Raw genomic sequence first — 230,686 nt, forward strand, 5'->3', positions numbered from 1 at the left:
ATGAGATTAATCGTTCGCACGAAACAAAAGCAGATAATGTAATGACTAATTAATATCACCATCATGCCAGATGGTGATTTTTAACTATAAGAGATAGTTTACTTATGATTGAATTTAATTAAAGGGTTACCATAATCCATTGGTGAGGTAGCAAAATAGTGAGCTATCGTTTGCCCAATATCGGCAAAAGTAGGACTTAATCCTAAATTTTTCGGTGCGACATTAGGACTATACATTAAAACTGGAATGTGTTCGCGAGTATGGTCACTTCCTTTCCATGATGGATCACAGCCATGATCAGCCGTAATAATCAGCAAGTCATCGTCTTTAACTAATGCTAACATTTCCGGTAAACGGCGATCAAATAACTCTAATGCTTCAGCATAACCTTGAATATTACGACGATGACCATAATCAGAATCAAAATTAACAAAATTAGTGAACACAATAGTATTATCTTTTGCTTGTTTAATTTCAGTTAAACTTGCATCGAATAACGCATCGATACCAGTAGCTTTGATTTTTTTAGTAATTCCAACATGCGCATAGATATCAGCAATTTTACCGATTGAAACAACTTCACCTTGTTTTTCTTCCACCAATTTTTGTAAAACAGTTTTTGATGGTGGTTCTACAGCATAATCATGACGATTGCCTGTACGCTCAAATTCTCCCGCCTTTTTTCCAATAAAAGGACGGGCAATAACACGCCCAATATTATAACCACCGTCGGTTAATTCTTGACGGGCAATTTCACAGAGTTGATATAAGCGTTCTAAACCAAAGGTCTCTTCATGACAGGCAATTTGAAAAACGGAATCCGATGAAGTATAAAAAATCGGTTTGCCGGTTTTCATGTGTTCTTCACCTAACTCATCCAATACTACGGTACCAGAAGAGTGACAATTACCTAAATAACCCGGTAGATTTGCTTTTTTCACTAGATTATCTAATAACTCTGCAGGAAAACTGTTTTGTTTTTCATGAAAATAACCCCAGTCAAATAGTACAGGTACACCGGCAATTTCCCAATGACCCGATGGAGTATCTTTACCAGAAGAAATTTCAGCCGCATAGCCATAAGAACCAATGATTTTGGCATCTTTGTCTAAGCCAACTGGAAAAACGCCACAGGATTCCTCGGCTGCTTTACCTAAACCAAGTTGGCTTAAATTTGGTAAAGACAGTGGTTGGTAGCTACCATCGGCATTTTTACGATGTGATGCACACCATTGTGCAATATGTCCTAAAGTATTGGCACCGACATCGCCGAATTTATCCGCATCTGATGTTGAACCAATACCAAAGGAATCTAACACCATAATAAAAACTCTTTTCATAACACTTAATCTCTATTATTTTAAAAGAAAAATATAGTGCATTTATAAGTTGTATTCATTGTCATTGCAAGCAATCTCACTGATAGGCTTTTATATTATTTTGGTGACAATAAGACAAATATTTTTCACTAATATGATCGCTTATAAGTATATCAAAATCAGATAATTTACCAAAATAAGCAGCTTTTAATTCATCAAATTTACTACTATCAGCGATTAAAATGTTTAAATTCGATTTATGAATTGCTTTAATTTTCCAATTCACTTCATTGAGATTAAAACAAGTTACACCTTTTAAACTGATTCCAGCGGCAGAAATGAATGATTTGGATGGGCAAATGATATCCAAAGGTGTAGATTCAATAATTGGTGTAAAAATCGCATTATCGATTTCAAGTTGTCCACCACATAGAATAACTTTACAATTTTTCTTTTTTTGTAATGCTAAAAATACATTGAGTGAGTAACAAACTCCAGTAAATTTGATATGTTCGGGAATATTCTCAATAACATAAGGTATGGTTGTGCCACAGTCAAAAAAAACAATATCGTTATTTTTAACCATTTTACCAGCAATCAGACCAATATGAAATTTTTCTTCAGTATGGCGTTGTTGTTGTTCCAAAACCAGATAATGTGAAAATTGATTAGGATCCTGATTCCTGACAATGTAACCGCCCAATAAACAAAGCGGAAAGCAATGACTATGATTAATATCACGCCTAATCGTCATTTCAGACACATTAAGTTGTTTTGCTGCATCTTTAACATGTAAATTGACAGATTGATTCGCTAATTCGATTAATTGTAGTAATCGCTCTTCACGCTTGCTCATAAAGACTTATCTCGGCCTAAAGCCATTAATAATTGCTATTAGATTTTAAACCAGAAACAATGGATACACCAGAACTACTACCTAAACGTGTCGCACCTGCATCAATCATTGCTTTAGCAGTGTCTTTATCACGTACACCACCTGAAGCTTTAACGCCTAATTTTGCTCCAACCGTTTCACGCATTAAACGTACATCTTCAATTGTTGCACCGCCAGTACTAAAGCCAGTTGACGTTTTAACAAATTCAACCTCTAGGTCACGACATATTTCGCAAACTTGTTTAATTTCCGCTTTACTTAGTAGACAAGTTTCTAAAATGACTTTTAAAAGCGCCCCCTTAGCTTGAGTAGCCGCTTTAACCTGACGAATATCATCAATAAAGGCATCCATGGCATGACTTTTTAATAAACCAACATTGATTACCATATCAATCTCATTAGCACCAGCATCTATTGCGGCTTGTGTTTCAAATACTTTTACAGAAGTTAAACAAGCACCTAATGGAAAACCAATGACCGAGCAAGTTTTTACCGTAGAGCCTGCTAACAATTTAGATACTAATGGTACATAACAGGAATTAACACACACAGAAAAAAAATGATGTTCAATGGCTTGTTCACAAATTTGTTTAATTTCTGTTTCAGTTGCATCCATTTTTAAAAGAGTATGATCAATATATTTTGCTAAATCAGTAGATTGTGAAATCATTATGCAATTTCTCCTTGAATTCTAGAATATGAGTTTCCCTAAATTTTGTTAAAATTTTAACATAAATAGTGAATTTTTTAACTATAATAATTAAAAAATGTGATCTAATTTATAAATTTATGATTTAGACTGACAAATAGATCCACTTTAGTTTAAAATAATGTGATTTTAATAACATTTATTGAGGTAAAAATGAAGTATCTAATCGGTATTATAAGTATTCTCGTTATTTTACTGTTGGCTTGGGTAGCGAGTTTTAATCGTAAAAAAGTACGGTTTAAACCGATTTTGGTGATGCTAACAGTACAAATTATTTTAACCTTTATTTTATTAAATACTTCTTTCGGTCAGTTTTTTATTGGTGGAATTACAACTGGATTCAATTTTTTACTTGGTTATGCTCAGCAAGGGGTGGACTTTGTATTTGGTGGTCTGGTTAATGTTGATCAAAAAGGTAACCACGGGTTCTCATTCTTTATTAATGTCTTGTTACCGATAGTATTTATTTCCGCATTAATTGGAATTTTACAATATCTTAAAATTATGACTCTCGTTATCAAAGGTTTAGGTTATGTCATTAGTAAAATTAATGGTATGGGAAAACTGGAATCTTATAATGCCGTAGCTGCATTAATTTTAGGTCAACAAGAAGTATTTATTTCGATCAAAAATCAACTCGATCATCTCCCTGAAAAACGATTATACACGTTATGTACCTCAGCAATGTCAACGGTTTCAATGGCTATTATTGGCGCATACATGAATATTCTTAATCCACAATATGTGGTTATTGCGGTGATATTGAATTTGTTTGGTGGTTTTATCATTGCTTCAGTTATCAATCCGTATTCGGTTAATCGTAATGAAGAAGCCATTGAGTTCAAAGAAGAAAAACGACAAGCTTTTTTCCAAATGTTAGGGGAATATATTATTGATGGCTTTAAAGTGGCAGTTATCGTAGGAGCAATGTTAATTGGCTTTATTGCCTTAATCGCTATGGTAAATGGAATTTTTGCAGCTATTTTTAATGTTACGTTTGTGCATGCATTAGGTTACTTATTTTCACCATTTGCTTTTTTAATTGGTGTTCCCTGGAATGAGTGTATTGATGCAGGTGAAGTAATGGCAACAAAACTGTTAACTAATGAATTTGCTGCAATGACTTTATTTTCTGAAAATATCAGCAAATTTTCCGCACATAGTCAGGCTGTGATCTCTGTATTTTTAGTCTCTTTCGCTAACTTTTCTTCAATCGGCATTATTTCTGGCGCTTTAAAGGCGCTCAATGAAAAACAAGGAGATGCGATTGCTAAGCATGGTTTAAAATTACTTTACGGTGCTTCATTAGTTAGTTTATTGAGTGCTACTATTGTTGGTTTAGTTTTTGGATTACAATTCTAAGGCTGGAATATGACAACACTCAAATGGGGTTTATTTGCTTCGCTGTTTATTCATGTTGCTTGTGCCAATACCGTCGATCTGAGAATCTTAGAAACATCAGATATCCACGCTAATATGATGGATTATGATTTTTATAAAGATGATTATACCCAACGATTTGGTTTTACCCGAACGGCTTCATTGATTCGCAAGATGCAAAATGAAGTCAAAAATAGTGTATTAGTGGATAATGGTGATTTAATTCAAGGTAGCCCAATGGCAGATTGGGCATATAGCAACTATTTAAATGATCTAAACGATCAGCGCACTCATCCTGCCTATAAAGCGTTAAATGCAATGCATTATACGGTTGGAGGTTTAGGGAATCATGAATTTAATTATGGTTTGGATTTCTTGAATCGTGTTTTAGCTGGAGCAACATTTCCATACATAAATGCTAATATTTTTGATGTAAAAACGGATAAACCTTATTTTAGACCATATGTTATCATTGATACATTAGTTATTGACCGTGATGGTAAGCCACAGCATTTGAAAATTGGTTATATCAGTTTCGTTCCTCCACAAGTCATGGAGTGGGATAAAAATAACCTTTCTGGCAAAGTCTATGCCAAAGATATTACCGAAACTGCAAAACTATTTGTTCCAAAGATTAAGGCGGAAGGTACTGATGTGATTATTGCGATCGCTCATTCAGGCTTATCTTCAGAACCTTATAAATTAATGGCAGAAAATTCAGTTTATTACTTAAGTACTGTCAAAGATATTGATGCAATTTTATTTGGTCATACTCATAGTATCTTCCCTGGTAAAAATTTTAATAATATTGCTGGAATTGATAATCACAATGGTCTGGTAAATGGTATCCCAGCGGTAATGCCAGGACAATGGGGAGATCATCTAGGTGTGATCGATCTTACACTTGAACAGCGAGAAGGTCGTTGGCATGTGATACAATCTAAATCACAAGCTAAACCAATATTTGATACAATTAATAATAAGGCCTTAGTTGATCCCGATCAATCGGTTAGAGCAGTATTAGTTGATGATTTTAAACAAACACGTCACTATATGGGGCGCATTATAGGAGAATCATCCGATGATCTCTTTAGTACGTTAGCATTGGTGCAAGATGACCCGACTATTCAGCTGATTAATAATGCGCAGATCGATTACGTTAAATATTACATTCAAGGTGATCCTGATCTAGCCAATTTACCCGTTATTTCCGCTATTGCTCCCTTTAAAGCTGGTTCTCGTAAAAATGATCCAACCGCTTATATAGAAATACCAAAAGGAAAATTAAGCGTTAAAAGCGTCGCCGATCTTTATGTTTATGCTAATACTTTAGCTGCAGTGAAAATTAATGGTATAAAGCTTAAAGAGTGGTTGGAATGTAGCGCAGGGCTATTTAATCAAGTTGATATTCAAGATACTCAACCACAATACCTAATTAATTGGCAAAAATTTCGCTTATATAATTTTGATATTATTGATGGGGGAATTGGTTATGAAATTGATATTACACAACCACCACGTTATGACGAAAATTGTCAACTTATTAATCCAAATTCGCAAAGGATTAAAAATCTTACCTTTAATGCGAAACCAATTGATTCAAAACAAAATTTTATCTTAGCATCCAATAATTATCGCGCTTTAACCGGAATATTCCCTGGGTCAGGTGAGCAAAATATTGTGATTAACTCCCCCGATCCAGTTAAAGAAATTTTGGCACGTTATATCGAAAAAGTTACCCTACAGCAAGGAAAAGTGGAAGTGCAACCTGATAATAATTGGCGATTAAGACCAATCACTAGTCCAGTGATACTAGATCTAAGAATTGAAACATCGCCAACATTAGAGGCAAAAGCGTATATTGACAAACATGCACAGTACCCAATGTCTTATCTTAATAACGACAGTGTGGGTTATGCTGTTTATCGTATTAATTTACAAACCGAAAATTAGTTTACAGAGGATATAATAAATGAGAATGGTAGACATTATTGCCAAAAAACGAGACGGGCATGAACTTACCACGGCAGAGATTGATTTTTTTATTCAAGGTTATACAGCGGGTACCATACCCGATTATCAAGCCAGTGCATTAGCTATGGCTATCTATTTTCAAGATATGACCGATCGTGAACGCGCAGATCTTACTATGGCAATGGTTCATTCTGGGGAAACCATAGATCTTTCTGGCATTAAAGGGATTAAAGTTGATAAACACTCAACCGGAGGTGTGGGTGACACAACAACCTTAGTATTAGCGCCGTTGGTAGCTGCGTTGGATATTCCTGTGGCAAAAATGTCGGGACGTGGGCTTGGTCATACAGGTGGTACAACGGATAAATTAGATTCAATTGCAGGTTTCCAAACGGAAATCAGTAAAGAAGATTTTATTCGTTTAGTTAATACCGATAAAGTTGCGGTAATTGGTCAAACAGGTAATTTAACACCAGCCGATAAAAAATTATATGCATTACGTGATGTCACAGGCACAGTCAACTCAATTCCACTTATTGCAAGTTCAATTATGAGTAAAAAAATTGCCGCTGGTAGTGATGCAATTGTATTGGATGTGAAAACCGGTGCAGGGGCCTTCATGAAAAATATTGCAGATGCTGAACAGTTAGCACATGCGATGGTTAAAATCGGTAATAATGTTGGTCGACGCACTATGGCTATCATTTCCGATATGTCACAGCCACTTGGTTATGCGATTGGCAACGCCCTAGAAGTGAAAGAAGCCATTGATACTTTAAAAGGTCAAGGTCCAGCAGATTTACATGAATTGGTACTCACTTTGGGAAGTCAAATGGTAGTATTGGCTAATGGCGCAAAAACCTTAGCGGAAGCCAGAGAACGATTAGAAGAAGTCATGCATAATGGTAAAGCCATCGAAAAATTTAAAGTGATGCTAAAAAATCAAGGTGGTGATCCTTCAGTAGTGGATCATCCGGAAAAGTTACCCGAAGCCAAGTATAAAATTGATCTGCCAGCTAAACAAACTGGCTATGTGGCCGAAATTGTTGCCGATGAAGTGGGCGTTGCTGCGATGCAATTAGGTGCTGGTCGAGCCACAAAAGAAGATAATATTGATGTCGCTGTAGGTATTATCATGCACAAAAAAGTTGGCGATCATGTTGAAACAGGTGAATCATTATTAACCATTCATACTAATCGTGAAGATATCAACGCAATCAAGCAAAAATTGTATGAGAATATTAAAATTGCTGATCATGCAGAAAGAATCCCATTAATTTATTCAGTGATAACTGAATAAAAATATAAAATTGATTTATGTATAATAACTGTATGTGGTTATTTATTTTTAATTAAAATTTATACCCGGTTAATTTTTGTTACAATTGTTAATCGGGTCTGTTGTTTAATAATTTGAGTTGACTTAAAATTTCCGCCATTCAATAAGTAAGATTATTCACTTGCCTAATAAAATATATTAAATCATATAGTTATATTGTTTGTATTATGTCTATTCAAATAATATTCGATCACTTTTAAACTCACTAACGATTGACCGTTTGATAAATTATTACTCATGTTTTTTTATATAGTATTGCTTTATAAGCAATATACATAAAGTTTTCGCAACTTAATTGTGATGATCATAATTAGACTAAATCAAAAGATAAGTAATACGATAAAGTGATAAGAGTGGCTAAGTTTAAAATTTTGTGCTCTTGAAAGTGAACTTTATCAAAACGTTTAAATCACTATTATCGGATTGATTAGTCTTTTTCTTTCAAAACTCTTCCAGAAATGATGATCAGTGCTGTTTACAAGAGGATTATGCCTTTGAAGAATAAGTCATTAAGACCGATGATAACGCAAACTATGATAAACAAGAGAAAATTATTAGTAACATAAATGTCAACCTGATGTTGACTACCAATTTAGAAAGTGATGATTTATGAAGTTTAAATATCAGAGTTTTCAATTAACGTTGTGTTGTACCCCAACAATCCCATTACAATTTATTTACATTTGTTATATAATTAATGATATTTAAGTTTATTACACAACACTTCTCAAACAGATAATAATAACGTTGTTTTAAGCTAGTTAATTAACCGTTTGCTATCAAGGAAAACTATGACTGATTTTTCTCAATCAGTGCCAGAACTCGTCTCATGGGCAAAAAAAAATGATTTTTCGATCTCACTACCTGCGGAAAGATTAGCTTTTTTATTAGCCATTGCCGCCCTTAATGGAGATCGGTTTAATGGTGAAATGAGTGAAGCTGAATTAGTTGATGCATTTCGCCATGTTTCTAAAGTGTTTGCGCAGAGTAATGATACTATAATTGTGAGATCGAACAATGCTATCAATGACTTAGTACGTCAACGTTTAATTAATCGTTTCACCAGTGAAATAAGTGATGGATTAGCCATTTATCGACTTACTCCACTGGGGATTGGTATTACAGATTATTATATTCGCCAACGTGAGTTCTCTTCTTTAAGATTATCCATCCAATTGTCGATTGTGGCACAAGAGCTAAAAAGGGCCGCTGATGCCGCATTAGAAGGGGGAGATGAATTACATTGGCATCGGAACATATTTGCACCATTAAAATATTCGGTTGCCGAGATTTTTGATAGTATTGATATGACGCAACGCATTATGGATGAGCAACAAACTGAGGTAAAGCAAAATATTGCTGCCTTACTGAGCCAGGATTGGCAATCAGCAATAGCGAATTGTGAACGTTTATTATCAGAAACTTCCCTAACTTTACGTGAATTACAAGATACCCTTGAAGCCACCGGCGATAAATTACAAGCAAGCCTATTGTTAATTCAAGATGCTACATTAGGTGATCCCACACTTGAAAAAATTAGTAATGTGGTCATCGATCTGCAAGGCAAACTTGACCGTATTATGAGTTGGGGACAACAAGCGATTGATTTGTGGATTGGTTATGATCGCCATGTTCATAAATTTATCCGTACAGCAATTGATTTAGATAAAAATCGTGTTTTCTCACAACGACTGCGTCGTTCTATTCAAAGTTATTTCACTGCACCATGGGCATTAACCTATGCTAATGCAGAACGATTATTAGATATGCGTGATGAAGAACTTGCCTTACAAGATGATGAAGTAATGGGTGAGTTGCCTTCGGAACTGGAATTTGAAGATATTAAACAAATTCAAGAACACATCATTGCTCATATAGAGCAAAATCTATTGGTTTTTAAAGAAAAACAACTACCGCTAGATATGAGTAATGCTATTCATAGTTATTTAACACAATTCCCGCGTGAACAACATTTCGATGTTGCCCGTTTATTTATCGATCAGGCGATCCGCCTAGGGATTGCCGAGGCGGATTTAGCTGGTTTACCTGCTAAATGGAAACCAATCAACGATTATGGAGCTAAGGTACAAGCACATGTCATCAATAGATATTGAACAACTTGATCAAGCGCATAGTGCTGCGCGTAATGAGGGGATTAATCGAGCTAATATTTCATCTCAAGCCTCGATTGAAAAATATATGCCAGTCAAATTAGCGCAAGCAATTGCGGCACCATTATTTCCTGAATTAGATAGTATATTGCGTTCAGGACGTCATATTGGTATTGATGATCTTGATAATCATGCTTTTTTAATGGATTATCAGACTGAACTTGAACTATTTTATCAACGTTATAATGTGGAACTTATTCGTGCACCAGAAGGTTTTTTCTATTTGCGACCACGTTCAACCACATTGATTCCTCGTTCAGTATTATCTGAATTAGACATGCTAGTGGGTAAAGTATTATGTTACCTCTATTTAAGTCCAGAAAGATTGGCTCATGAAGGAATCTTTAGCCTACAAGAGTTGCATGAAGAGTTAATCGCATTGTCAGATGAAAGTAAATTATTAAAATTGGTTAATCAACGTTCCACTGGGTCAGATTTAGATCGACAAAAATTATATGACAAAGTGAAAACATCACTTAATCGCCTACGTCGATTAGGGATGGTGTTTTTTATTGTCGGCAATGACAGTAGTAAATTTCGGATTAATGAAGCTATTTTCCGTTTTGGGGCTGATGTTAGAAGTAATGATGATATGCAAGAAGCGCAACTGCGCTTAATTCGGGATGGTGAAGCAATGACGATTGAATCGTCGTTATCTTTAACTGATGATACCAATGATATAACAGATGCTAATGACGAGACGGAGGAATAATTATGATGAAACACGGTAAATTTCGTTCATTAACATTAGTTAATTGGAATGGTTTTTTTGCTAGAACGTTCGATTTAGATGAGTTAGTTACAACTTTATCAGGAGGTAATGGGGCTGGAAAATCTACCACCATGGCGGCATTTGTCACGGCTCTAATCCCCGATTTAACCTTACTCCATTTTAGAAACACTACCGAAGCAGGGGCAACAGGAGGGTCACGTGATAAAGGATTACACGGTAAATTACGCCCAGGTGTATGTTATTCACTTTTAGAAACAGTTAATTCACGCCAGCAACGAATTATCTGCGGAGTTAGATTACAACAGATCGCAGGACGTGATAAAAAAGTTGATATTAAACCTTTTATTATTCAGGGGGTAGAACATAGCATTGTACCGATAGATTTAGTTACCGCTCGAATTGATGAACGTCAGGCTCGAATATTGTCGTTAGCCGAATTAAAAGAGAAGCTAGACAATATCGAAGGTGTCATTTTTAAACAGTTCAATTCCATAAGTGATTATCATTCATTAATGTTTGATTTTGGGATTCTACCTAAAAGGTTACGTTCACCATCTGATCGCAGTAAATATTATCGTTTAATTGAAGCCTCATTGTATGGCGGTATATCAAGCGCAATTACTCGTTCATTGCGTGATTATTTATTGCCAGAAAATAGTGGTGTGCGCAAGGCATTTCAGGATATGGAAGCGGCATTGCGCGAAAATCGTATGACATTGGAAGCGATACGAGTGACACAGTCAGATCGCGATTTATTTAAGCATTTGATCACCGAATCAACCGATTATGTGGCTGCTGATTATATGCGCAATGCTAATGAACGTAAAACACATGTTGAAATGGCATTAATGTTACGTCGTGATTTGTTAACCACAAAGCAGCAATTGAACCATAATCAATATCGTCATGTTGAAATGGCAAGAGAACTACAAGAAAGTAGTGAAGCGCAATCTATATTGGAAATGGATTATCAAGCGGCTAATGATCACCTTAATCTGGTACAAACTGCTTACCGACAACAAGAAAAGATCAACAATTATCAACATGATTTGGATGATCTGAACGAAAAGTTACTTGAGCAGGGTGAAATTGTTGCCGAAACTAATGAACAATATTTAATTTATCAAGAACAAGCCCAAGCCACTGAACAAGAAGTTGATGAGATCAAGACCCAACTAGCTGATTATCAACAGGCATTAGATGTTCAGCAAACTCGTGCTATTCAGTATCAACAAGCTTTACAAGCATTAGAAAATGCTAAACAACTTTGTGCTATGCCAGATTTAACGGTAACAAATGTTGAAAAATATTTTACGATGTTTAAAGCGCAAGAAGAGCAAATAACGGAAACCGTATTACAACTGGAACAAAAACTTGGTGTGGCAGATGCCGCAGTTAATCAGTTTGATCGCGCTTATCAACTCGTGACTAAATTGGTTGGCGAGGTAACGCGGAGTGAAGCATGGCAAGTGGCAAAACAGGCAATGCAAGCTTGGCCCTCAATGCAATATCAAGCACAAAACGCTGAGATATTGCAATTACAATTAGCAGAGTTAGAACAACGTTTTCATCAACAAAAAGATGCCGAAACGTTATTACAGCAATTTTGTAAGCGAATTGGTCGTCAAGTCAATTTTGATGAATTGGATGAGGTTAAATTCACATTGGAAGCGTCGCTAGATGAAAAAGCGACTATGGCAACTGAATCGAGTGAAAAACGCATTGCCATTAAGCAAGAATTAGAACACATTCAACTACAAATGGCTGATTATCGCCAAAAAGCACCGAATTGGTTAAAGGCTCAAGATGCATTAATGACTTTGTGTGAACAAATCGATTCGTCATTATCTGACAGCCAGCAAGTTACGCAATATCTGCAAAAACTATTAGAGCAAGAACGTGAGTTAACCCAAGAGCGCGATAGAGTAGTACAGCGTCGTGATGAATTAGATAAATTTATTAATCAATTAAATCAACCTAATGGTTCTGATGATGGCCGTTTAAGTGCCTTAGCTGAGCGATTTAATGGGGTATTACTTTCTGAAATTTATGAAGATGTTACTATTGAAGATGCCCCTTATTTTTCTGCATTATATGGACCATCTCGTCAAGCAATAGTTGTGCCAGATTTAAGTCAAGTTAAAGCTCAGTTAAATAATTTAGATGATTGTCCAGATGATCTTTATTTTATTGAAGGTGACCCATCATCTTTTGATGACAGTGTGTTTGATAATGAAGAATTAACTAACGCCGTTTTAGTCAAAACCGGTGATCGGCAGTGGCGTTATTCACGTTTTCCACAGGTTCCATTGTTCGGTCGTGCAGCACGTGAAAAACATTTAGAAAAGTTAACTCACGAACGCGATGAATTGCATGAACATTATGCTAGGTTATCGTTTGATTTACAAAAAATTCAACGCATTGAACAAAATTTCAGTCAGTTCGTTGGTCAACATTTAGCGGTTGCTTTTGAAGTTGATCCAGAGGCGGAAATCCAAAAATTAACGGTTCGCCGTAATGATATTGAGCGTGATTTTAATCAGCAACTGATTGTTGATCAACAAAATCAACAACAGGTGACTGAAATCAAAGAACAGCTTAATTTAGTAAATAAACTATTATCTTATTTGCATTTATTAGCTGATGAAGAATTGGCTGATCGTATCGATGAATTGCGCGAACAAGTGCTAGAAGCTCAGGATGCGGTAAATTATGTGGTTAAAAATCAACAATTGATTGTTGAACTTGAACCATTAGTGAATGTGTTACAAAGTGATCCACAACAAAATGATAATTTGCATCAACAATACGATCAAACCATCCATCAACAACGTAAGATTAAGCAACAAATATTTGCATTAACTGAAGTGATACAACGCCGAGTACATTTTAGTTATGCTGATTCAGCCGGTATGTTAACAGAAAATTCTGATCTCAATGAGCAGTTACGTCATCGCTTAGAAATTGTAGAACAAGATCGGCTTACAGCACGTAATAAAATGCGCGACGCCCAGGAGAAATACAATCAAAGCCACCAGACTTTAGCATCGCTAAAAAGTGCCTATGATACTAAACGGGCTGTTCTGGAGGATTTAAGGCAAGAGATTGAACAGATTGGCGTTAAGGCTGATGAAACTACCGAAGAACGTGCTCGTCATCGTCGTGATGAGATACATCAGAAAGTTAATCAAAATCGTCAACAGTGTTCATCACTTGAAAAACAAATTGTTATGTGTGAAAACGAAATGACCCAATTACAAAAGAAATTGCGTCAAGTTGAAAAAGACTATCAAGCACAACGAGAGCAGGTTGTTCAAGCAAAAATTGGTTGGTGTATTGTATTACGTTTAGTGAAAGATCATCGTATCGAACGTCGTTTGCATCGCCGTGATCTGGCTTATTTAAGTGGTGATGAATTACGTTCAATGTCGGATAAGGCATTAGGTTCATTACGTTTAGCCGTTGCCGATAATGAACATTTACGAGATGTTTTGCGATTATCTGAAGATTTAAAACATCCTGAACGTAAAATTCATTTTTATATTGCCGTTTATCAGCATCTGCGTGAACGCATTCGTCAAGATATTGTGAAAACTGATGATCCCATTGAGGCGATTGAACAAATGGAAATTGAACTTAATCGCCTAACCGAAGAGTTAACCACTCGCGAACAGCAACTAGCAATTAGTTCAAAGAGTGTAGCCAATATTATTCGTAAAACAATCCAACGCGAACAAAACCGTATTCGTATGCTTAATCAAGGTTTACAGGCAGTATCATTTGGTCAGGTCAACGGGGTTCGTTTAAATGTAAATATTCGTGAAGCTCATGCTACTTTATTAAGTGCTTTGTCTGATGAACAAGAGGGACATCAAGATCTGTTTACCAGTAACAAAATGACATTTTCAGAAGCATTGGCAAAATTATATCAACGTTTAAATCCACATATCGATATGGGGCAACGTACTGCTCAAACTATCGGTGAGGAACTACTTGATTATCGTAATTATCTTGATTTAGATGTAGAAGTAAATCGTGGTGCAGATGGTTGGTTACGGGCCGAAAGTGGTGCGTTATCCACTGGTGAGGCAATTGGTACGGGGATGTCAATTTTATTAATGGTGATTCAAAGCTGGGAAGAAGAATCAAAACGATTACGTAGTAAAGATATTTTACCATGTCGTTTACTTTTTCTTGATGAAGCAGCACGGCTTGATGCCAAATCAATTGCGACATTGTTTGAATTATGTGAAAAATTGGCAATGCAGTTAATTATCGCAGCACCTGAAAATATTAGTCCTGAAAAAGGAACCACCTATAAATTAGTGCGTAAAGTGGTTAACAATCATGAGTATGTTCATGTGGTTGGTTTAAAAGGTTTTGCCTAATAGAAGATGCCTCCAATGGGCATCTTTTTTATTTGCAACATAAATATCGGTGATTAAATATAACATTAACATATTTTACTTTGTTAAGCATTGTTTCATTAAATGGTAGTTATTTTTGAAAATCTGGCTTGAGGATGATGTGACAATTAAGCGTATTTTTAAAATTAGATATAGCGAACCATTATCTTTAATTGATTATTGCGCTAAGACTTGGCTATTTAATCATTGTTAATAATATTAGATTGTATAATTTAATTTGGTTGTCATCTTTTTTCTTGATTTTACGCAATTTTTAGGAAAAAAATAATCGTTTCAAAGTTTTTTTAAACATATCTTTACATAAATAATTTCTAGATTTTAAATTGTTATTTTATAATTTTAAACATTAATAATATTATCTTTTATTAAAAAAATAAAAAATAGTCAGTAATAATAAAAAAAACAATCATATAACATTAACAAGTATTCAAGGAAAGATAAAAATATGATACAATATGGTCTTAAATCGGGCATCGGGCATCGGGCATCGGGCATCGGGCATCGGGCATCGGGCATCGGGCATCGGGCATCGGGCATCGGGCATCGGGCATCGGGCATCGGGCATCGGGCATCGGGCATCGGGCATCGGGCATCGGGCATCGGGCATCGGGCATCGGGCATCGGGCATCGCTTAGTTAAAAAACTATCATTTTTTGATAAAACAGCATGTTGGTTTAAACTTTTAGTATTATCTGTTTTATGGATGGCGAGTTATTATAGTCATGGTATTTTGTCAAATACATCCCAAAGATCCATTATGGGTAATGCTCCAGAAATTATCGTCCTTCCTTCTTTACTCAATTCATTTGGCTTTACTATCAATAATGAATTTTATAGTCAAAGTAACAATAATATTGCACAAGATATTGTTAAACTCGTTGATGGTAACTTAACTTTCAATGATTTTAAGCAACAAGATATACATGCATTATTGGCGAATTTTGATATCGCACAAAATTATTATGATCAAGAAGGCGATCCTGTAGATGTATCCGAACCATTTACTATTCAATCTGTTGAACATATCTGGTATGACAATAAAGATCAACAGATTCCTGAAAGTGATTTTGGTAAAATTATTGGTTGTGGTAGTGGGTATTCCATGCCATTAAAACTAAATATTAAAGTAACGGTTTCAACACGATCGCAGTTTGGTTCCCCTAGACAGAGTGAACCAGTAACGCTGAGTAAATCTTACCAAATTGCTCCAATATCAGAATTATGTTATGCGAAACCTAATTCAATGATTGTGAAACCTGATAAACAATGGGGTGGTGTTGATAAAACCACTGATACTTATTTTTGGAATCAAGCAAAGTATGCTATGCGTGATTCGTTAACTGGGGGAGGTTATACTCAGGACTTTGTTCCCAATTATGGATTTAAAGCTGAGCCAGTTTTATCTGATAAAAAATTTCCAACTACTGGATTTCCGGGAGCAAAATTTCAATTAGTGATGACTGGAGCCCAAACTGACTATCGTTTTGAGCTTTTAAATAATCAAGGACAAGCTGTAACGATTGATCAAAATGGTATGGTCCAATTAAATGCTAAGCCTAGTGGTGCAATAAAGGTACGAGCAACATTGTTAAGAGATGATTCAATAATGCATGATTATGTATTTAATCCCACTAATCCTTGGATTGAACCACAAGATTTCAGGAGTAATTTTGACGATACTCTAGGGAAATGTGGTGGATTGCAATATATGTTAACTATGGAGGAATTAACTAATTCACCACGATATGAGGTAAAGGCAAACGTACAAGATTCAGGAGATACTGTACTAATATTATCTAATACTTATACACGGGAAATAGGCAATTCTGTTCTTGGGGAATGGGGATGGACGACAAAAACAACTTACCCCGATTCACAATGGCAAGATTATTCTATGCCTTTTAAAAGTCGATATTGGACAACGAAAATCAATGCTTATTTGATGACTGGGTACGTGGTACATAATCACGATGGTTTTGTTGGCGCCTTTTTATTATATGATGATAGATTGGGATATGCTGTTTGTAAAAAATAGTGCATTTTGTCTTTATAGCCAATAGTTAAATATTAAAAGTCGTGTAGTCAGTTATCTGCACGACTTTGATTATAATTAATTCTATTAATCTCTAAAATTATTAAATTGAAAAGGCTGGCCAAGATCTGCGCCCTTTATTAATGCAATAACGCTTTGTAAGTCATCACGCGCTTTACCAGTAACGCGCACTTGCTCGCCCTGAATTTGCGCTTGCACCTTGAGTTTACTATCTTTAATTAATTTCACGATTTTTTTGGCAAGTTCTTTATCAATCCCTTGTTTAAGTTTAACGTTAGTAGAATAAGTTTTTCCACTATGCTCTAACTCTTCGGATATATCTAATGCACCGCCATCAATGCCACGTTTAGCGAGTTTATCTCGAAGAATATCAAGTAGTTGCTGTACCTGAAAATCCGATTCACTCGATACTTTGATGGTTTCATTTTTTTCATTTAATTCAAAAGAAGCAGGAATATTCCGAAAATCCCAACGGGTGCTTAGTTCACGGGTGGCATTTTCAACACCATTACGAACCTCAGGCATATCAATTTCTGAAACAATATCAAATGAAGGCATGATTTACTCCCATAATAAACGTCGCTACTAGAGCGACGAAAAAACTGATTAATTTACTCTAAAATAGAATTATATGTGAATTAATCGATAGTACGAAGTAATTCATTAATACCGACTTTACCAAGTGTTTTGGCATCGACCTTTTTAACAATTACAGCGCAATATAAACTGTAAGAACCATCTTTAGAAGGTAAATTTCCAGATACAACGACTGAACCAGCCGGTACACGGCCATAGTGTATTTCACCCGTAGTGCGATCATAAATTCGGGTACTTTGACCAATGAATACACCCATGGAAATCACGCTGCCTTCTTCTACGATCACCCCTTCTACGATTTCACTACGTGCGCCAATAAAGCAATTATCTTCAATTATAGTCGGATTTGCTTGTAATGGTTCTAATACACCGCCAATACCAACCCCTCCAGATAAATGAACATTTTTACCAATTTGAGCACAAGATCCTACCGTCACCCAAGTATCGACCATTGTTCCTTCGTCAACATAAGCACCAATATTGACATAAGATGGCATTAATACTGTATTGCGGGCAATATAAGCGCCTTTACGAGCAATGGCAGATGGAACCACCCGGAATCCTTCTTCTTTAAAACGTGCTTCATCATAATCAGCAAATTTTAGTGGCACTTTGTCATAGTAGTTGGTTTCACAACCATCAATTAATTGATTTTCGTTAATACGAAACGATAATAATACTGCTTTTTTTAACCATTGATGGGTTACCCAAACACCATTGATTTTTTCAGCTACACGCATTTTACCGCTATCTAAAAGTTTGATAGCTTGATTAATGGCATCGCGAGTTGCAGCATCAACGTTATTAGGGGTAATTTCTGCACGACGTTCAAAAGCCGCTTCAATGATTGTTTGTAATTGTTGCATGATTGTTTTGTCCTTATTAGATCGGATTTGTTAACCCATACGGATTAAAATTAGCCCAACAGTATAATATAAATTTACATAGATTTTAATGGTAGCGATAGTTTTCTTATAATCGTGAAAGTTTAATAATATTTAGTTATTTTGGATTGTTCTTCATCAAACATAGTTTAGCGTAATCAAATGATCTTTATGTTACAGTGAAAGCATGTCATTTATACGCGTTAAACAGTTTTGCAGCGATATTCCGATAAAGTGATCTTATATAACTTATCTTGTATTCTCTGGTTATTCACCCTACAATAGCAAAATCGAGTAAAAGTGTAATAAACTTAGGGCATCAGGGCTGTTATGAGCAATATCATTAATCAATTACATACTATTGGGGACTATATACGTTGGGCGACATCTGAATTTAACTGTTCCGATATATATTATGGGCATGGTACCGACAATGCTATTGATGAAGCTAAACTGCTTGTGCTGTCAGTGTTGCATTTACCATTAACTATCCCTGCTGAGTTTTATACAGCTAATCTGACTAATGAAGAAAAACAACAAGTTATCAAATATGTGTTAGCAAGAACCCAAGAACATATTCCAACCCCTTATTTAACCAATAAAACCTGGTTTTGTGGTCATGAATTTTATGTTGATGATCGTGTGCTTATTCCACGCTCACCAATTGGTGAATTAATCACTCAACATTTAGCCGGCATTATTGAGTTTGAACCAAGGAATATTTTAGATCTTTGCACGGGTAGTGGTTGTATTGGTATTGCGTGTGCTTATGAATACCCAGAGGCTGAAATTGATGTTGCGGATATTTCTGGTGAGGCATTAGAAGTGGCTCAAATTAATATCGAAGGTCATCATTTACAACATCGGGTTTTTCCTATTTTATCCGATCTGTTTGATGATTTACCCGAAGTTGAGTACGATGTTATCATTTCTAATCCGCCTTATGTTGATCAAGAAGATATGGATGACTTACCGAAAGAGTTCACAGTTGAACCTGAATTGGCATTAGCAGCAGGTGCTGACGGCTTAGATATTGTGGTGCGTATTTTGAAACAGGCCGCTGATCATTTATCTAAATATGGCGTTTTAATCTGTGAAGTTGGCAACAGTAGTGTGGCATTACAACAACGTTTTCCTCAAGTTCCTTTTAAGTGGTTGCAATTTAAGTATGGTGGTGATGGTGTTTTTATGCTAACGAAAAAACAGCTCATGGAATATAATAATTTATTCTAATTATATTTTTCAGTATAAAATTATTTACCGATAAAAGGTTAATTATGGCAGGAAACTCAATAGGCAAACTCTTTAAAGTCACAACATTTGGTGAGTCGCACGGATTAGCATTAGGTTGCATTGTTGATGGAGTACCACCAGGATTAGATTTGGCGGAGTCGGATCTGCAACACGATTTAGATCGGCGTAAACCCGGCACTTCACGTTATACCACCCAACGCCGAGAAGCGGATCAGGTGAAGATTTTATCGGGTGTATTCGAAGGTAAAACGACTGGTACCAGTATCGGTCTATTAATCGAAAACACTGATCAACGTTCACAAGATTATAGCCGTATTAAAGATATATTTCGTCCCAGCCATGCCGATTATACCTATCAACAAAAATATGGCGTGCGTGATTATCGTGGTGGGGGGCGTGCATCGGCCCGTGAAACGGCAATGCGAGTAGCTGCTGGTGCTATAGCCAAAAAATATCTATTTGAAAAATGTGGGATTACGATTCGTGGTTATTTAGCCCAAATGGGCGACATACAATGCGAATTTAAAGATTGGCAACAAGTATCACAAAATCCGTTTTTCTGTGCTGATGAAGAGAAGTTATTACAGCTAGATGAATTATTACGAGAATTGAAAAAAACCGGCGATTCTATTGGTGCTAAGGTGACAATCGTGGCGGAAAATGTTCCTGTTGGTTTAGGGGAGCCCGTGTTTGATCGGTTAGATGCCGATTTAGCACATGCCTTAATGAGCATTAATGCCGTTAAAGGTGTGGAAATTGGTGATGGATTTGCCGCTGTTACTCGGCGAGGAAGTCAAAATCGCGATGAAATAACTTCGGCGGGATTCCTATCTAATCATGCCGGCGGTATTTTAGGTGGAATTAGTTCTGGTCAAATAATCTGTGCAAATATTGCTTTAAAAGCAACACCGAGTATTGAAATTGTAGGCAAATCAATTGATAAATATGGCAAAGACGTTGATGTGTCAACTCATGGGCGTCATGATCCGTGTGTTGGGATTCGATCAGTGCCGATTGCTGAAGCAATGATGGCGATTACACTTATGGATCATTATTTGCGGCATAGAGCGCAGTGTAATGATGTTGATGCTATTAATTACTTTAAATAAGAAAAATTTATGCCGCTATATGAATTTGAATCCTATTTTATTTGTTTTTTAAGTCTGTTTTTAGTGATTAGCATTTTAATTGATCGGTTTTTATTTAATGGAAAATTAGCTGAGCTATCTTATTACGCAATGGGATTTCTAATCGGTATTTTGACTGTTATTGGTATTGCTATTTATATTTATTTAAGGCTCAAACTTGTACATTAAATGATGGAGAGAGGTAATGGAAATAAGCTACGAATTACTCACCCTTTTATTTGCCGTGGCTTTAGTTGCCGGATTCATTGATTCAATTGCTGGTGGTGGAGGACTACTTACAGTTCCAGCTTTACTCGCAGTGGGGATTCCTCCAGCAAATGCGTTAGCGACGAATAAATTACAAAGTTGTGGTGGCTCTTTTTCCGCAAGTCTTTATTTTGTTCGTCGACGTATGGTTGATTTACACGATATAAAATTATCCATAGCACTCGCTTTTATTGGTTCGCTATTTGGCAGTTTCTTAATTCTTAATATTAATGCTGAATATTTACGTATTTTATTACCAATTTTAACCATAAGTGTTGGTCTCTATTTTCTGTTTTGTCCGAAGATTGGAGAACAAGATCGTAAACGAAGATTATCAGAATTACAATTTGCTATTTTAGCCGCAATGGTGATTGGTTTTTATGATGGCTTTTTTGGACCTGGTGCTGGATCATTTTATGCTTTAGCGTATGTGACTTTAGCCGGATTCAATCTTACTAAAGCAACCGCGCATACTAAAGTTCTTAATTTTACCTCTAATTTAGCAGGATTGGTTTTTTTTATTTTTAGTGGTAAAGTCTTTTGGATTATTGGGTTAATAATGTTGATTGGACAGTTTATTGGTGCGAGATTAGGCGCTAAAATGGTCATCTCTAAAGGTAAAAAATTAATTCGTCCCATGCTGATTATTGTTTCTAGTGTGATGAGTATTAAATTAATTTGGGAAAACTTTTTTTGATGATTGTTATCTGTTTCTATTTAGTTGAATAAAAAATATTTTTACTTTTCAATTAAATAATTTTGTTTGTGATAATACTATTTATTTTATTGAGAATAGTGAAAATTCATTTCATATATATTATAAATAAATATTTATAATTCATTAGGTTATGTCACATTTCTTTCATATTGAAATCTGCATATAATTGATATATTTTTCTCACAATTACTGATATAGTAAGCAAATTTAAGTGAACATTTTTGTTTAAAACTTTTTAGTTTCAGCGTTGATAAAGAAGAGATACATGTCAATCAAAGATATTGAAATTCGTGGTGCCAGAACGCACAATCTTAAAAATATAAATGTAACCATTCCCCGAGATAAATTAGTCGTTATTACTGGATTATCTGGTTCAGGTAAATCATCCTTAGCATTTGATACCTTATATGCTGAAGGTCAACGTCGTTATGTTGAGTCATTATCTGCTTATGCAAGGCAATTTTTATCCTTAATGGAAAAACCAGATGTTGATCACATTGAAGGTTTATCGCCAGCGATTTCAATTGAACAGAAATCAACTTCACACAATCCTCGTTCTACGGTTGGCACAATAACGGAAATTTATGATTATTTGCGTTTATTATATGCGCGCATTGGTGAACCACGTTGCCCAATTCATCATTTACCACTTGCGGCCCAAACTGTATCGCAAATGGTTGATAGCATTATGGCTCTGCCACCATCTGAAAATCGCTATATGCTTTTGGCTCCAGTGATTACTGAACGAAAGGGTGAATTTGTTAAATTATTTGAACAACTTGCCGCAAGTGGCTACACCCGTGTTCGTGTTGATGGTGATATTTATGATCTGTCTGAACCACCGCAATTAGAATTGCAAAAGAAACATACTATTGAAGTCGTGGTCGATCGTTTCCGAATTCGCGATGATCTTAAATTACGGTTAGCTGAATCGATCGAAACCACATTAGCCATTACCAATGGTATAGTAAAAGTTGCTAACATAGATGATTCAAGCAGCCAGGAACTTATTTTATCTGCAAATTTTGCCTGTCCAATTTGTGGTTACAGTTTACCTGAACTAGAACCTCGCTTATTCTCATTTAATAATCCAGCAGGGGCTTGTCCTGAGTGTGATGGTTTAGGTGTTCAACAGTTTTTTGATCCCAAACGGATTGTACAAATGCCTGAAGTATCCTTAGCAGCTGGAGCAATAAAGGGTTGGGATCGCCGTAATTTTTATTATTTTCAAATGCTTAAATCGCTAGCCGAGCATTATCATTTTGATATCGATTTACCATTCAATGAGATTCCCGAACAGATTCAAGATATTATTATGAATGGCTCAAATGGAGAAGCAATTCAATTTGTCTATACTAATGATCGGGGGGATTCGGTTATCCGTAAGCACCCTTTTGAAGGGATTTTAAATAATTTAAGCCGCCGTTACAAAGAGACTGATTCACAAACAATACGTGAAGAGCTGGCAAAATATATCAGTCACCGCTCATGCGCTAGTTGTCATGGTTCACGTTTACGAACAGAGGCACGTAATGTCTTTATCAATGATACTAATTTACCGACTATCACTGAATTGAGTATTCAAAATGCTAAAGGTTTTTTTGATTCGTTAACGTTAACGGGTCAAAAGGCGCAAATTGCTGATAAAATTCTTAAAGAAATCAATGAACGATTACAATTTTTAATTAATGTTGGTCTCAATTATTTAAATTTATCACGTTCTGCAGAAACACTATCAGGCGGAGAAGCACAACGGATCCGGCTTGCCAGTCAAATTGGTGCCGGATTGGTAGGTGTAATGTATGTTTTAGATGAACCCTCAATTGGTCTTCATCAACGTGATAATTCTAAATTAATTGATACCTTAACCCATTTACGTGATTTAGGTAATACAGTAATTGTTGTTGAGCATGATGAAGAAGCTATGTTAGCGGCTGACTATCTCATTGATATTGGTCCGGGAGCTGGCGTTCATGGTGGTGAAATTGTAGCGCAAGGTACGCCTGCACAAGTGATGGCAAATTCAAACTCGATCACAGGGCAATATTTAGTCGGTAAACAAAAAATTGCTGTACCAGCAAAGCGAACCAAAATCGATAAAAAGAAAATATTATCTTTGATTGGAGCAACTGGAAATAATTTAAAAAATGTTACCTTAAATATTCCAGTGGGTCTATTTACCTGTATTACTGGTGTATCGGGTTCGGGTAAATCAACATTAATTAATGATACGCTTTATCCTTTAGCCCAGAATGAGTTAAATCGAGCAGAAAAAAGCGATATTGCTCCTTATAAAGCTATTAATGGACTTGAGTATTTTGATAAAGTTATTGCAATTGATCAAAGTCCGATTGGTCGTACTCCGCGTTCTAATCCAGCAACTTACACCGGTTTTTTTACTGCGATTCGTGAGCTTTACGCGGGTGTACCTGAATCACGAGCTCGTGGTTATAATCCTGGGCGTTTTAGTTTTAATGTTAAAGGTGGGCGCTGTGAAGCTTGTCAGGGTGATGGTTTAATTAAAGTTGAAATGCATTTCTTACCAGATATCTATGTAGCTTGTGATCAGTGTCACGGTAAACGTTACAATCGTGAAACATTAGAAATCAAATATAAAGGTAAATCGATCAATGAAATACTTGATATGACCGTTGAGGAAGGTCGAGAATTTTTTGATGCTGTGCCTATGATCGCTCGTAAATTGCAAACCTTAGTGGATGTCGGTTTAGCCTATATTACCATTGGTCAATCAGCTACCACTTTATCAGGTGGTGAAGCGCAACGCGTCAAACTTTCTAAAGAGCTCTCTAAGCGCGATACAGGCAAAACGCTATATATCCTTGATGAACCTACGACGGGATTACATTTTGCGGATGTAAAACAATTACTTAATCAATTGCATCTACTCAGAGATCGCGGTAATACTATTGTGGTTATCGAACATAATTTAGATGTAATTAAAACTGCCGATTGGATTGTCGATCTTGGTCCAGAAGGTGGAAGTGGTGGGGGTGAGATTGTTGCTGAAGGAACACCAGAAGACGTTGCAAAATGTAAAAACTCTTATACGGGCATTTATTTAAAACCGATATTAGCAAAATAGTAAAGTTAACCTAAAGTTAATGAGTTTTTTAACTTAAATACAATAAATGTAATAACGGAAGAGGAAAAATTATTGCTATTAATTACGGTAATGATAATTGTTGCCTATTTATGTGGTTCTTTATCAGGGGCATTTATTGTCAGCGAGCTAATGCATTTGCGAAATCCTCGTGATTATGGTTCACATAATCCAGGGGCGACCAATATGTTACGTGTCAATGGCAAGTTACCTGCACTGTTCGTGCTAATCTTTGATATGTTAAAAGGATTATTACCGGTTTATATTGCTTATCGGTTAACGATACCATCATTTTATTTAGGAATTATTGCTATTGTTGCTTGTTTAGGGCATATTTTTCCGTGTTTTTATCATTTTCGTGGTGGTAAAGGTGTTGCAACCGCATTAGGCTCAATGATGATGATTGGTTTTGATTTTACCGGGCTATTTATTGCAACTTGGATTACAACTGTTCTTATTACCGGTTATGCATCAGTGGCGGCAATTATCAGTTTTTTACTTGCTCCGCTTTATGTCTGGTTCATTCGTCCCGAATTCACAATGCCTGTAGCCATGTTATCTTGTTTAGTGTTGATTAAACATCATAGTAATATGGTGCGACTCTCAAAGGGGTTAGAACCTAAAGTTGTTTTTCCTATGAAGAAATAGGGTATTGTAGTAAATGATAATTATGTATAACTAATGTCTAATTTGCTCTTAGTTGAGCGAAATACATTGAAGGCTGACCAGTCTTTAATCAGGGCATTAATAAATATTAATGTTGTACTTCTACTATTCATGTCCGCCCCTATAGTTTAAGAAACACGTTTCTTAACTTGCAAACTCACTGCTATTGTTAATAATTGTGTACCGATGCTTTCATGATAAATCCGCTATGCATTTCCATTTTCAAGCAACGGCACAATATACGGTTGAGGGTGCTCAGACAACCTGAAGGTTTGTAAACAAAATTCCTGGCTACCGTTTTCTGTTGTTCAGGCGGAGATTGAGAAGTACCTAGTGATGTTTCAAATTATCAATCTGTTAATTAAATAATGCTGTTTAGCTTTCCTGCGTAATGATAATTGAGTGAAGCGATTATCATAGAATATTCGGCAGGGATGCCGAATAAGCTGTGGGTGTATAGCGGATCAACCAAACGCGTGGTAAGTCTTATTGTGAACAAAAGAAGTCACGTTGTGGTGGAGCGCTAGTGGTTTGGGGTGTGAGACTCGCTTACGCCCCTTAATTCGGCCATGAGTAACATGTTTAATATCACACTGCTGCTGTAAATACCTGAAACAATCATGATGGTAAAAAAGAAAATTACTCATTAATCCTTGCGTTAGCAAGTCGGTTTTATTGGTTAACGTTAGCCCAATCCTTAAAATTTAACGATGATACTCGCTTTTATATTGCGGCCCATTCCATAAGTATTTTCACCTAAATAAAGTCGATAATCTTTATTAAATAAATTATCTACAGCAAACTGAATTTCTGCCCTTGGCGTATAAGTAGGTTGCCAAGTAGCAAATAAATTATGTAAGGTATAACCAGACGAAGGTCCTAATGCGTAAGCGCCTAAATCGCTAATACCATCATGATTGCGATCTTCTTTACCCGTTCGATCTTGTTTACGAACAAATTGAGCATTCCATCCTGCTTTTATATTCCAAGAGGGTATTTTAAAACCGGTAGTTAATGTTGCTGTGCGTGGTGCAATGGTTGCCACATAAGTCTTATTATTTATCCATGGTGCTTGTGGTGCGGTATCACGTTCACCTTTTTGAATCGAATAAGTCGCGCTAGCAAACCAATATCGACTATCATAATATGTTTCAAACTCTAATCCTTTAATTATCTTTTTACCGGGAATATTATGGTAATTAGATTGACCTAGTGGACATTGTCGACCTGGACCACAAATGGTTCCATTAAAACCACGGGTAATAAAGATTTCATTGCTGACACGTTGTTTAAATAGCGTTGTTCTAATTTGTAATTTATCATCGTATGAAAATATATTATTAAAATCTAACATGTTACCTATTCTAAATGATAAATCACGTTCTTTATCTAAATGTCGACTTGTGGCACTAATTTTACCTGAACCACCGTTACTTGGTGTAAATTGTACCTCATAACTTTCATCAACAGTTGGTGCGCGCCAGGCATAACTAATATCGCCGAAAAAGCCAAGATTATTGGTTGCTTGCCAGTAACTACCAAAACGCGGTGTCCAACCAGAATAGCTAACGGGTGAATAGTCATGACCAAAGCGAGGATCAGGATCATTGTAAGCTTGAGCGTAATTTTTTTTACCATGATTACGTACATAATCATAACGCAAACTTGGTGTTAACACTAAATTAGCAATCGACAGTTGATCTTCGATATAAAAACTATAAGTTTGTTGTGTACCTGATGGCATGTAAGCAGGTTGGAAATAACCGTTATTATAATTAGGATTGTTTTTGTATCGTTCATAGTACATTAATGTGTCACGATCATGTAAATGGATTTGCGTTCCAATTAATAATTTGTGGTCTAAAATACCGGTATCAAAAGTACTGATATTTTCCAACTCAAATGTTTTATCAGTGTAACTGACCCAACTCTCATTTCCCATAGTACCTAATGATGCAACTGGATTGTATTTTTTAGGGCGAGTATCATGCTGTTTCGTTTTTGAATATGTGGTATGAAAAGTTAAATCAATAAATGGATTATATGTAGGTTGATAATTCCATTTGAATTGTGCTGAACTATCGGTTTGATCACGTTTTACTAACTTTCTTAACCAGGCACCTTTATAGCCGTATCTTTGGATTTGTTGAGCGGTAGGTGGTGTCATTTTTTCAACAAATTTTGCAGCCCATGGTTGCCATGAATCGCGTTTTGATCTTAATCCCGATATGGTGAAGGTATGTTCTTCATTTGGTCGAAAATTCAATTTTCCCATATAGCTATCCATATCATCTTCTGAAAACATAAATCGACTTCCATCGGGACGTTTAAAATTACCACTATTACGCTTGGTATAATAAATGAGCCCATCCAAGAGATCATCTTCTGTTCTACCATAAATCGCACCGGTGACTAAGTTTTGATGATTATTAGAATGAAAGCTGTGTTTAATCATTCCACCTAATAATCGATTAGGTCCAAGTAAATCAATAGCATCTTTAGTTTCCATTCTAATGACCCCACCAAATCCACCATTCCCAAACTTGACGTCATGAGGACCTTTATTCACTTCAACTTGTTTGAGTAACTCAGGTTCAACAAAAATTGACCCTTGTTGATATTTTTGAAAGCCTTTATGTGCACCATCAACAATAATTTTGACATCTTCGACTTTACTAAATCCCCAGATATTGATCGATTGTCCTCCAGGTCTAACCGATCCGGCTGTGCTAACCCCAGGCAAAGTATTTAATAATTCAGCGACGTTATCAGCCTGTTTTTGTTCGATTAAACCTAAAGACAGCGTTGAGCGTCCTGCTATTATGCTATTCATCTTTTTTAATTGCTCGGCTGATGTTGTATCGGCAATAACCGTCATTACATCTTCAACTTCTTTATTACTTTTAGTTTGTTTTGATCTTGAGCCATTATTAGTATGTGACGATTGTTCTTCTTCTGTATTTTGTTGCTCATTCTCCATGACGGTCGATTGCTGTGCATGGCTCGTAAAACCAAGGAAAAGCAGTAAGATACCTGTCTTTTTAAAATGCATATTTATTCCTTTCATTATGATTAAAATAGTAGCCAACTTGTAAATCACAAGTTAATGATAATCATTATCAATTAATAAGGTTTGGCAGTATATGTTGTCTAATTATTAATAGAAAGAAAAAAATGAAATTTTTTTGTTTTTTTTAACGAAATGATGAAGAAATTACCAAGAGGATACCTAATCCTCTTTGATTGATTAACTTGATTATTCATTAAACTTACTCGTTTTAATACAAATAGCTGGTAATTTTAATTTGCAATAGATCGCTAATAACCGAATCGTTAAAGTAGTGACTATGCCGAATAAAGTAGCGGTTTCTATTGATAAATTCAAATAGCAATAAGAAACCGCATGAATAGTGCCACCGATTAAGCAAGCCGTGGCATAGATATCAGTACGAAATACCATAGGTATATCACGTGCCAGTACATCACGTAAGATACCACCGCCAACACCAGTTAGTACTCCCATACAGATCATAACAAGCTGATTTACTTGCGAAGCAACCGCTTTATTTACGCCAATCCCAACAAATACCGCTAAACCGATAGCGTCTAATACTGGCATCAACCACTTGGGATATTTATCATAGCAAGAATAGCGTATAAATAGCATAGACACTAATGAGGTAATGATCGCAACCCATAGATCGGTTGAATCGGTGATCCAAAAAATGGGACCATTATTTAAAATGATATCGCGAATTGTGCCACCACCTATCGCCGTTATCACTCCTAAAACTAAAGCACCAATTGGATCCATCTCTTTTTTCGCAGCTAACAGCACACCAGAAATTGCAAAGACAATTGTACCTAAAATATCACACCAAAAAATATAATTCATATTATCAAACAATCATTATTTTTCGGCTAGATGTTGTAACATTGTTTCAACAATCAAAGAGGATTGTTTAGCAGCGAGAGGTAAAAATTCTTCAAAGTTTACCGCTGAGGCTTTATCACCATTATCAGAAATGGCTCTTACCACAATGAAAGGAATCGAAAATAACCAACACACATGCGCAATGGCAGCGGCTTCCATTTCAACGGCGATAGTTTCAGGGAATAGATTTTTGATTGTTGCTATTGCTTGCTCACCATTAATAAAACTGTCGCCACTGGCAATCATTCCTTCAACAGCATTTACACCTTGTGCTTCAATCGCTTGTTTAGCGATATGACGTAAGTTATCATCAGTAGTAAAGGTAATGGGGCAACCAGCCATTTGTCCGGGCTTGTAGCCAAATGGGGTTAAGTTAACATCATGATAAGCTGCTTGGGTAGAAACCACAACATCACCAATTTTAAGACGTCGATCAGTACCACCTGCTGAGCCTGTATTAATCACAGCATCGACTTCGTAACGATCTAATAATAAAGTGGTTGCCGTAGCAGCAGCAACTTTACCGATACCACTTTGTAATAATACTATATCACAGCCTTGAATTTGACCGGTTAAGAATTCAAAACCCTGAATATTTTCGATTTGGCAGTCGATAATTTTGGTTTTCAAAATAGCGACTTCTTCTGCCATTGCAGCAATAATTGCAATTTTCATATTAACCTTTTTCGTAATGAGAAAATATTATTAAATAATTGGTTATGTTATGATAAGCAGTTAATTACAAATTTACAATATGAAAGCTGATTGATACGCTTAATTAAATGAAGGAATATTCAATCATGAAATCCATTTTTATAACCGGTTGCTCCAGTGGCATAGGTTTTTTAGCCGCTAATGCATTAAAAGCCAGAGGTTACCGCGTTATTACATCTTGCCGTAAACCGCACGATGTTGAACGCTTGGTGGCTTTAGGATTTGAATCGGTTTTGCTAGATTTAGATGATCCTCAGTCGGTCACACAAGCCGCCCAACAAGTATTAGCCTTAACGGATAATAATCTGTATGCGTTATTCAATAATGCAGGTTATGGTGTTTATGGTAAATTATCAGCAATCAGTCGACAACAGTTGGAACAACAATTTTCAACTAATTTTTTTGCGGTACACCAATTAACACAATTACTTTTACCGGCCATTGAGGCACATGGAGGTGGGCGTATTATTCAAACTAGCTCAATTGTTGGCTTTATTGCTACTCCTAGGCGAGGCGCCTACAGTGCTAGTAAATATGCCTTAGAAGCTTGGTCAGATGTAATGCGTTTAGAATTGGCCTCAAATAATGTGAAAGTGTGTTTAATTGAGCCGGGCCCGTTAACGACTGATTTTAAAGCTAATGTTCAACAAGTAGAACATAATCATACTGTGAATAATCCGCCAATTGCAAAACGATTCACTTTATCACCAGAAGCAATCTTACCTAAACTTTATCATGCTCTGGAAAGCCGATCGCCTAAAGTTCGTTATCGGGTCACAATGGTAACAAAATTAGCTGCCATTGCTAAACGTGTACTACCTGATAAACTAATGGATAAAATCTTAGTGACGAAATAGTGTTTAATTATTGATGGAAAAAACGATGCAAACCTCATTCATTTTCGAAGTTAACGAGCAAAATATTCAACAAATTTTGCAACAATCAACTGAACTACCAGTAATGTTTTATTTTTGGTCTGAGCGTAGTAATCAGTGTCAAGAACTAACAGCTACGCTTGAACGTATTGCAAAAGAATATCAAGGTCGCTTTATTTTGGCAAAACTAAACTGCGATCAAGAGCAAATGCTGGCAGCGCAATTCGGATTGCGTGCAATCCCAACCGTCTATTTGTTTCAAGATGGACAACCGGTGGACGGATTTCAGGGGCCGCAACCTGAGGCTACAATTAAAACTCTATTAGACAAGGTGTTACCAAATGAAGATGAATTGAAACTGATTGAAGCTAAGCAATTAATTGAAGCACAAAATTACGCGGATGCTTTACCATTACTGAAAAAAGCTTGGCAAAATCTGACTGATCATTTAGGTAAATCACGCAGTGATATTGCTTTTTTATTAGCTAAAGCACAAATAGAGTTAAAACAACTTGATGACGCCAAAGCAACTTTAATAACGATCCCATTACAAGACCAAGATTCAACCTATCATGGTTTGATTGCGGAAATTGAATTACTGGAACAAGCTGCTAATTCACCAGAAATTCAGCAATTACAAGCGGCCTTACAACAAGATCCTAATAATATCGAACTTTTGACGCAATTAGCCACTCAATTTATGCAAGTTGGTCGACAAGAGGAAGCGTTAGAATTAGTATTTAAGCCATTAAGTAACGATCTTAATGCGGGCGATGGTCAACTTAAAAAAACCTTACTGGATATGCTCGCTGCACTTGGTACGAGTAATCCACTTGCGGCCAGTTATCGTCGCAAATTATATACTTTACTATATTAATTTATTAGTTAATCATTAAATTTATATTTTAACAGGGCGCATTAACTATCGCCCTGTTATTATTATGAGATTAACGTAATGGCATTTCCGATTGAACTACCTTAATCATAGAATTGCTATGTTTCGATTTCCTAAAATGGTTGGTGATCCATAATTTATGGTGAGGCTGACATTGTGGCCCTAAATAAACTTTGGCAATAAACTCTTCCACTTTACCATAATTAATAAATAGGCTATCTGCTAATCCATATTCATTTGGTGCTTGAATTTTTTCATCAGCAATATGGGTGATATACATAGCTCGACATTCATCCTCATCTTCAAATGCGGCATGTTTGATTAGGCTAGTAATCGGTAAGAGAGCCAAGGTGATAAGTTGATCTAAATTGGTCAATTGTTTTAATTTCTTCGATGAGTTCATTTTATCTATTATTTTTTTAATTTTTTCTAATTTTTTGCGAATCGTAGCAATTTTATTTTCTTCATCTAATACCTGAATATAATGACGCCATTTTTCGTCGATTTCATCTGGCGTATAGCCTTGATATTCCATGTAAAATGAAAATTTATTTCGTTTGGCAATACTGAGATAACCATTATTTGGATCAAAATAAAGACAGCGGAATAATGGTAAAGTATCAAGAATATTGTCTTTTATTATATTGAGGCTTTTATCTGGTGTTTGATTCGTAATCATTGTGGTTTTTGCACATAGCGCAGATATATTTTGGCTTAAGTGACAAAAATCTTCGGGATTAATTTCTTTGACGATATTGTTGGCAAAAAAATCCGGCTTAAGTATGATACTAACACTAGAACCATTAATGTTATTTTCATTACCATAAATCCGAAATTGATTTAATGAGTTATGATTAAATGAAAAACTGGCTAGAAAACTTTTGATTTCAGCATTAGGATCCGTTTTAACATTTAACCAGTTAGTGAGAAGTCGGTTTTCTGTTGGATCACTCATAAAATCAACCACATTTAAGCGAAAATCACTCGGCTGTTTTAATAAACTAAATAATACATCTGGACGGGTATAATGCGCTACTTGGCGTTCAGGTTGTATGACTTGGGCATTTTTCGATTTGTCCAAACTAAAATTAACCAATAGCTGTTGTTGAATATCTAAAGTCAGTTGTCTGATTTTAGTAAGTGGTTTGATTAGAAACTCATCACGTTGAGATTTATCTTCAAAAATAGTTTGAGATTTATGTTTAATCACTTCTAACATAATTTGCGCTGTTAAATATCCGTGAAATGCGGCATTAGAATAGGGAATGCTCTGATAATAGTATTCGGCAGATTTCAAATCAGTAACAACATTTTTATTAAAATAGACACAATCTCCTAATCGGCAATTAATATAACTAAATAGATGTTGATCATCACTTTGACAACATTCTAAAAAAAATTTACTCGCTTGTGGCAGATTATTTTTATTATCTTGATAAATGACACCCAACAAAAATTGAGCTAATTCAAAGGCCTGTTTATTAGCATTTTTGTCAATGTTTAAGTAATGCTGTTCTGCTTGATCGAGATTTTTTTCCTCTATTTGAAAAATATAACCTAAATTTAGTTGTGCTTGGGAGTAAATCAAGGCGTTACTTTTATCAATGTTTAAGTAATGTTGTAGCGCAAGCGCAACATTTTTTTTGTCAAATTGATAAATTTGGCCCAAATTAAATTGTGCTTGAGTATAAATTAACGGATCAACGCCATTTTCAATATTTAAGTAATGTTGTTGGGCTAGCTCTAAATCATTCTTTTCGAATTGGTAGATTTGACCTAAATTAAATTGTGCTTGAATATATATTTTAGGATCATAAGTTTGATCTATATTGAGATAGTGTATTTCAGCTTGCTCATAATCGGCTTCATTAAAATAAAACTGAGCTAATTCGAATTGTGCTTTAGTATAGGCTTTAGGATCATCTTGCTGAGCCACATTTAAATAATGACGTTTAGCTTGTGCCAAATCTTTCCTATCATTTTGATATATCATACCTAAATTAAATTGTGATTTTGCATAAGCTTGCGGTTCATCATTTTGCGTTACACTTGAATAATGGTATTGCGCTCGTTCAAGATCATTTTTTTCAAACTGATAAATATAACCTAAGTTGAATTGTGCTTTTGCATAAGCTTCACTATCATCATTTTTGGCAACATTTAAATAATGAAATTCGGCATATTCAAGATTATTTTTTTGAAATTGCTCAATATAACCCAAATTAAATTGCGCTTTTGCATAAGCTTCGCGGTCATCATATTTTTCAACATTTAAATAATAACGTTTAGCTTGTTCAAAATTATTTTTCTCAAATTGGTATATAAACCCTAGGTAGATTTGAGCCTTAGCAAAGGTTTCAGCATTATCAGCTCTTTTAATATTTAAATAATGTAATTCGGCTTGTTTAGGATCTTTTTTATCAAATTGATAAATTTCTGCTAAATTTAGTTGTGCCAACGCATATGCTTCAGGATCGTCTGTTTGACTTATATTTAAATAGTGCTGCTCCGCCTGCTGAAAATTTTTTTTCTCATTAAGACAAATTTGTGCTAAATTGAATTGAGCCTTTGCATAAAGTTCTGGATCGCCCTCTTTAATCACGCATGAATAATATTTTTCAGCCATTGCAAGATTATTTTTTTCCAGTTGATAAATCTCACCTAGACTAAATTGTGCTTTAGTATAATATTCAAGGTTATTTTCTTTCTTTATGTTCAAATAATGCTGTTCGGCTAATTCAAGGTTGTTTTTCTCATGTTGATAAATTTCAGCTAAATTGAATTGTGCTTTGGCATAAGTTTGTGTGTTATCGCTTTTCTTTATTTTTAAGTAATAGCGTTCGGCAAGTTCAAGATTATTTTTTTCCAGTTGGTAAATTTCAGCTAAATTATATTGTGCTCTGATATAAGCTTCGGCATAGTCGGTTTTATTAATATTCAAATAATAGCGTTCGGCAAGTTCAAGATTTTTTTTCTCAAACTGGTAAATTTTACCTAAATTAAACTGTGCTTGCGCATATATTTTAGCATTGTCTTTTTTTTCTATGTTTAAATAATGTGATTCTGCTTTATCAAAGTTATTTTCTTCAACTCGATAAATATTTCCTAAATTAAATTGCGCTCTTGCAAAGGCTTTAGCATTATCATCTTTGCTAATGCTTAAAAAATATTTTTCTGCTCGTCCGATATCTTCTTTATCAAAGTAATAAATGACACCCAATTCGGATTGGGCCTGTGCGTAACTCGCTTTACCATCTTTAAGCGTGATTTTTTTGAGTTGCCGAATTCTTTTGTCAATATTTTTTCCATCCATTTTGATATCCTATTCTTTTTTCTTATGTTTAATCAAACATACATATAGTTTTCATTATTATATAGGCGTAACTTTGAGTATTTTTTCTAATTGTTTTACTGTAATATTCAGTATTTTGGCAATCGTTTCCTGATCGACAGCTTTATTAATTAATTCTATTGCTAATAAAGTCGTTTGGGTTTTAGCTCGTTTTTCCGCTTCCTTAGCTGCTTTAGTTTTATCTTTTTCGACTGCTAATTTTTGTTTTGCTATCGCTTGTTCTTGTTTTCGGATTTGTTTAGCGATTTGGTAATTTGGTACATATTTTAAACTTTTTTCTAATTCTGTCATTAATTGTATCTGTCGAAAACTCAGATAGTTTTCGGGGGTAATTATCAAATGATCGACTAACGCTATATTTAATATTTTACCAACCTGAATAAGGCGATCTGTAATATCTCTGTCTTCATTGGAAGGTGTTAAACGACCCGATGGATGATTATGTACCGCAATAAGGCGCGTTGCATTTTTCATGATCGCAACCCGAAACACATTCATTGGCTCAACGGGAACTTCACGTACACTACCTAGAGCAATTAGTTCAATATAAAGAATAAATCCTGCTTCATTCAGACCAAGAATCCAAAAATGTTCTTTATCTCTATCGATTTTATCATCACGTAATAATACTTTTTGCATGATATTAAAGACATCCTCAGTGCCTTCAATAAACTTTTTATCATTTTTGCCGAATTTTATTTCCATATTTTGCCATAAATAAGGTATTTTAAAAATATAACACATTTTAGCAGTAAGTTTACTGTTAGCTAGTGAATTTACTTTCAAGGTTATAATTTTGCGATCTGGATTCTAATTTTAATCAATTTTTTCAAATTGTTGGAACATATAAACAGAAAAACTGTAAAATACAAGATTTAAATTATTTTGTAGTAAAATATAGCCTCTCGATAATCGTAATTATATAGTAATAATTTATTAACGATGGGTTTTTATATTCCATCGTATTATTGCGTAAAAAAGATTTATGTTTATATGTGATTACATGGAAATTTTTATTAGATGGGTTCAATTTTTTATGAACAAGATGATATCATTTCATAATGAAACCATAATTATTATCATGACTCTTGATAAATTTATTAAATCAATATGTTATAAGTAAAATTTAACATAGATTTTATTTTCTATGTCTAAGGAAAAGAATGGCGTTGAACGTTATAAATTATTGCAATGATTAATTATTGTTATTTCCCTTGAATTTATAAAATTTAAGCCAATATAATAGGGTAATCTTTTTAAAATACTTTATAAAGGTATTGTCATGACAAACCCATTATTAATCCAATCAGAATTGCCGTTGTTTTCTAAAATTAAACCTGAACATGTTGTGCCGGCTGTTAAACAGACGATTAGTGATTGCCGTGAGGTAATTGAACGTGTAGTAAATCAAGATCATTATACGTGGAATAATCTGATTCAACCCATTGATGAAGCCGAGGAAAAATTTAATCGAGTTTGGTCGCCAGTCAGTCATTTAAATTCTGTTAAAAATAGCCCAGAACTGCGAGAAGCTTATGAAACGTGTTTACCTTTATTATCCGAGTATAGTACTTGGCTTGGTCAACATAAGGGGCTTTATCAAGCTTATAAAACATTAAAATCTAGCGTGGAATTTAATCAATTAACCAAGGCGCAAAAGAAAGCTATTAACGATGCTTTACTCCAATTTAAATTATCGGGTATTGGTCTACCTGAAGCACAACAAAAACGCTATGGTGAAATTGTCGCTAAACTATCAGAATTATCTTCAAACTATAGCAATAATGTGTTGGATGCCACAATGGGGTGGACTAAATTGATCACTAATCCTGATGAACTAGCTGGCTTACCAGAAAATGCATTAGCAGCTGCCAAAGCTCAAGCGTCAGCTAAAGGTCAAGAAGGTTGGTTACTGACATTAGATATGCCAAGCTATATACCGGTGATGATGTATTGTGATAACCGGGATTTGCGCTATGAAATGTATTACGCTTATACTACACGCGCTTCAGATCAAGGACCAAATGCTAATAAATGGGACAATACCGATAATATAAAACAAATTTTAGCGTTACGTCATGAATTAGCTCAATTATTGGGATTTGACAGCTATGCTCATAAATCTTTAGCCACTAAAATGGCGAAGCGACCAGAGCAAGTGCTTGCTTTCTTAACCGATTTAGCCGAAAAAGCCAAGCCTCAAGGCGAAGAAGAATTAGTCCAGCTTAAACGTTATGCTTATGAGTTTTTTGGTGCCAGTGATATTCAACCGTGGGATATCAGTTATTATAGCGAAAAGCAGAAACAATTCTTATATACAATAAATGATGAGGAATTGCGCCCTTATTTTCCAGAAGAGCGTGTTATTAGTGGCTTATTCGAGGTGGTTAACCGTATATTTGGCATTACCGTTAAAGAACGTAAAGGCGTTGAAGTATGGTCTCCTGAAGTACGTTTCTTTGATCTATTTGATAAACAAGGTCAATATAAAGCGAGTTTTTACTTAGACTTATACGCTCGTGAAAATAAGCGTGGTGGTGCATGGATGGATGATTATATTGGTCAGATGCGATTTGCCGATGGACATTTACAAAAACCGGTTGCTTATTTAACCTGTAATTTTAATCGCCCCGTTGATGATAAGCCAGCATTATTTACCCATAATGAAGTGACTACTTTATTCCATGAGTTTGGTCATGGTTTACACCATATGCTAACCGAAATCGAAACCTCTTCAGTTGCTGGCATCAATGGTGTGCCATGGGATGCGGTGGAGTTACCAAGTCAATTTTTAGAAAATTGGTGTTGGCAGCCCGAAGCTTTAGCCTTTATTTCAGGACATTATCAGACAGGTAAACCTTTACCTAATGATATGCTAAATAAAATGTTGGATGCTAAGAATTTTCAGGCTGCGCTATTTATTTTACGGCAATTAGAATTTGGCTTATTTGATTTCCGTTTACATGCAGAATATTCACCTCAACAAGGGGCATTAATTATGGAAACGTTACAGCAGGTTCGAAAACTTGTTGCCGTGACACCAACAGTTGAATGGGGACGATTTCCACATGCCTTTAATCATATATTTGCAGGTGGTTATGCTGCTGGTTACTATAGCTACTTATGGGCTGAAGTTTTATCTGCCGATGCGTTTTCCCGTTTTGAAGAAGAAGGTATTTTTAATGTTAAAACGGGAAATGACTTCCTTGATCATATTTTATCGCAAGGTGGTAGTGATGAGCCGATGGTGTTATTTAAAAACTTCCGCGGTCGAGAGCCTAAACTTGATGCACTATTACATCATTATGGCATTAAAGCCTAATTGAATAGTAATTAAGGACTCTTTTGATTCATGAACTTGTTTGAACAAGCTAATCATTGGTTGGCTGAACATCAGCTTGATAAGATTTTTAAATTATCAAATGATAATGGTTATTTAACGTTATTTAAAATTGATGAACCAAAATTAGGTGGTATTTTCGTTGATTTTATTGGTGGCGCATCAGCCCATCGCCGGCGCTATGGTGGTGGTAGGGGGGAGGCCATTGCCAAAGCGGTTGGTATCAAAGGCGATTATTTACCAACGGTGCTTGATGCTACCGCTGGACTTGGGCGAGATGCTTTTGTATTAGCCGCTATTGGCTGTCATGTGACTATGTTTGAACGTCATCCGGTAGTGGTTGCATTGCTAGATGATGGTTTAAAACGTGCTTATCTTGACCATGAAATCGGAGAAAGATTACAACAGCTATTGACGTTATTTCACAATAATATTTTAAATAGTCTAACTAATATGCCTGAAAAAGTGGATGTTGTGTATTTAGACCCTATGTTTCCTCATCGTCAAAAAACAGCGTTAGTTAAAAAAGAGATGCGAGTTTTCCAACATTTGGTTGGCAGTGATAATGATGCTGACGGATTATTGTCTTTGGCACGACATATAGCTAAAAAACGGGTAGTGGTTAAACGTCCTGATTATGCGGATTACTTAGATAAGCAAAAACCTGTTTCCTCAATCAAAACGAAGAGTCATCGTTTTGATATCTATGCACCAATCGTCAATGATTGAAAGTAATTATTGTTACTTACATTAGGTAATCAATATGTATATCTCCCAATATTGCCTCTTACTAAGTAAAAATTAATTAAGTTTGGTGTTTTTTACAAGATAATGTTTTGTTATGCATTTTTTTCTGCCATAATTTGCAGCGAAAATTGTCTTGTTTACAATTAACTTTATAATTTGAGGAATTACACCATGCATAAGACCAATGATATTCAAGAAGCGGTCAACTATATACAAAAATTAACTGATATTAAACCTAGTATTGGTATTATATTGGGATCAGGTCTTGGTCCTTTTGCCGATACCTTAGAAAATGCTGTTCGTATTCCTTACGATAATATTCCTCATTTTGCCCAATCTGCTGCCGTGGGGCATGCTAATGAATTAGTCATTGGTGAAATCGCCGGTAAAAAAGTTGTTGCCATGAAAGGTCGTTTTCATTATTACGAAGGATTTACTTTGGATCAGGTTACGTTCCCTGTACGAGTAATGAAAATGCTTGGTGTTGAAAAACTTATCATAACCAATGCATGTGGGGCAGTGAATACTGAATTTGCGCCAGGTGACTTAATGTTAATTACCGATCATATCAATTTAACAGCGAATAACCCACTTATCGGACCAAATAATCCAGAACTTGGCGTTCGTTTTTTAGATGTTAGCGAAGTTTATAGCAAAAAATTACGATCGATTGTGGCAGATGTAGCTAAAGAAATGCATATCACCTTACGCCATGGTGTTTATGCTTGGTGGACTGGTCCTACTTACGAAACTCCGGCCGAAGTACGTATGATACGTGTTCTTGGTGCTGATGCGGTTGGTATGTCGACCGTACCTGAGGCCATTATTGCCCGCCATTCTGGTATTGAAACGGTGGGAATTTCTTGTTTAACTAATATGGCTTGTGGCATTTTAGATCAACCATTAGGTCATGAAGAAGTGATCGAAACGGCGGAAAGAGTCAAATCGACATTCTTAAAACTTGTTACCCAAACAATTGCTAAATTTTAATGTCAATTATTGCTATGTTGATATTTCTATCACGGAAATATCAACAAAAAATATAATAACAGCTAGGATAGAATAATGGATATTAAGTGCCGCTTAAAAGTCATGTTATTTTTACAGTATTTTATTTGGGGATGTTGGCTGATAACACTGGGAGCTTATATGAATAAAACATTAGGCTTTTCAGGAACTGAAGTTGGCTTAGTGTTTAGTTCAAAAGGAATGGCTGCAATATTTGCTCCATTAATCATTGGTATTATTGCTGATAAGTTTATACCTGCTAAATATCTCTATATGTTATGTCATTTAATTGGTGCCATATCATTGTTTTATGCGGCATCAGTCACCGATTCACAGATTATGTTTTTAGTAATGCTAGTAAATATGATGGTATTTATGCCAACAATCGCATTATCGAATTCGATCAGTTATATTACATTAGCCAAAGAAAAATTAGATACAGTAGCCGTATTTCCTAAAATTCGGGTTTTTGGTACTGTAGGTTTCATTATAGCAATGTGGATAATTAGCCTTATGAAATTTGAACTTAGTAAAGTTCAATTATATATGGCATCAGCAGCATCACTAGTGCTGGTGATTTATTCAGCGACGCTTCCTGTTGTGCCTTTAGCGAAAAAACCAAGTCAGTCATGGATCACTTCGTTAGGACTTGATGCCTTTGTGTTATTCAAAAAACCAACAATGGCCGTATTCTTTTTATTTGCTATGTTACTGGGTGCGGTTTTACAAATTACCAATACGTTTGGTGGTACGTTCTTACGCGATTTTGGTTCTAACCCAGCTTATCAAGATAGTTTAGTTGTTCAATATTCAGCAATTTTACTCTCGGTATCGCAAATGGCTGAAATAGGATTTATTTTAGTTATTCCTTTCTTTTTACAACGTTTCGGTATTAAGAAAGTGATGATTATCAGTATGTTAGCATGGACGTTGCGATTTGGTTTATTTGCTTTTGGCGATCCTTCACCAATTGGATTTGGCTTACTTATACTATCCATGATTGTTTACGGCTGTGCTTTTGACTTTTTTAATATTTCTGGATCGATTTTTATTGAAAAAGAGGTATCACCAACCATTCGCTCGAGTGCGCAAGGTTTGTATATGACTATCGTTAACGGTATTGGTGCGATGATAGGTGCTATCGTCAGCGGTAAAGTGGTTGATATATTTACCCATGATGGAATAAAAGATTGGCATACAATTTGGCTGATTTTTGCAGGTTATTCGTTAGCCTTAGCGGTAGTTTTCTGTTTTACATTTCATTATAAATCCAATTCTAACGCTATATAACATCACAAATTAAATATATTTTTTTATTTAACGTTAATATCGGTATTGTAACAATACTGATATTAACGTTTTGCGGTTAAAAATCGGGATAGCATTGTAATAATAGCGTACCCGTTAACTTTATTTCGATTGAATAGCTTAATGTCAATATCACTTTTATCGTGTAATTTTTATTTAATTTTTTTAATTAGCATCATAATTGAATTGATTTTTTAGCGGTTAATCCGGTAAAAATAGTTTAAATAGTAGGTATAAAGTATGAAACAACGTTTTTGGGGCGGTGCACTTGTTTTTTTAGGTGCATGTAGTTTTGGAGTATTATCATCAATCGTTAAGACCGCCTACAAAGCTGGTTATACATTAGGTCAAGTAACCGGTGTTCAAAATTTATTTGGTATGTTAATGTTATGGATTTTATACATTGTTTATAAATTTTTTAGACATTCATCTTTAGCATTGACTGTAAAGCAGCAAACAACCAAAAATTGGCAAGTCTGTTTAGCGGGCATTTTTCCATGTTTAGTCGCCATTTTCTATTATCAGTGTGTTCAATTGGTTCCTGCATCAATTGCTATTATCCTATTAATGCAATATTTATGGATAAGTGTAATTGTGGATTATCTACGCTTCAGAAATAAACCCTCATTACCACAAATCATTGCCGTGGTAATGATTATTGGTGGTAGTATCTTTGCGGCTGGTATATTTAATCAAAATATAACTCTTAACATAAAAGGATATATATTCGGTTTTTTAGCTGCGATTACTTATACTTTATTCATTATTACCAGTAACCGAGTGGGTGTTGACTTGCCTACGCTAAAAAAGAGTGCTTTGATGATTACCGGAGCATGTATTTTAGGATTTATTATTTTTCCACCTATATTTTTATTGCAATTTGCTTGGGATGAAAAACTATATCAATGGGGTTTATTACTCGCATTATTAGGCACCGTGATCCCGCCGTTTTTATTTGCAATTGGGATCCCTAAAGTCGGTATTTCGGTCAGTGCAATATTAACTGCGGTCGAATTACCAGTTGCGGTATTGGCTTCTTATTTTTATTTAAACGAATCAGTCAATGCCAGCCAGTGGTTAGGTGTTTTGATCATATTAATCGCAATTGTTGCTTCGAATTTATTTGTAGCTAAAAAATTAAAATAGAACCTTGTTTGTTAAATTGTGACGATTGTTTTGGACATAAATTGTGAAAATGTAATATTTAAAATTTTTGTTGTGCCAGAATCTAACACTGCTGATTCCGCGATGCTTATTGCTAGCATTAAGGACGCCGTTGGACCTTCCGTCTTTGTCAAATTTTAATGTATCGCGCATAATTTGCTGCTGGCAAAGCACAGGTATGTCACACATTCATGTGTGACATATAACCTTGGAAAGTCATCAGCCCTTTGTAAAGTGCCAATCAAAGTTAATAAATATAAAATTATTCAATAATATATTTAAATAAATAAAAATAACGACTAATTCTACGCTACGCAGCAGTAGGCAGGAACTGGGGTTTTCGTTTAAAAACTTTAGATCGCCTGAGCACATTTAGTGATATATTTTCCCTTTAATTAAAAAGGGCAAACAAGTTGTGCGGTGATTTATTTAGCTCCCTGTTTCACAAAGTTTAACGTTGCAGTGAGTGGATATTTATCTCGAAAATTGTATTTCCCTAATGCTGACTATTAATTTTTTGTATTTTTGGTTTTTAAATAATATGTTTTTTGTAAAAAAATTGTTAAAATATGTTTTTCCCTTGAAAAACAAATAATTACCTTCATAATAACCTCGAACCGTTAATCGGTTTGTGTTTGTTTCTATTGAGGAGATGTGTACTTATGAAAGAAAATTTCACTAAGGAAAAGCTCGAATCTGTTTTGCGTAAGATTAATTGGGCACAGCAGATTTTAGATTCTGCACGTGATAGCTCTGATGATTTACAAGTTATTGATATTTTATCAGGGGTATCGTTTATCATGGATTCAGCATCTGATGATGCTGAGAATCTTTATCGTTCATTGCGTTAGTTTTTAGTGAACGAATTTTTTCATTTATCCTTCAATCCCTTATTAGCCCGCTTTTTTGCGGGCCTTTTTTTATAAAAACGTGGTAATATCGTCCATGGACCAGCGTATTTGTTTTGGCTGTGGATTTTTGCGATAACCAAATGCTAAACATAGTGTAATACCAAAATTGTTGCGACTAAACTGAGGTGTGGCTTTTTCGAGTATTTGAATAACTTTATCTGGCTCGAAACCTCCAATAGTACAAGAATCAATGCCTTGATATGCTGCTGCGGTTAACATATTTGCACTGGCGATGTATCCTTGCATTTCAGACCAATGATCTAGATTGGTTCCCTGTGCTAATAAAAAGTTGGCATAATTAATAAAATATTGGCAAGCAACATCTAAATCATAACTTGTCGCATCACTTGTTAAGCTTCTCTGTTCTGTTTGGCGCAGATATTCACTTTGCATGGTGAACTGTCCTGCTTTGCGGTGTAAAACAATTACTAGATGTGAGCAGCTGGTAACCTGCTCTTGGTTAAAGCATGCTAATTTTAGTTCCGCTTTAAGCAAATCATCTTTAACTACAACGAAATGCCAAGGCTCTAAACCAAATGATGATGGTGATGTTCTTCCTGCCTCAAGGATGTAATTCAAATCATCTGATGGTATTTTTTTTGTTTCATCAAATAGTTTACAAGCATGGCGAAAATGAAAGGCCTGAGTTAATTTATCCATATACTCTCCAAAAATTATTTTTCTATGTTCCACGGTGCGACTTTAAGTAATAAAACCATTCCAGGGAATGCTAAAATAAAGCATAACCAGAAATAGTTAGTCCAACCTAGGCCTTCAGACAATATGCCAGATGTTGCATTGATAAATGTTCTGGGTATAGCCGTAAGGCCTGTCAATAATGCAAATTGCGTGGCGGTAAATTGCGGATTGGTATTCTTAGAAATATAGGTAACCAATGCAGCACTACCCATTCCGACGCCGATTGATTCAAAGCTGATAACCATTGCGAGCATCGTTAGTTCATAAATGCCAATCGTAGCAAATGGACCTTTACTACTCAGCCATACAAAACCTAATATCGATAGCATTTGTACTAAACCGGAAATCCATAATGCCCGATTCAATCCTAATTTAGCAATCAATATACCGCCAGCAAAAGCACCGAAAAGACTCGGCCATAAACCTGCATTTTTGGTGATAGTACCAATTTGCAACGTATCAAAATTCATATCTACATAGAAAGGTGATGCTAATGCAGTGGCTAGGTTGTCGCCTAGTTTATACCAAATGATAAATAAGATTATCAAGATACTATATTGTAAAGTATTACGATCAAAGAAATCTTGAATTGCATGTTTAAATAATGATTTTTGTTGCTGCTTTTTAAAATGATGAATCGGTTCTTTAATAAATAGTGTGATAATGATGACCGGTATCATAAACGCAGCAGTGAAAAGATAGACCTCAGACCATGGTAGGAATTTGGCAATAATTAATGATAAACCACCCGGTATTAGTCCCGCAATACGGTAAGCATTGGTGTGAATGCTGTTACCAAAACCAAGTTGTTCATCAGTAAGAATTTCTCGTCGATATGCATCAACGGCAATATCTTGTGTTGCTGATAAAAATGCAGTAATTAAACTCAATGAAATAATGATATTGATTTCAGCATTTGGATTAAATATTCCAAAAGCCGGCAAAATTAATAATAGACCAATCTGCGTAACCAATAACCAACCTTTTCGATACCCTAGAGCGAAAGGTGATATTTTGTCTAGCAGTGGTGACCATAAAAATTTTAATGTATATGGGAGCTGTGTTAGGGCAATAAATCCAATGGTTTTTAAATCAACTTGATTAATACGTAGCCAAGCCGGAATTAATTGTAAAATAAAATAAAGTGGTAGCCCAGAACAAAATCCCGTGTAAATACACAATAAAAATTTTTTATTGAAAAACGATGAGGGCTTGGAATAATTCATTAATGATACAGTATTTCTATTTCGCGGATTAAAAAATTTTGGTCATCATAGCATGATATTTCATTTTTCTAAAATCTGTTTTAAAAGTCGTTACTTATTAAAGCAAGAAGAGAACAACTCGATTATGTAGGAGTTAAATCTGCTAGTTTTTAATCTAAAATGATGGGATTACTAAGGATGTTACAGTGAATTTCCACCGTTCGCTAAGTTATTAACGATAGCTGTTATTGCTTTATCTTTATTACGGATTATGCTAATAATTAATAAAATTTAGTGCTTAAGCCCTTATAAGGAGTAAGGTTTTATGAAAGATAAATTGAAAATCGCGGTTTTTAGTAGTAAACATTATGACCGTGAACATTTAGAGTTAGCTAATCAGAGTTTTGGTTTCGATCTTGAATATTATGAACATAAATTTAGTTGTAAAACAGCGGTTACTGCGAAAGGTTTTGATGCGGTTTGTATATTTGTTAATGATGAAGCTGATAAAAAAGCGCTGCGAGAATTATCGTCAATCGGAGTAAAGATCCTAGCGTTACGTTGTGCTGGCTTTGATAATGTTGATCTGGATGAAGCTGCAAAATTAGGGATTACGGTTGTACGAGTGCCGGCTTACTCCCCAGAAGCAGTGGCAGAACATGCTGTTGCGTTAATGATGACGCTTAATCGTCGTACTCATAAAGCCTATCAACGGACGCGTGATGCAAACTTTTCTTTAGATGGTTTAACCGGTTTTAATATGCATAACCGTACTGCTGGTGTGATTGGAACAGGTAAAATTGGTTTAGCTATGATCCGTATCCTAAAAGGATTTGGTATGACAATATTGGCTTATGACCCTTATCCAAGTGATACGGCTGTGGAATTAGGTGCACAATATGTCAGTTTGGATGATCTGTATGCGAAATCAGATGTAATCACTTTACACTGTCCAATGTCACCGGAGAATTATCATCTACTAAATGCTGAATCATTTAATAAAATGAAAAAGGGTGTAATGATTATTAATACCAGTCGTGGCGGTCTATTGGATGCAACCGCAGCCATTGATGCATTAAAACAAGCTAAGATTGGTGCGTTAGGAATGGATGTTTATGAAAATGAACGTGATCTATTCTTTGAAGATAAATCCAATGATGTGATTCAAGATGATGTATTTCGTCGTTTATCATCTTGTCATAATGTAATTTTTACAGGTCATCAGGCGTTTTTAACCCAAGAAGCATTGCTAAATATCTCTGAAACCACGTTAGCTAATATTCAAGCTGTTTATGAGAATAAACCTTGCCAGAATATTGTTAAGAAATAAGCTTATTAGCTAATGTGATAACGATTGTTAAAGAAATAGTGTATACTTCAATCGTAATACATGAAAAGTTAAAGAAACGGTGGTAGCTATTTCTTTGATTTTTGTTACACATTAAGCCAGAAATGTTGTTCGCAAAAAGATTAGCTTTTTTTATGCGATTTAAAACACGCTATGGCGAATAAAGAAATTATTTGATTAATAGAGGATTAAAGCCCATCCTAATCATAATTTGATTGAGTTGAATTAAAGGCAAGCCAACGAGAGCATTAAGATCGTTACCATCAAGTTTTTCAAAAAGCGTAATTCCTAGTTCATCACATTTAAAACTTCCGGCACACTGAAAGGGTTGATCTTTATCGACATAAGCCGTGATTTCCGCCAGAGATAATTGTCGAAAAGTGACGTTAAAGGGTTCGTAAGTGGTAATATTCTGTTGGCTAGCAAGATGAATGACGCTTAATCCGGTATAGAAATTAACAGTTTTACCACTACTGGCAAGTAGTTGTGCAATAGCTTTCTCACGAGTATACGGTTTACCAATAATTTTGCTGTCTAACAGACCCACTTGATCGGAACCGATCACAATCGCATCAGGATATTTTTTAGCAATGGACTGGGCTTTAATTTGCGATAATCTTAATACTAGATCTATAGCAGATTCTTGTGCTAAGGGTGTTTCATCACATGTAGGTGCAATACATGTGAAAGGTAGTGCTAATTTTTTCAAGATTTTTTTACGTGATGCGGAGGTGGAAGCTAATATAATGTTTGTCATAGTCAATAAATAATAAATTTCAAATTGAGTTTAAACAGTATTGCAGGTGAAAATTAACTTTGAACGAGGTAGAACATGCGCTACCTCGTCATTTATTGATAATATTATGTGCTCAGTTTTTATTCATCCGGATAGCCATTGGGATTTTTAGATTGCCAATTCCAGCTATCATTTGCCATGTCTTGTAGATTATATTGGGTGCGCCAATTTAATTCTTTTTCTGCTTTGCTTGCATCTGCCCAAAAGGCAGCAATATCACCCGCACGCCGTTCAACAATTTGATAGCTTAATTTTTTACCACAAGCTTTTTCATAGGCGTGTAATACATCGAAGACACTACTGCCGATTCCAGCACCTAAATTATAGATATGGACGCCCGATTGATTCATTTTGTTTAAGGCAACAACGTGGCCTGCTGCTAAATCTTCTACATGAATATAGTCTCTTACTCCCGTACCATCTTGAGTGGGATAATCATTACCATAAATAGATAATTTATCTCGCTTACCAATAGCAACTTGGGCGATATAAGGCATCAAATTATTCGGGATACCTTGTGGATCTTCACCCATTAATCCAGAAGGGTGGGCGCCTACTGGATTAAAATAGCGTAATAATGTTATGCTCCATTGGGGTGAAGCATGAGCAAAATCTTGATAAATCTGCTCTACCATATATTTACTCCAACCGTATGGATTGGTGATATTTCCAGTCGGAAATGTTTCCAAATAAGGTGTTGGATTTTTTTCACCGTAGACGGTTGCTGAAGAACTAAAAATAAGATTATATACCTGATATTCTTGCATAACTTGTGCTAAACAGATCGAACCATAAACATTTTTTTCATAATATGTTAATGGTTTAACAACAGATTCGCCGACAGCCTTAAGACCAGCAAAATGGATGACGGCGGCAATTTGATGCTTTGCAAACACTGAAGCTAAAAATTCTTTATCACAGACATCCCCATAATAAAAAATGGGTTGTTGATTGGTTAATTGTTCAATACGATTTAAGACACTTTTTTTACTATTATATAAATTATCAATGATGATAGGCGTAAAACCTGCCTCAATTAGCTTAACGCAGGTATGACTGCCAATATAACCTAAACCACCCGTTACCAGTATGTTCATAGTATTTTATTAATTAGTTGATATTGTTTTAGTATAACGTGAGTTTAGCTTGAAATATAGTATTATTGCTTTATGATTTTGGCTATTAACTTTAAGTCGCTAATTTAATATTGCTTTCAAAATTAAATTAATAAACTCAATAAAATGGATAACTTAAACTATTAAATTGCTCAGTTTACGATATAATTATGTTAAAATTTTATTAAAATAAAAAAAACAAAATGATGTTAAGTATTTGGTTAGTTGAAGACGAAGCGTATATTGCCGATTCTTTAATCTATATGTTGGAAAAAAATCACTATCAAGTACGATGGTTTGAAAGAGGCGAGCTTATGCTAAAGGCATTGAGTACGAGTCAACCTAATTTAATGATCCTTGATGTGGGACTTCCTGATATTATTGGTTTTGAATTAGCCAAACAAGTTTTATTAAAATATGATATCCCAATTATTTTCCTCACTGCTCGTGATGATGAGATAGATCGAATTATTGGTCTTGAGATCGGCGCTGATGATTATATTGTCAAACCCTTTTCATTAAGAGAAGTTTTAGCTCGAATTAAAACGGTATTGCGTCGATTTCATAAGCAATCCCCTCCGATAGCCAATATTGCCTTAGGACCATTTATGTTAAACGAAGAAGGTTCGGTTATTTATTATTATAATGAAAGACTTTCTTTAACCCGTTATGAATATTCATTATTAAAAACAATGATTAAAGCCCCTAACCGAATTTTTTCCCGAAAACAATTGCTGGATATTGTTTGGCAGGATAATTTATCTTCTATGGAACGTACTGTTGATACTCATATAAAAACAATTAGACAAAAATTAACGATGGTATACTCCGCCGACGAGCAACCCATTCAAACTCACCATGGCTTGGGTTATTCATTAAAAATTGATTAAGGTACGATTCATGCGTATTGGTTTGCAGTTACTTTTTGGCTATGTTTTAGTTGCTATTTTGGCTTGTTATTTAGTATTTACCATTTTTGTTAAAGAGGTTAAACCCACAGTTAGGCGTGCTACTGAAGGTCTATTAATTGATACCGCAACATTATTAGCTTCCATTGTTTCGCAAGAACTTTCTTCCATTAATCAAATAAAAAAAAGTCATTTAGGTAGTGCGTTTGAACATATTAATGAGTTACCTTTTAATATCAATATTGATGGGGTTATTAAGAGTAAAATGGCTTATCGGGTTTACATTACTGACATTAACGGGATAGTTATATTTGATTCTGATAAACGTGATGAAGGTAAAGATTATTCTCGTTGGAATGATGTGTATTTAACGTTGCGTGGAAAATATGGTGCTAGAACAACCCGCGAAAAACCTGAGGATCCTACAACATCGATAATGTATGTTGCAGCACCTATAAAAATTGATGGTCAATTAGTCGGTGTTTTAACGGTAGCAAAACCTAACCAAAGTATGTCCAGTATTATCATTAAAGGGGAAAAAAGAATACTTATTGGTGGTGTTATATTGATTATTGCAGCATTATTAATTGGTATTTTTATTATCTGGTGGATTAATCGTTCAATCAAAAAGTTAGTCGATTATGCCCAACGAGTATCCAACCATGAAGTGGTTAATCTGCCTAAGTTTAGTTCGCCTGAACTGAGTATGTTAGGTCATGCTTTAGAAGTCATGCGTTTAAAATTGGATGGCAAAGATTATATTGAAAAATATGTTCATACCTTAGCGCATGAAATTAAGAGCCCATTATCATCGATTCGGGCGGCAACGGAAATTCTACAGGATACGACTAAAAAAGAACTGGACACTTCCAGAAATATCGAAGAAGTTAGACACACTCAGCAACGTTTTCTATCAAATATTGAACAACAAACAGAGCGGATGAATATTTTGATTGAACGAATGTTACAGTTAGCTCGATTAGAAAGTCGTGTAGGTGTAAATTTTCAAACGATTCAAATGCAAAATCTTATTCAAGACGTGATATCGAGTAAAATGGCAGATGCACAATTACAAGGTGTCAATTTAATTATTGAGCATAATGTAGTAATTAAATTAAAAGGTGATAAATTTCTTTTAATTCAAGCATTATCGAATTTATTAAGCAATGCATTAGATTTTACCCCTAGTGGTGGTACAATTAGGGTCGATACTGAGATTATTGATGGTTATTATTCTATTAAAGTGATTGATTCAGGTATTGGTATACCTGATTTTGCTTTAGAACATGTTTATGAACGGTTTTATTCATTACCAAGACCGAATAAAGGTAAAAGTAGTGGGCTAGGTTTAGCTTTTGTTAAAGAAGTTGCATTGCTACATAATGGTAATATTATGCTGAATAATCGTGTTAATGAGCAAGGTGCCATTGCAACGTTAATTTTAAAAATTCACTGAATGGATGTTTTATGTTAAAACAATTACTATTATTAAATTTATCAATACTACTTATGTCAATGACAAATAGCATTCATGCTAAAACTAAAGAGTGTCCAATCAAGCCAGCTTTTGATATTGTTGTGAGCGACAATTCAGCACACTTGGTTAATGATATGCAAAACATTATTATTGATGCTAATGGTATGATTAATATGAATGGATCTCCACTCAAAGTCGGAAATAATGTGCAACAACAAGCCAAAAATTTGCATGCTTTTCTTCGCCAACAGTTACCCGATTTTGCATATCAATCACAACAAAATTTAGATAATGTTCGTAGTGCTTTTAAAACTGCAATTCGCGAGCAATTAGGCAATAAAAGTGAGTTAGCAGAAAATTTAGACGGTTTATATTTTGAAGTAAAGCAGTTATTACAAAATACAATTATTACCCGCGATGGTGTAACCTATTTTTATTATCAACCATTTAACACTTTAAAAAAAGATGGTGAAGCGATTGGGAAAAAAAGATTCTATAAAATAGTGGGTAATAGTGTTTTACATTTTGATGTTTTTAAAAATTTTTCAACGGTGAAAACAATAGCTAAAAATGAATGGAAAGAGCAAAAAGTTAAACTGAAACAATTTGATGCGCAAATCTGTGAACTTATCACTCAAATTGATCACCAATATAATCAATTGATTTTACAACTCGGTCAATATTAAATAGTATGATGATATCGTTAACTTTTGTAGCTGCATGCACTCATGTTGGGCATTATTTCGTGTTACAATAAAACGATTATTGACATGTTAAGATTCAATCAAGTTAAATGATTGGCGTTTTATAATTTAAGAACTATATCGGGGAGTTTAAAAGCGAATGAGTGCTAAAATCATCGATGGGAAGTTATTGTCTCAACAAATTAGAGCAAACATTGCTATACAAGTAGCAAATCGTAAACAACACGGTTTACGAGCACCGGGATTAGCGGTTATTCAGGTTGGTACCAATCCGGCATCAAGGATCTACGTTCAAAATAAACAAAAAGCATGTGATGAAGTCGGTTTTCGTTCATTTGCTTATGAATTTGCCGAATCAACAACCGAAGAATTACTCAATCTCATTGATCAATTAAATCATCAAGCTGATGTTGATGGTATTTTAGTTCAATTACCTTTACCTGATAATATTGATAAAACACGCGTACTTGAGCAAATCAATCCGAAAAAGGATGTTGATGGTTTTCATCCATTTAACATAGGCCGTTTATTACAACGAGAACCAATTTTAAGACCATGTACACCTTATGGTATTGTCACAATGCTTCAATCAACGGGTATTAACTTGTCTGGGCTTAATGCGGTGGTAGTTGGTGCTTCGAGTATTGTCGGTAGACCAATGGCATTAGAATTGTTGCTGTTAGGTTGTACAACCACCATTACCCATAGTCGGACTAAAGATTTAGCAGATCATGTTCGCCGAGCAGATATTGTAATTGCTGGAGTTGGGATCGCTAATTTCGTTAAGGGTGATTGGATAAAACCGGGTGCGATTGTGATAGATGTTGGCATTAATCGTTTGGATAATGGTAAAATAGTTGGTGATGTTGAATTTAGTGAAGCTGTCGAACGCGCTGGATTTATTACTCCCGTACCTGGAGGGGTTGGACCAATGACAGTGGCAACATTATTAGAAAATACCTTACAAGCCTGTGAAAAATTTGGCATTTAAAGTAAATAAGTAACATGAAGTGATTTCTGCCACAGCAAGCAGATTAAGATAAGTAATTAAGGAACATTATATGATTATATTTCATACCAATAAAGGTGATATTAAAATTGAAACTTTTGCCGATAAAGCACCGGAAACAGTGAAAAATTTTATTGAATATTGTCAGGATGGATTTTATAACAATACAATTTTTCATCGAGTCATAAATAATTTTATGATTCAAGGTGGTGGTTTTGAACCTGGTATGAAACAAAAACGCACTAAAGCAGCAATAAAGAATGAAGCTAATAATGGTTTGACCAATCAACGTGGTACGTTAGCAATGGCACGGACAATGGATCCTCATTCAGCCACTGCGCAATTTTTTATCAATGTGGTGGATAATGATTATTTGAATTTCCGTTCAGCGGATGCTAATGGCTATGGTTATTGTGTGTTTGCTAAAGTTGTTGATGGTATGGATGTGGTCGATCAAATTAAAACCGTCAAAACGGGTCGCCATGGTATGCATGCTGATGTTCCGGTAGAAGACATTATCATTGAACGTGTTACGGTTGAGTAAAGGCAATATATTCGTAATGCAACGCTTTTTTATTGCCGATATTCATCTTAATGATAATGAGCCTGTAATTACTACAGGCTTTTTACAATTTATTGATAGTTTACCTGCTTATAGTGAATTATATATTTTAGGTGATTTATTTGATTATTGGATCGGTGATGATGAATTGACCCCACTTCATCAGCAAATTGCTTCAGCACTCTGTCACCTTAGACAACGTAACGTTACTGTCTATTTTGTACATGGTAATCGTGATTTTTTGCTGGCACAAAGGTTTGCGCAAGCTTGTCAAATGCAACTTCTGCCAGATATTAATTTGATTAATAATCAGCAATCAAAATTATTAATTTTACATGGCGATTTATTATGTACTGATGATCAAGATTATCAGAAATTTCGCAAGAAAATGCATAATCGCTGGTTGCAGAAACTGTTTTTATCTCTTCCGTTATTTTTGCGCCGTAAAATCGCCACTAAATTACGAGGTGAAAGCCAACAGCATAATTATCGAAAATCTGAACGCATCATGGATGTTAATCAGCAAGCTGTAGTAGAAATGATACAACAGTATCAAGCTGATATGATGATTCATGGTCACACCCATAAACCGGCAATTCATATTTTTAACGTAAATGCGAAAGAAGTGAAACGAATGGTATTGGGAGCATGGCATGATGGTATCAACTATATTCACCAAAGCGCAGAAGAAACGCTTGAATTTTTTCAATTACCAATAGATATTGACCCACCAGCGTAGACATCCTTAATAATAAAAGCTTTACGATTTGTTGTGATTATATAATCATTTGATTTTTGATTAGGTTGTTTTTGGTCATGTTTTTTATTAAAGGGATAATGGTAATATATTATTCTTAATAAACAAAGTATAAGTAATAGAATTAGCCAAGCAAAAAATGTTTTATCTATTGATGAATGATTGAAATACAAGCAATTTAATATAAAAGATAAGGAAATACGATGACAATAGAATATATCGATCCGATGGAATGTTGGTCAGAAGCTGTTATCTACAATGGTATTGTATATTATACCAGTGTACCGATAAATTTAGTGGATGATGCTTACATCCAGACGCAAAGTGCCTTGACTGAAATTGATAAGATGTTAGTACGGGTAGGTAGTGATAAAAATCTTATTCTTGATGCAACAATTTTTATTGTTGATAAAGCTGATTTGCCAGCCATGAATCAAGCGTGGAAAGAATGGGTTGTGAAAGGAAGAGCACCGGTGCGATGTACTGTGCAAGCTAATTTAATGCATGATGATTATAAGGTCGAAATTAAAATTATAGCGGGGTTAAAGAACAATATGAGTAAACAAATATGATATCAGCAATAGCATTAGCAAATGATAGCCAATAATACATAGTGGGTTTGCTTTTATACCCACTATGGTAAAGAACTAGTCTAAAATGAAGTAGTATCTTGGAATAACCCAACTTTTAGATCAGTTGCTTGATAAATTAATTTACCATCGACAAATACTTCACCATCGGCAATTCCCATGATTAATTTGCGATTAATCACGCGTTTAAAATGGATTTTATAAGTTACTTTTTTAGCTGTTGGTAATACTTGTCCGGCAAATTTAACTTCGCCGACACCTAATGCTCGGCCTTTTCCTTTGCCACCTAACCAACCTAAATAGAAACCTACTAATTGCCACATGGCATCAAGTCCTAAGCAACCAGGCATAACCGGATCATTTTTAAAATGACATTTAAAAAACCATAGATCAGGATTAATATCAAGTTCTGCCTCAACATACCCTTTATTATGTTTACCACCATGTTCATTCATTTCAATTACACGGTCCATCATGAGCATTTGATCGGATGGTAATGGCGGACCATCATGACCAAATAGTTGATTATCACCTGATTTAATTAAATCTTCTTTGGTATAGGATGATTTTTTTTCAAAAGTCATATAAAGCCTTTTATTATTTGAAGTCATAAAAAATTAGCTTACAAGTGTAAGCTTAATTAAATGCTTTTGCAATGCTATTTACGCCATTTATCAAACCAACGAGACGAACGCTTATCACCATTAGTGATAGCCTCAATACGGGCTTTAATTAATTTATAAAGGCTGATTGCTTTATCATCTTTATAAGGAATACCGGTTAATAAAAATAATGCATCAGCTATGTTTTCTACGGCCCAAATATGGAATTGCTGATTTTTAACAGCGGTAACTATTTCATCGCTTAAGCATAAATGGTACTGATTAGCGGCAGGAATAATCACACCTTGCTGACCTGTTAAACCTTGATGCTGACAGATAGCAAAGAACCCCTCAATTTTTTCATTAACCCCACCAATGGCTTGTACATGACCAAATTGATCAACAGATCCAGTAACTGCGAGTTGTTGATCAATCGGTTGGCCAGATAAAGCGCTAATAATCACCGATAATCCTGCTAACGAAGCACTATCACCATCAACTTCATTATAGGATTGTTCAAAAACTAATGACGCAGAAAAAGGAAAGGGGTGCGTTAGGGCAAACTGGGCGGTAATGAATGAGTGCATTATCATCATCCCTTTTGAGTGAATATTTCCTGCAAGGTCATTTTTACGTTCAATATCATTGATTTCACCATCACCGTTATGGATAAGACAGCTTATACGTGTAGGTTCGCCAATTGCCTTTGGATAACCTGGGTACTCAATTACAGATAATCCATTAATTTGGCCTACAATCTGATCATGGGTGTTAATTAAAATCTGTTTATTTAAAATAGCCTCTCTTAATCGAAGTAGTAAATAATTTTCATGCCAGTTTTTACGTTCGGTTGCTTTTCTTATAGCATTATCATCGATATATAGGTCATTTTCTTGAGCAGCATTAACTAATTGTGTATTAATCCAATCAGGGATGAGTGGCAGATAGTTTTGATCTTCAGTGTATTTTATGCCATTTTTGACTAATTCAGCAAAAGCTGTGTTTTTTATACTTGGTAATTTTTGAAATTGAGCAATTGATTTAACATAGCCAGCCCAATGTTGAATAGTTTCATCAGTATTTATAGCTACTTCATTTTCGAACTCACAATATAATGCTGAATTATAAAACTCGGGATCGTAATCTTGTAATTCAGCCATACTTAGTCGATCACCTAGTAATATAATACGAAGATCTAATGGCATAGGTGGAATACTAATCGGTAAGGGATTAGCATCATCAGTGGAAATCCAATTAAATTCTTCATTGATAACCATATGTTTGAGTTTTTGCCAAATATTGGCTTGTGCCATTAATGATCGTAAACTTAAAATTAATATTCCACCATTAGCTTTATGTACGATGCCTGGTTGTAATTTAAAGCGATTGTCTTCGGGTTGTCTGACACAGCCGAATAATCTTTCACTTTCTACGCTGATGGAAAATATACAGCTATCAGTTGCAGCAAAATTATCTTGAGGGCTTTTAGCTTTAGATAATGTCATTTTATTATCTTGGCTATAGTAGGCAAATCCACCCTGATTGATCGGTGTATTTAATATAATATTTCGTTGAAGTAGTGAACCAAGTAAATGGCTGTCAGGTGCTTTTAATAACATAAAACGTGGGTGATAAGGTTTTCTGACTTTTGGACATAGCAACGATAGCGTTGATTTAATTCGCGGTTGCAGTGTTAAAAGATCAGCTTCACGATCGCGTTTATTTAATATAGCAATAAGTTCTTCAACATTTGGCGTAATTGCTTGCCAAGGTAATGTGGTAATAGTCAATTTTTATCATCTTAAAAATAAATTATTTTTTAATTATACTCGAATAGCAACAGTTTGTAATAAATTACACAATAATTTTATCTATAATTAATTGTTACCTTTCAGGAAAAAGGATTAAATTGGACACTCTAATAAAAAGTGTAACGCTTATTAAAATATTGATTCGTTGTAAAAATATACAGAAAGATTTTTTAAAATCAGTTAAACTAATTAGAATTTATCTTAAGCTAGCTAAAATGATTCTCTTTTATGGTCAAACTTGAAAATAATGCATTACATAACGATCGCTGTTCACAGATTATCAGTTGGGGACACTGGTTTGCACTATTTAATATTTTTTTAGTGATTGCTTTTGGAAGTCGCTATCTTTTTATTGCCGATTGGCCTCCTACATTCCTTGGTCGTTTGTATGCCATAATTAGTTGCATTGGGCATTTTAGTTTTTTAACGTTTATTGTCTATTTGATTTTAATATTTCCTTTTGGCTTTATTACTCAATCGGTAAAATGGAATCGGATTGTGGCAGTTATGATTGCGACGATTGCTATAACTTTATTACTGATTGATATAGAGATGTTTTCGGGTTTCAGAATGCATCTGAGTTTTTCGCTCTGGCAGGTTTTAACTTCACCAAATGATAATATCTTAAGTTCTCAATGGCAAAAACTATTTATTTTTGTACCGTTTATTCTACTTATTGAAACGATTTTTGCGTTATGGAGTTGGCGTAAATTACGTAGCTTAAATAAAAGACGTCGTTATTTTCGCCCAGTGATTGGTATATTTATCTTATGTTTTGTTTCGTCACATTTAATTCATATTTGGGCGGATGCCAATTTTTATCGACCAATTACGATGCAACGTTCAAGTTTACCGATTTCCTATCCGCTTACTGCGCGCCATTTTTTAGAAAGATATGGATTTATTCAAGCGGGTAATTATGAAATGCGCGTTGAGCAAGAAGGTAATCCTTTTGCTATTGCCGTTGAATATCCATTAGGTAAGATTTCATTTAATCCATTATCAAAACCGTATAATATTTTAATGATTGTCGTTGATGATTGGTATTCTGTCGATCAATTATCGAATCTGCCTAAGTTAGAAAAATTTGCCAAGCAACATATTCAATTTACTAACCATTTTTCTGCTAGTAATCAAAACTATTTGGGTGAATTTTCTCTGTTTTATGGTTTAGATGCAAATTACTATAATAGTATTCTTGCCAGCCATAAATCATCAGTGCTAATTGATACCTTAACAAAGCAGCATTACAATATTGGTTTATTTTCTGCACAAGGTTTTGCTCACCCTTTGTATCATTATGCTTTACTGTCTAATTTCTCCTTAACTGAAGCAAAAAAGCAAACCAATTTGGAAGTAACACAATTATGGAATAAGTGGTATGCGAATATAAAGGAACAGCAAAACCAGGCACCATGGTTCTCATTTATTCAGTATAAAATTGATCGTCGTAGCAAAGTAAATCTCACTAATCAAATGAAAGGGCTCGATGATAATATCGAAAATATTGTGACCACGTTACAACACTATAATGCCTTTGCTAATACGATCGTGGTCATTACTGCGGCCAATAAACTACATGATCATGATAATCATTTCCAAAGACAATTATTCAATGTACCATTGATTGTTGCTTGGCCTGATAAGAGTAGTGCCATTATCGCTCGGCCAACTGCTCATGTTGATATCATGCAGACTTTGATGCAAGATGCTTTATCAGTAACTACTGCAAGTAAACAATATAGTCAAGGGCAGAATTTATTTGTTGATAATGAGCGTAAATGGTTGATTGCCGGTAAAGAGAATCAAATTACAGCCTTTTTCGCAGATAAGAGTATTGTGATTAATAATACCGGTGGCTATCTTATCTACGATGATCATGATAAACCACTTCATCACGAACAGATTGGTTTAGCGACTTTTTTACAGTTGCTTACTGAAAATAGGCGATTTATGGTAACTAATTAAAATGCCTTAATATAACTGGCTAAAAATGGTTTTATTATTGATTAAATTACCAATATATAATAAGTCGCTTAATACCTATTGGTATTTATCTCGCTAGAAAGATAAAGAATTATGGAGATACAATGAATGATTATTGGCAACATTGAACATTTAGATCGGGTTCCTTTTTTACCTAAAAAATTGCAAAGAGCAATCGAATATGTATGTGATAATGTTAATAGCAATACCCCATTAGGGCGGTATGAAATTGAAGGGAATGATATTTTTTTTATCGTTTCAGATAGTTCAACTCGCTTTATTGATGAGGCTTTGCCTGAGTATCATCAACGTTATATTGATGTTCAGATTGTGATTAATGGTGCGGAAGGCATGGCAATTGCTACATTACCAGCGCATACTGAGATAGTTGACGATCGTCTTGAAAAGGATGATATTGCTTTTGTTAAAACACCTTCTGAAGAAACAATGTATGTTGCTCATGTTAATGATTTCGTAATCTTTTATCCTGGTGAATTACATAAACCACTTTGTGCTATAAATCAGCAATTGGCAAAAATTCGTAAAGTAGTGGTTAAAGTTGATGTGAATTGCTTATAATGAAGCAAACTATCAATAAGGATTTAAAATTATGATGTGGTGTTATATTTACCGCAGTACAAATAAAGAAAATAGCTATTTGTATATTGGTAAAGAAAATGATTTTTCAACGGTACCTGAAGTACTCATGAAAGCCTTTGGACAGCCGATTTTTGTTATGAAAGTATTGTTAGATGGTAAGCGCCAATTTGTCGCTGGTAGTGCGCAACATATAGAGGATAAAATTCAGCAAGATGGTTTTTTTCTACAAATGCTCAAAGATAATGATTTTGTTGTTAAAACCCATTAAGGTGATATTAAAGGAGTATTAATGAAAGTTATTCATATCGTTATGACGATAACCATCATGCTTTTTGTAACGAGCTGTGAAAGTGAAACTGCTAATTTAACAACAAATCAATCCTTATTTAGTTTTCACAAACCAAGAGAGGAGCGCTACTTCTCTGATTACGTAACAATGTTAAAAAAATATGCTAAAGCTCAAGGAATTGATAATCAAACTATCGATTTAGCATTTGATAATATCCATTATATTGAACATGTGGTAACTGCAGATAAGAGTCAGCCGGAAAAAAAATCATCAATTAATGATTATTTAGCGCAGCGGGTATCATCAGCCAGAATAAATTTAGCTAAGCAGAAATATTTGCAATATCATAACCAACTAAGCGATGCAACGTTGTTAACCAATATACCGCAACCCTATATTTTAGCCTTATGGGGGGTAGAAAGTGGTTATGGTAAATATCAGGGGAAGGAAGATATCGTATCGGCTCTATCTACCTTAGCTTTTGAGGGTAGACGAGAACCGTTTTTTCTCAAAGAGTTAATTGCCGCTTTAACCATTTTACAAAATGGACATATCCAAAAAAATGAATTCAAAGGTTCATGGGCGGGGGCAATGGGGCAAAATCAATTTATGCCTTCATCTTATTTAGCCTTTGGGTTAGATGGTGATGGCGATGGTAAAATCGATATTTGGAATAATCTATCGGATATTTTTGCTTCGATTGGTAATTATCTTGCTACGATTGGTTGGAATGAAAAAGAAGGTTGGGGGGTAAAAGTTAAATTGCCTGACAATTTTGATCTTGCGCAAGTCGGTTTAGATAATGACAAAGCTAAATCTATTGATGATTGGTTAAAAAATGGAATTACTATTGATAATGTTAAAATGATAACGAATAATCAGACAAAAGCATGGCTAATTATTCCTGATGCCGATAGTCTAGAAGGTTATTTAGTGTTCAACAATTTTAAAACACTTATGCACTGGAATCGATCTTATCACTTTGCCATTAATGTGGGGATGATAGCCGATAGTTTAGTCGGCGGCAATCTAAATACAAGAGTCGGTAAGCAATAATATGAATGCATTTTGGCAAAATAAAACACTGGCACAACTCACTGATGAGGAATGGGAACTGTTATGTGATGGTTGTGGTCGTTGTTGCCTAAATAAATTGATTGATGAAGACACAAATCAAATTCTTTACACTAATGTGGCCTGTAATCAACTTGATAGTCGTACGGGGATGTGTCGTCATTATCATGATCGCTTTCGTTACGAGCCTGATTGTATAAAGCTCACCAGAGAAAATCTGCTGACAATTGAATGGTTACCTAAAACCTGTGCTTATCGCTACTTTGAGGAATTTCAGACGCTACCTGAATGGCATCCCCTAATAACAGGTAATAAGAAAATGATGCATAAAAAAAGAATATCAATTCGCAATCGTGTCGTTTATGAAAAAGATGTGATTCATTGGGAAAATCATATTATTCAAGAATAAAAAAGCGCTGTCAGTTATTATGACAACGCTTTTGTAATCATATCTATAATTATTAGTTAACAATTGATTCCTAAATCAGATACCTAATTATCATTGCCTTCAATTAACAATTTATATTCATTGTTATGGCGGATTGCTTTAGGTTGTTCATTCCACCAACTTTTTAATTCAATGGCGTTATTTTTGGCAAGCAACTGTTTGATTCTTGCTGTATAAGCGACATGTTTTATTTTATCAAGTTGCTCTGTTGTATAAGCATTTGCTTTATACATTGAAGGTAATATTTCTATTAAAGCTTGATAGTCAGCACATTCATTGAATAATAAATAAGCTAAGCGAAGTACTTCTCTGTTTCGAGGGTTTTCATCTAATAGTTTTTCAACATTCTCTTTTGCTGACTCATATAGTTGTGATTTTAGTTGCAATTTTAATTGTACTAAATGAAAAGCAAATTGATATTCAGGTGGACAAGGTTGTTTAATTTGTTCTAAATGATTGTTTGCTGACTTTAACTGATCATGATTAATTTCAATTTGTGCAGCTTGTAGATGTGATAAGACTCGATTTTGTTTACATTTCGCACTTTTTTCTAGCAATTTAAGGGCCTTATCGTCTTCACCCGCTAATAAATAACCTTGGGCTTGTTCAAAGCGTTTTATGGCTTTTTTTCGTGAACTTATATTTACCCATTCACTAAACAATGTGTGTGAAGTAACAAGTGTTCTTAAGATGACAAAAAACACATAAAGTAACACACAGAATATTATTTCGATAATAACAAAAGCCGTTAGGCTCGTTGAAATGCGATAGCCGGCTACTTGGAATAACACTGAGCCTTGATGATTAGCCAATAACGGACCAACAATGATACCAGCAATGAGTACTAAAAAAATAATCAATATACGTAACATCGCTGTCTCCTAATTTGCTAACATTGCACGAACACGTACTTGCATCAATTTGTTCAATTCATTATAACTAGCAAGCTGCTGAGGGACATTTTCATTACTGATGGTTTGTTGTTGTAATGATTTAAGTTCATAAGAGAATGCTTGTACCGCGCTAGCATTTTTATCAAAGTAGATATTTGTCCATTTTATTGCATCATTCAATGCATGTTGATAGATTGTTTCTTGATGTCGAGGAACGGCTTGCGCTGCAATTAATAATCTTAATTTAATATTTTCTCTTAAATAGGGCGCTTGTTCTGGCAGGAGAATAGCATTGTGCTCTTGGCATTGATTAAGCAATTCTTTATCTTGACCAGCATTAGTAATACACTCATTGAAACTATCGTATTTTTCCACTTGAATAAATTTATTGAAAAAAGATTGTGAACTTTTAACTAAATTCTGATACCAATCAGCAATCGAAAAGGAAATACTCGTATCGTTAGCATTATGTTGAGAAGTCACTGAAATTTCATTATTATCTGCTGTCATTTCAATATTGTGATAGTGATCGACTAATGGCAATTGGTTGATCGTGTTAGTTAGATTCATCAATTTAAGCACAATCCCATCAAGATCGGTAAAACTAATTGTCGCCAATGAGGCAATATCTTGGTTTATTGCTTGTCTGGCTGGCAATAAACTTGGATCATTGGCTTGGGCAAGACTCATATCGGCATTTTTAAGTAATAGACGAGCTGTGGTATAGTCTTGATCATTCCATATTTTTCGGCCGGCTAAATTGACGTAATAGTTAGCTTGTGAAATAAGCCAAATATTATTATCTGAGGTTGATAATGCCGCAATACGTTCATTTAAATGCTCAATGTTTTGTTCCGCAACTTGCACGGTGTTACTAATTTGGGACATAAATTTTTGTTGTGATTGTGCTTGCGTAGTTAGTTGCTGATCAACTTTTTGAGTCAGTTCATTTAGTTGCTGATTTTGTTGTTCAGTTAAACTTGCTAATTTATGATTTACAAAATCAAGGAGCGATTGGGATATGGATTGTTCTAAAGAAGATAATTTTAATTGTAATTGTTCAATAGTTTGTGTTTGTTGTTTAGCTTGTTCATGAGCATGGTAATAGAGAAAACCACCTAAACCAAGCGTTAAACCGATAGCGACAAGTGACAGTTTAGAGATAGGTGTTTTGATGGTCGTTCTTTGCTTTGGTTGGCTTGTCTGTTGTTTAGGTAATGAGTTATCACTATTTTTATCTGCCGGTATATCGGCATCAGTTTGTCGAGTTGGTTTCTTCATATCTTGCTGCTCTATAATGGATGGTTGCATTGGTTCGGCATGATTTAATTTTGTGTTAATGACGGTACTGATATTCGAAAGTGTTGCATTAGCACTAACCAAATATATCTTTGACGATGAGATTTTGTTTTTTACCATAATAACATTTAACCTAAAGAGTTTGCCATTGTTACATTATGATGTAGAGTGGAAATCGCGCTCAACAAATTTTGATTGTTGGCATTTTGCGCTAAGTGAATTTTATTCCATCCTAGTGTTTTTGCGAATTGTTTAATTCGCATGCTGCTGACAATTAATATTAATTGCTGTTTTTGTTTTTCAAAACAATATTTTTCGATCTCTAACAAATGTGCCACGCTCGTTACTACCAAAATGTTAATATTAGACAATGTATCGATGTAGTCGTCAAGTACAGTAATGGGGTGTATTATTCTATCTTTATGATAAATATATATATTTTCAACATTTGTTACTAGCAATGATAAACGATCTTTGAGCAAAGTACGCCCATTGGTGCCACATAAAATAAGTATTTTTTGTCGAAGTAGGGGTCTTGGTTGCATAGTTAAAAACTCGAATAATCCTTCACTGCTTTCGTCAGTTGACGGTGATTCGACGATTTGCTGAGTTAACAGGCTAAAGCGAGTTGCAGTTTGCTTACCTACCGCACAATAGCGAATGTGGGGCGGAAATTTAATCGTTGTTTGGTATTGATTAATCATTTCAATAACTTGTGAAGAAGTGACAATCACTACATCATCTGCTTTTAAGGTATTAAGATGATTTTGTAGCGTTTTTGCATCAATTGCTGCGGTGATGTTAAACAAGGGTAAATGTTGGGCAACAAAACCCTTTGCCTGACAGAGGGCCATTAATGATTCACCGTATGGTGAGGGACGCGTAATAATAATCATATATTTCCTGATATGATAATCATGAATATTATCTGATTAATTCGTTCTAAGCAGCTTGCTAGCGCCGCGTTTAAGTAATTGCTGTGCTAATGTCATGCCTAAATCTTGTGCTTGCCGTTTTTTGCCAACAACATGTGCTAATATCATTTGATCACCGTCTAAACTTCCAACTAACCCATGTAATTCAAGTTGATCACCGTTTAGTTTTGAGTGAGCAGCAATTGGTACCTGACAACCACCTTGAAGATGAAAATTCATAGAACGTTCAGCAATAATTTGATAGCGTGTATCCTCATCATCTAGGGGGTTAAGAAGTGATGTTATACGCTTATCATTTACGCGTGTTTCAATACCGATAGCGCCTTGTCCAACGGCTGGCATCATTAATTCAATAGGTATGTATTGTTTAATTCGTTCGGTTAAATTAAGGCGTTTTAAGCCAACTGCTGCAAGTACTATAGCATCATATTCGAGATTATCCAATTTAGCTAGTCGTGTTCCCACATTACCTCTTAAATCTTTGATTTTTAAGTGTGGATAGCGTGCTTTGAGCTGACATTGTCGACGTAAACTTGAAGTTCCAATGGTTGCTCCTGGTGGTAATTCATCAAGATGCTGATAACAATTTGATACCAAGGCATCTCTTACTTCGTCTCGTTGACAAATTGTCGTTAACACTAAACCATAAGGCAATTCAGCCGGAATATCTTTAATAGAATGAACCGCAATATCTGCTTCACCATTTAATAACGCAAGCTCGAGTTGTTTAACGAACAGTCCTTTACCGCCAATTTTTGCAAGTGGACTGTCAAGTAATACATCACCTTGAGTCACCATCGGAATTAATTCGACTGCTATACCAGGGTGATGATTCATCAATTGTGCTTTCACATAATTGGCTTGCCATAGTGCTAATGGGCTCTTGCGGGTGGCTATTTTAATAGTATGATGCGGCACAAAATTTCCTTCTCGAACGACTAAAATTTAACATATCCTTTATAGCGTTACAGGATAACTTCCATAATATTTTTGACATAATTTATATCTCATCAGACCATTAGTTTTCATGGTCAGAGAGTAGATTTTACTGAGTTAAATCTTATTTACCATTTCTTCCGCATAACCGATATAGTTAGCTGGTGTAAGTTGTTTTAAACGTCGCTTTTCATATTCAGGTAATGGCAAAGTATCAATAAATTGTTGCATACCTAATGCATCAACACGTTTACCACGGGTAAGCTCTTTGAGTTTTTCATAAGGCTTTTCAATCCCATAACGACGCATTACCGTTTGAATTGGTTCAGCAAGTACTTCCCAGTTATAATCAAGTTCAGCTAATAAATGTGCTTGGTTGACTTCGAGTTTATTTAGTCCCTTTAAGGTTGATTGATAGGCAATCAATGAATAGCCCAAACCAACTCCGAGGTTACGTAATACGGTTGAGTCTGTTAAATCTCGTTGCCAGCGTGAAATAGGTAGTTTACTCGCTAAATGTTGCATGATCGCGTTGGCTAACCCCAAATTGCCTTCAGAATTTTCAAAGTCAATTGGATTTACTTTGTGTGGCATAGTCGATGAACCTATTTCGCCGGCAACGGTTTTCTGTTTAAAATGATTTAATGCAATATAACCCCAAATATCGCGATCAAGATCAATAATGATGGTATTAAAACGTGCAATGCAATCAAAGAATTCAGCAATATAATCATGCGGTTCTATCTGCGTGGTGTATGGATTCCAGATTAAACCTAATGAAGTAACAAATTGTTCACTGAATTGATGCCAATCAATTTCAGGGTAGGCCACCATATGTGCATTGTAATTTCCCGTAGCACCATTGATTTTACCTAAAATTTCGACAGCCTTGAGTTGCTTTAATTGGCGTTGTAAACGATATACAACGTTGGCAAATTCTTTGCCGATGGTTGATGGAGTGGCTGGCTGGCCATGGGTGCGAGATAATAAAGGAATCGATTGATATAAAGCTGCTTTGATTTTTAACTCATCGATCAATTTTGTCCAGTAAGGTTCAATAATCTCTTTACGTGCTGTCTTAAGCATGAGTGCATAGGAAAGATTGTTAATGTCCTCTGATGTACAGGCAAAATGAATAAATTCCGATACAGCCTCTAATGTTTGATTGCCCTCAATTTTTTCTTTCAAGAAATATTCAACCGCTTTAACATCATGATTAGTCGTTTTTTCAATATCCTTAATTCGTTGCGCATCTTCTTCACTAAAGTTAGCAATAATGGAATTAAGTAAATGATTGGTCTGCTCATCAAAAGCTAAAACTTCTTTGATTGCTTCACATGCGGATAATTTTTGTAACCATCTTATTTCAACTTGTACGCGATATTTAAGTAAACCATATTCACTAAAGATTGGTCTTAGTTCTTGAATTTTGTCACTATAACGACCATCAATAGGAGAGAGAGAAGTTAATGCGGATAATTCCATTGGTTTGCTCCATTTTAGTCAAATTAATCATGTTAATTTGAATTATTTTGAAAATTAGTTTTATTGTTGCAAAAGAACCTTGGCTGTATTGATGATCTTTTTTCTAGCAAATAAGAAATGCCACCGATTACCACCGACTTGATACCATAATACAGCCGCTCTAACACAACCAAAAAGCGCACTACGAACTTTTGCCTGGATTAAAGAGTTTTGTAAATATTCAATTTTACCTTTTACTCGAATTTTTGTGGTTAACGGACTAATGATATCTGTATATATACCAGCTAATGAATAGGATAATTGATCGTGCTGTGCTTGATGTTCATTGTCAAGTTCGTGGCCGTAAAGTGATTTTATCCGTTGTAAGCGTTGAGAAATTTGCTCAAGTTCATTGATTTTTTTTAACAATTTAACAGCGATACGTAATGTACTAAAAATATAGTCCATTACTTCAAACTTTTCTTTATCTTGCTGATTACTCGATAATAATTGGATTAAGAATTCTAGGCCATCGCGAATATTAGCCAAGCCATCAAATACCTCTTCTGTGCTTGTGGGCGAAGTATTTAAAATACTTTTCAACGAAGTGTTATATAAATGGGCATTACATTGGCCAGTGTTAGCCAATTGTGGTACTAACAATGCACTTTGACAGATGCCAGCTAATGCGATAGTAATATGATGATATTTATCAGCCATGGTTTTCTCTTTATAATTTTTTATTGTTAGTTAGCGAAGCATTTCACCTTGACGTAATATTCTTTCTTCAATAATCCCCCCACCTAAGCAGACCTCATTCGAATAAAACACAGCCGATTGTCCTGGGGTCACGGCAGCAACAGGCTCATCAAATATAACTTCTATTTGCTGCTCATTAATAGGGTTGATCTGACAAGGAATATCTTGTTGACGATAACGGGTTTTTACTGTGCAACGTAAGCTTGTTGTCAGTGGTTGCCGATCTACCCAATGCAGTTGTCCGGCAATTAAGCCTCCGGAAAAAAGTGCAGGATGATCATGCCCCTGGGCTACAATCAATTCATTATGGGCGATATCTTTATCGACCACATACCAAGGTGTTTCGTCAGCATTTTTTAAACCACCAATGCCTAATCCCTTTCTTTGCCCTAATGTATGATACATCAGACCTTGATGTTCACCAATGACTTCGCCATCAACGGTTCGAATAAAACCTGATTGTGCTGGCAGATAACGTGCTAGAAAATCACGAAACTTTCGTTCACCGATAAAACAAATACCTGTGGAATCTTTTTTGGTTGCAGTAACTAAATCAAGTTGTTCGGCAATTTTTCTGACCTGCGGTTTTTCCAGTTCACCTACTGGAAATAATGATTTACTAATTTGCGTTTCACTCAAGGTATATAGGAAATAACTTTGATCTTTATTTTTATCTAATCCTCTAAGCAGTTCGACCTTGCCATTTTGTTCTCTTTTACGTACATAATGACCCGTTGCGATATAATCAGCACCAAGATCTTCAGCTGCGTAGTCAAGGAATGCTTTAAATTTAATCTCTTTATTACATAAAATGTCTGGATTAGGTGTGCGCCCTGCGCGATATTCAGCTAAGAAATGTTCAAAGACATTATCCCAATATTCTGCAGCGAAATTAATTGTGAGCAGTTTTATACCTAATTTATCACAAACAGCTTGTGCATCCGCCAGATCGGATGCTGCTGAACAGTATTCTTCATTATCATCTTCTTCCCAGTTTTTCATAAATAACCCTACAACATCATAACCTTGCTGTTGCAGTAAATAGGCTGAAACCGAAGAATCAACACCGCCAGACATTCCAACAATAACTCTAATCTTTGAATTCATAATATTACTAGTTTTATCTAATGACATAAATAATTTAATAAAAATACCGATAAAAAATTTCTAACGATTTTAGCATGAATGATTTAATAGCTGTATTTTATGTTGTAAAAAAGTCAAATTAATATAATCGTATATATTTATTAAAATTTGATCAAAACTATTTGGCGGTATCGTTCCGCCCAATAGCATTGTAATTTTTGTAGGTCAACATATAACATATGTTGTTAAAAATGCTAGTAATTTTTCACTTTTTTAAGAAGGTCATGAAAGATCTTTTAAAATAGCAATGACCTTTCCGATAATTTTTAATTCTTGCTCGCTATTAGTTTTATCGATTTGAATTGACTGATATTTGTCGTTATCGGATATCAGTAAGAAATATTTTCCATGATTTTGTATTCTTTTTACACTCAATGCATCACCATATTCAATGATATACAGATAACCATCAAACAATTCCGTATTACCTGTATCTATAATAATCGTGTCATTATTGTTAATAGTGGGAACCATTGCATCACCTTTTGCCCAATAAAAATAAAGGTCATTTGGATTAAAATCATGCGATTTAATACATCTCAAATCAAATGGCATTCTATTCATAACTTGATATCTAATATTATGAGGTCCTGCTTTATTGGTTGAATTTTTAGGAAAAGGATAAACAGGAATAGAGATGATTTTAGTTGTTTGTTCATCCATTAATAGGCGACATTCACCTTTTCCTGTGGCTAACCATTCAATTGGTACATTACAGCTTTTGGCAATTTGTGCTAATCGATTTAATGAAGGATAGGTTTTACCTGAAAGGTAATCTCGAATTACTGCTTCAGACATCCCCACCTTTTTGGCGAAAGCATTACCAGACATCCCTTCTTGAGCAAGTGAGAGTCTATTCTTAAATTCAATAACTCCAGTGTCTTCTAAAAGCCTCTTCTTTTCATGACCAAACGATGTTATTTTTATATTTTCACTCATTTTTCATCCATCTTGTATAAGTTTATTTGTGCTTTTTTATGTAAAAAAGTGTATTTTTTTGTTTAAATTCGTTTTTTTGTGTGGTATTCTTTGGACTCGATTTATATTCATACATAGTTAATATTTTACAACGATAATCATAACTATATCTATATACACAATAAGAGGATCTCATAATGGGAGTACAAGATCAAGATTGGTTACCTTCAAGAGTTGTTGGGGAAATCAAAATTAGAGGTGGAAGTTTGCGTGAATTGTCTCGTTCAAATGGTTTACAAGCTGATACCTTAAGAAATGCACTATATCGTCATTGTCCAAAATATGAAAAAATTATTTCTGAGTATTTAAATGTTCCTCTAGAAAAAATCTGGCCAAGTCGATATAAAAAATAGTGGTTGCACTATTTTTCTAAATTTTTTATTTCTCTGTAAAATAGATTACTTTCGCTAGCTTAATTAATTATCTATTATCAATCTATTTTACACCTTACTAAAGTACTGAAGAATGGATAAAGCAGTAAATAATTTTATTTACTGCTTTATTTCATAGAAAGGATTTATTTTTTCGCTTTCGCGGCAGCTTTAACGATCACGGCAAACGCGTCCGCTTTTAGTGAAGCTCCTCCGACTAATGCACCATCAATATCTGGTTGAGTGAAAAGTTCAGCAGCGTTTTTATCATTTACAGATCCGCCATATTGGATAATGACTTTTTTCGCTACATCTGCATCAAGTTTAGCAATATGCTCACGAATAAATTTGTGAACAGCTTGTGCTTGCGCAGGTGTTGCCGATTTGCCAGTACCAATTGCCCAGATTGGTTCATAAGCAATCACTGCATTATCAAACGCTTTTACGCCAAGTAGGTTAATAATAGCATCAATTTGTTTAGCACAAACAGATTCTGTTTGACCCGCTTCATTTTCAGCTTCTGTTTCACCAATACATAAAACTGGAGTCAAATTATTCTCTTTTAATACAGCAAATTTTTGCGCGATAAATTGATCGGATTCTTTATGATAAGTACGGCGTTCTGAGTGACCAATAATCACATGAGTTACGCCAACTTCTTTAAGCATAGCAGCTGATATATCACCAGTATAAGCACCCGATAAGTGAGTATCAACATTTTGCGCACCAAGAATGAATTTTGAATCATCTAATAGTGTTTGTACATAATCTAAATAAACAACTGGAGGAGCAATTGCAACATCACATCCTTCAACACCAGCAAGTTCTTTTTTTAGCCCTGTAACGAGATCTAAAGCCATTTGTTTACTGCCGTTGAGTTTCCAGTTACCCATAACAAGTGGTTTACGCATAAAAATTCTCCATTAATTGATTTTTAATAAGTGTAGATTTAAAAGGAATTGGTTATAATGGTGCTCATTATACACAAATATTATTGTTGAGGATCAATATGTCTTTAGAAATACTAAACCAATTAGAAGCTAGAATTCAGCATACCGTTAATACCATAAAAACCTTGCAAGATGAGATTGATATTTATAAGCAAAAAAACAATGATTTAGAGCAATTGATCAATGACGAAGCTGAAGAAATGAAAAAATTACAAGCTGAAAATGAAAAGCTAAAACAAGAACAAAATCTTTGGCAAGAACGTATTTCTACGCTATTAAATAAAATTGGCGAAATTTCCCAATAAATGATTGGGAAAAATATAAGCATATTTTAAAGATAAAATAACACCAATAATAATGCATGATTGAACCCCCATTAGGAGTTGGATTTGTAGTGCGTTAATTTTATTTTAAGTTAATTTAAAGTGTTATGTTTAAGGTATGAATTTATATAAAATAATCAGCGAAATTGTCATTATCATGATTTATTATGTTTCATGAAGTAATGCAAGATATTTCAATTTCGCTGAAAGTAAAGTTATTGATTATTATCATCCAACTTTTTGTTTGAAGATGTCTTTTCAGTTGGTGAATCATCATCGTAAGGAATAGGTTTTATATTTTTGTTTTTTAAATAATCTTTGAATGATGTTTTTTGCAAATCTTTAATCGTGTTGATAAAAATCCCCGCTAAGAATATAAGAATTAACCACCAGTAATTTTCTAGCCATTCCATAATATTTAGTGACCCAAAAGTTGAATTAAAATTTCGTGGTAAATATTTTTTAAATTAACAATATCATCACATGATACATGTTCATTTACTTTATGGATAGTTGCATTGGTAACACCAAGTTCAATAATTTGGCAACCCATTTTGGCAATGAATCTACCGTCAGATGTACCACCAGTAGTTGATAGCTGACTGTCAATATGCATTACTTTTTTAATTGCCTGACAAGCAATTTCTGTTAATTTACCCTGTGGCGTTAAAAAAGGATGACCAGATAAACGCCAGTTTAAAGTATAGTTCAATTGGTGTTGATTAAGAATAGTTTCAACTTGATGTTTTATTTTTTCATCAGTTAATTCACTGCTAAAACGAAAATTAAATTGCACTTTTAGATCGCCCGGAATCACATTTTCAGCCCCGGTACCACCATTGATGTTAGCGATTTGCATCGATGTCGGCGGGAAATAGATATTACCGTTATCCCAAATCGTATTAACAAGTTGGTTTAATGCAGGAGCAAAACGGTGTATTGGGTTTTCTGCTAGCTGTGGATAAGCAACATGACCTTGAATGCCATGAATGGTAAGATTAGCAGTAAGTGAACCTCGTCGTCCATTTTTGATTTGATCGCCTACAATTTTTTCACTGGAAGGTTCACCAACAATACAATAATGCACCTGCTCTTGACGCTTAATCAGTGTTTCAACTACTTTGATAGTACCATCAGTAGCTTCTGCTTCTTCATCAGATGTCAATAAAAATGCAATTCGACCTTGATGATGTGGATACTGCTTTATATACTCTTCAACGGCACAGATCATTGCAGCAACGCCACTTTTCATATCAGCTGCACCTCTTCCGTATAAATTGCCTTGTTGGTCAATGGTCGGTTTAAATGGTGGAAAACGCCATTTTGATTCATCACCAGCTGGTACGACATCGGTATGACCGGCAAACATAATCGTTTCGCCTTCACCATGATATGCCCAGAGATTTTTTGTTTGATTGATATTCAATGTTTCAATAATAAACCCGAGGGATTTTAATCGTTCGATAATAATGTTTTGACAAGCTTTATCATCGGGGCTTATAGATTTTTGTTCAATTAATTGTTTAGTGAGTGCTATGACATCATCAGACATAAGATTAGTTCTCAAAAAATTGTTGATATAAATCGGCCGAAAAACCGGCTAATGCTTTATTTCCCATGATAATAATAGGGCGTTTAATGATTGATAAATTTTGTAAAATCAGCTCCTGAGCGGTTTCTTCATTTATTATACGTGTTTTAATCGCTTCATCGAGCTTACGCCAAGTCGTGCTTTTTTGATTAAGTATTGTCTGCCAACCGATTAAATTGCAAAATGATTGCAACTGTTTACGGCTGAGTCCATCCGTTTTGTAATTGTGAAATTGATAAGTAATGGCGTGTTCATCTAACCATTTAAAGGCTTTTTTCATGGTATCGCAGTTTTTAATTCCATATATAGTAATCAAGCTTATTCTCCTTATTCGGTTAAGAAATAAATTTATTTAATTGATTTGCAAAATTTTCACGGTCTTTACTAGAAAATGGTGCTTGACCACCAGTTTGAATGCCACTTGCTCGCATGGTTTCCATAAAATCACGCATAGTTAAAATTTCCTTGATGGTATCAAGTGTATAGTTTTGTCCGCGTGGTGTTAATACTTTAGCCTGCTTATTTAATACTTCGGCAGCTAAGGGAATATCGGCAGTAATAACAAGATCATTAGGTTGTACATGTTCAACGATAACGAGATCCGCAATGTCATAACCTTTAGCGACTTGCTGCATCTTAATGTAGGCAGATTTGGGTAAAGTTAACCATTGATTAGCAACAAAAATAGTAAAGATTTGTCTACGAATAGCTACCCGACAAATGATCGTTTTGATCGGGTTAGGGCAAGCGTCGGCATCAATCCAAATCTGCATATTATTCCTTAAATATACTCTATTATTGCCATTATAGCAGCACTTTCTTATCTATATGAGTTAAAATCGAGATTGCGAATGTTTTTATTTGTTAGATTGTTAAGGTAATATCAATTCCCTTATGGGATGATAAATGTATCTTAATTTAATTTTACATCGAAAAACCTTTTATTATCTTATATAAACTCAGGGATATTTACTTAACAATTATAATTTAATCATTATAATCTATGGATAAATAATGAATAAAGATGATCACATTTTAAAATCTTATTGGAGGCTTGCATGGCAAAATTGTCAGGCGCAGAGATGGTTGTTCAATCTTTGGTGGATCAAGGAGTAAAACAAATATTTGGTTATCCCGGTGGAAGTGTGTTAGATATTTACGATGCACTTCATACGCTTGGTGGTATTGAGCATGTGTTAGTTAGACATGAACAAGCCGCGGTGCATATGGCTGATGGTTATGCAAGAGCAACCGGTGATGTAGGTGTTGTGCTAGTGACCTCAGGACCTGGTGCAACGAATACTATTACCGGCATAGCTACCGCTTATATGGATTCGATCCCTATGGTTGTTATTTCAGGTCAGGTACCAAGCCATTTAATTGGTAATGATGCGTTCCAAGAGTGTGATATGATTGGAATCACTCGTCCGGTTGTTAAACATAGTTTTTTTATTAAACGTTCTGAAGATATTCCTGAAACCATTAAAAAAGCATTCTATATTGCTTCGACTGGGCGCCCTGGACCAGTTGTTATTGATCTACCAAAAGATGTGATGAATCCTGCTGTAAAATATAATTATAGCTATCCACAATCTGTCACAATGCGTTCATATAACCCAACGATGCAAGGTCATAAGGGGCAAATTAAAAAAGCACTAAAAGTGCTATTATCCGCTAAAAAACCGGTTTTATATATTGGTGGTGGAATTATATCGGCCAATGCCGAAGCCGCGGTAAAAATGCTAGCCGAAAAATTAAATTTACCTGTTACCACAACGCTTATGGGAATTAGTGCTTTTCCTGGAACGCATAAGCAAAATTTAGGTATGCTGGGAATGCATGGCGTATATGAAGCGAATATGGCAATGCATTACGCGGATGTAATATTAGCCATTGGCGTGCGATTTGATGATCGTACAACCAACAATCTCGTTAAATATTGTCCCGATGCCAAAATCGTCCATGTGGATATTGATCCAACCTCAATTTCTAAAACCGTGATGGCAAGTGTGCCGGTCGTCGGTGATGCCAGATTTGTTATTAATAGTATGCTTGAACAATTGGATGATGAACAAAGTCATCTTGATTTGGATGCGTTAGTTAATTGGTGGAAGCAAATTGAACATTGGCGCGCTAAGCATTGCTTAGCTTATAGTAACGAGGGAGAATTAATTAAACCTCAAGCAGCGGTAGAAATGTTATATAAATTGACCAAAGGTGAAGCTTATATTGCAACGGATGTCGGTCAGCACCAAATGTTTACCGCACTTTATTATCCATTTGACAAACCACGCCACTTTATTACCTCAGGTGGTTTAGGTACCATGGGCTTTGGTTTTCCGGCTGCTTTGGGGATTAAGTTAGCTTTTCCAGAACAGCGTGTTGTCTGTATCACCGGTGATGGAAGTATCCAGATGAATATCCAAGAACTTTCTACCGCTTTGCAATATGATTTACCTATTTTGATTCTTAACTTAAACAATCGATTCTTAGGGATGGTTAAGCAATGGCAAGATATGATTTATGCAGGACGCCATTCAAGCTCTTATATGGAATCACTTCCAGATTTTGCGAAGATTGCTGAAGCATATGGTCATGTTGGAATTTCAATTAAAAAACGTAGTGAACTCGAACCAATGCTAAAAAAAGCATTATCAATTAGAGATAAACTTGTCTTTGTTGATGTTATGACTGATGCTACAGAGCATGTTTATCCGATGCAAATTCGTGGCGGAGCAATGAATGAAATGTGGTTAAGTAAAACGGAGAGAACATAATGCGTTATATATTATCGATTTTAATTGAGAACGAACCCGGCGCATTATCACGAGTGATTGGATTATTTTCGCAACGAGGTTTTAATATTGAGAGTGTTACGGTTGCACCGACTGAAGATCCTACTATGTCCCGTATGACGATTCGAACCAGTGGTGATGCACATGTGATAGAGCAAATTCAAAAACAACTTCATAAATTGGTTGATGTTTATCGGGTTTATGATTTGACTGAAGGCCCTCATGTTGAACGTGAAATTATGTTGATTAAAATTGCCGCCAAAAGTTCTCAAGCAAGAGAAGAAGTGAAGCGTTGTGTTGACATTTTTCGTGGTTCTATTGTGGATGTAAAAGCGACGCAATATATAGTTCAGTTAGTTGGTACCAGTGAAAAATTAGCATCTTTTTTAGCAGCTATTCGTGAAACATGTGATGTGATTGAAATGGTTCGCTCTGGTATTGTTGGTTTATCACGAAGCGATAAGACAGCTAAATGATTGACATTAGGTCTAACAAACAAGGCGCATTGTATTGCGCCCTGATTGTCAATCAGTGTTCCATTTGTTCTATTACTGCTTGAGTAAAAAGCTGCTTGAATGATTGATGACTTCGATTACAGAACCAGGTGTTATCTTTATAGTCAAAGTGATATCCTTGTCGTCGTGTTGCCATCCAAATCTGTAATAGCGGTTCTTGAGTATTAATAATAATTTTGCTCTGATTTTCAAAGGTGATTGTCACAACATTACCATGACTTTCTAAATCAATATCAGTATCATACTTTTCGGCAAAAGTATCAATTTGTTGTTCCACTTCAGCAAATAGCGCTTCTGCTAATTGGTGAAATTGTTTAATATTCATAATCACTTCCAAAGTAGTTGTTTTTCATTTATTTTAACATTGATCGTATTTTGAAACAAAAAACGGAGATACTTTATCGGTATTTTAGCAAAATTAGCATTTAGCGATGTTTAGAATGATTAGTTAAATAACTATAAAAGCGCAATCGTGCGCTTCTATAGTTATTTTAATTATTCAACGGCAAAGAACAGATCACTTGTAAATTTTGACGTGCTTTGGTTTTTGGAAATGTTGCTATTAAACGTTTTGGCGTATTATTACTATCTTCAAGTTGACCTTCACCAAAATAGTTTTCATAAAATTGGATTAATCCTCTAGCATATTCCTTTTTATCGCAATTTACATATTCATGAATGACTTGAGAACGATAGGAAAATCCTTGTTCACTATCTTCTTTATCTTGCGATAATGCCCGTGAATAATTAATTATTCGTACATAAGTACGAATTAAAGGATTATAAGGATGAAGTTTAACGCTGGTACGATCAACAAAGCTATAACCAACATAATCAGAAATATTCATCTTTTCTAGCGGTAGATAACGTGACGGAACTCTTGGATCATCAAGACTTCTAATTTTCTCATTTGTGTCAATGTCACCAGCAAAAGCAGTATTTGATGCACATAAAATTGATAAGGTAACAAGTATTTGAATAAGGTAATTAGGTTTTTTTTTCATTTTAGTCCCTACTAATTTTGACATCATCACTTTGTTTTTGTGTTGGAATAGCGTGTTCCGTTTGTTGTTCTTGTAATGCTTTTATTTTAGATTCGCGCTTATCAGCCAACTCTTGGTCAATATATTTCATATCAGGATGAATTAAGTAAAGGGTATTTTTATCGATATCACCTTGTAATGAACACAGTAACATGGCGTGATTATCGTCAATTTTTTCAAGATAAATTGATTTTTCAATGGTGTTAGCACGCGGTACGACACCATCAAAAATATACGGGTTATTCTGCCAGCCTTTATCATGATTTTTGCTATCATAGATCCTTGAATTAGCAACGGCAGTCATTTCGTTAAAAGGTTGCCATGATAATTGTGGTAAACGACCCTGTATTTCTTTAATCGAGTTATTCACAGTGAATCCCCAATAATAATATTTACCTAACAAATTGGTGTTAATATAAATGTTTTGATAACCCGCTAATTCCAAACCACGATATTTAATTGGTTCTTTGAACCTATATTCATGATCATTTGTTGATGATACATCGCTGACTGGAATGTAAGCTATATCATCTTTTATAGTCAGATCACTGTAAGGTGAAATGTCTTCAATATTATCTTTTAATTGATGAAAAAAACTATTATCACAATTAAGAAATGAATCTACGACGCTAGTAACATTATCATTACCTATTGCATAATGGCAGACAAAAAGGCAACCCAAAAGAACAGTCTTTTTATTCATCTTATTCTATCCTTGAACGTTAAAGTGTTCAAATTTATTTAAAGTTTTCGATTAAGTATTAAAATTATATCGCTATTTTTATCTAATTTATGTAAAAAGTTTTCTTTTTTGAAAATACTCGAAGGTATACATATTGTCAAATCAAAAAATGTAAAGCATCTAATTTTCAGTTAGACGGTAGATAGCTAAATTATTTTATAGTTTATCACATTGGTTTTTATTAAATAATGAATATCTATATTAACTTAGTTCTTACATTATTTTTACTCTTTTGATTTTTTACTGACGTAACATTTTTATCTTCATATTTTTTACTTTCAAAAAGTGCTTGTTAAAAAATTATGAAGTATTTTAAAGCAAAATAATAAATGATATAATTCGCGACCATAAAATTTGTATCCCATTTTGAATTAATTTTTTTACCTAGCTGATGCAAGTGTACTGTCGTAGGGTACACCACTACATTAATAGGGTTTTAAGGAATGTCCATGCCAGTAATAACTCTTCCTGACGGAAGCCAACGTCATTATGAATCTGCAGTCACTATATTAGAAATTGCACAGAGTATTGGAGCCGGTCTTGCCAAAGCATGTATTGCAGGCAGAGTAAATGGTGAAAGAAAAGATGCCTGTGATTTAATTGAACACGATGCCAATGTTGCTATTATCACGGCGAAAGATGAAGATGGATTAGAAATTATCCGTCATTCATGTGCTCATTTATTAGGGCACGCCATTAAACAACTTTGGCCTAATACCAAAATGGCAATTGGACCTACCATAGATAATGGTTTTTACTATGATGTTGATTTAGATCATACCCTTACTCAGGAAGATCTCGATGCATTAGAAAGACGTATGTTAGAGTTAGCCAAGAAAAACTACGAAGTAAAAAAAGAAGTAGTCAGCTGGCAGCAAGCACGCGATGTCTTTTGGCAACGACAAGAGCCTTATAAAATTGCAATTTTGGATGAAAATATACCACAGGATGCTAAACCAGCCCTTTATCATCATGAAGAATATATTGATATGTGTCGTGGGCCACATGTTCCTAATATGCGTTTTTGTCACCATTTTAAATTGCAAAAAATTGCTGGTGCTTATTGGCGTGGTGATAGCAAAAATAAAATGTTACAACGTATCTATGGAACTGCGTGGGCTGATAAAAAGCAATTAGATAGCTATTTACAATTTTTAGAAGAAGCGGCTAAACGTGACCATCGTCGTATCGGTAAACAATTGGATTTATATCATATGCAGGAAGAAGCACCTGGCATGGTATTTTGGCATAACGATGGATGGACAATTTTCCGTGAACTTGAAGTATTTGTTCGTCTTAAACTAAAAGAGTACCAATATCAAGAAGTGAAAGGTCCATTTATGATGGATCGTGTTCTATGGGAAAAAACTGGACATTGGGCAAATTATCAAGATCTTATGTTTACAACATCATCTGAAAATCGAGAATACTGTATTAAACCAATGAACTGCCCAGGCCATGTGCAAATTTTTAATCAAGGTTTAAAATCATATCGTGATTTACCATTACGCATGGCTGAATTCGGTAGTTGTCATCGAAATGAACCATCTGGATCTTTGCATGGTCTTATGCGTGTTCGTGGTTTTACCCAAGATGATGCACATATTTTTTGTACAGAAGAACAAATTCGTGGTGAAGTTAATAGCTGTATCAAAATGGTTTATGATATGTACAGCACCTTTGGATTTAAAGATATTACGGTAAAATTATCTACACGCCCGGAAAAGCGTATTGGTCGTGAAGAAATTTGGGATATGGCCGAAAGAGATTTGGCAGAATGTTTGACTGAAAATGGTATTGAATTTGAATATTTACCAGGAGAAGGGGCATTTTATGGTCCAAAAATTGAATTTACCCTTCATGACTGTATCGGTCGTGCATGGCAATGTGGTACTGTACAACTTGATTTCATGTTACCCGACCGTTTAGAAGCAAGTTATGTCGGTGAAGATAATGATCGTCACGTACCGGTTATGATTCATCGGGCAATTTTAGGTTCAATGGAACGGTTTATCGGTATTTTAACTGAAAACTGTGCAGGTTTCTTTCCAACATGGTTAGCGCCTACGCAAGTTGTGGTAATCAATATTACTGACAATCAAGCAGATTATGTTAAAAAATTAACCGAAACATTACAAAATGCCGGTATTCGAGCCAAAGCAGATTTGCGTAATGAAAAAATAGGTTTTAAAATACGTGAACATACTCTAAAGCGTGTACCATATATGTTAGTATGTGGCGATAAAGAACTTGAAGCAGGAAAAGTTTCAGTTCGTACACGCCAAGGTAAAGATCTTGGTAGCTTTGCAGTCGAACATGTTGTAGAATTACTGCTCAACGAAATTCGTACTCGTTCTTTGAATCAGATCAGTGATTAAAATGATCTGGTTTTGTTATTGTATTTGATTGGAGGATTTAGGTATTAAAGCTGGAAAACGTATTCAAACAACTCGTGCACATAAAATTAATGATGAAATTACCGCACAAGAGGTCCGATTGACTGGAGTTGAAGGCGAACAAATCGGAATTGTTAGTTTAAAAGAAGCGATTAGGCAGGCAGAAGAGGCATCTTTAGATCTTGTAGAAATTAGTCCCAATGCAGAGCCACCAGTTTGCCGTATTATGGATTATGGCAAATTCCTTTATGAAAAAAGCAAGGCAACAAAAGAGCAGAAGAAAAAGCAAAAAGTTGTTCAGGTTAAGGAAATTAAGTTCCGACCTGGTACAGATGAAGGTGATTATCAGGTAAAACTCCGCAGCCTGATACGCTTTCTTGAAGATGGTGATAAAGCCAAAGTTACGCTGCGGTTCCGTGGTCGTGAGATGGCTCACCAGCAGCTAGGTACCGAAATGCTCGATCGCATTAAGGAAGACTTAGTTGATTTGGCGATTGTTGAATCTTATCCAAGTAAGATTGAAGGGCGTCAAATGATTATGGTGCTTGCACCGAAGAAGAAATAGTAAGGTTTATCAAGTATATTCTTATGTAAATAAGAATAACACCTTCTATTTTATGTCATTAACAATGCGGATGTGGAAGTATTAATATGCCAAAGATTAAAACTGTACGAGGCGCAGCAAAACGCTTCAAAAAAACAGCTTCAGGTGGGTTTAAACACAAGCAAGCTAACAAAAGTCATATCTTAACTAAGAAATCGACTAAACGTAAACGTCATCTTCGTGGTTTGACCATGGTTTCTAAAGGTGATTTAGGTTTAGTCAAAGCGTGTGTTGCACACGTTTAATTATTTAAGGAGAATATTATGGCTCGCGTTAAACGTGGTGTTATTGCTCGTGCTCGTCACAAGAAGATTTTAAAACAAGCTAAAGGTTATTATGGCGCGCGTTCTCGCGTATATCGTGTTGCATTCCAAGCTGTCATTAAAGCTGGTCAATATGCGTATCGTGACCGCCGTCAACGTAAACGTCAATTCCGCCAATTATGGATTGTTCGTATCAACGCAGCAGCGCGTCAATGTGGTTTATCTTATAGCCGTTTTATTAATGGTTTGAAGAAAGCTTCTATTGAAATCGATCGTAAAATCCTTGCTGATATTGCGGTATTTGATAAGAATGCCTTTGCTGCCTTAGTCGAAAAAGCGAAAGCAGCGTTATAATTTTGCTGAGGTCGAATAATTCGACCTCAGTTTTTCAAACAGAATAATGTGATTTATGATGAATACAGTTTTTTTTCGTTTCTTTTTTGGCTTTATAAATAAATTCATTTTGAGGCAAAATGAAAACGAAAATAGATTGTAAGTGGCCTCGTAAAGAGGCCTTTTTTTTTGGTATAGTTATTTGAAATGTTCGTTACATCACGTAAAAGAATATTTAAACATCTAGTAGTTAATAAAGTTTTTAACAAATAAAATAAGAGGATGCTATGTCTCAATTAATAGAATTGGTCGACAAAGCCAAATTGGCAATTAGCAATGCACAAGATATTAATGCAATAGAACAGATACGCGTTGATTATTTGGGTAAAAAAGGTCATTTTACTTTGCAAATGGCTTCGTTACGCAACGTCCCTGCAGAAGAAAGGCCCGCTGTAGGTCAAAAAATAAATGATGCTAAACAAGAAGTTGTTACGGCTTTAAATGAGAAAAAAGCATTGTTAGAACGTGCAATACTAGATGCAAAATTAGCTAACGAAACGATTGATGTAACTTTACCTGGACGTAAAATGGAATTGGGTGGGTTGCACCCAGTAACAATAACGATTAATCGTCTAATTGATTTCTTTAGTAAATTGGGTTTTATTGTTGAAACAGGACCGGAAATCGAAGATGACTATCATAATTTTGATGCATTAAATATTCCTGCACATCATCCTGCTCGGGCTGATCATGATACCTTTTGGTTCGATGCAAATCGTTTACTGCGTACGCAAACTTCTACCGTACAGATTCGGACTATGGAAACTCAAAAACCACCTATTCGTATTATAGCACCAGGGAAAACATATCGTAATGATTATGATCAAACTCATACTCCAATGTTTCATCAAATGGAAGGTTTATTGATTGATAAAAATATCAGTTTTACTCATTTAAAAGGGTTACTGCATGATTTTCTTCACTGCTTTTTTGAAGATAATATGGAAATTCGGTTCAGACCAGGGTATTTCCCTTTTACTGAACCTTCCGCTGAAGTTGACATTAAAGCAAAAAATGGCAAATGGCTAGAAGTATTAGGATGTGGAATGGTTCATCCTAATGTATTACGTAATGTGGGTATTGATCCTGAAGTATACAGTGGGTTTGCGTTTGGTATGGGGATTGAACGATTAACCATGTTACGTTATGGCGTCACTGACTTACGTTCTTTCTTTGAAAATGATTTACGCTTCTTAAAACAATTTAATTAACTGGAGGACCAAACATGAAATTTAGTGAAAGTTGGCTACGTGAATGGGTTAATCCAGCAATTAGTAGTGAACAATTATGTGATCAGCTCACTATGGCTGGTCTAGAAGTTGATGATGTAGAAAATGTCGCTGGTGACTTTTCTGGAGTAGTGATTGGGCGAGTGGTTGAATGTCAGCAACATCCTAACGCTGATAAACTTAGGGTTACTAAAGTTGATATTGGTCAAGCGCAATTACTAAATATTGTTTGTGGCGCTCCTAATTGTCGCCAAGGGTTAATGGTTGCTTGCGCAACGATTGGCGCTGTGTTACCAGGTGATTTTAAAATTAAGGCGGCTAAATTACGTGGTGAACCTTCAGAAGGAATGTTATGTTCTTTTTCTGAATTGGGTATTTCCGATGATCATAGTGGTATTATTGAATTACCTGATGATGCACCCTTGGGTGAAGATGTTAGGAAATACTTGCAATTAAACGATAAAATGATCGAAATCAGTGTTACTCCTAATCGGTCAGATTGTTTTGGCATTATGGGTATTGCAAGGGATATTTCATCAATTAATGATGTAAGTCTTACACCTGCAAAATTTGTGGAGCCACAAGTTACTATTGCTGATAAAGTTAATGTATCAGTACTAGAACCTGAGGCGGCGCCACGTTATTTGGCTCGGGTGATAAAAAACATAGATGCTACAAAGTCGACACCTTTATGGATGAAGGAAAAGTTACGTCGAAGTGGTATTCGTTCAATTGATATCGTAGTTGATATTACCAATTATGTGCTTATTGAACTTGGTCATCCAATGCATGCTTTTGATTTAGATAAAATTGAAGGTGGCATTACGGTTCGTTATGCTCATCCTCAAGAAAAACTGATTTTATTAGATGGTAATGAAATAGAGATCAAAGACAATACATTAGTCATTGCTGATGATAAAAAAACGTTAGCATTAGCGGGAATATTTGGTGGAAAAGAGTCAGGGGTGTCACCTGAAAGCAAAAATGTGCTATTAGAAGCGGCATTCTTTTCTCCAGTTACCATTGCGGGTAAGGCAAGACAATATGGTTTGCACACTGATGCTTCGCATCGTTATGAGAGAGGCGTGGATCCTTCACTACAACATATCGCAATGGAACGAGCAACAGAGTTATTATTATCGATTTGTGGTGGTTCAGCAGGGCCAATAACTGATGTTACCGATCACAATGCTCTACCGAAACCCGCAGTTATAACGTTGACTCGACAAAAGATTGAACGATTGATTGGGTGTCATATTGCTGGGCAACGTGTCACTGATATTCTTGCTCGCCTTGGATGTGAGGTAATAGCTAATGATGATCACTGGCAAGTTAAGGGACCAAGCTGGCGGTTTGATATCCAAATAGAGGAGGATTTGGTTGAGGAAATTGCTCGCATTTATGGATATAACAATATTCCTAATGAACATCTTAATATTGAATTAATGATGCATTCAAACCCAGAAAAGAATATTTCGCTAAATAAATTTAAACAGTTATTAGTTAATCAGGGTTATCAAGAAGCGGTAACATACAGCTTTGTTGATCCTAAAATTCAAAGTCTAATACACCCAAATCAGATGGCATTAGCATTACCAAATCCAATATCAAGTGAAATGTCAGTAATGCGTTTGTCATTATGGACTGGCTTGCTTAATGCGGTTATTTATAACCAGAACAGACAACAACAGCGGGTCAGATTGTTCGAAACAGGGTTGCGATTTGTACCTGATGTGAATAGTGAATTTGGCATTAGTCAGCAAACTTTATTAGCTGGTGTTATTACAGGAAATCTTTATGATGAACACTGGGCAATGAAAAAACGTACGGTTGACTTTTTCGATTTAAAAGGTAATGTTGAATCGTTGTTAGCACTTTCTGGGTTGACCGATCAAGTTCAATTTAAAAAGTCACAACATCCAGCATTACATCCTGGACAGAGTGCGACTATTTATGTTAATGATGAACAGGTTGGCTATTTGGGGGCTATTCATCCTGAAATCGAAAAGAAATTAGGATTAAATAGTAAAACACTTGTTTTTGAATTTATTTTAGATAAAATTAATAAAAAGACAGTACCTATAGCAAAAGATGTTTCTAAGTATCCTGCAAACAGACGGGATATAGCTATCATTGTTGATAGTGATGTCTGTGCAGCAGATGTTTTAAGTGTATGTAAAAATATTGGTGGTGAGCAGCTAATCAACGTCAATCTGTTTGATGTGTATCAAGGTGAAAATATCAAAGAGGGGCAAAAAAGCTTAGCTATCAGCATGATATTGCAAGATAAAGCACGTACACTTGAAGACGAGGATATAACTCACATTGTAAGTAACTGTATTGTTGCTTTACAAGATCGTTTTAAAGCATTATTAAGAGAATAATAATTATGACATTGACTAAAGCCGATATTGCAGAACGTCTAACAGACAAATTTAATCTTGATCGCCAAGAATCCAAAATTTTGGTGGAATTATTTTTTGAGGAAATCCGAGTCGCCTTAGAAAAAGGCGATACCGTGAAGTTATCCGGATTCGGAAATTTTTCTATTCGCGATAAAAAATCTCGTCCTGGACGTAATCCAAAAACTGGTGAAAATGTTGCCATTACTGCTCGTCGTGTAGTAACATTTCGTCCTGGGATTAAATTTCGAGAACGTGTTGAAAAAAATTTAGGGGCCTAATTCAGGCTAATTAAAAGTTTTATCGAAGCACTAACAAATGTTAGTGCTTTATTTTTTACTGTGGTTCGCAATCCTCCCACAAAAAAAAACTAAGGAAAATTATGAGTAACGTTACACTACTTGGCGATCAATCTGTTCGCTATCCAACTGACTATTGTCCAAATATTTTAGAAACCTTTGATAATAAACACCCCGGTAATGATTATTTTGTTAAATTTAATTGCCCGGAATTTACCAGCCTTTGTCCTATCACAGGTCAACCTGATTTTGCGACGATTTATATTTCGTATGTGCCGAATATTAAAATGGTCGAAAGTAAATCACTTAAGCTCTATTTATTCAGCTTCCGTAATCACGGTGATTATCATGAAGATTGTATTAATATCATCATGAAGGATTTGATTAAATTAATGGATCCAAAATACATTGAAGTCTGGGGTAAATTTACACCTCGTGGCGGTATTTCAATCGATCCATATGCAAATTACGGTAAACCCAGCACTAACTGGGAACAAATTGCGCTTAATCGTTTAGCTAATCACGATCTTTATCCTGAAAAAGTCGATAATCGTTAATCTCTTCATCCTAACAGGAAATTTTTAATGCAACATCGTAAAGCACTTGTGATATTTTCTGGTGGGCAAGATTCGACCACTTGTCTACTGCAAGCAATTGCTGATTATGGGCGTGAAAACGTTGAAACAATCAGCTTTCAATATGGTCAAAGACATGCCATTGAGCTTGAAAAAGCCAAATGGATTGCTGACGATCTTGGTGTAAAGCAAACCGTCATTGACACTTCAGTGATTAAACAAACGACTAATAATGCCTTGATTGATGACTCACAAGAGATTAAATCAGCTCAAGAAGGGAATTATCCGAATACCTTTGTTGACGGGCGTAATATGCTATTTTTATTGTTAGCCGGGTGTTATGCCAAACAGCACGGTATTAAAGATATCATTATTGGCGTATGTGAAACCGATTTTAGTGGTTATCCGGATTGTCGAGATATCTTTATTAAATCCATGAATGTTTCGATGAATTTAGCCTTGGATTACACGTTTAACATCATCACCCCATTAATGTATCTGACTAAAGCGCAAACATGGGAAATAGCTGATAAACTCGGTTATCTTGATTATATTAGGCTACACACTCACACTTGTTATTATGGGGTTGACGGCGGATGTGGTCAGTGTCCTAGTTGCGAGTTACGTGAAAAAGGGTTAAATCAGTATCTAACCCATAGCTTTAAATAGTATTATTTAAAGGGGAAATGCATGTCTGACAATCATCAACGATTAGTCTCATTGGATGTATTGCGAGGAATGACCATTGCAGGAATGATTTTAGTGAATAATCCCGGGTCGCCAAATGCTATCTATCCTTTACTTAGGCATGCTAAATGGAACGGGCTGACTTTTGCCGATCTTATCTTTCCGTTATTTATGTTTATTATGGGCGTGTCGACTTATATTTCCTTAAATAAATTAGAATTTAAGCTTAATAAAATTCTGTTAATTAAAATCTTGAAAAGAACACTGATTATTTTTGCTATTGGATTATTGATTGCTTGGTTTTCGGTTTTTCTTGCTTTGTATAAGCATTTTAATTGGCTGCCGTTTCATGAGCGGATGGTTGAATCTTTGTCTCGTATAGATCAAATCCGAATTATGGGCATTTTACAACGTTTAGCGATCTGTTATTTGTTTTCTTCTCTTATTATTTTATGTTTTGATAGAAAATATTTGCCTGTTCTGATCGTTCAAATATTATTTTTTTATTTTTTCATCTTATATTTGGGCAACGGGTTTGAGCAAAAAAGTAACAACATTATTGCTAACGTCGATAGAATGATTTTGGGTGAAGAGCGTATGTATTTTGATGATGGTATTTATTTTGAGCCGGAAGGGGTATTAAGTACTTTTCCGGCTATTGCTCAAGTCCTTATTGGCTTTTGTATAGCCAAACAAATATTTGCTACTAATGTCAATGTCGACAAAATAAAAATCTTGATTAAATACGGGATAATTTTTTCAATAATAGGGTTTATTTTGAGTTTTATCTGCCCAATTAATAAAAAAATCTGGTCACCGTCATTCGTATTGATCACTTGTGGTATAGGTTGTGTGTTATTTGCCTTATTAATTTGGTTGATTGATATCAAAAAATACAAAAACGCTGTTCATTGTTTTATCCCATTTGGCATGAATTCTTTATTCATTTTTGTTATCGCCGGTATAATTTCGATTATAACGCGTAGAATGACGCTGGTTTATCATTCTGATTCATTGAGTTTGCGACAATTTCTGTATTCAAAAGTTTTAGCGCAATATTTTGGAAACTATCCCAGTTCTTTTATCTATGCCTTATTCATTGTCGGTATTTGTTGGTTGATTGCTTTTATTTTATATAAAAAGCATTTTTTTATAACAATTTAAAAATATTAAATATCGATGTAATTAAATTCGGATTATCCGACATTTTTAACCTTAATTACATCATTTTTACGTTAAACATTATGGGTTCTCTCACCCCATTCAAAAAAGGAAACGAATATGTATTTGGATATTCACTCAGACACACTACAGAAAAAATTTACCCTAGCTCAGCAGCGTAAAGCACTTTGCTGGCTCTCTTTTTTTCATATTTTAGTTATTGCATCAAGCAATTATCTGGTACAAATCCCGTTTGATATCTTCGGTTTTCATACCACATGGGGAGCATTTACCTTTCCATTTATCTTTTTAACCACCGATTTAACCATCCGGGTATTTGGTGCCAGCCTTGCCAGAAGAATTATCTTTGTTGTCATGATACCTGCTTTACTGTTCTCTTATTCCATTTCGGTTGTATTTTTTGAAGGGCATTGGATGGGATTTTCAGCATTGTGTGATTTTAACAGTTTTGTTTTTCGAATTGCATTAGCCAGTTTTGCTGCTTATTTGGTTGGGCAGCTTATGGATATTACTGTGTTTAATTATTTACGCAAAAATAAAGCATGGTGGGTTGCGCCTTCGGCGTCAGCGGTGTTAGGTAATGGTATTGATACAATTGTCTTTTTTGCTATTGCCTTTTATCAAAGTAACGACGAATTTATGGCGAATCATTGGATCGAAATAGCCTCAATTGACTATAGTTTTAAAATTTTAATTTGTGGATTATTCTTCTTACCGCTTTATGGCATATTGTTGAACTTGCTATTAAAGCGTTTGGTCACATCAAAGACAAGTTAGATATTGTGATAATATTAATTTAATTTTTAATAATTAGAAAGGCGCTTAATTTGCGCCTTTACTTGAATTAAAATCATATCTCTCATAAGAGACAAGTAATAATTAACTCATGCCATATTGTTTCAATTTTTTACGTAAGGTACCACGGTTAATGCCAAGCATATTTGCAGCTCGAGTTTGATTACCACGAGTATACTGCATCACCATGTCAAGAAATGGTTGTTCTACCTCAGCCAATACAAGTTCATAAAGATCGGTAGGGTCTTGACCATTTAATTGTGATAAGTAGTTCCGTAATGCTTGTTTGACTGAATCTCGTAATGGTTTTTGGGTAATTTGCTCTTGAGAGTTAACAGTTGTGAATTTTAACGCTTCAGCTGTAACACGAATTTCTGACATAGTATTTTTAACTCTTTAATTAAAATTAGTTTTTTGAAAAAATGCTTCTAGTGCATTAATTTGCTGATTGGCATTATCAATGCAACTAAATAAGCGCCTAAAACGATCGCTCCCAACACAATTTTGGGTATACCAAAATACATGCTTTCTTGCAATCTGCAATCCTTTCTTTTCACCATAAAATTGATACAGAGCTTTTAAATGTTGTAATACAATGTTTTTTACTTCATTTATACTCTTTTCTGATTTTGATTTTCCATATTGTAAATAGAACGCTATGTCTTCAAAGATCCAAGGCCTACCTAATGCTCCTCTACCGATCATTATAGCATCAGCTTTGGTATATTGGAAAACTTCTTCCGCCTTTTCGGGGGTTATTATATCTCCATTAGCTATCACGGGAATAGAAATATATTGTTTTACTTGCTTAATCGAATCGTATTCCGCAGAACCTTTAAATAAGCATTCACGTGTCCTACCGTGAATAGTAATCGCCTTTATACCGCATTTTTGAGCAATTTGTGCGATATCTAAACAATTTTTATGCGCTTTGTCCCACCCCGTGCGGATTTTTAACGTAACTGGGACATTCACTGCTTGTACCACGTTAAGCAAAATTTGTTCCACTAATTTTGGATACTGTAACAGGGCAGAGCCAGAAAGATTTTTATTCACTTTCTTGGCGGGACAACCCATATTGATATCAATTAGTTCTGCACCTGAATTCATATTTAAAATAGCTGTTTTTGCCATTTCATCAGGATCGGCGCCGATAATTTGTACCGCTTTAATGCCAAGCTCTCGTTCATTAGCAAGTTTTTGTCTTGACTGTTGGGTATGCCAAATTCGCGAATTGGCTAAAAACATTTCTGCGAAAGCTAATCCCGCACCAAATTGATAACATAGTGAACGAAAAGGTAAATCAGAAATGCCAGCCATGGGAGCAGCAATCAACCGATTTTTGATCGTTAAATTACCAATTTCAAATGATTCCAGTATCACAAACAAAATCCTCTATAGGGGCGCGTATATTAGCACTTTTTTTTGTTCTGAAAAGAGGGAAACAGTAAAATAACGTAATATTTTAAAAAAAATTTTTTTATATTCGGTTTTTTCACAGTTTTTACTACAAATTATTGAATAAATAAGTTAATTAAATTAAGGCGTACTTAGCTGATATAGATAAAGTTATATTTTATTTTTTATTGTTTATTACCATATTATGAATATCGACATAGTATAGATCGCTTTATTAATGACTTTAGCGAAAGCGAATTTTTGCCTATAATTAGTGAAATTACACATTATAACACTCAAGGTAATTAATATGAATTCAGAGCATATCCCCGTCATTGCCGTTGATGGCCCTAGCGGCGTCGGTAAAGGCACTTTATGTGTTTTATTAGCTAAGCATCTGAAATGGCATTTACTTGATTCAGGAGCAATATATCGAGTTTTGGCGTTATCAGCAATTAAGCAGCATGTGGCATTGGAAAATGAGTTAGAATTGGCAATACTTGCAAAAAAATTATTACTTAGATTCATTTCAGACGAAACAGGTGTGCAAGTGATGCTAGATGATGAAAATGTATCAGCTCAATTACGTCTGCAGGAGATTGGTGATGCCGCATCTAAAATTGCTTCGCTACCGAAAGTAAGAGAGGCATTATTGCAACGACAACGAGCTTTCAGGACTTCTCCAGGATTAGTTGCGGACGGTCGAGATATGGGTACCGTGGTATTTCCACAGGCTACGGTGAAGATATTTCTCGATGCAAGTCCCCAAGCTAGAGCCGAAAGACGCATGAAACAGTTGCAAAAAAAGAAGATTTGTGCTATATATGACGAGATTTTGCATGAAATTATAACACGGGATGAACGCGATCGTAACCGAGCCATTGCGCCACTTAGATCTGCCACAGATGCATTTTTAATTGATTCAACTGATTTGTCAATTGATGAAGTATTCAAGCAAGCCTTAAATATAATCAATAGCAAAATTAATATTAATGTGTAAGCTTTACCATAGGAAGTGGTGGAGTATTTTAAACAACCCCCATCAGGCAAGAAGCTAGATGGACGTTATTTTAAATTAAAAAAGTATATAAATATGACAGAATCTTTTGCTCAACTCTTCGAAGAGTCTTTAAATCAACTTGATACTCGTTCTGGTAACATGATTCGTGGCGTTGTTGTCGCTATCGATAAAGATGTAGTATTAGTTGATGCTGGTTTAAAATCTGAATCAGCTATTCCAGTAGAAGAGTTTAAAAATGCCCAAGGCGAATTAGAAGTTAAAGTTGGTGATGAAGTTGATGTTGTTTTGGACTCCATTGAAGATGGCTTTGGTGAAACCATTTTATCTCGTGAAAAAGCTAAACGCCATGAAGCTTGGGTAACATTAGAAAAAGCTGTAGAAGATGCAGCGACAGTATTAGGTGTTATTAATGGTAAAGTTAAAGGTGGCTTTACAGTTGAACTTAACGGTGTTCGTGCTTTCTTACCAGGTTCATTAGTTGATGTTCGTCCATTACGTGATACTTCTCATATTGAAGGTAAAGAGATTGAACTTAAAGTTATTAAATTAGATCAAAAACGTAATAACGTAGTTGTTTCTCGTCGTGCCGTAATCGAATCTGAAAGCAGTGCAGAACGTGAACAACTTCTTGAAACCTTACAAGAAGGTTCAGAAGTTAAAGGTGTTATTAAAAATCTTACTGATTATGGTGCCTTCGTTGACCTCGGTGGAGTTGATGGTTTACTTCATATTACTGATATGGCTTGGAAACGTGTTAAACACCCAAGTGAAGTGGTTGAAGTTGGACAAGAAATTTTAGTTAAAGTATTGAAATTTGACCGTGACCGTTCTCGCGTTTCTCTTGGCTTAAAACAACTTGGCGAAGATCCATGGGTATCAATTGCTAAACGTTACCCAGAAGGAACTAAAGTAACTGGTAAAGTAACTAACTTAACTGATTACGGTTGTTTTGTTGAAATTGAAACGGGTGTTGAAGGTTTAGTACACGTTTCTGAAATGGATTGGACTAATAAAAATATTCATCCATCTAAAGTCGTAAGTCTTGGTGACGTGGTTGAAGTTGTGGTTCTCGAGATTGATGAGGAACGTCGTCGCATCTCTTTAGGCTTAAAACAATGCAAACCAAACCCATGGTTACAATTTGCTGATTCACATAATAAAGGTGACAGAGTTAGTGGTAAGATCAAATCAATCACTGATTTTGGTATCTTCATTGGTTTAGATGGCGGTATTGATGGTTTAGTTCATCTTTCAGATATTTCTTGGAATGTTCCAGGTGAAGAAGCAGTTAAAGCTTATAAGAAAGGTGATGATATTGAAGCTGTTGTTCTTCAAGTTGATGCTGAACGTGAACGTATTTCGTTAGGTATCAAACAACTAGAAGAAGATCCATTTAACAGTTTTGCAACTAATTTCAAAAAGGGCATGATTGTTAAAGGTAAAGTGACATCAGTTGATGCCAAAGGTGCAACAGTTGAAATTGCTGAAGGTGTTGAAGGTTATTTAAAAGCACAAGACATTGCTCGTGAACGCATTGAAGATGCAACCACTGCAATAAAAGTAGGCGATGAGGTTGAAGCTAAAATTATTAATTTAGATCGCAAAACGCGTGTAATAACTTTATCAGTCCGTGCTAAAGATGAAGCTGATGAGAAAGAAGCATTGGCCGCTGTAAATAATGCCCCTGCACAAGATGATGCATCATTTACTAATGCCATGGCTGAAGCATTCAAAGCAGCTTCAAAATCAGAGTAATTTTTCAAATTATTTAGGGTTCAAATTAAAGAGGGCATGCCCTCTTTTAATTTTAATAAACATTACGAATAAAATTTATAACAAAAAAATAATTAGCTAAAGTTACAACAAAAATAAAAAGGGTACTACTCATGAACAGATCAGATCTAACTGAAAAAATCGCCAATTGGCGAACGCATCTCCCAGTGCAATTAGTTGATGAAGCCATTAGAGATATTATTGAGCAAATTACTACAGCTATGGAATCGAACGATCGTGTTGAAATCCGTGGATTTGGTAGTTTCGCATTAAATTATCGGGCACCTCGAAAAGCAAGAAATCCAAGAACAGGTGGACAAGTTGAAGTTAGACAGAAGTATATTCCACACTTCAAACCTGGCAAAGAATTAAGAGAAAGAGTTAATAATGGTATATAATTTAGTTTTTCTACTCTTTTAACTATTTAAAGAATAATCAATAGCGTTTGTTCTAAAAGAATAAACGCTTCTACCTTTAATGATCAGTTGTTGTGCAAAATTGATTAAATGATAATTAATTGTAATATTTACTATAATTTTTATTAATCAATTTTGGTGTTTTTTTATTCGTCAATTTTTAGAATAAAATTTAATTGGAAAAGTTAAATAAAAACACAAATTATTGCGATTTAAATTGCATTTTTATGTTATTTAACCATTCTTCTAGAATAATTATGTAATTCTTTATATTCGTTATACTACGCGATATAAGGGATCATTTGATTAATAAAATTCCATATGACCTAATTTGTTTATCTTATTCTTTAGGTTGTTTACCGCTTCTGTTTATATCTTCTTTACCATCTGAATACAATTGGTATTGTTGGCTAATTCTGGCAATTCTTCTTTGCAGCATTTATTTTTTTTATCAAGTATTTAAACTTCTGCCCATCATATTTATCTTACTAGGATTCTTATGGTCAACCAATTATGCCAAGGAATATCTGATTTATGTTCAGCAATATATTGATGAAACGCTAGTAATTCGTGCTAAAGCGATTAGTTTGAATATGAGTGATAATCATGAAGTTGCACAGAAAAATGTCCATTTTTCAATTACTCATATAAATCACCAGTCAGTCAATTCTCCTCTGCCGATCGTTTTATTTTGGCAATCTACAACTTCACCTTATGCTGGTCAAATATGGGATATGAAAATTAAAACAAAAGTTGTTCATAGCTATCTTAACGAAGGAGGATTCGACAGTCAGCGATATGCAATGGCAAATCACCTACTATTAACCGGTACAGTAGAACAGGCAAAAATTGTTGAAGAACAAATTGGTTTAAGACAAATGGCAGTGAACGCCTTATTACCTTATGTAAATTTATTTGAATACAGCGATATTATGTTAGCCTTGGCTTTTGGTGATAGGTCAAGATTAACTCCAGAGCACAAAAAAATAATGTTTGAAACAGGAATAGCCCATCTAATGGCAATATCCGGTATGCATATTTTATTAGTAGCTTTAATGGGGAATCGCCTCACCCGTGGATTACAATTTTTACTTCCTAATCAAATGATTAAATATTGGCACCCATTATTAATCGGTTGGGTAATGGCATTATTTTATGCCTGGCTAACCGGTTTGAATGTACCAGCTTTACGGGCGATTTTGGCACTGACTTTATGGTCAGCTTTTCGTTACTTTAATTACTATTTAACGTCTTGGCAATTGATTAATCGCATTATTGCCATCTTACTAATATATGATCCATTAATGATTCTTGCTGAAAGCTTTTGGTTATCATGTTATGCAGTCTTTTGTTTGATATATATAGCAAATTGGTTTCCCTATCATGTTGTTGATAATAAATGGCAATATTTTAGACAATTATTGCGTTTACAATGGTTATTAACTTTACTATTTTTACCACTACAACTAATTATTTTTAATGGAATAAGCGGTGTCAGTTTGGTGGCAAACTTGCTAGCAATACCACTTATCACAATAATCATCTTTCCTGCAATTTTGATGTTATTAGTTTTCAGTATAATTGGTAATTTTTATATTACAGTTTGGTTTGGTTTTATTGCGGATCAAACACTTTATTATTTATTTGCTTTTCTCAAACCTATTGCTACATTTTGGATTAATGTAGAACAAGCCTATTTTCTGTTGAGTTTAAGCGGATGGTTAATGCTGATTATCTTGCGGATCAGTTTTTGGCGTAATTATTTTATATCCTGTCTTTTAATTTTGATAATTTTGCTTACTCCCTTATTAAAATCTAACCGAGTTCTATGGCGCGTAGATATGCTAGATGTAGGTCATGGATTGGCTGTTGTAATTAGGCAAAATAAATCGGCTATTCTTTACGATACAGGTGCAAAATGGCAAAACAGTTCTGCTGCAGAAAGAATTATTATTCCCTTTCTAAAATGGCATGGACTTAAACTTGAGGGAATTATCATCAGTCATGAGCATAATGATCATATTGGTGGACTTAATGTAATTCAACAACATTATCCCGAAGCATGGCTAATCACATCAAAAAAGCACTTAACTAATACTTATCCATGTATAGCCGGCAAAGAAATGTCTTGGAAGAATCTAAAAATGACATTTTTATGGCCATTAAAATTGCATGATCAAGCTTTTAATGCCGAATCTTGTGTGGTCAGAATAACAAGTAATAATTTTTCATTATTATTAACCGGCGATTTAGAACGACAACAGGAAGAACAGTTAGTATTAAAATATCGTAAATTATTATTTTCAACAATTTTACAAATTCCTCATCATGGGAGCAATACTTCTTCCTCATTTGCTTTCTTATCACATGTTAATCCAAAACTTTCGATAGGATCTGTTTCACGATATAATCCTTGGAAATTACCGTCTAATAAGGCTTTACATCGTTACGAAGATCTTAAATTAAAGTTTCTTTTAACTAGTAAAACGGGGCAAATATCACTGTTGTTTTATCAAGACAATTGGCTGATTCAATCCTATCGTAATCAAATAAAACCACGTTGGTATCATGATTGGTTTGGTGCTTTTGCTAAATAAAGGTAAAATAGACCAATTCTAAACGTATTATGGATTTTTTTAGTGAATAAAAATACAATAGATAAAGATTTGTCTACCTGGAAAACCTTTAGGCAATTATGGCCAAATGTTTCTAAATATTGGGGCTATTTGCTGATTATCATAATTAGCTTGGTGATCAATGGTTCTTCTGACACTTATATCATTTCTTTAATTCAACCTTTATTGGATAAAGGGTTTGTTAAAAATGACCATGAATTTCTATTCAATTTAGCATTTATTGTATTAGGATTATTTTTTATTAGAGGACTTTCCAGCTATATTTCTGGTTATATTCTCGCTTGGATTTCCGGTAAAATTGTTATGGAGATGCGTCAGAAGTTATTTGCGCATTTTGCTTATTCACCGGTAAGCTTTTTTGATCAAAACTCAACTGGGCGATTATTATCACGAATTATTTACGATTCAGAACAGGTGGCATCATCCTCTGCTGATTGTTTAATTAGTGTTGTACGAGAATCAATTTATTTAACTGGATTAGTTTGTGTCATGTTTTATAACAGCTGGCAATTATCATTGATTCTGTTAGTAATTGGACCGATTGTCGGCGTTTTGATTGTTGTAATTTCTAAACGATTTAGAAAACTAAGTAAAGTTATTCAAAATAGTATGGGAATGGTGACCGCTTCAGCCGAACAGATGTTAAAAGGTCATAAAGAGGTATTAATTTTCAATGCGCAAGAAACCGAGATTAATAATTTCAAAAAGGCTAGTAATCGTATACGTCAGTTGGGTATGAAAATGGTATCCATTTCTGAACTATCAACACCGATCATTCAAATTATCGCTTCTTTTGCGTTAGCAACAATTTTAATTTTGGCAAGTTATAAAGATGTTTTAGGTTTAACAGCAGGGGAATTTACGGTTGTATTTACTGCAATGATTGCATTAATGAAACCATTAAGAGAATTAACTAAAGTTAATGCAAAATTTCAACGTGGAATGGCTGCATGTCAAACAATTTTTAATGTTTTAGCACAACCTGTTGAAAACGATGATGGAAAAATAGTTTTAGCTAAAGCGATTGGTGAGATTGAGTTTAGAAACGTGACTTTTACCTATCCAACACGTGACAAACCAGCCCTTAAAAATATTAGCTTTAAAGTTGAAGCCGGTAAATCTGTTGCATTAGTTGGGCGGTCAGGTTCCGGGAAGACAACGATAGCAAGTTTATTAACCCGATTTTATGATATCGATGAAGGGGAAATTTTTATCGATGGTCGTAATATTAAAGATTACACGCTTGAATCATTACGAAATCAAATTGGATTAGTATCGCAAAATGTGCACCTTTTTCATGATAGTGTGAAAAATAACATTACTTATGCTCGACAAGGTCAATATACTGATGCACAAATTTATAGTGCAGCTGAACATGCCTATGCAATGGATTTTGTTAAAAATTTAGAACAAGGTATGGATACAATTATTGGTGAAAATGGTGTATTACTGTCTGGTGGGCAGCGTCAACGAGTTGCGATTGCTCGTGCATTATTACGTGATAATCCGATTCTCATTTTGGATGAAGCAACTTCTGCGTTGGATACTGAGTCAGAGAGAGCTATTCAATCTGCATTAAATGAATTACAAAAGAATCGTACTTCATTAGTTATTGCTCACCGTCTATCAACAATTGAAAATTCAGATGAAATTTTAGTTTTGAGTAATGGGCAGATTGTTGAACGAGGTAATCATCAAGAATTGATAGTAAAAAACGGCGCTTATGCTCAATTACATCAAATTCAATTTAGTGACCAATAAGATTAATAAGGAATAGGGTATATGATAGCCAGAATTTGGTCAGGTAAAAACAAATTGTATTGGCTACTTATCCCTTTTTCACTGTTATATGGTTTGGTAGTTGTGATACGTAAAACATGTTATCGCATTGGCATCTTTAAATCTTGGCGAGCACCAATCCCAGTCATTGTTGTAGGGAATTTATCGGTTGGTGGAAATGGTAAAACACCCCTAGTGATTTATCTTGTTGAACAACTACGTATCAGAGGTTATAAGGTTGGTGTAGTGTCAAGAGGATATGGTGGTTCTAGTGAACATTATCCTTTGATAGTAAATGAAACCACATCTGCACATATTGCAGGTGATGAGCCGGTTTTAGTTTATCAACGTACTAAAGTTCCCTTTGCTGTATCACCAAAGCGAAGTGAAGCAATAAAGTTATTGTTAACACAGCATAAATTAGATTTGATCATTACTGATGATGGTCTACAACACTATGCTTTACAACGTGACATTGAGATTGTCGTTGTAGATGGTAAGAATGGTTTTGGTAATGGTTGGTATTTACCAGCAGGTCCAATGCGAGAATTACCAAGCCGCTTGAAGTGTGTCGATTTTGTGGTGGTAAATGGTCAAAGTCATCATGTATATCAACATGCTTACCTAATGACTTTGTTGCCGCATAAAGCAATAAACATGCTAACAGGTGAACAAAAGCCGGTGACAGAATTACAGTCTGTTTGTGCAATAGCCGGCATAGGTGATCCGAATCGTTTTTTCAACATGCTTAAGGTGCTTAATGTTGATGTAATAAATAATGTTTCGTTTACCGATCATCAGAAGTATTCTTTGCAGCAGTTATCAAATTTAGTCGATTCATCAGGCATTTTGTTAATGACTGAAAAAGATGCTGTTAAATGCGTTTCATTTGCGCAAAATAATTGGTGGTATTTACCGATTGATGCAATACTACCTACACCATTTATTGAAAATTTGACTCACAAAATCAACCAGTTAAAAAATATTTAATCTATCATTTATCGGGTATGGATTATGAAAGAAAAGTTATTAAGCGTTTTAGCGTGTCCGAAATGTTATACTTCATTAGATTATAATGAAAAAGAACAGATTTTAATTTGTTCACATGATCAGTTAGTTTATTTGATTTCGGATGGTATTCCGGTTTTACTTGAAGATAAAGCGAGTATAATTAAAAGTTCTATCATGGAAAGCAATGAGGTAACACGATGAATTATACTGTGGTCATCCCTGCTCGTTATGCTTCGACACGTTTACCTGCAAAACCATTAGCCGATATCGCTGGAAAACCGATGATTATTCGTGTTATGGAACAAGCATTAAAATCTGGCGCTCATCGCGTGATTGTTGCTACTGATAATCAATTGGTGTTTGATGTGGTAACCGCTTATGGTGGAGAAGTAATCTTGACCAGTGATAAGCATAATTCAGGAACCGAACGCTTGGCTGAAGTAATCAATCATTGTCAATTTGCTGATGATGAAATCATTGTCAATGTGCAGGGTGACGAACCACTTATTCCACCGATTATTATTGATCAAGTAGCAGATAATTTAATGAAATATCAGACAGGCATGGCGACATTGGCAGTGCCAATTCAATCAGTGGAAGAAGCATTTAATCCTGGTGCAGTTAAAGTTGTTACTGATAAAGATGGCTATGCCCTTTATTTTTCGCGCGCCACTATTCCATGGGAACGCGATCGATTCGCTCAATCTCAAGAATCGATTGGTAATTTTTATTTACGTCATATTGGTATTTATGCTTACCGCGCTGGATTCATTCGTCGCTATGTTAATTGGCAATCAACTAAGCTTGAACAGATTGAAATGTTAGAACAGTTAAGAGTTCTTTGGTATGGTGAAAAAATTCACGTGGCCATAGCTAAAGAAACACCAGCAATTGGCGTCGATACTCAGCAAGACCTTGATGCTGTAAGAACCATTTTTATTGAATTAGAGGGAAATAAATGAGTCAATTTAAAGGGTTTTCACAAGCTGGTTTAGATTTTTTACAAAATGTCTGTATTTATAACAGCCGTGAATGGTTTACCAAGAATCGTGCTATTTATGATAATGAGTTAGTTAAACCATTCCGTTTATTAGTTGAACAATTAGCGCCTGAAATGTTAAAAATCGATCAATGGTTTGAAACTAAGCCAGCAATCGGTAAAACGTTATCTCGTATCAATCGCGATACGAGATTTTCTAAAGATAAATCTTTGTATCGTGATCGCCTTTGGTTGACATTCAAACGACCAAGTAAAGATTGGAAAGAATCACCATGTTTTTTCTTTGAAATGGATCCATATGGTTATCGATATGGTTTAGGTTACTATTGTGTGCCTAAACAAACTATGGATATCTTTCGTGAGGAAATTAATCAAGATCATGAGAAGTTCTTGCAAATGGCAAAATGTGTCAAAAAACCATTTAAGTTGGTGGGCGAAAGTTATAAACGACCTTTAGTCAAAGATTTACCGCCCAAGATTGCTAATTGGTACAACCGTAAAGATTTAGCTGCATTAGCAAGTAGTGATAACATTGAAGATATGTTCGGTGAAAAGTTGGTTGACACACTTAGCAAAGGTTTTAAGCAATTAACACCGCTATATGATTATTTATTAAAAGTCGAAATAATCAAGCATATCCCGACATTGTAATCATCAATCAGGAATAGTCCTGATTGATCACATAGGTCAACTTTGAGTATAAGAATGTATTAACTCTAAGATTCCATTAATAATAAATTGTGTACCCATGCAAACTAACAAGAATCCCATGATTCTTGAAGTTGCTTCAATTCCACTTTTACCAATTAGGCGCATAATACTCCCCGCGCTGCGCATACAGAACCAAAGAATAATACAGAGTAAAAGGGGGACTAAAATGGAAGCAGTATAAATAACCCATGTTGAAACATCATAGCCATCATTTTGCACCGTAGATGCCATGCTAATGATCATTGCGATGGTTCCAGGACCCGCAGTGCTTGGCATTGCTAAAGGTACAAAAGCAATATTATTAGAGGGTTCTTTCTTTTTTGCATCAGCTTCTGGTGTTTTATGGACAGGTTGTTGCGGAAATAGCATTCGGAAACCGATAAATGCAACAATTAGTCCTCCAGCTATACGCAAACCAGGTATTGAAATACCAAAAGTATTCATTACGATTTGACCACAATAAAATGATACCACCATAATGATAAAAACATAAATACAAGTCATGTTTGATTGGTGATTACGCTCATCATTGGTCATATCACCAGATAAACCGAGCAATAGTGCAACTGTTGTGAGTGGATTTGTTAATGGAATAAACATTAACAGACCAAAACCGACAACTTGTATTAATTCAAGCATAAATTATAATTCTCATATTTTTATTATGCGATATGAAAAATAAATTCTCATAAAATCTGGATGACTTAGTTTACCTTATAAAATGATTAATAAACAATTTTTAATTGCATTTTATTTTCAAATTTAGCTCATCGTTATATACCTAATATATGCTATTAGTGTTGCTCTGAGCATATACAAATCATAATTAATAATTCAATGTATAATTTTTTAGAAAAGTTAGTGTAATGCAATTTATAATTGAGATTAAGAAGAAAACGTATGATTGTACCTTATTAAATAGCTTTAGTTACGTTTAACCAATAAATGAGGCTATATTGTATACATTTTATCATAATAAAGAAATCATGATTGAACATCTATATAGTTTGATTTTTTTATAATTTAAGTGATTCTTATACCAAAGATATCTTATATTTCCTAACTTTAAAATATATTTTGTTTTATTACCAGCCAAAAATTTAAATACCAGAGTAAAAAATCAAACAATAGAGTATACTCAGCTAGAATGACTTGAGCAAACCAAAAGATTATTAAGTTTTAGAAACAAATAGCATCATATTTGATGGCTTAATTACAGGGCATTAGCTATTTTGGTTAGACAATTTAATTCAGGCAGTTTATCTGTTTGATTCATGTTTTCACAGGTTTAGAAGCAAGCACATTAGATCTAAAGGAGATGATTATCTGCCTCAGCATACAAAATATATGGCGAGTGAAACTGTGACGGTCAACAAAAATTGGAGACATTCTTAGACAGTTTTTAATAAATTATATTCAAATTCTGCAGGTGAAATAAATCCCAGTTTATAATGTCTTCTTTTTTAATTATAAATAGGTTCGATGTAATCAATAATATCCGCTATGGCTTGCTCTCTACTTACATAATCTCGATAGTTGATCCTTTCTGATTTCAATGATCTCAAAAATCGTTCAGTCACCGCATTGTCTAAGCAATTTCCTGCTCGGCTCATGCTAAAGGTAATTTGATAAGATGCTAATATCTATTGGAACTGTTCACCGCGATATTGAATACCCTGAACGCAATGAAATAAAGTTGAGCTTTCTCCTTTTCGCCGCTGTATTGCCATATTTAATGCTTTAACCGTAAGGTTACTATTCGGCTTGTCAGAAAAGGCCCATCCAATAATACGCCGAGAGCATAAATCCATGATAACAGCCAGATAGAGCCGGCCTTGTCTGGTGCGAATATAGGTAATATCACCTGACCAATAACGGTTAATCGTCGCTGGATTAAATTGTCGATTTAAATGATTGGATGCTAATATCGACGATTTACCTCCACGAGGATAGACTTGTTGTCTCGGTCTTTTTGCAACGAGACCTAATTTTTTCATTAAGCGTCTGACCTTATCTAAACCAAGCTTAACCCCTTTTTTAATCAGTTCAACGAGCATTCTTCTTTTTCCATATATGCCACCATTTCGTTATGAATTGATTTCATGGCTATTTCAAGCCGAGTATTAATTAATTTAAATGTACGATGCTTAATTCGATAATAAAAGATAATGGGGTGATAATGATAAACACCGACAGATTCGAGCAGCTTCATTTCCTGCCGTCTTCAACATCAACGCTATTGGTTGCCGTTTGTCATTTCCATTGCGAAGAAGGCTGAAGCTTTTTTAATAACTGATTATCACTTTGCAGCTGTTTAACTTGTTTCTCTAAAGCTTGTATTCGTTTTTGCTCAGGAGTCATCGCACTACTTTTAGGTGTAATACCTTGTCGCTCTTTTCTATATTGCGTTACCCAACGCTGGATTGATAAAATACTAACATTCATTCTTTTTGCGGCATCTTTATGTGCATAACCATAATTGAGAACTAATTCTGCACACTCTCGTTCCAATTCACTACTTAATTGTCTTGTCATGAGATAATCTCCTTAGTTGATGGTTTATCATACCGCTAAGAATGTCTACAAGAAAAGTATACCGTTACATTACTCGAATAACTAAGAACTTATTTTAATATGAATCTGCGATAACGACTGATTCTCTGATAGCAATATGTTTGTTTAAATTTAAATCTCGGTTTAATAGTGTTTAAGCTTAATATATTGGTTTTTAGCTGTTAGAATAATAAAAATAATAAGTCATTTATAACGCAATAAACACTAATAAATCGCCTTGTTCAAAATTAATTGTTACTTGATCCTGACAGGCTTTATTACGGATACTGATTAATCCACCAAATTCTAAGTCGGCATTGGTTAATGGATATTCGAATCCTGTAATATTCAATTTATTAACAGGACTTAAGGGAATTAATGAAATGGTTTTATCTTTTACATCATTAATTATCATGGGAGATGTGGCAAAAAAGAATCGACAAAAATTGTCATAAAAAGTGAAATTAAAAAGATGATGATATTGTAACGCTACAGAAAGATTACCTAAAAAGTGATCACTAGCATGTCCATTTGCACCAAAAATATCAAATTGTGTGATGCCCTTACTTGATAAAAACAGTATGGCTTTTTCAAAATCCGTTTTATTTTGATCAGGGGTATAAATAATTTGTATATTTTTATTAATAGTTTGATTAAGTAAGCTATCCAAATCACCTATAATAAATTGTGGCACAATAGCGCTTTCAAGCAAATAATTATGATAAGCACCATCAGTGCAGGCAACAATATCATACTTATCTAACTGTGTAGGTAACGGTTTTGGTGGTTCCCCATTAACAAAAAGTAGTGCTTTTTTTACCATTTTATACTCATATAAGGTTAGATATTGGTTCAATTACCCTTCTAAAATGAAATGTTATAAGCCATAATAATCGCATCTTCATGACCATTTTTCGTCGGATAATAATTTTTTCGGATACTGATTTCATTAAAGCCAATTTGTTGATAGAGTGCAATTGCAGCAGCATTCGATTCCCTAACTTCTAGCCATAACACTTTAATTTTTTTGGCTTCAAGTTCTGTGATTAAATTGTTTAATATAGATCTCGCTAATCCTTGTTGACGATAATTAGGATCAATCGCTATATTAAATAATGAAGCCTCATCTAATACAGTCTGACAGATAAGAAAACCGACTAAATGATCATCAATCTCAATTTTTTTATTTAAGTAACGTTCTCCTTGATTAGAATAGAAAGTGATTTCGCTCCATGGGTATTCATGACACCGTTTTTCAAGTTGATAAGCCGCTTGAAGATCAGCGTTAATGAGTTTGGAAATTTTTTTCATATTGACAAAGTGTTCGCCAGAGTTGGCGCTTTTGTTGTGGTGATGATGCTAGTTCCCTTAAAGAATAGGTCTTAATAATCGCGGTGTTACGGATATCTTGCTCGGACCAATTTTCGGGTAGAGGTGTATCAATAAACCAAATTACCGATTTGATTTCTTTAGCAGGCATTAATAATTGTGTTGGCATTAAAACCAAACAGTCATCACTTATTACATGAATTGCATTCAATATATCTTGAAAGATCTTTTCAGTAGGATGATTCTGACTAACTACAATTAATCGAATATTATCAGTGATCTCAACTTTTGCTTCTCCTTTGATTGCCTGAGTGTTTCGCAAAATGTATTGAGGTATCTCTAGTTTATTTAAATACCAGTCTCGCTTATTCATAGGGTTTTATTAGTGATAAATGAAAGTTAATTGTATAATCTATCCAATATTTTATAAAGTTATTTATTCGAGGTTAATTAATGTCGGTTTATACGCCTGCCAGTCAAGTTTTACAACGTCATGAAGCAATTTTTATTGATAAATCTATTCTCGTGTCGGGTGATATTCATGATGATTATGTATTGCAAATCGCATCACAACAAACAACGATTCATTGCACGCTATATCATGTTTATTTAATGCTTTGTGCACGTAAAAGCCATAGCCAAATTGAATTCGGTGTGTTTCCTTCTGATTCATGTTATCAGAATGTGGATACGTTAATTTATTACTGGCCAAAGAATAAAGTTGAAGCACAATTTCAACTCTCTTTTCTTTTAAATCACTTACCAAAAAAAGTTGATGTTTTTGTGGTTGGTGAAAATCGAAGCGGTGTGAAAAGTGTTGAAACATTATTAAATGATTTTGGATCAATTCAAAAGATAGATAGTGCCCGACGTTGTGGTTTATATCATTTTCATGGTGAAAATCGTTTGGCTTTTAATGCTGATGAATGGTGGTATCAATATCATTTACAAATGAATGATATGAATTTGATAATAAATAGCTTACCAGGCGTATTTAGTCAAAAAACACTTGATATGGGTAGTCAATTATTGCTTAATGCACTTACTGAACACCCTGAAATTATTAAAGGACGCGTATTAGACCTTGGTTGTGGTTGTGGTGTGTTATCGATTTTTATCAAAAAATTGAATCCACAAATACAATTAGTTTGTTCCGATGTTAATGCAATGGCATTATCCGCAACCAAACAGACATTGGCGAATAACCAGGCCACGGCTGATTTAATTGCAAGTGATGTATTTTCTGATATTTCGGGACAATTTGATTTAATCATATCAAATCCACCATTTCATGATGGCAAAGAGACTGACTATAATGCTGTAGATGCACTAATTCATCAAAGTAAACAGTATCTTACTCAAAATGGCAAATTATGTTTAGTAGCTAACAGTTTTTTACCTTATCATCGTTTATTAGCTGACTGTTTTAACAAGGTTACAGTCATTGCACAAACAAGTAAATTTAAAGTATATTTAGTGCAATAGTCAATGAAGTAATATTACTTATGCCGGTAAAAAGTGTAATGTAAGTTTTACCTCAATCCAAAAAATTTTATATAAGGATGACGCATATCTATCATTATTTAACCATTTGTTAATCAATTGTACCATGATTATAATTTAATTTATTATTAGGATTATTTAGATAAATTTGTTGATAATTTATTTTTTCAACAAATTGGCGAAATTTTCAGTATTTTCCTATTTTTAAACAAAAAATTATTGACAAATAGATAATGAACGCGGTATAAAGTGCGCACCTTATCTATTTTCAGTGTGTGTTATTTTTATATTTTAATTAATAAGTTAAATAATAGTATCGCGTAATAAGGTATGTTGAGTTTAGTTTATAGGAGCTATATGGATACTCAATCGGGTAACCCCAGATTTATTTTGGGGAGCAGTTTTTATCATTCATTTTCGGTTAATTGACCTGTTTAAATAGTCATTTTTTCAGTTCACAGCCGAGATGAGTAAAATCGGTCAAGGTGAACGATATGCAAATTCGTACCAATCAAAGCTATCACACTTATTTTCGTCAACGCAATGTTAAATGTCATTTGGCATTAGATCTATTATCATTTTCTGAAAGGCTTTTAGAACCCCCAAGTTGTATCTAAATTCATATCAATTTATTGATTCGTAATCCAACTAATCACCCCTTTATGGTTATGTTGGTGAAAACTATTGGTTATTATCAATAATTAATCTTTAACTAAAACATTAGGCAGATTATGTCGGTGATTTAAACCGCTGGCGGATTTCGTTCGGACTAATTAATTTAATTCCTTTAATTAGCATGTTGTGATTAAACTTATCATGCATTGTAATGAAGGATTTATTAATTGCTGAATAATGCGCTATCGGGTTTTAGATGATTGAACATAAATTGCATTAGTTAAATGTGGTTAATTCGATAGAATTTAGGTATATGTTATGAAACAAAAAACGAAAGAAAAGAAATTTAATTCTCAAATTAAAGCTGTAATAGAAGCTAAACATTCTTTAGAAGAGACTTTAGCCAATTATCAAACGGATTTAGCTGGATTAACGGAGCATGAAGCTAAGCAACGAATTGAACAATATGGTAAAAATGAAGTAGCTCGGGAACATGTACCTTCAGCTTTTACTCAATTGTTATTAGCTTTTAATAATCCGTTTATTTTTGTATTATTGGCATTAGCTTTGGTCAGTTTTATTACAGATTATTGGCTACCATTACAAAATGGTGAACCCACTGATATTACAGGTATCACCATCATTATAGTTATGGTTTCTTTAAGTGGACTATTACGATTTTGGCAGGAGTATCGTTCTAACAAAGCAGCCGAAGCTTTGAAGTCTATGATAAAAACTACCGCAACAGTTATGCGTCGTCCAAACAATAATGCTCAGACTCAGTCAATTGAAGTGCCACTAGATCAGTTAGTTCCTGGTGATATTATTTTCTTATCTGCCGGAGACATGATGCCAGCAGATATACGATTGATTGAGTCGCGAGATCTTTTCGTGAGTCAGGCTGTATTGACCGGTGAATCAATTCCTATTGAAAAATATGATACGTTAGGCGCTGTATCACAAAAAGGCAGTGAAGGTACACCAACAGAAATAAATAGCAATAATATATTAGATATCAATCATATCGGTTTTATGGGAACGAATGTTATCAGTGGAACCGCAAAAGGGGTTGTTATTGCTACAGGAGCTGATACGTATTTTGGTTCGTTAGCTAAATCCATCATCGGCACGCGTTCACAAACTGCTTTTGACAAAGGAGTCAATAGCGTAAGTTGGTTATTAATCCGTTTTATGTTGGTAATGGTTCCCATCGTATTATTAATTAATGGGTTAACTAAAGGGGATTGGCTTGATGCTGGGTTATTTGCTTTAGCCGTGGCTGTTGGTTTAACACCTGAAATGTTACCCATGATTGTTAGTGCGAATCTTGCGAAAGGCGCAATAGGCATGGCAAAACGTAAAGTCGTGGTTAAGCGTTTGAATGCTATCCAGAATTTTGGAGCAATGGATATTCTTTGTACTGATAAAACTGGGACTTTAACACAAGATAGAATTATTTTAGAGCAACATCTGGATATTAATGGACAACTTGATCCATCGGTTTTACAACTAGCGTGGCTTAATAGCTATTACCAAAGTGGTATGAAAAATTTGATGGATAAAGCCATTATTCGTTTCGCTGAAGAAAAAACCAATGCGAAAACCATGGGATTGGGTAAATATACTAAAATTGATGAATTACCCTTTGATTTTAGTCGGCGACGTTTATCGGTAGTAATGCAAAATGGTAATGATGATCACTTGATGATTTGTAAAGGGGCCGTGGAAGAGATGCTATCTATTGCTTCGCATGTTTATGAACAAGGGCAATATTTACCATTAACCGAAGAAAGGAAACAAAAATTAATTGAATTGGCATATCAGTATAATCAAGATGGATTTAGAGTTTTAGCTGTTGGTTTCAAAGATATTCCAGTACAAGACACAAAAGCCCAGTATGCTGTTGCTGATGAAAAAGATTTAGTAATTCGTGGATTTTTAACATTTTTAGATCCACCTAAAGATAGCGCTAGAGAAGCGGTTAAAGCGTTACGAGAACATGGTGTCGCGGTTAAAGTGTTAACCGGTGATAATGATATTATTACCGCCAAAGTCTGTCGTGAAGTCGGACTTGAAGCTGGCAAGCCTCTACTTGGCATCGAAATTGAGCAGATGAGTGATCAGCAATTGAAACAAGTTATTGAGCAAAGAACAGTATTTGCTAAGTTAACACCATTACAAAAATCACGTATTATTCGTTTATTACAAGACAACGGTCATACTGTTGGCTTCTTAGGTGATGGTATTAATGATGCACCAGCTTTACGTGATTCGGATGTCGGTATTTCAGTCGATACCGCAACAGATATTGCTAAAGAATCAGCGGATATCATTTTGTTGGAAAAAAGTTTAATGGTATTGGAAGAAGGTGTGGTAAGAGGACGTGAAACCTTTGGTAATATCATGAAGTATCTTAATATGACGGCAAGCTCTAATTTTGGTAATGTATTTTCGGTATTGGTTGCCAGTGCTTTTTTACCATTTTTACCGATGTTAGCTATACATCTTTTAATTCAAAATTTACTTTATGATATTTCACAATTATCTCTACCATGGGATAAAATGGATGACGAATTTATCCAAAAACCACGAAAATGGGATGCTTCAAATATTCGTCGTTTTATGATTTGGATAGGACCAACTTCATCCATTTTTGATATCACGACATATGCTATAATGTGGTTTGTTTTTAGTGCAAATAATGTTGATATGCAATCATTGTTCCACTCTGGTTGGTTTATTGAAGGATTGCTATCACAAACATTGGTTGTGCATATGTTAAGAACACAGAAAATTCCATTTATCCAAAGTACAGCAGCTTTCCCAGTTATTGTAATGACTATGTTAATTATGGCTGTTGGGATTTATATTCCATTCTCACCATTTGGTAGCATGATTGGACTTGAGCCATTGCCATGGTCATATTTCCCATACTTGGCTGGGATTTTAATTAGTTACTGTGTTTTAACCCAATGTGTAAAAACGTTTTATATTAAGCGTTTCGGACAATGGTTCTAATTATATAGTATTCAAATTAAGTAAATTGATTGTAATCGATCAATTTACTTTTAATTGCTTCGATAATAACTATTTTAGAATTCACAAATAATTTACTTAATTTGATAATATTTAATGGGTTTAATTTATACGAATAAAGTGTTACATATTAATATAATTATCCTTTTTTATATTACTTTAAAAAACATTCGTTAAAATGTGTTCTACTTTGGCAATGACTTGAAATGGTGTCGTAAGACTATTTTGTTTAATTAAATGATTTTTAAATGTTGGGTTATCATTAATAAGATGATAACCATCTTCAACAGGATCATATTGGATCCGTTTGAGTAGTAATTTGTTATTTAGTAATATAATATAAACACCAGCCAATACACATGTCATTTTATCTTTGCCAAATTTGATAATAGCAACATCACCATTTTTAATGGTGGTATCCATATTGTTGTAAGGAATTTGTACTATAGCTAAATTTTCCGAAGATAAACCCGATCGGAATAACCAATCTCGGCTTAAAGCCCACTCTGTGATAATGTGTTGCTTTTGCAAACCTTCTGAATTATCTTGCAATTCTATATTTAATAGTGTGTTAAATTCTATTTCAGGTATTGCTATAACAATATTTTTATTATCTTTCGATAAAAGTGCTGCATTAGACAAAAATGGATCATTACCAGTTGCCAGCCATGCTACAGAAACGTTACCAATATCAGCAATGGTTAACAAATTCTGTAAGGTTGGTTCTGAATCTCCCCTAATGTATTTTCTAATCGCACTTTCTGATAGTTGGCATTTCTTAGAAAAACTTAGTAAAGATTCATTTCCAATGATATATCTTAAGCGTTGTGCGAATGTCGAATAATTTTGTTTCATAAGAGTATTTCTAAAATTGATAAAAACAATAAAAAACAATTCATTATAATTAGCGGTAAAGATTATCTATTTTTAAACCGATAATGTCATATTGCTATCAAAAAATAAAGAAATATAGATAAATAGTAAAGGTTTTATTAATTTAATTTGTAAAGACGATTGCTCTTTATGACACTTTGCGCTACAAATAAAAATAATACAATAGTATTCAAAATTAATTTTAATTACTTAAAACGTTTGACATTGTCATTTTCTATTTTGCACAATTATAAATTATCTTAAATTAATTCATTTAATAATTGTTTAATAATATTCAAATTGATAAATTTTTACGAAAGATATAAAAAAAAATCTATTTAGACGTATAATACCTTGCCATCTGGCAAATAGCTATCAATTACCTGTTTAAAATAACATAGAGTATCGTCTAATGCTAAAACAGTTCTTTCTATTTTTTGTTAATTTATTGTTAATTTTATTCTTTAATAATATTGTATATGCAAAGTCACTATCTTTTTTAAAAAATAAAGATGAGATAAAATTAATTACAAAACCTGCTTGGCTGGTATTAAATGATTCTAATTTTTATGATGCTGAAAGTGATGATTTAGTAACAGCTGGGATCGGTTTTTCTAAATTATCTCATTCTGTTGCAATGACTAAATTCGCAAATAATCTACAACCCTCAATTCATGAACTCAGGCAGGCAAAACTAAATCGCTTTATTGATAAGAAAACCGGTGAAGGTAGTTTATTTGGCTTTAAGTCGACACAATTAACAACCTTATTCGATGGTAAAATACCAGGTACAGAGGTTCAGGCTTTTTTAGATAATCATGGTGTTCAGGTTGCCTTTCTGTTACAGGTTCCATTAGATTTTGATCTGAAAAAGCCCTGCATTGTAGCAATACCGACAATTGATTCTCAGGGAGTATATAATGCAACAGATATGCAAATTCGGGGATTATGGGGTTTAAAGCATAATTGTGCAATAGTATATAATGATAAAGGATTAGGAAATGCATTATATGATTTGACCAAAAAACAAGGGTATTTCATTGATGGCAAAGTATCCAAACAAAATAACAAAGAAAATAAGTTAATTTACATTGTTAACGATAACATTCCATCTAAATACACTTCCAATCGTTATGCGGTAAAACAGTTACACTCACAACAAAATCCAGAGCAAAATTGGGGTGAATATGTTATCAAATCGTTAGAATTTGCCTTTTATTATTTGAACACCATGTATTCGAAAAATGAGCAGATTCTTTTTGATAAGGATAATACTATAGTCTTGGTTTATGGAGCAACAGATGGCGGTGGAGCAGCGTTAAAAGCAGGAGAGTTTGATACCGAAGGTATGATAGATGGTATTGTTGCAGTAAATCCACAAATTCAAGTTCCTAATAATCCGGAAATACCATTATTCATTCAGCGTGGAGAATCGCCAGAAGAACCACTAATTACTAAATCATTAATAGATTATAGCACTTATGGCGCTTTATATATGCCATGCGCTGTTTCGGCGATACAAGACATTAATTCCGAACTAACTATACCTAATATCGATAAATACTTTTTTGTCAAAAACCGCTGTCAATCATTAAAAAAGGCCAATTTGTTAGTTTCAGATACCGTAAAAGCACAATCTTTCGAAGCACTGGAAAAACTTTATGAATACGGTTGGTCGCCACAAATGATCAATCAATTACCGTTCCATTATTATACGCAAACAATGAATCTGCCGTATAAATATATTAGCCAATATGGTCGTTTTAGTGTCAAAGATCATTTATGCCATTTATCTGTTGCGTCCATTAATCAAGAACTATTATATAACAATGGTGAAGTAGCCCCATTAACAAAAACGAATTTTGCGCAATTATGGGGTAATAATTCAGGTTCCTTACCCATTAAAATGCAAAATAATATTACTGCTATAGATTTAGTGAATGATGATGATCCTAAAGGTCCTCATCAAGAGTTTTTTTCTCGTTCTAAAAATGGAACGAATATAGATTATAATTTGGCTGGTGCAATATGTTTGAGAGATAAAATCACTGAAAGTAGAGTGCAAAATGGGCAAAATGAAGTTTTAGCAAATGGTAATTTACATGGCACTAAAACGATAATAGTTCATGGTCAACTAAACGTTAGGAATTTACCAGATTATTCATCGAGAGCTTATGTGGCGCTAAATAGTTATCGTGAAGGTAATGCAAGTAATTTACGTTATATGGAAATTGAAAATGCCAGTTATATTAATAGCATTATACCATTTGATAATACTCTCATCCCAATTGATTACTATGGTGAGAGCGCTATGGATTGGTTATGGAGTAATATAACCAAACAAACCAGTTTACCTGAAAGTCAGGTTGTTCGCACTGTGGTACGTGGTGGTGATATCGGCGCTGCACCGCAAATAACAGAAAAGAATTTGACGCCAATTGCACAATCGCCGAGAACTGAAAACAGAATCTATGTGCAAAAATCAGTAGTTCGATTACCTAAATGAAGTTTAAGTAAATAAATCATGCGTTATATTATCCGTTGGTAATATGTTAAGTTTCTTAATATTAATTAAGATTTCAAAATTTTTTACCAATTGAAAATATTATTTTTAATTTGCATAAGCTTAGTTTATTAAATTATTTTCTTAAATTTATCTAAAAATGTGATCTAGCTCATTAATTTTACTATTACCTGCTTGATTTCATTAAGAAGTTATGCGGTAATAGTTACCGACAAATAGCACAAAGCATAGAATTTTGTCAGTAACATTAATAATAAAAGAATGTGACCTTTTGCAGATTATTTTGTATTTGTTTATTCCTTTACTTGATGTTTATTTTCAATATTTGTTAGTGCTGTTGTCTAAAATATATATAAAGACAGTAATCAATTTTTTAGGATATAAGTACATGAGTAAGAAAACAGGGCAAGTAAAGTGGTTTAATGAAAGTAAAGGTTTTGGTTTTATCACTCCAGCTGATGGAAGCAAAGATGTATTCGTTCATTTTTCTTCCATTTCAGGCGAAGGTTTTAAAACTTTAGCTGAAGGACAAAAAGTTGAATTTTCAATTCAAGATAGCCCACGCGGACCAGCAGCAGCTGAAGTTGTTGTTATCTAGTTCAGCAAATTGAACTAAATAAAAAGTCTACTATGGAAGTAGGCTTTTTTTATATTATAATCATGCAAATTATTTCTTTTTTATTTTTTTATATCTTCAAAGTTATATGGTATACCTTTTAATCGTTACTGCAATCTGGTCTTTTTCTTTTAGTTTAATTGCTGTTTATTTAAGTGGGCAAGTAGATACTTGGTTTGCTGTCGTTGCTCGAATCACATTGGCATTTTTAGTTTTTAGTCCATTTTTACGTATAAAGTTATTTACACTGAAGCAAATCGTATTATTGATGGGGGTCGGTGCTTTTCAACTCGGCATTATGTATATTTTTTACTATAATGCATTTCGTTATTTAACAGTCCCTGAATTATTATTATTTACCATCTTTACTCCCATTTATGTGACGTTATTTTATGATCTACTACAAAAGCATAAATTAAGAGTATCCTATCTTTTTACTACAATATTAGCCGTTATTGGTACCGCGGTGATTCGTTATGATCATATTTCGGCTGATTATATTATTGGTTTTTTAATGATCCAAGGAGCAAATATTGTATTTGCAATTGGTCAGGTAGGTTACAAACGAATTATGGAACTATATCGTTTACCACAACACAATGCTTTTGCTTGGGTATATGTTGGTGCGGTTATAGTATCAATGATTTGTTGGTTAATCTTTGGTAATACGGAGCGTCTACCGACTACATTTATTCAGTGGGGAGTCATAGTTTGGTTAGGTGTTATAGCTGCTGGTTTGGGCTATTTTCTCTGGAACTATGGTGCAACAAAAGTTGATTCTGGTACATTAGCAATAATGAATAATGTTGTTATACCGGCTGGTATTTTAGTCAATGTAGTATTGTGGAATCAATCAATTGATTGGATACGCTTTTTAGTTGGTTCCGTAATAATTTGTTTATCATTGTTTATTCACCGAAAATGGTGTTCTGGTTCAGAGCGAAAATCTTCATTGTGAATTTTGTTAAAATTTGATTCAGTTATGTATTATAAATAATATGCTATACCAGACAAAAAAGCCATCTGATTAAGATGGCGATGGAATAAAATGAAAAATATGCAGTGGCATATATTAAGACCACGAAAAAATTAATAAGTTCCTAAATATTACATTTTTTTATTTTTATAGCTCAATTAATTTTACTCAATTCTTAAATTATGATATTAAAGTCAATATCGTTAATTATATGAAATTCTAAATTCAAGTTGGTCGTTACAATACATGAAATGCTGTTATTATGAACAAAAAAAATGTTTATCTTGTCGATGGATAGAAAGATCATATCCATCACAATTACAAGAGAAACAACAATATATGATTAACCAACTAAGCCAATTTTCTCCTAAGCAGATTTTTCAACCAATAGCTAGTAAAGAATCTCGTTTTCGAAATAAAGCAAAAATGGCAGTACTTGGAACCGTAGAAAAGCCGATTCTTGGTATTTTGAACAATAACCAACCTATCGATCTTTGTGATTGTCCCCTTTATAGTGAAGCAATGAAAATAGCACTTCATAAAATTAAGATATTTATTAAAAAATTACAATTGGTTCCCTACAATATCACGAAAAAAAAAGGGGAATTAAAATTCATTATTATTTCTGAAGCAGAAAATCAATTTATGCTTCGCTTTGTTTTGCGTTCAAATAAGTATCAATTAAAAATTGCTAATGCAGTGGATGAACTAAAAGCGACAATTACTGGTCTCGCTGTTATTACGGTTAATATTCAACCACAACATGCAGCAATTTTAGAGGGAAAGGATGAAGTAATCTTAACCCAGCAAAAATATTTACCAGCTAAACTAAATCATATACCTTTATTTTTACTAAAAGGCAGTTTTTTTCAAACTAACACATCGGTTGCAGCGCAGCTTTATGCAACAGCTCGCAATTGGCTAACAAATTTACCAATTCATTCCGTTTGGGATCTATTTTGTGGAGTAGGTGGTTTTGGATTGCACTGCGTTACACCTGAAAGAAAATTGGTAGGAATTGAAATCAATCATGAAGCAATTGAATGTGCTAAATTATCAGCTAATTTATTAGGCTATTCACAATTGCATTTTCAATCACTGGATGCGAGTCAGTTTGCACTGAGTCAAAAAAGTCATATTCCTGATATCATTTTAGTGAATCCTCCTCGGCGTGGAATTGGCAATGTATTGATTGACTATTTACAAACCGTATCACCTAATTATATCTTATATTCAAGTTGTAATTTAAGCAGTTTAGTTGCTGATTTGAAAGCGTTAGCTAATTACCAAATTCACTGTGCACAACTTTTCGATATGTTTCCACATAGTGAGCATATGGAGGTTTTAGTATTATTAAATAAAAATAATAAGGAAAATTAAGGCATGAAAACCATTGGTTTAATTGGTGGTATGAGTTGGGAAAGCACGGCAACATACTATCAAATTATTAATCAAGTGATTAACAAGCAATTAGGTGGTTTACACTCAGCTAAGTGTGTTTTATATAGTGTTGATTTTCAGGAGATAGAACAATGTCAGTCTAGCAATGATTGGCAAAAAAGTGCGCAAATTTTATTACAAGCCGCGTTAAGTCTACAGAAAGCAGGGGCTGACTTTATTGTGATTTGTACTAATACAATGCATAAGGTTGCTCCACAAATATTACCTCATCTTAATATACCAATTCTCCATATAGCCGAAATGACTGTAAAGGCTTTAAAAAAACAGAATATGACAAGAATAGCTTTATTAGGTACCAAATACACCATGGAACAACATTTTTATAGAGAAATCATTATTCAGCATGGTATTGAGGTTATTATTCCAGATGAGCAAGATCGACAAATAATTAATGACATTATTTTTAAAGAATTATGCCTAGGTGTCATTAAATTAAATTCTAAAAATGCTTACTTAGCTATTATTGATAAATTGTGTAGATTAGGTGTGCAAGGTGTTATTCTGGGGTGCACAGAAATCGGTTTATTGATAAATCAAAATGATACAGCGATCCCGTTATTTGATACCAGTTTAATTCATGCGCAAGAAGCTGCATTATATGCTTTAGGTTAATTTGAGAAGTTTTCTTTTCTATTTAGTCAAAAATCAATAGTAATTAATTTATTGAAAAATTTATTTTAAATTGATAATTTGCGATGATGTTACAATTTAATCAATTAAATCGTAACATCATCTAATCTATATTATGCTAATATGGTAAAGATTAAATTTAAGTAGGAAGAACAATATTATGATTCCAGATGTATCAAAATCATTAGCATGGCTTGAAAAACATTATACTATTCTGGAGGGGATTCAACGTGGCGTTGAACGAGAGACGTTAAGGATCCGGCCTGATGGTAGTTTGTCACCAACACCATTTCCCACTGAAATTGGTTCAGCTTTGACACATCCCTGGATTACAACTGATTTTGCTGAATCCATGCTTGAATTTATCTCGCCAGTTAATACTAATATCGAATATACATTAACATTTTTACGTGATTTACATCGGTATGCCAACATACAAATTCATGATGAGCTAATGTGGCCATTAAGTATGCCCTGCTTTGTTGGTAATGAAACTGATATAATTTTGGCTCAATACGGTAATTCAAATGAAGGTCGATTAAAAACGCTTTACAGAGAAGGATTGAAAAATCGTTATGGTGCGATGATGCAAATTATTTCGGGTGTGCACTATAATTTTTCTTTACCAACGGCTTTTTGGCAAGCTAAAGACGGCATTAAAAATGCTGAGGAAGGAAAAGAGGTCATATCAGATGGTTATTTAAAATTGATCCGCAATTATTATCGATTTGGTTGGGTTATTCCGTATTTATTTGGTGCTTCTCCATCGGTATGTCAATCATTCATTAAAGATCCGCAAAAATTAGCTGAATTTTCAAAACAAACCAATGGCAGTTGCTTTTTACCTTATGCAACGTCTTTAAGATTAAGTGATATTGGTTATACCAACGATGCTCAGAAACAATTAGGCATAACGTTTAATGATCTACAAACTTATGTAGATGGTTTACGCAAAGCGACACATACTCGTTCGGAACGATTCAGTCAAATTGGCGTGAAAGTTAATGGAATTTATCGCCAAATTAATGATAATGTTTTGCAAATAGAAAATGAATTTTATGCACCAATAAGACCAAAACGTGTACCTAAAAAAGGTGAAACTCCATCTGCCGCGTTATTGAGAGGGGGGATAGAATATATAGAAGTACGTTCTTTAGATATCAATCCTTTTTCACCAATTGGTATTACTGGAGAACAAATTCGATTTATTGATCTTTTTTTAATTTGGTGTGCCATAGCGCCGGCACCAGAAATGACCAGTGATGAGTTGCAATGTACTAAAGTCAATTGGAATCGAGTCATTATGGAAGGGCGTAAACCTAATCAGATCATTAGTTTGGGATGCGGTAATTACCATGAACCTTTAGCAAAAGTCGGTCACGATTTATTTAAAGATTTATTACGTGTTGCTGATGTATTAGATCATAAAGACTCACAACGCCGTTATCATCACGTTTGTGAGCATTTAGATGTTATGTTTGATCATCCCGAACTAACTTTGTCTGCACGTACCCTACAAGCAATAAGTGATATGGGAACAGCAAAGTTTGGTACAGCTTTAGCCAAGCAATATAAACAACAGCTTAATGCAGAACCGTTACAGATTTTGACTGAGAATGACTTTATTTCCCAACGTAATCAATCATTATTAAAGCAAACTACTAAAGAGCAGCAACAACAATTGTCATTTGATGATTACATTCAGCAAGTGAATAAATAAACATATTGGTAGCTTATTATGCATATATTTAAAATGAATAAATTATTATTCGATACTGATTATGTGATCCGCTATCAATCAGGACAAACCGCAAAACTGGTTGAACCGAACGAAATGAATTTTCTGCCGACATCAATTGTGGATTCAAAACGACTCAGTATTTTAGTGTGGAATATTTTTAAACAAAAGCGATCCGAATGTATTCATTTTTTGGATACATATGCTAACACAACAGCATTACTTTTGTTGCAAGAGGCTCAAACTACCCCTCAATTAATAAATTTTATTCATCGCAATCATAAAATCGCCGATCAAGTTCCTGCTTATACATTTAAAGATGTCTATTCTGGTGTGATGACTGTTTCTAATGTTACACCAATAAATGCTATAGGGTTTAAAGAAAAAGAACCTTTAATTCGTATTCCTAAATCTGCCTTGATCACACAATATCAATTGTTAGAAAATCAAAAAACATTGTTAGTCGCTAACATTCATGCAGTAAACTTTAGTTTAGGAATTAAAATATATAATCAACAAATTAAGTTATTATTAAATCAACTTGCCACCCATGAAGGACCAATTATTTTGGCGGGTGATTTTAATTCTTGGAGTAGACAACGTTTGCATATACTTTATCGTTTGATTCGCATGAGCAATTTAAAAATGGTTAATTTTACAAGCGATATGCGCAAAACATTTATGGGACGACCATTAGATTTTGTGTTTTATCGAGATTTAGCCATAGACCAAGCGAAAATAATTCATACCGATGCATCCGATCATAATCCGTTATTGGTTGATTTTATTATTAATTAACTAAAAAAACAAAGCATATAATTGAATCTTCATGTGAGAAATTTTTTTCTAATAACTTTAATAATTATTAACGGTTTTCAATGTTGATAGTTAATTTATCCCCGGGTTTAAGTTTATTGCTATTTGTCAGCTTATTCCACTTAATGAGTTCGTTAACTTTAACTTTATAATTCTTGGCAATTTTATAAAGATTATCACCATTTTTAACTTGATAAATTATTTGACTATAACGTAAATGTTCTTTTTCATAAAAACGAATATCAATATCATTAATTTTAATATATTTGTTGTTAGTCAGCGCGATTGCATCAAACGAATTTGGCATCGAATGGTTAATGTTTTCTAAATACATCAAATCAACAATGTTAGGTGAGGCTAATTGTAACTCTTTAAGTTTTGTAATTAAGTTGTCAGCATATGCTGTTGGGATAAACAGATGATATGAGCCACCTTTAACTACCTTTTTAAGGTAGGCAGCATTATATTCTAATAATTCATCGAGCGAAATTCCTGAATACTGCGCTATCTTTTCTAAACTAATTTGCTGAGTTAATTCAATTCGTACAAGAGAATTTTCATATTCACATGTTGGTAAAGACAGTTTATATTGCTCATTATTTTTTAGAACATCAACTAAAGCGAGAAATTTTGGAACATATTGCATGGTTTCTTTTGATAAATTAAGTGCCCAAAAATTAGTCGGTAATTTCTTATCTTGATTCCACTTAATTGCTTTACGTATACGGCTTTCGCCAGCATTATAGGCAGCAATGGTTAATAACCAATCACCATCAAAACGTTGATTAAGATATTGTAATAGATTTATGGCTGCATCAGTTGATTGAATAAAATCTCGTCTTGAATCGAAGTATCTGTTTTGTTCCAGACCATATTGCTTGGCCGTAATGGGAACGATTTGCCATAGCCCGGCAGCCTTAGCATGAGAGGTTGCTAATTGATTATAGGAGCTTTCAATTACAGGAATAAGCGCTAATTCAACCGGCATTTTACGTTCATTAAGTTGTTTGACTATATAGTATATATAGGGTTCAGAACGCTGCAAATTGGTTTCTAATGAAACACGATTTTTTAGAATTTTTTGCTTTTCCGCTTGAATTCGTTTATTTTCTGGAATATTAATGTGCAATTGCTTTTGGACAAAGTTCCAAGGATCTTGGCTAATCAAAGATGAACTGGCATTTAATTTAGACGAGTTATTGCGATATTTTAAACGTTGTTGGCCTGTCGATGATGACTGACAGCCAACTAATAATCCTATAAGTAAAGTAGTGACAATAAACTTTTTCATTAGTATTTATTTTTAGTATATAAAAATGGCGGTTATTATACCTAAAAATTATCTTTTTGGATCCGCAAAAAAGTAAAAAGATCTAATGCATTGCTAATATTAAAATGATGTTGTAAATTTTGCTCATCACATCGTAAAAATAAATTTATTTGCTTTTCTTTAAGCATGGTTGTCGGTAGTGTAATGAGCTGATTCCGTATCTGCTGGTAATAGGTTTTTATCAATCTATCGTCAGGAAGAATGGTGAGAGCAAATTGTAAATTATTTATTGTGTATTCATGAGCAGGGCATACTATCGTATCATTGGGAAGTTGTTTTAATTTGTTGAGTGATTGGTACATTGGTTGATATGATCTTTCAAAAACGCTTCCACAGCCAGCGGAAAATAACGTATCACCACAAAATAAATAGGGTGCACAATAATATGCAATATGACCTAATGTATGACCTGGAACAGGAATAATATTAAATAATTGTTCATCAATGAAGAATTCAGCTTTATCAGAAATATGGGTGATTGGTAATGGCACCTCTAATGGACCATAAACTTTAATAGTCCGATAATGTTGTAAAAGCGCCATTACACCATCAATATGATCTTTATGATGATGGGTAAGAATAATAGCAACTGGTGTCAAATGGTGATTAACGAGATAATCGATGACAGGTTTTGATTCTCCAGGATCGACAATGACTACGCGTTTCTTGGATGTTTCTAATAACCATATGTAGTTATCTTTTAAAGCAGGAACTCTATGTAACATTTTTCCTCCGTTAGTTAATAAGATGTTGGTGATTAAGCACGATCTAATATAAAAACATAAGAAATCTAATTTTTTATTTATTGTCCTGAATAAAGCCGTCATCACTGAGTGATGGTTGATTAGCTGCTTCTTTAGCGAGAATGTCGCAACGCTCATTTTCTTCGTGACCGGCATGACCTTTAACCCACTGCCAATCGATTTGATGGTGAGCCACGACATCATCAAGGCGACGCCATAAGTCGGCATTTTTTACCGCTTTTTTATTAGTGGTTTTCCAACCATTTTTTTTCCAGTTAACAATCCATTTTAAAATACCATTACGCAAATATTGGCTATCAGAATAAAGCGTGACAGCACATTTTTGTTTTAAGGCCTCTAAAGCGACAATAGCAGCCAATAATTCCATGCGATTATTGGTGGTAAGTGTATAACCCTGAGTGATAACACGTTCAGTACGTTTATATCTTAATATAGCAGCATAACCACCTGGTCCAGGATTACCTAAACATGAACCATCAGTAAAGATTTCGATTTTTTTTAGCATATTGAAAAGAACATTGGGTAATTGATAAATAAAAGGTAAACTATATTACAGATTTAAAACATAATGAAAAGTATTAATGTGATTTTATGAAAAATAACAAGATCTTAACTCCTGAAAGACAGATAGTTCTTGATACTGAAACCACTGGTATGAACCAAAATGGTAAAAACCACTATGAAGGTCACAAAATTATCGAAATTGGTGCTGTTGAAGTCATTAATCGGCGTCTTACCGGCAATCATTTTCATGTCTATATTAATCCTGAACGCCAAGTTGATCCAGAAGCATTTGCTGTACATGGTATTAGTGATGAGTTTCTTAAAGACAAGCCATTATTTAAAACTATAGCTGATGACTTTATCGCTTTTATTGATGGTGCCGAATTAGTTATTCATAATGCCACGTTCGATGTTGGATTTATGGATTATGAATTTAGAACAGCTGGTATTGATTTTGTTACCGCTTCGCATTGTTTAGTAACCGATACCTTAGCAATGGCAAGGCGGATTTTTCCAGGGAAACGAAATAATTTAGATGTGTTATGTGAACGTTATCAAATTGATAATTCTCATCGAACTTTGCATGGTGCATTATTAGATGCTGAAATTCTAGCTGAAGTTTACTTAGCAATGACAGGGGGGCAAACTATTTTGTCATTTAGTCATGAAGAAAATAGCACTAATCATAACGTAGCTCAACCATTGCCATTAGAAAAAATTCAACGCGAACAGTTTAACTTAAAGATTATCCGCGCTTCTGAAATCGAACTTGAAGAACATGCAAAATCACTTGATAAGATAGATAAAAAAAGTGGTGGATCAATATGGCGTAAGTAATATAATTTACTTGCTACATGTTGAATTAATGTACAAACAAAATTGCTACGGTAAATTTATATTGACGATTTTGATGTAAATGATTATTATGCGTCTACTTTATCAAACAGCTTGTATAAAGTATATTTTAAATTTTAATCTAAAAGTTTAAATAGTTACGCGGAGCGGTAGTTCAGTTGGTTAGAATACCTGCCTGTCACGCAGGGGGTCGCGGGTTCGAGCCCCGTCCGTTCCGCCAAAATTTAAAGTATGTTGTAATTAAGGCGCTCAATGAGGCGTCTTTTTTTATGCTGATAATTCAATAAATTTCTATTAAGATAATTAGCAAATGTCATAGGATTGACTGGTTAGGGGGAAAAGGATTTTGTGAAAAAAGTTATCTTAATGCTTGTTTTCAGCTTACCTCTTATAGTACATGCAAAAAATTGTAAGCAGGGCATTCCCTGTGGCAATTCCTGCATATCTGCAGATAAGATTTGCAAAATAGATCATGTCACGAGCCAATATTTATCTCCATCAATTAACCCAGTTCAACAAAATACATCTAACACACTAAATAAACAGAATTTTAATAATGCCAAATCCAATTTGGTAAAACTGTATAATGATAACGCCGAACAAACGACATTTTATTGTGGTTGTGAATTTAATTTAAATGATAAAAAGCACATGGTGAACTTTAATAAATGCGGTTATCAAGTACGAAAAAATCAAAATCGAGCTCAACGTATTGAATGGGAGCATGTTATGCCAGCCGAAAATTTTGGACGACATTTATCGTGTTGGCAAAATGGTGGGCGTAAAGCATGTAAAAAAGATATCTTATTTAATCAAATGGAAGGGGATATGCATAATTTGCAGCCATCCATAGGTGAGATAAATGGTGACAGATCAAATTACCGTTATTCACAATTTACGCGTGAATTTCATCAATATGGACAATGTAAATCAGCAGTTGATTTTAAACAACGTAAGTTTCAACCACGAGATGAGATACGGGGAATTATTGCACGAACCTACTTTTATATGTCTGATAAATATCAAATTAATTTATCAAAACAAGAACAACAATTGATGACAGCATGGGATAAGTTATATCCACCGATCAAATGGGAATGTGATCGAAATCGTTTGATTACCAACATTCAAGGGAATGATAATAAATTTATTACTAAACACTGTGCTAAATAATTGAAGATTAAGTTTGAATTGTTGTGTTTTATTTCAACTAACGAGTCAAATATCTTTTGTTTTCTAAGATTTTAACTTTTATCTTGATGATCAATTAATAAATACATTTTAGTTTCACAATTAAAATTGTATTAAGATAAAGGGTATCAAATTTTTATCAGAATAATATTTTGGGATACTGAGAAAAGATTACAAAACTCAATAGCTATTCCAAAAACAATTTATATAATATTTCCTCTAAATTTTCACTTGGTATTGACTGATACTATCTTTTACGTCGGCATATTCTATGTTCTACCATGGTACCGATAAGTCTAATTTCTTGGTTTAATATATTCAATTTTGTGTAATTGGGATTCAATCGAATAAGTTCAAATTGCATTCTATTTTGATTATCATACCCAGTTCACGTTATTTTTTAAAAGTTGCTTCCGCTTCGCCATACATTGCTGTGATAAACATCACCAGATGTAGGTTTCGCTGCAGGATCAATAAATACAATATCACATTCTTTAAACTCTGGTTTCATTGTGTCACTTTTTATTTTTAACGCAAATGCCTCCCTGATAATGCTAATGAAGTCATAATATAATCAAATCCTGTTGAACCTTGAAATTCCCAGATTTCTCGTAACATCGCTGCTTGCAAATAAATAATAAGAGGTATCTGATGAGATAATATTTCTACATTATTAATTTTTTTCTTTTCACTAAGTAACCACGCTATTTCACAATTAAGCGTAATCGATAGTTCATATAAATTTCTTGGTTTTTTGGTTTCAGCTGATTTTATAGCCTGATAGGATTGTTGTTTTATTAAAACTTGTTCAGCCACTTCGCGTTCTATTAAATCTAACGGTTCTCTTTTTGTCTTAATTCTTCGACTTATATTATTCATTAATGTTATCTATCCGATTTTGGAATAATTTATTTATAGTTAGAGCTGTCATTGACAAACAGTAAAAATTGTTAGAAAATGCTGTATGTATATACAGTATTTTGGCGACAAATATAATAAAATGTTATTAATAATAATTAAATCAAAGAATAGATTCTTTGTTTTATAAAAATGATAAGGATGATAGGAAAATGATGTACGAGATTACAGCGGAAGTTAAAAAAGGTATGCAATCATGGGGCAATATTAAATTACGTCGTGATTATGCAATGACCAAGGAAGATTTAATTCATACACTTGAAATAACAGAAATCGATTTTGATTGTTTAATCAAAACGGATATTTTAGTGAAAAATTTTCAATGTATTAAGCTTGGATGTTGAAAAATTAAATCAGATTAGATTTATTTATTATCAATTTGGATGACAACTTATCAAAGAGCAAGATAAGTTATTTTAAAAATATATCAAAAATTAATATAAAAAGATGTGCTAAAGATATTGATTAAACCAGCTATTAAAATGACTTCACCTTGTGTCGCGAAAACAAATCACTGACATTGATCGTAAAACACAATATACCCTTATTGATATATTAACCCCAATGGTGAAATTGGTCCTGTCATAAAGTAATGTTCAATTATAAAACAAGCAATAAGTCAGACAGACTTGAAATCATACAGTTTGAGCTGGTTGTTAATGATAACGATAATCTCATGATTGATTCAGCAATGACAAATTTAGGTAAACAAAAAACTATCAAGATCAATATCAGGTACTTAAAAGTTATTCTTTTTAAGAATATATCGCAGTAAAAAAATTATGATTGTATGCGATCTTTGATTCATTTGGCAAAATTAACGTATTCGTGTGGAGAAGCTATAAAACTTATAAAATTATGTAGAGAAAATATATATTAGCGATGCAAACAATGCTGACAGGAATTGAACTAGATTTATTTGAGAATAGGATACGAAATTGCTCTTCACAATGTCATAATGTTGAATATTTTGTTGTTTTATTTGCATAATCAAATAGTTAATTTGGTTATATACTCAGTGTCAATTTAATTCGCCAAAATGTTTATGATTAACGATCATAGACATGTCTTTTAATGTGATAGAGATTATTTTGAATTATTTATAAAAAAGCCAATATTATCTATCTTATTGGCTTAGCAATAGTTTAATTTACTTCAATTTGATTTTTATCTATTTGATTAAGTAAATGACTTGTTATGATACCTGCTGTCATGGATCCACTAACATTTAAGGCTGTTCTTCCCATATCGATAATAGGTTCAATCGATATTAAAAGCGCGACGAGTTCAATCGGTAAGCCCATCATTGGTAAAACAATTAATGCCGCATATGTAGCGCCTCCACCAACTCCAGCAACCCCGATCGAACTTATGGTTACAACTAAAACTAACATAATCATAAATGATAAATTCAATTCAATGTCTACCGTTGGGGCAATCATCATCGCTAACATTGCAGGATAAATACCAGCACAACCATTTTGCCCAATCGTGGCACCAAATGAAGCTGCAAAACTCGCAATACTTTTTGATACACCAAACCGTTTTTCTTGAGTTTGAATATTTAATGGAATCGATGCAGCACTGGAGCGGCTGGTAAAGGCAAAACTCATTATTGGTATTATTTTTTTAAAGTAACCGAAGAATGATTCACCAAATAAAGCAATTAAAAATCCGTGGATAATAAACATAATAGCTATCGCGGTATATGAAGCAATAATAAAGATTCCCAACGAAATGATACTTTTTGCGTCTGATGTGGCTGCCATTTTTGTCATCAGTGCAAAGATACCAAAAGGGGTTAATTGAATAATAATTCGCACCAATTTCATAATCCATTGTTGAATAAGATTAATGCCCGATAGTAATGTGTTACCATTTTCTGGATTATCATTGATTAGTTTTAAAGCGGCAATGCCAAGGAAAACGCTAAAAATTACTACACCCATTATTGATGTTGATCTTAGGCCAGCTAAATCTTGAAAAGGATTGCTTGGTAAAAAAGCCAGAATCATATTGGGAATATTTAATGAATCAAGTGAATTATTTTTGATATCTTGTAATTTAATTGCTCTTGTTTGTTCCAGTGAACCTAAAGCTAATCCATCAGCAGAAAGATTAAATAAATACGAAACTAATATCGCCACAATAGCTGAGATAAATGTGGTGAATAATAAAAGGCTAATGACAGAACAACTAATCTTTCCCAGTGAAGAAGCGTTATGGAGTTTGGCTACGGCACTCAGTATAGAAACAAAAATGAGTGGCATGACGACCATTTGTAAAAGTTTAACGTAGCCATTGCCAATGATATTAAACCATTCAACTGACTGATGGATAATAGTGGTATTAACGTTATGGTAGATTAATTGTAATATAATACCGAACGCTAACCCCAATATTAATGCGATAAAAACCTTACGTGATAAAGACCAATTTTTAAAATGAAGCTGAAGATAAATCAGACCACTCAATAAAAGAATAAATAAAATGATATTCAAATAGATAGCCATAGTATGTCCTGAAAAGAATTGATTGATTCAGTTTAACAAAACAATTGCTCTCATATTATGAAGAATAGGAATATTGTTATAAAGAAAGGGCATAAGTGAAGTAGTGATAAAAAAAGTGAAATCCTATGTATCGATTCGGCGATTAATAAGAATAACATCAACACGATCAATTAATCGTGACATTGTTTAATATAATAACCAGTTATAACGATGTAATTTTAAGTTATTTAGTATTTATAGTGTTCATTGTTAAACTTTAATCAAATGGTAAATGAGGGTAAAACAATGATATTTAAGCTAAAAAATTTTTTGAAAAACATAACAATAGGATTAACTTTATTAGCTAATGCTGTAGCAATAAATTATGCTTATGCCGATCGATTAGATGATATTGAAAAACGCGGTGAGATAAAAATTGCTGTCTTTGATAGTAACCCACCTTTTGGCTATATTGATGAAAAAACTAATCAAATTATTGGTCTTGATGTGGATTACGCTATGGCAATAGCTAATGCGTTGAATTTAAAACTCAAATTAGTATCAACCAATCCAGCCAATAGAATACCGCTATTAACTTCCCAGAAAGCAGATTTAATTGTTGCTAATTTTACTGTTACAGAGGAACGTTCTAAAGCAGTTGACTTTAGTGTACCGTATTTTGCGACTGGTCAAAAATTTATCGCAAAAAAAGGTGTAATAAAAACACCAGATGATATAAAAACTTTACGCATTGGAGCTGATAAAGGAACCGTTATGGAAATCACCTTACGCGAAAAATATCCAACAGCGAAAGTGATATCTTATGATGATACACCATTTGCATTTGCTGCTTTACGTAATGGGGTTGTACAAGCGATTACGCAAGATGATGCCAAATTAGTAGGATTACTGGCGAATATTCCACAAGTTCAACGCGATGAATTCGAAATTTCACCATTTAGTATTACCAAAGAGTATCAAGCCGTCGGGTTGCCAAAGGGAGAAACCCGATTAAAGGAAAAGGTTAATCAAATACTGTTAGCACTGGAACAAGATGGCGAAGCGCTAACCATTTATAATCGATGGTTTGGGCCACAGACATCATCAGCAATGCCAAGAGGTGATTTCAAAATTGGTGATGGATCACTATATTAGTAACTTAATACTGAAATTAATTTTACTAATCCTAACGGTAATGTCGCTATGGACGATATTTTCGATTAATCAGAGTCAATTATGTTTTTTCAAGAAATGTCTGAACAGTTATTAGCACCCCGTTATTTAGGCTGGTTATGGGATGGCTTTATCGTTACGATAATGATTTCTTTTTTAACCATCCTATTTTCAACTATTTTCGGTTTTTTACTGGCTATTTTAAGCCAAAGTCAGTATCGAGTTATCCGAATTTTAATCCGTTGTTATAATGGCATTTTTCGTTACTCACCATTATTACCACAATTATTCTTTTGGTACTTTGGTATAGGTAACATTTTACCGTTAGAATTTAAATTATGGTTATTTGATGAACCAGCTATTGATTTAGGGTATTTAAGAATAACCATGCCATCATTTGAATTTATTATGGGATTGACTGGCTTAACATTTTATTCCACAGCATTTATTGCTGAAGAATTTAGAGCTGGTATGCAAGGGGTAAAACAAGGTCAACTCAGTGCCGCATTTGCTTTAGGATTATCCCATTGGCAAAGTTTTCGCTTTATTATCTTACCGCAGGCATGGCAAATTTCGTTCCCTGCATTAGTTGGTCAATATATGAACATTATCAAAAATTCATCTTTGACTATGGCTATTGGGGTATTAGAACTTTCCTATGTATCACAACAAATTGAAACAGAAACTTTAAAAACGTTTCAAGATTATGCTTATACAACAATGATTTATATAATGACCATTATTATGGTAGGAACATTTGGAAATTTTTATCATCAGCGATTATTAGAAAAAGGAAAGCGATAATGGACTTGAGTAGCTTTAGTGATGGATTTATTGTCATAAAGAATAATTTAGCCTATTTTGTATGGGGGAATTATCCGGAAGGTTCCATTGGTGGCATTATATTAACACTCATCTTAAGCTTAAGTGCTATCATTATTGCTTCTGTGTTTGGAGTTATTGCCGGTATTGGTTTAACCATTTTGATCGGATGGCAACATAAATTGTTAGTATTAATACTTAGTTTTTTACGTGCTATACCTATTTTAATGTTAATTTTTTGGACTTTTTTTCTATTACCGATGATATTCAATGTGGATGTCCCTGCCATAGCAACGGTAATACTGGCTTTAGCGTTAATTGGAAGCGCTTATATTGCTTATGCTGTTTATGCTGGAATGATAACAGTCTCCGTTGAGCAATGGCAAGCAGCGTATTCTTTGGGACTTAACCGCCAACAAGTTATTCGTTATATCATTTTGCCACAGGCAATAAGAATGATGATGCCATCATTTGTCAATCAATGGGTATCATTGATTAAAGATAGTTCTTTAGCATACATTGTCAGTGTCGCTGAATTTACTTTTTTAGCCACTAAAGTGAATAATAGAAGTATGGTATATCCAACAGAGATATTTTTATTTGTCATTGTTGTCTATTTTATAATCTGTTATGCACTCAATCTTTTGGTTAGTTGTTTGACCAAACGAAAAAAACCGCTGATGTTCAACTAAATAAATTTTAATATTTTTCTGGCTATTACTATGTTAAGTGTGATTAACTTATTGATCATTTTTACTGATTGATTTTTTTATAAATGATTTAATTAAGGACTAACTATAAGTTAAGATCATTTTATAAATATGATTAATATCAAAAACCTACAAAGGTTTATTGACCCATAAATGTTTTAACAAATAAAGTGATGGTTTATAAACCATCTATTCAATAGCTGAAACTGATCTTGCCAAACTAGAAGATATTTATTGTAAGTATGTAATCAAAATAGTTAAATCTGGGGGAATCTTTTCATCGTAATAAAATTAGAGATAAGCTAATTTGACATCATAAAATGGTGGGTTATATTTTAGTGTTTATAAATATTTGGATTATGATACGTTACTAAATTAAATAGTGTAACGAATTAGCTTAGACAGAGGTTAAATACATCATCTTACCATGCTCTAAGGCTTGTATAATGTTGTACTGTTAATTATTTAACGCATGAATGGTATTTATTAATAATGCCAAGTTAGTCATATTTATACTATGACCTAACTTGATACTATCTATATCATCTGAACTGCAAAATCAACTTAATAAATGACAAGATTTATTCTACTATAAGGAATATCGTAATCGCTGATTAATCTTTATCATCACAATTAACTTTATGTTCTCGATAAATAACTTTATTATATGCAAAATCGATGTCGCGGTGTTCTATAACTTTGCCATTACGAATAAAAAACCAATATTTTTTAAATGGTTTATAGTAACCTTCATTTTTTATACCATTAATATTTGCACAAACCGAATAACCATAAATGGCTTCCTGATTTTCTGAATCCGTTACTAAATATTCTTCACGAGGCGAACTGATTGATAAATAATTAATTGATTTTGGGTTGTCAAAAAACTTTTTACCCCATTTTTTTATGATTTCAGGATAATTAGTTGGATATGAACCAAAATCAGCATGAGTAAGATCGGGTCGCCAATTAGGATCGGTTGACTTAGTGCCTGAGCAAGCTATAAGTAAACAGGCTAAAGTTGATATAGTTAAAATTTTTTTCAAATTATTTGCCCTTATTTTTATAATGACCAAAATGATAGTGTAATCATGTTGGTCGTCTTATTGTCGCCAATAGCTAATAAACGGTATACTAACTGATTTGATGTAATATTGTCTACGTAATAATTAAGATTCTAATGCTCTTTCAAATCAATAAAAAGAATCACTTTAGAAAAAGTTATAAATCATAATTAAGTTTAATGCATTTCTAATGGAATTTTATGTTTTGGAACCGGAAAGGTTTTATCCAAAATGATTAAGTCTTCAGCACTTAAAGTAATATTAAGTGATTTTATATTATCTATAACATGAGTTGTTGACGATGCTTTGGGAATTGCGACAACGTTTTCTTTTTGTAGAACCCACGCTAAAGCAATCTGTGCAGGTGAAGCTTGATATTGATTAGCCATATCAATTAGTGCTTGATGTGTTAATATTCGACCACGCTCAATTGGTGAATAAGCCATTATTGGTAGGGATTTTTTACGACTCCATGGCAGTAAATCAAATTCAATACCTCTTCGACTCAAATTATATAAGACTTGATTAGTCATAATTTGATGCTGGTCAACATAAGATTCTACTTCGAGTAAATCATCTAAATCAAAATTACTCACCCCCCAACGTTTAATTTTGCCTTGTTCAACTAAAGTTTGTAAGGCATCAAAAGTTTCGGTTAAGGGAACAGAGCCTCGCCAATGAAGCAAATACATATCTAGATAATCTGTTTGTAATCGTTTCAAGCTATTATGACATGCTTGAAGCGTTTTTTGATATGATGCATTAGACGGTAACACCTTACTGACAAGAAATATTTTATCTCGCACACCTTTAATAGCTTTACCTACAATAATTTCTGCACCACCATCAGCATACATTTCTGCCGTATCGATTAATGTTAAACCATGTTCAATACCCAGTTTTAAAGCTGAAATTTCTTGCTGTTGTTGGGATGAAGATTCTCCCATAAACCATGTTCCTTGTCCTAATGCTGGGACTTTAGTTCCATCTGGTAATAATACCCATCGTTGTATAGCCATAAATCCACCTCAGTATAATTTTCATTTACAAAGTTAACATCTCATTGTTTTATATAATATTTTAATGATGAAACTTCAATAAGGATACTGTTATATTATCCTAAATTTGTAATGAACAATTTTTTTTATGCCAAAGTGTGTCGCTAATAACGGATTCGAACCGTTTTTTAGGATATAAATTTCCAGTCATTACATAAACTCACCAATCATCATTTAAATAAATTTGAAAAGTTTCATCTGTTAATATTGTTTAGAGAGTGCGTTAAAGTCTCACATACACTAAAAATATTGTTTATTATTAATGACTTTTATTAGATAGTCGCGAGTTTCTTTGGCTTTAACTTGTGTGGTTAATATGCGATATATTTCCTTTGGTGTTTTATGATTAATCATGGCAATAGCTTGATTGCGATCTTTATTAAACGTAGCTAGAACAGTTCCTGCTCCACCGTTATAAGCACTAATCACACAATATTCATTACTCATTTGATGTTTTACGCCTTGTAAATAACGATTTTTTAAAATATCGATATAAACTGTTCCCATATGAATATTATTTTCAGGATCAAAAAGATATTCTCGATTAGGTTTGCCATTTTTTTTGTAAATAGCTTGATAAGCGTCAACTCCTGCGGTATTAGGCATAATTTGCATTAAACCCACTGCACCACTTTTACTAATCGCGTATTGGTTGAAATCACTTTCCGTTTTGATAATGGCATAAATTAGTTTTTCATCAACATGATATTTTTGAGCGTATTTTGTGACAATAGCGTGATATTTATTAGCTCGAATATTAGTGTGTTTTTTGAGCATTGGGATTTGTACATAATAAGCTGTTTTATTATTTTTTAATTGATACCTTTTAACGCCATTTTGAATTAAATAATCTGCGAATCTACTAGCGCGCCATTGCCAACGAATGGTTTGCCCCTCATGATCAACCACTTCTCCGTAAAGATAAGGTTCGCCACCTAGTTTAATGTTATTGGTATTAAATAAATCGGTGGCGTTTGGATCATTCGGCATCAGCAAAGTCATGATGATGGCATCTTTAAGATTTTTATTCAGGTTATTCGTATCAATCGTACCAATATTTATCATCCCTTTTTCATAGTCAATAATAGCGCGACTTTTATAATTATTAGTATATTTTACATACTCCTTGGCACTTGGTTCTTTAGCATCATGTTCACCCCAGGTTTTAGATACCGACTTTTTTAAATCGCTAAATGCTTTAGTTATATTTTCCAATCTTTTAATATCCTCATGGAGTAAATTAGGATTTTGAGCATATTGCCGAGCTTTTTGCTTGGCTAGTGTCCTTAAAGCGTTTTTAGAATTGGAAGAATTAACCGCCGTTTTTAAGTGTTGATATTCGTTAGCGGTACAGCTCAATTGGGTAACTATAATTAATAGAATGGCTAAAATCTTTTTCATTTAAACTAATTTAATTTTTATTATGCTTTTATTCTTAAATCGCATTATAAAACAATTGAAAACACATAAAAATAGAATTTAAATATAAAAATTAAATTAAAAAAGTGGATAAATTTAAAACGAAAGGTAATTTTAAAAAAAGTTACGCATTATCGTGCGTAACTTAATATTTGGTTGATTTATTCTAAAGTTTTACCTTTGGTTTCAGGAATTAAGAAACCAAATGCACACGCCGATATTAAATAAGCAATGGATAGTAAAGCTAATGCATAACTGATTGAGTATTGAGCCGCAAGATATCCAATTAAGACTTGAGCTATGCCGGCGACCCCTCGACCAACATTAAAGATTATATTTTCGGCACTGGAACGGGCATCAGTTGGGTAGTGTTCGGCTAGTAATGCACCATAACCACCCATCATACCATTAACAAAAAATCCTATAACAGAACCAAATATAATTAAAATAGTCATATCAGTTTGTTGGAAATAAAACCAAATTGAAATAGCTGAAATTATTAAAAATCCGATATAAGATGGACGACGACCTAATTTATCGCACAACCAACCAAAGACAATAATCCCCAATACCATACCGGTGGTAGTAGATATTGTCCAAAAAGTTGTATTTTTAAATGGCAATTCTAACTCATTAGCAATCATGGTTGGCATCCACACCATTAAACCATAGAAGCCAAAGTTTTGCACAGCACAAGCAATGGTTAATCCTATTGTTGTCAAAGACGTTCGAGGCGTTATAAATAACTTATTTAAAGCAATCTTGTTTTTTTTATCTTCTTTAAGATTTTGCCAAATTTCGGGTTCTTTTAACCCTTTGCGTGTCCAGGCAACAAATAAAGCGGGTATGACACCTACCGCAAATGCCCAGCGCCAACCGTAACTTTCACCAATATTTGTTGCTGTAAGCGTTGCTAAAACTATGCCAACCTGAAAACCTAATGCGACGATAGCGGTTGCTCGTGAACGTTTATGTTTGGGCCAGCTTTCGGAGACTAACGTCATACCAATACCAAATTCACCACCTAACCCTAAACCACTTAAAAAACGGAATATAGCAAATGTTTCATAGTTTGGGGAAATGGCACATAACCCAGTAAATAGTGAAAAAATAATAATTGTCCATGAGAAGACTTTGACTCGACCAAATTTATCAGCCATTATGCCAAAAATAATACCACCAATGACAGCACCTAATAAAGTAATGGAGTTAAGCGTTGCTGCTTCAGTTTTTGTCAAATCGAAATATTTCATAAGCATCGGTAAGCAAAAACCTAGTAACATCATATCCATACCATCTAAGGCATAGCCGACTGTTGAAGCAAATAGTGTTTTCTTTTGATAAGGTGTTGCTTGATGTTTTTGCTCAACGGATGATGTTCTCGCATTGAATTCTTTTTCCATTATAACCTCAGGCATTAAAACGTAATAATAATTGTTGCTCAATATTATCTATTAAAGTTTTATCATTTTAGCACCTTTAATGACAAAGAAAAATTAACATCATGAAATTCAAACTAAAAATAATAATTAATGTTTTATAAACCTCAGCATTTTCATGAAGCAGCGATGACTTCTAGAATTAAACTTTCAAAAATCAATAATTTTAGATAAAAGTAAATTATTTTTAAAATTCATGGTACTTAAGTATGACAGAAGGATAAATGAATGATTGGAAATCAAAAGTAAATTGATTATAATCGCCACTAACTTAATATTTTATTATTTCCTATCATGCATTTATATCCCATTATTCATCGATCAAAAGCTTGGTCAGCCATTTTATGTTTAGCTTTTGCGGCATTTATTTTTAATACTACGGAATTTGTACCAGTTGGGTTATTACCAAACATTGCTGAAAGTTTTGGTATGACTATTTCTAATACTGGATTATTAATAACCATATATGCATGGGCGGTATCGTTGTTATCGCTACCATTAACCATTCTAACAGCTAAATTTGAACGCCGCCAATTGCTTATTTTTTTATTTATTCTCTTTATCTTAAGTCATATTTTAGCTGGTTTTGCATGGGATTTTTATAGCTTGTTAGCAGGGCGAATTGGAATTGCTTGTGCACATGCTGTTTTTTGGGCGATAACCACACCATTAGCGGTAAGATTGGCACCAAATGGTAAAAAAGCCCAAGCAATGGGGTTTATCGTTGCAGGTACTTCAATGGCAACGGTTTTAGGTGTACCGCTTGGCACTATGGTCGGTCAGTTAGTAGGGTGGCGCATGACTTTTTTGTGCATTGGTATTGTTGCTTTTGCCGTAATGATAGGTCTGGTTTATTTGTTACCGCGTTTACCAAGTAACAATCTAAAATCATTGAATAGCTTACCTTCTTTGCTTGCCAGACCAGCATTAATCCATATTTATATTCTAACTGCCGTTGTTATAACGGGGCATTTTACGGTTTACACTTACATCACGCCTTTTATGCATAAAGTTGGTGGTTTTGATGATAAATTTGTGGTTTTTTTACTCTTATGTATTGGATTTTGTGGTATTTTGGGTAGTATTATTTTCGCGAAATATTCTGAAAAATACCCAGTAACGATTTTCTTTGTTACTTTATTCATGTTGATGACGAGTTTGATCTTATTTTCGCTAGTATCCCTTTATAGTTATAGTGCCATTATTATTTGTCTAATCTGGGGGACTGCTATTACTATATTTGGTATGTTAATGCAAAGTAAGGTAATTGAAGCTGCACCTGATGCAACGGATATCGCTACAGCCATTTATTCAGGAATTTATAATATTGGTATTGGTGGTGGTGCGTTAGTTGGCGGACTGGTTATTCATTATCTATCCATTAATGAGATTGGCTATTTTGCTGGAAATTTTGTCTTTATCGCTTTGTTTTTTTTCACAACATTTTCTAGAAAAATTTGGATAAGCGGACAAAAAAATGCCCAATAGTGATATTGGGCAAACATAAGGAATAGGAAAACAATGAAATTTTCATTGAGGCTGTATTATGCACTATTTTTATTGTTTTGTATGTAAGTTTAAAGAAAAGATCCGATAAAAAACGCAGATTTAATAATCAAAACTGTAAAGAAATCGTTAATTAAGGGGTTGTGGTTATTTTTATGGTTAAATAGTCAACCTTGAAGCATAAATCAAATCATTATTTTATAATTAAAAAACATGACAACAGACTAATGAAAATATTGTCATTATATAGTAACAGCGATGTTATTGATTTATGTTAATATTTTATATGTCAAAATTATTTTAACAATATTTAGTTAAATTATGAAATTACCATTTAATAAATTATTACAGTGGGTTATGGTTATCATAATAAGTATTCTTATTACTATGCCATTGTATTTGAACCAGCTACCAGCAGCCTTTTTATTAGGACCTATGCTGGCGGGGATTATATTTGGTTTAAATAATGCAACTATTGTAGTATCGAAGTCGCTATTTAATCTATCGCAAGGTGTTCTTGGATGCCTAACGGCGGAAGCAATAACGGCAAATTTATTGGTGAATCTCGTGTCTTATTGGCAATTAGCAATAATCATCACATTTTCTACGATATTCATTAGTATTATTCTCGGGATGTTAGTCTGCCGTTTTTCTTCGTTACCTGGTTCTACAGCCATTTGGGGTATAATGCCAGGTGGTGCTTCAGCTATGGTAGGTATTTGCGGTGATTACGGTGCCGATCCAAGGTTAGTAGCCTTAGTGCAGTATTTACGTGTTATCTTTGTTGTATTGATGTTAGCTTTAATTGCGCATTATTTTAGCAATGAATCAATTGTAACATCACAACCTATTGAACTCTTTCCTATCCCAAGTATCAATCTTATTTACACAATTTTAATTGCTATTGCTGGTGTTTGCATTACCAACTTTATTAAGTTTCCTTCAGGTCGTATTTTACTGCCCATGATTTTTGGCGCGATTTTACAAATTCATGGTGTGATTCAATTAGAAACACCCCAATGGTTATTAATGATATGCTCAGGAACAATTGGCTTATCTGTGGGCTTACGGTTTAATTTAACTACTATAAAATTAGCACTAAAAACGCTACCTATAATTTTATTAACAATTTTTATCATGTTAATCTTTTGCTATGGTCAAGCATATTTATTGCATTATGTCATGGATATAGATTATTTAACCTGTTTTTTAGCGACTAGCCCAGGTGGTTTAGATACATCAGTGATAATTGCTCTCGATACGCATTCGGATTTAGCAGTGATTTTGCCATTACAAATTTTACGTTTTTTTAGTGTATTAGTATTGGGACCGAGTTTAGCACGTTTTTTATCAACCAAATTACCTTTATAATTTACTTTAATATCTCTCACCAGTCACTGATAAATAAGAAAAAATTGGTTATTAAATCTTTTTAAAAGTGTTATTAACGCTGTTCAAACATAATTATTTCATTTCCAATGACATTTTAATGCTATTTAAATGATAATAGTTGTTATTCAGTATTGATAATTAATTCCAATCGCCATAATATAGGCGACAAATAATTAAAAAGAAAATTAGGTGTTACATGTTTAGGCTAATCCAAAAACTGTTCACAATTCTATTTATTTCATTAACATCTATTACAGTCGCTAAAGCTGATATTCAATTACCTACCCCACAAATGGAAAATGGTATCGGTATTTTCACTGCGCTAAAAAAACGCGCATCAACACCAGGTGGTGCATTTGGTATCGGCAATATATCTGATCAAGAATTATCAACAGTGTTATGGGCAGCAAGTGGTTTAAATCGTGGAGAGAAGGGATGGACCATACCAATTGCTTCTGGTCAACCACCTTATGTTAAGATTTATGTTGCAGGACAAAATGGTGTCTACCTTTATAACTGGCGAGGGCATTATCTTCAACAAATTAGTCAAGAAGATATCCGAAGCGATATTGCGCAACAAAGTTTTGTTAGACGTGCGGCTTATTCATTAATTTTTATTAGTGATAGTTTGGCATTAAATCAGTTTAACGATGATGAGAAAGCGCATGATTTTAGTCAAATTGCGGTTGGCGCAATGAGTCAAAATATCTATTTAACTGCTGCAGCATTAAAACTAAATGTTCGTTATATCCATTCGATAAAAAAAGAGAGTATTAGCGAAGAACTCAATTTGGTTGAGAAAGATAAACCTATTGGCATTATGTTATTAGGCAAATAGAGGGCAAATTAGTGAAACGGTTTTTAACAATCTGTATTTTATTATTGTCATGTGGTTTGGGGGTTCAATCATCCGCAGATGCTGCAACTAAAAAAAATTATGAAAGCTGGAATGCATTAGTTGATGAGATGGATATTATCTTAAATCAATCCTATGATGCCTATTTTATGAAAAATATTGATGGCGCTAAGGAATTGGTTAACAAAGCTTATTTCGGATTTTATGAGAAACATGGTATTGAGCGAGCAGTAATGTCTTATATTTCAGGGCAGCGTGGAACGGATACCGAATATCAATTTGCCAAAATTAAACGTCTTATGACGGATAATGCGCCTAATAAAGTGGTTCGAACTGAAATAGACGTTATTCTTAAAATGCTTCATGAAGATGCAAATGAGCTGGATGGCAAAGAGGATAGTGGCTGGCGTACATTCCTGGCGGCTTTAGTTATCATATTACGTGAAGGTACTGAAGCTATTCTTGTGATCGCTGCGATTACCGCTTATTTGGTTCGCTCTGGTAATCACTCTTTAGTCAGAGTAGTTTATTTAAGTTCATTAGCAGCAGTAGTTGCTAGTATCATTGCTGCCATTGCTATCCAGTATATTTTCAACATAAGTGGTGCTAATCAGGAGATGATCGAAGGGATTGCGATGTTACTTGCTACCGTAGTACTGTTCTTTGTCAGCAATTGGATGTTATCTAAAGCGGAGTCACAAGCATGGAAAAGTTATGTTGAAGATAAAGCCAAAGTAGCGGTGGCTACAGGAAGTAGCTTTGCTTTAGGTAGTGCTGCATTTTTATCGGTATTTCGTGAAGGTGCTGAAACAATTTTATTTTATCAGGCAATGATTGTGGATGCTAAAGAGCATACCTTCATGGTATTTTTAGGATTAGGCATTGGTTGCTTAATATTGGCAGCTATTTTTATGGTCATTCGATTCCGATTAATGAAATTACCGTTAAAATTATTTTTTATTGGCACCAGTGTATTAATGTATATTTTGGCAATTGTGTTTGCTGGCGGTGGTGTTAAAGAATTACAAGAGGCGGATATCATTAAAGTTACCCCTGTCAATTTTGTCAAGTCGATTGATATTTTGGGTATCTATCCAACTGTTGAAACATTGATTCCGCAAGTTGTTATGGTCTTATTTGTTGTTATTTCGATCATTTATTTCCGTTGTCGCAAGGTAAATCAATAATGCGATAGATTACATAATTAAATTTAATTGCAATTCATTGCTTAAATTACAAAAGGAGTAAAATCAATGAAAAAATTAGCTTTAGCCGTGGGTATCACATCTATTTTAGCTTTATCCCCTTTGGCTGCCAACGCTGCCGCTCCAACACCTGATGAGGTGGCTGGGTTTGAAGAATTTCCTATTGGTGATGAAGTAACAGTTGGGCCATTACATATTGCTGCTGTTTATTTTCAACCAGTGGATATGGAACCTGCCGGTATGGGGGGTTTAGCCGCTTCTAAATCAGATATGCACCTTGAAGCTGATATTTCGGCAGCTGATGGAAATGAATTGGGTTATGGTGCAGGTGATTTTGTACCTTATTTAACTGTCAAATACAAAATCCAAAAGTCCGGTAGTAATAATATTATTGAAGGTAATTTCATGCCCATGAATGCATCTGACGGTCCACACTATGGTAATAATGTAAAATTAGACGGGGCAGGTAAATATAAAATTACTTTTATTATCGAAAATCCTGAAAAACAAGGTTATTTGCTACATGTTGATAAAGAAACGGGTGTAGAAGGTCGTTTCTGGAAAAAACCTATCGAAGTATCATGGGATTTTGACTTCATCCCACGCGTTTGGTAGTTCTTTTTAATCTAAACAAGTAATAATTTACAAAACATCAAAGGTTAATAGTGAATACACTATTAACCTATTTAATTCAACTGAATTTATTAATTGTTCACTTATAATTACAATTAAGTCTAACGGACTAAGCTATGTTGCAATACCTAATTAATGTAACCGATAATACTTTTATTTCTGCTGTAATAGTTGCGTTACTCATTTCAACTCTGCGTATTGTGGGCACTCAACCGAAAAAAATCATTTGGTCAAGTTTGTTGTTAGGTTGCTTAGTTGCATTGGTATATGCAATTTTAAAACGTAATACCGGCACAGTGATCAGAGAGTATTATGACTTAGTTTTACTCTGTTCATGGGGTATTTTCATCATTCCTACAGTATTTTGCATCTGGATTTGCTATATTAAACAAAAGCGAGCCAATATGAACGCGTGGTGGCAATTATCTGTTAATTGTGGTATTACGTTACTCTTAGCGCTTGTTTTTGCATTATTTATGCCCAACCTATTGCTCTATCCATTTGCATTTGATGTCGGGATGGATTCTATTTTTAATACCGATTATCTATTTAAATGGCTAGGATATACAGCAGCTATCATCTTAATGTTATTAATAACACTGTTTATCTGTCGTATTACATATAAATTAGCAAATAAATTGGTATTAATCATAATCAGTATTGCTTTGGCTATTTTTACCATTCAGAATTTTATTACTATTGCGCAAATTATGATTGTACGCCGCATTATTGCTTATCAACAATGGTTAATGGATCTTATTATTTTTGTATTAAGCCATGGTAATTTTTTTATTTTCGTCTTTATTTGTATCAGTTTATTATTAACTTTGATGCTTTATATAAAGAGTAAAACTACACCATTGAATGGACAAAATCCTGCCCAAATTCGAAAAATAAAAGCAAATATTCGCCAAGATCGGCGCAAAGTTTTGATGATTATGGCAGCAACGGCGATTACAGCTTTTACAGTAACTCGTTTACGCTACTTATATGAAAAAGGAGTTGAAATTTCTCCTGCTGAGCCTATAGGGTTAAATAGCAATGGTTTACTTGTTATTCCGTTAACAAAAGTCAATGATAGTAAGTTGCACCGTTTTGGATATACAACGCAGGACGGCACTATTGTCCGTTTTATTATTATTAAGAAAAGTGAAAATGCTTATGGTGTTGGTTTAGATGCTTGTGATATTTGTGGGGCAAGCGGATATTATCAACGTGGTGATCAAGTGGTTTGTAGCTTATGTGATGTGGTAATGAACATAGCAACTATTGGTTTCCCTGGTGGTTGTAATCCTGTGCCACTAAAGTTCCAAGTAAACGACGGTAATATAGTTATAAAACCAAAATATCTGGAAGCCGAAAAAAATCGGTTTAAATAGGTCTGGATTATTATGTTTGGCAAAATGTTATTAAGGGTTTTGACCCGACAAAAGAAAAAATCATTGTTGATTGTTCTGACAGTAGCATTAGGAGTATCGCTAGCAACGTCAATGCTTAATGTGATGTTTGATGTTGGTGATAAAGTTAATCAAGAGTTGAAAGCTTATGGTGCAAATTTAAATATTGTTCCTAAAGGCGCTTCTTTTGTTAGCGATATGTATCAAATTGATGATAACAATCAAGCTACACCATCACAATTCATTCAAGAAGATGAGCTTGTTAAAATCAAAATGATATTTTGGGCTTATAACATTGTTGATTTCGCTCCTTATTTGAGTGTTACGGCCAATATTGATGATAAACCAGTCAAAATTGTTGGTACATGGTTTGATAAACATTTAATCATTCCTACTGGTGATGAAATCGATACCGGCATGTTAGCTATGAAATCATGGTGGCAAATTGATGGTTCTAAAATGGTAGATGATAATTTGCATGGGGCGATGATGGGGGAAACTCTCGCCAAAAAATTAAATCTGAAAATCGGTGATGAATTTACAATTGTTGCGCCAAAAACGCAGCAAATAATCACTTTAACCGTCAATAATATTTTCCATAGTGGCGGTATTGAAGACAGTGAAATCTATGTATCATTACCCATAGCTCAAAAACTAGCAGATAAAGTGGGGTTAGTTGAACGTATTGAAGTGAGTGCCCTCACAACGCCAGAAAATGAACTTGCCCGCCGCGCCGCGCAAGATCCAAATAGTTTATCGCGTAATGAATGGGATGTTTGGTATTGTACAGCTTATATCAGTTCAATTGCTTATCAATTAGAAGAAGTCATGCCTAGTGTTCGAGTAAAAGCGATTATGCAAGTTGCCGAGTCAGAAGGTGCGATCTTACAAAAGACGCAATTATTAATGATTCTATTAACCATACTCTCTCTAGTCTGTTCAGCTTTAGCAATATCTAATTTAGTTACCGCAAATGTGATAGAACGTAGTGCAGAAATTGGATTATTGAAGGCTTTGGGTGCCAGTAATTCTGCAGTTGCGATGTTAATTATTTGTGAGATTTTGATAATTGGTTTCATTGGTGGCGTTATTGGTTATTTTATAGGTGTTGGTTTTGCGCAAATCATTGGCTATACAGTATTTGGTTCCACGATAGAACCGAAAATATTGATTATTCCACTAGTAGGCTTGATGGTTCTATTTATTACATTGTTGGGCAGTGTTCCAGCTTTGAGGATGATGATTTTTTTAAAACCTATTGATGTTTTACACGGTCGATAAAGGTATTTGGCTATGCTTAATAAAAATAGACTATTTATAACCAAAACGTTACTAAGTTCTTTAATACGACGACGTTCACGTATTTTAGTCGCGTTATTAGGAACAGCAATAGGCGCAACGGTTCTATTCGGGATGGTGACACTTTGTTATGATATTCCACGTCAAATGGGTAAAGCGTTTCGTTCCTACGGTGCAAATATTATTTTCATGCCAGCCGGTAGTCATGCTACTATCGATCTTAACCTCGTTAATGCTGCAACGGATTTGATTCCATCTACACAGCGAATCGGTGTCACACCGTTTCGTTATTTAGCGGTGCGTAGTAATGTCGTGCCTTATACTTTGGTGGGAACAGATTTTCAGCAAATTACTAAAACGAGCCCATATTGGTTAATTGAAGGTCAATTTCCATCACAAGATAATGAAATTATGATCGGTATAGATGTCGCTAACTATGCGCATTTATCAATTGGTGACATAATGCCAATTGCTGGTAAGTCTAGACAAAATGATAATTTCGACCAAATATTCAAAATTGTGGGGATTGTTAAGACAGGGAAAACGGAAGATAGCTTTATTTTTGTGAACTTTACTAAATTGGAAAGTTTATTACAAGAGCAAAATCAGGCTGAAGTCATTGAATTAAGTATTAGTGCCCCTAAAGAAGAACTTCAAAATTATATAGCTAAAGTGAAACTGAATTTTCCTAGCATTGAACCTCATCTTATCAAATGGGTAACACAATCAGAAACCCAGGTGTTAGGAAAATTATCGTCATTACTCTATTTGGTTACATCTGTGGTGCTAATTTTAACGATGATCTGTGTTGCGACAACTATGATGACAGTGGTGATTGAGCGTCGTAAAGAAATTGGTTTGAAAAAGGCACTCGGTGCTGAAAATCGCCGTATTGCTAAAGAATTTCTTGCTGAAAGTCTTTTTTTAGGTTTTATCGGTGGTTTGATAGGTTCATTATTTGGATTATTATTTGCACAAGTAATAAGTCGGGAAGTCTTTGGTAGTTCGATTGTATTTGAATTTTATCTTATTCCATTTACGATATTAATTTCGATGCTTGTTACGGTTGTTGCATGCTTAATGCCAGTTAAGCAAGCAGTAGAAGTTGAGCCGGCTTTAGTATTACGGGGTGAATAAACATCAAGAGTGAGTGATAATTGTCTGTGCTTACCTGCAATTATATTTAACTTATCTTATCTAGGTAGTAGAATATAACTAAAAAAAGAGTATAAAAAAATGAATATACTTGAAGTGAATAATGTATCAAAAAATTATGGTTCGTTATATGCATTAGCTGATATCAATATGACGGTAGGTGATGGCAAGTGGTTGTCAATCATGGGACCTTCAGGTAGTGGTAAAAGTACACTCATGAATATTATTGGATGTATGGATAAACCAACCAGTGGTTCGGTTATTCTTGATGGACAAGATATTACTCAACTTTCATTAACGGATTTAACGGTTATTCGGCGTGATAAGATTGGCTTGATATTTCAACAATTTCATCTTGTTCCCTATCTTACCGCTTTAGAAAATGTCATGTTAGCACAGTATTATCATAGTATGGTTGACGAAAAAGAAGCCCTTAATGCCTTAGAAAGAGTAGGACTGCATGCAAGGGCAAAACATTTACCTCGACAGTTATCGGGTGGTGAGCAGCAGCGCGTTTGTATTGCGCGGGCATTAATTAATTATCCAAAATTAATTTTGGCCGATGAACCAACAGGGAATCTGGATGAAGCAAATGAATCATTAGTGATGAATTTATTGCACCAATTACATCAAGAAGGTAGCTCTATCATTGTTGTCACACATTCGCCTGAAGTTGCTAAACATGCTGAAACTACGGTGGTATTGGAGCATGGAAAGATTGCACAAATTATTGATAATCTTAAATAAGATATCAATCATAAAGTTAGGAATAAAATAATGAATCGATTTCTTAGTTCGGCTTTTGTAATTTTAATAGGATTACTGGTAATATTGGTTCCAACCTATATTTTACCAGTATGTCCTCCAACAGAAATTATGGCTAATAGTCATGATCATCATATTACTTATAAATTTATGAAATGTCATTGGACATCGCAAGCAGAAATTGGGATAGGAACGGCAATGGTGGTAATCGGTTTGATTATACTATTAATCAAATCGACATTAATTCGTTTGGGATTAAATATATCATTGCTTGTGATTGCTATGTTTGTTGCAGCAGTGCCAACAGTACTAATTGGCGTTTGTCCCAGTGAAATGATGGCATGTCATATTGGTACATTACCTGCTTTATTACTTTTAAGTGGCATACTTTTTATTGGTATACTTGTCAATATATTCTATTTAAAACGACTCAGTTAAATAATTTTTTTCATTTTAATTTTATTATTTTAAAAATAATGTCGATAAAATCGGAATAGAACTTTATGCATATAATGCCTCAGATTAAACCCATAACCATTTATTGCTTGGCTTGGCGTAATTTAGCCCAGAAACCGTTTAGAACGACATGTTTAATCATTATGACATTACTTTTTTCAGCTAGCTTATTTGGTGGCAGTATCTTAACTAAAAATTTAAATGATGGCATTGCTGGGATGGCAAATCGGTTAGGTGCAGATATATTAATTGTGCCTTATGGTTATGAAAAAGAGTTAGAAGTAGCTTTATTACGTGGTGAACCAAGTACTTTTTATTTAAAAGCCGATTTAGCCCAAAAAATCGAAAAAATTAAGGGAATTAGTGCTGTATCATCACAGTTATTTATAGCCTCATTAAGTGCTGGTTGTTGTACCTCAAAACTACAGTTAATTGGCTTTGAACAATCGACGGATTTTGTAATCTCACCGTGGATGAAACAACAATTAACGGCTCGTTTACACGACAATGAAGTGGTCGTTGGTTCTAAAATTCTGGCTGATGTTGGTGATGAAATAACCTTTTTTAATCATCGTTTTCGCGTTGCTGCAAAAATGGACAGTACCGGAATGGGGTTTGATACGTCTGTCTTTATGACTATGGATGCAGCGTATAATTTAATGAAAACGGCCGACCTTCTTAGTGGTGATGTTGATCATATTAGGAATTATGTATCATCTATTTTTATCCGCGTGGATCATGATTATCAACCAAAAGCAATTGTTAATCAGATTATGCAAAAGTATGCTGTTGAATATAATTTAGATTTTGTGATGACTAAAGTAATGATTAGCGATATCTATAAATGGTTAAACAGCTTCTCGGTTATTGTGTACACTTTAGCAGCTATCTTTTGGTTATTGGCAATAGTCGTTATTTTTATTGTATATTCTTCAACGATTAATGAACGTAAACGAGAAGTAGGTATTTTAAGGATCCTCGGTGCTTCGCGTAGCATGCTGGTAAAAATGTTATTTATTGAGTCGTTTATCATTAGTGTAATTGGCGCAATAATAGGTATCATATTCGCTACTATAGTGTTATGTGCATTTAGTATGCTGATTTGTCAATCCCTGGGATTACCTTGTATAAATGCTAGCTTTAGTAGTGCGATAACCTATGGTCTGATAGTGTTCATACTAACGTTAATTATTGCACCTTTAGCTAGTAGTTATTCAGTATTATCCATTACAAGAACTGACAGTTATCAGGCATATAGAGAGGGTGAATAATGTTATTGGAAGTGAAAAATATTCGCAAGCAATATCAGCGCCAAACACTTTTTTGTGCGGTAGATAATGTTTCATTTTCCTTACAACAGCGTGATTATGCTTGTATTATGGGGCGTTCAGGCAGTGGTAAAACCACATTACTTAATATTATTGCTGGCATTTCTACGCCGACACAAGGACGAATAATTATCGATAATACCGATATTGCACCATTTGATGATGAACAAGCTTCACAATTTCGTAATCAAACGATTGGTTATGTTCCGCAAGGGAGCAGTTTGCTAACCAATTTAACCGCAATGGAAAATATTTGTTTACCTTATTATCTTTATTCTAAAAATAAACAGCCAGATAATATTGAATGTTGTAATAAACGCGCTCAGCAATTAATGCAAATGGCTGAAATTAGCCATTTAAGTGAAATATATCCTAACCAGATGTCAGGTGGTGAAATGCGACGGATTGCTATTGTCCGGGCTTTAATCTGTTCTCCAAAATTATTACTAGCGGATGAACCGACTAACGATTTAGATGATGAAAGTTCGCGGCAAATTATGCAGTTGTTTTCTGGTTTACATTCTCAGGGCACTACAATTTTATTGGTCACTCATGATCATGAGGTTGCTAATTATGCTAGCAAGCATTTTAAAATGGAAGCGGGTAAACTAACTGATTATTCTTGAACATCATTTATTAAAATAAATAGAAATTTAGCGCCCTAATTGATTCGCAATAGCAAAAATGCAACCAAAATAATTATTCCTAATTTATGTTCGATTTATTACAGATTTGTAATAAATGTTTATTTTTTAAAGATTCTTCGCAAAATTTAATGATTAATAATAGACATTTGTAGCACTATAGTATATATTACGAGGGTCTTAATCTAGACTTGTCTGCAATCCTTCCACTTATGTCGATTACTATTTATATCAAGCATCGTGGAAGTGTACAATAATATAATTATTTTAAAGCTCATTTTAACATACATTATTTTGAGTTTCTTTATATTGTAGAAAAGAGATGACATGATAAATCTATAGGCTATTTAAACAATTTAAATACATATAACTGAACGACATATCGAACATATCCTCAATAATCTTAAAAAACTTATGAATTTAACTGAATTAAAAACAAAACCAGTATCTGAGCTTATCGCTCTTGGTGAAAAAACAATGGGGCTTGAAAATTTAGCCCGCTTACGCAAACAAGATATTATTTTTGCAATTTTAAAACAACACGCTAAAAGTGGTGAAGACATCTTTGGTGACGGTGTTATCGAAATTTTGCAAGATGGCTTTGGTTTCTTACGTTCTGCTGATAGTTCGTATTTAGCTGGACCTGATGATATTTATGTATCACCGAGCCAAATTCGACGTTTTAACTTACGTACTGGCGATACGATTTCCGGTAAAATACGTCCTCCGAAAGAGGGGGAACGTTATTTTGCCCTCCTAAAAGTTAATGAAGTCAATCACGATAAACCAGAAGATGCTCGTAATAAAATTCTCTTTGAAAATTTAACACCATTGCATGCCAATTCACGATTGCGTATGGAACGTGGTAATGGATCAACTGAAGATATTACCGCACGAGTTCTTGATTTGGCCGCACCTATTGGTAAGGGACAACGTGGTTTAATTGTTGCTCCGCCAAAAGCAGGTAAGACAATGTTATTACAAAACATTGCTCAAAGTTTAGCAATGAATTATCCGGAATGTGAATTAATGGTATTGTTAATAGACGAACGCCCGGAAGAAGTAACAGAAATGCAACGTTTGGTAAAAGGTGAAGTGGTTGCATCAACATTTGATGAACCGGCTGCTCGTCATGTACAAGTGGCTGAAATGGTTATAGAGCGTGCTAAACGTTTAGTTGAACATAAAAAAGATGTCATTATTTTATTAGATTCAATTACTCGCTTAGCGCGAGCCTATAATACCGTTGTACCATCATCAGGTAAAGTATTAACCGGTGGGGTGGATGCTAATGCGTTACATCGTCCTAAGCGGTTTTTTGGTGCCGCACGTAATGTTGAAGAGGGTGGTAGTTTAACAATTATTGCTACGGCATTAGTCGATACTGGATCAAAAATGGATGAAGTAATTTATGAAGAGTTCAAAGGAACGGGTAACATGGAGCTTCATTTGTCGCGTAAAATTGCTGAACGCCGTGTATTTCCAGCTATTGATTTTAACCGTTCTGGTACACGTAAAGAAGAGTTAATGACATCACCGGATGAATTACAAAAAATGTGGATCCTTCGAAAAATCCTTAACCCAATGGGGGAAGTTGATGCAATGGAATTCCTGATTGATAAATTATCGATGACGAAAACAAACGAAGATTTCTTCGACATGATGAAACGGTCGTAAGCATTAATTCGTCATTCGTTTGAAAATGAATGATTTTATTGTTTAATCTTTAAAGCCGCCATATTCATGACGGCTTTTTTAGTTTAATAATTTGTGGTTTAATATCTGAAGGATTTATTGCGCTTTTAGGCAAATAGTACAATAAAAGAATAGGGTACAAAAAGAGGTTTTAAAATGTCTAAACAAGAGATTGGTGTAATTGGTATGGCGGTCATGGGCCGTAATCTAGCATTAAATATTGAAAGTCGTGGATATTCGGTATCAATTTATAATCGTTCTAAAGATAAAACAGAAGAAGTGATAAGTGAAAATCCCGGAAAAAATTTAGTGCCTTATTATACCTTACAAGAATTTGTTAATTCTTTACAAAAACCTCGACGGATTTTAATTATGGTGCAAGCGGGTAAAGGTACCGATGCTGTTATAAATGAGCTTAAACCATTATTAGATAAAGGAGATATCATTATTGATGGTGGTAATGCTTATTTTGAAGATACCATCCGTCGTAATAAAGATTTGTCAGATGCTGGTTTTAATTTTATTGGCACTGGTGTATCTGGTGGTGAAGAAGGCGCACTGAAAGGACCTTCTATTATGCCTGGAGGCCAAAAAGAAGCTTATCAATTAGTAGCCCCTATTTTAGAAAAAATTGCTGCTAAAGTTAATGGTGAACCATGTGTAACCTATATTGGTCCAAATGGGGCAGGGCACTATGTCAAAATGGCGCATAATGGTATTGAATATGGCGACATGCAGTTGATTGCTGAAAGTTATGCATTTTTAAAACATGCTGTTGGCTTGACTAATGATGAACTCGCTGAGGTATTTACTGATTGGAACAAAGGCGAATTAAATAGTTATTTAATTGAAATTACGGCTGATATCTTTAAGCACAAAGATTCATCAGGTACTTATCTGATTGATGTTATTTTAGATGCCGCCGGAAATAAGGGAACAGGTAAATGGACAAGCCAAAGTGCTTTGGATTTAGGTGAACCATTATCGTTAATTACTGAATCAGTTTTTGCCCGGTATATTTCAGCATGTAAAGCGCAACGGGTTGCTGCATCGAGAGTATTACAAGGACCAAAGGTAACGGTACAATCAGATAATAAACAAGCATTAATCGAAAAAGTTCGTAAAGCATTATATATGGGCAAGATTATTTCTTATGCTCAAGGTTTTGCACAATTAAAAGCAGCTTCGGAAAAATATGAATGGAACCTTAATTATGGTGAAATTGCCAAAATTTTTAGAGCAGGTTGTATCATTCGTGCACAATTCTTACAGAAAATTACCGATGCCTATACGGATAATCAGGAAGTGGTTAATCTATTATTAACACCATATTTCAAACAAACTGTAGAAGCTTATCAACAATCATTACGTGATGTAGTTGCGTTAGCTGTACAAAACGGTATCCCTGTGCCTACATTGTCTGCTGCCATTACTTATTATGATAGTTATCGAAGTGCAGTATTGCCAGCAAACCTAATTCAAGCGCAGCGTGATTACTTTGGCGCTCACACTTATCAGCGAACCGATAAAGAAGGTGTATTTCATACTGATTGGATGGGAATTGAAGGCTCGCGTTAATTAGCAATGAACGATAATCAAATGCGATAAGGAAGCTAAGGCTTCCTTTTTTGTATGTTTAAATTAGGTTTAATCAGTAAACCTGTATATAATTAACAACAATTTTATAGTATTGTGATATTAAATGAATAAATTATTTTCCAGTTGTCCGCGGGGGCATGAAGAACTCCTCAAACGAGAGTTACAAGATATTGGAGCAACCGCTTGTCAGATCGTGCAAGGTGGGGTTAGTTTTGAAGCTGATGATAAAACCTTATATCGTAGTTTACTTTGGTCCCGATTAGCATCACGCATTTTTCTACCGATTGCTGAATTCGATATTTATAGTGATCTAGATCTTTATAGCTGTGTACTTAATCTTAACTGGACTAATATTTTTAATGTCGATACCTCCTTTATGATTCACTTTGTTGGAACTAATGATTTTATTCGTAATAGCCAATACGGTGCTTTAAAGATTAAAGATGCCATTGTGGATGTATTCAGTCGTAAAATGGCAGAACGACCTAACGTTGTTAAAGATAATCCAGATATTCGGATTCATGCATTCTTGGTAAAAAATCGTATAACTTTATCGTTAGATCTCAGTGGCGAAAGTTTACATCAACGCGGTTACCGTGAGAAAACCGGTGAAGCACCACTAAAAGAAAATCTAGCTGTAGCAATTATACAGCGTTCTGGATGGCAATATGATCAAGTCTGCATTGACCCGATGTGTGGTTCTGGAACGTTATTAATAGAGGCCGCAATGATGGCAGCTAATATTGCTCCCGGTTTAAAACGTAAAAATTGGGGTTTTTTAGCATGGAAAAATTTTAATGCCACATTATGGAATGAAGTACTGTTTGAAGCTAAAGAACAGATTAAACCAGTAACCACGCCATTTGTAGGTTATGATAATGATGCTCAGGTAATTAAAAAAGCTAAACAAAATGCTAATAAAGCTGGTGTGGGGCAGTATGTTGACTTTGTCGTGCAAGATGTGACACAACTCACCAATCCTTATCCTGACCAAATTGGTCTTATAATAAGCAATCCGCCTTATGGTGAACGATTAGAGAGTGAGCCGGCATTAATTGCGTTACATACTACGCTAGGTCAGCGAGTTAAACACTTTTTTGGCGGATGGCATTTATCATTATTTAGCGCAGCACCACAATTGCTGGATTGTTTGCAAATGCGTGCTGATAGAATATTTAAAGCCAAAAATGGTCCATTAGATTGTGTACAAAAAAATTATTACATCGCTAAGCGAGATAATACAAATTCATTAGATAACATCATACCGGCTACTGATTTTGCAAATCGCTTACGTAAAAACAGCCTAAAATTAGCAAAATGGGCAAAACAGGAAGGGATTGAATGTTATCGACTTTATGATGCAGATTTACCAGAATACAATGTAGCAATCGACCAATATAAAGATAAAGTGGTCGTTCAAGAGTATGCTGCACCGAAAACAGTTGATATGGCTAAAGCGAAACAGCGTCTATTTGATATCATTAATGCTACCATGTCAGTGTTAGCTTTGAATGCAAATCAGTTAATCCTAAAATCACGAGAAAAGCAAAAAGGTAAAAAACAGTATCAAAGTTTAGCGCAAAAGCAGGATTTCTTTTTAGTTAACGAATATAACGCAAAATTCTGGGTTAATTTAACGGATTATTTAGATACTGGTTTGTTTTTAGATCACCGTATTGCTCGTAAGATGCTCGGTGATTTAACGAAAGGAAAAGATTTCTTAAATTTATTTGCTTATACCGGTAGTGCTACAGTTTATGCTGGGTTGGGTGGTGCCAAAACGACCACTACTGTGGATATGTCACGCACGTATTTAGAATGGGCAGATCGTAACCTAAAGCAAAATGGATTAACCGGTAAAAATCATCGTATTATTCAAGCAGATTGCCTGTTTTATTTACGCGAGAGTTCCGAACAATTTGATATAATCTTTGTTGATCCACCGACTTTCTCTAACTCAAAGCGTATGTCTAACACATTTGATGTACAACGTGATCATTTAGATCTTATGAAAAATTTAAAACGTTTATTACGTCCTAATGGTGTGATTATGTTTTCGAATAATAAGCGTGGCTTTAAACTTGATTATATGGGCCTCAAGGAACTTAATTTGCAGGCAGAGGATATTAGTGAAAAAACCATTTCATTAGATTTCAAGCGTAATAAACAGATTCATTGCTGCTTTATGATTAAACATTGTGCAGGGTAAAATTTAGTTACAAAAGATAAGTCGGTTAACTATTTTGCTGGTAAATTCAGTTTATGACGCATGGCTCAATTTCAATCAAGGTATGCGTTTTCTTTCTGCATTTTTGTTGGGTTTATATTTTAACTGGTTGATTTGCATTATTAAATTCAGTTTCAATCTAACGGGTATGACATTAAATTTTTGACATGAATCAAGATGTTCAATCATCGCTCGATGAAAAGAAAATGAAGTTACACCTCAAATCTTAGACTCAACTCATGCTCGACAAATTTCACACGAAAGCTAACTGGCGATCATTCTCTTTGATAAGTAGTTTTGCCATTTAATAGTTAAAAGTAGTAGGAATTAGTGAGACAGTTTGACGTTATTCAAACGTATTCGAGCATTATATGGCAATTCAAATAAGATTATAGTGCCAAATAATAAAGTATTTTCGCATCTATAGCTTTTTTTTGAAATTAGAGTGCGTCCGTAGGGGCTTTGTGTATGACCTCATACTAAGTGGTAAACTTTGTGTGATGCGTCATTTCTCATCAACAAGATTAATGCCTGTAGTTACCAAATAATTGTGATTACCATATCATAGTTATTGCTAATATGTATAAAAATAGTTAGTAATGAGTAATAAAATTAAATATTAACTACATTGAAGGAATTAACAGTATTTATTACCTAAAAAACATTCCAAACACTCAATACAAGCCTACAAAACAGTTTAATTGTATTGCAAAGCGGCAATAAATATCGTTATTTTAAATTTTGGTGCAATATCGCTTGTAGAAAGTGTAAAGTATTTTCTTTACAACTTTATTAATCTAGAATGTTATTCTACAAACTCCCCTTAAAAAAACAGTTTCGAATGTTTATATAAAGAAAATTAATAGACAAAATTAATTCAACTATCTTTTTTATAATCACTATTCAAAAGGAATATACAGAAATCCTAAAATATTAGAAAGTGATATGATTTGAATTCAATATAAGAACTTATCTAATTCTATCTCAGTGCTAGCAAAATAATGGTCGTTTTTATAATCAAAATTTTATAAACTCAAAAACTTATATTAATTACTTTTCAATTTATTTATAAGAACTGACATAGAATTATAATTAGGAATATAGGAAATGAAATATTATCTGGAGTTTAAAGATACATTATCAAACAAATTTTGGTATATCACCCAACAAGACGAATCCCTAACAATCGTATTTGGTAAGATAGGTACAAAAGGACAAACACAAGTTAAAACGTTTTCTTCGCCTGCCGATGCGGAAAAAGAAGCGAACAAACTAATAAAATCGAAAATCAAAAAGGGCTATGAGGAAAAAGCGATCCCACCAGCGCTTGAACAATCAACCTGCACAGAAAAAACAATCATCAAAATGGCCGACGCCCCAAAACCCAAATACCACCCAAAACCGATTCCACCTAAAGATGTGATTGATGATGGTAAAGAAAAACCGTGGAGAAATCTTGTAGAATTTGATTTTGAAGAGTTACGTAAAGTACCTCCCGTTCAACAACTAACAAAAAATATTAATAACCCGATCAAAGAAGGCACTTTAACCAAAACACCACAAGAACAAGAATTCGATAACTTAAAAATATCATTACGAAGTTATATAAAGCAAGGTGAGCAGTTCGATATCGAAGCGACATTTGAACAATTAAAAGCATTAAGTCCAAGTGCTGAGGTATTTCAAACGTTAGTTAAAGATACTCTTGAAGTTATTTTTTCAAAATTCATCAATAAAATATCGCCAATGCATTTTGATTGTATAACCTATCTCCTAACAATCAAAGATCCCAACATAGTGGTAAAAGATTTTTATGCTCAAGGTGTATTGAAATATATTTATGACTATTATCAAACCCGTCCCGATTCAATCCATCGTCTGGCTGAACAATATCTTACCGATTATCCGGTACAAATGGCAGATAAAATAGCCAGCACGTTACAACACATTGTTGACACTATTCGAGCCTGTGGAGAAGATAATATTCCAGCTAACAAATTAGCTGAAAATGTTTGTGGTTTTTATATTACCTTCGATGAAGTATTTCTGAGAATACTCGTTTTAATTCGAGGCGAGAATCCAAAAAATTATCGAACATTTGATATTAGTGATCTAGAGTATAATGCGCCTCAGTATTGTGATCAGATAAATAATCAATATTTTGTTCCATTACTTACCGAAAAACTCCAGAAAATGCTGGATGATGGTTTTTTTGGTGATATGACTAATAGATATTTCAAAATTGCCCTTTTCCAAACAGATAATATTCTTATTGAAATACCACTAGAGCAAACCTACCGACAAACAAAGGTATTTGAGCTTGAAAGAGACCTAAAATATCTCGAGCAATCAGATGAATATTATGCAGATTTGCTAACTGACACGGTTGAGGAATATTTTGCCTATAATGGCATTATTGATAATTATGATACCGATAGAATTTTAGCATTACTAAAAAAATATCTTTATTCATGTGAAAAAGAGGCTGAATCGGAAGGACGTTCTCTGTTAAGGAAATACAAAGATTTTGATTATAACAAATGGTGGTTAGTTTATTTACAGTTTGAATGGGCTAATTTTGATTATAGATATGCTTATAACGGTGTTGAATGCTTAGTTGATAAAGGATATGAACCAGCAATTTTACAAAAACAAGCGTGGGATAAGCTGGGCATTATTGATAGCAAGTCAGAAAAAAAAGACGATTCACGCTATCAATCAGCAACCGAACGTTTTTATAATACTTTTACTGAAAATGATGTTTTTTGTGAAATTGATACTATTATCGCCAGAGCCATGCCAACGGGCGGTGAAATTTACTTACGCTTTAAACAAGAAAGTGAACAGGCATATTCCGATGCGCTTGATTATTTAAATGGAATAATGGCAAAAGGTTATTCAGAAATATTTCAGGGGCATTGGCTTCATATTTATTTTGTTGCCAAGCCTAAATACTATTCTGAATTTGCTAAATATGTTGAAGACTTTGAATACCTTAAAGACATTGAAGAATCAGAACTAGGGCTAGCGATAGGAGGTATAGTCTGTGGTTCACATGCCTTTTTCCGCAAAGCAGTGATGTACGAAAGTTTACACGATAAAATAAGAGAGTTTGTTGACTTAACCATGTATCAAGATCATAAAAGTTTTGAAATACAAAATGAAAGTTCAGTCGCCGGGACATTCGCCGCCATAGCCTTAGCAATGACGGATGTAAAACATATGGATTTGGCTATTAAATTTGCTAATGAAATCGATAGTTACTATGAAGATTTGGCTAGTAATTTTGGTATTGTTCTTGAAAAATATTGGGGCATTACGCCCGAAACAGCGGTTGCGATTGCGTTATTGCAATTAAGTTATGAGTGTCATACGGCTAAATTATCTAGTCAATTTTATAAAATTCCGCAAAATTTAGCTAGTTTGACGGATTATTACAGAAGGAATGAGCCAAAAAACCCAAATTGTAAATTGACTAATTTAGTAATAGAACTTTTTGATAATTATAAACCTAGTTATGCTCTTAAAAAGTTAAAAAAATTATTTAATAATGCGACTGATCCGCAAGAAAAGTTGATATACGCAGATTTTCATAATTTAGTTATAGAAGCTTTTGAGGAAGAAGGAGAAGTTAGCGGTCAACCAATTATCTATAATCTCCCTCCTAAATATGAAAACGATTCCAAACCGTTAACAATAGTTGACCAAAATTTTATCGAAAATCCACCTTGTGTCATTACGCCATTGGAAGCTAAAAAGCGTGGGTTTAATGTTAGAGAATTGGAAACTTATGATTCCTCATGGAGAGCAGTTATTTTTGCGCCATTAACGATAACTAATCCTTACATTTTCGATGCTATTATCCAATATTGTAAGGTGCAAAATGACATAGGTACTCGCTCTGTTATCCTTTGGGGCGCTGAACAGGCATACTGTTTTGGTAAAAAGGTTGTGATTGATTTTAGTGGCACCCCCTATCAAGTGGGTATGGGAATTTATGGTATAAATCAAGCTCAGCTAATTTATGGTGTAATGGATTTTGCTAAGATTGCTGTTGCAATGAACAAACAAGCGCCCGATAAAGAAAAATTATTCGCACTGCGAAAACAATATTATTATTTCGATAGTCCAAAAGGGAGTCCTGTTATTGATAAATCTAAGCCTGGTATGATGTATTTGGATGAAGCTTTAGCAGCTGGGGTTTTTGAGGATGATAATTATCGGGCAATCAAAAAGCTTGAAAAAATCACCCCAGATATGGGCGAAGTCTATGATGCCTCACTGCTGTTTATGGCATATATACAGCAGAAAAAACTAGATTATGCCATGGAGAAACTGCAAAGAAAACTCGATACTACTGAACTAAAACAGGTGTACCAAACAGCACAAAAACGCCTGCCACAATATCAAGAATACTGGCAGGAAAAGTTAGCCAAATTATAATTAATAAAAAGGCTTACTAATTGGGGCTTATGCCCCAATAAACAGGATAAAGTCAAATTATTCTAATAAATATAAAAAAGATAAGTATTAGGAAAACATAACACAATGAAAAAGTATTTAGAATATAGCGATCTACAGTCAAACAAATTTTGGTATATCACCCAACAAGACGAATCCCTAACAATCGTATTTGGTAAGATAGGGACAAAAGGACAAACACAAGTTAAAACGTTTTCTTCGCCTTACGATGCGGAAAAAGAAGCCAACAAACTGATCAAATCAAAAATCAAAAAGGGCTATGAGGAAAAAGCAATTCCACCAACGCTTGAACAATCAACCTGCACAGAAAAAACAATCATCAAAATGCCTGATGCTCCAAAACCAAAACAACACCCCAAACCCATTCCACCCAAAGATGTGATTGATGATGGTAAAGAAAAACCGTGGTTTAATCTTCAAGGATGGTCATATGGAGGTCGATCTAATCCATTTGGTTTTGAAGAGTTACGTAAGATGTCGTCTGAAAAAGTTACTCCTATTCAGCCACAACCAAAAGAAATTCATGCCTCGATTAAAAAAGAGACAGCCATCAAAACACCACAAGAACAAAAATTTGATAATTTAAAATTATTGTTACGAGGTTATATAAAGCAAGGTGAGCAGTTTGATATCGAAGCGACGTTTGAACAATTAAAAGCATTAAGCCCAAGCAATAATGAATTTCAAATTTTTATTAAAGAGATGCTTCTGCTCATTTTTTCAAAATTTATCAAGAATATTTCGCCTATTCACTTTGATTGCATTACGTATTTCTTGAGAATCAAAGATCCAAAAATTACTTTTAGCGGGCTCTTTGCTGAAGGAGTAATGAAATATATTTATAGCCACTACAAGACTCGCTCTGAATCAATCCATAGTCTGGCGGAACAATATCTTACCGATTATTCGGTACAAATGGTAACTAAAATAGTTAACGCATTACAATGCATTGTGAATACTATCCGAGCAGGTGGCGCAGATAATATCCCAGCTTACAAATTACCGAATCAAATTAATGGTTTTTATATTACTTTTGATTATAAAAATCGGGGAATGGATAAATTTCTAGAAATAAATTCTTTAACATATAAATGCAATCAAAAAACATATTATTCAGAAAATATAAATGAGCTTGAATATGATCCGGAAAGTTATTGTGATCAAATAAATAATCAATATTTTTTTCCACTACTTGCCGAAAAACTCCAAAAAATGCTAAATGATGGTTTTTTTGATGGTATAACTGATAATTATTTTAACATTGTAGTTTGTCAAATAAACAATATCATTATTGAAACACCACTTGAACCAAACTATCGACAAACAAGGCTATTTGAGCTTGAAAGAGACCTAAAATATCTGGAGCAATCAGATGAATATGATGCAGATTTGTTAACTAATACTGTTGATAAATATTTTGCTTTTGATGGTATTGTAAGAAAACATGATACCGATAGAATTTTAGTGTTACTAAAAAAATATCTTTATTCGGGTGAAAAAGAGGCTGAATCGAAAGGACGTTCTCTACTAAATAAATACTGCGATTTTGATTATAACAAATGGCGTTTAGTTGATTTACAGTTTGAATGGGAAAATTTTGAATTTAAATATGCTGATATCTATATTCAAGACTTAGTTGATAAAGGATATGAGCCAGCAATTATTCAAAAACAAGCGTGGGAACAGCAGCTCATTAATGATTGCAAGCCAGAAAAAAAAGACGATTTAAGTAATCAATCAGAAACGGAGCGTTTTTATCATACTTTTTCTGAAAATGATATATTTTGTGAAACTGACACTATTATCGCCAGAGCCATGCCAACGGACGGTGAAATTTATTTACGCTTTAAACAAGAAAGCGAGCAGGCATATTCAGATGCACTTGATTATTTAAATGGCTTAATGAAAAAAGGTTATTCAAAAATATTTAAAGGGTATTGGCTTAGGATTTATTTTATTGCTAAACCAGAATACTATCCTGAATTAGCCAAGATTATTGAAGAATTTGAAACATTAGCCAGTGATTCACATGCCTTTTTCCGCAAAGCAGCGATGTACGAAAGTTTACATGATAAAATACGAGAATTTATTGAATTAACAATGGAGGTATCTCATTGTTGTTTAGATCTCCAAGATGAAGATAATTCTGTCGCTGGGACATTTGCTGCTATTGCCTTGGCGATGACGGATGTGAAACATATGGATATGGCAATTAAATTTGCGCTTGAGACCGACGATGAACACGATTTTTTTGCAAGTTATTTTGGTGGTGTTCTTGAAAAATATTGGGGTATTACGCCTGAAACAGCAGTTGCGATTGCATTATTGCAGTTAAGTCAACAAGATCCCCCTGATTTATCCAGTCAATTTTATAAAATACCGCAAAATCTTGCTGAGCTAGCTGATTATTTTAATAGCTGCGATTTCCCTTTTAAAAGTCGCAAAATTATTACCTTGGTAGAATGTCTTTGGGGAGATGGCAAATATAGCTTGAAGAAGTTAAAAAATTTGTTCAATCGTGCTACTGATCCTTTAGCAAAAGATATTTATGCTGATTTTCATAATTTAGTTTTAGACGCTCTTGAGGAAGAAAGAGAAGAGAGTGGTCAACCAATTATCTATAATCTCCCACCTAAATATGAAAGCGAATCTGAACCGTTAACAATAGTTGACCAAGATTTTATTGAAAATCCACCTTGTATCATTACACCATTGCAAGCTAAAAAGCGCGGGTTTGATGTTAGAGAATTGGAAACTTATGATTCCCCATGGGGAGCAGTAATTTTTGCGCCATTATCGATAACTAATCCCTATATTTTCGACGCTATTATCCAATTTCATAAAGTGCAAAATAACATAGGTGTCCGCTCTGTTATCATTTGGGGCACTGAACAAGCGTACTGTTTTGGTAAAAGGGTCGTGATTGATTTTAGTGGCACCCCTTATCAAGTGGGTATGGGAATTTATGGTAAAAACCAAGCTCAGCTAATTTATGGTGTAATGGATTTTGCTAAGATTGCTGTTGCAATGAATAGACAAGCCCCCGATACGGAAAAATTATTCGCACTGCGAAAACAACACTATTACTTTGACAGTCCCAAAGGAAGCCCAAACATTGATAAATCCAAGCCCGGTATAATGCATTTGGATGGGGCTTTAGCCGCCGGGATTTATAAGGATGATAATTATCGGGCAATCAAGCAGCTTGAAAAAATCACCCCGGATATGGGCGAAGTGTATGATGCCTCACTACTGTTTAGGGCATACATGATGCAGAAAAAACTAGATTATGCCATGGGGAAACTGCACAAAAAACTCGATAATAGTGAACTAAAACAGGTGTACCAAACAGCACAAAAACGCCTGCCACAATATCAAGAATACTGGCAGGAAAAGTTAGCAAAATTATAAAAAGGGGCTTATGCCCCAAAACAATAGGATAAATTTAATTTATTCTGATAAATATAATAAATAAGATAAATATAAGGAAAACATAAAACGATGAAAAAGTATCTAGAATATAGCGATTTACAGTCAAACAAATTTTGGTATATCACCCAACAAAACGAATCACTAACCATAGTATTCGGCAAGATAGGGACAAAAGGACAAACACAAGTTAAAACGTTTTCTTCGCCTGCCGATGCGGAAAAAGAAGCCAACAAACTGATAAAATCGAAAATCAAAAAGGGCTATGAGGAAAAAGCAATCCCACCAACGCTTGAACAATCAATCTGCACAGAAAAAACAATCATCAAAATGCCCGACGCCCCAAAACCGAAATATCACCCAAAACCCACACCACCCAAAGATGTGATTGATGACGGTAAAGAAAAACCATGGTTTGATCTTGATGAATGGGCAGATGAAGGTAAACCTAACCCATTTGATTTTGATGAGTTACGTAAAGTTACGCCTAAAAAATTTGCTCCAGTTAAACAACCACCAAAACAAAGTAATGCCCCGATAAAAAAAGAGACAGTCACCAAAACACCACAAGAACAAGAATTTGATAATTTAAAAGTTTTATTACGGAAATATATAAAGCAAGGTGAGCAGTTCGATATCGAAGCGACGTTTGAACAATTAAAAGTGTTGAGTCCAAGTACTAAGGTATTTCAAACGTTAGTTAAAGATACTCTTGAAGTTATTTTTTCAAAATTCATCAACATAATATCCCCAATGCATTTTGATTGTATAACCTATCTTCTAACAATCAAAGATCCCAATATTGTAGTGAAAGAATTTTATGCTCAAGGAGCATTAAAATATATTTATGACAATTATCAAACCCGTCCCGATTCAATTCATCGCCTGGCTGAAGAATATCTTAACGATTATCCAGTACAAATGGCAGACAAAATAGCCAGCACGTTACAACACATTGTTGACACAATTCGAGCTGGTGGTGAAGATAATATTCCAGCTTTCAAATTACCGAATCATACTTATGGTTTTTATATTACCTTCGATGAAAGATATCTGAAAATACTCGCTTTAATTCGAGGCGAGAATCCAAAAAGTTATCAATCATTTGCTATTAGTGATATTGAGTATAATCAGCCTCAGTATAATGATCAGATAAATAATCAATATTTTACCCCACTACTTACCGAAAAACTCCAGAAAATGCTGGATAGTGGTTTTTTTGAAGGTATTACTGATCATTATTTTAGAATTGCTTTCTGCAATAAGGACAATATTTTTATCGAAACACCAATAGAACAAACCTACCGACAAACAAAGATACTTGAGCTTGAAAGAGACCTAAAATATCTCGAACAATCAGATGAATATGATGTAGAATTGCTAACTGACACTGTAGAAGAATATTTTGCTTATAATAGGATCATTGAGCAATACGATACCGATAGAATTTTAGCATTATTAAAAAAATATCTTTATTCGGGGGAAAAAGAGGCTGAATCGAAAGGGCGTTCTCTGTTATGGAAACACACCCATGTTGATTTTAGAAAATGGTGGTTAGTTTATTTACAGTTTGAATGGGAAAATTTTAGTTATAAATATGTTTATAACAGTGTTGAATGCTTAGTTGATAAAGGATATGAACCAGCAATTCTACAAAAACAAGCATGGGATAAGCTGGGCATTAGAGATAGCAAGCCAGGAAAAAAAGACGATTCAAACAATCAATCAGAAACCGAACGTTTTTATGATACTTTTACTGAAACTGATGTTTTTTGTGAAACTGACACCATTATCGCCAGAGCCATGCCAACGGACGGTAAAATTTACTTACGCTTTAAACAAGAAAGTGAACAGGCATATTCGGATGCGCTTGATTATTTAAATGGTCTAATGGCAAAAGGTTATTCAAATATATTCGAGGGGCATTGGCTTCATATTTATTTTGTTGCCAAGCCTGAATACTATTCTGAATTCGCTAAATACGTTGAAGAATATGAAGACTTTGAAGAATTAGAGCTAGGGGCAGGAGGAATAGCTTGTTGTTCACATGTCTTTTTCCGCAAAGCAGCCATGTACGAAAGTTTACATGATAAAATTCGAGAGTTTGTTGACTTAACCATGTATGAATCTGATTATAGTTTTGATTTACAAGATGAATATAATTCAGTCGCCGGGGCATTTGCTGCTATTGCCCTGGCAATGACGGATGTGAAACATATGGATTTGGCTATTAAATTTGCACTTGAAACCGATGGTGACCATGAATATTTGGCAGGTAATTTTGGTATTGTTCTTGAAAAATATTGGGGTATTACGCCCGAAACTGCGGTTGCGATTGCGTTATTGCAATTAACTCAAGGTCAACATATGTCTGAATTATCCAGTCAATTTTATAAAATTCCGCAAAATTTAGCTAGTTTGACGGATTATTACAGAAGTAATGAGCCAAAAAATCCATATTGTAAATTGACTGATTTAGTAAAATATCTTTTTGGTGAACCTAGTTATAGTCTTAAAAAGTTAAAAAAATTATTCAATAATGCGACTGATCCGCAAGAAAAGTTGATATATGCTGATTTCCATGATCTGGTTTGGGAAGCATTGAATGAAAAAAATAAAGCGGTGGGTAATAAAATTGAATTTACACCACCTAAACCAGAAAGCGATTCCGAACCGTTAATTATTAATGAGCAAGATTTTATCGAAAATCCACCTTGTATCATTACACCATTGCAAGCTAAAAAACGCGGGTTTGATGTTAGAGAATTGGAAACTTATGATTCCCCATGGAGAGCAGTTATTTTTGCGCCATTAACAATAACTAATCCCTACATTTTCGACGCTATTATCCAATTTCATAAAGTGCAAAATAACATAGGTGTCCGCTCTGTTATCATTTGGGGCACTGAACAAGCCTACTGTTTTGGTAAAAAGGTCGTGATTGATTTCAGTGGCACCCCCTATCAAGTGGGTATGGGAATTTATGCTAAAAACCAAGCTCAGCTAATTTATGGTGTAATGGATTTTGCAAAGATTGCTGTTGCAATGAACAAACAAGCGCCCGATAAAGAAAAATTATACGCACTGCGAAAACAATACTATTACTTTGATAGTCCAAAAGGAAGCCCAAACATTGATAAATCTAAGCCCGGTATAATGTATTTAGATGAGGCTTTAGGAGCCGGGATTTATAAGGATGATAATTATCGGGCAATCAAACAGCTTGAAAAAATCACACCGGATATGGGCGAAGTGTATGATGCCTCACTACTGTTTATGGCATATATGCAGCAGAAAAAACTAGATTATGCCATGGAGAGACTGGAAAGAAAACTCGATACTACTGAACTAAAACAGGTGTACCAAACAGCACAAAAACGCCTGCCACAATATCAAGAATATTGGCAGGAAAAGTTAGCGGAATTATAAAAAATAAAATCATAAAAAGGGGCTTATGCCCCAATAAACAGGATAAATTCAAATTATTCTGATAAATATAAAAAATTAACCATAAGGAAAACATAAAACAATGAACCAATATTTTGAATGCATTGATGAAGTGAATAATAAATTTTGGTATATCGAGCAAAAAGATAACCTTTACACGGTGCTTTACGGTGCGGTTGGAACCGAAGGGCAAAAACACACTAAGACCTTTGCCTCGCAGGAGGAAGCAGAAAAAGAAGCCTGCAAAATAATAAAATCAAAACTTAAAAAGGGTTATCAAGAAAAAACCATACCAGCAACCCTATTGCCCGCGATAGCCCGATTAAGTCAAATTATCAAAATGCCCGATGCCCCAAAACCGAAATACCACCCCAAACCCACACCACCCAAAGATGTGATTGATGACGGTAAAGAAAAACCATGGTTTGATCTTGATGAATGGGCTGATGAGGGTCAACCTAACCCATTTGATTTTGATGAGTTACGTAAAGTTCCGCCTAAAAAAGTTGCTCCAGTTAAACAACCACCAAAACAAAGTAATGCCCCGATTAAAAAAGAGACAGTCACCAAAACACCACAAGAACAAGAATTTGATAACTTAAAAGTTTTGTTACGAAAATATATAAAGCAAGGTGAGCAGTTCGATATTGAAGCTAAGTTCGAACAATTAAAAGCGTTAAGTCCAAACAATAAGGAATTTCAAATTTTCATCAAAGATATGCTTCAAATGATATTTTCAAAATTTATGAAGAAAATATCACCTATTCACTTTGATTGCATTCCTTATCTTTTGAGAATCAGAGATCCAGAAATTCTTTTCCAAGAAATCTTTGCGCAAGGTGTGATGAAATATATTTATGACCGTTATCAGACTCATTCCGAATCAATCCATTGTCTGGCTGAACAATATCTTACCGATTATCCGGTACAAATGGTGGATAAAATAGTTAACGCATTACAGAGTATTTTTGAAACTACCCAGACAGGAGGTGAAAAAAATATTTCAGCTAACAAATTCCCTGAAAATGTTTGTGGCTTTAATATCACCTTTGATTATAAAACGCTGGAAATATATGCTTTATTCAATGAACGAAATTCCAAACGCTATTATTCAGAAAGTCTAAATGAGCTAGAATATGATGGGACTAGTTATGGCGTTGAGATAAATAATCAATACTTTGTTCCATTACTTACCAAAAAACTCCAGAAAATGCTGGATGATGGTTTTTTTGGTGGTATGACTGATAAATATTTCAGAATTGCCCTTTTCCAAACAGATAATATTCTTATTGAAATACCAATAGAACAAACCTACCGACAAACAAGGATATTTAAGCTTGAAAGCGACCTAAAATATCTCGAGCAATCAGATGAATATTATGCAGATTTGCTAACTGACACGGTTGAGGAATATTTTGCCCTTAATGGCGTTATTGAGCAATACGATACCGATAGAATTTTAGCATTACTAAAAAAATATCTTTATTCAGGTGAGAAAGAGGCTGAATCGAAAGGACGTTCACTGTTAAGGAAATACGACGATTTTGATTATAACAAATGGCATTTAGTTGATTTACAGTTTGAATGGGCTAATTTTGATTATAGATATGCTTATAACAGTGTTGAATGCTTAGTTGATAAAGGATATGAACCAGCAATTCTACAAAAACAAGCGTGGGATAAACTGGGCATTATTGATAACAAGCCTGATAGCAAGCCAGAAAAAAAAGACGATCCAGACGATCAATCAGAAACCGAACGTTTTTATGATACTTTTACTGAAACTGATGTTTTTTGTGAAACTGAAACCATTATCGCCAGAGCCATGCCAACGGGTGGTGAAATTTACTTACGCTTTAAACAAGAAAGTGAACAGGCATATTCCGATGCACTTGATTATTTAAATAACTTAATGGCAAAAGGTTATTCAAATATATTTGAGGGGCATTGGCTTCATATTTATTTTGTTGCCAAGCCTGAATACTATTCTGAATTCGCTAAATACGTTAAAAAATATGTACACTTTGAAGAATATGAACTAGGGATGGGGATAGCTTGTTGTTCACATGTTTTTTTCCGCAAAGCAGCGATGTACGAAAGTTTACATGATAAAATTCGAGAGTTTGTTGAATTAACTATGTATGAACTTGATTATAGTTTTGATTTACAAGATGAATATAGTTCAGTCGCCGGGGCATTTGCTGCTATTGCCCTGGCAATGACGGATGTGAAACATATGGATTTGGCTATTAAATTTGCACTTGAAATCGATGGTGACCATGAATATTTGGCAGGTAATTTTGGTATTGTTCTTGAAAAATATTGGGGTATTACGCCCGAAACAGCGGTTGCGATTGCGCTATTGCAATTAACTCAAGGTCAACATATGTCTGAATTATCCAGTCAATTTTATAAAATTCCGCAAAATTTAGCTAGTTTGACCGATTATTACAGTATGAACGAGCCAAAAAATCCATATTGTAAATTGACTTATTTAGTAAAATATCTTTTTGGTAAACCTAGTGATAGTCTTAAAAAGTTAAAAAAATTATTTAATAATGCGACTGATCCGCAAGAGAAATTGATTTATGCTGATTTTTATAATTTAGTTTTAGAAGCTCTTGAGGAAGAAGGAGAAGGTAGCGGTCAACCAATTATTTATAACATCTCACCTAAACCAGAAAGCGATTCCGAACCGTTAATCATCGATGAGCAAGATTTTATCGAAAATCCACCTTGTGTCATTACGCCATTGCAAGCTAAAAAACGCGGGTTTGATCTCAATGAATTATATACTCATGATTCCTCATGGAAAGCAATTATTTTTGCGCCATTAACGATAACTAATCCTTACATTTTCGACGCTATTATCCAATTTTATAAAGTGCAGAATGAAATAAATCCCAACTCTGTTATCGCTTGGGGCACTGAACAAGCCTACTGTTTTGGTAAAAGGGTCGTGATTGATTTTAGTGGCACCCCTTATCAAGTGGGTATGGGAATTTATGGTAAAAACCAAGCTCAGCTAATTTATGGAGTAATGGATTTTGCAAAGATTGCTGTTGCAATGAACAAACAAGAGCCCGATAAAGAAAAATTATACGCACTGCGAAAACAATACTATTACTTCGATAGTCCCAAAGGAAGCCCAAACATTGATAAATCCAAGCCCGGTATAATGCATTTGGATGCGGCTTTAGCAGCCGGGATTTATAAGGATGATAATTATCGGGCAATCAAACAGCTTGAAAAAATCACCCCGGATATGGGCGAAGTGTATGATACCTCACTATTGTTTATGGCATATATACAGCAGAAAAAACTAGATTATGCCATGGAGAAACTGCAAAGAATCGATACTACTGAACTAAAACAGGTATACCAAACAGCACAAAAACGCCTGCCACAATATCAAGAATACTGGCAGGAAAAGTTAGCCAAATTATAATTAATAAAAAGGCTTACTAATTGGGGCTTAAGCCCCAATTAACAGAATAAATTCAAATTATTCTAATAAATATAAAAAAGATAAGTATTAGGAAAACATAACACAATGAAAAAGTATCTAGAATATAGCGACCTACAGTCAAACAAATTTTGGTATATCACCAAACAAAACGAATCACTAACAGTCGTATTTGGTAAGGTAGGGGCAAAAGGACAAACACAAGTTAAAACGTTTTTATCGCCTGCCGATGCGGAAAAAGAAGCCAACAAACTGATCAGATCGAAAATCAAAAAGGGCTATGAGGAAAAAGCAATCCCACCAGCGTTTGAACAATCAACCTGCACAAAAAAAGCAATCCCACCAGCGTTTGAACAATCAACCTGCATAGAAAAGCAAAGCCAAACAATCATCAAAATGCCCGATGCCCCAAAACCGAAATACCACCCCAAACCCACACCACCCAAAGATGTGAAGGATGACGGTAAAGAAAAACCGTGGTTTAATCTTCAAGGATGGTCATATGGAGGTCAACCTAACCCATTTGATTTTGAAGAGTTACGTAAGGTACCTCCCGTTCAACAACCAACAAAAGAAATTAATAACCCGATTAAAAAAGAGATAGTCACTAAAACACCACAAGAACAAGAATTTGATAACTTAAAAATATTGTTACGAAACTATATAAAGCAAGGTGAGCAATTCGATATCGAAGCGACATTTGAACAATTAAAAGCATTAAGTCCAAATGATCTTAAATTTCAAATTTTTATCAGAGAGATGCTTCAACTCATTTTTTCAAAACTTATGAAGAACATCTCACCTATGCATTTTGATTGCATTACTTATCTTTTGAAAATTAGAGATCCAGAAAATAAATTTGTAGGCATCTTTGCCCAAGGCGTGATGAAATATATTTATGACCACAACAAGACTCACGTCGAATCAATCCATCGTCTGGCTGAACAATATCTTTCCGATTATCCGATACAAATGGTGGATAAAATAGTTAACGCATTACAGAGTATTTTTGATACTACTCAGGCAGAAGATGAAAAAAATATTCCAGCTAACAAATTCCCTGAAAATGTTTGTGGCTTTAATATCACCTTTGATTATAAAACGCTGGAAATCTATGCTTTATTCAATGAACGAAATTCCAAACGCTATTATTCAGAAAGTATAAATGAGCTAGAATATAATGCGAGTATTTATGGTGTTGAGATAAATAATCAATATTTAGTTCCACTACTTACCGAAAAACTTCAAAAAATGCTGGATGATGGTTTTTTTGGTGATATGACTAGTAAATATTTCAGAATTAGTCTTTGTCAACCGGATAATATTCTTATCGAAACACCAATAGAACAAACCTACCGACAAACCAAGATACTTGAGCTTGAAAGCGACCTAAAATATCTGGAGCAATCAGAAGAATATCATGCAGATTTGCTAACTAACACGGTTGAGGAATATTTTGCCTTCAATGGCATTATTGATAATTATGATACCGATAGAATTTTAGCATTATTAAAAAAATATCTTTATTCGGGTGAAAAAGAGGCTGAATCGAAGGGACGTTCTTTGTTAAGGAAATACGAAGATTTTGATTATAACAAATGGCGTTTAGTTGATTTACAGTTTGAATGGGCAAATTTTGGATTTAAATATGCTGATATACATATTCAACCCTTAGTTGATAAAGGATATGAACCAGCAATTCTACAAAAACAAGCGTGGGATAAGCTGGGCATTATTGATAATAAGTTAGGAAAAAAAGACAATTCAGACAATCAATCAGAAACCGAACGTTTTTATGATACTTTTACTGAAACTGATGTTTTTTGTGAAACTGACACCATTATCGCCAGAGCCATGCCAACGGGTGGTGAAATTTACTTACGCTTCAAACAAGAAAGTGAACAGGCATATTCGGATGCGCTTGATTATTTAAATGGCTTAATGGCAAAAGGTTATTCAAATATATTTGAAGGGCATTGGCTTCATATTTATTTTGTTGCCAAGCCTGAATACTATTCTGAATTCGCTAAATATATTGAAGACTATGAAGACTTTGAAGAATTAGAGCTAGGGGCAGGAGGAATCGCTTGTTGTTCACATGTCTTTTTCCGCAAAGCAGCCATGTACGAAAGTTTACATGATAAAATTCGAGAGTTTGTTGACTTAACCATGTATGAATTTGATTATAGTTTTGATTTACAAGATGAATATAATTCAATCGCCGGGGCATTTGCTGCTATTGCCCTGGCAATGACGGATGTGAAACATATGGATTTGGCTATTAAATTTGCACTTGAAACCGATGGTGACCATGAATATCTGGCAGGTAATTTTGGTATTGTTCTTGAAAAATATTGGGGTATTACGCCCGAAACAGCGGTTGCGATTGCGCTATTGCAATTAACTCAAGGTCAACATATGTCTGAATTATCCAGTCAATTTTATAAAATTCCGCAAAATTTAGCTAGTTTGACCGATTATTACAGAAGTAACGAGCCAAAAAATCCATATTGTAAATTGACTTATTTAGTAAAATATCTTTTTGGTGAACCTGGTGATAGTCTTAAAAAGTTAAAAAAATTATTTAATAATGCGACGAATCCGCAAGAAAAGTTGATATATGCAGATTTTCATGATTTAGTTTTAGAAGCTCTTAAGGATGAAGATGAAGTTAGCGGTCAACCAATTATTTATAACATCTCACCTAAGCCAGAAAGCGATGCCGAATCGCTAATCATTAATGAGCAAGATTTTATCGAAAATCCACCTTGTGTCATTACACCATTGGAAGCTAAAAAGCGTGGGTTTAATATCGATGAATTAGATTCTGATGGTTCATCGTGGGAAGCATTTGTTTTTGCCCCATTAACGATAACTAATCCTTATCTATTTGACCATCTGATTGAATTTATTAAACCTAGAAAAAAAATAACCGCTAACTCATCTATCATTTGGGGCGCTGGACAAGCGTACCGTTTTGGTAAAAAGGTCGTGATTGATTTCAGTGGCACACCTTATCAAGTGGGTATGGGAATTTATGGTAAAAACCAAGCTCAGCTAATTTATGGAGTAATGGATTTTGCTAAGATTGCAGATGCAATGAACAAACAAGCGCCCGATAAAGAAAAATTATACGCACTGCGAAAACAATACTATTACTTCGATAGTCCCAAAGGAAGCCCAAACATTGATTACTCTAAGCCCGGTATGATGTATTTGGATGAGGCTTTAGGCGCTGGGGTTTTGAAGGATGATAATTATCGGGCAATCAAACAGCTTGAAAAAATCACCCCGGATATGGGTGAAGTGTATGATGCCTCACTACTGTTTATGGCATATATGCAGCAGAAAAAACTAGATTATGCCATGGAGAGACTGGAAAGAAAACTCGATACTACTGAACTAAAACAGGTGTACCAAACAGCACAAAAACGTCTGCCACAATATCAAGAATATTGGCAGGAAAAGTTAGCGAAATTATAATTAATAAAAAGGCTTACTAATTGGGGCTTATGCCCCAATAAACAGGATAAATTCAAATTATTCTGATAAATATAAAAAAGATAAGTATAAGGAAAACATAAAACAATGAATCAATATTTTGAATGCATTGATGAAGTGAATAATAAATTTTGGTATATCGATCAAAAAGACAATCTTTACACAGTGCTTTATGGTGAAATTGGAACCGAAGGACAAAAGCATACCAAGACCTTTGCTTCGCAGGAGGAAGCAGAAAAAGAAGCAATAAAAATAATAAAATCAAAAATTAAAAAGGGCTATCAAGAAAAAACCATACCAGCAACGCTATTGCCAGCGATTGCCCGATTAAGTCAAATTATCAAAATGCCCGATGCCCCAAAACCGAAATATCACCCCAAACCCACACCACCCAAAGATGTGAAGGATGACGGTAAAGAAAAACCGTGGTTTAATCTTCAAGGATGGTCATATGGAGGTCAACCTAACCCATTTGATTTTGAAGAGTTACGTAAGGTATCTCCCGTTCAACAACCAACAAAAGAAATTAATAACCCGGTTGAAAAAGAAACTTTAACCAAAACAGCGCAAGAACTAGAATTTGAAAATCTTAAAAATATGGTTCAAAAGCATATTAGACAAGGTGATCAATTTGATGTCGTAGCTACTTTCAATAAACTTAAAGTTCTTAGTGCATCAGAAACAGTATTTCAAACTTTAATAAAAAATGTACTTGAAGCTATTTTTTCTGATTTTGTTATTTTGGTTTCTCCAATTCATTTAGATATCTTAGCTTATCTTTTACCTATTAAACATTCAAATATATTGATAAAAGAACAGAATGCTAAGGGAGTTTTGAAATACATTTATGACAATTATCAAAGCAATTTAACAGGTATTCATGGTTTAGTTGATAAATATCTAACCGCTTTTTTTAAAGATATAGCTGAAGAGGTGGTGATTCAAGTTAAAAAATTAGTCGAGACAATTCGCTCTGGTGGAAGTGATAATATCCCAGCCTTTAAACTTCCCAATGCTACTTACGGATTTTTCATCAGAACGTTCAGTAAAGGATGTATTAAAATTTGTAGCCTGAACTATGACAATCGCTATATTGATTATACAGAACACAATTGTGATATGCAGTATCATAATCCAATACTTATCATCCAATATTTAACACAATTTTTAAAACCTAAATTACAACAAATGGTTGATCAAGATTTTTTTGAGGGTCTTACCGAAAATTACTTTAAAATTGCATTTTTCAATCAATTTCAACCATTAGCGGATAAACGCTTGAATGAGGATCACCTTAATGAATTAGCAAAAAATATAGAGGCAAATCTTCAAAAACTTGAAAAATCGGATGAATATGATATCGAACTCTTATCTGATACAGTTAAAGCGTATTTTGCTTCAGATGGCGTTATTCTGCATCTTAAAACGGATAGAATTTTAGCATTATTAAAAAAATATCTTCATTCTGGTGAAGCAAAACCCCAAAAAATAAGTATAAGTCTTATAGAAGAATATGCTGATTTTGACTTTAATAAATGGCATCTGGCTAACCTCCAATTCAAATGGAAAGATTTTGATTTTAAAGTTGCTTACAAAGGGTTAAATCCTCTAATAAATGCTGGATATGAGCCAGCAATAATACAAAAACAAGAGTGGGATCAGCTGGGTGAAATTCATTACACACCCCGTGTAATAGAAGATTCAATAAATCAACATGTAAATACATATTCTTATAACTCTTTTACTGAAAATGATGTTTTTTGTGAAACAGATGCTATTATTGCTAGAGCTATGTCAACAAATGGCAAAATCTATCTGCGTTTCAAAGAAGAAAGTGAGAAGGCATATTCACAAGCACTTGATTATTTAAATAGCTTAATGGCAAAAGGCTATTCTAAAAAATTTGATGGTTATTGGCTTAATGTTTATTTTGTTACCAAGCCTGAATACTATCCTGAATTTGCTCGCATCATCAAACAATATCCTGATCTAGCCAGTAATTCTCATGCCTTTTTTCGCAAAGCAGCGATATACGAAAGTTTACATGATAAAATACGAAAATTTGTTGAATTAACAATGGAGAAATTTCACCATTGTTTAGATCTCCAAGATGAAGATAATTCTGTCGCAGGCACATTCGCTGCCATTGCTTTGGCAATGACGGATGTGAAACATATGGATATGGCAATAAAATTTGCACTTGAGACCGATGATGAACACGAATTTTTGGCAAGTTATTTTGGTGGTGTTCTTGAAAAATATTGGGGTATTACGCCTGAAACAGCGGTTGCGATTGCATTATTGCAATTGAGCTATCAAGAACAACCTAATTTATCCAGTCAATTTTATATAATACCGCAAAATCTTGCTACGCTAACTGATTATTTTAATGACTGTGATATCCCCTATAAAAGTCGCAAAATCATTACTCTCGCTGCGAGCCTTTTTGGTAACGGAAAATATAGCTTAAGAAAACTAAAAGAGTTGTTTAGTGATGCGACTGATCCTTTGGCAAAAGAGATTTATGCCAATTTTCATAATTTAGTTTTAGACGCTCTTGAGGATGAAGAAGAAGTTAGCGGTCAACCAATTATCTTTAACATCTCACCTAAACCAGAAAGCGATTCCGAACCGTTAATCATCGATGAACAAGATTTTATCGAAAACCCACGTTGTATCATTACACCATTGCAAGCTAAAAAGCGCGGGTTTGATGTTAGAGAATTGGAAACTTATGATTCCCCATGGAGAGCAATTATTTTTGCGCCATTAACGATAACCAATCCCTACATTTTCGACGCTATAATCCAATTTTATAAAGTGCAGAATAAAATAAATCCCGACTCTACTCTTATTTGGGGTGCAGAACAGGCGTATTGCTTTGGAAAAAAAATCGTGATTGATTTCAGTGGCACCCCCTATCAAGTGGGTATGGGAATTTATGGTAAAAACCAAGCTCAGCTAATTTATGGTGTAATGGATTTTGCTAAGATTGCTGTTGCAATGAACAAACAAGAGCCCGATAAAGAAAAATTATACGCACTGCGAAAACAATACTATTACTTCGACAGTCCCAAAGGAAGCCCAAACATTGATTACTCTAAGCCCGGTATAATGTATTTGGATGAGGCTTTAAGCGCCGGGATTTATAAGGATGATAATTATCGGGCAATCAAACAGCTTGAAAAAATCACCCCGGATATGGGTGAAGTCTATGATGCCTCACTACTGTTTAGGGCATACATGATGCAGAAAAAACAAGATTATGCCATGGAGAAACTGCAAAGAAAACTCGATACTACTGAACTAAAACAGGTGTACCAAACAGCACAAAAACGCCTGCCACAATATCAAGAATACTGGCAGAAAAAGTTAGCCAAATTATAAAAAATAAAATCATAAAAAGGGGCTAATGCCCCAAAACAATAGGATAAATTCAAAATAATCGATAAGTTTGCTTTTTTATCAACAAGCCTATCTGATTTTGGTAAGTTTTATAACATAAAATAGTCATACTTTGGTACTGACTAGTCAGTTCTTTTAAGTGATATCTAAGCTTGTTATCTAACTTTGCTTTGGGTTTGAGGCATTATATGCTTCGATTTACATTAGACAAATAGCACACTCTATGTTCGGTTAATTTTACATATAAATTAATAGGAATGTGCGAATTAAATCGTCATATGTAAAGAAAATATTATTTATTTCGCGTTATTATGATCTAAAACTAACCAATAACCGAGTAAATATTTGCTAATTTGAGTTAATATTATGGGGCATTGTTTTATCAGCAATTCATCTATTTCTATCAATTATTGAGATTTAATATTATTGATTATTTAAATAAAAAAAGAGTGAGAGTATCTTTATCAATTTTAATGTTAATATTAAAATTGCCTTTTATTTAGCAAAACGACTCATAGCAGATTAAATGCTAAAGCAAAATGACCGTTTCAATATGAAGGGACTAGCGGATATCCGTTACTCACAATAAAAAAATCACTTTAATAATAAAAAACTGTTATCGAAGGTTGTTAAAAATGATTATTGCCATAGATGTATATTATATTGCCAATCGTGCCAAAACAGTGGGGATAACCTTTGAGCGTTGGACTGATAGCAAGAATGATATTATTGCTTTAGTTAGTGATTATCAAAACGATGTCGCACCTTACCAATCGGGGCAATTTTATCAACGTGAGTTACCTTGCATAATCTCATTGTTAACTAAGATTGATTTATCTAAAATCACCATGATTGTCATTGATGGTTATGTACATTTAGATCATGGTAAATTTGGTTTAGGCGGTCATCTATATAATGCATTAAATCAAACCATACCTATAATAGGTGTTGCTAAAAAGCCTTTTTTAGGTAATCGTGAGTATTTAATAGAAGTCATACGGGGTAAAAGTGCACATCCTTTATATGTGACAGCAATTGGCATTGCATTAGAAGATGCAGCTGAGAGCATTAAATCAATGGCTGGAAAATATCGAATGCCCGATCTGCTCAGTTATTTAGATCAACAAACAAAATTATTTAAATTTGAATGAATACCAAATATGTTTGGTTTTATTAATCGTAATTTTTCGAGGAATTTTATTTAAAATTCCAATAATAATAACGGACTCATAATACAAAAATAATAAATTTTTAAAATTTTTCTTCCAAAAAATTTGGCAACAAGTGTTTAACTTTACGATCAGTATTAATTGTGCATTAAAACGAAATTTTTTCGATATTTCTACAAATTAGTAACTCAGCGATAACAAATTAAGTGCAGTAACAAAATTAACTTTGAATGGCTATGGGATAAATTGTAAAGATAATCCTAAAATATTAGTTGGTTTCTATTACCTTTCAGTAAGCGGTGGTTATTGTTCTAATATGGTAAATAGGCAATTATAAATAAACCCGTTATTTATTTTTTTATGTTAATTGACAGAATAAACTGCGATTTATGGCGATAGTATTTTTAACGAATCACTGAATGTAAAAAATATTTATCACCGATAAATTATACACAGCAAAACATCTAGTATTATCAACGTTCAATAATAAGATAATTTAATTATTAGTTGATAAAAAATGATGGTTTAAATGTGCCATTCACATCATTATTTTTGAAATGGTTTTGTCACAATTGAAAACATACCTCATTATCTGCTAAAGATATCAGTTTTGCCGCATAAACATCATGTTTATCTCTATGCTTTAATAAAAATAATAGGAATTTGCAATAAACGTATTGGTTCTGTTTAAATGATAGATAAGATTATAATTTTTAAAGGTGACAATTCATGCTTGACATAGTTTTTTAAAGGTAAGTTAATATTAATATAGATTATTTTGTCATCACAATAAGTAGAAACCTAAGTTCAAATTCCCACTTAGGTTTTTATAAAAATAACCATTAACTAAAATATGTAAGATTTGCAATTGTTAATCATTATAGCTTTAGATCGCCGAAAGCATTTATCCAATCATTATCAAACTGTTTAATCGCAGCGTCTACTGCAGGGTCAGCAATGAATAATTCCGCAATATCTGTTGGAATAGTAATTGATTTACAACCAGCTAATAAGCAATCAAGGACTTGTCGTGGTGTCCGAAAACTTGCCGCTAAAATCATTGATGAGGGGCAATGCATCTCAAGTAATGTTTGTAATTCAGCAACGACTTCAATTCCGCTACCACCTTGAGCATCGATACGATTAACATAAGGCGCGACATATTTAGCACCAGCTAAAGCTGAGAGAAATCCTTGTCCTGCACCATAAACGGCCGTACCTAGTGTAGTTATTTCCTGGGCTGACAACTCTTTAATTGCGATTAATCCTTCGCTAGTGACAGGAACTTTGATTACAATGGTTGGAAAATACAGTCTTAATTTTTCTGCCTCTTTAATCATATCTTTAGCATTATTTGCGATAACTTGTGCAAATAATTGACTTTTAGCACCAACTGCTGCTTGTAATTCATTCAATACATCAAAAATAGGTTTTTTCTCTTTTGCCACAATACTAGGATTAGTTGTTACCCCTTGTATCGGTAATATTTTTGCTAATCTTTTAACCGATTTTACATCAGCAGTATCTAAATAAAGTTCCATATTCATCCTTTTAGTAGTTAAATTTACGTTCGAAAGTAATTTTAATGCAAAAAGAAAGTTGAATCTTTTATTTATTTAAAAATTTGTGAGTTACATCACATAAATTTTTGTTAAAAAACTATTGAGGTATTGAGCTACTTTTTATTATATTGATGAGATACCATTGTCGCAACATATTAAAATAATTAATATTTAATGTGATTTTGATGTTTAATAACGAGTAAAATTATGCAACATAACACATTAATATTTATGCAGCTGTGGCTATAGATATTATTTTTATCGTATTATCGCCAAAATTTAATATGATACGAACAATACGATTTAAAAATTGGCAATAATAAACATTACATTATTCACAAATGAGTCCTAACCATCATGCTGAATAATAACATGATGGTTTGAATTTTATTAATGAGATTATAGAATCGTAGTCGATTGCTCTTGTTGTTCTTTGGCGTAGGCAATAGCATCCATTTTTCTAAAGAAGGGATAATAGCCAATGACTGAGATAATGAGAATAACTAATTGAATCAGTGCGCCTTGCCAACCGGCTACCAAAAATCCTGATAAAATGCCAGGTGTACTCCAAGGCAACATGACACCCGAAAATGGAGCCATAAATCCTATTGCAATAGAGGTATAAACTAAAATTCCACTTATAATAGGCACCAAAATAAATGGGATAAACATAATTGGATTAAGAACTATGCCGAAACCAAATGTAATCGGTTCATTAATATTAAATAAAGTTGGAAATATAGTTGCTTTACCTAAAAATTTATATTGTTTTGATTTTGCTGAGAAAATCATAGCAAACACAATTCCAAATGTAATTCCTGAACCAGTAAATAAAATAAAAGTATCCAAAAACTGTTGTGTTACAATATGAGCGCCATCACCAATATTTAAAGAGCCATTTTGAGCAAGCAAACGTGTATTATCGATGGCATTAGCTGTTAATATCGATGTTACGATACCATTTACGATTGATTGACCGTGTACACCAAACCACCATAAAAATGATATAAAAAATGCGATGGCAATAACACCACCAAATGAATCGGTTAAACCTTGTAAAGGCACTTGAATTAAACTATAAATTGCTTCTAATAGTGTGGTTTTACCATAGGTTTTAAACATGGCATAGGTTATTAATGAAAGTAAAAATATACAGCATGCAGGGATAAAGGCAGTAAATTGTACAGCAACAGTTTTTGGGACTGCTTTAGGCATTTTGATAACAATATTACGCCGTAAAAAAAGCGAATAAATAAAACCAACGGTAAGTCCAATGATAATCGCAGAAATCATGCCTTGACCACCAATCCATGCCTTGGCGACGGTATTATTCACTACTTCACCAGAAATAGGTGCCACAACATAAGAATTCGATGTTATAAAAAAAGCGGAAACCGCTAACACGCCAGCGGGCAATGGCTCAAAACCTTCATTTTTAACATATGCATAAGCAATCGCAAAACAAGAAATTAGCCCCATTATTGCAAAGGTTCCACCATAAACCTGCATAAATGGCTCAGTCCAATCATTACCTAAAATACTGGCAATCCAATCATTTACCGTTTTAGATGGTATTTGCCCGACAACTAAAAAAAAACTACCTACAACGGTTAATGGCAAAATACTTAGCATTCCATCTTTTACCGCAGTAATTCCTTTAGAGTTAACAAATGTTAAAACTTTCGGAAGAATTTTAGTATTAATATATTCAACGATACTCATCTATTGTTCCGCCTTAGTTTGATATAGATTTAATGCAAAATTTAATACGTTTTCCCCGTTCATTGTGCCATAGTCAATCATTGGTATCACTTCAATTGGCACATTAGCTGGGGCACAAACTTCTTTCGCTTTTTTTAAAGCATATCCCACTTGCGGTCCTAATAAAGCCACGTCCATATCATTAACATAATCTCTAAGTTTGGCATGTGAATGAGCTTGAATATCTACATCAATACCTTGTTGTTGAGCGGTTTCTAACATTTTTTCAACTAACATACTCGTTGAAAATCCAGCAGCACAGAATAATTTAATCTTAATCATGATATTTTCCTTATTTTTATAAATTGCTTATTGTTTTTCGATTAACGTGTTTAAGATTTTGCGTAATTCGATAATTTGTTCAATTAATGTGATTTCAGATATCGCATTCATCAAATGATCTTGAGCGTGTACAAAAAGAGCATTTACATTTAATGATTCTCCATTCGCTTCCAATGTTAGTAATGTAGTCTGTTCGTTATGTGCTAATAACAAATATTCATTCGCTTGTTTAAAATTTTCTTCTGCTAAACTATAGTTTTTTTCATTTACGTTTGATAACGCATTATAAGCATAGGATTTCGCTGCTCCAGAATTAACGATTAAGTTCATGATCGCTTGTTCAATATTGTCCATTACTTGTTCCTTATATTAATTTCCAATAATTTGTAAAAAGATTAGCTTAAAAAAAAGAAAAATAAATTTTTTTACTTCGAAAGTATGATTTAAATCACAATAAAAGAAAAATATCAGCTTTCTATAGAAATCTTAAAAGGAAAATAAAAAAGTGATAAATATCAAATAACGGTTTTTTATTATTGAAAATATCGATTAACTAGGTGCTATTGCATATAGATTTGCCGATGTTAGATTAATTATAATTTTTGATTAAAAGAAAATTCAATTTTGTTAGTAATGATAAAAAGAGGAAATAGTTAATTGGCTATTTAAGTGGCTATCTACTCAATCAGAAAGACCACTAGCTTAATATATAGTAGTCTTGACTAATCTTTAATGGGATTTAAAAGTGTTTGTTGGCGTGTGAATGGGTAAAACGATTAAGGTAATTTATAAACATTTATAGACTTTTTCATTATGTCGTTTTCAAAATTTATATCAAGATTATTGTCAGTAATGATGTGTTTAATTTTATCGATCGCTATTGTATAGGCAAACACCGAACCAAATTTAGAAGAATCAGTAATAACATAGTTTTGAGCACCTTTATCAAGTACACAATTAATGACTTCTGCTCGCATCATATCCCGCCCAGTAAATCCCATTTCAGGATGATAACCATCGATACCCAAAAAGGCTTTATTAAAATGAGTTTGTGTTATGCACATACGAGTTAATGGTCCTATTACACTGTCGCTTTTGGCTTGCAGTAATCCACCTAATAAAATCACATCAAATTTTGCTTCTTTTAACAGCTGAGCAATATAAGTACAAACTGTAATAACAACAATTTCACCTTCAAAATTTAGTAATTCTCGAGCGAGTAAGGCATTAGTACTACCACCTTCTATAAAGATTGAATCCCCGTCTTCAATGAAGTTTAATGCATATTTAGCCAATCGCTGTTTTAGTGAAAAGTTTAGTTGAATGCGCTCACTCATTACATCCCGGTCCAAAATTTCAGCAAAGCCATGTGTTCGTTTGATAAAATTTTGTTCTTCAAGGTAGGATAAATCATTGCGAATAGTCACTACGGATACATTAGTTAGTTTGGACAATTCATTAACACTAATTTTTTGCCGGTTATTGATTAATTCCAATATTTTCTGGTGTCTTTTGTGCATGCCAATCACTATAAAATGCTAATTATTTAGTTGCTCATTATCATACACAAATTTTGTTAAAAATTAAAATAACCCGTTGCTATCAGGTAGTTTTTAATTTTATTCAGTGCGGTAAATACTAGATAAGTCGTCACTTATTTTTCTTAATTTGATTGATGGAAAAATTTTTTTTAATCGTAAAAATGTGATTTATATCACGGACACTTTCTTTCGAAAGATGCTCTAATATTGCAAAAAGGAGCACGGTTATGATTTTCAATCTACAACGCTATTCAACTCATGATGGTCCAGGAATAAGAACCGTTATTTTTTTTAAAGGTTGTTCATTGAGCTGTTTTTGGTGTCAAAACCCAGAAAGTCAATCACTTAAATCTGAAATTTTATATGACAAACGCTTATGTATACATGATTGTCAATTGTGTGTAAAAAAAATTCCGCAAATTTTTAATAAAGAGTGTGAAGAATTGACCATTGACCGTGCTCACTTTAATGAACAATTGATTGAAAATGTAAAGTTTGTTTGTCCTAGTTTGGCAATTAGTGTTTGCGGGGAACCTCAAACTGTCGATGAAATTATGGTGGTTGTTAATAAAGATGCGCCATTTTACTTACGCACAAACGGTGGTGTAACTATATCGGGAGGTGAGCCATTCATGCAACCGGATTTAATTCAGCAAATTTTACAACGTTGTAAAGAAAAAAATTATCATACAGCCGTTGAAACTTGTTTACATGTACCCTGGAAATATGTCGAACCGTCCTTACCTTATCTTGATCTCTTCTTAGCTGATTTGAAACATACTGATGAAAAAAAATTCAAAGAATGGACAAACGGTTCGGTGAAACGCATTTTGGATAATTTTCGACAATTATCCATTACCGGTAAAGCAATTACCGTAAGAGTACCAATAATCCAAGGCTTTAATGCTGATAAATCATCAATGCGCTCAATTATTGATTTTGCAGCTAATGAAATAACCACTCATGAAATTCACTTTTTACCCTATCACACATTGGGTATTAATAAATACAAAATGTTAGATATGCCATATTACGCACCAACTGAACCGCTAAATGACAATGAGTTAGTTGACTATGCAATGCATTATGCTGCGGAAAAAAAATTAACAGCTGTTTTAAGAGGATAAATGCTATCAAAATAGCCAAAGGAGACAACGATGACAAAACTAAATTTAACAGAGATCACCCCCAGAATTCAAGCACATAAAGATGCTTTAATTCATATTATTAAACCCCATATTTGCGTTGAACGTGCTGAACACTATACTGAATCATATAAAAAACATTTCGCACAACCAATTGTTATCCGTCGCGCATATGCTTTGGTTAATCATTTGGCAAAAAAAACAATTTGGATAAAACATGATGAATTAATTGTTGGTAACCAAGCTAGTCATCCTCGAGCGGCACCCATATTTCCAGAATATACCGTCGGCTGGATTGAGAAAGAAATCGATGAACTAGGCGATAGACCTGGTGCTGGTTTTGAAGTCAGTGAACGTGATAAAGCAGTGTTGCATGATATCTGTCCGTGGTGGCATGGTCAAACAGTATTAGATCGCTGCTATGCACTTTTTACTGATGAACAGAAATCGTTACTTGATACGGTAATGATTAAAGCAGAAGGAAATATGAATGCTGGAGATGCTCATTTAGCAATTAATTTTCCACTGATTCTAGAAAATGGCATTGATGGCATTATTGCTAAAATTAGAGAACGTCGTGAGCGCTTAGATTTAACTAACTTAGATGATTTTTATAAAAGTCATTTTCTAAAAGCTTCCGATATGTCAATGGTGGCAATGAGTGAATATATTGAACGTTATGCTAAGTTAGCCAATAAAATGGCAGAAACCGAAACACGCGACTGGCGTAAAAAAGAGTTACAGGGAATCGCTGATAACTGCCATTTAATTGCGCATCAACCGCCAAAAACTTATTGGCAAGCATTGCAACTATGCTATTTTGTGATGTTAATATTACAAATAGAGTCAAATGGTCATTCCGTTTCCTTTGGGCGTTTGGATCAATATCTTTACCCATTTTATCAAAAAGATGTTGAACAAAATAAACTAATAACTCGAGAAAATGCTATAGAATTATTACATAGTTGTTGGTTAAAACTTTTAGAAATTAATAAAATTCGTTCTGGTTCTCACTCAAAAGCCTCTGCAGGAAGTCCAATGTACCAAAATGTTACTATTGGTGGGCAAAAACTTGTAAATGGTAAACCAATTGATGCGGTAAATAGTTTATCGTTGGCGATATTAGAATCCTGTGGTCGTTTAAAATCAACACAACCCAATCTTAGTGTGCGTTATCATGCAGGATTAAGTAATGAATTTTTAGATGCATGTGTGCAAGTTATTCGTTGTGGCTTTGGTATGCCAGCGTTCAATAATGATGAAATTGTAATCCCTGAATTTATTAAACTGGGCGTTGAACCACAGGATGCCTATGATTATTCTGCAATTGGTTGTATCGAAACGGCGGTTCCAGGTAAATGGGGATATCGTTGTACAGGTATGAGTTTTATTAACTTTACACGTGTTGTACTGGCAGCACTTGAGGGAGGTAAAGATGCAACGAGCGGAGCCGTTTTCTTAGCACAAGAAAAAGCATTGAGTAAAGGTAATTTTACGAACTTCAATGAAGTGATGCAATCTTGGGATAAACAAATTCGTTATTACACCCGTAAATCTATTGAAATCGAGTATGTCATAGATACCATGTTAGAAGAAAATGCTCACGATATTATTTGCTCTGTTTTAGTCGATGATTGTATCGAACGTGGTAAAACACTCAAACAAGGCGGGGCTAAATATGATTGGGTTTCAGGTTTACAGGTCGGATTAGCCAATACAGCCAACAGTCTTGAAGCAGTTAAAAAATTGGTATTTGAACAAGGTATGATTAGTCAACAAGAGCTAGCTGAATCTTTAGCGTCAAATTTTGACGGTTTAAATGGTGAACAATTACGTCAACGTTTATTAAATGGTGCACCTAAATACGGTAATGATAATGATGAAGTTGACCAGTTATTAGTTGATGCCTATCACAGTTATATAGATGAACTCAAAAACTATAAGAATCCACGTTATGGTCGTGGCCCAATAGGTGGGACTTATTATGCAGGTACCTCCTCAATTTCTGCCAATGTTCCATTTGGTGCACAAACGGCAGCGACGCCAGATGGACGTAAAGCTTGGACTCCTTTAGCAGAAGGCGCGAGTCCTTCATCAGGTACCGATACATTAGGTCCTACAGCGGTATTCAATTCCATCGGTAAATTACCAACCGATAAAATTTTGGGTGGGGTATTACTTAATCAAAAACTTAATCCATCTACGCTCGATCATATCCAAGATAGGCAAAAGCTAATGCTTATGTTACGAACCTTTTTTGAAGTGCACAAGGGGTGGCATGTACAATACAACGTGGTTTCACGTGAAACATTATTGGCAGCAAAAACAAATCCCGATCAGTATCGAGATTTAGTGGTTCGTGTTGCTGGTTACTCTGCATTCTTTACCGCATTATCACCAGAAGCACAAGATGATATCATTGCCCGAACTGAGCATGTTATTTGATTACATTTTTATACTTTATCTAACTAAAATAAGCCATCATTTGATGGCTTAATTATTTATTTTCATTATTCAATAATATTAGCCTTCATTTACAACTTTATTAACAATCAATAAAGGGTGGTTTTATCATTAAAATATTACTTGAAAGATAAATAATCACTCAAGTAGTATTTCAATCGGTTAAACATTTAATGATTGTTGTCAAAGAGTTGTGTAAGATAGTCGCCAGTTACTCTAAAAACAGTATAGATGATATAAAAACTATAATTAAAACAACTGTTAAATCTATTACACATCACATATGTAATGACGCGACGGAATGATTCTCCTGATTAATTAAATTGTTGGAATAAAAGGCTAGCTATAAATGTTTTATTTAATGAATGAACGTCAAAAAGAAATTATTTACCGAGTCAATGAATTAGGACAAGTTAAAGTCGCTGATTTAGCCCAGTATCTGGCTGTTTCGGTTGTTACCATTCGGCATGATCTTAATTTCTTAGAAGAAAAAGGTTACTTAAAACGTGAACATGGTTATGCCGTGACAATGGATAGCGATAATTTAGATGCGCGAATGAAAATTAAATTTCCGCTAAAACAAAAAATTGCTGAATATGCTGCTTCATTAGTCAATAATAATGAAGTTATCTTTATCGAAGGGGGAAGTACTAACGCTTTACTTGCTCGTCATTTAGCCTTTACTCGCCGAATAACCTTAATTACTTCAAGTTATTATATTGCTCAAATACTTAAAACCACTGATATTAAAGTAATTGTGATTGGTGGCGAATATCAAAAGAAGAGTGATAGTGTTGTTGGCGAACTTGCATGTTTAGCCATTGCGCATATTTCTTTCGATAAAGCGTTTATTGGTGTTGATGGATTTACTGAACAAACTGGTTTTACTGGACGCGATAATATGCGCACAGAATTAGTCAATACAATTTTAGATAAACCTAGTGAAAATATCATTATTACTGATTCATCAAAATTCGGTCAACAACAGAAATATTTATTTCACCCGCTTAGTGCCATTAATCGAGTAATTACCGATTCTAATATAGATAGTAAAAATGAACGTTACTTACATGATAATGCAATTATTGTTGATAAGGTTAAATATTAATTGCGGTTTATATTTGTGGACATTTTTATTGTGAGTAATCATACTTAATAGGCGAAAAACTTGATTTGCGCCATTCGCAATGTACATAACCATAAAAAATTGTTTGTTATGTACATGGCAGTCTATCTAATTCTTTTCGGTAATTAAACCGCTTAATTTTTATTGTATATGAAATATTTATATTTTCTTAAATCGTCAATTATCCGTTTTATCAGAATATTTCCCATATCTTTTCAGGTGGGCGACCAATTATAGCGCGATGATTATTTACCACGATGGGGCGTTCAATCAATATCGGGTATCGATGCATCGCATTAAATAATTGTTGTTCAGTAATATTTTCACCATCTAGATATAATTCTTGATAAAGCTGTTCTTTCGTTCGCATAATTTGCCGTGCTGAGTTAAAACCAAGTTGGTTAACTAAGGTTTGTAACTGTTCGATTGATGGCGGATTATCTAAATATAATACAATGTTTGGTTTAATACCTTTATCAATGAGTAACGCGAGTGTTGTTCGGCTTTTAGAGCATTTAGGGTTATGGTATAAGGTAATAGTTGTCATTTTGATTGAAGATTATTATTGGAACGTCATACTTTATCGTTATTTTTTAAATCTGCAATAAATAAAGAGAAATAAATCAAAAAACAGGTATAATTTCGGCGTCTTTTTTCGTTGTGGATTTATCATGCTATCATTATCAACACATCATCTCGAATTACTTAGCCCAGCTAAAGATATTGAAATTGCTAAACATGCTATCTTGCATGGCGCGGATGCCGTTTATATTGGCGGCCCTCAATTTGGTGCTCGGCATAATGCCGGTAATTCGGTTAGTGACATTGCTAAATTAGTCACTTTTGCTCATCTCTATTATGCTAAAGTTTTTGTAACTTTAAATACAATTTTACATGATAATGAATTGGAACCAGCTAGACAATTAATTCATCAACTTTACAACGCAGGTGTCGATGCATTAATTATTCAAGATATGGGGATTTTAGCTTTGGATATTCCACCAATTGATTTACATGCCAGTACGCAAATGGATATTCGAACCCCTGAAAAAGCCAAATTCTTAGCTGATGTCGGTTTTTCACAAATTGTATTAGCAAGAGAGTTAAATTTAGCTGAAATTAATGCCATTCATCAACAGAGTCATGCTACCATTGAATACTTTGTGCATGGTGCGTTATGTGTCGCATTTTCTGGGCAATGTTATATTTCTCATGCCCAAACTGGGCGAAGTGCCAATCGTGGTGATTGTTCACAAGCCTGTCGCTTACCCTATACTTTGAAAGACGATCAAAACCGGGTGGTCGCTTATGAGAAGCATTTGTTATCAATGAAAGACAATAATCAATCAAATAATTTATTAGCCTTAATTGATGCGGGTGTCCGTTCTTTTAAAATTGAAGGGCGGTATAAAGATTTAAGTTACGTAAAAAATATAACAGCTTTTTATCGGCAACATTTAGATAATATTTTAACAAAGCGTCCGGATTTATGTCGTGCTTCAAGTGGTAAAACAGAACACTTTTTTATACCAGATCCAGATCGTACTTTTCATCGTGGTAATACCGATTATTTTGTACATGGTCGTCAGGCGAATATCGGGGCATTTGATTCACCTAAATTTATTGGTATAAATGTCGGTGAACTGATAAAAATTTCCGCTAATACGTTAGATATTCGGGCAAAATCTCCTTTGGTCAATGGTGACGGTCTTAATGTATTAGTTAAGCGTGAGATAGTTGGTTTTCGTGCTGATAAAGTAGAAAAATTATCGGCTGATGTATATCGTGTTTACCCAAATGTATTACCGAAATCATTAATGTCATTGCAATTACCTTGCCAGATTAATCGTAATTTTGATCATGTGTGGCAACAAAACTTATTAAAACAATCCAGCCAACGGCGAATAGGGGTTTCATTTGCTTTAACAGATTGTCAGGGTGGCATTGAGCTCTTTGTAAAAAGCGAGGAGGGGATTACTGTTAGTAAAAGGTTAATAGCTAATTTTAATATTGCACAACAAATTGATAAAACGCGCCAGAATTTACAAGAAAGTTTAGCAAAATTGGGACAAACTATTTACTATGCTATAACCATCGACATTGACTTGCGTACCCTTTACTTTATTCCAAGTAGTCAATTCAATCAATTAAGACGTGATGTGATTGATATGCTAACCCAAACGCGGATTGAGCGTTATTGTCGTAAAAAACGCCGCTCGGAGTTATCTCCCATACCTGTATATCCAGAAACCCATTTAACTTTTTTAGCTAATGTTTATAACGACAAAGCACGTGAATTTTATCAACGACATGGAGTGGAATTGGTTGAAAGTGCTTATGAAGCGCATCAAATAACAGATGATGCGCCTCTTATGATTACCAAACATTGTTTACGTTATGCTTTTAATTTATGTCCTAAACAAGCCAAAGGTGTGCAAGGTGTTAGAACCAAAGTGACACCAATGAAACTTATCCATAATAAGGAAGAGTTGACTTTGAAATTCAATTGTAAGGCTTGTGAAATGCAGGTTTGGGGAAAAATTAAGCCACATATTCTTAAAATGCCGTTACTTGGCAGTGAGGTCATTTTTTTAGATAAAAAGTAGGTGAAAATAAAACGTTTTATTGATTCTTGCTACAATGGCATGGGTAAATAGCAAATTATTTACATTCCCGATAAATTCATGCTTGATAGTCAGTTGTAATTTATTTAAATATCTGATGTTATTTAAGATATTGAAGAAAATAAATATGAAACATCATCGCAATAAATATGTGTTCACAGTTCATCGCCTAGTTTTTTCAACTAATTCTGGCTACTAGTCATCTAATATAATTATAAAAAAACCGATATAATCTAAATTATATCGGTTTATTTTAGGAGGCTATTAATAAGTTATTTCATGAGTAATTTATTTACATTTTTAATAAATTTACTCGGATCATTTAAAGCGCCTTTTTCGGCTAACAAAGCTTGATCAAGTAATAATTCTACCCAATCTTTAAAATCAACATCATCTTGCGTATCAGCAGCTTTTTTAACTAACGGATGCACAGGATTAAGTTCGAAAGTATATTTTACTTCTGGTGCTTTTTGGCCTGCTGCCGCAAACAGTTTAGCCATTTGCGTTGTCATTTCACCTTCTTTTGTTGTCACTATTGCCGGAGTATCTGTTAAACGATGTGTTAATTTAACATCTTTAACTTTATCCCCTAAAACAGTTTTTACTCGGCTAACAAATGGTTCAAGTTCTTTTTCTGCTTGCTTTTGTTCGTCAGTTTCTTGATCTGCTAGTTTTTCAATAGATTCATCAGATTTACTCACTGATTGGAAGGCTTTCCCAGAAAATTCAGTTAAGTTACTCATCATCCATTCGTCAATGCGATCTGAAAGCAGTAGCACTTCTATACCTTTTTTACGGAACAATTCAAGGTGTGGGCTATATTTTGCTGCTTGATAACTATCAGCGGTAATGTAATAAATCTTCTCTTGACCTTCTGACATACGATTAATATATTCTTCCAAAGCCACTGTTTGCGCATCACTATCGTTATGGGTTGAAGCAAAACGGAGCAATTTGGCGATAATCTCTTTATTTGCAAAATCTTCACCGGTACCTTCTTTAAGTACTAAGCCAAATTCAGTCCAGAATTGTTGGTATTTTTCTTTGTCCTCTTTAGCTAATTTTTCTAACATCTGTAAAACACGTTTACTACAGGCGTTACGTAAATTTTGTGTTACTTTGCTATCCTGTAAAATTTCACGTGAGACGTTTAAAGGAAGATCATTAGAGTCGATTAAACCTTTTACAAAACGCAAGTAATTAGGCATAAATTGTTCGGCATCGTCCATGATAAAGACACGTTGTACATAAAGTTTTAAACCGTGTTTATGATCACGATTCCACATATCCCATGGTGCTTTTGACGGAATATAGAGTAGGCTAGTATATTCCTGTTTACCTTCAACACGGTTATGGCTCCAAATCAGTGGTTCGTTATAATCATGGGACAAATGTTCATAAAATGCTTTATATTCATCATCAGAAATATCTGCTTTACTACGGGTCCAAAGTGCTTGGGCTTTATTGACTTTTTCCCACTTAATTTCTTTACTTTCTTCTTCAATGGTTTGAATTTCAACCGGTAAAGAAATATGATCAGAATATTTACTGATGATTGAACGCAGACGCCAGTCATCTAAAAACTCTTTTTCATCGTCTTTCAGGTGAAGTGTAATTTCCGTACCGCGACTTGATTTATGGGCATCAGAAATAGTGTATTCACCTTCCCCAGCGGATTGCCACATGACCGCTTCATCTTCTTTAGCAGTTGCAGCACGGGTTACCACGGTAACGTTATCGGCTACAATAAATGCCGAATAGAAGCCAACACCAAATTGACCTATTAGTTGACTATCTTTAGCTTGATCGCTGCCGATTGACTCTAAAAAAGCTTTAGTCCCTGATTTAGCAATGGTACCTAAATTTTCAATGACTTCATCACGAGTCATACCAATACCATTATCAGCAATAGTAAGTGTACTTGCATCTTTGTTAACCCAAATTTTAACACCTAATTCACCATCTCCAGCATATAGGTTAGGGTTTTCTAATGCTTTAAAGCGAAGTTTATCTGCAGCATCAGACGCATTTGAGATAAGTTCTCTTAAGAATATTTCTTTATTAGAATAAAGTGAGTGAATCATTAAGTGAAGAAGTTGTTTCACTTCTGATTGAAATCCACGAGTTTCGGTTCCTTGGTTACTCATTGATTAATACCTCTAAATTTATTATTAAGACATCTATCTATATAGGCATAAAAATTAATATTTCAAGTCTGAAAAAAGATATCGCCTAAATTAAAATTTATAGAAGCAATAATTAAAACAATATTTACTATAATGATAGGCTAAAAAGAGGAACTGCTGATAATCGAGGAGATTTTCTAAATCTCCAAAAGCTTAATAATTGTAGAAAAAATAATAATAAAAGTAGATATAAGTCTTACTATTATTATCGATTATTCAAGAGTTAATCTAATTATCAATGCTTGTAGACATGCCATTTAATTTGCCATTTTTATTAACACATTGATAATTGGCATTAAGTAGAGATATATCAAATATCCATGCTCCATTCAATAATGACATTAATATTATCTATAGCATATTAAGTCTCCATATCGGTTAATTATTTAGCGTCGTAGGCATATTTAAAGATACTGTTATAAAGTTAGTATGAATAGTTTTTCGAACTTTTTGGACCATTTTGAATACCATATTGTCATAACATTCATTAATAATTCAATAAATGAATTTAAATCAGTAATCGTTTTTTTTATTTATGGTGTGATTGCCAGCTTATAATCGATAATAGTCGAGAAAGATCTCAGCGTTAAATCTGCAATAGTTGCACATGGAGATAGGGGTATTAAACAGAGTAATTTATCATTTATGTAATCTTACTTTTTGCAAATATTCATATTTATCATTTTTTTCAATGGCTTTCCATCTGTTTGTATCGTTTGGATTAGTAAAATGATATTAATAAATTAATTTTATGGAGTGTTGTATCTAATTATTGGTAATTAATAAAAAATTAAAATGTTAGATATTGAATAGTAAGAAAATTTGCCTAAATAAAACAATAAAAAAAGCTAAAACTTTAGTGTTTTAGCTTTTTTAGATAGTTTGAATGACTATTATTTAGCAACAACTGCTATTAAGTCTAATACTTTGTTTGAATAGCCAACTTCATTGTCGTACCATGCAACTAATTTAACAAATGTATCACTGATTTGGATACCTGCTTTCGCATCAAATACAGAAGTGCAAACTTCACCCAAGAAATCAGTAGAAACTACAGCATCTTCAGTGTAACCAAGAACGCCTTTCATTGGACCTTCTGCAGCAGCTTTAATTACTTTACAGATGTCTTCGTATTTAGCAGGTTTAGCTAAACGGGCAGTTAAATCAACAACAGAAACATCTGGAGTTGGAACACGGAAAGCCATACCAGTTAATTTACCATTTAGTTCAGGGATAACTTTACCCACAGCTTTAGCGGCACCAGTTGAAGATGGGATGATGTTTTGAGCAGCACCACGACCACCACGCCAATCTTTGTGAGAAGGACCATCAACAGTTTTTTGAGTTGCTGTAGTTGCGTGAACAGTTGTCATTAGACCTTCAACGATACCAAAGTTGTCATTGATAACTTTAGCTAAAGGTGCTAAACAGTTAGTTGTACATGAAGCATTAGAAACGATATCTTGACCTGCATAATCTTTATCGTTAACACCCATTACGAACATAGGTGTGCTATCTTTAGAAGGGCCAGTTAAAACAACTTTTTTAGCACCAGCTTGGATATGTTTACGAGCAGTGGCATCATCTAAGAATAAACCAGTCGCTTCAGCAACAACATCAACACCTACTTCGTTCCATTTTAAATTTGCAGGATCTCTTTCAGCAGTAACACGAATTGCTTTACCGTTAACGACTAATTTGCCATCTTTAACTTCAACTGTACCATCAAAACGACCGTGAGTTGAATCATATTTTAGCATATAAGCCATGTAATCAACGTCTAATAAATCATTAATAGCAACGATTTCGATGTCAGAACGTTGTTGTGCTGCACGGAAAACAATACGGCCGATACGACCAAAACCATTAATACCTACTTTGATTGTCATAACAATTACCTTTTTGTTAAATGTGAATAATATGGATTGGCAATAAACTATCAAATTTAAGTGTGTTATTCAAGCTGAATATAGTAAATAAGCAGGAATTGTTACAATAAGATATTTATAGATTTAACAAGGTTTAGTCGGAAAAATATAACTTATTAATTTTGCTATATAATAGATTTTTAATAGCCAATATTCGTTTTATATATTGTTATTGATCAACTAATTAGCCATTTATTTTTCATCTAATCAATGGGTGCTATTTTATTTAAAAAGTTTTGCCATTTTTGAATAAAAAATAACGCATAATTATACTAATATTAGGTTTTTAAAGAGTGATTGAGTATACTAGTCACATTTTTTATAGATGGTTACCGTTGTGCGTTTAAATTTAAGTCAACAGCAAGCCGTTGAGTTTGTATCTGGTCCATGTTTGGTTCTAGCTGGTGCAGGATCGGGTAAAACGCGGGTTATTATTAATAAAATTGCTTATTTGATCAAAGTTAAAGAATACCAACCAAAACATATTTTTGCGGTTACATTTACTAATAAAGCTGCTAGAGAAATGAAAGAACGAATTACTCACTCACTTGGTCGCCAAGAAACGAGAGGGTTAAAAATTTCAACTTTCCATACATTGGGGCTAGATATAATTCGCAAAGAGTATAAACAGGTCGGTATTAAAAGTAATTTTTCTTTATTCGATGATCATGATCAGTTTGCATTACTTAAAGAGTTGACCGAACAGTGGTTTGATGGTGATAAAGAACTCATCAACCAATTGCGTAGTTGCATTTCAAATTGGAAAAATGATCTTGTTGATAGCACGTTAGCCATGGCTAAAGCGCAAGGTAAAAAAGAACAATTATTTGCACATTGTTACAAATTGTATGAACAGCAACAAAAGTCATGTGGTATTTTGGACTTTGATGATTTGATCTTATTACCGACATTATTATTAAAAAATAATGAAACTGTCCGCGAAAAATGGCAAAACCGAGTACGTTATCTGCTCGTTGATGAATATCAAGATACCAATACGAGTCAATATGAATTAATTAAATTATTAGTTGGTCATCGTGCGAAGTTTACCGTCGTAGGTGACGATGATCAATCGATTTATTCTTGGCGTGGTGCCCGACCGCAAAATTTAGTATTACTCAACCAGGATTTCCCGAATCTTAATGTTATCAAATTGGAACAAAATTACCGCTCGTCGGGGAGAATCCTTAAAGCAGCTAATATTTTAATTGAAAATAATCCCCATTTATTTAGTAAAACTCTCCATTCTGAATTAGGTTATGGTGAATATATTAATGTATTATCAGCAAATAATGAGGAAGATGAAGCTGAAAAAGTCGTGAATCACCTTATAGGTCATCGTTTTGCTAATAATGCTCGTTATGGTGATTATGCAATTTTATATCGTGGTAATCATCAGTCGCGTTTAATTGAAAAAATGCTTATGCAAGGCCGTATTCCTTATAAAATTTCAGGGGGAACCTCGTTTTTTTCGCGAATTGAAATTAAAGATATCATGGCTTATTTGCGACTATTAGTAAATTTAGATGATGATAATGCGTTTATTCGGGTTATTAATACACCTAAACGAGAAATTGGCCCTGCCACCTTACAAAAATTAGGTGAATTAGCAGGAACACGTTCATTGAGTTTATTCAAAACAGCTTTTGATGGTGAGTTAACCGAAATATTATCTGCTAAACGATTAACATCGTTGCAAGGATTTGTTGAATGGTTTAATCAATTATCACAACAAGCACAACATGATCCAATGTCTGCAGTTTACGAATTATTGCAAGGAATTGATTATGAAAGTTGGATGTATGAAACATCGTCTTCACCAACCGCTGCTCAGATGCGTATGAAAAATGTTGAACAACTTATCACTTGGCTGGATGATATGCTAAAAGGTAATGATATTGATGAACCATATACTTTGGAAGATGCCGTAGCGCGCTTTACTTTGCGTGACATGCTCGAACGCAATGAAAATGAAGATGAACAAGATGAAGTGCAATTAATGACGTTACATGCTTCGAAAGGTTTAGAATTTCCTTATGTTTATTTAATTGGCATGGCAGAAGGACTATTACCGCACCAAACCAGTATTGATGAAGAAAACATTGAAGAAGAAAGACGATTGGCCTATGTTGGTATTACGCGAGCACAGCGAGTTCTGACGCTTTCATACAGCAGAGAACGTAAGCAATTTGGTGAGAGTAGTCAATTAGAGCCAAGTCGTTTTCTTTTTGAATTGCCACAAGATGATCTTAATTGGAGTAATGGTCGACAACAACCGACAGCGGAACAGCGCTTTGAGCACGGTAAGAGTCGACTTGCCCTAATCAAAGCTCAATTGGCTAAAGCCAGAAACAAAAGTGATTAATAAAATTAATAGATTAATTGTGAATAAGATAATTAAATAACTTTCGGCAAAATTTATAATAAGCAATGTTAAGGTTTTTAAGTTTTGGTTTTGTCAAAAATTAAAAAAATGCGCCAATTGGCGCATTTTTAATTTATCTAAACGTTATTTTGTTGGTATAGAAATATCTTTATCTTGATTATTCTTTTTACGATCAAATTTATCGACAAATTTAGTTAAATATAAAAAGAATAATGGTATATAGAATATAGCGATAAATGTAGCGGTAATCATACCACCGATAACACCAGTACCAACTGAATTTTGACTGGCTGACCCTGCGCCACTATTAATCGCAAGTGGTAAAACACCCAGAATAAAGGCAAAAGAGGTCATTAAAATCGGTCGTAATCGTAAACGGCAAGCTTCCAATGTAGCATCAAAAATGCTTTTACCTTCTTTTTCAATAGCATCTTTAGCAAACTCTACAATTAGAATCGCATTTTTAGCAGTTAATCCTAAGGTTGTTAATAATCCAACAAAGAAATAGATATCATTTTCAAGTTTGAATAATGAGGTTGCTAAAACCGTACCAAATACGCCAACAGGTATTGTTAAAAGTACCGAAATTGGAATAGTCCAGCTTTCATAAAGAGCTGCTAATGAAAGAAATACAACGATAAGAGAGATAAACATCAGCATCATTTTTTGAGAACCGGTTTCCCGTTCTTGATAAGATAATCCTGTCCAATCATAAGTAAACCCTCGAGGTAACTGTTGAGAAATATTTTCCATGATTGCCATTGCTGAGCCCGAACTTTCTCCAGGAATTGCCACACCACTGATTTCCATGGCTGAAACACCATTGTAACGAACCAATGAAGGTGATCCGAAGGTTTTAGATGTTTTAGCAAAAGCATCATAAGGAACCATATCGCCATTATTATTTTTAACATGCCAAATACTAAAATCATCAGGTAACATACGATATTTGGCATCTGATTGGACATAGACTTTTTTTACACGATTGTTATAAACAAAATCATCAATATACGCTGATCCTAAGGCGGTTGATAACACACTATTAACGTTGCTAACTGACACACCTAATGCTTGTGCTGTTTCAAAATCGACATCAATTTTATATTGCGGAACATCGAGCATCCCACCTGGTCTGACTTGGGTTAGTAGTGGATTACGCATTGCGGCAGATAAGGTTTGATAAAATGCTCCCATCAACGCATTATGACCTTGACCTGCACTGTCCATTAAAACGTAAGAGAAACCATTAGACATACCTAAAGAAGGAACAGCTGGCACATTGAGTGCAAAACTGCGCGCCTCAGTAATGGTTCTTAAGAAGCCATTTGTACGCTGAAGAATTGCACCAATTTTTTGATCACTACTTTTTCTTAAATCCCAATCTTTAAGTTTAATAAATCCTAAACCGACATTTTGTCCACGCCCGGCTAGACTAAAGCCAGCAACAGTGAATGTTTCTTTTACGGAGTCGGCTTCTTTGGTTCTAAAGTAATTGGTTGCTTTACCAAGTACAGCTTCAGTCTGATCAAGGGTTGAACCTGGTGGCAACTCAACCATCATAATAATTACCCCCTGATCTTCATCAGGTAAGAAAGAAGTAGGCAGTTTCAAGTAACCAACGATGAAAACTAAAAGAATGATAATATAACCTAAAAGACTAATTATTGGTTTATTTAATGTTTTAATAACGCCTTTTTCATAGACGTGCTGGCTTTTGGTAAAAGCAAAATTAAAATAATAAAAAATCTTATTTGTCGCTAATGATATCCAATTAAATGGCGGAATATTTAAGATTTTTTGGAAAATCGATTTTTTTTCTGTTCCGTGTTTTGATGGAGCTTTAAGGATTTGTACACATAATGCTGGTGTTAAAATAATAGCCATTATTACGGATAAAGCCATGGAGGTAACAATCGTTATTGAGAATTGACGATAAATTCCACCGGCCGCACCGCCAAAAAAAGCCATGGGAATAAATACTGCAGAAAGTACCACGGCAATACCGATCAGTGCGGAAGTGATTTGCTCCATCGATTTTACAGTAGCATCATAAGGTGATAACCCCTCATCATGCATAATACGTTCCACGTTTTCAATAACTACGATTGCATCATCCACTAATAAACCAATGGCAAGAATCATCGCAAACATGGATAAGGTATTGATAGTAAAGCCTGTGATATATAAAACCGCAAATGTACCTAATAAAACGACCGGAACAGTAATCGTTGGAATAATGGTTGAACGGAGATTTTGTAAGAATAAAAACATCACCAAAACAACTAATACGATCGCATCAATTAATGTTTCAATCACATTATCAATTGATAATTTTACAAATGGCGTAGTGTCATAAGGAAAATCATACTTAATGTCATCTGGAAAAATCTTAGCTAACTCGGCTAACTTGGCATCTACAGCATCGGAAGTATCCAGTTGGTTAGCACCGGTTGCCAAATAAATGGCTAAACCACTTGATATCTGTCCATTATAACGTGATATAAAGTTATAATCTGCAGCACCTAACTCCACTTTAGCTATATCTTTTAATAGTAAATTAGAACCATCGGTATTGACTCGAACTAAAATATTTTGGAACTGTTTTGGCGTTTTGAGTCGAGATTGAGCAGTAATAGTGGCATTTAATTCTTGACCTTCTTTAATCGGATAAGCACCTAACTGACCTGCTGTAACTTGTGCATTTTGTGCTTGAATAGCCGCAATCACTTCTTGAGTAGATAATTTAAAATAGTTCATTTTATTTGGATCGAGCCAAATACGCATCGCATATTCTGAACCAAATAAAGTGGTATCACCAACGCCTTGTACTCGGCGTAGTGGATCTTGAACTGTGGAGTAGATAAAGTCAGCAATATCAGCTTGTTTTTTTTCAGGATTGGTTGAATAAAAACCAATGACTTTTAAGAAGTTAGTGTTATTTTTTGCTACCGATACACCATTTTTCTGGACACTATCAGGTAGACGTGATTTAACACTTTCCACTTTATTTAACACTTGAACCTGAGCGAAATCGGGATCTGTGCCTGGTGCAAAAGTTAAAGTAGTTTGAACGATTCCTTGAGCACTACTGGTTGATTTCATATAAAGTAAGTTGTCAATACCAGTAAGATTTTGCTCAATTAATTGGGTGACTGTATTTTCGATAGTCTGAGCATCTGCACCTGGATAACTTGCTGTTACTGTTACTGCAGGGGGAGCAATATCAGGATATTGTTCAATTGCAAGTAATTTGATGCAAAGAGCTCCTCCCAACATCATCATAATTGCAATTACCCAAGCAAAAACTGGGCGATCAATAAAAAACTTAGCCATTATTAAAAACTCCGATTTTTCTACTTGAGATTATTTTCAATGATTGTATCTAACTGTTTTTGACTGAGCATATCTGGTTCTTTTATATTCATAATATTTACGATAGTCTTATTTTTAGGGTCATTAAGATTTCTTCCTGCCAAATTCAATAATCCCGAAATTACTACTTTTTCGCCAGCATTAATACCACTAGTTACAATCCAATATCCTGGTATACCAGAATAAACTTTAACATTGTTACGTTGTTCTAAATAATACGCTTGTTGCTCATTGCCGCCGGCGGTGTTATTCATTGGAATAGCAATGATTGCAGTATAATTACCAAGTTGGTTACTAGTGATACCTTTTTGCGGAACCAGAATCGCATTTTCAATATTACCAAGGGTATAGTGAGGTTTTACAAACATACCAGGTAAGATCTTAGAATTAGGATTAGCAAATTCAGCTCGTAAAGTTACCGTTCCAGTTGTTTCATTAACTGTTTTATCTGAAAACTTTACACTTCCGTTATATTCATATTTAGAACCATCATTAAAGAATAATTCTACCTTTTCGGCAGGTTTATAAAGTGTGTCACGATCTTTCTCATTGCGTTCAAAAATGGTAGCCGCTTGAGTCATATCGACATAGATCGGATCAAGTTTCTGCACTAATGCCATAGGTGTTTGTTGCCCAGCATTGACTAATGCACCTTCAGTAACATTTGATTTACCAATGTACCCCTGAATTGGTGAGTAAACTTTGGTATAGTCAAGATTGACTTTTGCCGTGTGTAAATTTGCTTTGGCAACCAGAACTGCTGCATCGGCTTGTTGGGAGTCAGCTTGCGCTTTATCATAATCTTGTTGACTGATAGACTTGGTTTTCAATAATCCTTCATAACGTTTTAAGGTTAAATGAGCAATATTCGCATTAGCTTCGGCGCTAGCAACACTCGCTACTGCACTATCATAAGTGGCTTGATAAATTGCCGGGTCGATTTGATAGAGTGATTGTCCTTCAGTAACGTTACTACTTTCATCAAACTCACGTTTAAGAATAATGCCACTGACTTGTGGTCTAATTTCAGCAATCTGTGATGCGACAACACGCGCAGGTAATACTGTTTTGATGGTATAATTAAGCGGTTGAGTTTGAAATATTTTAACTGCTACCGGCGGTATTTTATTGTTATCAGCATTAGATTTATTTTCACCACAACTTGTCAGTAAGATGCTTCCCCCTATCATCAAGGCAAGGGTAGCTGGATGTAATGCTTTTTTTAATCTCATATTAAAATAACCTCGGTAAAAAATTAGAATGTTAGTATGTAAAAAAGTAGATCATAAATTGTAAAGGAAGTTGATTCTACAGAATTTCAGATTTGAATGTAAGCTACTATTCTCATGATAGCACAGAGAACTAAAAATTTATATATTTAAGGTAATGGGATGTTAAGAAAACTTATGATTAATCAAGATTATTATTTGCTAGGTGACCTAATTGAGATTTACTTTTTCTGAATTCAAGATTTTATGGTGAAAAATGATATATTTTGTTTTTTTTGATAAATTTATGATAATAAAATTCATATCTCTTTGTAATCTAACACAATAAATATTAAAATTAAACGGATAAAGTTTTTAAGAAGCTTGAGTATCACTAATCAAATACAGTAATATAGCAACACAAAATTAATATAGAGATAGGTATGATGGATAATTTACGAATTGTACTAATTGTTATTGCCTCGTTGGTAATCATTGCATTACTGATTCATGGATTTTGGATTAATAAAAAAGAGCGTTCACATCTTTTTGAATCTAAAAGACAATCAAGAAATAAACTAGACTCTAATGACCTATCTTGGCAAGATTCTCGTTCTTTTGAAGAAGATTTTAATGATAATTTTACCGATGATTTACATTCACGAGATATCATCGCGAAGAGAAGCGATGAAAGCGTTTCCAATTCCTCTCCAACGTTTTTTGATAACTCAGCGAAAGATTTTATAATCGAATCACAACCGTCTATACCTATCCAACGGGATTTATTTGCTGAAGAGGACCCTTTATATGCTAAAAATTCTAATCAACATCAGCCAAATAACACTTTTGATAGTCATATTGATGAGCGACCAGATGTGGAAAGTATTAAACCATCACCTATAAAAGATAATCCAATTACGTTCATGCCGGAAAAAGAGCTGTCTGAAAGTCTTGAACAAGAAAATAAACAAACAGAACAAACAGAACAAAAAGATAGCCAAAATGATGTGTTAGTGTTACATGTAACGGGTCTAAATGGTGAAAATATCCGCGGTGATTTATTATTAAGTAGTATTATTCAATCAGGTTTTCAATTTGGTGAAATGCAAATTTTTCATCGACATTTAGATCCTGCTGGAAATGGACCGGTACTTTTCAGCTTGGCTAACATGGTAAAACCTGGAACGTTAGATCCTGAAACAATGCATGAGTTTTCGACACCTGGTGTATCGATTTTTATGATGATACCATCTTATGGTAATACTTCACAAAATTTTAAATTAATGTTGCAATCTGTTCAACGGATTGCTGATGATGTCAATGGCGTTGTTTTAGATCATCAACATCACATGCTTACTCCGCAAGAAATTGATAGCTATAAAAAACGAATAAAAGCGATATGTAATGGATAAACAGCTTTATTAAAATGATATCTATTTTTTAACAACTTTAATTATAAACGATAAGACGAGCTGTGAGTAAGCACCCATGAATATTAAACAACAAGTTGAACAATTGCGTAATATAATTCGTCAACATGAATATCAATACTATGTATTAGACGATCCTAAAATTCCTGATGTTGAATATGATAAATTGATGCAACAATTACGCGATTTTGAGCTAAAATATCCTGCACTAATCACGCCAGAATCCCCTACGCAACGAGTTGGTGGGATGGCATTAAATCAGTTTACAACAATTCGACATGAAATGCCGATGTTATCCTTAGATAATATTTTTGCTGATGATGGATTAATCGCATTCGATAAGCGCGTTCGTGAACGAATTGATAGCTCGTCAGCCAATTTGCAATATTGCTGCGAATTGAAATTGGATGGTTTAGCTGTCAGCATCCTCTATGAAAATGGCAACTTTGCACGTGCTGCAACCCGTGGTGATGGAAATATGGGGGAAGATATCAGTGAAAATGTCAAAACGATAAAATCGATTCCACTTAAACTCATTGGTGAAAATATTCCTTCACGTTTAGAAGTGCGAGGCGAAGTTTTTATGACGCATCAAGCGTTTGATAAATTAAATCATGATGCAGAAAAAAACCATGAAAAAGTATTTGCTAATCCACGCAATGCAGCAGCTGGTTCGTTACGGCAGTTAGATCCAAGAATCACTGCAAAACGCTCACTTTCATTCTATTGTTATGGCGTCGGTATATTTGAAGGAGCAACATTGCCTGATACCCATTACGGTAGATTAATGCAATTTAAACAATGGGGTATTCCGGTTAGTGACTATGTCAAAATTGTTAATGGTGCGTCAGAAGTATTGGATTATTTCCATAATGTCGAAAATGAGCGTATGACATTAGGTTTCGACATTGATGGCGTGGTAATAAAAGTTAATCAAATTGACTTACAACAACAACTTGGTTTTGTAGCTCGCGCTCCACGTTGGGCTATTGCGTTTAAATTTCCAGCTCAGGAACAAGTTACACAGCTATTAAAAGTCGATTTTCAAGTTGGACGAACGGGGGCTATTACGCCTGTTGCTAGACTGGAGCCTGTAGCCGTTGCGGGTGTTGTGGTCAGTAATGCAACACTACATAATAGTGATGAAATTGATCGTTTAGGTATTCGTGAAGGGGATTTTGTAACCATTCGTCGTGCTGGGGATGTTATCCCTAAAGTGGTCGCTGTGATGTTAGATAAACGTCCTGAAAATACTCGAACTATTGAATTTCCAACGCATTGTCCAGTATGCGGATCGTTGATTGTTCGTGACGAAGGGGAAGCCATATCTCGCTGTTCTGGTGGGTTATTTTGTGCTGCGCAACGTAAAGAATCTTTAAAACACTTTGTTTCACGCAGAGCAATGGATATTACCGGTTTTGGGGATCGTATTATCGAACAACTTGTTGATAAACAATATATTAAAACGCCGGTTGATCTCTACTATTTAACATTACCACAATTGTGTTCATTGGATAAAGTTGGTGAAAAATTAGCGACTAATTTACGTAATGCTCTAGATAAATCAAAACGTACAACTTTAGGGCGATTTATTTTTGCGTTAGGTATTCCACATGTTGGTGAAGTTACCGCTGAAAGTTTGGCTAATGAATTTGGTTCATTAGAAGCTATTCGCAATTGTGATGTAGAGCAACTACAAAAGGTCAATGATATTGGTGAAGTAATAGCAAAAAGTATTGTTAATTTTCTTGAAGAAGAACATAACCGTAATATAATTGATGCCTTAATCAGCGATAAAATCGGGATTAACTGGCAACCCGTTACGGTAAAAGCACCAAATATTGTTAACAATATTTTTAAGGATAAAGTGATTGTTTTAACCGGCACTTTATCATCTATGCCACGTGATGAAGCAAAAGAAAAACTTAAGCAATTAGGTGCTAAAATCACCGGAAGTGTGTCTAAAAATACCGATATAGTTATTGCTGGCGAGTCTGCAGGTTCTAAATTGACCAAAGCAGAAGAATTATCTATTCAGATTATGGATGAACAAACGATGTTAGATCATTTTAAGCAATCTGATATCTCAAATAATTAAATGGAGAGGAATTATGCCACTACTTGATAGCTTTAAAGTCGATCATACTAAAATGAAAGCACCTTTTGTTAGAGTTGCTAAAATTATGCAAACGCCAAAAGGTGATACGATAACTGTCTTTGATTTACGCTTTACTACACCTAATAAAGCACTACTTTCCGAAAAAGGAATTCATACACTTGAACATCTGTTTGCTGGTTTTATGCGAGATCACCTCAATAGCGAACAGGTGGAAATTATCGATATTTCTCCTATGGGGTGCCGTACTGGATTTTATATGAGTCTAATCGGTCAACCATCTGAAAAAAAAGTTGCTGATAGTTGGTTAGCCGCGATGCAAGATATAATGCAAGTAAACTCACAAAAAGATATTCCTGAACTAAATGAATATCAGTGTGGTACTTATAAAATGCATTCGCTTGACGACGCAAAACAAATTGCTAATATGATTATTCAATCGGGAATATCCATTTGTCAAAATAGTGATATTATGTTGACTGATGCCCAGATTGAACAGATAAATCGTTTGAACTAAAAGGAAAGAATATGCCAAATGTTGTGATAGATTTTTTGGAAGGTAGAACCATCGAACAAAAACGAGAGATGGCGAAACGAGTTACTCAGGCAATCGTTGAAACATTGAATTGTAAACCAGAAGCAGTACAAATTATCATTCATGAAATTTCGAAAGATCAGCTCGCTAATGGTGGTGTATTACGGTGTGATAGAGACTAATTTGCCAAGGGACATTATAAAATTGAAAGGTTACCTGAGTAACCTTTAGCGATTATAAATACCCGTTGAAAAGATGTGTGGGTTGCTTAAAAATCTAACTCATCCCACCATATATCAATTAGTTGGCCTGTTTTAACCCTATTAAGTCCATGATTAACTAACCAATCGCTAACGATCTTACGATGTTCTTCAGTGCAATTACCAATTTTTTGCATACATATTAAACCTTGCCAATTTAGATCACCACTTCCTTCATAAGCTAGACCATTTGGTTTAATAGCTTCGTTAATAAATAGATCAACAACGCTATCCAAAGTTTTAGCATCAGTACCTTCTGCAAATGACCAACTAACGGTAAAACCTAATTCCTTGAATTCTTCAATAAGTAATTTTTTTTTCAAACGACGACTGCGATTAGTCATGAAATAGTTCCTTATTAATAGAATAAAAAAGTACCTGGTCAGAGTTTTCATCATTAGCAATTGACTTTATCTGATTTAAATATTGTATGCAACATTGTTTTGCTATTAATTTGTCTACATTCCGATAAAATCAATATTCGCGTATATTTGATGAAAATAAAAAGTGTAATATTAATAATTGTTTTATTTAAGTTTCTTGGCATTTTTATGAATACCATTTTTCTTTACTGAAGTCGGTTTAATATTAGGATTGACGGCAAATCCTTCAGTAGTTAATTTTGGAATATTAACTTGGATCAATTTTTCAATTGATTTTAATTGTGGCAGTTCATCAACACAGACCAACGAAATAGCTTGACCACTATTTTGAGCTCGTCCAGTACGACCGATACGATGTACATAATCTTCGGCAATCTGTGGTAGATCATAATTCACGACATAAGGCAAGTGTTCAATATCAAGTCCTCTCGCAGCAATATCAGTAGCAACGAGAGCTGTAATTTTCCCATGTTTAAAATCGGCTAGTGCTTTCGTTCGAGCGCCTTGACTTTTATTGCCGTGAATTGCCGAAGCTTTAATACCATCTTTATTAAGCTGATCAGCTAAATGATTAGCACCGTATTTGGTACGCGTGAAAATAAGAACTTGTGACCATTGTTGTCTACCTATTAAATAGGATAATAGTTCACGTTTACGGCTTTTATCAACATGGTGTACATACTGGGTGATTTGCTTAGAAGTACTATTAGTCGTAGCTACAGCTAAGGTTTCTGGAGAATTTAAAAGCGTGTGTGCCAGTTGCGTTACTGCATTAGAAAACGTAGCTGAAAACATTAAATTTTGGCGTTTTTTGGGTAATTTAGTAATCACTCGGCGAATATCGTGAATAAATCCCATATCTAACATGCGATCAGCTTCATCAAGCACCAGAACTTTTACTGTTTTTAGATCGACAGCATTTTTTTGGACTAAATCTAATAATCGTCCTGGCGTTGCCACTAGGATATCAACACCGCCACGCAATTTCATCATTTGTGGATTAATACTTACACCACCAAAGACAACTAAAGAGCGAATTGGTAAAAAACGACTATAATCACGAATATTATCACCTATTTGTGCAGCCAGTTCACGAGTTGGCGCTAAAATTAAAGCATATATTGGTCGCCTACCTTTTTTCGGTTCTATCACATCATTTTTAAGGTTAGATTTAACAAGCCACTTCTGTAATATAGGTAAGACAAAACTAGCCGTTTTACCGGTACCAGTTTGTGCACTGCCCATAATATCTTTACCGGCTAGAATTTTTGGGATTGCTTGTTGTTGAATTTCGGTGGGTTGGGAAAATCGTAGGGCATTAACAGCTTCCACTATCTTGGTGTCCAAACCAAGTGAATTAAATGACATAAAGATCCTTGATAAATTATAACGCTAATAACAATTTGTCATTATAGCTTAAATGATCATATTTTATTAGGTGTTATTCAGAGCTTATGGAAATTAACATTTATTAATACTAATTATCGTTAGTCTTATTTTAAGCGATTTTTTATCTATTTGGTGGAAAAAAACGTGCATTTTATTATTGCACGTTAATTAATGCGGAATACCGTATAACCAATTTTTGTCGTTATTTTGGTAGATGCGTAATATAATTTTTTATGATATTAATACTGTTGTCGAACAGTTTTTGTTCCTGACTATTGAAATCAAGTGTAATAATTTTTTTTATCCCATGTTGATCTAGTATTGCCGGTACACCGATTGCCACATCATGATAACCATATTCACCATCAAGGACACAAGATAAAGCAAGCGCTCGGTGACTATTGGTCATGATATGTTGGCAAATTTCAGCAATCGTACTGCCAATACCATATTCGGTACAATGTTTACAGTTAACAATTTCAAACCCCATTTTACGTGCTTTATCGCCAATTAATTCAAAATTGAGTTGTGTTTTATTCAGATGATTAAGTTGAATACCATAAAGTGAGGAATGAGACCAAACCGGAAATTGAGAATCGCCATGTTCACCGACAATAAACGCGTCAATGCTTTGTGGACCGATATCCATTGATTCTCCTAGTAAACGGCGTAATCGTACAGTATCTAGCCATACCCCTGTACCTAAAATGCGATGTTTAGGTAACCCAGATAATTTCCAAACATAGTATGTAATCGCATCACATGGATTAGTCGCAATAAGAAAAATGCCTTTAAAACCATTTTTCATCATTCCGGGAACTATATTGGCAACAATCTTAGATGTGCCAATAAGCTCTTCGGCACGACTTTTTTGAGCGAGACCAGAAGTAACACATATAATAGCAATATCAATATCAGCACAATCATTGGCTTCGCGAAGCGAAATTTTCACCATATTTTGTCGATATGCGGCTGCATCTAATAAGTCTTGTTGATGCCCATATACCAATTCTTTATTAAGATCTACGAGTGCTATTTCTTCACAAAAACCACGATTAACCAATGTATAAGCGGTGGTGGAACCAACATTGCCAACGCCAATAATCATAATTTTACGTAATTTCATTTCATCTCCCATATCTATTTGAAATATAATGATATTATATTAATGCTATTTTTTTATTTAAGGTAGAACAATTTTTTTGGGCACTTTGTGATTAATTTTCTTATTGCTTGAGTTATAAAAAGGGCTGAATAATGAGAAAAAATTAAGTGTTTCGCTTTTAGTTAATTTATTTTTAAATGGATAGATTTATTGGATCGAGCTGCAAAATGCTAGTATTAGCTGACTGTGACATGCGCCAGATAACATAACTTGACAAACTATATTAACCGGTTTTTTGTTGTTCAACGATAGTTTATTTAAGTCTGATAAATAAAAAACTCGCCATTTGGCGAGTTTTACGTATTTTAACAGTGATACTTAGATGTCTTGTAATACTTTCTCAACACTTGCCTTAGCATCGCCAAATAACATGTAACTATTTTCTTTAAAAAATAATGGGTTTTGCACGCCGGCATAACCAGTATTCATGGAACGTTTAGATATAATTACTGTTTTCGCTTTCCAAACTTCAAGTACTGGCATTCCAGCAATCGGACTGCTAGGATCTTCAGAGGCTGCTGGGTTAACGGTATCATTAGCACCAATAACCCAAACGACGTCGGTATCAGGGAAATCGTCATTGATTTCATCCATTTCTAAAACGATATCATAAGGTACTTTAGCTTCAGCGAGTAATACATTCATATGACCAGGTAACCGACCAGCTACAGGGTGAATACCAAATCGAACTTCAATCCCCATGCCACGTAATTTTTCAGTAATACTACTTACAGCACTCTGTGCTTGTGCAACAGCCATTCCATATCCAGGAACAATGATAACTGAACGCGCTTCTTTTAGCGCTTGAGCAACATCAATCGGTTGCATTTCACGATATTCGCCCATTTCTTCTTCAGTGCTTGCTGCTTTACCATCAGATCCAAAACCACCCGCTATGACGCTGATAAATGAACGATTCATTGCTTTACACATAATGTAAGAGAGAATTGCTCCTGATGAACCGACTAATGCACCTGTAACAATTAATAAATCATTATCAAGCATAAAGCCGGCTGCAGCAGCGGCCCAACCTGAATATGAATTTAGCATTGAAATCACGACAGGCATATCAGCGCCACCGATTGAAGCAACTAAATGAACACCAAAAGCTAAAGCGATTAATGTCATAATGATTAAACAAAACGATGCAAAGGCTGTATTATCATGAAAATTTAGGAACATAGTCATTAAAAGAACTGAGAACAGTATTGCACCTAAATTTAAATAATGCTTATAAGGTAATGACAACGGTTTAGAACTGATGCGACCATTAAGTTTGCCGAAAGCGATAATTGAGCCAGAAAATGTTACTGCACCAATAAATACACCAACAAAAATTTCTATTAAATGAACCATGAGCTCATTATTAGTATTAGTCTCAACTAGATTTTTTAATAGTTCATGCGATGAAAATTGTTCACTGTCAAGGTAACTGTTAAAACCGACTAATACCGCAGCCATACCAACAAAACTATGAAGTAATGCAACGAGTTCTGGCATTTGAGTCATTTCCACTTTTTTGGCTAAAATGATGCCAATTGCACCGCCGATTATTATGGCTATGATTACCCATCCGATACCACTATTTAAACTTCCTATCGTCGCAATTAAGGCAATGCTCATACCGATTATGCCGTAAATATTGCCAGATCTAGCTGTTTCTTGTTTAGATAAGCCACTTAAACTAAAAATAAATAGTAGTGCTGCAATAACGTAAGCGGCTTGAATAATTCCTGAATTCATGTTTATTCTCCTTTAGCTTTGCTATTGTTACCGCCACGTTGAAACATTTTTAGCATACGGTGGGTGACAAAAAATCCGCCAAAAATATTGATACTAGCAATCAAGATGGCAATAGTAGCAAGGAAAATGATAAACCCATTACTAGCTGTGACTTGTAATATTGCACCGACCATAATAATACCTGAGATGGCATTAGTTACTGACATTAATGGAGTATGTAGTGAATGTGTAACATTCCATACTACGTAATAGCCAACAACACACGATAAAGCAAATACGGTGAAATGTGATAAGAAACTTTTCGGTACTGCTGAAGCAATCCAAAAGAATAACAATATCGCAAATGCTAAAATACTAAAACGTAATGCAGGCGACATAGGTTTCGCTTCAGGCTTGACAACCGGTTTAGCCGCTGGTTTTTGCGGTTGCGCTGATACCTGAATCGGCGGTGCCGGCCAAGTAATTTCTTGGTCTTTCACTACAGTAACACCACGAATGACGACATCTTCAAAGTTAATATCGATCTCACCGTTTTTTTCTTTGGCAAGTAATTTCAATAAATTAACAATGTTTGTACCGTATAATTGTGACGCTTGTGCCGGCATGCGGTTAGCCAAATCAGTGTAACCGATAATTTTGACTTTATTTTCGGTTTCATAAACTTCGCCTGGGTGAGTTAGCTCGCAATTACCACCGGTTAAAGCAGCTAAATCAACAATAACACTTCCTGGCTTCATTGATGCAACCATCTCTTTAGAGATCAATTTTGGCGCTGGTTTTCCAGGAATTAAAGCGGTTGTAATAATAATATCTACATCTTTCGCTTGAGCAGCAAAAAGCGCCATTTCTGCTTCAATAAATGCCGCTGACATTTGTTTGGCATAGCCATCGCCACTGCCAGCTTCTTCTTGGAAATCAAGTTCTAAAAATTCCGCACCCATACTTTGGATTTGTTCGGCTACTTCAGGACGAGTATCAAATGCGCGGACAATGGCACCAAGACTAACTGCGGCTCCAATTGCAGCCAGACCAGCAACACCGGCTCCAATGACTAATATTTTAGCTGGTGGAACTTTACCTGCAGCCGTGACTTGGCCAGTGAAAAAACGACCAAATTGATTAGCTGCTTCGATGACAGCACGATATCCAGAAATATTGGACATAGAACTTAATGCATCAAGTGATTGGGCGCGTGAAATCCGTGGTACACAATCCATCGCCATAACCGTAATATTTTTCGCGGCTAGTTTTTCTAGGAGTTCTTTATGTTGTGCGGGATAAATATAGCTGATTAACGTTGCTCCTTCTTTAATAAGGGCAATTTCCTCATCAGTAGGCGCATGTAATTTAAGTATTAAGTCATTTTGCCAAATATCATGCGTAGTTTGGATCGAAGCTCCAGCATCAATAAAGGCTTCATCTGCAAAGTTAGCGATTTGACCAGCACCTTGTTCTACCGAAACGGTAAAGCCAAGTTTTAGCAATTGACCTACAGTTTGAGGTGTAGCTGCTAATCGACCTTCGTTCGGTAACCGCTCTTTGGGGATACCTATATGCATTGTATAGTCCTTATGGTTATGTGAAGTTAGTAATGTTTATTAAGGGAATATAACATTACGATGTTCAGTAAAAAGATTTTGCCGATAAATTTAACACGTTAGTCAATTAAAATCTATTTATCAGTCTGAGTAAAATCCTAATTATGAATCAGATTGATTAATTTACAAACATTTATAAATAACAATTATTTCTCAACCTGAGACATAATTTTAAATTGTGAATTGTTATTTAATGGCCTGATTATAAAAATAAATTATTAAATTTTTATAGTGTTTGTTATTAATCTAGAAGAGTTAAAAAGTCGTTTTAATATGTTATAAATAGCAAAAAATTAAGTTATAAATTATCTTTAATTAAAGATGAGTTAATTCGTGAAAACATCTATAATCCGTCGTAAATAATGTACATCTAATTAATTATTATTGGAGTAAGCATGCTTAATTATACTTTAGAACAGAATCTTAATGATTTTTTACAAACTTCTATCTATCGAGATTTTGCTCCAAATGGATTACAAGTAGAAGGTCGAGCCCAAATTAAAAAGATAGTGACAGGGGTAACGGCTTGTCAACGTTTATTGGATGCTGCTGTTGAACTAGATGCTGATGCGGTTTTAGTGCATCATGGTTTTTTTTGGAAAAATGAACCCGTTACAATTACCGGAATGAAATATCGTCGTCTTAGGACATTATTACAACATAATATTAATTTATTTGGTTACCATCTTCCTTTAGATGGTCATCCTTTACTTGGTAATAATGTTTTACTTGGTCATTTATTAGGTATTGATATAGAAGAACGAATATCAATTACTGATTTATTATTTAAAGGTCAGTTGCTCAAACCACAAACTGCTTTAGCGTTTAAAGATACCATTGCAAGCAAATTAGAACATTCAGTATTGCATTGCGGTGATAATGCCCCAGAAATTATAAACCGGGTTGCTTGGTGTTGTGGTGGAGGACAAGATTTTATTGAACAGGCTGCTTTGCAAGGTTGTGATGCTTTTATTACAGGTGAGGTTTCTGAACGAACAATTCATATTGCTCGTGAATATGGGATTAATTTTTATGCTGCAGGCCATCATGCAACAGAACGTTACGGGATTAAAGCATTAGGTCAATGGTTGGCGGAGGAATATGGATTTGAATCTACATTTATTGATATTGATAACCCAGCATAAATAATTAACCGTATATCATATTTAAAAGTAAATAAGGTAGAAATTTTGGACAGTCAAATAATAAATAAAAATAATATGATTTATAAAATTGTTACAATTAATTATTTCCTATATAAAGCACGGCGGTTAAGTTGAATTTCGTTGGAAAATGCCCCATACTGTGGCAAAAATTTTCCTATCATCAAATATAATTACAATCGAGGTTATGTTATGTTTACAGGCAGTATTGTAGCGCTAGTTACGCCAATGGATGTTAAAGGCAATGTAGACAAAGTAAGCCTAAATAAATTAGTTGAATACCATATACAAAATGGCACCTCCGCAATTGTTTCAGTCGGAACCACCGGCGAATCTGCGACTTTAGATCATAAAGAACATATTGATGTGATTAAACAAACCATTGAATTTGCAAATGGACGGATTAAGGTTATTGCTGGTACAGGTTCAAATGCCACGGCAGAGGCCATTTCACTGACTAGACAAGTTGAAACACTCGGGGTTGCTGGTTGCCTTACTGTTACGCCTTACTATAATAAACCGACTCAAGAAGGTTTATACCAACATTTCAAGGCTATTGCGGAAAATACCGGATTACCGCAAATTCTTTATAATGTTCCAGGTCGTACAGGTTGTGATCTAAAACCCGAGACAGTGGCAAGATTAGCTAAAATAAATAATATTGTCGCGTTGAAGGATGCAACTGGCGATTTAAGTCGTGTATATACGACACGTAAATTAGTTGGCGAAGACTTTAAATTACTTAGTGGTGATGATAATACCTTTGTGGACTTTATGTTGTTGGGGGGAGACGGTGTTATCTCAGTGACGGCCAATATCGCAGCTAAAGAAATTGCCAATATTTGCCAGCTAGTGAAAAAAGGGCATGTTCAAGAAGCTAGAGAAATTAATGAAAATTTAGTGAAACTACATTCCACATTATTTATTGAATCTAATCCTATTCCCATTAAATGGGCTTGTGAAAAATTAGGACTTATTCAAAATGCCACGATGCGTTTACCTTTAACACCACTAAGTAATAATGCTATACCAGAGCTTGAAAAAGCGTTAAAATTAGCCAAATTAGTTTAAAATCATTTTGGAATTAAAGTTGAAAAATATGTTTAAACAATCATTAGTATTATCAGCAATCTTATCCTTATTAATTGTTGGTTGTAGTTCCGATGATCGATTTCAACGTGAAGTTGATGGAAATGAAGATTATCTGAGTACCCCTGAAATAAGGCCTTTAATTGTTCCAAATGGAATGAAAGTTCCTCAGCCAATCCCTGATTTTTTTATTAATAAGGCCGCTTCAGAAGGTATGGTTGGTCACAACGTTGATATACGTCCACCTGTTTTGCCATTAGCTATTGTGCCAGATAGTTCTGCGACTTACCAAACAGGTGAGGTTTTAGTTGATTTGCCTGAATATGTTGGCTTTTGGGCTCAGATTCCGGCAATGTTGACTCATCATAATATTGCGATTGAACAGAATGATAATCAAACTATTAAAACAGGCTCACGGTTTATAACACAGGGTGATAAAACTGGATCGATTGAAGCAAGGTATTTATTACAACGTCATGTTACTTTTGGTAGAGAATATATCAAGATTCAACTCATTTCATTAAAGCAAAACGGGCAGGATATTTCTGCTGATGTTTTAGAAAGTCAACGTTACACCGTTGATTTTTATAACATGCTAGTAAATGATTTACCATCTTCTACTATGACTTCTAAAACAGAAGCAGAAAATTAAAATAAGGAGCAGCAATGCTCCTTAATTATATCTAGAGCAGTTTGCTTATTTTGGCTTTAACTCCGGGCATTTTAATAAATTACTTTGAAATGCAGGACATAATTAATAAATAACAAAATGTTTTGTTAATGACACGATTCTTTTAATCGATTAAATACTGGATTTGAAAATGAAAAAAATAACAGAGCTTTATCGCGGAAAGGCAAAAACTGTCTATACTACTGAAAATCCTGATTTTCTGATTCTTGAATTTAGGAATGATACGTCAGCTTTTGATGGTCAACGTATTGAACAGTTTGATCGTAAAGGAATGATCAATAATAAGTTTAATTATTTTATTATGACCCAATTAGCGCAAGCTGGCATTCCAACACAAGTTGAAAAGTTAGTTTCTGATACTGAAATTTTGGTTAAGAAATTAACGATGATTCCGGTTGAATGTGTAGTTCGTAACCGTGCTGCTGGTTCTTTAGTTAGGCGTTTAGGTGTTAAAGAGGGTGAAATTTTGAATCCACCAACCTTTGAATTATTTTTAAAAAATGACGCCTTACATGATCCAATGGTTAATGAGTATCACTGTCGAGCTTTTGGTTGGGCGACGGAACAACAATTAAATCGAATGAAGGAACTTAGTTTCAAAATTAATACCATCTTGACTGATTTATTTGCTAAATCAGGTTTGATTCTTGTCGATTATAAATTAGAGTTTGGTTTATTTAATGGGGAAATTGTGCTTGGCGATGAATTTTCGCCGGATGGTTGTCGACTCTGGGAAAATGATACCATGAAAAAAATGGATAAAGACCGTTTTCGTCAAGGTTTAGGTGGAGTGATTGAGGCCTATGAAGAAGTTGCTCATCGTATTGGTGTGCCTCTTTAGTTTTGTAATAAATTAATAAAAATCCATTCATTAATAGTGCAGTAAGAACTGCACTAAGTTAAAATAACCCTCATTAATTGTATATAATTATTCACGCTTACTAAAAATAATCTAAATTATATCCGTGTGTTAATTTTATTTTTTATCGTTTAGTTCACTTTAGGTAAATCTTGCTGCGATGATGACTCAATTTGATATCACATTTTTTATTCTATTAGCATTAGCTGGTCTTTGTTATGTAACACATAATAACACTGTTACTTTTGCTGTTTTATTGTTACTCCTTTTTAAATTAACACCTTTATCGGCTTATTTTCCAATTTTAAATCAGTATGGTTTAACAGTTGGCATAATTATGCTGACTGCTGCCATGATGGTACCTTTAGCTGATGGCTCAATTGGTATTAAAGAGATTTTAAAATCATTCGTTACTTGGCAATCCTTGTTAGCCATTGTGGTTGGAATTTTGGTGTCATGGCTTGGCTCTCGAGGAATTACATTGATGAAACTTGATCCAACTATTGTTAATGGTCTAATTGTTGGCACATTAATCGGCGTAGCCTTTTTTAAAGGAGTACCTGTAGGGCCGTTGATCGCGGCAGGTGTACTCTCGTTGATGTTAGGAAAAGGGTAGATTGATATTATGAAGGATAATTTTCGTCATTTAATTGTGATACAAGGTGATGAAAATCGAATACAACAACAGTTAATGACGATTTGTCAAAAAATTGTCGATGATTGGGTTATTATCACGGAACACCACGAACTTGCCAAACTATCTTTTAATAGCCTGCATCCGAAAGAGGCAAAACAACTTTTGGGTAGAGAGTTCACTCATGCTATTTTTGATGCCCGACAAATGTTTAATTTAGATGCTTTTGCTGTTTTAAGTGGCACATTAACTGCTGGCAGCATTTTGCTGTTATTATTACCCCATCATTGGTATCATTGGTTGGATCAAGATAGTTTACGCTGGAATGATGATGTGAAACCAAAATCAGTACCGCATTTTGTAAGTCATTTAATGCACTCAATTAGTTATCATCATCAAAGCTATCCAAGTCATTGTCATTTGTTGACAGATAAGCAGTTACAAAGCCCACAAGGATTAATCGGTATAATTAAAGCTAATCAGTTCAAGCATAATGTTTTGGGGGAATTTGCTAATAATACTGAACAAAGCGACATACTACATCAACTATTAAGTAATGCTGACGATATAGCATTATTAACCGCTAAAAGAGGTCGTGGTAAATCGGCGTTAGCTGGTATGTTCTGTCATCATCGTCGATGTTGGGTTACTGCACCTAATAAAAACGCTGTAACAACATTGCTGAAATTCGCGCCAGATGAGACGATCTTTTTTGCACCAGATGAACTTATTTTACATCTTAATTATTCAACTGATCGCCCAGACTGGCTAGTCATTGATGAGGCAGCAATGATTCCGTTACCGCTGCTATATCAATTATTAAATCAGTCTTATCGCATTTTGTTAACCTCTACGATTGATGGTTATGAAGGTACTGGACAAGGGCTATTATTAAAGTTATTTAAACAAATAAGTAAAACTAAACTTACTCATCATTATCGGTTGTATAACCCCATAAGATGGGCTCATAACGATCCTTTAGAAATCTTTACTGATCAGCTTATTGTAGCGGATCAATATAAAGCCAGTCATACTGTCACGAATGATGAAGTAATGATAAAACCATTACCACAAGCTCAGTTAGTAAGTTCATCTGAGTTATTGGCGCAATATTTTGGTTTACTTAAGAGTGCGCATTACCGTACAACGTTGCTTGACTTACGTCGCATTCTTGATGCCAATCATCTTCATTTATATGTTGCGATGTTAGCTCATAATATTATTGGTGCATTAGTAGTGATAGAAGAGGGAGGATTAACTGATGTATTAGTAGAAGATATTATTCGAGGTTTTCGCCGACCACGAGGTAATTTGGTGGCGCAGTCGTTAGTTGCCCACGCAGGTGAACGACAGGCCGCGGTATGCAAGTCTTTGCGGATTAATCGCATTGCCTTAGCGGAAAATCATCGTCAGCAGGGGATTGGAACACAAATGATAAAGCATCTTATTCAAGATCCCCAAACAAATTCTTATGATTACTTGTCAGTTAGTTTTGCTTATGCGTCAGATGTTGCTAATTTTTGGTTAAAATTAGGTTTTAGCATAGTTCATATCGGTACTCATAAGGAAGCCAGTAGTGGTAGTTATGCTGTTATGGCGATGTATCCTATCACTGACAGAGCAAAACAACTCCAGAAAAGAATGTGTCAGCGTTTAGCGCGTAATTGGTATTGGCTAAAAAATCGCATTAATCAGCCAATCCCAATTATGATAAATCATGCTCAACAATTGACACGGGACGATAAACTTGAATTAACATTATTTGCCACAACATTATACGCTTATTCGGCAAGCTTTGCGGTATTATCGCGTTTAGCTAATCAGATTAAATCTCATAATAATATTAAAATCAGACAGTCGGCACCAATATTATTAGCATTGTATTCTTCGGCATTTAATGAACAAAGTGTCGGCAAACAATATAGTATTTCCGGTAAACGTGAATTAATTAAATTACTGCGACAAGAAGTTCAAGCGCTATTAAATTTTCAGGAACTATTTAATGACTAATAAACATTGTTTTCACTATTTTTTACAGGGCTATTCACTCATTCAGATGCCAGGTATTCGTCGCTATGTTATCTTACCCATGTTAGCCAACATAATTATTATGTCCCTGATGTTCTATTGGTTTTTTGCTAAAATATCTTCTTGGATAGATTTTGGTTTCGCTTTTTTACCTGATTGGTTGCACTGGTTAAGCTATATCATGACCCTAGTTGTAGTTGTGACAATGGCTGTCTTTTTTTGTTATTTCTTTAGTACAGTTACTAATTTTATTGCCGCGCCTTTTAATGGATTATTAGCAGAACATGTCGAAGCAATATTGACTGGTTTACCAGCACCAGAAACGACTTTTTGGGATATTATTAAAGATATTCCCCGTATTATGAAACGGGAAATACAAAAATTAATCTATTATTTAATATGGGCTATTCCATTACTTTTAACCTATTTTACTCCCCTATTTGGTCAAACTATTACGCCGATTATTTGGTTTATTTTTACCGCATGGATGGTTAATATTCAATATGCTGATTATGCTTTTGATAATCATAAGATAAGTTTTAATCAAATGAAGGTGCTGCTCAGTCAAGACAAACTCGATAATGTGGCATTTGGTTCATTAATTAGCTTTTTCACTATGATTCCGTTATTAAATTTAGTTATCATGCCGATTGCTGTGTGCGGTTCCACTGCTATGTGGGTTGATCGTTATCGAGATCAAATTTGAATCACTTTAACGCATTTTTTGATTTTTATCAGCTTAATTATTTTATTGATTAAAAAAGTGTTAATAAATCGGTTACTGGAAATTTGATGATTATGATAGCCTAAAATTATCTAAAGAGGCTGAGTTTTGATAATGGAAAATGGCTCGATAATTTGTTTATATCTATCGCAGATATTACGCCATATTTTAAATTGAATTTACGATCAATATATTTCCTGAGATGTTGATATGACGCACAAACTGAATTATGAAATGGACATTATAATAATTTGATAAAACATAATTCAGTGTTGCTGAAATTTTTTTATTATCGATTAAGTTCCTCGACTAATCGGCGAATATCTTCAGGTGTCGTGCGACAGCATCCACCAATCAACTTAGCCCCATTTTCTTGCCATTCTCTAACTTGGTTACTTAACGTAAGATGATGATCGTTAACTGACCAAGTTTTGGTATTAGCATCATATAGCTCGCCAGAGTTAGGATAAACAACTAATGGTTTAGCAGTGAACTGATTAAATGTTTTTAATGCACTCGTAACTTTGTCTAAAGCGATACAATTTACTCCCATGAAAATGACTTGATCGATAGTGTTTAACCACTCGATGACGTGTTTTAATGGCGTGCCATCGCTTAAATGTTGACTATCTTTCAAAGTAAATGAAACCCAGCAAGGCATCGTTGGGTATTGTTTAATAATGTCAATTAACACTTTGATTTCTGAGAAAGATGGCATCGTTTCACAAGCCAAAATATCAACGCCAGCTTCAATTAAAGCGTTGATTCGATCAATATGAAAAAGGGTCATTTCTTGATCACTTAACGCATAGTTACCGGTATATTCGGAACCGTCAGCTAAATAAGCGCCATATGGTCCGACCGAACCAGCAATGACTAATGGTCTTGATGTAGCGTGTTGTTGTAAATAAATTGTTTTAGCGCGTTGCGCTAAAATTACACTTCTTTTGATTAATTCGATCGCCTCTAATGGTGATAGACCACGTTTTGCAAATCCCAAAGGTGTTGCTTGATAACTTGCCGTTATTGCGCAATCGGCACCAGCGTTAAAGTAATCATAATGAACAGCACTTATTAGGTGAGGTTGCTCAATTAATATTTTAGCTGACCAGAGCGCATCATTAAGATCACATCCGCGATTTTGCAATTCAGTGGCAAGAGCGCCATCGATGACGGCATAGCCCTTATGATCGATTTGCCATTGAAAAGGATTAATCATCTGCATTAGTTTTTTCCTTCGATTTTTTATAGTTATGCGTAATTTGGTAAGCAATATAACAGGCAATTACAAAAGGGATGCCACAATAAAGTGCAATGCGTTGCTCGGGATCAAATGCCAGTCCAATACATGCAATTAAGCACATTATAGCGCCGAGAATAGGTACATAAGGATAAAAAGGCGCTTTGTATTTTAAAGCGGTTAATGGTTTACCTGAACGAATATAGTCACGCCTAAAAAAGAAATGTGAGGCACAGATACTCAACCATACGGCTACAACAGCAAATCCAGAAATAGCATTCAATGCGACAAATACTGTGTTAGGTGCGACAAAGCTGGTAAATAATGCAAACAATCCGCCAATCATACTTATACTTAGAGCGATAATTGGTACACCATTTTTTGATAGTTTAGTAAAATAGCTGGGTAAAATACCTTGATTCGATAATGACCATAACATTCTTCCAGACGCATATAGACCAGAATTGGCTGCCGATAAAATTGCCGTTAGAATGACAAAGTTCAAAATATCAGCAGCATAGGGTAGGCCGATATTATCAAAAACTTGCACAAAAGGGCTCTCTATGACACCGGCCTGGTTCATCGGTAATAACGCAGATAAAACGATCACCGTACCGATAAAAAAAATGATTAATCGTATAATTGTGGTTTTTATTGCTAAAGGAATGGTTTTTTCAGGATTAACCGTTTCACCGGCAGCAATACCGATTAATTCAGTACCAGAGAAAGAAAAATTAACGGCAACCATGGTCATGATAATCGGAATAATACCATTTGGAAACCAACCAGAACTGGTTAGATTAGTGAAGAAGGGGGCGGATGAACCGTCTTTCATCGGTATAAAGCCAAAAATGGTTGCCGTCCCTGCAACAATAAATATAATAATTGTTAAGACTTTGATCAATGAAAACCAGAATTCACTTTCCGCAAAAAAGCGAGTGGTAATGATATTTAAAGTAAAAATCACACAGCAAAAAAATAGGCACCATATCCAATCTTCAATACCGGGAAACCAATGCCGCATACACATAGCAGCCCCAGTAAAACTAGAACCTAATGCCACAGTCCAGGTTAACCAATATAACCACGCTACAGTATAACCCGTGGCAGGACTAATATAACGGCTGGCATAAGTATGAAATGCCCCAGTTTCAGGCATAGAAACTGCCAATTCACCAAGACATAACATAACTAAGTATACCACTAAGGCACCAATTAAATAAGCGAGAACAGTGCCAGCCGGACCAGCTTCGCTAATAATATAGCCGGTATTGAAAAACAGACCAGTACCAATCACACCGCCCAGTGATAACATCACTAAATGGCGTGTTTTCATGGTGCGCTGAAAATGGTTCTGTGATTGCTTTTGATCGGGGGTTTGTGATTTTTGATAGTTTTCCATTATGATACCCACACAACTAAAATGTTTATTATATTAACAACATCCACTAATAAAACAAAATGAATTTAACGAGTTATAATAAGTCCTGAACTGAAATGTAAGCAGTAGTTGTATTTTGTCCTAAATCACGTTAATTTGTTCTATGTTTACTCAATAAACACCGATCGAATGATTTTTAAAAGCTTAATTTATTGAATTAGAGGAATCTAGAATGGTATTTGATATTGTTGGTGATATTCATGGACAGGTCAAAAAATTACAATATTTATTAGCAAAATTAGGTTATCGTCAATCTGATCAAGGTTATTGCCATACTGAATATAAAATGATTTTCGTTGGTGATCTTATTGATCGAGGTGACTACCAATTAGAAACCTTAAATTTAGTTAAGGATATGGTTGATAATCAAAATGCCTATGTCATTATGGGTAACCATGAGTTTAATGCCATTGGATGGGTAACACCTGATCAACAACAACCAGGTGATTTTTTACGAGAACATAATGTAACACATCGTAAACAACACCAAATATTTCTCAAACAATTACAGGAAAATAGCCATCAGCATATCTATTGGATTAACTGGTTTAAATCACTACCACTATTTTTGGACTTAGAACAGATACGGGTAATTCATGCATGTTGGGATAATTATATTATTGACCAAATCAAACCTTATCTTAATGAAAAAAATTGTTTGTTAGCTTCTGTTTTTCAAAATGCATTTAATAAACAGCATCCTTTATATGATTATTGTGAAATCTTATTAAAAGGCAAAGAAATTACCTTACCTGATGGTGTATATTACTCAGATAAAGAAGGTACGAGACGACATAAATCACGTATCAAATGGTGGTTGGAAACAGCGCAAACGTTGCAACAACTTTGTTTGCTTCCAGATGATGAAAAAATTGCTGAATTGGGATTGAAAATTAATTTTCAATCAGAAGGTTATCATGATACTAAACCAGTTTTTTTTGGGCATTATTGGTTAAGCGGAAAACCGATTGTCCAGACTCCTAAATTGGCATGTGTTGATTATTCTGCAGCGTTACCGAATGGTAAATTAGTCGCTTATCGTTGGCAAGGCGAATCTAGCTTAATTAGTGAGCATTTTATCTATTAAAATTTATTCTCTTCTTATAGCTCAATAACCTTAACAACAATAACCGTTTTTTATGTTATTGAGTACATTTATTACTTTGAGTAATACCTTTATAGAACTGATTGTCTAATAAACGTGCATTACGTATACTCTAAAATATTGTTTAAATTTATCGCAAGTTATGCATTTGCTTGTGTTACCCTTCTAATCATTTATCGAAAATAACAATAGAGGTCATATGAAAGAGATTCGCAGTATTTTAGTCGCTAATCGCAGTGAAATTGCGATCCGTATTTTTCGAGCTGCTTATGAATTAGGTATTCGTACCGTAGGTATTTTTTCGTTTGAAGATCGGCTGGCATTGCATCGTTTAAAAGCTGATGAATCTTATTTGGTTGGTAAAGGTAAAAAACCAATCGAAGCTTATTTAGATATTGACGATATTATTCGTATTGCTAAGGAAGCTAACGTTGATGCTATTCATCCTGGCTATGGGTTTTTGTCAGAAAATCCCGATTTTGCTGATGCCTGTGAAAAAGCGGGAATTGCTTTTATTGGACCGAAAGGCGATGTAATGCGTAATCTTGGTAATAAAATTGCTGCTCGCCATATGGCTGAAGTGGCTAATGTTCCTGTGGTACCAGCCACAGGGGCATTACCAGAAGATATTGATCAAGTCAAAAAAATGGCCAATGCCATTGGTTATCCATTTATGCTTAAAGCAAGTTGGGGCGGTGGTGGTCGAGGGATGCGTATTGTCGAAAATGAATCAGAACTTGAACCGGCTATCAATGTTGCTCGTCGAGAAGCCAAAGCAGCATTTGGCAATGATGAGGTATTTTTAGAAAAATTAGTTCGCCGAGCACGTCATGTTGAAGTACAAGTTTTGGCAGATACTCACGGTAATACCGTTCATCTGTTTGAACGTGATTGTACGGTACAAAGACGAAATCAGAAGGTCGTCGAAAGAGCTCCAGCACCCTATTTTAATGCCGAACAACGTGAAGCATTATGTCAGGCAGCATTACGATTAGTGAAAGCCGCGAATTATACCCATGCGGGGACTGTTGAGTTTTTATATGATGTTGATGAAGCTAAATTTTATTTTATCGAAGTCAATCCACGTATTCAGGTTGAACATACCGTTACGGAAGAAGTTACGGGTATTGATATTGTGAAAGCGCAAATTCGCATTACTGAAGGTTACCAAATTGGTGATGAAAAAAGTTATGTTCCTAAGCAAGAGAATATTCAACTGCATGGGCATGCCTTACAGTGTCGAGTGACCACTGAGAATCCGGAAAATCATTTCACGCCTGATTATGGGCGGATTTCAGTATATCGCAGTGCTTCGGGTAACGGCATCCGCTTGGATGCGGGAACTGCCTACACCGGTGCTGTGATTTCACCTTATTATGATTCACTATTAGTTAAAGTGACAGCTAAAGGGCGAAGTGTTGAAGAAGCTACCTCAACGATGGCAAGAGCCCTACGTGAGTTTCGGATTCGAGGTTTGGCAAGTAATTTACTCTTTTTACAAAATGTTATTTTGCACCCTTCATTTAATAAGGGGGATTACACAACCCGCTTTATTGATTCAACACCGGAATTATTTAAATTTAACAAGCCTCAAGATCGTGCATCAAAGTTATTGGCATTCTTTGGAGAAGTTGCTGTTAATGGTAATCCGGAAATGAAAGGTCGTACGCTACCAAAACTACCTTTAGGTTTGCCAACATTACCACCCGTCAAATTAGATTATAACATCCCAAAAGGTTCACGGGATCGCTTACAAATGCTAGGAATTAATGGCTTTATTGATTGGATTAAAAGTAATCCCAAGGCTCTAATTACAGATACTTCGATGCGTGATGCTCATCAGTCTTTATTTGCAACACGTATGCGTAGCTATGATATGTTAGCTATTGCTCCCTATTATGCGCGCATGCTACCAGAATTATTTTCCATAGAGTGTTGGGGTGGAGCAACGTTTGATACTGCTATGCGATTTTTAAAAGAAGATCCTTGGGAACGTTTAGTTCAATTACGTAAGGCAATACCTAATACGCTATTACAAATGTTATTACGTTCATCAAATGCTGTAGGCTATACTAATTATGCCGATAATGTAGTGACATTTTTTGTTAAGCAAGCGGCTGAAAATGGAATTGATCTTTTCCGTGTATTCGATTCCTTGAATTGGGTTGACAATATGCGTGTTGCTATCGATGCGGTACTAGATTCTGGCAAACTATGTGAAGGGACTATTTGTTATACTGGTGATATATTTGATCCAAATAGAGCGAAATATAATTTAAATTATTATGTAAAATTGGCAAAGCAATTAGAGCAAGCCGGTGTGCATATGTTAGGTATCAAAGATATGTCAGGAGTATGTCGCCCTGAAGCTGCAAAAACGCTTGTAAAAACCTTAAAAGAAGAAGTTGCCATGCCAATACATTTTCATACACATGATACAAGTGGAATTGCCGCTTCATCAGTTTTCTCAGCGTTGGAAGCCGGTTGCGATATTGTTGATGCTGCAATGGATGCTTTAAGTGGCATGACATCACAACCAAATTTAGGTTCAATTGTTGCTGCATTGGAACATACCCAACGTGATACTGGATTAAATCGTGAGTCATTATTAGAAATCTCCAACTATTGGGAAGGTGTGCGCGCATTATATAAACCGTTCGATGTAAATATTGCCGGAACTTCGGATGTTTATAATCATGAAATGCCAGGGGGACAATATACCAACCTACGAGAACAAGCTCGAGCAATGGGGCTTGCAGAACGTTGGCCTGAAGTTGCCAAAGCTTATCGTGATGTCAATACTTTGTTTGGCGATATTGTTAAGGTAACACCAACCTCTAAAGTTGTTGGTGATTTGGCAATTTATATGGTTGTTAATAATCTTACAAGTGCTGATGTTGCTAATTCTGAACATGAAATTGATTTTCCTGCTTCTGTCGTATCGATGATGAGAGGTGAGTTAGGTTTTCCACCAGATGGTTTTCCAACAGCAATCCAAAATCGTATATTAAAAGGTGAAAAACCAATTAATGGTCGAATTGGCGCCTTTTTACCTGCAGTCGATTTAGAAAAGGTTCGGTTAGAATTAGCCAATTTATTAGATAAACCAGTAATAGAAATTGATGATAAACAATTAGCTGCTTATTTGATGTACCCGAAAGTTTATTTAGATTATCAAGCTTATATTCGTTGTTATGGCGATGTATCAAAGATTCCAACCAACCACTTTTTCTATGGTTTACAAAATCAAGAAGAAGTCGATATCGAAATTGAAAAAGGTAAAGTGATTGTTATTCGTCGCATTGGTAAGGCTGAAAGTGATGAGTCAGATAAAGTAAAAGTATTATTTGAAATGAATGGTCAGCCTAGAACTGTTTCAGTTCCATTAGCTGGTCGCCAACAGCAAGCAAATACCAGACTTAAAGCAGAAATCGGTAATATCAGCCATGTGGCTGCACCAATGCCAGGTATGATCGCATTATTGATGGTGAAATCTGGACAAAAAGTCCTGAAAGGCGAAGCGTTATTATCGATTGAAGCAATGAAAATGGAAACGACAATTACTGCAGAGTGTGATGGGGTGGTTAAAAATGTTTATATAAAACCAGGTAGTGTGATTGAGACTAATGATTTATTAATTGAAATTGCCTAGCTGAAAACAATAATACAAGCTTAATAGCCGTTCGTAACCGATCGGCTGTTTTTTTACTGATCAATTAATTTAAATCAACACGTTAAACATTTCGATCATTATTAAATTCCCATAGTGGGTTAAGATTTATTCATGTTAAAAAACGTACTAAACGCTGATTTATTAATTTTACTACGTCTTGCCATTATAAATATGTGTGATAATTCTATTTCTTAAAAAAATTGAAATCCATACTACATGATGGCTGTAGTTAGCTGATACTTTTTAGATTTTTATGTTTACCAAATTTATAAACAAATTTTTGCGAAAACAATATTAATTGTTTAAAATTATATAGTTAGAAAAAAATGTTTTAGTTTTTAGTTTATTTTTTGTTAGTTTTTTGTTATATTGCCAATGGCAGAATATATCATTGGATATCATATGACAAATAAATTTATAGTAAGACCTGGCGATAACTGGCGCTGGTATTTCGATAAAAAATACGATTGTTTAATGTTAGAAATATCACATGATATGGTATTTCGTTCGCGTTTTTCATCGAAGACTTTGGCTCCGGATGCGTTTAAAACTACTCGTTTTTCAGTTAATGATACGAGTGCTTATTATCATTTTTATGAAAGTTGTATGGGATTAAATTTAAGCGAACCACAAAAAGTCGAATTAATCCTTAATGCCATAGTAGCACGTAATTTTTTAAAACCTCAAATGCCTAAAAGTTGGTATTTTGTGCAACAACCTATGCAATTTACACCACGCTTTGCCGAATTAATTGAAGCACAAGTTCAAGATAGTGGTCAACGTATTAATCTCTTGGTTGTTGAGATAGGGGAATATGCATCATTATGTTTAATTGCTGAAACGAGTGTTTGTATGGCCGGTAAGCAATTTAATATGGCTGATGCAGTTAAGGTAATGAATGATCGCCTATGTAGTAAAAATCCTGTTGTTGATAATTCTCAAGATCCAGAGGATGAAGAACAAACTATCCGCGATTTGCTTTATCAGTTTTGTTCTTAAATAAGTATTTTTTATTTTAGTGATTATCTCTTGATAATTATCACATTCTTTATCAAATAATGTTCAATGGATTGAATTAAGTTTTTTTTGTTATCAATTTAATTTTTATAGATTCACTTTTAGGAATGCAACTACAGGCTAAAATGTGGTTTTCTGCTTGTATTGCAGATTTCGTCATAGCGGTAATACTACCGTCTTCAAGAATAACTCGGCATCTACCGCAGACTCCTGATCGACAAGAATAAGGAATGCTTATACCTTGCTGCTCTAATTGTTCCAATAGTGGTTGCTGGCAATTACCATTAATGATTTGTTTAGCGATAGTGATTTTACAAGTTTTGACAATGTTTTTAGGATTTTTAGAAACTGATTTTATATACGTTTTAGCTGGTTGACGGGTTAATATTTCAACAGGATCATTAATTGAAATTTTTCCACTATTGCGAGCTATCATTTTCATACCAAAATCAATGTCACCTTTTTCATCTGAACGGAATGAACATAATGTTGCCATTGGTTCTTTATTTGGTAGCCATTGCAGTGTAGATAAATTGATTTGTGTTAATACGCAACGACTACACGGTTTAACTAAATCAAAAATAATTTCGCCAATTTTAATCGTTCGCCAACCATCTTCAGCAAATGGTAGACTACCATCGATAATAATATTCCCGCGAAACTGTTCAATAGAAAGTATTTCAGGGCATCGCTGCTGTAAATAATCAAAAGAAGCTTGATTTAACAATAAAAAAGGATGCCCATCGGCAAATCCTAAAGGAATACTTGGAAAATGTTTTACCCGCCGATCAGAGAAATGACCAATCCAACGTAATTGCACATCAAGCTGTAAAAATTCACTTAAAAATTGATTGACGGTAATAGGAGCAATATGTGATGAAAAATAGTTATTCCAAACTTGGGTTTTTTCGAGTGTTGGCGAAAAATCAGTAAATTTAACTCGAATCCGATTAATACTGTGTAGCGACTTAGCAATAGGTTGATAGTAGATCTCAAGTTCCTGTTTACTAATGGCAGTTTTTAGCTGTAATAATTGAGGTTTTTCCCTAGCGGTAATAAATTTTCCATTTGGTTCAGTGACCATGAATAACCGATCATTTTCTAATCCACCTGGTAATACGAAAGAGGTTTGCAATGCTATTCCTTGCATCGATTTTACTGGATAAGTGGCAAGTTGTTTAACCTTTATCATATTATATTTAATTTGTTAAAATTGCTTAGCATTATACAGCTCATTAACTTGAGAGGATAGTGGATGTACCTAATTGTCCTTTGTGACTAGTGCAAAAATTAATAACTTATTTTATCGTTAAGCTAAGTTAGCTATTGATTACATTTAGCCAGCAAAAGTGAAACTATTATGAAATCATCATGAGTGATGGGGGCATTTTGATAACATAATTTTCTAATCAATATTGATTGCTATTCGCAATCATGTATTATTTAATCTTGAATAAATCTACAGAAAGGAAAAAAATGAAACTTAAATCAATTGCTCTTCTAGTAACAGGGGCTATGAGTATTGGTAACGCACATACAAAAAATTATGATCTGGCAACCAGTAATGTTTTGCCTTCAAATCAAATCAATGAACGTTATTTTGTTACTAATAGCAGTAATACAACAGCAAATATCACTATTAATGATGACTTTATTGTTAACAGTGAGGGCTCTTTCCATCTTGGTTTTGCCGGTAAAATTGACCAGCAAGCCGGTTCTGTTGCAGCCGGCGATATTAATATGATTGTTAATGGTAATATGCAAGTTTATAACGATACTTGGATTGGTAAATTTGATACTAGATTTTTTACACAGTATTTAGGTTTGCACAAAGATTTTCCTTATAGCCCTATTGAAAAAAATATTGATTTGCACTTTACAGGCGATATAAATGTCGAATTAGGGGCGGATAAAGAACGTGGTGGTTTGATGATTTTAGCCGGTAATGTAATGGGTACAGGAGTGAATACTACTGGTCAAACCACGGTTAGAGTAGATGGTAATACCAATATCCGGAGTGGCGATAATCATTTAGCAGGGACAGCTTCGGCACCCGCAAGATTAATTACCAAGAGTTTTAATTTGACTGGGGGGGATATTGAAATTATCGGCGTTAATACGGTATTGGAAACGACCAATACTAATAACGATCAATCATCAGTTTTAGTTGGCAAAACTGGGAAAATGATTGTTATGCGAGGTGGTACGGTAGATGTAAGTCGGGGTGGTGATTTTAATGTAGTTGACGAAGGTATTTTGACTGCTAGTCGTGGTAATGGTTTTGTCAAACTTTCTTCTAATGGACAGTTAAATATTGGTGAGCACGCTCGAATTGAATCATCAAAAGGATCGCTTTCGATAAGTGATCAAACTGCGCAAACTTCAAAATTAAATATAGCTGGTATCATTCATTTTGGTGTGGCAGATAATCGTCAAATCAATAAAATTTCTGGTGATAATGTCGATGTTAAATCATCGGCTAAATTTTCTGCTACTAATGATTTTATTAAAGAGGCTTTAAATTTCAGTTCTGGTCAAGCAAATATTGTGGTATTAGCAGGTAATCAATCATTGAAAATTGCTGATATGCAAGAAGGTGAAACGCGTTCTTTGATCAAAAATATTTATGGTGATTTCAATTTCAAATTAGTGGGTAATGAATTAAATTTTGTAAATGCTAGTAACATCACTAATTTAAATGATGATCAGCAGTCAGAAGCCGCTGCTAAACGTCAACTTAATCGTTATTATCGACAAGCAGGAATGAACTCAAAAAATATCGCCAAAGGTTTTACCGCTAATTTAGTTAAAATTGCTGATAAAAGTTTAAATAATGTCAGAAATGCCGCGAATGTTGTTTCTGATAGAACTACTGCTGGCGATCTAAATTGGGAAGTATTCAAAGCTATTGCAAACGGTAATACGACTATCGAAAGCGGAAAAATGGTTACACATTTCACTCAGTCATTAGCTGGATTATATAATAACAACCGTGGATTACACCTTACTGAAATTGCTCTCAATTCATTTAATTATACCAAACTTATTATTGATAATCGCCTGCAAGAATTCAATAATTACACAACATACGATAATGACAATATATGGATTAATTTAACGCATCAGTACGAAAATACTGATAGTGCTAACGGAATTTCTGGTTATAAATTTTCAGCAAATGGATTTATGTTAGGTTTTGATAAAGCAATCATGGATAACTGGGTATTAGGTTCGGCTGTAGGTTATAGTGATGGTAATTATAAAGACAAGTCGGCAGTTTCTAATGATTCTGATCTTAAAAATTATCAAATTCAATTGTATACTCGTTATAATCTACCAAATGCTATTTTCACAAAGGCTTATTTGGGTTATGTATATGGTCAAAATAAACTTAAGCAGGATGATGGCTCTTATTTAGCTAAAGAAAAATTTCATAGCAAAACGTGGCAAATTGGTACTGCTGTAGGTTATGATTGGCAAATATTACAACCATTAATTTTCACACCAACATTTGGTTTAGCATATGTTTATACTGAAAATAGTAGACATAACGTCAAATATAACCAAATTGATCTGATTAAATATGGTAAAGCATCTAATTCTGCGATAATCATTCCTGTTGATTTATCTGCCAAATATACTTTATTACAAAACAACGAAGATCAATTAACTATCAAAGCAAAGGCGGGTTATACTTTTAATCTTAGTGATGATGAGTTTGATGGCGATATCACGGTTAATGGTATTAATGGTTTAACTAAAATGAAAACACGTACTTCCGATCGGACTAAAAATCAGTTTAACCTAGGTACCGGCATGACATTTAAACATAAATCTTTTGCAATTGATGTCGATTATCACTATTTTGGTGAGAGTCAACGTGATGCACACTATTTAACATTCACGACAAAGTATCATTTCTAATTATTTGTTAATGAATTTTCGCGATGTCACTTCTTCTAGCCGAAGAAGTGACAGAGAGGCTCTTCAAATTTCTTAGGTAATAATATAAAAAATGAATTATTAAGACTATTTTTTATAAACAGATAAGGATTGTTGACTATTTTTTAGTCTGAAGATCATTTCATCTTGCGAAAGATCGTTATTTAAGATCGCCTGTACCCAAATTGTGTTATCTTGTAATTTCAAGGATGTGAGTATAAATCCAGTTTCACGCCAATT

General features: G+C 34.3%; 187 protein-coding genes, 1 tRNA gene and 1 riboswitch (1 of these 189 running past the window's edge). Of the genes, 116 read left to right on the plus strand and 72 right to left on the minus strand.

From position 1 onward, the window contains the following. Nucleotides 1-98: 98 nt before the first annotated feature. The 3 genes from deoB to deoC all read right to left on the minus strand — a co-directional run bounded on the left by deoB (nucleotide 99) and on the right by deoC (nucleotide 2,884). Nucleotides 99-1,340 (minus strand): phosphopentomutase, encoded by a 1,242-nt coding sequence (deoB, locus tag JMI89_RS06345; protein WP_187754695.1) that lies wholly within the window; start codon nucleotides 1,338-1,340, stop codon nucleotides 99-101. Nucleotides 1,341-1,416: 76 nt separating this feature from the next. Continuing rightward, entirely contained in the window at nucleotides 1,417-2,175 is a 759-nt protein-coding gene (deoR, locus tag JMI89_RS06350; protein ID WP_187754696.1) for a DNA-binding transcriptional repressor DeoR, read from the minus strand. A gap of 25 nt (nucleotides 2,176-2,200) precedes the next feature. Continuing rightward, a complete protein-coding gene (gene deoC, locus JMI89_RS06355; protein ID WP_220679596.1) occupies nucleotides 2,201-2,884 on the minus strand; it encodes a deoxyribose-phosphate aldolase in 684 nt (227 codons plus the stop codon). A 192-nt stretch (nucleotides 2,885-3,076) separates the two neighbouring features. Between deoC and JMI89_RS06360 the strand changes: the two genes are divergently transcribed. The 7 genes from JMI89_RS06360 to JMI89_RS06390 all read left to right on the plus strand — a co-directional run bounded on the left by JMI89_RS06360 (nucleotide 3,077) and on the right by JMI89_RS06390 (nucleotide 16,982). Then, nucleotides 3,077-4,285 (plus strand): NupC/NupG family nucleoside CNT transporter, encoded by a 1,209-nt coding sequence (locus JMI89_RS06360; RefSeq protein WP_187754698.1) that lies wholly within the window; start codon nucleotides 3,077-3,079, stop codon nucleotides 4,283-4,285. A 9-nt stretch (nucleotides 4,286-4,294) separates the two neighbouring features. Beyond that, complete coding sequence (locus tag JMI89_RS06365; RefSeq protein ID WP_220679597.1) at nucleotides 4,295-6,256, plus strand: bifunctional 2',3'-cyclic-nucleotide 2'-phosphodiesterase/3'-nucleotidase; 1,962 nt, start codon at nucleotides 4,295-4,297, stop codon at nucleotides 6,254-6,256. 19 nt (nucleotides 6,257-6,275) lie between these two features. Then, the gene (locus JMI89_RS06370; RefSeq protein WP_187754700.1) at nucleotides 6,276-7,577 is read left to right on the plus strand and encodes a pyrimidine-nucleoside phosphorylase; all 1,302 of its coding nucleotides are present in this window, start codon (nucleotides 6,276-6,278) and stop codon (nucleotides 7,575-7,577) included. A gap of 830 nt (nucleotides 7,578-8,407) precedes the next feature. Further along, complete coding sequence (mukF, locus tag JMI89_RS06375; protein ID WP_187754701.1) at nucleotides 8,408-9,730, plus strand: chromosome partition protein MukF; 1,323 nt, start codon at nucleotides 8,408-8,410, stop codon at nucleotides 9,728-9,730. Continuing rightward, nucleotides 9,711-10,499: a chromosome partition protein MukE gene (gene mukE, locus JMI89_RS06380; RefSeq protein ID WP_220679598.1), complete on the plus strand. Its 789-nt coding sequence runs from the start codon at nucleotides 9,711-9,713 to the stop codon at nucleotides 10,497-10,499. Before mukF ends, mukE begins: the two co-directional genes overlap by 20 nt. Nucleotides 10,500-10,501: 2 nt before the next feature. Then, the gene (mukB, locus tag JMI89_RS06385) at nucleotides 10,502-14,908 is read left to right on the plus strand and encodes a chromosome partition protein MukB (RefSeq protein WP_187754703.1); all 4,407 of its coding nucleotides are present in this window, start codon (nucleotides 10,502-10,504) and stop codon (nucleotides 14,906-14,908) included. A gap of 484 nt (nucleotides 14,909-15,392) precedes the next feature. Beyond that, entirely contained in the window at nucleotides 15,393-16,982 is a 1,590-nt protein-coding gene (locus tag JMI89_RS06390) for a hypothetical protein (protein ID WP_220679599.1), read from the plus strand. A gap of 84 nt (nucleotides 16,983-17,066) precedes the next feature. Here the strand turns inward: JMI89_RS06390 and JMI89_RS06395 are convergent, their stop codons facing one another. Together JMI89_RS06395 and dapD are read right to left on the minus strand one after the other, a co-directional pair. Then, a complete protein-coding gene (locus tag JMI89_RS06395; RefSeq protein ID WP_220679600.1) occupies nucleotides 17,067-17,558 on the minus strand; it encodes a YajQ family cyclic di-GMP-binding protein in 492 nt (163 codons plus the stop codon). Between the two features lie 80 nt (nucleotides 17,559-17,638). Next, the gene (gene dapD / locus JMI89_RS06400) at nucleotides 17,639-18,463 is read right to left on the minus strand and encodes a 2,3,4,5-tetrahydropyridine-2,6-dicarboxylate N-succinyltransferase (protein WP_220679601.1); all 825 of its coding nucleotides are present in this window, start codon (nucleotides 18,461-18,463) and stop codon (nucleotides 17,639-17,641) included. A gap of 348 nt (nucleotides 18,464-18,811) precedes the next feature. On the opposite strand from dapD, the gene prmB reads away from it, so the two are divergent. The 5 genes from prmB (at nucleotide 18,812) to plsY (ending at nucleotide 25,616) form a co-directional block, all read left to right on the plus strand. Continuing rightward, complete coding sequence (gene prmB / locus JMI89_RS06405; protein WP_220679602.1) at nucleotides 18,812-19,714, plus strand: 50S ribosomal protein L3 N(5)-glutamine methyltransferase; 903 nt, start codon at nucleotides 18,812-18,814, stop codon at nucleotides 19,712-19,714. A 44-nt stretch (nucleotides 19,715-19,758) separates the two neighbouring features. After that, complete coding sequence (gene aroC / locus JMI89_RS06410; RefSeq protein ID WP_220679603.1) at nucleotides 19,759-20,844, plus strand: chorismate synthase; 1,086 nt, start codon at nucleotides 19,759-19,761, stop codon at nucleotides 20,842-20,844. A 223-nt stretch (nucleotides 20,845-21,067) separates the two neighbouring features. Further along, nucleotides 21,068-21,826: a TSUP family transporter gene (locus JMI89_RS06415; protein WP_220679604.1), complete on the plus strand. Its 759-nt coding sequence runs from the start codon at nucleotides 21,068-21,070 to the stop codon at nucleotides 21,824-21,826. A gap of 292 nt (nucleotides 21,827-22,118) precedes the next feature. Continuing rightward, on the plus strand, nucleotides 22,119-24,950 hold the full coding sequence (uvrA, locus tag JMI89_RS06420) for an excinuclease ABC subunit UvrA (protein WP_370633728.1): 2,832 nt from the start codon (nucleotides 22,119-22,121) through the stop codon (nucleotides 24,948-24,950). Nucleotides 24,951-25,022: 72 nt separating this feature from the next. Then, nucleotides 25,023-25,616 (plus strand): glycerol-3-phosphate 1-O-acyltransferase PlsY, encoded by a 594-nt coding sequence (gene plsY, locus JMI89_RS06425; RefSeq protein WP_220679606.1) that lies wholly within the window; start codon nucleotides 25,023-25,025, stop codon nucleotides 25,614-25,616. A gap of 715 nt (nucleotides 25,617-26,331) precedes the next feature. Here the strand turns inward: plsY and JMI89_RS06430 are convergent. The 3 genes from JMI89_RS06430 to mtnN form a co-directional block, all read right to left on the minus strand. Further along, a complete protein-coding gene (locus JMI89_RS06430; protein WP_220679607.1) occupies nucleotides 26,332-28,686 on the minus strand; it encodes a TonB-dependent hemoglobin/transferrin/lactoferrin family receptor in 2,355 nt (784 codons plus the stop codon). Between the two features lie 204 nt (nucleotides 28,687-28,890). After that, the gene (locus tag JMI89_RS06435; protein ID WP_187754710.1) at nucleotides 28,891-29,529 is read right to left on the minus strand and encodes a TRIC cation channel family protein; all 639 of its coding nucleotides are present in this window, start codon (nucleotides 29,527-29,529) and stop codon (nucleotides 28,891-28,893) included. A 15-nt stretch (nucleotides 29,530-29,544) separates the two neighbouring features. After that, nucleotides 29,545-30,243: a 5'-methylthioadenosine/S-adenosylhomocysteine nucleosidase gene (gene mtnN, locus JMI89_RS06440; protein ID WP_187754711.1), complete on the minus strand. Its 699-nt coding sequence runs from the start codon at nucleotides 30,241-30,243 to the stop codon at nucleotides 29,545-29,547. A gap of 122 nt (nucleotides 30,244-30,365) precedes the next feature. Here mtnN and JMI89_RS06445 point away from each other — a divergent pair, with 122 nt between their 5' ends. Continuing rightward, the gene (locus tag JMI89_RS06445) at nucleotides 30,366-31,139 is read left to right on the plus strand and encodes an SDR family oxidoreductase (RefSeq protein ID WP_220679790.1); all 774 of its coding nucleotides are present in this window, start codon (nucleotides 30,366-30,368) and stop codon (nucleotides 31,137-31,139) included. 25 nt (nucleotides 31,140-31,164) lie between these two features. Continuing rightward, entirely contained in the window at nucleotides 31,165-32,034 is an 870-nt protein-coding gene (locus JMI89_RS06450; protein WP_187754712.1) for a co-chaperone YbbN, read from the plus strand. A 70-nt stretch (nucleotides 32,035-32,104) separates the two neighbouring features. Here the strand turns inward: JMI89_RS06450 and JMI89_RS06455 are convergent, their stop codons facing one another. Together JMI89_RS06455 and JMI89_RS06460 are read right to left on the minus strand one after the other, a co-directional pair. After that, nucleotides 32,105-35,365 (minus strand): hypothetical protein, encoded by a 3,261-nt coding sequence (locus JMI89_RS06455; protein ID WP_220679608.1) that lies wholly within the window; start codon nucleotides 35,363-35,365, stop codon nucleotides 32,105-32,107. 57 nt (nucleotides 35,366-35,422) lie between these two features. Next, nucleotides 35,423-36,109 carry a JAB domain-containing protein gene (locus tag JMI89_RS06460; RefSeq protein ID WP_187754714.1) on the minus strand — a complete coding sequence of 229 codons (687 nt, stop codon included), beginning with the start codon at nucleotides 36,107-36,109 and terminating at the stop codon, nucleotides 35,423-35,425. A 577-nt stretch (nucleotides 36,110-36,686) separates the two neighbouring features. On the opposite strand from JMI89_RS06460, the gene prlC reads away from it, so the two are divergent. The 6 genes from prlC (at nucleotide 36,687) to JMI89_RS06490 (ending at nucleotide 43,822) form a co-directional block, all read left to right on the plus strand. Next, entirely contained in the window at nucleotides 36,687-38,726 is a 2,040-nt protein-coding gene (gene prlC / locus JMI89_RS06465; protein WP_187754715.1) for an oligopeptidase A, read from the plus strand. Between the two features lie 30 nt (nucleotides 38,727-38,756). Then, the gene (locus JMI89_RS06470; RefSeq protein WP_187754716.1) at nucleotides 38,757-39,473 is read left to right on the plus strand and encodes a class I SAM-dependent methyltransferase; all 717 of its coding nucleotides are present in this window, start codon (nucleotides 38,757-38,759) and stop codon (nucleotides 39,471-39,473) included. 189 nt (nucleotides 39,474-39,662) lie between these two features. Beyond that, entirely contained in the window at nucleotides 39,663-40,481 is an 819-nt protein-coding gene (locus JMI89_RS06475; RefSeq protein ID WP_187754717.1) for a purine-nucleoside phosphorylase, read from the plus strand. Nucleotides 40,482-40,556: 75 nt separating this feature from the next. Then, the gene (locus tag JMI89_RS06480) at nucleotides 40,557-41,789 is read left to right on the plus strand and encodes a nucleoside permease (RefSeq protein ID WP_187754718.1); all 1,233 of its coding nucleotides are present in this window, start codon (nucleotides 40,557-40,559) and stop codon (nucleotides 41,787-41,789) included. 258 nt (nucleotides 41,790-42,047) lie between these two features. After that, nucleotides 42,048-42,953: a DMT family transporter gene (locus JMI89_RS06485; protein WP_187754719.1), complete on the plus strand. Its 906-nt coding sequence runs from the start codon at nucleotides 42,048-42,050 to the stop codon at nucleotides 42,951-42,953. A gap of 680 nt (nucleotides 42,954-43,633) precedes the next feature. Next, the gene (locus tag JMI89_RS06490) at nucleotides 43,634-43,822 is read left to right on the plus strand and encodes a hypothetical protein (protein ID WP_187754720.1); all 189 of its coding nucleotides are present in this window, start codon (nucleotides 43,634-43,636) and stop codon (nucleotides 43,820-43,822) included. Between the two features lie 69 nt (nucleotides 43,823-43,891). Here JMI89_RS06490 and JMI89_RS06495 read toward each other — a convergent pair whose 3' ends face one another. Both JMI89_RS06495 and JMI89_RS06500 read right to left on the minus strand, forming a co-directional pair. Next, nucleotides 43,892-44,542 carry an NAD(P)H-dependent oxidoreductase gene (locus JMI89_RS06495; RefSeq protein WP_187754721.1) on the minus strand — a complete coding sequence of 217 codons (651 nt, stop codon included), beginning with the start codon at nucleotides 44,540-44,542 and terminating at the stop codon, nucleotides 43,892-43,894. 14 nt (nucleotides 44,543-44,556) lie between these two features. Beyond that, nucleotides 44,557-45,807, minus strand: a complete 1,251-nt coding sequence (locus JMI89_RS06500) for an AmpG family muropeptide MFS transporter (RefSeq protein ID WP_187754722.1) — start codon at nucleotides 45,805-45,807, stop codon at nucleotides 44,557-44,559. A 316-nt stretch (nucleotides 45,808-46,123) separates the two neighbouring features. On the opposite strand from JMI89_RS06500, the gene JMI89_RS06505 reads away from it, so the two are divergent. After that, on the plus strand, nucleotides 46,124-47,116 hold the full coding sequence (locus tag JMI89_RS06505; RefSeq protein ID WP_187754842.1) for a 2-hydroxyacid dehydrogenase: 993 nt from the start codon (nucleotides 46,124-46,126) through the stop codon (nucleotides 47,114-47,116). Between the two features lie 187 nt (nucleotides 47,117-47,303). Here JMI89_RS06505 and JMI89_RS06510 read toward each other — a convergent pair whose 3' ends face one another. Next, nucleotides 47,304-47,891: a nucleoside triphosphate pyrophosphatase gene (locus JMI89_RS06510; protein WP_187754723.1), complete on the minus strand. Its 588-nt coding sequence runs from the start codon at nucleotides 47,889-47,891 to the stop codon at nucleotides 47,304-47,306. Nucleotides 47,892-48,010: 119 nt separating this feature from the next. After that, nucleotides 48,011-49,027, minus strand: coding sequence for a UDP-glucose 4-epimerase GalE (gene galE / locus JMI89_RS06515; protein WP_187754724.1), 1,017 nt, complete (start codon nucleotides 49,025-49,027; stop codon nucleotides 48,011-48,013). A gap of 221 nt (nucleotides 49,028-49,248) precedes the next feature. On the opposite strand from galE, the gene creB reads away from it, so the two are divergent. The 7 genes from creB (at nucleotide 49,249) to JMI89_RS06550 (ending at nucleotide 55,034) form a co-directional block, all read left to right on the plus strand. Further along, entirely contained in the window at nucleotides 49,249-49,935 is a 687-nt protein-coding gene (gene creB, locus JMI89_RS06520; RefSeq protein WP_187754725.1) for a two-component system response regulator CreB, read from the plus strand. A 10-nt stretch (nucleotides 49,936-49,945) separates the two neighbouring features. After that, nucleotides 49,946-51,409, plus strand: coding sequence for a two-component system sensor histidine kinase CreC (gene creC, locus JMI89_RS06525; protein ID WP_220679609.1), 1,464 nt, complete (start codon nucleotides 49,946-49,948; stop codon nucleotides 51,407-51,409). A gap of 11 nt (nucleotides 51,410-51,420) precedes the next feature. Beyond that, nucleotides 51,421-52,116 carry a hypothetical protein gene (locus tag JMI89_RS06530; protein ID WP_220679610.1) on the plus strand — a complete coding sequence of 232 codons (696 nt, stop codon included), beginning with the start codon at nucleotides 51,421-51,423 and terminating at the stop codon, nucleotides 52,114-52,116. A gap of 157 nt (nucleotides 52,117-52,273) precedes the next feature. Further along, nucleotides 52,274-53,125 carry a bifunctional methylenetetrahydrofolate dehydrogenase/methenyltetrahydrofolate cyclohydrolase FolD gene (gene folD / locus JMI89_RS06535; RefSeq protein WP_220679611.1) on the plus strand — a complete coding sequence of 284 codons (852 nt, stop codon included), beginning with the start codon at nucleotides 52,274-52,276 and terminating at the stop codon, nucleotides 53,123-53,125. Between the two features lie 70 nt (nucleotides 53,126-53,195). Then, a complete protein-coding gene (gene ppiB, locus JMI89_RS06540) occupies nucleotides 53,196-53,687 on the plus strand; it encodes a peptidylprolyl isomerase B (protein WP_220679612.1) in 492 nt (163 codons plus the stop codon). A gap of 16 nt (nucleotides 53,688-53,703) precedes the next feature. After that, complete coding sequence (locus JMI89_RS06545) at nucleotides 53,704-54,444, plus strand: UDP-2,3-diacylglucosamine diphosphatase (protein WP_220679613.1); 741 nt, start codon at nucleotides 53,704-53,706, stop codon at nucleotides 54,442-54,444. A 221-nt stretch (nucleotides 54,445-54,665) separates the two neighbouring features. Further along, nucleotides 54,666-55,034 carry a RidA family protein gene (locus tag JMI89_RS06550; protein ID WP_220679614.1) on the plus strand — a complete coding sequence of 123 codons (369 nt, stop codon included), beginning with the start codon at nucleotides 54,666-54,668 and terminating at the stop codon, nucleotides 55,032-55,034. An 80-nt stretch (nucleotides 55,035-55,114) separates the two neighbouring features. Here the strand turns inward: JMI89_RS06550 and fabA are convergent, their stop codons facing one another. After that, the gene (gene fabA, locus JMI89_RS06555; protein ID WP_187754732.1) at nucleotides 55,115-55,636 is read right to left on the minus strand and encodes a bifunctional 3-hydroxydecanoyl-ACP dehydratase/trans-2-decenoyl-ACP isomerase; all 522 of its coding nucleotides are present in this window, start codon (nucleotides 55,634-55,636) and stop codon (nucleotides 55,115-55,117) included. 74 nt (nucleotides 55,637-55,710) lie between these two features. Then, nucleotides 55,711-57,444 (minus strand): Lon protease family protein, encoded by a 1,734-nt coding sequence (locus JMI89_RS06560; protein WP_220679615.1) that lies wholly within the window; start codon nucleotides 57,442-57,444, stop codon nucleotides 55,711-55,713. A gap of 249 nt (nucleotides 57,445-57,693) precedes the next feature. On the opposite strand from JMI89_RS06560, the gene JMI89_RS06565 reads away from it, so the two are divergent. The 5 genes from JMI89_RS06565 (at nucleotide 57,694) to JMI89_RS06585 (ending at nucleotide 61,823) form a co-directional block, all read left to right on the plus strand. Continuing rightward, entirely contained in the window at nucleotides 57,694-59,433 is a 1,740-nt protein-coding gene (locus tag JMI89_RS06565) for a DUF3413 domain-containing protein (RefSeq protein ID WP_187754734.1), read from the plus strand. A gap of 126 nt (nucleotides 59,434-59,559) precedes the next feature. Further along, entirely contained in the window at nucleotides 59,560-60,030 is a 471-nt protein-coding gene (locus tag JMI89_RS06570; RefSeq protein ID WP_220679616.1) for a YhcH/YjgK/YiaL family protein, read from the plus strand. 31 nt (nucleotides 60,031-60,061) lie between these two features. Beyond that, nucleotides 60,062-60,319 carry a YcgL domain-containing protein gene (locus JMI89_RS06575; protein ID WP_187754736.1) on the plus strand — a complete coding sequence of 86 codons (258 nt, stop codon included), beginning with the start codon at nucleotides 60,062-60,064 and terminating at the stop codon, nucleotides 60,317-60,319. Between the two features lie 21 nt (nucleotides 60,320-60,340). Next, nucleotides 60,341-61,396, plus strand: a complete 1,056-nt coding sequence (locus JMI89_RS06580; protein ID WP_220679617.1) for a lytic transglycosylase domain-containing protein — start codon at nucleotides 60,341-60,343, stop codon at nucleotides 61,394-61,396. A gap of 1 nt (nucleotide 61,397) precedes the next feature. Further along, the gene (locus JMI89_RS06585) at nucleotides 61,398-61,823 is read left to right on the plus strand and encodes a YcgN family cysteine cluster protein (RefSeq protein WP_220679618.1); all 426 of its coding nucleotides are present in this window, start codon (nucleotides 61,398-61,400) and stop codon (nucleotides 61,821-61,823) included. A gap of 83 nt (nucleotides 61,824-61,906) precedes the next feature. Here JMI89_RS06585 and JMI89_RS06590 read toward each other — a convergent pair whose 3' ends face one another. From JMI89_RS06590 to JMI89_RS06625, 8 genes are all read right to left on the minus strand, one after another. Then, a complete protein-coding gene (locus JMI89_RS06590) occupies nucleotides 61,907-62,734 on the minus strand; it encodes a heme biosynthesis HemY N-terminal domain-containing protein (RefSeq protein ID WP_187754737.1) in 828 nt (275 codons plus the stop codon). A gap of 9 nt (nucleotides 62,735-62,743) precedes the next feature. Beyond that, nucleotides 62,744-64,174 carry a uroporphyrinogen-III C-methyltransferase gene (locus JMI89_RS06595; protein WP_187754738.1) on the minus strand — a complete coding sequence of 477 codons (1,431 nt, stop codon included), beginning with the start codon at nucleotides 64,172-64,174 and terminating at the stop codon, nucleotides 62,744-62,746. A gap of 8 nt (nucleotides 64,175-64,182) precedes the next feature. After that, nucleotides 64,183-64,950 (minus strand): uroporphyrinogen-III synthase, encoded by a 768-nt coding sequence (locus JMI89_RS06600; protein WP_187754739.1) that lies wholly within the window; start codon nucleotides 64,948-64,950, stop codon nucleotides 64,183-64,185. A gap of 36 nt (nucleotides 64,951-64,986) precedes the next feature. After that, nucleotides 64,987-65,907 (minus strand): hydroxymethylbilane synthase, encoded by a 921-nt coding sequence (gene hemC, locus JMI89_RS06605; RefSeq protein WP_187754740.1) that lies wholly within the window; start codon nucleotides 65,905-65,907, stop codon nucleotides 64,987-64,989. Nucleotides 65,908-66,042: 135 nt separating this feature from the next. Continuing rightward, entirely contained in the window at nucleotides 66,043-67,410 is a 1,368-nt protein-coding gene (purB, locus tag JMI89_RS06610; RefSeq protein WP_187754741.1) for an adenylosuccinate lyase, read from the minus strand. A gap of 60 nt (nucleotides 67,411-67,470) precedes the next feature. Further along, complete coding sequence (gene hflD / locus JMI89_RS06615; RefSeq protein WP_187754742.1) at nucleotides 67,471-68,109, minus strand: high frequency lysogenization protein HflD; 639 nt, start codon at nucleotides 68,107-68,109, stop codon at nucleotides 67,471-67,473. 30 nt (nucleotides 68,110-68,139) lie between these two features. Continuing rightward, entirely contained in the window at nucleotides 68,140-69,255 is a 1,116-nt protein-coding gene (mnmA, locus tag JMI89_RS06620; protein WP_187754743.1) for a tRNA 2-thiouridine(34) synthase MnmA, read from the minus strand. Between the two features lie 261 nt (nucleotides 69,256-69,516). Then, nucleotides 69,517-70,233 (minus strand): S24 family peptidase, encoded by a 717-nt coding sequence (locus tag JMI89_RS06625; RefSeq protein WP_220679619.1) that lies wholly within the window; start codon nucleotides 70,231-70,233, stop codon nucleotides 69,517-69,519. 176 nt (nucleotides 70,234-70,409) lie between these two features. Here JMI89_RS06625 and JMI89_RS06630 point away from each other — a divergent pair, with 176 nt between their 5' ends. Further along, nucleotides 70,410-70,625 (plus strand): helix-turn-helix domain-containing protein, encoded by a 216-nt coding sequence (locus JMI89_RS06630; RefSeq protein WP_187754745.1) that lies wholly within the window; start codon nucleotides 70,410-70,412, stop codon nucleotides 70,623-70,625. A gap of 164 nt (nucleotides 70,626-70,789) precedes the next feature. Here JMI89_RS06630 and tpiA read toward each other — a convergent pair whose 3' ends face one another. Next, nucleotides 70,790-71,554 carry a triose-phosphate isomerase gene (gene tpiA / locus JMI89_RS06635; protein WP_187754746.1) on the minus strand — a complete coding sequence of 255 codons (765 nt, stop codon included), beginning with the start codon at nucleotides 71,552-71,554 and terminating at the stop codon, nucleotides 70,790-70,792. Between the two features lie 98 nt (nucleotides 71,555-71,652). Here tpiA and zapB point away from each other — a divergent pair, with 98 nt between their 5' ends. After that, complete coding sequence (gene zapB / locus JMI89_RS06640; protein WP_187754747.1) at nucleotides 71,653-71,898, plus strand: cell division protein ZapB; 246 nt, start codon at nucleotides 71,653-71,655, stop codon at nucleotides 71,896-71,898. 233 nt (nucleotides 71,899-72,131) lie between these two features. On the opposite strand, the gene JMI89_RS06645 is transcribed toward zapB, so the two are convergent. The 4 genes from JMI89_RS06645 to JMI89_RS06660 are packed head-to-tail and all read right to left on the minus strand — an operon-like array spanning nucleotide 72,132 to nucleotide 74,280. After that, nucleotides 72,132-72,329: a YpfN family protein gene (locus JMI89_RS06645; protein WP_187754748.1), complete on the minus strand. Its 198-nt coding sequence runs from the start codon at nucleotides 72,327-72,329 to the stop codon at nucleotides 72,132-72,134. Between the two features lie 5 nt (nucleotides 72,330-72,334). After that, nucleotides 72,335-73,468 carry a succinyl-diaminopimelate desuccinylase gene (gene dapE / locus JMI89_RS06650; RefSeq protein ID WP_187754749.1) on the minus strand — a complete coding sequence of 378 codons (1,134 nt, stop codon included), beginning with the start codon at nucleotides 73,466-73,468 and terminating at the stop codon, nucleotides 72,335-72,337. 4 nt (nucleotides 73,469-73,472) lie between these two features. Then, the gene (locus JMI89_RS06655; RefSeq protein WP_220679620.1) at nucleotides 73,473-73,823 is read right to left on the minus strand and encodes an ArsC family reductase; all 351 of its coding nucleotides are present in this window, start codon (nucleotides 73,821-73,823) and stop codon (nucleotides 73,473-73,475) included. A gap of 19 nt (nucleotides 73,824-73,842) precedes the next feature. Beyond that, a complete protein-coding gene (locus JMI89_RS06660; RefSeq protein WP_187754751.1) occupies nucleotides 73,843-74,280 on the minus strand; it encodes a YaiI/YqxD family protein in 438 nt (145 codons plus the stop codon). A 285-nt stretch (nucleotides 74,281-74,565) separates the two neighbouring features. On the opposite strand from JMI89_RS06660, the gene ilvI reads away from it, so the two are divergent. Both ilvI and ilvN read left to right on the plus strand, forming a co-directional pair. After that, nucleotides 74,566-76,284 carry an acetolactate synthase 3 large subunit gene (ilvI, locus tag JMI89_RS06665; protein WP_187754752.1) on the plus strand — a complete coding sequence of 573 codons (1,719 nt, stop codon included), beginning with the start codon at nucleotides 74,566-74,568 and terminating at the stop codon, nucleotides 76,282-76,284. After that, nucleotides 76,284-76,778: an acetolactate synthase small subunit gene (ilvN, locus tag JMI89_RS06670; protein ID WP_220679621.1), complete on the plus strand. Its 495-nt coding sequence runs from the start codon at nucleotides 76,284-76,286 to the stop codon at nucleotides 76,776-76,778. The genes ilvI and ilvN overlap by 1 nt, the downstream gene beginning before the upstream one ends. A 52-nt stretch (nucleotides 76,779-76,830) precedes the next feature. Here ilvN and cyaY read toward each other — a convergent pair whose 3' ends face one another. The 3 genes from cyaY to JMI89_RS06685 all read right to left on the minus strand — a co-directional run bounded on the left by cyaY (nucleotide 76,831) and on the right by JMI89_RS06685 (nucleotide 78,563). Next, entirely contained in the window at nucleotides 76,831-77,142 is a 312-nt protein-coding gene (gene cyaY, locus JMI89_RS06675; protein WP_187754753.1) for an iron donor protein CyaY, read from the minus strand. Between the two features lie 166 nt (nucleotides 77,143-77,308). Continuing rightward, entirely contained in the window at nucleotides 77,309-77,821 is a 513-nt protein-coding gene (locus JMI89_RS06680; RefSeq protein ID WP_187754754.1) for a surface-adhesin E family protein, read from the minus strand. Nucleotide 77,822: 1 nt separating this feature from the next. Continuing rightward, nucleotides 77,823-78,563 carry a hypothetical protein gene (locus JMI89_RS06685; protein ID WP_187754755.1) on the minus strand — a complete coding sequence of 247 codons (741 nt, stop codon included), beginning with the start codon at nucleotides 78,561-78,563 and terminating at the stop codon, nucleotides 77,823-77,825. Nucleotides 78,564-79,051: 488 nt separating this feature from the next. On the opposite strand from JMI89_RS06685, the gene thrS reads away from it, so the two are divergent. The 11 genes from thrS (at nucleotide 79,052) to JMI89_RS06740 (ending at nucleotide 89,409) form a co-directional block, all read left to right on the plus strand. Further along, nucleotides 79,052-80,980, plus strand: coding sequence for a threonine--tRNA ligase (gene thrS / locus JMI89_RS06690; RefSeq protein WP_187754756.1), 1,929 nt, complete (start codon nucleotides 79,052-79,054; stop codon nucleotides 80,978-80,980). A 43-nt stretch (nucleotides 80,981-81,023) separates the two neighbouring features. After that, nucleotides 81,024-81,563: a translation initiation factor IF-3 gene (gene infC / locus JMI89_RS06695; protein ID WP_187754846.1), complete on the plus strand. Its 540-nt coding sequence runs from the start codon at nucleotides 81,024-81,026 to the stop codon at nucleotides 81,561-81,563. A gap of 86 nt (nucleotides 81,564-81,649) precedes the next feature. Then, on the plus strand, nucleotides 81,650-81,847 hold the full coding sequence (rpmI, locus tag JMI89_RS06700; protein ID WP_187754757.1) for a 50S ribosomal protein L35: 198 nt from the start codon (nucleotides 81,650-81,652) through the stop codon (nucleotides 81,845-81,847). Nucleotides 81,848-81,865: 18 nt separating this feature from the next. Next, the gene (gene rplT, locus JMI89_RS06705) at nucleotides 81,866-82,219 is read left to right on the plus strand and encodes a 50S ribosomal protein L20 (protein ID WP_024496189.1); all 354 of its coding nucleotides are present in this window, start codon (nucleotides 81,866-81,868) and stop codon (nucleotides 82,217-82,219) included. Nucleotides 82,220-82,485: 266 nt separating this feature from the next. Further along, a complete protein-coding gene (gene pheS, locus JMI89_RS06710) occupies nucleotides 82,486-83,469 on the plus strand; it encodes a phenylalanine--tRNA ligase subunit alpha (protein ID WP_220679622.1) in 984 nt (327 codons plus the stop codon). 14 nt (nucleotides 83,470-83,483) lie between these two features. Then, complete coding sequence (pheT, locus tag JMI89_RS06715) at nucleotides 83,484-85,871, plus strand: phenylalanine--tRNA ligase subunit beta (protein ID WP_220679623.1); 2,388 nt, start codon at nucleotides 83,484-83,486, stop codon at nucleotides 85,869-85,871. Nucleotides 85,872-85,876: 5 nt separating this feature from the next. Next, the gene (locus JMI89_RS06720; protein ID WP_187754760.1) at nucleotides 85,877-86,170 is read left to right on the plus strand and encodes an integration host factor subunit alpha; all 294 of its coding nucleotides are present in this window, start codon (nucleotides 85,877-85,879) and stop codon (nucleotides 86,168-86,170) included. Nucleotides 86,171-86,224: 54 nt separating this feature from the next. Further along, nucleotides 86,225-86,269: riboswitch (PreQ1 riboswitch) on the plus strand. A gap of 2 nt (nucleotides 86,270-86,271) precedes the next feature. Then, nucleotides 86,272-86,745, plus strand: a complete 474-nt coding sequence (queF, locus tag JMI89_RS06725) for a preQ(1) synthase (protein ID WP_220679624.1) — start codon at nucleotides 86,272-86,274, stop codon at nucleotides 86,743-86,745. A gap of 27 nt (nucleotides 86,746-86,772) precedes the next feature. Continuing rightward, nucleotides 86,773-87,432 (plus strand): 7-cyano-7-deazaguanine synthase QueC, encoded by a 660-nt coding sequence (gene queC / locus JMI89_RS06730; RefSeq protein WP_220679625.1) that lies wholly within the window; start codon nucleotides 86,773-86,775, stop codon nucleotides 87,430-87,432. A gap of 21 nt (nucleotides 87,433-87,453) precedes the next feature. After that, nucleotides 87,454-88,614 (plus strand): acyltransferase family protein, encoded by a 1,161-nt coding sequence (locus tag JMI89_RS06735; RefSeq protein WP_220679626.1) that lies wholly within the window; start codon nucleotides 87,454-87,456, stop codon nucleotides 88,612-88,614. 117 nt (nucleotides 88,615-88,731) lie between these two features. After that, a complete protein-coding gene (locus JMI89_RS06740; protein ID WP_220679627.1) occupies nucleotides 88,732-89,409 on the plus strand; it encodes a 7-cyano-7-deazaguanine/7-aminomethyl-7-deazaguanine transporter in 678 nt (225 codons plus the stop codon). A 102-nt stretch (nucleotides 89,410-89,511) separates the two neighbouring features. Here the strand turns inward: JMI89_RS06740 and fis are convergent, their stop codons facing one another. Both fis and dusB read right to left on the minus strand, forming a co-directional pair. Next, a complete protein-coding gene (gene fis / locus JMI89_RS06745; protein ID WP_187754765.1) occupies nucleotides 89,512-89,808 on the minus strand; it encodes a DNA-binding transcriptional regulator Fis in 297 nt (98 codons plus the stop codon). 15 nt (nucleotides 89,809-89,823) lie between these two features. Next, entirely contained in the window at nucleotides 89,824-90,804 is a 981-nt protein-coding gene (gene dusB, locus JMI89_RS06750) for a tRNA dihydrouridine synthase DusB (protein WP_255562871.1), read from the minus strand. A gap of 331 nt (nucleotides 90,805-91,135) precedes the next feature. Between dusB and cmk the strand changes: the two genes are divergently transcribed. The 9 genes from cmk to JMI89_RS06795 all read left to right on the plus strand — a co-directional run bounded on the left by cmk (nucleotide 91,136) and on the right by JMI89_RS06795 (nucleotide 101,112). Next, nucleotides 91,136-91,825, plus strand: coding sequence for a (d)CMP kinase (gene cmk, locus JMI89_RS06755; RefSeq protein ID WP_187754766.1), 690 nt, complete (start codon nucleotides 91,136-91,138; stop codon nucleotides 91,823-91,825). A gap of 93 nt (nucleotides 91,826-91,918) precedes the next feature. Further along, the gene (gene rpsA / locus JMI89_RS06760) at nucleotides 91,919-93,601 is read left to right on the plus strand and encodes a 30S ribosomal protein S1 (protein WP_187754767.1); all 1,683 of its coding nucleotides are present in this window, start codon (nucleotides 91,919-91,921) and stop codon (nucleotides 93,599-93,601) included. Nucleotides 93,602-93,732: 131 nt separating this feature from the next. Then, nucleotides 93,733-94,017, plus strand: a complete 285-nt coding sequence (locus JMI89_RS06765) for an integration host factor subunit beta (protein WP_187754768.1) — start codon at nucleotides 93,733-93,735, stop codon at nucleotides 94,015-94,017. A 320-nt stretch (nucleotides 94,018-94,337) separates the two neighbouring features. After that, entirely contained in the window at nucleotides 94,338-96,632 is a 2,295-nt protein-coding gene (locus tag JMI89_RS06770) for a DNA internalization-related competence protein ComEC/Rec2 (protein WP_220679629.1), read from the plus strand. A 57-nt stretch (nucleotides 96,633-96,689) separates the two neighbouring features. Further along, nucleotides 96,690-98,432, plus strand: coding sequence for a lipid A ABC transporter ATP-binding protein/permease MsbA (gene msbA, locus JMI89_RS06775; protein ID WP_370633729.1), 1,743 nt, complete (start codon nucleotides 96,690-96,692; stop codon nucleotides 98,430-98,432). Nucleotides 98,433-98,453: 21 nt separating this feature from the next. Next, complete coding sequence (gene lpxK / locus JMI89_RS06780) at nucleotides 98,454-99,440, plus strand: tetraacyldisaccharide 4'-kinase (protein WP_220679631.1); 987 nt, start codon at nucleotides 98,454-98,456, stop codon at nucleotides 99,438-99,440. Between the two features lie 24 nt (nucleotides 99,441-99,464). Further along, a complete protein-coding gene (locus JMI89_RS06785) occupies nucleotides 99,465-99,662 on the plus strand; it encodes a Trm112 family protein (protein WP_187754771.1) in 198 nt (65 codons plus the stop codon). Then, nucleotides 99,659-100,423: a 3-deoxy-manno-octulosonate cytidylyltransferase gene (gene kdsB / locus JMI89_RS06790; RefSeq protein ID WP_187754772.1), complete on the plus strand. Its 765-nt coding sequence runs from the start codon at nucleotides 99,659-99,661 to the stop codon at nucleotides 100,421-100,423. The genes JMI89_RS06785 and kdsB overlap by 4 nt, the downstream gene beginning before the upstream one ends. After that, complete coding sequence (locus JMI89_RS06795; protein ID WP_220679632.1) at nucleotides 100,420-101,112, plus strand: DUF2461 domain-containing protein; 693 nt, start codon at nucleotides 100,420-100,422, stop codon at nucleotides 101,110-101,112. The genes kdsB and JMI89_RS06795 overlap by 4 nt, the downstream gene beginning before the upstream one ends. A 36-nt stretch (nucleotides 101,113-101,148) precedes the next feature. Here JMI89_RS06795 and JMI89_RS06800 read toward each other — a convergent pair whose 3' ends face one another. From JMI89_RS06800 to JMI89_RS06835, 8 genes are all read right to left on the minus strand, one after another. Next, nucleotides 101,149-101,811, minus strand: a complete 663-nt coding sequence (locus JMI89_RS06800) for a MarC family NAAT transporter (RefSeq protein ID WP_187754774.1) — start codon at nucleotides 101,809-101,811, stop codon at nucleotides 101,149-101,151. A gap of 824 nt (nucleotides 101,812-102,635) precedes the next feature. After that, nucleotides 102,636-102,815, minus strand: a complete 180-nt coding sequence (locus JMI89_RS12035; RefSeq protein ID WP_370633730.1) for an integrase core domain-containing protein — start codon at nucleotides 102,813-102,815, stop codon at nucleotides 102,636-102,638. Next, nucleotides 102,816-103,229: a DDE-type integrase/transposase/recombinase gene (locus JMI89_RS06810; RefSeq protein ID WP_220679792.1), complete on the minus strand. Its 414-nt coding sequence runs from the start codon at nucleotides 103,227-103,229 to the stop codon at nucleotides 102,816-102,818. Beyond that, complete coding sequence (locus tag JMI89_RS06815) at nucleotides 103,214-103,384, minus strand: hypothetical protein (RefSeq protein ID WP_187754776.1); 171 nt, start codon at nucleotides 103,382-103,384, stop codon at nucleotides 103,214-103,216. The genes JMI89_RS06810 and JMI89_RS06815 overlap by 16 nt, the downstream gene beginning before the upstream one ends. Before the next feature lie 41 nt (nucleotides 103,385-103,425). Beyond that, nucleotides 103,426-103,707, minus strand: coding sequence for a transposase (locus tag JMI89_RS06820; protein WP_220679634.1), 282 nt, complete (start codon nucleotides 103,705-103,707; stop codon nucleotides 103,426-103,428). A 226-nt stretch (nucleotides 103,708-103,933) separates the two neighbouring features. Next, a complete protein-coding gene (locus JMI89_RS06825) occupies nucleotides 103,934-104,548 on the minus strand; it encodes a thiamine diphosphokinase (RefSeq protein WP_187754778.1) in 615 nt (204 codons plus the stop codon). Between the two features lie 41 nt (nucleotides 104,549-104,589). Next, nucleotides 104,590-105,036 (minus strand): ribosomal protein S18-alanine N-acetyltransferase, encoded by a 447-nt coding sequence (rimI, locus tag JMI89_RS06830; protein ID WP_220679635.1) that lies wholly within the window; start codon nucleotides 105,034-105,036, stop codon nucleotides 104,590-104,592. Beyond that, on the minus strand, nucleotides 105,011-105,427 hold the full coding sequence (locus JMI89_RS06835) for a DNA polymerase III subunit psi (RefSeq protein WP_187754780.1): 417 nt from the start codon (nucleotides 105,425-105,427) through the stop codon (nucleotides 105,011-105,013). The genes rimI and JMI89_RS06835 overlap by 26 nt, the downstream gene beginning before the upstream one ends. Before the next feature lie 80 nt (nucleotides 105,428-105,507). Between JMI89_RS06835 and rsmC the strand changes: the two genes are divergently transcribed. The 3 genes from rsmC (at nucleotide 105,508) to mgtA (ending at nucleotide 110,190) form a co-directional block, all read left to right on the plus strand. Then, entirely contained in the window at nucleotides 105,508-106,539 is a 1,032-nt protein-coding gene (gene rsmC, locus JMI89_RS06840) for a 16S rRNA (guanine(1207)-N(2))-methyltransferase RsmC (RefSeq protein WP_187754781.1), read from the plus strand. 512 nt (nucleotides 106,540-107,051) lie between these two features. After that, on the plus strand, nucleotides 107,052-107,174 hold the full coding sequence (locus JMI89_RS11880) for a hypothetical protein (protein ID WP_255562860.1): 123 nt from the start codon (nucleotides 107,052-107,054) through the stop codon (nucleotides 107,172-107,174). A gap of 316 nt (nucleotides 107,175-107,490) precedes the next feature. Further along, a complete protein-coding gene (gene mgtA / locus JMI89_RS06845) occupies nucleotides 107,491-110,190 on the plus strand; it encodes a magnesium-translocating P-type ATPase (protein WP_220679636.1) in 2,700 nt (899 codons plus the stop codon). A gap of 177 nt (nucleotides 110,191-110,367) precedes the next feature. Here mgtA and JMI89_RS06850 read toward each other — a convergent pair whose 3' ends face one another. Further along, nucleotides 110,368-111,063: a helix-turn-helix domain-containing protein gene (locus JMI89_RS06850; protein WP_187754783.1), complete on the minus strand. Its 696-nt coding sequence runs from the start codon at nucleotides 111,061-111,063 to the stop codon at nucleotides 110,368-110,370. A 430-nt stretch (nucleotides 111,064-111,493) separates the two neighbouring features. Between JMI89_RS06850 and JMI89_RS06855 the strand changes: the two genes are divergently transcribed. The 7 genes from JMI89_RS06855 (at nucleotide 111,494) to JMI89_RS06885 (ending at nucleotide 119,824) form a co-directional block, all read left to right on the plus strand. Beyond that, a complete protein-coding gene (locus JMI89_RS06855; RefSeq protein ID WP_220679637.1) occupies nucleotides 111,494-113,587 on the plus strand; it encodes a D-(-)-3-hydroxybutyrate oligomer hydrolase in 2,094 nt (697 codons plus the stop codon). A gap of 406 nt (nucleotides 113,588-113,993) precedes the next feature. After that, complete coding sequence (locus JMI89_RS06860) at nucleotides 113,994-114,203, plus strand: cold shock domain-containing protein (RefSeq protein WP_187754785.1); 210 nt, start codon at nucleotides 113,994-113,996, stop codon at nucleotides 114,201-114,203. 106 nt (nucleotides 114,204-114,309) lie between these two features. Beyond that, the gene (locus JMI89_RS06865; RefSeq protein WP_187754786.1) at nucleotides 114,310-115,179 is read left to right on the plus strand and encodes a carboxylate/amino acid/amine transporter; all 870 of its coding nucleotides are present in this window, start codon (nucleotides 114,310-114,312) and stop codon (nucleotides 115,177-115,179) included. Between the two features lie 264 nt (nucleotides 115,180-115,443). Continuing rightward, on the plus strand, nucleotides 115,444-116,577 hold the full coding sequence (gene rlmC / locus JMI89_RS06870) for a 23S rRNA (uracil(747)-C(5))-methyltransferase RlmC (protein ID WP_220679638.1): 1,134 nt from the start codon (nucleotides 115,444-115,446) through the stop codon (nucleotides 116,575-116,577). 3 nt (nucleotides 116,578-116,580) lie between these two features. Beyond that, a complete protein-coding gene (locus JMI89_RS06875) occupies nucleotides 116,581-117,270 on the plus strand; it encodes an aspartate/glutamate racemase family protein (protein ID WP_220679639.1) in 690 nt (229 codons plus the stop codon). A 178-nt stretch (nucleotides 117,271-117,448) separates the two neighbouring features. Beyond that, nucleotides 117,449-119,008 (plus strand): glutamate--cysteine ligase, encoded by a 1,560-nt coding sequence (gshA, locus tag JMI89_RS06880; RefSeq protein ID WP_220679640.1) that lies wholly within the window; start codon nucleotides 117,449-117,451, stop codon nucleotides 119,006-119,008. 18 nt (nucleotides 119,009-119,026) lie between these two features. After that, the gene (locus JMI89_RS06885; protein WP_220679641.1) at nucleotides 119,027-119,824 is read left to right on the plus strand and encodes an endonuclease/exonuclease/phosphatase family protein; all 798 of its coding nucleotides are present in this window, start codon (nucleotides 119,027-119,029) and stop codon (nucleotides 119,822-119,824) included. A gap of 67 nt (nucleotides 119,825-119,891) precedes the next feature. On the opposite strand, the gene JMI89_RS06890 is transcribed toward JMI89_RS06885, so the two are convergent. The 3 genes from JMI89_RS06890 to rnhA form a co-directional block, all read right to left on the minus strand. Beyond that, entirely contained in the window at nucleotides 119,892-121,133 is a 1,242-nt protein-coding gene (locus tag JMI89_RS06890; protein ID WP_220679642.1) for a transglycosylase SLT domain-containing protein, read from the minus strand. A 41-nt stretch (nucleotides 121,134-121,174) separates the two neighbouring features. Continuing rightward, nucleotides 121,175-121,897 (minus strand): hydroxyacylglutathione hydrolase, encoded by a 723-nt coding sequence (gloB, locus tag JMI89_RS06895; RefSeq protein ID WP_187754791.1) that lies wholly within the window; start codon nucleotides 121,895-121,897, stop codon nucleotides 121,175-121,177. A 73-nt stretch (nucleotides 121,898-121,970) separates the two neighbouring features. Further along, a complete protein-coding gene (rnhA, locus tag JMI89_RS06900; RefSeq protein WP_187754792.1) occupies nucleotides 121,971-122,441 on the minus strand; it encodes a ribonuclease HI in 471 nt (156 codons plus the stop codon). A gap of 86 nt (nucleotides 122,442-122,527) precedes the next feature. On the opposite strand from rnhA, the gene dnaQ reads away from it, so the two are divergent. The 3 genes from dnaQ (at nucleotide 122,528) to JMI89_RS06915 (ending at nucleotide 124,468) form a co-directional block, all read left to right on the plus strand. Further along, the gene (gene dnaQ / locus JMI89_RS06905) at nucleotides 122,528-123,277 is read left to right on the plus strand and encodes a DNA polymerase III subunit epsilon (RefSeq protein ID WP_220679643.1); all 750 of its coding nucleotides are present in this window, start codon (nucleotides 122,528-122,530) and stop codon (nucleotides 123,275-123,277) included. Nucleotides 123,278-123,438: 161 nt separating this feature from the next. Then, nucleotides 123,439-123,515: transfer RNA gene (locus tag JMI89_RS06910), tRNA-Asp, on the plus strand. 128 nt (nucleotides 123,516-123,643) lie between these two features. Beyond that, complete coding sequence (locus JMI89_RS06915; protein WP_220679644.1) at nucleotides 123,644-124,468, plus strand: endonuclease; 825 nt, start codon at nucleotides 123,644-123,646, stop codon at nucleotides 124,466-124,468. Nucleotides 124,469-124,886: 418 nt separating this feature from the next. Here JMI89_RS06915 and JMI89_RS12040 read toward each other — a convergent pair whose 3' ends face one another. Together JMI89_RS12040 and JMI89_RS06925 are read right to left on the minus strand one after the other, a co-directional pair. Beyond that, nucleotides 124,887-124,997 carry a hypothetical protein gene (locus JMI89_RS12040; RefSeq protein WP_370633716.1) on the minus strand — a complete coding sequence of 37 codons (111 nt, stop codon included), beginning with the start codon at nucleotides 124,995-124,997 and terminating at the stop codon, nucleotides 124,887-124,889. Between the two features lie 17 nt (nucleotides 124,998-125,014). Continuing rightward, nucleotides 125,015-125,365, minus strand: a complete 351-nt coding sequence (locus JMI89_RS06925) for a helix-turn-helix transcriptional regulator (protein WP_220679645.1) — start codon at nucleotides 125,363-125,365, stop codon at nucleotides 125,015-125,017. A gap of 191 nt (nucleotides 125,366-125,556) precedes the next feature. Here JMI89_RS06925 and JMI89_RS06930 point away from each other — a divergent pair, with 191 nt between their 5' ends. Further along, nucleotides 125,557-125,748, plus strand: coding sequence for a hypothetical protein (locus JMI89_RS06930; RefSeq protein ID WP_220679646.1), 192 nt, complete (start codon nucleotides 125,557-125,559; stop codon nucleotides 125,746-125,748). A gap of 801 nt (nucleotides 125,749-126,549) precedes the next feature. On the opposite strand, the gene JMI89_RS06935 is transcribed toward JMI89_RS06930, so the two are convergent. Beyond that, nucleotides 126,550-127,917: an L-cystine transporter gene (locus JMI89_RS06935; RefSeq protein ID WP_220679647.1), complete on the minus strand. Its 1,368-nt coding sequence runs from the start codon at nucleotides 127,915-127,917 to the stop codon at nucleotides 126,550-126,552. A gap of 285 nt (nucleotides 127,918-128,202) precedes the next feature. Between JMI89_RS06935 and JMI89_RS06940 the strand changes: the two genes are divergently transcribed. From JMI89_RS06940 to JMI89_RS06950, 3 genes are all read left to right on the plus strand, one after another. Continuing rightward, complete coding sequence (locus JMI89_RS06940) at nucleotides 128,203-129,051, plus strand: ABC transporter substrate-binding protein (protein WP_220679648.1); 849 nt, start codon at nucleotides 128,203-128,205, stop codon at nucleotides 129,049-129,051. Between the two features lie 81 nt (nucleotides 129,052-129,132). After that, nucleotides 129,133-129,873: an amino acid ABC transporter permease gene (locus JMI89_RS06945; RefSeq protein WP_220679649.1), complete on the plus strand. Its 741-nt coding sequence runs from the start codon at nucleotides 129,133-129,135 to the stop codon at nucleotides 129,871-129,873. Next, the gene (locus tag JMI89_RS06950) at nucleotides 129,873-130,583 is read left to right on the plus strand and encodes an amino acid ABC transporter permease (RefSeq protein WP_187754799.1); all 711 of its coding nucleotides are present in this window, start codon (nucleotides 129,873-129,875) and stop codon (nucleotides 130,581-130,583) included. Before JMI89_RS06945 ends, JMI89_RS06950 begins: the two co-directional genes overlap by 1 nt. Nucleotides 130,584-131,215: 632 nt before the next feature. On the opposite strand, the gene JMI89_RS06955 is transcribed toward JMI89_RS06950, so the two are convergent. The 4 genes from JMI89_RS06955 to JMI89_RS06970 all read right to left on the minus strand — a co-directional run bounded on the left by JMI89_RS06955 (nucleotide 131,216) and on the right by JMI89_RS06970 (nucleotide 135,545). Beyond that, nucleotides 131,216-131,647, minus strand: a complete 432-nt coding sequence (locus tag JMI89_RS06955; RefSeq protein WP_187754800.1) for a hypothetical protein — start codon at nucleotides 131,645-131,647, stop codon at nucleotides 131,216-131,218. Between the two features lie 194 nt (nucleotides 131,648-131,841). After that, nucleotides 131,842-132,684, minus strand: a complete 843-nt coding sequence (locus JMI89_RS06960) for an aldo/keto reductase (protein WP_187754801.1) — start codon at nucleotides 132,682-132,684, stop codon at nucleotides 131,842-131,844. Nucleotides 132,685-132,963: 279 nt separating this feature from the next. Further along, nucleotides 132,964-134,124 (minus strand): murein transglycosylase domain-containing protein, encoded by a 1,161-nt coding sequence (locus tag JMI89_RS06965; protein WP_220679650.1) that lies wholly within the window; start codon nucleotides 134,122-134,124, stop codon nucleotides 132,964-132,966. A gap of 179 nt (nucleotides 134,125-134,303) precedes the next feature. Further along, nucleotides 134,304-135,545: an MFS transporter gene (locus tag JMI89_RS06970; protein ID WP_187754803.1), complete on the minus strand. Its 1,242-nt coding sequence runs from the start codon at nucleotides 135,543-135,545 to the stop codon at nucleotides 134,304-134,306. A 330-nt stretch (nucleotides 135,546-135,875) separates the two neighbouring features. Between JMI89_RS06970 and JMI89_RS06975 the strand changes: the two genes are divergently transcribed. The 22 genes from JMI89_RS06975 (at nucleotide 135,876) to JMI89_RS07080 (ending at nucleotide 176,619) form a co-directional block, all read left to right on the plus strand. Beyond that, nucleotides 135,876-137,069, plus strand: coding sequence for a sugar transporter (locus tag JMI89_RS06975; protein ID WP_187754804.1), 1,194 nt, complete (start codon nucleotides 135,876-135,878; stop codon nucleotides 137,067-137,069). 339 nt (nucleotides 137,070-137,408) lie between these two features. Continuing rightward, complete coding sequence (locus JMI89_RS06980; protein WP_220679651.1) at nucleotides 137,409-138,458, plus strand: AbrB family transcriptional regulator; 1,050 nt, start codon at nucleotides 137,409-137,411, stop codon at nucleotides 138,456-138,458. A 217-nt stretch (nucleotides 138,459-138,675) separates the two neighbouring features. Further along, the gene (locus tag JMI89_RS06985) at nucleotides 138,676-139,317 is read left to right on the plus strand and encodes a nitroreductase family protein (protein ID WP_220679652.1); all 642 of its coding nucleotides are present in this window, start codon (nucleotides 138,676-138,678) and stop codon (nucleotides 139,315-139,317) included. Between the two features lie 11 nt (nucleotides 139,318-139,328). Then, complete coding sequence (locus tag JMI89_RS06990; RefSeq protein ID WP_220679653.1) at nucleotides 139,329-140,522, plus strand: FTR1 family protein; 1,194 nt, start codon at nucleotides 139,329-139,331, stop codon at nucleotides 140,520-140,522. Nucleotides 140,523-140,588: 66 nt separating this feature from the next. Further along, nucleotides 140,589-141,155 (plus strand): iron transporter, encoded by a 567-nt coding sequence (locus JMI89_RS06995; protein ID WP_187754807.1) that lies wholly within the window; start codon nucleotides 140,589-140,591, stop codon nucleotides 141,153-141,155. A 134-nt stretch (nucleotides 141,156-141,289) separates the two neighbouring features. Next, a complete protein-coding gene (locus JMI89_RS07000; protein WP_220679654.1) occupies nucleotides 141,290-142,552 on the plus strand; it encodes a DUF2318 domain-containing protein in 1,263 nt (420 codons plus the stop codon). A 12-nt stretch (nucleotides 142,553-142,564) separates the two neighbouring features. After that, entirely contained in the window at nucleotides 142,565-143,851 is a 1,287-nt protein-coding gene (locus tag JMI89_RS07005; RefSeq protein WP_187754809.1) for an ABC transporter permease, read from the plus strand. 12 nt (nucleotides 143,852-143,863) lie between these two features. After that, nucleotides 143,864-145,006: an FtsX-like permease family protein gene (locus tag JMI89_RS07010; RefSeq protein ID WP_187754810.1), complete on the plus strand. Its 1,143-nt coding sequence runs from the start codon at nucleotides 143,864-143,866 to the stop codon at nucleotides 145,004-145,006. Nucleotides 145,007-145,105: 99 nt separating this feature from the next. Beyond that, nucleotides 145,106-145,771 carry an ABC transporter ATP-binding protein gene (locus tag JMI89_RS07015; protein WP_187754811.1) on the plus strand — a complete coding sequence of 222 codons (666 nt, stop codon included), beginning with the start codon at nucleotides 145,106-145,108 and terminating at the stop codon, nucleotides 145,769-145,771. 30 nt (nucleotides 145,772-145,801) lie between these two features. Further along, nucleotides 145,802-146,227 (plus strand): DUF4418 family protein, encoded by a 426-nt coding sequence (locus tag JMI89_RS07020; protein ID WP_220679655.1) that lies wholly within the window; start codon nucleotides 145,802-145,804, stop codon nucleotides 146,225-146,227. Nucleotides 146,228-146,292: 65 nt separating this feature from the next. Then, a complete protein-coding gene (locus JMI89_RS07025; protein WP_220679656.1) occupies nucleotides 146,293-147,516 on the plus strand; it encodes an ABC transporter permease in 1,224 nt (407 codons plus the stop codon). Further along, nucleotides 147,516-148,199 (plus strand): ABC transporter ATP-binding protein, encoded by a 684-nt coding sequence (locus tag JMI89_RS07030; RefSeq protein ID WP_220679657.1) that lies wholly within the window; start codon nucleotides 147,516-147,518, stop codon nucleotides 148,197-148,199. Before JMI89_RS07025 ends, JMI89_RS07030 begins: the two co-directional genes overlap by 1 nt. Before the next feature lie 432 nt (nucleotides 148,200-148,631). Next, the gene (rho, locus tag JMI89_RS07035; RefSeq protein ID WP_187754815.1) at nucleotides 148,632-149,894 is read left to right on the plus strand and encodes a transcription termination factor Rho; all 1,263 of its coding nucleotides are present in this window, start codon (nucleotides 148,632-148,634) and stop codon (nucleotides 149,892-149,894) included. A gap of 174 nt (nucleotides 149,895-150,068) precedes the next feature. Continuing rightward, nucleotides 150,069-151,490 (plus strand): NADP-dependent phosphogluconate dehydrogenase, encoded by a 1,422-nt coding sequence (gene gndA, locus JMI89_RS07040; protein WP_187754816.1) that lies wholly within the window; start codon nucleotides 150,069-150,071, stop codon nucleotides 151,488-151,490. 124 nt (nucleotides 151,491-151,614) lie between these two features. Beyond that, on the plus strand, nucleotides 151,615-153,720 hold the full coding sequence (gene rlmKL / locus JMI89_RS07045) for a bifunctional 23S rRNA (guanine(2069)-N(7))-methyltransferase RlmK/23S rRNA (guanine(2445)-N(2))-methyltransferase RlmL (RefSeq protein ID WP_220679658.1): 2,106 nt from the start codon (nucleotides 151,615-151,617) through the stop codon (nucleotides 153,718-153,720). A 1,125-nt stretch (nucleotides 153,721-154,845) separates the two neighbouring features. After that, nucleotides 154,846-158,181 carry a DUF6138 family protein gene (locus JMI89_RS07050; RefSeq protein WP_220679659.1) on the plus strand — a complete coding sequence of 1,112 codons (3,336 nt, stop codon included), beginning with the start codon at nucleotides 154,846-154,848 and terminating at the stop codon, nucleotides 158,179-158,181. Between the two features lie 105 nt (nucleotides 158,182-158,286). Continuing rightward, nucleotides 158,287-161,631, plus strand: coding sequence for a DUF6138 family protein (locus JMI89_RS07055; protein ID WP_220679660.1), 3,345 nt, complete (start codon nucleotides 158,287-158,289; stop codon nucleotides 161,629-161,631). Nucleotides 161,632-161,721: 90 nt separating this feature from the next. Continuing rightward, nucleotides 161,722-165,078, plus strand: coding sequence for a DUF6138 family protein (locus JMI89_RS07060; RefSeq protein ID WP_220679661.1), 3,357 nt, complete (start codon nucleotides 161,722-161,724; stop codon nucleotides 165,076-165,078). Nucleotides 165,079-165,178: 100 nt separating this feature from the next. Then, nucleotides 165,179-168,544, plus strand: a complete 3,366-nt coding sequence (locus tag JMI89_RS07065) for a DUF6138 family protein (RefSeq protein ID WP_220679662.1) — start codon at nucleotides 165,179-165,181, stop codon at nucleotides 168,542-168,544. A 105-nt stretch (nucleotides 168,545-168,649) separates the two neighbouring features. Further along, nucleotides 168,650-172,045 carry a DUF6138 family protein gene (locus JMI89_RS07070; RefSeq protein ID WP_220679663.1) on the plus strand — a complete coding sequence of 1,132 codons (3,396 nt, stop codon included), beginning with the start codon at nucleotides 168,650-168,652 and terminating at the stop codon, nucleotides 172,043-172,045. 105 nt (nucleotides 172,046-172,150) lie between these two features. Beyond that, nucleotides 172,151-175,450, plus strand: coding sequence for a DUF6138 family protein (locus JMI89_RS07075; RefSeq protein ID WP_220679664.1), 3,300 nt, complete (start codon nucleotides 172,151-172,153; stop codon nucleotides 175,448-175,450). Nucleotides 175,451-176,094: 644 nt separating this feature from the next. After that, complete coding sequence (locus JMI89_RS07080; RefSeq protein ID WP_255562861.1) at nucleotides 176,095-176,619, plus strand: endonuclease V; 525 nt, start codon at nucleotides 176,095-176,097, stop codon at nucleotides 176,617-176,619. An 896-nt stretch (nucleotides 176,620-177,515) separates the two neighbouring features. On the opposite strand, the gene fsa is transcribed toward JMI89_RS07080, so the two are convergent. The 5 genes from fsa to JMI89_RS07105 all read right to left on the minus strand — a co-directional run bounded on the left by fsa (nucleotide 177,516) and on the right by JMI89_RS07105 (nucleotide 181,762). Next, on the minus strand, nucleotides 177,516-178,178 hold the full coding sequence (gene fsa / locus JMI89_RS07085) for a fructose-6-phosphate aldolase (protein WP_187754940.1): 663 nt from the start codon (nucleotides 178,176-178,178) through the stop codon (nucleotides 177,516-177,518). 420 nt (nucleotides 178,179-178,598) lie between these two features. Beyond that, on the minus strand, nucleotides 178,599-179,921 hold the full coding sequence (locus JMI89_RS07090) for a PTS sugar transporter subunit IIC (protein ID WP_220679665.1): 1,323 nt from the start codon (nucleotides 179,919-179,921) through the stop codon (nucleotides 178,599-178,601). Beyond that, nucleotides 179,922-180,242 (minus strand): PTS sugar transporter subunit IIB, encoded by a 321-nt coding sequence (locus tag JMI89_RS07095; RefSeq protein ID WP_187754942.1) that lies wholly within the window; start codon nucleotides 180,240-180,242, stop codon nucleotides 179,922-179,924. It lies immediately after the preceding gene. Between the two features lie 27 nt (nucleotides 180,243-180,269). Beyond that, nucleotides 180,270-180,596 (minus strand): PTS lactose/cellobiose transporter subunit IIA, encoded by a 327-nt coding sequence (locus JMI89_RS07100; protein ID WP_187754943.1) that lies wholly within the window; start codon nucleotides 180,594-180,596, stop codon nucleotides 180,270-180,272. Between the two features lie 422 nt (nucleotides 180,597-181,018). After that, nucleotides 181,019-181,762 (minus strand): DNA-binding transcriptional regulator YciT, encoded by a 744-nt coding sequence (locus tag JMI89_RS07105; protein WP_187754944.1) that lies wholly within the window; start codon nucleotides 181,760-181,762, stop codon nucleotides 181,019-181,021. A 248-nt stretch (nucleotides 181,763-182,010) separates the two neighbouring features. Here JMI89_RS07105 and JMI89_RS07110 point away from each other — a divergent pair, with 248 nt between their 5' ends. The 3 genes from JMI89_RS07110 (at nucleotide 182,011) to JMI89_RS07120 (ending at nucleotide 186,499) form a co-directional block, all read left to right on the plus strand. Then, nucleotides 182,011-182,910, plus strand: coding sequence for a glycyl-radical enzyme activating protein (locus tag JMI89_RS07110; RefSeq protein WP_187754945.1), 900 nt, complete (start codon nucleotides 182,011-182,013; stop codon nucleotides 182,908-182,910). Between the two features lie 30 nt (nucleotides 182,911-182,940). Then, nucleotides 182,941-185,373: a formate C-acetyltransferase/glycerol dehydratase family glycyl radical enzyme gene (locus JMI89_RS07115; RefSeq protein ID WP_187754946.1), complete on the plus strand. Its 2,433-nt coding sequence runs from the start codon at nucleotides 182,941-182,943 to the stop codon at nucleotides 185,371-185,373. A gap of 379 nt (nucleotides 185,374-185,752) precedes the next feature. Then, nucleotides 185,753-186,499, plus strand: a complete 747-nt coding sequence (locus JMI89_RS07120; protein ID WP_370633731.1) for a DNA-binding transcriptional regulator YciT — start codon at nucleotides 185,753-185,755, stop codon at nucleotides 186,497-186,499. A gap of 211 nt (nucleotides 186,500-186,710) precedes the next feature. Here JMI89_RS07120 and arsC read toward each other — a convergent pair whose 3' ends face one another. Next, a complete protein-coding gene (gene arsC / locus JMI89_RS07125) occupies nucleotides 186,711-187,064 on the minus strand; it encodes an arsenate reductase (glutaredoxin) (protein ID WP_187754947.1) in 354 nt (117 codons plus the stop codon). A 124-nt stretch (nucleotides 187,065-187,188) separates the two neighbouring features. Between arsC and JMI89_RS07130 the strand changes: the two genes are divergently transcribed. Next, entirely contained in the window at nucleotides 187,189-189,123 is a 1,935-nt protein-coding gene (locus tag JMI89_RS07130) for a U32 family peptidase (RefSeq protein ID WP_220679667.1), read from the plus strand. A gap of 290 nt (nucleotides 189,124-189,413) precedes the next feature. Here JMI89_RS07130 and htpG read toward each other — a convergent pair whose 3' ends face one another. Together htpG and gapA are read right to left on the minus strand one after the other, a co-directional pair. Beyond that, a complete protein-coding gene (htpG, locus tag JMI89_RS07135; protein WP_187754949.1) occupies nucleotides 189,414-191,288 on the minus strand; it encodes a molecular chaperone HtpG in 1,875 nt (624 codons plus the stop codon). A 932-nt stretch (nucleotides 191,289-192,220) separates the two neighbouring features. Further along, the gene (gene gapA / locus JMI89_RS07140; RefSeq protein ID WP_187754950.1) at nucleotides 192,221-193,216 is read right to left on the minus strand and encodes a glyceraldehyde-3-phosphate dehydrogenase; all 996 of its coding nucleotides are present in this window, start codon (nucleotides 193,214-193,216) and stop codon (nucleotides 192,221-192,223) included. A 376-nt stretch (nucleotides 193,217-193,592) separates the two neighbouring features. Between gapA and rep the strand changes: the two genes are divergently transcribed. After that, nucleotides 193,593-195,620 carry a DNA helicase Rep gene (gene rep, locus JMI89_RS07145; RefSeq protein ID WP_187754951.1) on the plus strand — a complete coding sequence of 676 codons (2,028 nt, stop codon included), beginning with the start codon at nucleotides 193,593-193,595 and terminating at the stop codon, nucleotides 195,618-195,620. Between the two features lie 144 nt (nucleotides 195,621-195,764). Here the strand turns inward: rep and JMI89_RS07150 are convergent, their stop codons facing one another. After that, nucleotides 195,765-198,974, minus strand: a complete 3,210-nt coding sequence (locus tag JMI89_RS07150) for an efflux RND transporter permease subunit (RefSeq protein WP_187754952.1) — start codon at nucleotides 198,972-198,974, stop codon at nucleotides 195,765-195,767. Nucleotides 198,975-198,994: 20 nt separating this feature from the next. Then, nucleotides 198,995-200,245: an efflux RND transporter periplasmic adaptor subunit gene (locus tag JMI89_RS07155; RefSeq protein ID WP_220679668.1), complete on the minus strand. Its 1,251-nt coding sequence runs from the start codon at nucleotides 200,243-200,245 to the stop codon at nucleotides 198,995-198,997. Between the two features lie 419 nt (nucleotides 200,246-200,664). Between JMI89_RS07155 and zipA the strand changes: the two genes are divergently transcribed. The 4 genes from zipA (at nucleotide 200,665) to JMI89_RS07175 (ending at nucleotide 204,484) form a co-directional block, all read left to right on the plus strand. Beyond that, nucleotides 200,665-201,633 carry a cell division protein ZipA gene (gene zipA, locus JMI89_RS07160; RefSeq protein ID WP_220679669.1) on the plus strand — a complete coding sequence of 323 codons (969 nt, stop codon included), beginning with the start codon at nucleotides 200,665-200,667 and terminating at the stop codon, nucleotides 201,631-201,633. A gap of 76 nt (nucleotides 201,634-201,709) precedes the next feature. Continuing rightward, nucleotides 201,710-203,749: an NAD-dependent DNA ligase LigA gene (gene ligA, locus JMI89_RS07165; RefSeq protein ID WP_220679670.1), complete on the plus strand. Its 2,040-nt coding sequence runs from the start codon at nucleotides 201,710-201,712 to the stop codon at nucleotides 203,747-203,749. 13 nt (nucleotides 203,750-203,762) lie between these two features. Then, nucleotides 203,763-204,284 carry an S-ribosylhomocysteine lyase gene (gene luxS / locus JMI89_RS07170; RefSeq protein ID WP_220679671.1) on the plus strand — a complete coding sequence of 174 codons (522 nt, stop codon included), beginning with the start codon at nucleotides 203,763-203,765 and terminating at the stop codon, nucleotides 204,282-204,284. Nucleotides 204,285-204,295: 11 nt separating this feature from the next. Then, nucleotides 204,296-204,484 carry a 2-hydroxymuconate tautomerase gene (locus JMI89_RS07175; RefSeq protein WP_187754957.1) on the plus strand — a complete coding sequence of 63 codons (189 nt, stop codon included), beginning with the start codon at nucleotides 204,296-204,298 and terminating at the stop codon, nucleotides 204,482-204,484. 86 nt (nucleotides 204,485-204,570) lie between these two features. Here the strand turns inward: JMI89_RS07175 and JMI89_RS07180 are convergent, their stop codons facing one another. The 5 genes from JMI89_RS07180 to pntA form a co-directional block, all read right to left on the minus strand. Next, on the minus strand, nucleotides 204,571-204,906 hold the full coding sequence (locus JMI89_RS07180) for a YggL family protein (protein ID WP_220679672.1): 336 nt from the start codon (nucleotides 204,904-204,906) through the stop codon (nucleotides 204,571-204,573). Nucleotides 204,907-205,089: 183 nt separating this feature from the next. Next, nucleotides 205,090-206,313, minus strand: a complete 1,224-nt coding sequence (locus JMI89_RS07185) for a DEAD/DEAH box helicase (protein ID WP_187754959.1) — start codon at nucleotides 206,311-206,313, stop codon at nucleotides 205,090-205,092. A gap of 223 nt (nucleotides 206,314-206,536) precedes the next feature. Next, nucleotides 206,537-207,460 (minus strand): L-lactate dehydrogenase, encoded by a 924-nt coding sequence (locus JMI89_RS07190; RefSeq protein WP_220679673.1) that lies wholly within the window; start codon nucleotides 207,458-207,460, stop codon nucleotides 206,537-206,539. Nucleotides 207,461-207,817: 357 nt separating this feature from the next. Beyond that, on the minus strand, nucleotides 207,818-209,242 hold the full coding sequence (gene pntB / locus JMI89_RS07195; RefSeq protein ID WP_187754961.1) for a Re/Si-specific NAD(P)(+) transhydrogenase subunit beta: 1,425 nt from the start codon (nucleotides 209,240-209,242) through the stop codon (nucleotides 207,818-207,820). Between the two features lie 2 nt (nucleotides 209,243-209,244). Beyond that, complete coding sequence (pntA, locus tag JMI89_RS07200; protein WP_187754962.1) at nucleotides 209,245-210,801, minus strand: Re/Si-specific NAD(P)(+) transhydrogenase subunit alpha; 1,557 nt, start codon at nucleotides 210,799-210,801, stop codon at nucleotides 209,245-209,247. A gap of 434 nt (nucleotides 210,802-211,235) precedes the next feature. On the opposite strand from pntA, the gene JMI89_RS07205 reads away from it, so the two are divergent. The 7 genes from JMI89_RS07205 to cysZ all read left to right on the plus strand — a co-directional run bounded on the left by JMI89_RS07205 (nucleotide 211,236) and on the right by cysZ (nucleotide 218,010). Continuing rightward, nucleotides 211,236-211,985 carry a Nif3-like dinuclear metal center hexameric protein gene (locus JMI89_RS07205; RefSeq protein ID WP_187754963.1) on the plus strand — a complete coding sequence of 250 codons (750 nt, stop codon included), beginning with the start codon at nucleotides 211,236-211,238 and terminating at the stop codon, nucleotides 211,983-211,985. Nucleotides 211,986-212,195: 210 nt separating this feature from the next. After that, on the plus strand, nucleotides 212,196-213,074 hold the full coding sequence (gene dapA, locus JMI89_RS07210; RefSeq protein ID WP_187754964.1) for a 4-hydroxy-tetrahydrodipicolinate synthase: 879 nt from the start codon (nucleotides 212,196-212,198) through the stop codon (nucleotides 213,072-213,074). Between the two features lie 28 nt (nucleotides 213,075-213,102). Next, nucleotides 213,103-213,744 carry an outer membrane protein assembly factor BamC gene (bamC, locus tag JMI89_RS07215; protein ID WP_220679674.1) on the plus strand — a complete coding sequence of 214 codons (642 nt, stop codon included), beginning with the start codon at nucleotides 213,103-213,105 and terminating at the stop codon, nucleotides 213,742-213,744. Between the two features lie 169 nt (nucleotides 213,745-213,913). Beyond that, nucleotides 213,914-214,624: a phosphoribosylaminoimidazolesuccinocarboxamide synthase gene (gene purC, locus JMI89_RS07220; RefSeq protein WP_187754966.1), complete on the plus strand. Its 711-nt coding sequence runs from the start codon at nucleotides 213,914-213,916 to the stop codon at nucleotides 214,622-214,624. A 181-nt stretch (nucleotides 214,625-214,805) separates the two neighbouring features. Next, nucleotides 214,806-215,258 (plus strand): DUF441 domain-containing protein, encoded by a 453-nt coding sequence (locus JMI89_RS07225; protein ID WP_187755089.1) that lies wholly within the window; start codon nucleotides 214,806-214,808, stop codon nucleotides 215,256-215,258. A gap of 9 nt (nucleotides 215,259-215,267) precedes the next feature. Further along, nucleotides 215,268-217,286, plus strand: a complete 2,019-nt coding sequence (locus JMI89_RS07230; protein WP_220679676.1) for a GNAT family N-acetyltransferase — start codon at nucleotides 215,268-215,270, stop codon at nucleotides 217,284-217,286. Next, nucleotides 217,279-218,010 (plus strand): sulfate transporter CysZ, encoded by a 732-nt coding sequence (gene cysZ, locus JMI89_RS07235; RefSeq protein ID WP_220679677.1) that lies wholly within the window; start codon nucleotides 217,279-217,281, stop codon nucleotides 218,008-218,010. The genes JMI89_RS07230 and cysZ overlap by 8 nt, the downstream gene beginning before the upstream one ends. 307 nt (nucleotides 218,011-218,317) lie before the next feature. On the opposite strand, the gene mmuM is transcribed toward cysZ, so the two are convergent. Both mmuM and mmuP read right to left on the minus strand, forming a co-directional pair. Further along, the gene (gene mmuM / locus JMI89_RS07240; protein WP_220679678.1) at nucleotides 218,318-219,253 is read right to left on the minus strand and encodes a homocysteine S-methyltransferase; all 936 of its coding nucleotides are present in this window, start codon (nucleotides 219,251-219,253) and stop codon (nucleotides 218,318-218,320) included. Further along, complete coding sequence (mmuP, locus tag JMI89_RS07245; protein WP_220679679.1) at nucleotides 219,240-220,670, minus strand: S-methylmethionine permease; 1,431 nt, start codon at nucleotides 220,668-220,670, stop codon at nucleotides 219,240-219,242. The genes mmuM and mmuP overlap by 14 nt, the downstream gene beginning before the upstream one ends. Nucleotides 220,671-220,881: 211 nt before the next feature. Between mmuP and JMI89_RS07250 the strand changes: the two genes are divergently transcribed. From JMI89_RS07250 to JMI89_RS07260, 3 genes are all read left to right on the plus strand, one after another. After that, complete coding sequence (locus JMI89_RS07250) at nucleotides 220,882-221,796, plus strand: metallophosphoesterase (protein WP_220679680.1); 915 nt, start codon at nucleotides 220,882-220,884, stop codon at nucleotides 221,794-221,796. Between the two features lie 217 nt (nucleotides 221,797-222,013). Continuing rightward, complete coding sequence (locus JMI89_RS07255; RefSeq protein WP_220679681.1) at nucleotides 222,014-225,466, plus strand: pyruvate carboxylase; 3,453 nt, start codon at nucleotides 222,014-222,016, stop codon at nucleotides 225,464-225,466. A gap of 423 nt (nucleotides 225,467-225,889) precedes the next feature. Further along, nucleotides 225,890-226,486 carry a cell division protein ZapC gene (locus JMI89_RS07260; RefSeq protein ID WP_187754973.1) on the plus strand — a complete coding sequence of 199 codons (597 nt, stop codon included), beginning with the start codon at nucleotides 225,890-225,892 and terminating at the stop codon, nucleotides 226,484-226,486. Nucleotides 226,487-226,562: 76 nt separating this feature from the next. On the opposite strand, the gene JMI89_RS07265 is transcribed toward JMI89_RS07260, so the two are convergent. Next, complete coding sequence (locus tag JMI89_RS07265; protein ID WP_187754974.1) at nucleotides 226,563-227,696, minus strand: YcbX family protein; 1,134 nt, start codon at nucleotides 227,694-227,696, stop codon at nucleotides 226,563-226,565. A gap of 284 nt (nucleotides 227,697-227,980) precedes the next feature. On the opposite strand from JMI89_RS07265, the gene JMI89_RS07270 reads away from it, so the two are divergent. Continuing rightward, on the plus strand, nucleotides 227,981-230,428 hold the full coding sequence (locus tag JMI89_RS07270; RefSeq protein ID WP_220679682.1) for an autotransporter outer membrane beta-barrel domain-containing protein: 2,448 nt from the start codon (nucleotides 227,981-227,983) through the stop codon (nucleotides 230,426-230,428). A gap of 105 nt (nucleotides 230,429-230,533) precedes the next feature. On the opposite strand, the gene ygfZ is transcribed toward JMI89_RS07270, so the two are convergent. Beyond that, nucleotides 230,534-230,686: the final stretch of a tRNA-modifying protein YgfZ gene (gene ygfZ / locus JMI89_RS07275; protein ID WP_220679683.1), read on the minus strand. Its footprint extends 777 nt past the window's final position; 153 of the gene's 930 nt are visible here — the last part of the coding sequence; its start codon lies beyond the right edge, outside the window — the gene reads right to left on this strand; it ends in the stop codon at nucleotides 230,534-230,536.

This window comes from Frischella sp. Ac48 (assembly GCF_019641635.1).
GTDB classification, from domain to species: Bacteria; Pseudomonadota; Gammaproteobacteria; order Enterobacterales; family Orbaceae; genus Frischella; species Frischella japonica.

Excerpts from the sequence above, each read along its gene's own strand:
- JMI89_RS07065 (WP_220679662.1), top strand. The coding sequence starts at position 165,179 with ATGAACCAATATTTTGAATGCATTGATGAAGTGAATAATAAATTTTGG.
- JMI89_RS06590 (WP_187754737.1), bottom strand. The coding sequence starts at position 62,734 with ATGTTACGTATATTGATTATTTTTTTAGTACTCATTGCTGGTATCATT.
- JMI89_RS07265 (WP_187754974.1), bottom strand. The coding sequence starts at position 227,696 with ATGATAAAGGTTAAACAACTTGCCACTTATCCAGTAAAATCGATGCAA.
- JMI89_RS07190 (WP_220679673.1), bottom strand. The coding sequence starts at position 207,460 with ATGAAATTACGTAAAATTATGATTATTGGCGTTGGCAATGTTGGTTCC.
- JMI89_RS07030 (WP_220679657.1), top strand. The coding sequence starts at position 147,516 with ATGTTATTGGAAGTGAAAAATATTCGCAAGCAATATCAGCGCCAAACA.
- JMI89_RS06490 (WP_187754720.1), top strand. The coding sequence starts at position 43,634 with ATGAAAGAAAATTTCACTAAGGAAAAGCTCGAATCTGTTTTGCGTAAG.
- JMI89_RS06480 (WP_187754718.1), top strand. The coding sequence starts at position 40,557 with ATGGATATTAAGTGCCGCTTAAAAGTCATGTTATTTTTACAGTATTTT.
- JMI89_RS06800 (WP_187754774.1), bottom strand. The coding sequence starts at position 101,811 with ATGCTTGAATTAATACAAGTTGTCGGTTTTGGTCTGTTAATGTTTATT.
- rnhA (WP_187754792.1), bottom strand. The coding sequence starts at position 122,441 with ATGCTAAAAAAAATCGAAATCTTTACTGATGGTTCATGTTTAGGTAAT.
- JMI89_RS06485 (WP_187754719.1), top strand. The coding sequence starts at position 42,048 with ATGAAACAACGTTTTTGGGGCGGTGCACTTGTTTTTTTAGGTGCATGT.
- lpxK (WP_220679631.1), top strand. The coding sequence starts at position 98,454 with ATGATAGCCAGAATTTGGTCAGGTAAAAACAAATTGTATTGGCTACTT.
- mukB (WP_187754703.1), top strand. The coding sequence starts at position 10,502 with ATGATGAAACACGGTAAATTTCGTTCATTAACATTAGTTAATTGGAAT.
- JMI89_RS06940 (WP_220679648.1), top strand. The coding sequence starts at position 128,203 with ATGATATTTAAGCTAAAAAATTTTTTGAAAAACATAACAATAGGATTA.
- JMI89_RS07020 (WP_220679655.1), top strand. The coding sequence starts at position 145,802 with ATGAATCGATTTCTTAGTTCGGCTTTTGTAATTTTAATAGGATTACTG.
- JMI89_RS06965 (WP_220679650.1), bottom strand. The coding sequence starts at position 134,124 with ATGAAAAAGATTTTAGCCATTCTATTAATTATAGTTACCCAATTGAGC.
- JMI89_RS06765 (WP_187754768.1), top strand. The coding sequence starts at position 93,733 with ATGAACAGATCAGATCTAACTGAAAAAATCGCCAATTGGCGAACGCAT.
- JMI89_RS06370 (WP_187754700.1), top strand. The coding sequence starts at position 6,276 with ATGAGAATGGTAGACATTATTGCCAAAAAACGAGACGGGCATGAACTT.
- JMI89_RS06565 (WP_187754734.1), top strand. The coding sequence starts at position 57,694 with ATGGTCAAACTTGAAAATAATGCATTACATAACGATCGCTGTTCACAG.
- JMI89_RS06450 (WP_187754712.1), top strand. The coding sequence starts at position 31,165 with ATGCAAACCTCATTCATTTTCGAAGTTAACGAGCAAAATATTCAACAA.
- JMI89_RS06925 (WP_220679645.1), bottom strand. The coding sequence starts at position 125,365 with ATGAATAATATAAGTCGAAGAATTAAGACAAAAAGAGAACCGTTAGAT.
- JMI89_RS07095 (WP_187754942.1), bottom strand. The coding sequence starts at position 180,242 with ATGATTAAGATTAAATTATTCTGTGCTGCTGGATTTTCAACGAGTATG.
- rho (WP_187754815.1), top strand. The coding sequence starts at position 148,632 with ATGAATTTAACTGAATTAAAAACAAAACCAGTATCTGAGCTTATCGCT.
- JMI89_RS06785 (WP_187754771.1), top strand. The coding sequence starts at position 99,465 with ATGAAAGAAAAGTTATTAAGCGTTTTAGCGTGTCCGAAATGTTATACT.
- aroC (WP_220679603.1), top strand. The coding sequence starts at position 19,759 with ATGGCAGGAAACTCAATAGGCAAACTCTTTAAAGTCACAACATTTGGT.
- JMI89_RS06435 (WP_187754710.1), bottom strand. The coding sequence starts at position 29,529 with ATGAATTATATTTTTTGGTGTGATATTTTAGGTACAATTGTCTTTGCA.
- hflD (WP_187754742.1), bottom strand. The coding sequence starts at position 68,109 with ATGGCTGATAAATATCATCATATTACTATCGCATTAGCTGGCATCTGT.
- JMI89_RS06795 (WP_220679632.1), top strand. The coding sequence starts at position 100,420 with ATGAGTCAATTTAAAGGGTTTTCACAAGCTGGTTTAGATTTTTTACAA.
- JMI89_RS06395 (WP_220679600.1), bottom strand. The coding sequence starts at position 17,558 with ATGCCTTCATTTGATATTGTTTCAGAAATTGATATGCCTGAGGTTCGT.
- creB (WP_187754725.1), top strand. The coding sequence starts at position 49,249 with ATGATGTTAAGTATTTGGTTAGTTGAAGACGAAGCGTATATTGCCGAT.
- htpG (WP_187754949.1), bottom strand. The coding sequence starts at position 191,288 with ATGAGTAACCAAGGAACCGAAACTCGTGGATTTCAATCAGAAGTGAAA.
- rplT (WP_024496189.1), top strand. The coding sequence starts at position 81,866 with ATGGCTCGCGTTAAACGTGGTGTTATTGCTCGTGCTCGTCACAAGAAG.
- JMI89_RS07225 (WP_187755089.1), top strand. The coding sequence starts at position 214,806 with ATGACTCAATTTGATATCACATTTTTTATTCTATTAGCATTAGCTGGT.
- JMI89_RS06550 (WP_220679614.1), top strand. The coding sequence starts at position 54,666 with ATGACAATAGAATATATCGATCCGATGGAATGTTGGTCAGAAGCTGTT.
- pntA (WP_187754962.1), bottom strand. The coding sequence starts at position 210,801 with ATGCATATAGGTATCCCCAAAGAGCGGTTACCGAACGAAGGTCGATTA.
- JMI89_RS07105 (WP_187754944.1), bottom strand. The coding sequence starts at position 181,762 with ATGCACAAAAGACACCAGAAAATATTGGAATTAATCAATAACCGGCAA.
- dapE (WP_187754749.1), bottom strand. The coding sequence starts at position 73,468 with ATGTCTGATGATGTCATAGCACTCACTAAACAATTAATTGAACAAAAA.
- JMI89_RS06850 (WP_187754783.1), bottom strand. The coding sequence starts at position 111,063 with ATGAAACAAAATTATTCGACATTCGCACAACGCTTAAGATATATCATT.
- JMI89_RS06585 (WP_220679618.1), top strand. The coding sequence starts at position 61,398 with ATGAATGCATTTTGGCAAAATAAAACACTGGCACAACTCACTGATGAG.
- queF (WP_220679624.1), top strand. The coding sequence starts at position 86,272 with ATGAGTAACGTTACACTACTTGGCGATCAATCTGTTCGCTATCCAACT.
- JMI89_RS06975 (WP_187754804.1), top strand. The coding sequence starts at position 135,876 with ATGCATTTATATCCCATTATTCATCGATCAAAAGCTTGGTCAGCCATT.
- deoB (WP_187754695.1), bottom strand. The coding sequence starts at position 1,340 with ATGAAAAGAGTTTTTATTATGGTGTTAGATTCCTTTGGTATTGGTTCA.
- JMI89_RS06390 (WP_220679599.1), top strand. The coding sequence starts at position 15,393 with ATGATACAATATGGTCTTAAATCGGGCATCGGGCATCGGGCATCGGGC.
- JMI89_RS06985 (WP_220679652.1), top strand. The coding sequence starts at position 138,676 with ATGTTTAGGCTAATCCAAAAACTGTTCACAATTCTATTTATTTCATTA.
- JMI89_RS06815 (WP_187754776.1), bottom strand. The coding sequence starts at position 103,384 with ATGAAGCTGCTCGAATCTGTCGGTGTTTATCATTATCACCCCATTATC.
- JMI89_RS06735 (WP_220679626.1), top strand. The coding sequence starts at position 87,454 with ATGTCTGACAATCATCAACGATTAGTCTCATTGGATGTATTGCGAGGA.
- dnaQ (WP_220679643.1), top strand. The coding sequence starts at position 122,528 with ATGAAAAATAACAAGATCTTAACTCCTGAAAGACAGATAGTTCTTGAT.
- JMI89_RS07110 (WP_187754945.1), top strand. The coding sequence starts at position 182,011 with ATGATTTTCAATCTACAACGCTATTCAACTCATGATGGTCCAGGAATA.
- JMI89_RS06460 (WP_187754714.1), bottom strand. The coding sequence starts at position 36,109 with ATGGAAATAAAATTCGGCAAAAATGATAAAAAGTTTATTGAAGGCACT.
- JMI89_RS07010 (WP_187754810.1), top strand. The coding sequence starts at position 143,864 with ATGCTTAATAAAAATAGACTATTTATAACCAAAACGTTACTAAGTTCT.
- gapA (WP_187754950.1), bottom strand. The coding sequence starts at position 193,216 with ATGACAATCAAAGTAGGTATTAATGGTTTTGGTCGTATCGGCCGTATT.
- fis (WP_187754765.1), bottom strand. The coding sequence starts at position 89,808 with ATGTCAGAAATTCGTGTTACAGCTGAAGCGTTAAAATTCACAACTGTT.
- JMI89_RS06970 (WP_187754803.1), bottom strand. The coding sequence starts at position 135,545 with ATGGAAAAAGAATTCAATGCGAGAACATCATCCGTTGAGCAAAAACAT.
- fabA (WP_187754732.1), bottom strand. The coding sequence starts at position 55,636 with ATGACTTTTGAAAAAAAATCATCCTATACCAAAGAAGATTTAATTAAA.
- JMI89_RS06500 (WP_187754722.1), bottom strand. The coding sequence starts at position 45,807 with ATGAATTATTCCAAGCCCTCATCGTTTTTCAATAAAAAATTTTTATTG.
- JMI89_RS06930 (WP_220679646.1), top strand. The coding sequence starts at position 125,557 with ATGATGTACGAGATTACAGCGGAAGTTAAAAAAGGTATGCAATCATGG.
- JMI89_RS06360 (WP_187754698.1), top strand. The coding sequence starts at position 3,077 with ATGAAGTATCTAATCGGTATTATAAGTATTCTCGTTATTTTACTGTTG.
- thrS (WP_187754756.1), top strand. The coding sequence starts at position 79,052 with ATGCCAGTAATAACTCTTCCTGACGGAAGCCAACGTCATTATGAATCT.
- JMI89_RS06865 (WP_187754786.1), top strand. The coding sequence starts at position 114,310 with ATGGTATACCTTTTAATCGTTACTGCAATCTGGTCTTTTTCTTTTAGT.
- JMI89_RS06625 (WP_220679619.1), bottom strand. The coding sequence starts at position 70,233 with ATGAGTGAAAATATAAAAATAACATCGTTTGGTCATGAAAAGAAGAGG.
- JMI89_RS07175 (WP_187754957.1), top strand. The coding sequence starts at position 204,296 with ATGCCAAATGTTGTGATAGATTTTTTGGAAGGTAGAACCATCGAACAA.
- JMI89_RS11880 (WP_255562860.1), top strand. The coding sequence starts at position 107,052 with ATGCAAATTCGTACCAATCAAAGCTATCACACTTATTTTCGTCAACGC.
- JMI89_RS12040 (WP_370633716.1), bottom strand. The coding sequence starts at position 124,997 with ATGAAACCAGAGTTTAAAGAATGTGATATTGTATTTATTGATCCTGCA.
- JMI89_RS06935 (WP_220679647.1), bottom strand. The coding sequence starts at position 127,917 with ATGGCTATCTATTTGAATATCATTTTATTTATTCTTTTATTGAGTGGT.
- tpiA (WP_187754746.1), bottom strand. The coding sequence starts at position 71,554 with ATGCGTAAACCACTTGTTATGGGTAACTGGAAACTCAACGGCAGTAAA.
- JMI89_RS07015 (WP_187754811.1), top strand. The coding sequence starts at position 145,106 with ATGAATATACTTGAAGTGAATAATGTATCAAAAAATTATGGTTCGTTA.
- dapD (WP_220679601.1), bottom strand. The coding sequence starts at position 18,463 with ATGCAACAATTACAAACAATCATTGAAGCGGCTTTTGAACGTCGTGCA.
- cmk (WP_187754766.1), top strand. The coding sequence starts at position 91,136 with ATGAATTCAGAGCATATCCCCGTCATTGCCGTTGATGGCCCTAGCGGC.
- JMI89_RS06475 (WP_187754717.1), top strand. The coding sequence starts at position 39,663 with ATGCATAAGACCAATGATATTCAAGAAGCGGTCAACTATATACAAAAA.
- JMI89_RS07260 (WP_187754973.1), top strand. The coding sequence starts at position 225,890 with ATGACAAATAAATTTATAGTAAGACCTGGCGATAACTGGCGCTGGTAT.
- JMI89_RS06685 (WP_187754755.1), bottom strand. The coding sequence starts at position 78,563 with ATGAATAAAAAGACTGTTCTTTTGGGTTGCCTTTTTGTCTGCCATTAT.
- JMI89_RS06860 (WP_187754785.1), top strand. The coding sequence starts at position 113,994 with ATGAGTAAGAAAACAGGGCAAGTAAAGTGGTTTAATGAAAGTAAAGGT.
- purC (WP_187754966.1), top strand. The coding sequence starts at position 213,914 with ATGAAAAAAATAACAGAGCTTTATCGCGGAAAGGCAAAAACTGTCTAT.
- JMI89_RS06810 (WP_220679792.1), bottom strand. The coding sequence starts at position 103,229 with ATGCTCGTTGAACTGATTAAAAAAGGGGTTAAGCTTGGTTTAGATAAG.
- JMI89_RS07130 (WP_220679667.1), top strand. The coding sequence starts at position 187,189 with ATGCTATCATTATCAACACATCATCTCGAATTACTTAGCCCAGCTAAA.
- JMI89_RS07115 (WP_187754946.1), top strand. The coding sequence starts at position 182,941 with ATGACAAAACTAAATTTAACAGAGATCACCCCCAGAATTCAAGCACAT.
- creC (WP_220679609.1), top strand. The coding sequence starts at position 49,946 with ATGCGTATTGGTTTGCAGTTACTTTTTGGCTATGTTTTAGTTGCTATT.
- JMI89_RS06945 (WP_220679649.1), top strand. The coding sequence starts at position 129,133 with ATGTTTTTTCAAGAAATGTCTGAACAGTTATTAGCACCCCGTTATTTA.
- kdsB (WP_187754772.1), top strand. The coding sequence starts at position 99,659 with ATGAATTATACTGTGGTCATCCCTGCTCGTTATGCTTCGACACGTTTA.
- JMI89_RS06495 (WP_187754721.1), bottom strand. The coding sequence starts at position 44,542 with ATGGATAAATTAACTCAGGCCTTTCATTTTCGCCATGCTTGTAAACTA.
- ppiB (WP_220679612.1), top strand. The coding sequence starts at position 53,196 with ATGATTATATTTCATACCAATAAAGGTGATATTAAAATTGAAACTTTT.
- ilvI (WP_187754752.1), top strand. The coding sequence starts at position 74,566 with ATGGCAAAATTGTCAGGCGCAGAGATGGTTGTTCAATCTTTGGTGGAT.
- JMI89_RS06545 (WP_220679613.1), top strand. The coding sequence starts at position 53,704 with ATGCAACGCTTTTTTATTGCCGATATTCATCTTAATGATAATGAGCCT.
- gloB (WP_187754791.1), bottom strand. The coding sequence starts at position 121,897 with ATGTTACATAGAGTTCCTGCTTTAAAAGATAACTACATATGGTTATTA.
- mmuP (WP_220679679.1), bottom strand. The coding sequence starts at position 220,670 with ATGGAAAACTATCAAAAATCACAAACCCCCGATCAAAAGCAATCACAG.
- JMI89_RS07255 (WP_220679681.1), top strand. The coding sequence starts at position 222,014 with ATGAAAGAGATTCGCAGTATTTTAGTCGCTAATCGCAGTGAAATTGCG.
- mukE (WP_220679598.1), top strand. The coding sequence starts at position 9,711 with ATGTCATCAATAGATATTGAACAACTTGATCAAGCGCATAGTGCTGCG.
- JMI89_RS06595 (WP_187754738.1), bottom strand. The coding sequence starts at position 64,174 with ATGGTAAAAAACAAAATCTCATCGTCAAAGATATATTTGGTTAGTGCT.
- JMI89_RS06470 (WP_187754716.1), top strand. The coding sequence starts at position 38,757 with ATGAACTTGTTTGAACAAGCTAATCATTGGTTGGCTGAACATCAGCTT.
- JMI89_RS06530 (WP_220679610.1), top strand. The coding sequence starts at position 51,421 with ATGTTAAAACAATTACTATTATTAAATTTATCAATACTACTTATGTCA.
- pntB (WP_187754961.1), bottom strand. The coding sequence starts at position 209,242 with ATGAATTCAGGAATTATTCAAGCCGCTTACGTTATTGCAGCACTACTA.
- JMI89_RS06645 (WP_187754748.1), bottom strand. The coding sequence starts at position 72,329 with ATGGAATGGCTAGAAAATTACTGGTGGTTAATTCTTATATTCTTAGCG.
- luxS (WP_220679671.1), top strand. The coding sequence starts at position 203,763 with ATGCCACTACTTGATAGCTTTAAAGTCGATCATACTAAAATGAAAGCA.
- JMI89_RS07000 (WP_220679654.1), top strand. The coding sequence starts at position 141,290 with ATGTTGCAATACCTAATTAATGTAACCGATAATACTTTTATTTCTGCT.
- mnmA (WP_187754743.1), bottom strand. The coding sequence starts at position 69,255 with ATGAATTCAAAGATTAGAGTTATTGTTGGAATGTCTGGCGGTGTTGAT.
- JMI89_RS06510 (WP_187754723.1), bottom strand. The coding sequence starts at position 47,891 with ATGACAAACATTATATTAGCTTCCACCTCCGCATCACGTAAAAAAATC.
- JMI89_RS06365 (WP_220679597.1), top strand. The coding sequence starts at position 4,295 with ATGACAACACTCAAATGGGGTTTATTTGCTTCGCTGTTTATTCATGTT.
- gshA (WP_220679640.1), top strand. The coding sequence starts at position 117,449 with ATGATTCCAGATGTATCAAAATCATTAGCATGGCTTGAAAAACATTAT.
- JMI89_RS07120 (WP_370633731.1), top strand. The coding sequence starts at position 185,753 with ATGAATGAACGTCAAAAAGAAATTATTTACCGAGTCAATGAATTAGGA.
- rsmC (WP_187754781.1), top strand. The coding sequence starts at position 105,508 with ATGTCGGTTTATACGCCTGCCAGTCAAGTTTTACAACGTCATGAAGCA.
- JMI89_RS07090 (WP_220679665.1), bottom strand. The coding sequence starts at position 179,921 with ATGAGTATCGTTGAATATATTAATACTAAAATTCTTCCGAAAGTTTTA.
- dapA (WP_187754964.1), top strand. The coding sequence starts at position 212,196 with ATGTTTACAGGCAGTATTGTAGCGCTAGTTACGCCAATGGATGTTAAA.
- JMI89_RS07205 (WP_187754963.1), top strand. The coding sequence starts at position 211,236 with ATGCTTAATTATACTTTAGAACAGAATCTTAATGATTTTTTACAAACT.
- zapB (WP_187754747.1), top strand. The coding sequence starts at position 71,653 with ATGTCTTTAGAAATACTAAACCAATTAGAAGCTAGAATTCAGCATACC.
- JMI89_RS07070 (WP_220679663.1), top strand. The coding sequence starts at position 168,650 with ATGAAAAAGTATCTAGAATATAGCGACCTACAGTCAAACAAATTTTGG.
- JMI89_RS07230 (WP_220679676.1), top strand. The coding sequence starts at position 215,268 with ATGAAGGATAATTTTCGTCATTTAATTGTGATACAAGGTGATGAAAAT.
- JMI89_RS06740 (WP_220679627.1), top strand. The coding sequence starts at position 88,732 with ATGTATTTGGATATTCACTCAGACACACTACAGAAAAAATTTACCCTA.
- JMI89_RS06415 (WP_220679604.1), top strand. The coding sequence starts at position 21,068 with ATGGAAATAAGCTACGAATTACTCACCCTTTTATTTGCCGTGGCTTTA.
- mukF (WP_187754701.1), top strand. The coding sequence starts at position 8,408 with ATGACTGATTTTTCTCAATCAGTGCCAGAACTCGTCTCATGGGCAAAA.
- JMI89_RS06890 (WP_220679642.1), bottom strand. The coding sequence starts at position 121,133 with ATGAAAAAGTTTATTGTCACTACTTTACTTATAGGATTATTAGTTGGC.
- mtnN (WP_187754711.1), bottom strand. The coding sequence starts at position 30,243 with ATGAAAATTGCAATTATTGCTGCAATGGCAGAAGAAGTCGCTATTTTG.
- prlC (WP_187754715.1), top strand. The coding sequence starts at position 36,687 with ATGACAAACCCATTATTAATCCAATCAGAATTGCCGTTGTTTTCTAAA.
- JMI89_RS07185 (WP_187754959.1), bottom strand. The coding sequence starts at position 206,313 with ATGTCATTTAATTCACTTGGTTTGGACACCAAGATAGTGGAAGCTGTT.
- JMI89_RS07025 (WP_220679656.1), top strand. The coding sequence starts at position 146,293 with ATGCATATAATGCCTCAGATTAAACCCATAACCATTTATTGCTTGGCT.
- rlmKL (WP_220679658.1), top strand. The coding sequence starts at position 151,615 with ATGAATAAATTATTTTCCAGTTGTCCGCGGGGGCATGAAGAACTCCTC.
- JMI89_RS06885 (WP_220679641.1), top strand. The coding sequence starts at position 119,027 with ATGCATATATTTAAAATGAATAAATTATTATTCGATACTGATTATGTG.
- zipA (WP_220679669.1), top strand. The coding sequence starts at position 200,665 with ATGATGGATAATTTACGAATTGTACTAATTGTTATTGCCTCGTTGGTA.
- JMI89_RS06960 (WP_187754801.1), bottom strand. The coding sequence starts at position 132,684 with ATGGCTATACAACGATGGGTATTATTACCAGATGGAACTAAAGTCCCA.
- folD (WP_220679611.1), top strand. The coding sequence starts at position 52,274 with ATGAGTGCTAAAATCATCGATGGGAAGTTATTGTCTCAACAAATTAGA.
- prmB (WP_220679602.1), top strand. The coding sequence starts at position 18,812 with ATGAGCAATATCATTAATCAATTACATACTATTGGGGACTATATACGT.
- bamC (WP_220679674.1), top strand. The coding sequence starts at position 213,103 with ATGTTTAAACAATCATTAGTATTATCAGCAATCTTATCCTTATTAATT.
- cysZ (WP_220679677.1), top strand. The coding sequence starts at position 217,279 with ATGACTAATAAACATTGTTTTCACTATTTTTTACAGGGCTATTCACTC.
- JMI89_RS07060 (WP_220679661.1), top strand. The coding sequence starts at position 161,722 with ATGAAAAAGTATCTAGAATATAGCGATTTACAGTCAAACAAATTTTGG.
- JMI89_RS07100 (WP_187754943.1), bottom strand. The coding sequence starts at position 180,596 with ATGGACAATATTGAACAAGCGATCATGAACTTAATCGTTAATTCTGGA.
- JMI89_RS06855 (WP_220679637.1), top strand. The coding sequence starts at position 111,494 with ATGCTAAAACAGTTCTTTCTATTTTTTGTTAATTTATTGTTAATTTTA.
- JMI89_RS06950 (WP_187754799.1), top strand. The coding sequence starts at position 129,873 with ATGGACTTGAGTAGCTTTAGTGATGGATTTATTGTCATAAAGAATAAT.
- JMI89_RS06580 (WP_220679617.1), top strand. The coding sequence starts at position 60,341 with ATGAAAGTTATTCATATCGTTATGACGATAACCATCATGCTTTTTGTA.
- JMI89_RS06835 (WP_187754780.1), bottom strand. The coding sequence starts at position 105,427 with ATGAATAAGCGAGACTGGTATTTAAATAAACTAGAGATACCTCAATAC.
- JMI89_RS07075 (WP_220679664.1), top strand. The coding sequence starts at position 172,151 with ATGAATCAATATTTTGAATGCATTGATGAAGTGAATAATAAATTTTGG.
- JMI89_RS06980 (WP_220679651.1), top strand. The coding sequence starts at position 137,409 with ATGAAATTACCATTTAATAAATTATTACAGTGGGTTATGGTTATCATA.
- JMI89_RS07050 (WP_220679659.1), top strand. The coding sequence starts at position 154,846 with ATGAAATATTATCTGGAGTTTAAAGATACATTATCAAACAAATTTTGG.
- purB (WP_187754741.1), bottom strand. The coding sequence starts at position 67,410 with ATGGAATTATCCGCATTAACTTCTCTCTCTCCTATTGATGGTCGTTAT.
- deoC (WP_220679596.1), bottom strand. The coding sequence starts at position 2,884 with ATGATTTCACAATCTACTGATTTAGCAAAATATATTGATCATACTCTT.
- gndA (WP_187754816.1), top strand. The coding sequence starts at position 150,069 with ATGTCTAAACAAGAGATTGGTGTAATTGGTATGGCGGTCATGGGCCGT.
- mmuM (WP_220679678.1), bottom strand. The coding sequence starts at position 219,253 with ATGCAGATGATTAATCCTTTTCAATGGCAAATCGATCATAAGGGCTAT.
- rpmI (WP_187754757.1), top strand. The coding sequence starts at position 81,650 with ATGCCAAAGATTAAAACTGTACGAGGCGCAGCAAAACGCTTCAAAAAA.
- cyaY (WP_187754753.1), bottom strand. The coding sequence starts at position 77,142 with ATGAATATTAAACAATTTCACCAATTAGCAGAAGCGCTATTTGCTGAA.
- JMI89_RS06660 (WP_187754751.1), bottom strand. The coding sequence starts at position 74,280 with ATGCAGATTTGGATTGATGCCGACGCTTGCCCTAACCCGATCAAAACG.
- mgtA (WP_220679636.1), top strand. The coding sequence starts at position 107,491 with ATGAAACAAAAAACGAAAGAAAAGAAATTTAATTCTCAAATTAAAGCT.
- JMI89_RS07055 (WP_220679660.1), top strand. The coding sequence starts at position 158,287 with ATGAAAAAGTATTTAGAATATAGCGATCTACAGTCAAACAAATTTTGG.
- JMI89_RS07270 (WP_220679682.1), top strand. The coding sequence starts at position 227,981 with ATGAAACTTAAATCAATTGCTCTTCTAGTAACAGGGGCTATGAGTATT.
- ligA (WP_220679670.1), top strand. The coding sequence starts at position 201,710 with ATGAATATTAAACAACAAGTTGAACAATTGCGTAATATAATTCGTCAA.
- JMI89_RS06825 (WP_187754778.1), bottom strand. The coding sequence starts at position 104,548 with ATGGTAAAAAAAGCACTACTTTTTGTTAATGGGGAACCACCAAAACCG.
- ilvN (WP_220679621.1), top strand. The coding sequence starts at position 76,284 with ATGCGTTATATATTATCGATTTTAATTGAGAACGAACCCGGCGCATTA.
- queC (WP_220679625.1), top strand. The coding sequence starts at position 86,773 with ATGCAACATCGTAAAGCACTTGTGATATTTTCTGGTGGGCAAGATTCG.
- fsa (WP_187754940.1), bottom strand. The coding sequence starts at position 178,178 with ATGGAACTTTATTTAGATACTGCTGATGTAAAATCGGTTAAAAGATTA.
- JMI89_RS06600 (WP_187754739.1), bottom strand. The coding sequence starts at position 64,950 with ATGATTATTATTACGCGTCCCTCACCATACGGTGAATCATTAATGGCC.
- JMI89_RS06995 (WP_187754807.1), top strand. The coding sequence starts at position 140,589 with ATGAAAAAATTAGCTTTAGCCGTGGGTATCACATCTATTTTAGCTTTA.
- JMI89_RS06680 (WP_187754754.1), bottom strand. The coding sequence starts at position 77,821 with ATGAAAAAAAAACCTAATTACCTTATTCAAATACTTGTTACCTTATCA.
- JMI89_RS06820 (WP_220679634.1), bottom strand. The coding sequence starts at position 103,707 with ATGACAAGACAATTAAGTAGTGAATTGGAACGAGAGTGTGCAGAATTA.
- rpsA (WP_187754767.1), top strand. The coding sequence starts at position 91,919 with ATGACAGAATCTTTTGCTCAACTCTTCGAAGAGTCTTTAAATCAACTT.
- JMI89_RS07250 (WP_220679680.1), top strand. The coding sequence starts at position 220,882 with ATGGTATTTGATATTGTTGGTGATATTCATGGACAGGTCAAAAAATTA.
- JMI89_RS07180 (WP_220679672.1), bottom strand. The coding sequence starts at position 204,906 with ATGACTAATCGCAGTCGTCGTTTGAAAAAAAAATTACTTATTGAAGAA.
- rimI (WP_220679635.1), bottom strand. The coding sequence starts at position 105,036 with ATGAAAAAAATTTCCAAACTCATTAACGCTGATCTTCAAGCGGCTTAT.
- arsC (WP_187754947.1), bottom strand. The coding sequence starts at position 187,064 with ATGACAACTATTACCTTATACCATAACCCTAAATGCTCTAAAAGCCGA.
- JMI89_RS06575 (WP_187754736.1), top strand. The coding sequence starts at position 60,062 with ATGATGTGGTGTTATATTTACCGCAGTACAAATAAAGAAAATAGCTAT.
- rlmC (WP_220679638.1), top strand. The coding sequence starts at position 115,444 with ATGAAATGCTGTTATTATGAACAAAAAAAATGTTTATCTTGTCGATGG.
- deoR (WP_187754696.1), bottom strand. The coding sequence starts at position 2,175 with ATGAGCAAGCGTGAAGAGCGATTACTACAATTAATCGAATTAGCGAAT.
- JMI89_RS07155 (WP_220679668.1), bottom strand. The coding sequence starts at position 200,245 with ATGAGATTAAAAAAAGCATTACATCCAGCTACCCTTGCCTTGATGATA.
- JMI89_RS07150 (WP_187754952.1), bottom strand. The coding sequence starts at position 198,974 with ATGGCTAAGTTTTTTATTGATCGCCCAGTTTTTGCTTGGGTAATTGCA.
- pheS (WP_220679622.1), top strand. The coding sequence starts at position 82,486 with ATGTCTCAATTAATAGAATTGGTCGACAAAGCCAAATTGGCAATTAGC.
- JMI89_RS06875 (WP_220679639.1), top strand. The coding sequence starts at position 116,581 with ATGAAAACCATTGGTTTAATTGGTGGTATGAGTTGGGAAAGCACGGCA.
- pheT (WP_220679623.1), top strand. The coding sequence starts at position 83,484 with ATGAAATTTAGTGAAAGTTGGCTACGTGAATGGGTTAATCCAGCAATT.
- JMI89_RS06570 (WP_220679616.1), top strand. The coding sequence starts at position 59,560 with ATGATTATTGGCAACATTGAACATTTAGATCGGGTTCCTTTTTTACCT.
- galE (WP_187754724.1), bottom strand. The coding sequence starts at position 49,027 with ATGAACATACTGGTAACGGGTGGTTTAGGTTATATTGGCAGTCATACC.
- JMI89_RS06430 (WP_220679607.1), bottom strand. The coding sequence starts at position 28,686 with ATGCATTTTAAAAAGACAGGTATCTTACTGCTTTTCCTTGGTTTTACG.
- JMI89_RS07005 (WP_187754809.1), top strand. The coding sequence starts at position 142,565 with ATGTTTGGCAAAATGTTATTAAGGGTTTTGACCCGACAAAAGAAAAAA.
- JMI89_RS06630 (WP_187754745.1), top strand. The coding sequence starts at position 70,410 with ATGGGAGTACAAGATCAAGATTGGTTACCTTCAAGAGTTGTTGGGGAA.
- JMI89_RS06720 (WP_187754760.1), top strand. The coding sequence starts at position 85,877 with ATGACATTGACTAAAGCCGATATTGCAGAACGTCTAACAGACAAATTT.
- JMI89_RS06455 (WP_220679608.1), bottom strand. The coding sequence starts at position 35,365 with ATGGATGGAAAAAATATTGACAAAAGAATTCGGCAACTCAAAAAAATC.